Raw genomic sequence first — 230,686 nt, 5'->3', positions numbered from 1 at the left:
CCCCGGATTGGGCGGTGACTCGCTCTCCGCCATCCGCGCGGTGGCCCAGGCCCGCGCCGAGGGCATCACGGTGTCCGCCGCCGACCTGCTGCGCGGTGTCCCCCTCGCCGACCTGGTGATCAGCCCGTCCGCCGCCCCGACGGCACCGGCCGCCGCCGGGCAGGACGTGCCGCTGCTGCCGATGCAGCACGACTTCTTCGCCCGTCCCCGGCCCGACCAGAACTGGGCGAACCTGGCGAGTCTGCACACCGTGGACGACCCGGACGCCGTCGCGGACGCGTTCCTCGCCGCCGCCGCACGCCACGACGCGCTGCGCCTGTCCTTCCACCTTGCGCACGGCTCCTGGCGGCAGTCGATGGGCGACCACCCCCGGGTGGAGGTCGCGACCGTGGCCGTCACCACGACGCTCACCGACGAGATCCGCCGGCAGCAGCGCACGCTCGACATCACCACCGGACCGCTCGCCAAGGCGGTGATCCTCCGGCCGCCGGGCGGCGCACCGGCCCGCGTCCTGCTGCTGGCCCACCACCTGGTGATGGACGCTTGGTCGTTCCGGTCGCTGCAGCGCGAGACCACCGACGGCCCCGCGCCGGCGGGCACCCCGGTCAGTGCCTGGGCCCGTCAGGTCGCCACGGCAGCCGGGGATGCCGCGGTGACCGGCGGCGTGGAGTTCTGGGAGTCACTGGGCCTGCCGGACGTGCCACCGGTGCCGGCGGACGCCCCGCGCGGGCCGAACCTGGCCTCGTCGGCCCGGACCCTGGAGTACGTCCTGAACGCGGAGCACGTCCGGCCCAGCCGGGAACTGCTGCTCACCGCGTTCGCCGCGGCGTACCACGAGTGGAGTTCGCTGCCCGCCGTCGCGGTCCGGCTGCTGGACCACGGCCGGCACGGGCTGCCGGGGCACGGACCGCAGCACGGCACGGATCTGCACGGCACGGATCTGCACGGCACGGATCTGCACGGCACCGTCGGCTGGCTGTCCATCGACCACCCGGTGGTCCTGCCGACCCGTGCCCGCACCCGGGCGGCGCTGCTCGACACGGTCCACGAACGACTGCGGGACGTGCCGGGCCACGGGTACGGCTGGGGCATGCTGCGGCACCTCGCCGCGCCGGACGCCCGCCGCCGGATGCACGCGCTGCCCGCACCCGGGATCAGCGTCAACTACCTCGGCGCTCTCGACGGCGGCGGCGGCGAGATCCCGGACGGCCGGTTCAGCCCGGACGAGGCACGCGGTGAGGCGTTCCAGGTCATCGCGTACGTGCGCGACGGCCGTCTCACGGTCACCCTGCGCTACAGCCACCACCTGCACCGCGAGCCGGACGCCCGGGCCCTCGGCGACGCGTTCGCCCGTCACCTGCGCTCGATGAGCTGAAGGGCACCACCATGGAACCCCGTACCTTCACCGCGTACCTCGCCGGGAACGGCCCGCTCGCCCGCGCCTGCGCCGAACACCTGCTGGACCACGGCCACACTCTGACCGGTCTGCTCACCGAGGACCCGGCGCTGCACGAGTGGGCGTCGGCCCGCGGCCTGCCGGTCACCCGGTGGCGCGACTACCGGGCGGGCGCCGGGGCGCCCCGGCACGACTACCTGTTCAACATCGTCAACTTCCGGATGATCCCCCGGCAGGTCCGCGCGGCCACCACCACGATGGCGATCAACTATCACGACTCGCTGCTCCCGGCGTACGCCGGCTATCACACCACCACCTGGTCGATCGCCGCCGGCGCCGCGACGCACGGCGTGACCTGGCACGACCTGGCCGGCCGGCTGGACGCCGGTGACGTGCTCGTGCAGCACCCCGTGCCGGTCACGGGCGACGACACCGCGTTCACGCTGAACACCCGCTGCTTCGAGGCCTCGGTCGCCTCGTTCGCCGAGCTCACCGGCCGGCTGGTGGACGGCACCGTCCGCCCCCGGCCCCAGGACCTGACCGCCCGGACGTTCACCAGCCTGCAGGAGCGCCCGGCCGGGGGTGGTGTCGTCGACTGGACCCGCGACGCCGCGACCGTCGACCGGTTCGTCCGGTCGCTGACCTTCGGTCCGACACTCAACCCGGTTGCCGCCCCGATGGCCCTCACCACCGGCGGGCAGCTGTTCGCCGTGGCGGATCCGCGCGTCACGGACACGCCGTCGGTGGCCGCGCCCGGAACGGTGCGGGCGGCCGACGGCGACCGGTTGATCGTCGCCACCGCCGACCGGGACGTGTCGGTGGTCCTGCGGCCGCTCACCGCCCTGACCGGGACCGTGCGGCCACCGGGCCGCCTTCCGGAGACCGGGGACCGGTTGCGCTCGCTGACCGGGACCGAGGCGGCGGGGGTACGCGACGCGCGCCGCGCCGTCGCACCGGGTGAACGCCGTGCCCTCGCCGGGCTGCTCACCAGCCTGCGTACGCTCACCGCCGGTCTCCCCGGACGCGCGGAGTTCCGGGCCGGCGGCCCCCGCGGCACGGCACTCACCCTGGAACCGGAGCTGCTCGCCGCGATCACCGGGCACGGATGGCACCCCGGCCACGCGGTGGCGACCGCCCTGCAGGTGGTGGCGGAGGGCTCCGGATGCGGGCCGGCCGAGTTGTGGTGGAGCACCCCCGGACTGCGCGCCCGGGCCGCGGGCAGCCACGGTGTCCTCGACGGACGGCTGATGACCGCGCTGCGGACGGATCTCGCGGACACCGCCGGCGCCGCGGTCCGCCGCACCACCGCACTCGTCGGCGGGCGGACCGCGCTCGGACCGCAGAGCCGGGACCTGGCGGACCGCAGCCCCGAACTGGCGGTCCTCGCGGGTCACGACCGCGCGAGCGTACCCCTGCTGGTCCTCGATCCCGGCCACGAAGCGCGAGCGGCGGCAGCGGGGCGGCGTCTCGCCCTGATCGCCGAGCCCGGTGATCCGGCCCGGTTCGCCTGGTGGACCGACGGCACCGCCGGCGCCGGACGCGACGCCGACCGGCTCGATGACCGCATCCGGCACTGGCTGCGCGCGGCGGTGGCCGCACCGGACGCCCCACTGACCGCCCTGCCGCTGCTCAGCGACGCCGACCGGCGGTTCGTCGACAGCGCCGCCGGCGCGGTCGTGGACACCCGCGGCACGAGCGCGGACGGCGGCGGTCTGCTGCACGGGCTGGTGGAACAGCAACGGGACGCGCACGGGCACCGGATCGCCGTGGTGGGCGCGGGCCGGGAACTCACCCTGGACGCCGTCGACGCGGCCGCCTCGGCGCTCGCCGCCCGCCTGGCCGCCGCCGGGATCGGCCGGGGCAGCCTGGTCGGCGTCGCGGTACGCCGGTCCCCCGAGCTGGTGGTGGCCCTGCTGGGCGTGCTCAAGGCGGGCGCGGCGTACGTGCCGCTGGACACCGGCTACCCGGCCGAACGGCTGCGGCTGATGGTCGAGGACTGCCGTCCGGCCGTGCTCCTGGCGGACACGCCCGTGGACCGGCTGGGCGTCCCGGTATGGACGGTGGACCTGGACACGACAGGTCCGGTCACCGTCCCGGATCCCGGTGTCACCCCGGACGACCCGGCCTACGTGATCTACACGTCCGGGTCGACCGGCCGGCCCAAGGGTGTGGTGATCCCGCACCGGGCCGCCGTCAACCACATGGTCTGGATGCGGGACGCGTTCGGCGTCGGGCCGGGCGACAGGGTGCTGCAGAAGACCCCGATCAGTTTCGACGCGTCGGTGTGGGAGTTCTTCGTCCCGCTCGCCGCGGGCGCCACCCTGGTCTGCGCCGGGGACGACGAGCACCGCGACCCGGGGCGGCTGCTGGCCCGGCTGCGCGACGCGCGCATCACCGTCGTGCAGCTCGTCCCGACCCTGCTGCGCGCCCTGCTCGACGAGGGCGGCCTGGACACCTGCACCGGGCTGCGGGAGGTGTTCGCCGGCGGCGAACGGCTCGGCGCGGACCTGGCCCGCCGGTTCGCCGCCGTCTCGGGCGCCCGGCTGACCAACCTGTACGGCCCGACCGAGGCCACCATCGACGCGCTGTCCTGGAGTGTCACCGCGGACGACGGCCCCGGGGACCCGCCGATCGGACGGCCGGTGGCGAACGGTCTGGCGTACGTGGTGGACGCCGCGGGCCGGCTGGCACCGCCCGGGGTTCCGGGCGAACTGTGCCTCGGCGGCGCCGGTCTCGCCCTGGGCTACCTGAACCGGCCGGACCTGACCGAGGAACGGTTCGTCACCGCAGGGGTGGCCGAACTGCCCGGGGTGCGTCTCTACCGCACCGGCGACCGGGCCTCGCTCGGCGCGGACCGGTCGTTCCGCTTCCACGGACGCCTCGACGACCAGGTGAAGGTCCGCGGGCACCGGGTCGAGCTGGGTGACGTCGAGGCGGCGCTGCTGGCCTGCCCGGGTGTACGAACGGCGGCGGCGGTCGTCGAGGACGGCGCCCGGCTCGCCGCGTTCGTGACCGGCACCGGCCCCGGCCTGGCCGACGTGGTGCTGCGGTTCGTCCGCAACCTGCTGCCCCCGGTGATGGTCCCGTCGACGGTGACCGTCCTGGACGCGCTGCCGCTGGCCCCGAACGGCAAGGTCGACCGGCTGCGGCTGCGGGCACCCGCCGTCACCCCGGCCGCCGGTGACGGTCTGGCCCGGATCTGGAGCGAGGTGCTCGGCGTCGCGGCGATCGACCCGGCGGCCTCCCTGCACGACCTCGGCGCCGACTCGCTGCACCTGCTGCGGGTCCGCACCCTGGTCCGGCAGCGTCTCGGCGTCGACCTGCCGGTGGCCGAGTACTTCCGGCACCCGACGATCGCCGCCCAGACGGCGCTGCTGGATCGCCGCCGCCCGGCACCCCCGGCACCGCGGCCCCGCGCACAGCGGGATCACCACGGGGAGCCGATCGCCATCGTCGGGATGGCCAGCCGGCTGCCCCGGGCCCGCACGACCGCGGACTTCTGGCAGGGCCTGCTGGACGGCACCGAACTGCTCTCCCCCGCCCCGGAACCCGCGAACGCCACCGCGGCCGGGGTCACCTACGTCGCGGCGCACGGCGAGGTGCCCGGTCACGACCGGTTCGACGCCGCGTTCTTCGGGTTCAGCACCGCCGAGGCCCGCCTGCTCGACCCGCAGCACCGGGTGTTCCTGGAGACCGCGTGGGAGGCGTTCGAGGACGCCGCGATCGACCCGGGCAGCGGTGCCGGACCGATCGGTGTCTTCGCCGGGAGCGGGCACAACGCGTACCTGCTGAACAACCTGCTGCCGGACCGGCTCCGCCTCGACCCGGCGTCCGGTCTCGCCCCGATGCTGGGCGGCACCCTGGAGGCGCTGCAGGTGCTCATCGCCGCGGAGAAGGACTTCCTCGCCCCGCGGGTCTCCTACAAGCTCGACCTGACCGGGCCCAGCATCACCGTGCAGACCGGGTGTTCCACCTCCCTGGTCGCCGCGCACCTGGCGGTCCGCAGCCTCCGGGCAGGCGAGTGCGACACCGCCCTGGCCGGTGCGGTGTCGCTGCGGGTCCCCCAGGAGGACGGCTACCTGCACGAGAAGGGCGGGGTGGTCGCCGCCGACGGCCACTGCCGGCCGTTCGACGCGGCCGGTGACGGCACCGTGTTCACCGGTGGCGCCGGCTGCGTGGTGCTCAAACGCCTGCGGGACGCGGTCCGCGACGGCGACCGGATCCACGCCGTCATCCGGGGCAGCGCGGTCAACAACGACGGCGCCGAGAAGGTCGGCTTCTCCGCCCCGGGACTGCGCGGACAGTCCGCGGTCGTCCGCGCGGCCCTCGCCGACGCCGGGCTGACCCCGGCCGACATCGGGTACGTCGAGGCGCACGGCACCGCCACCCGGCTCGGCGACCCGATCGAGGTGGCGGCGCTGACCGAGGCGTACGACGCGCTGGCGCCGGACCTGCCCCGCGGGCGCATCCCGCTCGGTTCGGTCAAGGGCAACACCGGGCACACCGACACCGTCGCCGGGGTGATCGGGCTGATCAAGGCGGCCCTGATCGTCCGGACCGGTGACGTACCCGCCACGATCAACTTCCGGCGGGCGAACCCGGCGATCGGGATCACCCGGACACCGTTCACGGTGGCGGCCCGGCGCCGGCGCTGGCGGTCCCCGGTGCGCCGGGCGGCGGTCTCCTCGCTCGGGGTCGGCGGCACCAACGCGCACATGGTCATCGAGCAGCCGCCGGTCCCGGCCGCGCACCGGCCGGTTCCCGGGCCGTACCTGCTGACCGCCTCGGCGCGTACCCCGCAGCAGCGTGCCGAACTCACCCGGCGACTCGACGCGGTCCTGCGGGACGCGCCGTCCCCGACGGTCGCGGACGCCGCACACACCCTGCGCGCCGGGCGCCGCGGGTTCCCGCAGCGGGCCTACCGCCTCTCCGCCGACCACGACTGGATCACCGGCACGGCGGCGGCCGGCACCGGGACGGTGTTCCTGTTCCCCGGGCAGGGCGTGCAGTACCCGGGGATGGGACACGCGCTCTACCGGGACGAGCCGGTGTTCCGGCGCACGGTCGACCGGTGCGCCGCGATCCTGGAGCCGCTGACCGGCGTCGACGTGCGCCGGGCCATGGTTCCCGGCGCCGAGGGCCGTCGCCTGCTGGGGTCCACCCGGTACGCCCAGCCGGCCCTGTTCACCGTGATGTACGCCCTGGCCACCACCCTGCGGGACTGGGGTGTGCGGCCGGCCGCGACGATCGGCCACAGTGTCGGCGAGATCGTCGCGGCGACGGTCGCCGGGGTCTTCTCGGTGGAGGACGCCCTGCGGTTCACGGCGGTCCGCGGCCGGGCCATGCAGGACTGCCCGCCCGGCGCCATGCTGGCCCTGCGCGTGCCGGCCGCCGAGGTCCGGGCGGGCCTGCCCGCCCGGTTGTCGGTCGCCGCCGTCAACGGTCCGCGGGACACCGTCGTCGCCGGTCCCGCCGTGGAGCTGGCCCGGTACGCCCGGCGCTGCCGGGACCGCGGCTGGGCGGTGCACCGGCTGGCCGCCCGGCGGGCCTTCCACACCGCCGCGATGGCCCCCGCCGCCGCCGAACTGGCGGAACTGGCCGCCGGGATGAACCTGTCGGCGCCGGGCATCCCGGTGATCTCGACGGTCACCGGCCTGCCGCTGGGCGACGAGGCGGCCACCCCCGCGTACTGGGCCGGTCAGGCCGTCGCCCCGGTCCACTTCGACGCCGCGCTCGACCGCTGCCCGCCCGGCGCCGTCCTCGTCGAGGCCGGCCCCGGCCAGGTGCTGACCCGGCTGGCCGCCGCCCGGCGCACCGGCGGCGCCCGGGCGACGCTGATGGCCGGCGGCCCGAAGGACGAGCGGGCCGCCCTGCTCGACGGGCTCGGCAGCCTGTGGACCGCCGGGGCGCCGATCGCCTGGGACCGGGTCGCGAGTCTCGGCGGCGGCCGGGTGGTCTCGCTGCCCGGCTACCCGTTCGCCCAGGACCGGCACTGGCACGAGCCCTCGCGGGTGACCGGCGGCAGTGCCACGCTCGGCCTGCGGGTGTGGACCAGGACGGCCGTTCCCGAGGTCGCGTCCCCGCCGGACCTCTGCTTCACCGACGGTCGCCTGCCCGTCGGCGAGCGGACCGTCGTCGTCCGCCCCGGCCACGGTTTCCGCCGGACCGGGGACCGGAGCTTCGAGATCGACCCCGGCAGCGCGGACGACCACCGGCGGCTGTTCCGCAGCGTGCCGGCCCGGTCGGTGATGCACGGGTGGACGACCCCGGAGGCGCTGACCCTGGCGTACCAGGCCTGGCGCGACACCGCTCCGGCAGCGGAGAAGACGCTGGTCACGGTGGGCCGGGGAGCCTTCGCCGTGACCGGCACCGAGCGTCTCGAACCCATCGGCGCGGCGGTGGCCGCCCTGGCCACCGTGATCGGGCAGGAGGATCCGCTCACCCGCTGCGTCCATGTGGACCTGGACGACACCGCCGACACCGGCCTGCTCGGCCGGTTGACCGGCGGCACGGTGACCGGCCAGGTCGCCCTGCGCGGGCGGTTCCTCTGGGCACCGGAGGTACGGCCTGAGAACATCCCGCCCGCCCCGGCCGCGGCCACCGGCGGCACCCACGTGATCCTCGGCGGTGGCGGACGGCTCGGGCTCCTCCTGGCCGAGGAGCTCGCCCGCCCGGGTGACGCGCGGATCGTCCTGGCCGGACGGTCCCTGCACACCGGGGAGCACCTGCGGGACGCGCTGGACCGGATCCGGGCCACCGGCAGCACGGTGCTCACCGCCGCGGTCGACGTCACCCGGCTCGACAGCCTCACCGCGCTGCTGGACGCGACGGTGTCCCGGTGGGGGCGGTTGGACACCGTCGTGCACGCGGCCGGGGTGACCGGGGCGGCCGCGACCACAGCGGTGGCGGAGACCGCTCCGGCGCGTACCGCCGAGATCCTCCGGCCGAAGGTCGACGGGGTGCGCAACCTGGCGACGGCCCTGAGCGGGCACGAGGCCAGCCGGGTCGTGCTGTTCTCCTCGACGTCGGCGGTGCTCGGCGGCCTGGGGCTGGGCGCCTACGCGGCGGCCAACGCCTATCTGGACGCTCTGGCGACCGACCTGTCCCAGCGGGGTGACACCCGCTGGCTGAGCCTGGGCTGGGACACCTGGCACGACGGCGGCGACCGGCCCTGCGAACCGCACGAACTCGCCGTGGACCGGGCCCTCGCGGCCTTCCGCGCGGCGCTGGGCAGCACCGAACCGCACCTGCTGGTGACCGCCGCCGACTTCGGCGACCGCCGGCTTCGCTGGACCGCACCGGACGCCGCCCCGGCCCCGGCGCCGGCGCCGGCACCGGCACCGGCACCGGCACCCGCACCGGCGGACGGCGACGACATCACCCGGGTCCTCACCCACGTCTGGAGCGAGATCCTCGGCCACCCGGACATCGGTCCCCAGGACCGGTTCCGCGACCTCGGCGGCGACTCGCTCGCCGCCACCCGGATCGCCGCGCGCCTGCGGGTCCGCCTCGGGCACGACGTGCCGCTGCGCGCGGTGCTCAAGGCCAAGACCCTCACCGACATGGCCGACGCGGTGCGCGCCTGCGCACCCGCCCACTGAGATCGAAGGAGATCGTCATGAACACGACCGTCGTCATCGGGTACGACCCCATGGGAGAACACCTGCTGCAGGCCGTGGTCGACGCGCTGACCGCGGCCGGCCACCCGTACGAGGTGACCCCCGGATCCGGTGTGGAGAACTACCCGGACGTCGCGTGGCAGACCGCCGTCAAGGTCGCCGACGGCGGGTACCACTCCGGGGTGCTGATGTGCGGCACCGGCCTCGGCATGAGCATCACCGCCAACAAGGTCCCGGGGATCCGGGCCGCCCGCTGCGGTGACACCTACAGCGTCGAGAAGGCCCGCCGGAACTCCGCGGCGAACGTCCTCACCCTGGGCGCCGAACTGACTCCGCCCGCCCTGGCGGCGACCCTGATGCGGACCTGGCTGGCGCACGACTTCGACTCGGCCCGCTCGGTGCCGAAGATCAAGCGCATCGACGAGCTGGCCGGGTTCGCCGGCGCCCGCCGATGACGGTTCCCCCCGCCGCCGCGCCCGCCGCGTGGATCGTCGGTGCCGGTGGCATCGGTGCCGCGATCCGCGACCGGCTCGCCGGGGAGTACCGCACGGTCACCTTCGACCGGGCCGGCGAACCGGACCACATGGTCGACGTCCGTGACCGGTCGGCGCTGAGTAAGGCCACCCGGGACGCGGCGGACCGGTACGGCCCGCCGCGGGTCGTGGTGCTCGCGTTCGGCACGGTCTCCCCGGCCACCGTGGAGGACGCCGGCCCGGACGAGGTCGCCGACGTGGTCGGCGACAACCTGATCGGCTGCGTGAACGTGCTGCACGCCGTCCACCACACGCCCCGCGCGCAGACCTGCACCGCGGTCGTCGTCTCCTCGAACGCCGCGCACCTCGCCCGCCCCCGGCAGCCGCTGTACGCCGCGACCAAGGCCGCCGTGACGAGCCTGGTCCGCAGCCTGGCCGTGGGCTGGGCGCCGGAGGGCATCCGCCTGATCGGGGTGCTCCCCGGCACGGTGACCGTGCCCCGCAACGCGGACCGGGTGGCCGGCCAGTACCCGGACGCGCCCCGGGACCCGTCACGCCCCGGCGGCCGTCTGGTCCAGCCGGCCGAGCTGGCCGGATTCGTCGCCGGGCTGCTGCCGTACGCCGGCCACCTCACCGGACAGTCGCTGACCTTCGACGGCGGCAGCACGCTGGGAGCCGCCCGGTGATCACCACCGCCGTACGCCGGGACACCCCGGCCGCGGTCCAGGCACTCGCCGCGGTCCCCGGGGTGCTGGTCGCCACCTGGGGCAGCACCGCCCGCAACGAGGAGACGCCGCTCAGCGACGTGGACCTGCTGTGCTGGAACCCCACCGGCGCCGCACTGCCCGAGGTCACCGTGGCCGGCGGCTACCTCGACCTGGTGGTCTGCACCGGTGACGCCGCCGCGCTGGCGTCCTGGGCCCGGGCGAACGCCACCGACCTGCACGCGGTGATGTTCAGCCGGCCGGCCGGCGGCGACCCCCGGTTGCTGCCCGCCTTCCAGGAGGTCGTCGCCGGGCTGTGGAACGACACGGCACTGCGGGCCCGCGAGGTCCTGCACCTGCTGGCGACCACGACCGCGCTGCCCCGGGTGCACGGCTCGGCGCTGCTGCGCCCGGAGAAGTTCGGGCCGGGCGGCACCCGCGGCTGGTCGGCGCTCGGGGAGTGCGCGTCCCTGCTGGACGGCCGGGTACGGCACCGGTCGACGGCGACCGCGCTGGCGGCCCTCGCGGCGGCCGGCGACGTGGACGGCGACGCCGCGGACTCCTTCGCGGCGGCGATGCGGCTACGCCGGGAGTGCGAGGCCGGCACGCGGTCCTTCGACGGGGTCTCGGCGGAGGCGTACCTGTCGTCGGCCCGCCGGCTGCTGCACCGCCACGACGACTGGCTGCGCACCCACGCCGGGGACGAGACCCGGGTCATGCGGAGCGTCTTCGCCGCCCGGTCCGGCGCCGAGGTCGCCGGACTCCTCGACACCGCGCACGGCGGCAGCTGGTGGGTGCGCCACGCCGCCCTGATGAACGCGCACACCGGCGACGCCACGCTGCGCCGGATCATCCGCGACACCCGGCACTCCGGCGCCTGGTGGGCGGACCGCAACCTCGTGCTGTACGCCGTCCGGCACCCGAACGCGTCGGCCGCGCTGCTCGACGACGTCGTCCGGGCCTGCCCCGAACTGCGGCTCATGGACCTGGAGGCGGTCCGGCAGCGCCGGGCGACCCTCGCCTTCACCGATCACCACACCCCCTCCGTTCAAGGAAAGCAGGAAGTCCGATGACCATCCGTCTGTTCTGTCCCCAGTGCCCGGACCGCACCCCGGCGACCGACGACCTCGTCCGCTACGCCTGCGGTGACTGCGGCGGCCGACTGGAGCTGCGTCTGCCCGCCCCCGGCCCGTTCCGCGACCTGGTCGACGAGAGCCGCGGCCTGCCGTGGCGCTACCCGGACCTGATCCCGGTCGACTACGAGCCGGCCCTGGACGACGGCGTCGCGCCGCGTGTGGTCCGCAGCACGCTGATGGAGTCGCACCTGGGCGTCGAGGAGGTGTGGCTCGTCGACTGCACCCTCCTCGGCACCGGCACCTTCAAGGACCTGGAGGCGGCCGTCGTGCTCGCCGCCGCCAAGCAGCTCGGCCTGCACGACGTGTCGGTGCACTCCACCGGCAACACCGCCCTGGCCTACCGGCACTACGCCATCCGCGCCGGGGTGTCCTGCGCCAGTTACATCCCCGAACTCAACCTCGGCAAGCTCGGCGACATCGAAGCCGACCCGGATCAGCCGATCTACACGCTGACCTGTGACTACGCGCACCTGTCCGGGGAGGCCAAGAAGGCCGCCGCGGCGGCCGGGCGCCACCACCTGGCCCCGATCGACTGGAAACTGGAGGGCAAGGCGGCGCTGGCGTCGGTCATCTACGAGGCCGCGCCGCGCACCGACACGATCGTGCAGACCGTCGCCGGCGGATACGGCCCGCTCGGCTACGAGGTCGGCTTCCACCGGCTGGCCCGCATCGTCGAGGAACCGTCCGGGGTACTGACCGACCGGCGCTACCTGATGTACCAGCCGGGCGACGCGGACACCCTCACCTGGGCGTGGCAGAACGACGTGACCGAGGTGACCCAGGACGAGCTGCGCCTGCCGGACGAGCCGTACGAACCGACCCTCCAGTCGACGAACCCGGTGGCCACCCTGCCGCAGCTGCGCCGCGAACTGCCCGAGGGCACCGAACTGCACTCGGTCGACGCCGAGGACGTCGAGGGCCTGCGCCCGGTCGTCGACGAGATCCTCGCCGAAGCGGGCATCGCCCTCGACTACACCCGGGAGAAGTCGGCGTACATCTCCCTGGCCGGCATGCTCAAGTCCCGGCTCGACCCGGGCGCGCGGGTCGCGGTGATCGTCTCCGGTTCCCGGGCGTTCCAGGCCCCGGCCGGTCTCGAGGTGACCCAGCGGCTGGAATCGTGAGGACCGCCGAGCATCCGATCTTCGCCGACTACCGCGACAGCGACCCCCGCGCGGCACTTCGGGAGATGACCGCGCGGCCGGTGTCGGTGGAACCACGGACCGGCGCCCTGATCGTCACCGCCCATCCCCTGGTCCAGCGGCTGCTGCTGGATCCGGGGCTGACGAACATGCCGCAGCGGGATCCCCTCGACGGGTTGCCGCCGGACCGGATCGCCCTGCACCGGCCGGTCACCGACTTCTTCCGCGCCTGGGGCGGGCACCACGCCGAGGTACGCCGCCGTCTGCTCCCGATCTTCGGCCGCCACCATCTGAACCCGTTGCTGCCCCGGTTGCGCGAGACCGCCGGGGAACTCCTGCGGGGGCTGCGGGCGACGGCGGAACCGGCCGACTGGGTGCGCGACTTCTGCCGGCCGTACTGCCTGGCCGTACTCGGGGCGGTGTTCGGTGCCTCGGACCACGACATGGACGTCCTGGCCCGGTCCACCGACGGCCTGATGGCGTACGTGGCGAAGTCCGGCTCGGCCCGCGACGACGACCTGGCCGTCCGGGCCCGGGCGTCGATCGAGCAGGCGGGCGCCGCGGTCCGGGCGATCGTCCTGGACGCGCCGGCCTCCGAACTCGCGGTGGCCCTGCGGTCGATCGCCGACGACCCGGCGCTGGGCCGCCCGGTGGCCGTCGCGGTCGCCGTGCAGATCATCACCGGGACGATGGATCCGCTGACGACGGCGCTCACCGAGACACTGCTGCACCGGGCGGACCCGGGTGCCGGCTTCACCGACGAGGTGCTGCGCCTGAGCTGCCCGTTCCGGTTCGCGGTCCGGTACGCGACCCGGGACATGGAGGTCGAGGGGCACCGGGTCCGGGCCGGGCAGCGGGTGCTGCTCGTGCTCGGCGCCGCCAACCTCGACGAGGACGTCTTCCCGGAACCGCTGGAGTTCCGGCCGGACGGGCGGGAGAACCGGCATCTCGCGTTCGGCCGGGGCGCCCACATGTGCATCGGCTCGGGCCTGGCCCGCGCCGCGATCGGTGTGGCGGCCGACGCCCTCGCCACGGCGGACGTCACGGTCGAGGCGGACCCGGCCACCCTGCGCCGGGCCGGGCACCTCGGCGCCGACCAGATCCTGGGCCTGACGGTCCGGGCCCGTTGACCCGGCCGCGCCCCGCGCCGCGGGAGGCCCGCCCTCCCGCGGCCGGTGCCGTCGTGGTGTTCGACCTGATGGGCACCCTGCTGCACGATCCCTACCGGACCGCGTACGCCGAGGCGGCCGGCCGTACGTTCGAGGAGTTCGACCGGGCCCGCTCCCCCGCGTTGTACGACCGGTTCGAACGCGGGGTCATCGACGAGGACGAGTACTGGCGGGGGCTGCGCGCCGCCGGGGTCGACCTCGACGTGCCCCGTTTCCACGCCCTGCGCCGGGGCGGGTACCACTGGCTCGACGGGATGCGATCGGTGCTCGACGGTTGTTGCGCCGTCCGGCGTACGGTGGTCGGCTCGAATTATCCGGTGTGGATAAAGGATGTTCTGCCGCTTCTGCCGGACCGGGTCGCGGGCGTCTTCGCCTCCTGCGATCTCGGGGCCCGCAAGCCCGATCCCCGCTTCTACCTGCGACTCGCCCGACGGGTCGGCTGCTCGCCCGCCGACCTGGTGCTCGTCGACGACAAACCCGAGAATGTGCGGGCGCTCCGGGAAATGGGAGGAGAGGGAATACATCACGTTTCCGCCGGGAACACGATAATGGGCCTCGAAATGATTTTCGATTTCCCTGGATGAATGGATGGGAGGACTGTAAGAATCTCGTGAAGTCACCGCGCCGACGTTGACACGGCGATCGGGGTGGCGGCACCATGATCACTCGATTCGGCCCCACACCCGGGGCGCGGAAGCGTGAGGAGCTGATCAGCCGGTGCACGCTGGCTCGCGTGAGCAGGACCTCGCTCCGACGCCCGGTCAGGTGTCCGTCTACCGATGGCTCGCCCTCAACGACTGGCAGTGGGATTCCGTCCGAGCATGCTCGGACCTCGAGATGTCAGCCGACGAGGCGCAGGCCGGCCTACGCCGATGCGTCGACGCCGGCCTGCTCCGGGAGGACCCCACCATCCCCGGCCGGCACGTCGCCGTCGACCCCGACCTGGTGGCCACCGTGATGGCCACACCGATCGAACAGGAGATCCGCGAACGCCAGGAACGGCTGCGCTCCCTGCGCGAGGGCCTCGGCGCCCTGCGCCTGGACTACCTGGACAGTCGGCGGCGCAGCAGCGGCCTGGTCGAACACATCCCCGGCATCGCCGGCGTCCGGGCGTTCATCGAACAGGCCTCCGAGGAGTGCCGCAGCGAGATCCTGTCCAGCCAGCCCGGCGGCAACCGGGTGCCCGAGGCCATGCAGGAGGCGATGGCCCGGGACATCCGGCAGGTCAAACGGGGCATCCGGATAAGGACGCTGTACCACCACACCGCCCGCTTCGACGGGCCGAGCCAGGCGTACGTGGCCGCGATGTCCGGCCTCGGCGCGGAATACCGCACCGTCCACAAACTGTTCGGCCGGCTGATCATCTTCGACCACGAGTCGGTGCTGCTGCCCGACATCCACGGCTCGGGCGGCGCCGTCCTGGCCCGGGAGACGTCGATCGTCCACTACCTGCGTGAAGTCTTCGAACAGACCTGGGAAGACGCCAAACCCTTCTCCGACGCGGCGTCCGACGGCCTGCAACGGGTCGCCGAGGAGATCGACAGCACGATCGTCGGGCTCCTCGGCGCCGGGCTGAAGGACGAGACCATCGGCCGGCGGCTCGGCATGTCACTGCGGACCGTCCGCCGGCACGTCGCCGACATCATGCAGGAACTGGGCGCGGAGAGCCGCTTCCAGGCCGGCGTCCGCGCCGCGCAGACCGGGATGCTGGCCGCCGGGGACCTCGCCGGGATGGACACCATCAAGCTGCCAGACAGTTAACTGACGGGACCGCGGGCAGCGCCGGGGACGATCATGGCGCCAGCATGTCCTGAGCCCCGCCAGCCCGAGGAGATGGTCCCGCCGTGTCAGCCCCCACCGTCCCCGGCCCGCCCGGCCGCCTCAAGCCGCTCACCGCGACGGAGCTGCGCGTCCTCGAGGCGCTGGCGGGCGGGGCCACCAGCCTGCAGATCGGCCTGCGACTGCATCTGAGCCGGCAGGGCGTCGACTACCACGTCAACCGGCTGCAGCGGTCACTGCGGGCGCGCAACCGTGCCTCGCTCATCTCCCGCGCGTACGTGCTCGGCGTGCTGCGCGCCGATGCCTGGCCGCCCCGGGCGTCCGGCGGCTCTCACCAGCGCGGACCAGCCTGAAACCGCCCGGCTCACCAGCGTGGACCGGCCTGGAACTGTTCGGCCAGCGCACACAGGCGGTGGATCCCCCGCTCGGTCGCCTCCGCGTCCACCCCGAAGTCGACCAGGCAGGCCACCTCGCCGACCCCGCGGGCGGCGAGGGCGTCGAGCCGGGCGTGCAGGGTCGCGGCGCCGCCGATCAGCCCGTGCCGTGCCTGCACGTCCCGCACCGCCCGCTCTACCGCGGCCTCGGACCGCACCGCCCGCCCGGTCGTCGCCGCGGACCGCATCGCACCTTCGACACTCGCCCCGGACCGCGCCGCACCCTCGACACTCGCCCCGGACCGCGCCGCATCCTCGGACCGCACCGCACCCTGGGCACAAGCCCCGGACCGCGCCGCGCCATCGGGCCGCGCCGTACCCTCGGCACACGCCCCGGACCGCACACCGCGGCGCAGATGGCGGCGCAGCGGCTCCGTGGTCGCCGCGACCGCCTCCCGGTCACTGGCGCCGGCGAACGCGTACATGAGGACGGCAGGACCCGGCCGGTCACCGCGCAGTGCGCTCCAGCGGGTGAACGCGGCACTGCCCACCTGGCCCGGCGTGGTCAGCACCCGCGCGGACGACCGGTCCAGCTGCCGCCACTGCGCCGCGGTCCGCGCGACCATCCAGACCGGCAGCTCGGCCGCCCCGGGCCACTGGCGGCACACCTCGTCGACGTCGCGCAGACCGGTGGCCCCGGCCGCGGCGAAGGCCAGCTCGACCCGCCCGCCGGAGAGACCGTCCACGACGGACCAGTTGCCGACCAGGCGTTCCCGGCTGGGCACCGGGGTCTGGATGCCGTAACCGCGGATCCCGACGGTCGCGGTGTGCACCGCGACGGCCGCGGCGAACACCGCCGGATCGGCGGACGGGCACCCGGTGCCGTCCGGTATCCAGATCGCCCGGATCGGGCTGTCGTCGACGAGCCGGGCCAGGTCCAGCAACATCCGTAAGCCGTCCTCGCCGAGGCCGCCCCGGGCGGCGAGATCGAAGACCAGGCTGAATCGCATCGACGTTCGGGTCCCTCCGGGCATGCGGTCGTCCCTCCCGGCAAGGGCCCCACGGTGGCGGGCCGGGAAGGTGAGGCCCCGACGATGGCACACCCGGCGCTGGCCTAGGGCAAGAGAGTGCGGCCACCCGCGACACCAAAGACGATCAATGCCCTTTTCGCCCCCGATGTGGTAGCTCACCTTCATGCTTGACCGTTTGGTGACGCCGCCCACCCCTCACCCCCGGCCCCCGATCCTTGCGAATCTTGTCGGGCACCACCGAACGCCCGATCAACCAGGGAGTCACCGATGAAACGACTGATCGCCGCAGCCTTCTTCCTCGCACTGGTGGGCGGCGCGGTCCTCACGGGAACGGCACAGCCCGCCGCCACCGACGTCCCCACGGTGTCGACCGGAGAGCTCGTTCCCAACCCCGGCACCACGACCGACACCAGCTGGGGCGGCTGACCGGCGAGCCCGCCGGGGCATCGACCACAGCTGATCACGAAGGCGGCGCCCACCGGGTGCCGCCTTCACCTTTCCGACCCTCTCCGATCAGTCCCCAAAGTGACATCAGTCTATTTTTTGACGGAGCGGCGCTCTACTTTCCCCATAGGAAACTTCCACACGTCCACGGGGAGAGAGAAATGGCCGTACCACTGACAGGATTCGAAGCGATCACCTCCCGGCAGCGCGACGAATTCCAGCGCTGGGGGATCCTGCTGATCCGGCAGGCGATCACCGAGACGCAGCGGGCCCGCCTGGAAGCCGCCGTCGACCGGGTCTACGACGAGGAACGCACCGCCGGCAACCTCCGCGCCGACGGCACCCTGCACCTGCGCGGGTTCCTGCCCCGCGACGAGGCGTTCGGCGAACTCCTCACCACGCCCGGCACCTTCCCGTACGTGTGGGGCCTGGCCGGATGGAACATCTATTCTCACCACAACCACCTCGACGTCACCCCGCCGAACCCGGACGACACCCTGCCCGCCTGGGGATGGCACCAGGACGGATTCCGGCAGAACTCCGACCCCGAGGTGTACGGCCAGCCGCGCCCGATGATGTCGCTGAAGGTCGCGTACGTGCTGTCCGACCTGTCGCAGCCCGGCCGCGGCGCGACCAGGGTGATCCCCGGCAGCCACCTGAACAACACCCTGGAACGCACCGACGACGAGCCGCACGGCGCCATCGAGATCACCGCGAACCCGGGCGACGCGTTCATCTTCGACCGCCGGCTGTGGCACTCCCGCTCCGTCAACCGCAGCACCGTCACCCGCAAGATCCTGTTCGTCGGGTACACGTACCGCTGGGTCAGGCCCCTGGACGACATGCCGATCGACCGCAACAGCCCGTGGTGGCGCAACCGCACCCCGCTGCAGCGGCAGTTGGCCGGCGACTCACCGAACGCCGCGAACCACTGGGGCATCGGCGGCGACGGCTACGTCGACGAGCGGATCCCCCTGCGCCACGAACTCTCCGCGCGAGGCCTGCTGGACCGCTCGGTCCCCTGGCTACGCTGACCACGCGACACGCCCTGCCCGCTCGGACCGCTCCGGCGCCTCGAGATCATCGGCCGGGTTGCGGGCGGGTCCGACGAGACGCCCGCGTTCCCCTCGGAACGGCTACCGCAGGTGCAGGGTCCGGGCGGGGGCGGCGTCGCGACGGGGGCGCAGCAGCAGGGTGTCGCCGTCACGGACGACGATCGGGTCGGTCCAGCGCTCGGCGGGGCCCGGCTCGAACAGGTGCGTGCGGGCGTGGGCGGCGTCGTACACCAGCAAGGATCTGATCTGGTGAACCAGGGTGCCCATCGCGTAGGACTGGGCCGGATGATCGTCCGGCCCGGCGGCCTGGACGGTGTAGAAACGGTCGTCGAGCCAGCGGCCGCAACCGTCCAGGGTGTGGTCCGCGCCGACCCGCACGCCGTCGACCCAGAGCATGCCGCCCGCCGGGCTCTCCCACCACAACACGGCCCGGTGCCGGTCGCCGGCGCTGAAGTCGACCCAGGCGAAGCCGCCGGGATGCGTCAGGTGGTACGCGTCGCAACCACCGGGCAGCGGGCCCTCCCGGCGGACCCGGCGGTCAGTGTCGCCGGCGCGGGGCCGGGAGCAGATCTCCGGGCCGCGACAGGCCCGGTCGATGCGGCGGGTGCAGCCGAACCCGGCGGCGGCGAAGTCGCGGGGCTCGGCCCGCACGGACGCCGCGACCAGTTCGTCCCGGCCGAGGTGAGGGTGCAACTCCACCGGCCGAGTATCCCACCGCCGATCATCCGGCTCCACTGACCGAAAAGGAGGGTGACGTGCACTCACCGTCACCGATATCTTGCCCGGATGGACGCGCCGCTGCTGAGCATGCCCGCCTACATGCCGGGCACCACGTTGAACGACACCACCCGCCAGTTGTGCGCGGCGCCGTACCTGAATCCCGGCTTCGGCAACGCGGTGATCCGGGAGGTGGTCGAGTCGGAGTGCAAGGCCGTGCCACCCTCCTACGGCTTCGACCTGGACCCGGTGGTCCGGCACTGCCTGCGCGCCCGGCGTCTGATGCTTCTCCGGTACGGCCTGGTCACCGCACTCCTGATCATCGGCCTGTGTGTGAACCCGCTGGCCACCATCGGCTGGCTGCTCGTCTGCGCGGTCGTCGTCGGCGCCCGGTCCGCGCTGCTGCGGGAGTTGCCGCCGGCAGTCCGGCTGGCCGTCGTCACCGGGCTCGTCGGGGTGTTGTCCTGCTTTGCTGGTTACCTGGTCCTCTCGTACGTGGCGAGCAGCCTGGTCGGCTCGTTCAGCGACGACTTCGGGTACCCCACCGACAGCGTGCCGGTGAGTGGCAGCCTGGTCAGCGCCGGTTTCCTGCTCGCCCCGGTGCTGCTGACCGGGGCCATGTTCCTGACGCTGTTCCTGTCCCGCCGGCACGTCTACGGCGTCCTCGTCACCGAGCTGGCCCCCGGCATCGCCCCGGTCGTGCCGCGCAGCAACAATCCGCGGGTCGAGTGGCGGCTCGGCGTGGTCGCCGCCATGCAACGCGGCAACATCTGCGTGCAGGACATCGACCCGTTCGCCGGCGCCGGGTGGAACGAGCACAGCTGGTCGTTCGCCACGTCGCTGAAGGCCCGGGACGGCGGCGCGCCGGTGCAGATCGACAGCGCCGCCCTGAACCAGCGGGTCCACGACGTGATCATCGCGTTGCGGCATCCGTCGCTGCGGGAGGGCGAGCGGATCCCGAACATCTACGTGGTTCCGTACGTGGCGGCGGACGGCAACCGACGACGCGACGATCCGCTGATCGACCCGCAGACCCGCACCCCGCGCACGCTGGCGTCCCCGGAGACCATCGCGGCGATCATGACCAATCCGCAGGGTGGGCTGCGGCACTACCTGCGGGCCGTCGTCCCCGCCAACGGCAAGGAGATCCGCACGCCGGACGGCCGGCTCGTCCTGCCGGCGCAGGACTCCGGGATCGGCGTCACCGCGTTCGTGCACCTGGCCGTCGAGGGCGGCATGCTGTACACCGAGTTCGTCTGCACCGTGATGCCGCAGGTGCACCCGCTCTACCAACTGGTCGACAACCTGCGCGCGGAACGCATCCCGGTGCACGCCGCCTGGGACACCCTGCTCACGTTCGCCCACGACAACCTGCTCGGGCCACGCTATCTGGCCACGCTCGCCTGGGACATGATCTGGCTGCCCGGCCGGATGGCCCGGCACGGACGACGGGCCGACCACTACAAGTTCTACGACTACGGGGCGCATTTCAGCGTACGCGAGCTCGCCGCGCAGCGGCCCACGGTGAAGTTCATGCAGCACCTGGACGCGGAGAAGTACATCAAGTTGCTCGACCGCACGGTCAGCGAGACCGTGCTCGACTTCCTCGACGAGCAGGGCGTCGACACCACCGAACTGCGTCAGGCGGTCACGATGGTGTCCATCGACAACATGACCATCCACGGCGGACAGCAGAGTTTCGGCGGCACCAACACCAACATCCAGAACAACCGCCCGGCCGCCACCCGGGCCCGCCCCACCGGAGGACCCCGTGCCTGACCAGCACCTGAACATCGGCAGCATGAACATCAGCGGCGGCCAGCAGTCCCTCGGCGGCCGGAACACCAACATCCAGAACAACTACGCCGCACCGGCCGACCAGGTCCGCGACCTGCTCGCCGCGATCCGCGACCACCACCCCGACCCGGTCTATGCCGGCGCTCAGGTCGCCGCCATCACCGAGGACATCAGGGAGGGTACGCCGGAAGCCCGCACCCGCGTCCAGGACCGCCTGCGGGCGCTCGCCTCCAGCGCCGCCGACGTCCAGGAAGTGACGACGGCCGGTCTCGTCCTCGGCGGTCTGATCGCCGCGAACTGGCCGTTCTAGACATGTTTCGTGGTCAGGGTGCGAAGCCCATCCGCGTGGTGACTTCGGGCGCGCTGGACGCCCGAAGTCACCACACCCCTGGTGGTGTGGTGAATACGGGCGCGCTGGACGCCCGAAGTCACCACACCCCTGGTGGTGTGGTGAATACGGGCGTGCTGAGCGCCCGAAATCACCACGCTGTTGTGGGTGTGGTGAATACGGGCGCGCTGAGCGCCCGAGATCACCACAGAGGCAGACCCTGACTGCGAAAGTGCCTAGATGTCGTCGCGGGTGTGGGACGGCAGGCCCAGTTCGGCGGCGACCGGGTTCCACCGGTCCAGGAACGCCTGCTTGGCGGTGCCGGCACGTTTCGACGCGGACTGGCCGCGGGAGTAATCGGCCCGCCGTGCGGCGCTGTCGGTGCAACTGCCGGCGGCGGCCGGTTCGGCCCAGTCGACGAACGCCGCGTCCGCGTCCAGCGAGTGCTGCAGGGCGGTGACCAGCGCCGACCGGATGCCCTCGCCGTCGCTCAGCGCGGACAGGTCGGCGGCGCCGGCCTCGCCGATCTGGTCGCGGCGTTCCTCGCCCACCTCGCGCATGTCGGCGAGCGCCCCGGACAGTCCCGTGCAACGGTGCACCCGGTCGATGGCCTCGTTGAGTTTGTCCCGGGTGACGCCGCTGCGCCGGAGCAGCCCGTCGACAGCCCGGCCCTGCGCCACCGGATCGGCGGTCTCCTGCGCGAGGGTCTCGGTCACCTCAGGCGAGGGCGAGAACGAGGACGAAGGCGGGGACACCACCGACGGCTCCACCGGCGGCACCACGGTGACCGTGGCGACCGGGTTGTCCTGGTCACCGGCGACCGGCGCGTCCGGCTCCCCCGGCTCGCGGACGACCAGCCCGATGATCACCGCGATCAGCACGGCCACCGTCACCCCGGCCACGATCGGGAGCAGGCGACCCCGGGGCCGGCGCAGGTCGGGCCCGAACCGCGGATCGGGTCCGGACCGCGGGTCCGGCGTGGACCGCGGATCGGGCCCTGATCGCGGATGCGGCGCAACCATCGGCACGGTCGCCGCGTCCAGCACGCTGTTGCACCGGGCGCACACCGCCGCGGCGGGATCGTTCTCTAGGCCACAGGTGAGACACACCATCGGGCAACCCTATCGATGGATCATGATGCCGGACACACCCGCAGGACTGATCCAGGCTGGCCTTTCGGTGTGATTCCCGCGCCTCAGCGGGCGACCGGCACGACAGTCGGCGTGCTGTCGTCCGCCTCTCAGCGGGCGACAGCCGCAACCGGTGCCACCGTCAGTGTTCCGGCATCCGCGTCGAGGACGGCCGGCACACCCAGTCCCAGGGCGATCTGCTGCTCGCCGTGTCCGAACGGGAGGCCACCGAGCAGCGGAACGCCGAGCGCCCCGAGCTGCTCGGACAGCACCTGCGGGTCCCGGAACGCGTCGTCGAGGTCGGCGAGCCGCTCCTCATCGGTCCCGGCCGGGTAGAAGTGCCGGCGCAGCACGTTGTCACCGGCCCGGACCCGCAAACCCCAGCCGGTCAGGGTGCGGGTGGCCGCCTCGACCAGTTCCGGCGGCACCCATCCACACCGCGCGACCAGCGCCACCACATCACCGGATCACAGCGGCTGAGGAGAAGTCATGACGTGATTCGATCACGGTCGTAGCCGGCGCGGGCCTGCTGGATCCGGGGCAGGTTGGTGGTGCTCCACGCCATCAGCGGGGCCGCGGCCGCCAGCATCTCGCTGCCCAGCGGGCTCAGCGCGTAGCTGACGTTCGGCGGCATCACGGCGTGGACGGTCCGGGTCACCAGGCCGTCGCGTTCCAGGCCGCGCAGCGTCGCCGTCAGCATGCGCTGGCTGATGCCGTTCAGGCCCCGTTTGATCTCGGTGAACCGGCGCGGGCCCGGCATCAGCGAGTGCAGCACGACCAGCGTCCATTTGTCGGCGACGATGGCCTTGCATCCGCCTTCGCGGGACGGCTCGCTCATGCTGGTTACCTCCAGGGAACCGGGGCAGAAAAAAGTGCCTGATTGCCGGAGGAACCCTCTCCGGCCGAGGATCATTCCTGCGGCGCCGCATCTCCGCACGTTCCGAATCCCACAGGGAGATGCTTTTCCATGGGCAAGACCTATCTTCTGGTGCACGGCGCCTGGCACTGCGGGCAGGCCTGGGCGCGGGTGGTTCCGCTTCTGGGCCGGTCCGGCCACCGCGTTCTCACACCCACCCTTTCCGGGTACGGGGAGAAGACGCACCTGTTCGGCCCGGAGGTCGGCCTCGGCACCCACACCGACGACATCGTCGACCTGATCCTCGCCGAGGACCTGACCGAGGTGATCCTGGTCGGTCACAGCTACGCGGGAATGGTCATCGCCAACGTGGCGAACCGGGTACCGGAGCGGATCGCCGAACTGGTCTTCCTGGACGCCATGGTGCCGGTGCACGGCGAGACGGCCGCCGACGTCATGCCGATCACGAAGGCGCTGATCGACGCGGCGGCCGGAACCCGCGAGCCGTGGCGGATCCCGCCGCTGCCGGAGATGCCGGGGCACGGGTTGTTCGGCGTGACCGATCCGGCCGACGTCGCCTGGGTTCGGAGCATGCTCGGCGACCAGCCGGTCCGCTGCCTCACCGAGCCCGTCCGGCTGGACGATCCGGCGGCGGATGCGGTTCCGCGTACCCATATCCACTGTGTCGGCAGTGAGCCGGAAGGGTTCGCACGGCGCCCGGCCACCTCAGGGCGGGTCTGGGAGCTGACGTCCGGGCACGACTGCATGATCACGGTGCCGGCCGAGTTGGCCGCGCTGCTGCTGCGGGTCGCAGGCTGATCCGGAACGGACCACCCCGGCCGTCACGTTCCGCGGCCAGGGCGCGAACCCCGTCCGCGTGGTGACTTCGGGCGCGCTGAGCGCACCGTCGTAAAGCGTGGTGACTTCAGGCGCGCTGGGCGCCCCAAATCACCACACCGTCGTAAAGCGTGGTGACTTCAGGCGCCCTGAGCGCCCGAAGTCACCACGCGGAGACTGAACCACGAAACGTGTCTATGAGGCGTCCAGGGCCACCGCGATGTCCGAGACGTCCAGCGGGAAGACACCGACGCTCGACGCTGTGCCGGTCAGCGGGTCCACCATGTACAGCGTCTGGTAACCGCCGACCGTCAGCACCGCGAACGCCGTGTTCGACACGGTCTTGCCGCCGCTCAGGTCGCTGAAGATGTCGATGCCGGCGTCCAGTGCCGCGTCGACGCCCAGGTTACCGGTGGGGGCCAGGAAGCCGTTGTTGGCCGGGGACTGGATGACCAGCTGGTCGGTGGTGGTGTTGATGTCGAACAGGGTGGTGGCGGTACTGCCGTCCAGGTCGTTGTTGGTGTACGCCGCCGCCGTCACCCCCTTGGCCGGACCGGTGGCCGGCGGCGTGGTCAGGGTGGTGTCCTCCAGGGTGGTGTGGTCGGCCAGGTTGTGCCGCAGGTTCTGCCCGTTGTCGCTGATCACCCGGAGCCGGTCGGCGGCCGGGTTGAAGTCCACCCCGAACCTGGTGCCGTAGAGCGCCACCTGCAGCTGGGACACCTTGGTGGCGGCGGTGCTCGTCAGGCTGATGACGTAGATGCCGCCCTGGTTGCCGACGGCGTACACCTTGCCGTCCTGGACGCGGATGTCGATGCCGATGACCGCGGTGTCGCCGGCGAGTCCGGTGATCCGGCGTACCCAGTCGTTGCGGTCCGGCGTGTTCGTCCAGAACGCCAGCATCAGGGTGCCGTTGCCGGCGATGCCGAACGCCTGCAGGGACGGCGCGGTGGCGGCCGCGCTGCTGCCGGGCTGCCCGGCGATCACGGCTGCGGTGGTGGTGACGAGGACGGCTGCGGAGGCGGCAAGCTTGCGGAAACGCGTTGAACGATTCATGCATCGAAAACTAGGAATGCGGAATGGAGCGGGACTGGACGCGGAATGGAGCGGTCACCAGCCGGGCGCGCCGATCGCCGCATACCCGCTGCGGGCCTGTTCCCGGTGATGCTCGGCGGCGCCCGGGTCGCCGAGCGCCTCGGCGGCCCGGGCCAGGCCGGCGTGGGCGCGGGCCGTCTCGTAACGGTCGCCGGTGCCGGTGGCCAGGGCGAGGGCCGCCCGGTGGTGGTCGCGGCCGTCGGCGGGCTGCCCGGTGACGGTGAGGACCTCGCCGAGGCTGTTGGTGACGCGGGCCTCGCCGGCGCGTTCACCGAGCCGCTGGAAGATCTCCAGGGCCTCGCGGAGGAAGACGGTGTCCTGGGTGACCGCGCCCAGACCGTCCAGGGCCAGGGCGGTTCCGGCGCGCTCGTTCGTCCGCCGGAAGATCGCCAGCGCTTCGCGGTGCACCCGGGCCGCGCGCCGGGTGTCGCGTTGCCGAGCGGCGATGTCACCGAGGCTGACCAGGGCGTACCCCTCGCCGACCGCGTCACCGATGTCGCGGCAGATCCGGGCGGACTCGCTGAGATAGGCGGCGGCCTGCTCGTCGTGGCCCTGCCGCCTGAACACCTGGCCGAGGTTGCCGAGCGCCCGTGCCTCGGCCGCCCGGTCGCCGGTGAGACGGCACAGGGCCAGTGACTCGCGCAGCCGGTCGGCGGCGTCGTCGTACCGGCCCCGCCACTGGTCAACGTGTCCGAGATTGCCCAGCGCACGGGCCTGCGCCGCGTGGTCGCCGCAGGCTCGGGCCAGGGTGACCGCGCGCCGCAGCACCGTTTCCGCGCGCTCGTAGTGTCCCTGCTGGACGTCCATCACCGCGAGGTTGGTCAGCAGTTGCGCCTCCGCGGCGGTGTCACCGGTCAGCCGGGCCGCGCGGACCGCGTGCTCGTGCATCACGACCGCTTCCGGATAGTGCCCGCCGCTCTCCAGGTAACGCAGCAGCGTCAGGGTGAGACCGACGGCGTGCCCGGGGCGGCCGTGGACCGCGGTGTGCGCCACCAGCGCCACCAGGTTGTCGCGTTCCCGGTCGAGCCAGGCCTGCGCCCCGGCGGTGTCACCGACCGGTGGGACCGGCGCGTCCGGCTGCTCGACGCGGGGCCGCCGGTGCTGCTCGGCCGGGTGGAGGGTGTCCATCGCCCTGGTCGCGGTGTACAGCACGGCGTCGGCGTGCCGGCCGAGTGCCTGGTCGCCCTCACCTCTTTCCCGATCTTTGGCGTACGCGCGGAGCAGGTCGTGCTGGGTGTACCGGCCGGCGGTCACCGGCTGGACCAGATGTGCCCGGGCCAGTACCTCCAGCAGCGCGGCCGCCTCGGGGACGTCGGTGCCCAGCAGGGCCGCGGCGGCGTACCCGCCGGTGTCCGGTCCGGGCACCAGTCCGAGCAGCCGGAACGCGCGGGCCGCGGCCGGTGGGAGTTGCCGGTAGGACCAGGAGAACACGGCCCCGACCCCGGTGTACGGGTCACCGTCCGCGTTCAGCAGTTCCAGGCGGCGGCTCTCGTCGGCGAGTTCGGCGACCAGGTCCCGCAGCGGCGTCTCCGGTCGCCCGGCCGCCCGCTCCGCGGCGATCCGCAACGCCAGTGGCAGCCGCGCGCACCGGCCGATCAGGTCGGACGCGGCCGCCGGGTCGTCACGCACCCGGTCACCGATCAGCCGGGTGATCAGGGTCAGCGCCTCACCACCGGGCAGCAGCGGCACGACCAGGCGGCCCGCGCCGTGCCGGGCGACCAGTCCGGGCAGCATGTCGCGGCTGGTCACCACGACCGCGCAGGACGCGGTGCCGGGCAGCAGCGGGCGGATCTGCTCGACGGTGGCGGCGTTGTCCAGCACGACGAGCATGCGACGGCCGTCGAGCAGGCTCCGGTACGCGGCCGCGCGGTCGTCGCGTCCGGGCGGGATGTCACCGCCGGGCATGCCGAGCGCGCGGAGGAACCCGGCGAGGGCGTCCTCCGGGCTCATCGGGGCCTCGGTGTCGTAGCCGCGCAGGTTGACGTGCAGCTGACCGTCCGGGAACCGGGCCCGGGCCCGGTGCGCCCAGCGGACGGCGAGCGCGGTCTTCCCCACACCCGCGGTGCCGCAGACCGTCACGATGACCTGGTCGCCGCCGGTGACCAGGCGATCCAGGGCGGCGAGTTCACCGTCGCGTCCGGTGAACCCGGCGACGACCGCGGGGAGTTGAGCGGGCTTCGGGCGTACCCCCTCATCGGTGGTGATCGTGGGGGCCGGCGGGGATTCCCCGGTGGTCGCGGCCGGTTCGCGCAGCAGGGCCGTGTGGGCGGCGGCCAGCTCCGGCCCGGGGTCGACGCCCAGTTCGTCGGCGAGGCGGTGCCGGATGTCGTGGAAGGTCGCGAACGCCTTGGCCCGCCGCCCGGCCGCCGTGTAGGCGCGGATCAGCCGGGCCTGGCCGGCCTCGTCGAGCGGCTGGGCCGCGGCCGCCTCCTCCAGCGCGGGCAGCACCTCGGACACCGCGCCCAGCGCGATCATCAACTCGCCGTAGCGGCCCACCGCGACGTGCCGTTCCTCGGCCAGCGCAAGGATCTTGGGGTGTCCGGCGAGGGCCGGCACGTCCATCAGCGGCGCACCCCGCCACTGGGCCAGCGCCTCGGCCAGCATCCGTGCCGCGGTGCGCAACTCGCCGGTACGCTGCGCGGCCGCCGCCTCTGCCAGCAGCCGCCGGAAGCACAGCAGGTCCAGGTTGGCGTCCGAGACGCGCAGGGCGTAGCCGTCGCCGACCCGGGGCAGCACGGCGCTGTGCGAGCGGAACGCCCGGCCCGGCTCCAACAGCCGGCGCAGATGCTTGACGTGGGTCTGGATCACGTTGGCGGCACTCGGTGGCGGCCGGTCACCCCACAGCGCCCCGATCAGCTCGGCCTGGCCCAGCGGCTGACCACCCGCCACCGCGAGCAGGCCCAGCACCGCGCGCCGGCCGGCCGAGGTGAGCTCCACCGGCGCGTCGCCGAGCCAGGCGCGGACCGGGCCCAGCACCTGAATCCGCACGCTCCCACCCCCGGCGTACGACCCCACCCCCGGCGCCCAGCGCAGTCCAGCCACCGTCCAGTGAGGATCCAGTCCCCCTGACGAACCTTAGGCAGGCTCGAACCGATACCACAAGCACGGGAGACCATCGTGATGCGTCGATTCTTCACCCTTGCCGCCGGCCTGTCCGCGGCCCTGCTCGGCCCGGCCGTCCCGGCGCTCGCCGCCGAGCCCGCGAGCTGCCACGTCGGTTACCTGACCTACGGCGACGCGGTGTCGTTCACCGGTCAGGTCACCATCACCAACACCGGCACGGTCATCCTGTACGGCTGGACACTGCGGTTCGCGTTGCCGGTCGCGCAGACGTTCCGCAACGGCTGGGAGGCGACCTTCACGGTGGACGGCCAGAACGTCACCGGGACCAGCTACGAGTACAACGCCAAGGTCGAGCCCGGCCGGTCGGTGCAGGTCGGCTTCAACGCCACCGGTGACGTGAAAGGACCGCGCCCCGCCGAGTTCCGCATCAACGACAGCCTGTGCACGACCTCATGAGTCGACGCCTCCACGGCCCGCGCCCCGTGGCAGATCCGGGGCGCCGGCACGGTCACCACGGTTCCGGCTGCACCTTCCGTCCGGCCGGCGGCTGGTGGGCCAGGCTGGCCACCAGCCGGTCCCGGCCGGCCGTGTCCAGCCGGGACAGGGCCGGGTGCGGCGGCTGCTCCGCGCAGTACTCCCGGAACAGGTACCGGCGGCGCGGCCACCGCCCGCTGACCGTCCAGCCGACCGGGACGACGACCAGCAACCACAGCACCGCGAACGGCACGATCAGCGTCTCGCCGAAGTAGGTGAGCTGCACCGTGTAGAACAGCGACAACCCCACCACGATCACCATCGCCGTCCACGCGACACCGTCGGCCCGTTGCCGGGCACCACGGGGCAGGAGCTCCACGCGTACCCGGAAGAAGGCGTCCCGGCGGGCCCGCCACTCGCCGGCCGACCGGATCTCGGCGAGGGTGACCGGCCTCCCGGCCCGGTAGAGACAGCCCAGCAGGGCGGCCTCAAGCGGATGCCGCGGCGCGGAACCCCGATCGGTCACCCGCACCACCCCGTCCGGGCCGACGGTGATCAGACCGGCCCCGAGCAGCGCGGCGGCCGCCGCGGCGAGAACACCGTCATCGGTTCGCGACCACACCGTGGCGATCACCAGGTAGGGGTCCGGCGCGATCCGCGGGAACCGCCGGGCCGCCCGGTGATCCAGGAAACGCCGCACGTACCAGTAGGGAACGAGGGAAACCAGCACCAGGATCGCGGACGCCGTCACCGCACCCGCGAGGACCAGTCGGGTCATGGCTCATCGTGGCATCGTGTTGCCATCCTGCAGAAGACGCCGTTTCAGAAGGTGATGACGATGCCGACGATCGGCTTCCGCTTCACCCGGAACGCCTTGGCGAACCAGTTCCCCACCCGCGACATGAGGTAGCGGCGGGCGATCCGGTCCCGCGCGGCGAGGCTCTCCCGCTCGTCGAGCACCCGGGCGGTCCCGTCGACCGGGGTCGCCCCGTCGGCCACCTTGCCCCGGATGTCGCAGACCGTCACCCGCACCCGCGGGTTGTTGCGGATCCGCTTGACCTTCCAGGCGTCCGCCTCCGAGATGATCGTCATCGTGTCACCCTCGACGACGTGCCAGACGGGCGTGGCGACGGGAGTGCCGTCCTTGCGGTAGGTGGTCAGGCTGATCTGCTTGGTTGCGGCGAACTGCGCCCCGGCACTCATGCTGTTGACCTTAGCGGGCCGCCCGGTCCGCCCGGGTAGGCGTCGGCCCCGAAGACGTCGGGCCACGACCATCGTCCCCCGGTAACCCGTCGAGCGAGGTCAGTCCCCATCATGGGCGGATGACTCTCCGGGTGCTCGTCGACGATCTACGGTCGTTCCGGGACGGCCGGGCCGCCGACGTCGCCCGGACCAGTGCGGACGGTGTCGCGCTGCTCGCCCGGCACCGGGGTGCGCGGATCGACGAGTTGTGGCTCGATCACGACCTCGGGGGTGACGACACGATCTGGCCGGTCGTCGCGGTTCTCGAGGAGGCCGCGTTCGACGGGCGGCCGTTCGACGTCGGGGTCGTCAACGTGCATTCGGCGAATCCGGCCGGCGCCGCCGGGATCGTCCGAGCTCTCGAGCGGTGGGGCTATCCGGTCCGGGTGGCGACCGGGGCCGCCGAGGTCGGGTACGCCGACTGACCGCTGCCCGGCGTGGGACAGCACGGAACGATCGGTCCGTGCGGCGGCGGACTGATCGGTCCGCCGGCGCGCTCGCCGGCATCGCGTGGCCCGGTCGGCCCCGGGCCACCCACCGGACCGGCCGCTCCGGCCGGGAGGGCATGATGGGAAGGTTAAGAAATCGGCAGTTTGGGGAGCGGGATCGTGAGTCAGAACGTGGCGTCGGCGACGGGGGTCGCCGCGGAGGCGGCCCGGAGGCGTACGTTCGCGGTGATCTCGCACCCGGACGCCGGCAAGTCGACGATGACCGAGGCCCTCGCCCTGCACGCGCGAGTGATCGGGCAGGCCGGTGCGGTGCACGGCAAGGGTGACCGCAAGGGCGTGGTGTCCGACTGGATGGCGATGGAGCAGGAGCGCGGCATCTCGGTGACGTCCGCCGCGCTGCAGTTCTCGTACCAGGACACCGTGATCAACCTGCTGGACACGCCCGGCCACGCCGACTTCTCCGAGGACACCTACCGGGTGATCACGGCGGTGGACAGCGCGGTCATGCTGCTCGACTCGGCGAAGGGCCTGGAGCCGCAGACGCTGAAGCTCTTCGAGGTGTGCCGCCAGCGCGGCATCCCGGTGATCACCTTCATCAACAAGTGGGACCGGCCGGGCCTGGACGCCCTGGCGCTGATGGACGAGATCGAGCAGCGGATCGGGCTGAAGCCGACCCCGCTGACCTGGCCGGTCGGCATCGCCGGGCACTTCCAGGGCGTCATCGACCGGCGGACCGGCCGGTTCACCCGGATGGAACGCTCCCCCGGCGGCGCGGATCTCGCCATCGAGGAGGAGATGTCCGCCGAGGAGGCCGCCGAGCGGTTCGGCGCGGACTGGACCACCGCGACCGAGGAGCTGGAGCTTCTCGAGCTGACTGGCGCCGACTACGACGAGAAGGAGTTCCTGGCGGCGAAGAGCACGCCCGTCCTCTTCGGCGCGGCGGTCGCCAATCTGGGCGTACGCCAGCTGTTGAACGTTCTTCTGGAACTCGCGCCGCCGCCGTCCGCACGGCCCACGCTGGCCGGTCCGGAACACCCGGTCGACGGCTCGTTCTCCGGATTCGTCTTCAAGATCCAGGCGAACATGAACCGGTCGCACCGCGACCAGGTCGCCTTCATGCGGATCTGCTCCGGCAAGTTCGAACGCGGCATGATCGTCACGCACTCCGGCACCGGCAAGCCGTTCGCCACCAAGTACGCGCAGCAGATCTTCGGCCAGGGCCGGGACACCATCGACGAGGCGTTCCCCGGTGACGTGGTCGGCCTGGTCAACGCCACCGCGCTGGGCATCGGCGACACCCTCTACGCGGGTACGGCGGTGCAGTTCCCGCCGCTGCCGTCGTTCCCGCCGGAGCACTTCGCCGCGGTGCGCGCCAACGACACCGGCGCGTTCAAGCGGTTCCGGCGCGGCATCGAACAGCTCGACGGTGAGGGTGTCGTCCAGGTGCTGCGGTCCGAGCAGCGCGGCGACGGCACCCCGGTGTTCGCCGCGGTCGGCCCCATGCAGTTCGAGGTGGCCACCCACCGCCTCGAGGCCGAGTTCGGCGTCAAGGTGCATCTCGACTTCCTGCCGTACGAGCTGGCGATGCGCACCGACGCGGCCGGCCGCGAGATCCTCAAGGCCGAGTCGAACGTCGAGGTGATGACCCGGGTCCGCGACGGCGCCCTGCTAGCGGTCTTCCCGCACAAGTGGCGGATGCGTTCGATCGCCGGCCGCTACCCGGACCTCAACCTGGAGTAGGCGACCGTTGCCGACACGCCCGCCGGAGTTCCGGTCTAATCACGGCATGCCGCATGCGTTGTTGACCGATCTGATCGGGCGGTATCTGCCGCCGGCCACTGAGGCGTGCCCGACGTTCACCGAGAACTCACGGTTTGCACCGATCATCGACGGTGCGTCGTACTTCGCCGAGTTGGCCGGGCACATGGCGGCGCTGGCGCCCGGCGACGCCGTCTACATCGCCGGATATCAGGCCGACCCGCACCTCGATCTGACCGGGCGGACGGTCGGCGAGGCCGGGTACCGGTCGTTCACCGACGTGCTCGCCGAGAAGGCCGCCGACGGTGTCGACGTGCGGATCGTGTTGAGCGCGGCCGAGTACTCCGGTGGTGTGCCGTGGCTGCCGGTCGGGCCGTTCCTAGCGAACACGCTGGCCGCGCGGGTGATCCGGGCGTGGAAACCGTCGACGCGGGACAGCGGGCCGACGCTGGAGAACCGGGTGCTGCTGGACTGGTCCGGTCCGGCGCTGGGATCCAACCATCAGAAACTGGTGGTGTTCAGCCACGGCGGGGTGCTCACCGCCTACGTCGGCGGTCTCGACCTGTCGCCCACCCGCTTCGACCACGCGCCGCACCGGCGGCTCCGGCTCGGCCTGCACCGTTGGGGCTGGCACGACGCGGCGGCCCGGCTGCACGGCCCGGCGGCCGTCCGGGTGCGGGAGACGTTCCAGTTCCGGTGGCAGAACACCACAGCCCTGCCGCCGCGGTTCCTCGCCAGCAACCTGCCACCGGAGTACTTCCACCTCTACAGCGGCGAACGGGTCGTGATCAACCCGCCGGACGCGCCGCTCGACCTGCCGCCGGTCGCGGAACAGCCGTCGCATCCGGCGGAGGGCACCGCGGTGCAGGTGGTGCGCTCCTACCGGCCGTGGAGTCTGTACCGGCGGCGCGGATGGCACCGGATGCGGCGGGCGAACGTGGTCCGGGCCGGGATCCAGGAGGTCTACCACGCGATGGCCACCGCCATCGGCGCCGCCGAACGCTACATCTACCTCGAGGACCAGTACTTTCACGAGGCGCCCGGCGGGGATCCCCGATTCCAGCTGTACGACGCCCTGCGGTCCGCCGCCCGCCGTGGCGTCAAGGTGATCCTCGTCGGTTCGGGCCGCAAGGATCCCACCGACGGGGGCAGCAGCACCGTCGCCCCGGTGATCACCCATGACCTGCGGCGGCGGGTACTGGACCGGCTTCCGGACGCGGCTCGCCGCAACGTGGTGATGTACCGGATCGACAACCTGACCGTCCACACCAAGCTGATGCTGGTCGACGACGTGTTCGCCAGCATCGGCTCGGCGAACTTCTTCAGCCGCTCGATGGTCGGCACCGACAGCGAGATCACCTCCACGCTGGTGACTACCGGCGGCCTCGTCCGCGACCTGCGGGTCACGCTGTGGGGCGAACATCTGCGGACACCGGTCGGCGAACAGCTCGCCCCGGCGCTCGCCGACCTGGACACCGCCCTGGGGATCTGGCGCCGGGAATGGCTGCCGGACGGTCAGCCGCCGCAGACGTGGCGGAGGGCGGGGGCGCCGGCCGGGTTCGCTCCCACCGAGTGGGTGCTGACGCCGGCCCGCTACTCGCCGGCGGTGCTGCGGCGGGAGGGACGGCGGCGCCCGGGCCTTCTCCGCGCTGAGCGTGGGATTTCACGTTGACGTGCGCGTCTTCCGGCGCTTGATCAGCGCGAGGAACCCGGCCAGCGCGGCGACGAAGAGCAACACGGCACTGCCGAGATAGACCGGCGGAGGTGTACGCGTACTCGGAGCGTGCGTCGCGTAGGTCCAGGTGGTGCAGGGTCTGCCAGAGGGCCTGAGCCGCGGTTCCCACGGCGAGGCAGGTCCACGCGACGAGGGCGGTCACCGGCACGGCAGCGGATCAGTGGGGCAGGGTGACGGTGACGCGCAGGCCGTCGGCTCCGGTCGAGGACGCCTCGATCACACCACCGTGGGCCGCGACGATCGAGCGGGCGATCGCCAGGCCGAGCCCCGCGCCGCCGCTGTGGTCGATGCGCGTACCCGTGCGGCGCCGGAACGGCTCGAACAGGGCCGGCACCTCCTCGGGTGGCACGTCGTCACCGGTGTTGGTGACGACCAGCGCCGGGTCCTCGCCGACCCGCACGTCGATCGTGCCGTCCCGGCGGTTGTACTTGATCGCGTTCTGGACCAGGTTGGTGACCAGTCGTTCCAGCAGGACCTGTTCGCCGGGCACGATCCGCGGCCACAGGTCGGTGGTGACCGTCACGCCGGCCTCGGCCGCCCGTTTGTGATGCGCGCCGACCACGGCCTCGGCGATCCGGTCCAGCCTTTGCGGGGTACGCGACGCGAGTCCCCGGTCGCTCTCGGCGAGCACCAGCAGCCCCTCGACCAGGCGTTCGTTGCGTTCGTTGGTGGTCAACAGCTGGTCGGTCAACAGTTCGAGCTGTTCCTGGGTGAGTTCGTCGGACATGCTGACCTCGATCAGCGTCCGCTGGACGGCCAGCGGGGTGCGCAGTTCGTGGGAGGCGTCGGCGGCGAACCGGCGCTGCGCCTCGTAACCGACGGCGATGCGGTCCATCATGTCGTCGATCGCACGGCCCAGCACCGCCAGCTCGCTGGAGCCCGGCCCGGGCCGCAGCCGGTATCCCAGGTTCTGCGGTCCGGCGCCGCCGACCACGTCGGCCATGTCCCGCAGCGGGCGCAGGCACCAGTGCACCGCCGGCCGGCAGACGGCCACCGTGGCGGCCAGCACGGCCAGCAGGGTCACACCGTGCGACAGCGTGCCGGGCAGGTTCGGCCAGTGGAACAGCAGCGTGCAGGTAACCGACGTGTCGGCGTCCGGGGCCCGGTCGGTGCTCGGCGTACACAGGGTGGGGGTGAATGTGTCGACCAGAAGGTAGGCCCGGGTCAGCACCCACGGCAGGAACTGGGCCACCACCAGGACCGCCGCGCAGAGCAGCAGGATCCGCCGGGCCGGCGAACGGCCGGTCACGAGCCGATCCGGTAACCGGCCCGGCGCACGGTCCGCAGCACCGGCGGGTCGCCCAGTTTGCGCCGCAGCGTCATCACCGTCATCCGTACGGTGTTGGTGAACGGGTCGGCGTGCTCGTCCCACGCCTGCTCGAGCAGTTCCTCGGTGCTGACCACCCGGCCCTCGGCCCGCATCAGCACGTGCAGGACGGCGAACTCCTTCGCCGACAGGTCGAGCATCCGCCCGTCCCGCGACGCCGTGTACCGGGTGCTGTCCAGCACGATCCCGTTCTGCTCGAGGACCGGTGGTAGGGCGGCTCCGGACCGCCGGGACAGCGCCTGCACCCGCGCGGCCAGTTCGGCGAACGCGAACGGCTTGGTCAGGTAGTCGTCGGCGCCCAGGCCCAGCCCCTCGACCCGGTCCCGGATGCCGGCCGCGGCGGTGAGCAGCAGCACCTTCGTCCCGTCACCGGTGCCGACCAGGTGCCGGCACACCTCGTCGCCGGTGCGGCCGGGCATGTCCCGGTCGAGGACGGCGACGTCGTACCGGTTGACGGTGAGACGTTCCAGCGCGCTGTCACCGTCGTAGACCACGTCCACGGCCATCGACAGTTTGCGCAGCCCGACGGCGACCGTGTCGGCCAGCACCCGCTCGTCGTCCGCCACCAGCACCCGCACCCGCGTCCTCCCACCCGCCGACCTCACAGGACCGAACGACTGTCCGGTTCCCGCCCGCCTCGCAGAACCGAACGACCGTCCGGCTCCCGCCCGTCAGCCTCGCAGACTGAACGTAAGCCGGGGATAAGAGTGCCGCTGACGGCACGCCGACGGCCCGGTCACCACCATCATGGCCGTGAACAAGCTGATCAGAAATGCCGTCGCGGTCCTCGCGGCCTGCGCGGTGATCGTGCCATGGTCGCCGTCACCGGCGGCGGCGATCGCGTACGGCGAGAACGCCCCGGACGGCGCCTACCGTTTCGCGGTGCGGCTGGTGATGACCGGCCTGCCCGCCGACGGCGGGGGCACCCGGGACAGCTCCTGCTCCGGAGCCCTGATCGCGCCGCAGTGGGTGATCACCGCCGGACACTGCTTCCGCGACGGCGAGCGGCGGGTCAGCCGTACCGTGGCCGACCGGACCACCGTGGTAGCCGGCCGCACCGACCTGAGCAGCAGCGAAGGCCGGGAGGTGGACGTGACCGGCGTCCATCAGGCCGACGGGTCCGACGTCGCCCTGGTCCGGCTGGCCGAGCCGGTCACCGGCATCACGCCGCTGCGGATCGGCGCCCGCCCGCCGGTGCCCGGCGAGGTGCTCCGGCTGACCGGGTACGGGCTCACCTACGACGGCCAGAACACCACACCGGCCACCCGGATGCAGACCGGGCTGTTCACCGTCGCCGCGTTCGGCGACACCCTCATCGAGACGACCGGCCGGTCACCGGCGGCGGAGACCAGCCCGTGCCCGCACGACTCCGGTGGGCCGTACTTCCGGGAGGACCCGGACGGTACCCCTACCCTGGTGGCGGTGGTCAGTTCCGGACCGGGCTGCCCGCATACCGGGCCCGACTTCAGCGCCCGCACCGACAACCTGGCCGGCTGGATCGACGACACGATGGCCGCGCCGCCGCGCTCGTACCGGATGCTCGCCGCCGCCGGCGCGACCGGCGGTGTCGTGACGGCCGTCCTGCTCCTGCTGATCGTCAGGCGGCGAGTTCGTCCAGGGCCGCCTGGGTCTGCAGGGTGATGAGGCGGGAGTTCTGGGAGGCGGCCACCTCCCAGCGCCCGTTCTGCCACACCAGGGCGAACAGCTGCATCGAGTCACGGCTGGCCAGCGGCTGGTCGTCGCCGGGCATCACGACGCGGACCCGGTGGTGCACCACGCCGTAGCCGGGCGCCACGATCCGGGCGAACGGCGTCTCGCCGTCCACCAGCTTCGAACCCTTCAGGAGGGTGTCGAAGAGCGGCTGGTGGAACGCGACGATCGCGGCACGTCCCCGCAGCACGGTGCCCTCGAACGCCACGAACTCGGCATCCTCGGCGAAGTCGGCGGCGAACCCGGCGGCGTCGCCCCGGTTCCAGGCCTCGTTCATGCGGGACGGGACGGCAGCCATCGCTTCGACAGTCTGTTCCATCATCAAAAACCTTCCGGGGGTACGCAGCAAAGCCCCCCAATCCTGCCGAACCGTCCCCACCAATCCGTTGATCGTCAGTGCACGATCGTTGGCGACGAGTGCAGTCTTCGATGCTCACCGGCGGTCAGTCCGTAAGCCGCCTTGAACTGCCGGCTGAACGACGCCGGATCGGGGAACCCCCACCCGGCGGCGATCGCGGCCACCGTCCGCCCACCCTGGACCGGGTCGGCCAGGTCGGCGTGACAGCGTTCCAGCCGGCGCCGCCGGATCAGCGCGGCCACCGTCTCCGGGCCGTCCTCGAACAGCTGATGCAGCCGGCGTACGGAGATGTGGTGCGCGGCAGCGATCAAGGCCGGCGCCAGAGCCCGGTCCGGCAGCCGCGCCTCGATGAACGCCACGATCCGGCCCCGCTGGTCCCCCACGGCCGGCATTCCTCGGGAAACGCTGCTGCCACGGCCGCGCCGCGCGGACAGCGCCACCGCGATCACCTCGATCAGTGCCGCACCCAGCCGGGCCCGCTCCCCCGGCGTGTACTGCCCCGCCGACTGCAGAAGGCTCCCGGCCAGCGACGACACCGGGGCACCGGAGCCCGCGCCGAGACGGACCGCGGACAGCCCGGCCAGCTCGCCGTCGGGCAGGCGCAACAGGTGCCGGGGCACCATCATGGTCACGTTCGTGCTGGCGGTGCTGGTGATCCGTACCCGATGGGCCGGATCGAGGAGCACCAGATCGGCCGGGCCCAGCTCGGCCCGGTTGCCGTGCTGCTCGACCAGCACCTCACCCCGGCGAACCCACTCGACCTGCACGAACCGCCGGTCCCGTTCCCGCACCAGAGTCTCGTCCCGCACGCACAGCCCGGCCGGGGTGACCGCTTCGCTGACCCGCAGCGCGCCGAAGGCGTACCCGATGAGGCTGGCCCGAAAGTCCTCGCCGCCGGAAAGCCGGCTGCGCAGCGGCGGCAGACCGGCCTCCCCGACCGCCCGCAGCCACGCCTCCGCACTGTTCACTCGCATCGCTGCAACCTATGCCGGTCGACGCCTGTCACCGTCGAAAGGGACGGCGGCGGCGAACACCTCCCGGTCGCTGCTTCCGTCGCGCAGCAGCTGTCCGGTGTGGTGGACGATCGCAGTCGGCGACCCGTCGAACCGGCCGGTGCGCTGCCAGACTTCGACCCCGGCGTCACGGACGGCGGCGATCAGCTCCGGCACCCGCCGGTGCGGCAGGTCCGGGTCGGTACGGGCCAGCGCGTGCACAGCGGCCAGCACGACCTGACGGTCCTCGCTGTCCAGCAGGCCGTCGAGCAGGGTGCGGAGGTCACCGGGACGCCGCGCCAGGAGGTCACCGAAGACCAGGATCAGGTTGAGACGGGCGGCCGGGTCGGTCTCGACCTGCCAGCGCCGAAGCAGCGCGGCTTCGGCCTGCTCGTGGGGCAGTCCGCCGACGCCGGCCAGTTCGACGGCCAGGCACCGCAACCGCACGTCGGGGTCGTCGAGCAGTCCCAGCAACCGCGGAACCTGCCCGGCCAGGGTCTCCACCGACTGCTGACTTTCCCAGGCGTCGCCAAGGATCCGGGTGATCGTCACGATGAGGTCGTCACGACCGTGGACGGCGGTCCCTGCCGCCAGGTCCACCAGGTAAGGCAGCGCCGCGACGGCGACCGGGCTCACCCCGCCACCGATGTAGTAGACGTTGATGTCAAACTGGAACTGGGCTTCCATGGCTTCTGCGAGGACCGGGCTAGCACTGGCTCGCAGCCAGCCCGGCACGTCGGTGGCACGTCCGAACTCATGCCGCATCTTCCGCCAGGGAATCTCATCGAGCTCGGCCCACATGCGAAAGATCATCCCAATCGAGGCGCGGATACGGCCCTCGTATCGACAGGCTATGAGGAACCCACCGGGGTGGCACACCAGGATGTCACCACGCCGCACACCCTGGATTGATCTCCTTCGCAGTTGTGGCCTTCGGGCATGATGCGGGCATGTCTGTTGAACCGGTCACGGGTCCGCAAACGGGCGTCCCGGATCGCCTGCGGTGGCCGTGGTACCTGTCCGGCTGGTTGACCGTGGCCAGCACCGCGACGTTCGTGGCGGCCGGCGGCGGCATCACGGCGTTCCTGTGGCATCTCGCCGGGACCGCCCCGGCCGACGAGCAGGTGGGGAGGTACTTCGACGCGGTCACGTTCGGGGCCACGGCAGCCGCGGGTGCCGGTGTTGTCGCTGGACTGATTCTGCAGTTCCGCCGCCAGCGGATGGCTGAGCACACCCACGTCCAGGAGGACCGGAAGTTCGATGCCGCCGTGCAGGCCCAGCGGCACACCGAAGCCGACGCGTCCGCCCGCCGGCTCACCGAAACCCTGACCAGGGCGACTGAACAGTTCGCCGCCGACAACACCGTCGTGCGGCTTGCCGGTCTCTACGCTTTCGAACGCCTCGCGCAGGAGAACCCCGACCAGCGGCAGATGATCGTCAACCTTCTCTGCGCCTTTCTACGGGCACCGGTGAGCGAGGAACCAGCTGGCTTCGGGTTTGTCACCTTCCATCGCCGTGCCATCTTCGCCGAGGCGTCGTTCTCCGATGAGAACGCCTACCTCGCCGGTGCCCGCCAGGTTGCGCCGCGTGGATCCACGCCATCGCAGATGGGCAGTGTGTGGCCGGACGGATGGGCGATGGGTGACGACGGCGTCCTCACCGCCGTTCCGGACGGGCCTGACGGAACCTGGCTTCCGCTGCCGCGTCTGCCCGAGTCGGCCGGTTCGCCGCCGGCCTGGATGTTGCCGTAGGTGGCGGCCTGCCGGGGATAGGGTCGGAGCTGTGATCGACGCCGTGGCGCAGCTCAATACCCTGGTCGACTTCTGTGCGCTGCGGGACGTCGACGCTCTGCACCGGGACGCGGTCGATGAGGCGGCGGGTGGGCGGGTCGACGTCGCCGTCCTCTACGGCGGCAGCATCCTCGCCGGGGGTGACCTGTTCGCCGCGGCGATCAAGGACGACCTAGCCGACCGGTTCGTGATCTCCGGCGGGCAGGGGCACTCCACCGACGCGCTGCGGGACTCCCTGCGACAGTGCATGGGCTGGGACGATGTGGCGGATCAGACGGAGGCTGCGCTCTTCGACCGCTACCTGCGGGAACGGCACGGGGTGCGCGCCGACCTGTTGGAGTATGAGTCGACGAACTGTGGCAGCAACGTCCGCAATGTTCTGGCGATGCTCGGGCCGGAGCAGCGGCGGCGGATTCTGATCATTCAGGACGCGTCGATGCAACGGCGGATGGATGCCGGTTTCCGGCTGTACGCGCCGGACGCGCGGATCGTCAACTTCGCGGCGCACCGGACGCCGGTCGCGCTCGTCGGCGGGGCGTTCGGGTTCCGGGAGCCGCCGGAGGGGATGTGGCCGGTGGAACGGTACGTCTCCCTGCTGATGGGTGAGATTCCGCGTTTCCGGGACTACGGGCCGGACGGTCGTGGATTCATCGCCGCTGTCGACGTTCCGGACGAGGTCACCCGGGCATTCGCAACGTTGGCGGAAACGGGGATGGCCGCGCCCCGGGTCGCCGATCAGCAGTGGGCGGATTCCGCGACGAGGTCCAGCAGCCGCAGTGAGTCGGCGGCCAGCCACCAGTTCGGCCAGTCGTAGTCGGGCTGGCCGGAATCCCGCTGCAGCCTGTCGAAACGGCGTCGCAGCTCCGGCAGGAGTTCCTGCTCGGTGCGGCTCAGACGGCCGTCGTTCGCCACACAGGACTCGGCCACCGCGAAACCTCCTTGTGGGCGCGGCCGCCGCGAGCCGGACGCTTTTTCTCGGTACGCCGAAGCACCACCCCGAGGGTGAACAGTGCTGCCCGCCGCCGATCGCCGTGCCAGACCGACCATCGCGGCCGGGCCTCGGCGGATCGGGGTGTCCGCTCGCCCCGTGCCTTGGCGGCCTTGCGCAGTTTCGCCCACGCCTCGGCCTCCGCCAAGCACACGACACGGCTGGCGGTGAGCGCGTCCAACGCCCGCAGAAGCGCCCGCTCGTCGTGGCGGAAGTCGCTGGCGACGATAGGCGAACGTGGTGACGTATCCGAGCGGCGCATAACGCTCCACACAGCCGGCCAACGCGTTGATGCGGCGCCCGTAGGCGAGCGACGGATCGCTGACCTTCCGCGTTCCCGGCTCTGCACGACTTTAACGCCGCCGCCGTAGACGAAGAAGGCCGCGAGCAGCCCGGCGACGATCCAGTACCCGATGTTCATGGTTCCCCCTGACGAAGTGCAGCCATCATGGGCCGTTCGCGGGGGCCTTACAAAAGGCACACCGGTGTGCCTATGGAACCGCGGCAGTAAACATCGACCTCCGAGGTGCTATCTCGCTGATAGCATGGTCGCATGCTGTACGCGATGCCGGAGTTGAGTGCCGCGGACCTTCGCGTGCTGGACGAACTGAAGACGATGCGTGCCGAGCTGGGTATGCATCTGCGGTCCAAGCCGCGATGGGAAGGGCAACTGCGACGGAGTCTGTTCGCGGCGGCCATCCAGGGCTCGAACACCATCGAGAACATCACGATCAGCAACTCAGACGCCCGCGCACTTGTGGAACACGCGCCGCTTTCCGCGGCCGCCAGTGATGAGACGCAGCAGGCGGTTGTCGGGTATCGGGACGCGATGACCTATGTGCAGCAGGCGCCGCTCATGGATTTCTTCGAGTATTCGGAGACGGCGCTCTCCGCGATTCACTTCATGATTACGAGATATCAGCCGGCCAAGTGGCCCGGCCGCTACCGGCCCGGCGGCATTTTCGTGTCGAGTTCCGATCCGCTCGAGCCGATGTACACCGGACCCGACGCCGACCGTGTGCCTGGCCTGATGGGTGAACTCGTCGACTGGCTCCGTGACGGAGATCGGGACGCTCCGGCCTATGCGCGGGCCGCGATGGCGCACCTCAACCTCGTCGCGATCCACCCCTGGCGGGACGGCAACGGGCGGACTGCGCGGGCGCTGCACACGCTGGTTCTGGCGCGCACCGGCGAGCCCGCGCCCGAATTCTCGTCCATCGAGGAATGGCTGGGCGAGCAGATCAACACCTTGCAGTACTACCAGGCGTTGCGGGTCACCCAGGGCGGCAGTTTCCAGCCGGAGCGGGATGCCCGGCCGTGGCTCACGTTCGCGCTCACCGCGCATCACCGGCAGGCGCAGCGCGTGCAACGCCGGTACGAGTGGACCGTGCGGCTGTGGACGGATCTGGCCCGTCTCGCCGAGGATCGTGGGCTGGCCGAGCGTACGGTCTCCGCCCTGTACGCGGCGGCGATCGGCGAGTTGCGGCGCACCACCTACCAGCGGGACGAGGACCTCAGCCGGGACCGTGCGATCCGGGACGTTCAGGCGCTGACTCGGGCCGGACTGTTGACGCCGCACGGGCATGCGACCGGCCGGGTCTACGTGCTGGGTGGGGTCGCCGCCGAGATCGCGGAGGCCGCCGCGGCCGCCGTGCGGGGACCGGGGCGGGACCCGTACGCCTGAGTGTTTCGGTTCGTGGATTCTTCGGGGGTTATGCGGCCGCCCGGTCGGCCTTTCCGCGTCGCCGGCTCCGGTAGGGCAGGACCCACAGGTAGGCGCCGGTCAGGAAGAGCACCGCCAGCGGCAGCAATGGCAGGTACGAGACCCACAGGACCGGTTCCTCCTGGGCGAGGGCGACGATCGTGGCGATGACGGTGGCCGTGAAGGCGACCGCCGTCCAGCGGTGGAACTGCCGGATCGACTTGTTCATGGAAACCTCCGACGTCGACGAGGATCAGCGAACCCGATGACGATCACGTTAGGCATCACCTGGCCCGCATCGCTTCTCCGAACCTGACCAGTTCAGCGCGACGGTCGGGGCGCGGAGGGACACGGTCATCCCTGCCTCCGCCATGACGTCAAACCCCGGAGAACTGAAGCATTAAGACATTGAAGGTCTTGACAGAAAATCCGCCGCGGGCTTACGTTTCCGAAAACGTTTTCGGCCGGAAGGTGCGTGTCCCGCATGGCCGCATTCCCGATCTCCCGGCGTCAGTTGATGCAGTCGGCGGCAGCGGTCGCTGGCGCAGCGCTCACAGGTCCCGCACTGAAAAGAGAAGACCGGCCGCGAGTCAACGGCCTGCCGGTCCCCGCGAGCTGGCAGGCCGTTCCCTTCGGCCTCGACCAGGTCGATCTCGGCGACAGTGTCTTCACCGCGAAACGGAACCGGATGCTCGCCTACGCCCGGGCCTATCCCGCCGACCGGATCCTCAGCAATTTCCGGGCCGCCGCCGGCCTGGACACGTTCGGCGCGGAACCGCCCGGCGGCTGGGACGACGCGACCGGGAATCTGCGCGGCCATTACAGCGGCCATTTCCTGTCGATGCTCGCGCAGGCGTGGGCCGGCACCGGTGACACCGCGTTCAAGGACAAGCTGGACCAGATCGTCCATGGCCTCGATGAATGCCAAACCGCCTGGGACGCCCGGGTCGGCCTGCCCGGCACGCCGCCGCCCGCGCCGAGCTGGACCGGTGGTGGTCTCACGCTGACCGGCGACGGCCAGTACGTCGGCCTGCCGGACGGCACGGTCGACGGCCTGACCGATTTCACCATCACCGTCCGGGTGCGGATCACCGAGCGCCGCACCTGGTCGCGGGTGTTCGACTTCGGCACCGGGACGGGCGTCAACATGTTCCTGACCGCGGACGCCGGCAGCGGGCCGCGGTTCGCGATCACCACCACCGGCAGTGCGGGCGAGCAGCGGATCACCGGCTCCGCGCCCCTGCCCCTTGATCAGTGGGTGCACCTGGCGGTCACGCGGAAGGGCAGTACCGGCAGCCTGTACGTGAACGGCACCGTCGCCGGAACCAACCCGGGGATGACGTTGTCCCCGGCCGACCTCGGCGCGCCGAAGAACAACTGGATCGGCCGTTCGCAATACGGCGACGCTTACTTCACGGGTGTGCTCGACGACTTTCAGCTGTTCGATCGGGCGCTGTCCGCCGATGAGCTGACGACCGCGACCGGCAATCTGGTGTCCTACCGGTTCGACGAGACGGCGGGGACCAAGGTCGCCGACTCGTCCGGCCGGTCCTGGGACGCGGCGGTGATCACCGGTGCGGGTGGGGCGCCCGGCCCGAGTCACGCCGGGTTCCTCGCCGCCTATCCGGAGACGCAGTTCATCCAGCTGGAACAATACGTGACGTATCCGGCTATCTGGGCGCCCTACTACACCTGCCACAAGATCATGCGGGGGCTGCTGGACGCGTACACGCTGGCGGGCAACGGGACGGCGCTCAGAATCGTACAAAATATGGGGCTGTGGGTTCATAGCCGGCTGAGCGTGCTGCCACGCGAACAACTTGACCGGATGTGGTCGCTCTACATCGCGGGCGAGTACGGCGGCATGAACGAGGTGATGGCCGACCTCTTCGCGCTGACCGGCGACGACCGGTTCCTGGTCACCGCCCGCTGTTTCGACAACACCGCCCTGCTCGCCGCCTGCGTGTCCGGAACCGACACGCTCGACGGTAGGCACGCCAACCAGCACATCCCGCAGTTCCTCGGCTACCTGCGGATGTTCGAGAACGGTCAAGGCCCCGACTACCGGACCGCCGCCGCGAACTTTTTCGACATGGTCGTGCCGCACCGCACCTATGTGCACGGCGGCACCGGCCAGGGCGAGGTGTTCCGCAAGCGCGACGCGATCGCCGCCAGCATCGTCACGACGACGAACGCCGAATCGTGCGCCGCCTACAACATGCTCAAGGTCGCCCGGAACCTCTTCCTGCACGCACCGGACGCGGCGTTCTTCGACTACTACGAGAAGACCCTGGTCAACCAGATCCTCGGCTCCCGCCGGGACGCCGACAGCACCGAGGATCCGCTGGTCACCTACATGGTCCCGGTCGGCCCGGGCGTGCGCCGCGACTACGGCAACATCGGCACCTGCTGCGGCGGCACCGGCCTGGAGAACCACACCAAATACCAGGATTCCATCTATTTCCGGTCGGCCCGCGGTGACGTCCTCTACGTCAACCTGTTCCTGCCGTCGACACTGCGCTGGACCGCCCGGGGCCTCACGATCACCCAGACCGGCAGCTGGCCGAGTCCGGGAACGACCACCCTGACAGTGACCGGAAACGGTCTCCTGGATCTGCGCCTGCGGATCCCGTCGTGGGCGCGCGACGACTTCTCGGTCACCCTCAACGACAAGGTCCAGCGGGTACGCGTGGACGCCACCGGTTACGTCAGCCTCCGGCGACAGTGGCGTTCCGGCGACCGGGTCGGGCTGACCCTGCCGTTCCGCCTCCGCGTCGAACGCGCCCTGGACGACCCGTCGCTGCAGGCCCTGCTCTACGGCCCGCTGGCCCTGATCGCCAAGTCCGCACAGTCGTCCTACCTGCCGATGTCGTGGTACGGAAGTCTGCCGCTGACCGGCGATCTCGCCGAGGTGGTGAAGCCCGGAACCGCACCGCTGACGTTCCGTGCCGGTGAGGTCGAGTTCGGTCCGTTCCACATCGGCGACACCGCCGCGTACCACGCCTATTTCCGCCGTGACGAGCCCCGCATCGTCTTCTTCGGCGTCGACTCGGGTGTCCCGAACCGTCCCGACCCCACCGGCACCACATTCCTGGACCGGTTGTGGTCGAGCGCGCCGTTCGCCGGCCGCCGCACGTTCCAGCGCGCGGTGACCGGCTTGACGCGCGACTGGCAGGCCGCCGGTCTACTGACGGAGGCGGAGGTCACCGCGGTCCGTGCGGTCGCCTGACGGGCCCGCGCCGTTTACCCGGATCGCGGCCAGTTGAGCGCGCTGACGTTGTCGTCGGGTGCTGTTTCGCGGTCCGGCTAGCGTTCAGCGTTGTCCAGCCCGTGGTGAAGCAGCGCCGGGTGCTAGCTCGAGGGGTGCGGGCACGGTGACGTCTCGGACTCAGCTGTTCGCGGGGTGTCGTGCGTGTCCCCGCGCTGCGACTGGTCAGGGGCCCGGCCGCCTCTCCGGTTCCTGTTCTCCCAGGGGCGCGCCGACTACTCAACCGGCGGCTGGACTTCACCGCGGCACGGACTGAACCGCTCAGTGGTCGAAGATCTCCCAGTCGAGGGTTTGCGGTCCATCAGGTCGGCCAGCACCTCCGGGTTCCGGCCGGCCGTCACCCGGGTCGAGGCCGCCCATCCACTCGTCCATGAAGTCCCGGCACAGGTCGATCGCCCGCGTCGGCGGCCAGGATCTCGCCGACAGGCTGTCCACCAGGGCTGTCACGACACACCTTTGGACGCGGGATACGGGCGTATGCCCCGGCCGCCATCCGGGGCATATCAGGCTCAGGCTGTGGTCATCTTTCGCAGGCCGACGGCGAGGTTGCAGTTGTAGACCTTGTCCGGCACGGCACCGGATGCGCCCGCCGAGTAGCGGCAGACGCGGATCTCCACCACGGTGCCCTCGTGGAAGTTCTGGTTGCAGCCGCCGAAGTAGCCCTCGCCGCGCTTCTCGACGCACACGCCGCGCCGGTACAGCTCGTTCGGGTCGTTCTGCGAATAGTTCCACCAGACGATGGCGGCGGAGTAGCCGTCCACGGCGGCGTCGTTGATGACGAACCAGTCGCCGTCGCTTTCGAAGCAGCCGAAGGCTTCGAGGCCGCCCGACGACTGGCACACTCCGCCGGTGGTCTTGTCGGAGTGGTTGCCGGAGGCGAACACCTCCTCCCAGGCGGGGGCGGCGGAGGCGGGCAGTTGGAGGCAGAGGGCGGCGAGCATGCCGGTCAGGGCTGCGGCGAAGACCTTGAGTTTCATGCGGCTCCTTCGAAGATCACCGATCTTCAACCGACCGTACATTGTGGATCTACGATCCGTCACCGGGCTGTTCGCCGCTCGGCGCTTGACTAGGGCTGAGCCAGCGGTCGAACCAGTCGCGGGTCCGGTGCAGCAGATCGATCCGGTGTGCCCGCTCCCGGATGCGGTGGCCCTCCCTCGGATAGACGACCAGCTCATGGGGTACGCCGTGATGCCGCAACGCCCGATGCAGGTACACGGCCTGGCCCAGCGGCACGTTGGTGTCCTCGGCGCCGTGCACGATGAGCACGGGCGTCCGGATCCGGCTCGCGTACGAGATCGGGCTGACCGCGTCGTGCGGGTGCGGGCCGATGCCCGACCAGCCGGTGCTCCCGCCGAGGGCCGCCTCGAACTGGCCGTTCTCGCCGGTCGCCGCGAGCATCCCCCAGTCCACGATGCCCGCGCCGACCAGTGCGGCCCGGAACCGGCCGGTCTGGCTCACCGCCCACGCGGCCAGGTATCCGCCGTGGCTCCAGCCGGCGATGCCCAGCCGATCGGGGTCGGCGACGCCCCGGTCGATCAGTAGGTCGACGCCGGCCAGGATGTCGGTCCACTCCTCCTTCCCGACCCGGCCGGCGACCGCCGCCGCGAAGTCGTGGCCGTGTCCCTGGCCGCCGCGCGGGTTGGGCAGGAACACCGCATACCCGGCGGCGGCAAGCCACTGCCCGCTCGGCGCCCAGGACAGCTGAAGCCGGTCGGCGTAGCGGTCGTACGGCCCGCCGTGTGCGATCGTGACCAGCGGGAACGGCCCGTCGGACACGTCCCGGCCGGGCGGGAGCACGAGCAGTCCGTCCAGGTCGATACCGTCGGTCGCCCGATAGTGGAGCGGTTCCTGGCGGCCGAACGTGATCTCGGCGAGTTCCGGCTGGGTGTCGGTGATCGGTGACAGTGGCCCGCCGGGCGGCCCCACATGCACCTCGGCGGACCGGTACCGCCCACCGGTCAGGGCCGCGATCAGGGAACCGTCCGCCGAGACGGTCAGGTCGTCGAGGCGCCCCGGGTGCCGCGCCACCACCTCGAGGCCGTCCGGGGTGAGCCGGCCGACCGCCGCGTCGAGTCCGTCCGCGAGGACGACCAGCGGATCACTATCGGTCTCGCACAGGGCGGTCGGACACATCGGCAGACGTTCGGTGCGGTTGCGCAGCGTACCCGCGGAAGGGGTCAGGTCGAAGACCGCGGTCCCGGCCTGGAGCCCGGGCGGGGTGAGGGCGACGAGTCCGATGTGCCAGCCGCCGGCGTCCTGCCACCAGGCCAGGGACCGCGCGTCCGCCGCGACCGGGAACGACACGCCCTGGCCGGTCAGGTGCAGCCGCACGCTGCGCGGCCCACGGTCGAGGTCCGGGGATTCCCAGGTCAGAACGGCCATCGGGCCACCGTCCGGCCGCTGCCGCATCTCCACGACGTGCCGTCCGCCGAGGTCCACGTCGCGCACCCCGCCGTCCGGGGTCAACAGGCACAGTCGGTTCCGCGGCTCGTCCACGCCGACCACGATCGGGTCTGCCACCGCCGGGTCCGCGACGATCAGGGCGATCGCCGCGGACCCGAGGAGCGGCAGGTGGTCGACCACACACAGTGATTCGTCGGTCAGCTCGGTCACCGTGTCGTCAGCGATCGTCAGCCGGCACAGCTGTGCCGCATCGGTCAGGAAGAACACCGCGGTCGAGCCGGCCGACCAACGCGGCCGGGTTCCTTCAGCGACCCGACGGGGTTCACCGCCGTCCGTCGCCACGATCCACAGCCCGCCGTCCAGCAGGTAGCAGACCCACCGTCCGTCCGGCGCGAGGACCGGGCTCTGCGGGGTCCGGCCGTCCACCACCAGATCGGCACTGATCAACATCATGTCATCGTACGAACAGAGCTCAGTCGAGCGTGCCCAGTGCGGCCGGGGTGAACGTGGTGATGTCGCCCGCCCGCCCGGACAGGGTCTTGGCCGCCCACTGCGGGTCGGCGAGCTGGGCCCGGCCCACCGCGACCAGGTCGAACTCATCGGCCTCCATCCGGTCGAGCAGCCGGTCGATGCCGGTGGCCGTGGCGGTGCCGCCCGCCATGCTGGTCATGAATTCGCCGTCCAGGCCGACCGATCCGACGGTGATCGCCGGTTTGCCGGTGAGTTTCCTGGCCCAGCCCGCCAGGTTCAGGTCGGAGCCCGCGAAGGCCGGCTCCCAGTAGCGACGGGTCGACGCGTGGAAGGCGTCCGCCCCCGCGTCGGCGAGCGTGCCGAGGATGTCCCCGAACTCCTCGGGTGTCTCGGCGATCCGGGCGTCGTAGTCGTTCATCTTCCACTGCGACAGGCGCACCACGATCGGGAAGCCGGGAGCCACCCGCTCCCGGATCGCCGCGATGATCTCCGCTGCGAACCGGGCCCGGGACCGCGCGTCCCCGCCGTAGCCGTCGGTGCGCCGGTTGGTGACCGGCCACAGGAACTGGTCGATGAGGTATCCGTGCCCGCCGTGCAGTTCGACCCCGTCGAAACCGAGGCGTTCCGCGTCCGCGGCCGCCTGCGCGAACGCCGCCACCACCGCGTCGATGTCCTGGCGGGTCATCGTCTCGCCCGGAGTCTCGGTGCCGAACAGTGCCGCGCCGACCCGGGTCAGCGGCACGCCGGACGGCCCGATCGCCGGTGCTTCCGGGTGCGGCTGGTCACCGGCGTTGCGGGCCATGCCGATGTGCTGCAGCTGCACGAGGATCCGGCCACCGGCCCGGTGGACGGCGTCGGTGACCTGCGCCCAGCCGGCCTGCGGGGCGTCGCCGTAGATCCGGGGCACCAGGTGGTGCTGCCCGGCGGACGGGTGCCCGATGTAGGTGCTCTCCGTGATGATCAGCCCGGCGCCGCCGGTCGCGCGGCGGGCGTAGTAGGCGGCCATGTCCTCGCCGGGTACCCCGTCCGGCGCGAAGCCGCGGGCCATGGCCGGCATGACGATCCGGTTCGGGAGGGTGAGCCCGCCGACGGCGATCGGCCGGGACAGGGTCTGAGCTGCGCGTTCGTTCATGCCGAGTACGCTAGAACCTGACGTTCACGTGAGATTCAAGTCCGTGTGAGGGAGACCACCATGCGCATCGGCGACCTGGCCGTCCAGACCGGGGTGAGCGTACGGGCGCTGCGCTACTACGAGGAGCAGGGTCTGCTCGTGCCGCAGCGCAGCTCCGGCGGCCACCGGCATTATCCGGAGACCGCCGTCGGGCACGTCCGGATCATCCAGCAGTTCTACGCCGCCGGGGTGCCCAGCCGGACGATCGCGGCGATGCTGACCGACGCCGAGAGCGGCACCGCGACGCCCGAGGTGATCGCCCTGCTCACCGCCGAACGCGAGCGCATCGAGCAGCGTTACGCCGAGATCGTCGCCGCCCGCGACCGGCTCGACGTCATCATCGCCGGCGCGTCCGCGACCCTGCGCAGCGGCCGCTCCTGCCGGGTCGCGGACGGCTTCGAGAAAGAGCAGAACTAGACACGTTTCGTGGTCAGGCTGCAAAGCCCACCCCCGTGGTGACTTCGGGCGCGCCGAACACCCGAACCCACCACACCCCCACGGGCGTGTTGAATACGGGCGCGCTGGACACCCCAAATCAACACGCCCGTGGGGGTGTGGTGAGTACGGGCGCGCTGGACACCCCAAATCAACACACCCGTGGGGGTGTGGTGAGTACGGGCGCGCTGGACGCCACAAATCAACACGCGGGCCCTGGTGGCGAAACGTGTCTAGGGCAGGACGACCACGCCGTCGTCGTCGCTGACCACCACGGCGCCCGGGGTGAAGCGGCAGTTGCCGAACTCCAGGATGACGTCCCGCTCCCCCGCGCCGGTCTTGCCGCTCTTGCGCGGGTTCGAGCCGAGCGCCTTGATGCCGACCGGCAGTTCGCACAGCGCGGCCACGTCCCGGACCGCGCCGTTGATGACCGCTCCGGACCATCCGTTGTCGACGGCCAGGCCGGCGATGATGTCCCCCATCAGCGCGGTGTGCACCGACCCGCCGCCGTCGACCACGAGCACCCGCCCGTCGCCGGGCTCGCCGAGCACCGACTTGAGCAGGGCGTTGTCCTGGAAGCAGGACACCGTGACGGCCGGACCGCTGAAGTGGGCCACCCCACCGAACTGCCGCAGCTGGGTGTCGCAGGACGCCAGTTTGTCCCCGTACTCGTCATAGAGGTCTGCGGTCTTCTTCATCTGATCTTCTCCTTGCGCAAGACGGCCACCGTCGATCATGCGGTACGCGCAGCGACTCCTCGCCGGACCGAGACCGTGAGACCGATCATGACGCCGGCGGCCACCACCCAGCCGACGCCGTCACCGAGCGCGTAGTCACCGGCGAAACCGCCGTCCGGGGCACCGCCCGCGACGAGCGCGACCAGGCAGACCGCCGCGAACAGCATGGGGGCGACCACAGTGACCCGCTCGGCCGGAGTGTCGTCCCGGCGGCGTCGCACGAGGGCGGCCAGGGCGTCCGGCCAGCACACGTTCGGATCGCGGCAGTCCGGCGTCCCGGCGTCGTCCAGCCATCCTTGCACCGTGGTCGCCGCGGTGATGAGGTAGCCGGTCGCTGCGGCGGCGATCAGTCCGGTTCCGATCAGGTACGGCCATCGTCCACGCTCGATCACGCCGCCACCGTAGCGAAACCCGGCAAACAGGTCAGAGCGTGACGGCGGCGCCGGACCGGATCGCCTCGGTGAGCGGGCCGGACGCCAGGGGGAACTCCAGCCGGGTGGCTCCGGCGTCGACGATCAGCAGGTGGACGTCGCGGTAGCGGGGGTGCGGGCCGAGCCGGATGTCGGTGATCCGGGCCCGGGGCAGGACGGTGCGGGCCGTCGACAGGTCGTCGCCGCCGCCGGTGAACCAGTCCCGGCGGTGCAGGATCTGGATCTCCCGGTCGTCGGCGGCGACGATCGAGGCGTGCAGGGTCGTCGGCCACACGAGGCGATAGAGCCGTTCGAGCGGCGCGAGCGGGACGGCCACGTGGCGCGAGGAGGCGTTGACCAGGCGCATCGCCGGTTCCTCGGCGGTCAGCCGGCGATAGTCGGTCACCAGTCCGGTGTCCTCCCGGCCCAGACGGACCTCGCCGGCCGGCTGTTCCACCCCGGTCGAACCGGTGACGTCCGCGGGCAGATAGTGGCTTCGCAGCAGCCGGACGAGGTCGCGGATCGGGGCGTTGGCCGAGCCGTTGTACGCCACCGCCACCGTCTGCCCGTCCACGGTGTGCACGAGCAGACGGCCGTTGAGCAGGCGCACACTGTCCGCGATCGCCGCGATGCCGTCGAGGGGCACCCGGATCGTGTCGTACGCGTCGTCGCGCCGCCGCAGCACGGTCAGGTGTTCCGGGTCCACGGCGAGGACGTAGTCGTACAGGTGCATGCCGGGGTGGGCGTTGCGGCGTTCGATGTCGCGGGGCACCTTGAGCACGAGCCGGTAGGCGGCCGGGTCGAGCGCTCCCTGGTAGAGGCGGGGCAGGTCACCGGCGTCGTGGACCTCGTCGATCCAGGGTCCGAAGCGGTCGAACTCAGGGGTGCTGGTCACAGCGACGAGCCTAACCGGAGATGATCACTCAACTTACCGGCACCATAAGTGCGGAAAAAAACGGACAGATTGTCCGTTGCGGACCGGCTGCTCCCGAGTGACAGTGAGATCCACTTCGGGAGGTGTCCGACATGCGAGTGGGTGTCCGAACCTGGCTGCGCCCCATCCTGTGGGTCGTCGTCATGGCCGTGCTGGTCACCGGAGTGTCCGTCCTGGTCTTGCGGCGGCAACCCCCGACCGAGGACGAACTGCTCCGGCAGGCCGGCCTCGGCGACACCCTGTACATCGGCGCCACCGGCACCCAGCCCGGCATCAGCGACCGCAACCCGAGGACCAGCCGCTGGTCCGGATTCGACGTCGACATCGCGCTGATGATCGCCGGGGCGCTGCGGATCCCCCGCGACGACGTGAAGTTCTGCCGAATCCGGGTCGAGGACCGGGGCCGGGGCACGTCCGCCGACCCGGACTGCGGCGGACATCCGCTGCACATGGTGGTCGCCGCGTACAGCATGACGCCGGACCGGGTGAAGGCCCACGCGCTGGCCGGGCCCTACCTGGTGACCACGTCCTCGGTGCTCACCCGCCGCGGGCATCCGACGGTCAAGACCCTGCGGGACCTCAAGGGCGAGTCGGTCTGCATGGCCGGGACCGCCACCTCGCAGTCCCTGCTGGAACGGGCCGGTGCCGACGTGCGGGCCACCGAGGACACCGTCGCCTGCGTCCGGCAACTGCTGGCCGGCGGCGTCGACGCGGTCAGCACCGACACCGCGATCCTGGCCGGTTTCCTGCGGCAGCACCGCGGCAGGCTGGCCATCCACAACATCAGCTCGGACGTCGACGAGAGGTGGGGCGTCAACGTCCTCGGCAACGATCCGCTGCGGACGCTGGTGGATCTCGCCCTGGAGCAGGCCCGGGCCTCCGGCGCCTGGAGGCAGGTGTTCCGGCGATGGTTCGGCGAGAAGACCACGACCCTGGTCGGCCAGCAGGTGGCCGAACCGGTCCAGCCGAAGGTGTTCGAGCCGCCCCGGGTCCGGCGACTCCCCTGGGACCGCCGGACCTGCTGAGCCGGCCGGCCGGCGACCGGCAGTGGCTGCTCGCCACGCTGCCGGCGCTGCCGATCCTGCTGCTGGCGTTGCGCCTGTGGTTCCTCAGCCAGCGCGACGGGCCGACCATGCTGCTCCTGCTGCAGTACGTCAGCCCGCTCGGCCTGTTCACGTCGTTGCTCGGTGCGGTGTTCTGGGCGCTGCCCGCGACCCTGTTGATCGGGCGGCTGCTGGGCCTGCTGCTGCTGGCGAGCGCCCGCCCCGGCGAGCCGCCGCGGATGTCGGCGCCGCTGCGGCTGGCCACCCGGGCGCCCGGGTGGCTGGTGGCGACGGCCGTGCTGCTGGCCGCGCTGACCTGGCAGCTGCGGTTCCTGCCGATCCTGGCGATGACGGCGCTGCTCGGGTTCGCCCTCCAGGAGCGGGGCCGGCGGCCGGTCCTGGCCACGATCCTGCCGCTGGCCTGCGCGGCGGCGCTGACCGTCGTGTTCGGCCCGGTCGCGGTCCGGGCCTGGAACACCGACCCGATGCTGGAGTGCCGGCTCACCGCGGTCCTGCTGCTGCTCCCGCCGCTGGTGACGCCGGTGCTGGCCGGTCCGGTCGCGGCCGCGTTCGCCGGGCGGGTGGTGCGCTACCTCAGCGCCACCCTGATGGTGCTGCTGCCGGTGTTCGTCGCGGCGGTCTTCATCCGGGTGCCGGTGCTGCCCACCATCGCGGTGCAAATCCTCGGGCCGGAGCCGGCGACGGTGCACGGCTCGGTCCTGGACATCGACGAGCAGGGCATGGTCCTGCTGGACGTGCAGGGCCGGGTGCGGTTCATCAGCAACGACGAGGTGGGCGCGCGGACGCTGTGCCCGGACTCCTCGCACGTCGTCACCACGAACCTGGCGCTCGACGTCTGGCCGGTCGAGTACACCGCCCTCGAACAGCTGCTCCCCCGCGCACTGACCTCAGACCCCTGCTAGCACCATCGGGCCCCGCGTGGTGATTTCGGGCGTCCAGCGCGCCTGAAATCACCACGCGGACAGGCTTCGCGCTCTGACCGCGGAACGTGTCAAGAGTGGCCCCCGCCGAACGGCGGGGGCCAACATGTACCACCTAGCGGATCAGAGGAGGCTCTGGTCCTTCAGCCACTGCTTGGCGACCTGCTCGGGGCGCGCGCCGTCCACCGAGACCTGCTTGTTCAGCTCGGTCATCACGTCCTGGGTGAGGGCCGCAGCGATCGGGTCGAAGATCGTCTTCAGAGCCGCGGCGTTGGCGTCGTAGTACTCCGAGCGGAACACCGGCGCCGCGTTGTAGAGCGGGAAGAAGTTCTTGTCGTCCTCGAGGACCACCAGGTCGAGGGCCTTGATCCGGCCGTCGGTGGTGAACACCTCGCCGAAGTTGCAGGGGTCCTGTTTGTCGGTCGAGGTGTAGACGATGCCGGTGTCCAGGACGGTCACGTTGGCCGCCGGGACCTCGAAGCCGTACTTCTTCTGCAGGCCGGGCAGACCGTCGTCACGGGTGGAGAACTCGCTCTCCACGCACATCGTCGCGGCGGCCGGGTTCGCTGCCAGATCGGAGATCGTGGTGGGGCTGCCCAGCTTCTCCGCGGCCTTGCGGCTGTACGCCAGACCGTACGTGTTGTTGAAGGTGGCCGGGGTCATCCAGACCAGCTTGTTGTCGGCCAGGTCCTTCTCGGACACCTTCTGCCACTGTTCGGCGGAGTCGGCGATCGGCTCGGTGTTCTGGAAGAAGCTGATCCAGGCGGTGCCGGTGTACTCCCAGTAGACGTCGACCTGGCCCGCGGTCAACGCCGCCCGTGCTGCGTTCGTACCCCCGAGATTGGTCTCGTCCTTGACCTTGGCCCCGGCGTTCTCCAGGGCGAGCTTGGTGATCTGCCCGAGGACGAGCTGCTCGTCGAAGTCCTTGGAGCCGACGGTGACCGAGGTGCCGGCCAGCGGGCCGTCACCGCCGGAGCTCTCGTCCGATCCGCATGCGGCGCTCGAGAACACGAGGCCGAGGCCGGCGGCGAGCACAGTGGTCTTGCGGAAGATGTTCACGAGAAAACCTTTCTAGAGCCCACGAGGGGTGAGCAGTTCTTCGACGGCGGCGGCGAGCCAGTCCACGAGCAGCGCGAGGCCGGAGGCCAGGACCGCGCCGACGATCAGGACCGGGGTGCGGTCCAGCTGGATTCCCTGGAAGATGACGTAGCCCAGGGCCTGGACGCCGAAGAAGGTCGCCAGGGTGGCGGTGCCGATGTTGAGGATCAGGGCGGTGCGGATGCCGGCCAGCACGACCGGGACCGCGAGCGGGAGCTCGATGCGCAGCAGGGTCTGCATCGGCGACATGCCCATCCCGCGGGCCGATTTGACCAGGGTCTGGTCGACCTGCTGCAGGCCCACCATGGTGTTGCGCAGGATCGGCAGCGCGGAGTACGCGACCAGGCCGAAGACGACCGACTCGAAGCCCACGCCGGCCAGCAGCACGACCAGGGTGATCAGGCCGAGCGACGGGATCGCCTGTCCGAGATTGCCCAGCACCAGCACGACCGGCGCGACGAACCGCGCGGATCGCCGGGTGGCCAGGATGCCGAGCGGGACGGCCACCGCGATCACGATGACCGTGGACACCGCGGCGAGCTGCAGGTGTTCGATCACCCGTTTGGTCAGCTCACCGGCGTTCAGGGTGCGCTGCTCGATGCTGTCCAGCTCCTGCGCGGAGACCCAGGCGTAGAGCGCCGTGCCCACCACGGCCAGGAAGAGCGGCATCCCCAGCCACTGCCGCAGGGTCCATCTCCCCCGCGGGGCACGCTTCGCCTCGAATTCAAGCTCATGGGGTACGCGTGAAGCGGTCGTCACCATCAGCCGGCCACCTTCGCCGCCCGGTAGAACTCGCTGCTGTCGCGCTGGACCGACCGGGTCGCCACCATGACCGTCTCGAAGTCGAGAAGGCCCTGGAAACCGCCGTCGCCGTCGACCACGAGCGCGACGCCCGCGTTCGAGGTGAGCATCTCGTTGAGCGCGTACGACAGTGTCGCGGCGCTCTCCACCAGGGCGCTCACCGGCTGACCGGCCCGGTGCAGGTCGCCGTCGGCCCGTTCCAGGTCGGCGGCGTCCACCCACCGCTGCGGGCGCCCCTGACCGTCGAGCAGCAGCAGCGCCGACCGTTCCGACTTCGCCAGCCGGTCGCGCGCCTCGGCGGCCGTGCCGTCGATCCGCGCGGTCACCGCGCCGGTGTCCAGCGCGACGTCGCCGACCAGGCTGAGGTTGAGCCGCTTCAGCGACGCGCCGGCGCCGATGAAGTCCTCGACGTACGTGCTGGCCGGGTTGCTGAGGATGTTCGCCGGGGTGTCGTACTGCGCGATCCGGGACCGCTCCCCCAGGATGGCGATCCGGTCGCCCAGCTTGATCGCCTCGTCGATGTCGTGTGTGACGAAGACGATGGTCTTCCTGACGGTCTGCTGCAGGCGCAGGAACTCGTTCTGCAGCCGGTCCCGGGTGATCGGGTCGATCGCGCCGAACGGCTCGTCCATCAGCATCACCGGCGGGTCGGCGGCCAGGGCCCGGGCCACGCCGATGCGCTGGCGCTGACCACCGGACAGCTCCTTCGGGTACCGCTTGCGGAACACGCCCGGCTCCAGGCCGACCAGGTCGAGCAGCTCGTCCACCCGGCCGTCGATCTTCGTCTTGTTCCAGCCGAGCAGCCTGGGCACGGTGCCGATGTTCTCGGCGACGGTGTGGTGCGGGAACAGGCCGATCTGCTGGATCACGTACCCGATCCGGCGGCGCAGCGTGTCCGGGTCGGCGGTGGTGACGTCCTCGCCGTCCAGGTGGATGCGCCCGGAGGTGGGCTCGATCAGCCGGTTGATCAGCTCCATGGTGGTGGTCTTGCCGCAACCGGACGGGCCGACCAGCACGACGATCTCGCCGCGCGGCATGTCCATGGTGACCCGGTCCACGGCCGGGAGCTGCTGACCGCGGTACTTCTTGGTCAGCTCCTCGAGCCGGATCATCGGCTCTTCCTTGGGGGCGATCTTGTCGGTGACGGTCATCGGATCCCCCTGGCGGTGGTGAGACGGCGGAGCAGGACGAACACGGCATCGAACAGCAGCGCCACCACGACGATGGCGAGCGTGCCGCCGAGCACGAAGTTCAGCGCGAACGGGCTGCCCAGCGAACGCAGCCCACGGAAGATCTCGTTGCCCAGCCCGGGCCCGTTGACCAGGGCGGCGATCGCCGCGATACCCACCACGACCTGGGTGGAGACCCGGACGCCGGTGAGCACGACCGGCCAGGCCAGCGGCAGCTCGATGCTGGTGAAGCGACGCCACGAGCCCATGCCCATGCCACGCGCCGCCCGCAGCACGAACTGGTCGACCGAACCGAGGCCGACGACGGTGTTACGGACGATGGGCAGCAGAGCATAGAGAACGAGTGCCGTCACGGCCGGCGGTGTGCCGAGCCCCAGCAACGGGATGAAGATCGCGAACAGTGCGAGCGACGGGATCGTCAGCAGCGTGGATGACACGGCGAGGATCACCGGGCGCAGCCGCGCCGAGCGGTGCGCGAGGACGCCGAGGGCGCAGCCCAGGACGAGGGCGATACCAATCGAGAGGGCGACGACGACGACATGGTCGACGGCATCACTGAATAGGAACTCCGCGTTATCGACGAGATATTCGTAGAAATCCATAGGCTTTCTTCGGGCCGGGGACAATTAAATGCGCGCCATCAGGGCGGCACGCAGGCGATCCAGCACGTCCAAGGAGTGTGGAACAGCCGTGCAGTACAAGTTGATCATTCAACTCGAACAACCGTAGAGCAATGTCCAGAGGCCTGACATGACAGTTCCATGACTTTTTACGGCGCAACGTGACAGTCGCAACAATAAATGTGCGAGGTTGCTTTCCTCGAGTTGCGAAGAGATAACGATGCATTTATGGTCCGGCGCCGCCACCGGCCGCGCCGGATCGGCCGTTACCTTTTCGTGACGAATATGGATGGTGGGCCACTCCCGGGAGTGGCCCACCATCCATATTCGTCACGATCACACCGCCACGAGGCAGTGCCCGTCCTCACATCGGAGCGAGCTTGCGGACGGCAGCACCGGCGGCCTCGGCCAGGGTGAGCTCGTGGGTGCGGTAGTAACCGGTCAGGACCACGGCCACCGCGACGCGGCCGGACACCACCACCCCGGCCTCGGCGAACAGGGCGTCCACGTAGGCGTTCGGGTCACTGACCGCCTTGACGGCGATCTCGATGCCGACCGCGCCGGTGGCGTCACCCAGCGACGGGAGGGCGGCCGGCGTGAACTTGATCGTGTAGCGGGGCGTCTCGACCTGCGGGCAACGGTCGGGCAAGGCGGCGAGAGTGGCCGCGGACCGGCGGGCCGCGGACTCGCCCGGGGCGGAGAGCACCTCGGTCAGAGTCTCCACCTCGAGGGCCTGCCGGTCCCGGGTGACGAAGACGGCCTTCACCGCGTGCGCGGGCCGGGTGTCGACCGGGAGGCGGCACAGGTCGCCGCGTTTCAGCAGTTCCCCGATCAGATCGGTGTACGGGTCGGGCCACGACGAGGTGTATCGGGGCGGCAGGTCCTTCGCCACGAGCAGCTTCCCGGTCAGGTCGGCCGGAGGTTCGGCAACGGCCGGTGCGGGGTGGACGACGAGCAGCACGGCCGCGATGCAGGCGTGGACGACAGAGCGCACGGTCTCCCCCTCGAGTGGATCTCTCCTCGGAAAGATAGGGCGATCCGGGCGCCTCCCCTACGCAGAGGCGCGATGACATCACGGAAAGCATCACTTGGGGTGACCCGTCCGGCGCGCCTGCGGTGGTCTCTTTCGGTGCCTCTTCGCCGGAACCCCGACAACGGGGCATCGATCATGGACTGCGGCGGCGTACCGTGCCGGGCGTGCGCCGAAGCGTGATGGCCGGAGTCGTCCTGCTACTCCTCGCCCTGTTCGGACTGACGGTCACCCTGCGCGGCACGGTGACGACCGCCCGCGCGATGAGCCTGCGCAACTGGCACGACGACGCGGTGACCCTGCTGACCTCGCAGGCCGAGGACCTGGCGGCCCGCGGGCAGAGCGACGCCGCTGCGCAGCTGCTCGACGAGGCACGGCAGCGGCGGGAGTCCGCCGCGCGCTTCGACAGCGACGTCCGTGAGGGGACGATCGCCACCACGGTGATCGCGCTCGTCACGGCACTGCTGGCCGTCCTCGGGGCACGGCCGGTGCTGCGCCACCGGCGGGACTCGCTCTACCGCGACGTGGTGACCGGGCCGCCACCGGTGACCACCGCTGCCGCCGCGGGGCCGTCGACGGTCTTCCTCTCGTACTCCAGAAAAGACGCGGCAACCGTGCGGCCGCTGCACGACGCCCTGGTGGCACGGGGCCGCGAGATGTGGGTCGACTGGACCGGCATCGCGCCGACCGCCGACTGGATGCAGGAGATCGTCCGGGCGATCGAACGCGCGGACGCGGTGCTGTTCGTGGTCAGCCCCGACTCGCTGGACTCGCGGACCTGCCGGGAGGAACTCGCCCACGCGGTCGCCGCCGGCAAGCGGATCATCCCGGTGCTGGTCCGCGACGTCGACGGCACCGGCGTGCCCGAACACCTGGGACGCCTGCACTGGGTGACGTGCCGGACCGGCGAACCGCTGGACACCGCCGTCGACGACATCGTCGAGGCGATCGACCTGGACTTCTCCTGGGTGCAACTGCACACCTGGCTGTACGTGCGGGCCCGCGAATGGGACGCGAACGGGCGCGACCCGGGATCGCTGCTCGGCGGCGCCGACCTGAACCGGGCCCGGTCGGCGGTGCTGGTGGCGAACGGCCGCCATCCCGCCCTGACCGAGCTGCACCAGGAGTACGTGGCGGCGGCCGAGCAGAACGCGGTGGCCCGCACCCGCAAGGAACGCGGCGGCGCCTACCTGGCATCGCTGGCGTTCGGGGTGCTGTTCCCGGCGATCATCTACTCGGTGGCGTTCGACGAGATCAGCGAGAGCGGGCTGGTCATGCTCACCCCGGTGTGGGTGATGGCCCTGGTCTTCGGCATCACCGGCCTGACCGCGCGGCGGGCGACGTGGCGGCGGCCGGTGCTGGCGGTGGTCGCCGGGCTGGGCGCCCTGGCCGTCTTCTTCGAGGCCGTCTTCCCCGTCCTCTGACCGGTGGCTTGGTCACCTCACCATGGCCACGATCATGGTGGCCGCGCCGACGGCGAGCACGATGTCGATCAGCGTCGCGTGGGTGCGGACGCCGATCCGTTCGACGACGCGCCGCGCGATCACCGAACCGGCCAGGAGCGCGCCGCCGACCAGCAGACCCCGCACGACCACCACGGCGGGAAGCGCCCCGGCCGCACCGAAGGTGGCGAGTTTCCCGGCGTAGATCAGCAGCGATGCCGCGGCCTCACTGCCCAGGAAGGCGCCACCGCCGAGCCCGTAACCGGTGAACACCGGAACACTCAGCGGCCCGGTCGAGAACAGCATGCCGGTGAGGAACCCGACGACCGCCCCGGCCACGATCATGTGCCGGACGCGGAACCGCCACCGCGCGGCCACCCCGGTCCGCCGCGCGACGATCATCGCCAGGAAGAACGCGGCGATCACCCCGTCCGCCACCGCCTGCGGAATCGTCAACAGCACCCGCGCGCCGAGGACCGCGGCCGGGACACCCCCTGCGGCGTACGCGACGGTGGGCCGCCACGCGATCACCCGCCACCAGGCGACGACCCGCCCGAGGTTCCCCAGCACCGCGGCGATCGCCATGACCGGCACGGCTACGCGCGGCCCGTACGCCCAGAGCAGCGCCGGCAGCAGCACCAGCGAGGCCCCGGTCCCGACCACGCCACTGAGCACCCCGGCCACGACCGCAAGCAGCACCAGCAGAAGGACGGTCAGCATCGGACGTCCGACCCCGCCACCACCAGGCCGCACCGCTCACCACGACGACGAAAACGGCCAAGCCGGGGCTCAGGGGCCACCGCCGGTTCATGACCGGCAGTAGACCACGCCCCGGCCGGCACGATCAGGCGAAACCGCGGAAGATGCCGTCGCCCTCGACGTTGTCGGCGAAGTCGTCCCAGTCCATGTTCGCGAGCGACAGGTTGTTCTCCACCGACCACAGCTCGGCGGCGACGACACGGAACGTGGTGCCGTAACGCGAGCCGGGCCCCTGCTCCTCGTCCTCGCCGTCCCCGTCTTCGTCGTCGTCCTCGTCGTCCTCGTCCTCGTCCTCGTCCTCGTCGTCCTCGTCGAGGTTGATGACGAGGATCGGGAACTCCGGGTGGGCCAGCGCCAACTCGTCCGCGACGAGCACGAACGACTGCTTCGGATCGGCGGGGACCAGCGTGAGCAGCCGGGCCGGGGTCACGCCGTCGTAGGCCGGGTCGTCGACGACCTCGAAGGAGGCGGTGAACCCGTCCCTGGCACTCGGCGCGGCGGCCGCCTTCACGAGAGCGGCCCATTCCTCGGGGTACGCGAAATTGGTGCGGACCAGCAGGGGCGAGTCCACGTCAGGCAGGTTCAGTTCCGTCACAGCGACGAGGATAGGGTGCCCCGGCGGACGGGTGGTCCGCCGGGGCGTACCCCTCAGAGGGTCTTGCCCTTGATCTTGATGATCTCGGTCTCGCTGACGCTGGCCGGCTCCAGGACCCGGTGCAGGAACTCGCGGGTCCGGTCCTCGCGCGGGTTGCCGAACACCTCGGCGGGCGGGCCCTGTTCGACGATCACGCCGCCGTCCATGAAGACCACCCGGGAGGCGACCTCGCGGGCGAACGCCATCTCGTGCGTGACCACCAGCATCGTCATGCCCTCGGCGGCCAGGCCCCGCATGACCGCCAGCACCTCACCCACCAGCTCCGGGTCGAGGGCACTGGTCGGCTCGTCGAAGAGCATCAGCTGCGGATCCATCGCCAGGGCACGGGCGATGGCGACCCGCTGCTGCTGGCCGCCGGAGAGCTGTGCCGGGTACGCCTTCGCCTTCTCGCTCAGGCCGACCCGGCCCAGGTTCGCCGCCGCGATCCGGTCCGCCTCGGCCTTGCCGCGTTTCAGGACACGGCGCTGGGCGATCGTCACGTTCTCCCGCACGGTCAGGTGACCGAACAGGTTGAACTGCTGGAACACCATGCCGATGCCGCGCCGGACCTCGTCGATGTCGCAGTCCGGGTCGGTCACCTCGACGCCGGCCACCCGGATCGAACCGGACGTCGGCTCCTCCAGCAGGTTCACGCAGCGCAGCAGCGTGGACTTGCCGGAACCGGACGGGCCGATGACGCACACGACCTCGCCCGGCTCGACCGTCAGGTCGATGCCGCGCAGCACCTCCAGGCTGCCGAAGGACTTGTGCAGGTCACTGATCTCGATGGTGGACATCGTGCTCACCTCTCCCTTCCGGCCCGGCGTTCCAGCCCGCGGACCAGCTGCGACAACGGCAGCGTGATCACCAGGTAGAGCAGGCCCGCCACGACCAGCGGCGTCGGGTTGACCAGCGTGTTCAGCGTGTCCCCGGCGAACTTCGTCAGTTCGATCGTCGTCGACGTGACGCCGAGGACGTACACCAGGGAGGTGTCCTTGGTCAGCAGGATGATCTCGTTGGTGAGCGGCGGGATGACGATCCGGAACGCCTGCGGCAGCACGATCGAGATCATCGCCCGGGTGTGCGACATGCCCAGCGTCCGGGCCGCCTCCAGCTGCCCCTTCGGGACCGCCTGGATGCCGGCCCGGATCGTCTCCGCCATGTACGCCGCAGCGGTAAGACCCAGACCGACCGTCACCGAACCGTAGACGCCGCCGGGGATCTCCCGGTCCGGGAACGCCAGCGGCACGCCGTACCCGACCATGAACAGCACCAGCAGCGCCGGCAGCCCACGGAACAGTTCGATGTACGCCGTGGCGAACCACCGGTACGGCAGGACCGACGACAGCCGCATCAGCGCGAGCACCAGCCCGAGCGTCAGACCGAACACGAACGCCATCAGGGTGTAGAGGATCGTGTTGCGCAGGGCGATCGTGATCGCCTCGGGGAACATCCCGGTGGCGACGTCACGCCGGAAGAACGCCTCGGACAGACGGGCCCAGTCCGCGGCACCCACCACGGCCAGGATCGCCAGCCCGAAGACGACATAACCGGCGACGCGCGCGATGCGCCGCCGGCGTCGGGGACTCAGCTTCATAGGATCAGCTGGCCGGCTTCTCGCCGATCCATTCCGCGTAGATCTTGTCGTACGTGCCGTCGGAACGGGCCGCGGTGAGCGCCTCGTTGATCGCCTTCAGCAGCTCGGTGTTGCCCTTCTTGACGGCGAAACCGTACTGCTCACCGGTGTCGAAGCCGGTGGCGACGGCTACCTTGCCGGGGTTGGCCTTGATGTACTCGTTCCAGACCGGCAGGTCGTTGACGGCGGCGTCGACCTGGTTGGTGGTCAGCGCCTGCTGCAGCGCGGCGAGGTCCTTGTAGGAGACGACGGTGATGTCGAGCTTCTTCTCCGCGACCTGGCCCTTGACGTAGTCCTCGCCGGTGGTGCCGCCCTGCGTGCCGACCCGCTTGCCGGCGAGCTCCTCGAGGGTCTTGACCTCCTTGCCGGGTACGACCGCAAGCGCCTGGGTGGCGTCGAAGTACGGGTCGGCGAAGTCGAGCACCTTCTTGCGCTCGTCGGTGATGGTCATGCCGGCCGCGGCCACGTCACACTTGCCCGCGTTCAGGTCGGAACCCGACTTGATGCCCTCGAACGGCGTGTCGACGATCTCCTGGGTGACGCTGAGCTTGGTGGCGACCAGGTCGATCAGCGCCACGTCGAAGCCGACGACCTTGCCGCTGGTGTCCTTGGACTGGAACGGCGCGTACGGCAGGTGGGTGCACGTGGTCAGCGCCCCCGCCTTGATCAGCTTCACCCCGGTGTCGGTGGTGACGCTGGTGTCCTCCTTGGCACAGCCCGCCACGCCGCTGACCGCCAGAATCGTGGCGGCTGCCAGTCCGGTCGCTCTATGAATGCCCCGCATGTTCATATGTCACTCCCTGTGATAACCCACACCCGCAGTGGGTTATCACAGGCTAATCCACGGCTGTCGACGTGCTGATCCCGCCATGGCCGGAACGCCCCCGGGCGGCCTCGGCCGGCCAGCCGGCACACCCGGGCTGACCGGCGGCCGGGGACTCATGGGCGGCTCCTGCCCGTCCGGCGAGGGCGCTCCGAAGAGCACCTTCTACGCCGACACGGCGCGGCGGGTCTCCCCGATCGGCAAGGTCTCCGCCGGGGCGGCCGTTAAAGTCGGCGGCCATGGGAGTCCTCACCTTCAGCCTCAACGTCACCCTGGACGGTTGCGTCGACCACCAGGAGGGCATCGCCGACGACGAGACGCACGCCCACTTCACCCGGCTCCTGCACGAGGGCGGCGCGATGCTGTGGGGCCGGATCACCTACGAGATGATGGAAGGCTACTGGCCGGCCGTCGCCCGCGGCGACGTGGACGCGCCGCCGGCCATCCGCGAGTGGGCGGTCGCCCTGGAGGCGAAACCGAAGTACGTGGTGTCGTCGACCCGCACCGACTTCCCGTGGACCAACAGCCACCACGTCACCGGCGACCTGCGCGAGGCCGTGCAGAAGCTCAAGGACGCCACCCCGGCCGGGGTCCTGCTCGGCAGCGGCACACTGGCGACGGAGCTCGACCGTCTCGACCTGATCGACGAGTACCAGCTGCTCATCCACCCGATGATCACCGGCCACGGCCCGAAGCTGTACCAGGGCGGCCTGCCCAGCACCCGTCGGCTCGAGCTGATCGCCGCACGGCCACTCAGCAACGGCGCGGTCGCCATGCACTACCGCCGCGCGCGCTGATTACCTGAGCAAGGCCGCAAAGGACCAGCTCACCGGCCGGAAGGAGGCGAGTTGCCGACCGGACCAACCCCACGAAACCATGACATCATGACCTTCCTTTCGTACGCCGACCCGAAAACCGATCGACGGCCTGCGGCACATCGTCGAGACCGGCCTCGTTCGACCGGGACATCAGGACCGTTCCCCGACCGAACGGCTTCGGCGAATGGCTACCACGAGTTTCCAGCCTAGACACGTTTCGTGGTCAGGGTGCGAAGCCCATCCGCGTGGTGACTTCGGGCGCGCTGGACGCCCCAATTCACCACACCCCTGGTGGTGTGGTGATTACGGGCGCGCTGGACGCCCGAAATCACCACGCTGTTGTGGGTGTGGTGAATACGGGCGCGCTGAGCGCCCGAAATCACCACAGAGGCAGACCCTGACTGCGATTAGGTGTCTAGCGGCCGGAACTCGGTGCGGCGCCCGCACTCACCCTCCTCGCCCGCCAACCGCTTCGACGTCCGCACACCTTGCTCAGCGCCCGAACCCCACACCAGCACCGACCGTCAACAACGTCGGTCCTCGCTGCTCGACAGAGCCCATAAGGACACCCCGCGCGTACGGGGACGACTACGCACGCCGGCCACGGTGTTCGCGCTCTGGAGGAGGGAAGACCTCCGCGCGTGCGGGGGGACGACGCCGCGGTGGGGAACAGTGTGGCGCCGTTGAGCGGAAGACCCCCGCGCGTGCGGGGACGACCACGGACGAGTGGCCGGGCACCCCTACCCGGGGGGATCCCGCGCGTGCGGGGACGACGCCTTCACCCCTGCGGGTTTGGTCCACGTTCCGGGAAGACCCCCGCGCGTGCGGGGACGGCGGCCCGAGAGCGGCCCGGCGCGATCAGGTCGAGGGAAGACCCCCGCGCGTGCGGGGACGACGTCCCAGGTGCCGTGGGCGCGGGTCACCACGATGGAAGACCCCCGCGCGTGCGGGAACGACGTCGCAGCGGGGGCAGTCCATGGTGCGGGCCAGGGAAGACCCCCGCGCGTGCGGGGACGACTTCTCCTCGAGGCGGGCCAGGGCGTCACGCACGGGAAGACCCCCGCGCGTGCGGGGACGACGGTTGATGTCCGCGGCCACCCGCATCCACTCGGGGAAGACCCCCGCGCGTGCGGGGACGACCCTTGCTGAGGCGCCGGAACCGGCCAGGCAGGAGGAAGACCCCCGCGCGTGCGGGGACGACGGGCGTCTGGTCGGTCATGGGTGTCTCCTCGGGGGAAGACCCCCGCGCGTGCGGGGACGACCGACGCCTCCGAGCGGGCCGCCCTGGAGCAGGCGGAAGACCCCCGCGCGTGCGGGGACGACCCACCGAAGGCGGTCCACAGGCCGTTGAGGACCGGAAGACCCCCGCGCGTACGGGGACGACGACCCAGTCGCCCCATACGGCGTGCCGGCGGCCGGAAGACCCCCGCGCGTGCGGGGACGACCACCTCTGACCTGGCGTGTATCACCCCTGATACGGAAGACCCCCGCGCGTGCGGGGACGACTGGTCAGACGGTCTGACCGCCGACGAAGGAGAAGAAGACCCCCGCGCGTGCGGGGACGACGAGTTCACCCCCTCCCACCTCTCCGGCTGGAGCTAGAAGACCCCCGCGCGTGCGGGGACGACGCTTGCTGAACTGCGGTTTTATCGCCGTGATCGTGCCATCAGAATCAGTCCGTCGAGATCGGTGGGGTGCAAACGATCTCGGCCCGCGGTTCGCACTGTCCAACCTTGCTCGTTGTGTGCCGGCTCGATCATGATGACCTGGCCGTCGTGGATCCGATCGCTGAGCAGGTTCCAGAGACGGTCACGAACCCGAGAACTGGGATTGCCGACGAACACTCCTGCCGCGATCTCAACCATCCACCGAGTCAGGTGGCCGCGGAGCCCTTCGGCAGCGGCAATGAGCACGACGACGGTCACCAGTCCACCTGCTGCGATTCGTCGATTTCAGGCCCGGTGACGCCCACATAGGCGCTGTCATCGAAGTCGTCGGCGTAGTCACCGGCCCAGTTGACGCCGCCGGGCACCGCGCCGGCCTGTTCATCCCAGAGCAGGTTGGCGTCCGCTTCGGGGGTGTCCTCCGAGGTGTCGAGCAAAAGTTCCTTGACGTCTTTGACCACCCGCGACATGAGCTTCCCGTCAGCAACCTTGTCGCGAAACGCCAGGCGAATTCTGCGTTCGTCGGTGTGCCCGGCGGCGGCCAGGTCGAACGCCAGGGGAATGGTGTAGTCGGCTTTGTAGAGGTCGGCGATGTCGAGGACGAACGAGGTAGCGCCGCCGGTGTGGACGAAGCCGAGGGCGGGGCTGGCACCAATCCCGACGATCGCGGCGTGGCAGATCGCGTACAGGCAGGCGTGGCCTGCGGACAGCAGACGGTTGACGTCGTCGCCTGCCTCGAACGGCTCGCCGGGTTTGTACTGGCGACCGTTCCAAGGAACGTTCGTGCGCAGGGAATGGTGCCGATAGATCTTCTTGACGCGAGCGCCTTCCCTCCCCCGAAGCTGCTGCATGTTCAGACCGTTCACGTCTTCGCCGGGAAACCGTTTCGCGTACATGGTTCGGGCGACGGCGAGCCGTTGCGGGGTTCGGGTGACGAGGTACGCCTGGCGATGGATGAGGGTGGCACCGCGGGTGGGGCCGAGACCGCTGGCGTAAAGGCGTACGCCATGCTCGCCGACCCAGCAGATGGTGGTCCCGGAGTCCGCGAGAAGGGCGGCAGCGGCATGGGTGATCCGAGTGCCCGGCCCGAGGAGCACACTGGCGATCATGGCGGCGGGAACGCGAATGGTTCGTTCCCGATTGACCAGCACGATGGCGTTGTCAGCCCGATCGACGTGACATCGCTCAATATAGATCGTGGACAGTCGATCGCTGACCCGGTGCAGGTCTTGGGGGTTGGCCAGCCACCACATCAGGTGCCGCTTCTCGGCCGAGGGGGCGCAATCGTGATGAGCCCCATCCCGTACGCCTTTCCCGGTCCGACTCCGTTCAGGAGGGCGCTTCGCGCGGCTTCGGGATCGGTGATGCGGACGAGACCGTTGAAGGTCGCGGTTTGCAGAACAACCTGGTCACCGCCCCCTTTGCGAAAGCTGACCCGGTCCCGGGAGCTCAGCTGTACGGCCGGAATACCTTGGTCGTCCACAACCGGCTCGAAGCCCCACTTGTCGAGCCGGGTCGTGAGCCATTTCCATTGATGGGCGGCGGTGCGGTGCGGCACTCGGACTCCGCGCGGCCGGTCACGGGCGAGGCGTTCTTTCTGCTCGACGGAGGGTTTGTCGGGGTTTCTGGCCGAGCCGACGGTGTTGGCTTTGAGCCGGAAGGAGAACTCTCGGCCAACAGCGACGGCGGCGAGGACGGCTTCGTAGGGCATGACGAGGATCTGCGGTTCCTCGCTGTCCGGCCAGCCGGCCCTGTCTACGATGTGCTGCCAGGAAGGCCGGTGCCGGGTGAGAACCACCAATTGAAGGCGGTGTTCGGTACCGGGGGCACTTTCCAGGCGCCACAGGACTCGCTCGTCAGGGGCCGGTTCGCTGAATCCGCCGAGGGTGGCGGCATGCACCGCCCTCGGGTTACGCAGATAGGCCTGTGTTTCGGTGCGCAGTGGATTGAGCCAGATGCGTGATAGATAAGGCATGGCGGGCTCGCTATTCCATGAAGGCGAACGGGCTGTGTTCATCGGGCGCGGGACCGCCATCGGTCGGCGCCGGCGGATTGACCCATATATGGCGGACGGTCCTGGTGGCATAGCTCCGATGCAACGGATCGAAACTGCGGGGAAGGTCGGAGCGCACCTCGTCGCCGGTAACATCGTCGATGGTTGCCGGCAGCGGCTGGCCACCTCCTCGCCGCCCGCCTTCCCGGGGAACGGTCTGCAGAACCTCGATCAGACTGCCGGGCCAGAATGGCCCTTGCGATCCGGGATACGGGAGAAGCAGGGGCTGAGTCGGCGGACAGGAACGTCGGCCGAGAGCCAAGGGAAAAAGCGGCGTGGCCAAAGCATTTCGTAGATCGCAAATCAGAGGGTGCGGCCCGAGTATCGCTGCCACGAATACAGCGTCCTGCAGGTAGAACCGGGTGGTGACATAGGTGTTCTTGGCGGGGGATGTGCTTTTCTGCCGGCCGCGGTTGTTGGTCTGCGCCGATGGCAGTGGGCTTCCGTCCAGGTTGCTCGCGGTGTGGTAATCCCGCAGGAGCGTGCCGGCACGGTCGGTCCGTACGCCGAGGCTGAGGCCGAGCAGATCTTCGATCGGGTCCTGCCTACGACGCCCCTGGGCGGCGGCAAGCAGTCCGATGATGCCGCTCTTTGTGGGTTCGGGCATGGTGTCGCGACGGTTGAAGGGGCTGGGTCCGCCCCAGGACTGCAGCGGTGCCGCAAGACGGAGGACCAGGCAGTGCGACTCCGGTGCCGCGGTCACCGGGGACCGGCCCACTGGGCGGATACCGTCTCCTGCACCGCGGTGAGAAGTCCGCTGAAGGTGAACGCGGGTCCGAGCTTCTCCGGTTCCGGCAGAACATCCTGGTGGTAGACCGAGGCCACGGCCACCGGGTTGATGCCCCATGTCTCGGCAGCGCGGAGGAGTTCCTTGTCAAGCCGCTTGATCGATTCGGCCGCCTGGCCCGTTCGGGAGTAGACCGGTTTCTCGAAGGCGGAAACCAAGTTGACGGGCTGGTCTCGGCGAACGGCGACGCTCATCAGCTGAGGAAGAGCCTGGTGCGCAAAGCTGTTCTGGTGTCCGCTCGGCACCGAATAGGCGAATGCTTCGAGGAATGCGGTCAGGGCGGCTTGCGCAGCGTCCTGGTCGCCGTCGAGATTCTCCACGAGCTGGTGCACACCGACTGTGGCGAAACGGTAGAGGGTGGCGGAGGTGAACTCGACAGTGCCGATCATCCCGGCGCCGTTGTCGTCGTGGTTGGCGTCATCGACAGCGGTGTAGTAGTCGAATTCGATCTCCGCTGCATGGGTGCTGATCGCGTGCGCGACCTGGGTGGCAGCGTCGACGTTGAGACTGGGCAGATCGGCGACCATTCGTCCGAAAAGGGCCACATCGATCGGATGCCCGCTGGCCAGAATCGGCAGGATGGCGAGGTTCTTGTCGGCTACGGCCTTGTCGAGAGCATCATCGGGAAGCGCCACCAGTTCCATCGCCCGGTCGGCAACCAGGTCCACGATACGGTCCAACTGGTGGTGGCCGTAGAACAGCAGGTAGGAGCTCTCCTCCGCCTTCTTCTTGCTCGCGGTGAGACCAAGCTGGCCGAGCATGGCGACGGACAGTCGCCGGCTGTCCTCAGCGGAAAGGCCGGTACGGGCTGCGATCCGCTCGCCGAGTTCACGTCCGATCCGCTTGGTTCGGGTGCCAAGTTTCTCGTCCGGCAGGCCGAGCCGGTCGGCGAACGCCTTCCTGGTCGCACGTTTCCAGGCCTGCGACGAGACACGTGCTCGTCGCGCGCCGCCGTACACCGCCTGTTTGGGACTTCCCGCATCGTCACGGTTGACGTTGGACGGCGGCAGCGACTGGATGATGTGCACATCGACGTAGAGCGGCTGGTTCACTGGCTATCCTTCTCTTCTGGAGGACGCTGCGGACGGCTTCCCGCCGGCGTGGCCGACGAAATACTCGGAGCCCCACCGCCGGCGAGTTCGCGCAGCCATTTCGGGCCGGTCCCAGGTGAGGATCTGCTTGTACAGGAGGGTGTAATCCAGAGGCCGGTTGATCCCGCGCAGCAGAGTGATCAACCCGCGCAGGTGGAGCACCAATTCGGTGCGGCTGGTGGCGGTGGCGGCCGCACCGAGCCGCCGATCGATGGGATCGTCGTCGCCCGCATGCTCGGATCGCAGGTTGCGGACCGCGGTTCCCAAGCCGATTCCCTCGCGGTGCATCGGCCGCGCCTGGGATTGCTGGTGCAGGGCGAAGAGCGTAAGGGCGTGATGCTCGGCGACAAACTGTGATGTTTCGTCACCTTCATGGTTGAGGGTCGTGTAGAAACGCCACATCTCCGGAACCTCACCGGCCCGTCGGCCAAGTCCGCGCTTGAGCTTGGCGAGGTCGGCACCGGGCGGCATCCCTTGGCCGGGACCGGTGAGGTGCCACCGCCCGGCGCCGTCCGTGTGCCGTGTCCAGTAGTAACGGGCCGGGTTCGTTGGCTCGGTCATCCTGCTACCTCTCCGTCCGGCTGCCCGAGAGTCTTGGTCACTGCGATGCGAAACCATCGTTCGGCGGTCGCGGCCCGTTGCCGTGGCTGGTTCTTTTCTGCCCGGCCCAGAAATGACTGAGGCGCGGCACCGGAAAGCACGGGTTCCGCGGTCTTCCACACGATGCCGCGCGCGGTACGAATCCAGTCGTTACGGATCGCCTCCGCTTCGGCCGGGTCATTCTGCAAAGCATTGAGTGCCTGCCGGGCAGGGCGGTCGAAGGCATGCATCATCCGGTCGCCGACGCGTTGTCCGCGTTCCCAGGGCAGCCGGTCGCCGCCTGCGGCAGCTCGCAGATCATCGCTGAGCCGGTTGACGGCCTGCCGCAATTCCTCCGCCTGCTGAACGATCTCCTCGACGAGCTGATATGCCTCGCCGCTGTCGTCGAGCGCCGCCATCGGCATCGGCAGCAGATCGGTGACGATGTCTTCGACCACGGCGTTCTGCGTGCCGTAGACAAGCCCGACGCAGAGCACTCGCAGCGGATAGTCGGCGGGCAGCGCACCGCTGTACTGCATCTCCCGAACATGGACCAACGTGCGGCTACTCGACCCATGCGTGGTGGCGCGGCCACTCGCCGCCAACATCGGCAGCATGCCGCGCCAGGCCGCGCGCCCGGCCGTGTGCCGAACCGGTATCTGTCGTTTGGTCTGCTTCGACATTCGCCAGGCGCAATGCGGTTCGATCTGCGGGGTGCCACCGTCCAGCCGGTCGCCGGCGCACAGCACCACCTGCCGGACGCGGATCCCGCCGTCGTCCTGCTCCGGTATCAACCGGATCCTGCGCCCCTGCCATGTGAGTAGGTCAAGCAGGCCAGACGTGGCCCGGGTCTTCCACTTCGGCCCGGCCTCACCCGTATCGGCACGTCTCCACTGCGGCCGGTCGGCCGGATCCGCATCGCTGCTGCACCTCAGGTGCAGCAGAATCGTCTCCTTAAGCGTCCGGCCCAGCGGAATGACCGCGCCGATCGCGCCCGCCGGGCCTGTCTGGTTCCCGGTGGTCTTGCCCGCCTTCACCTGCGGGTCCCCGACGGCGCCGGATTTGATGCCGGCAGTGTCCCAGCAGTGAGCGGAGAGAACGGCCCGGATGGCTGCGGCAGGCGATAGGGCCGGCGGATCATCATCGGTACGCGCCGAGAACAACGGAACGCTGTTGCCGGTAGCAATGGAGGCCATCAACAACGAGACCGGCTTGGTTGCCCCACTGGACGTACGCAGGCCACCGACCTGGGCGAATGGCGAGTCGCCGAACACCTCGAAACGGTCATGCTGACGCTGCAGATAGCTGGTGATGGGAGGATCTGCGGTGTCGCTGCCCGCGTACCAGGACGGCCACACATCCAGCGACTCGGTCGCCCACAGCTCAGCCCATTGGTCCGCGTCGGCGGGAGGCGGACAGCCGGGTTCCTGAAAGACCGCATCGATGTAGGCAGGCAGCACAACCTGGCGAAACAACGCGACCGTCTCCAGCGGAGCATCCAGGGCCAACCCTGCAAATCGCTGCGCCGCGGTAAGGCACGTCGTGAGCGAAACCTCGATAACGCCCTGCCCGTCCAAGACCGGAACCCATGGATCGACTGCAAGGTTGAACCCGTTCATGATCTCCCCGTTCGATCTCGGCTCACCGGTGTGTCTCGTCTCGGAGGCCGAGGTCCGTGTCGTAACGCAGTCGCCGGTCACCGAGCACGACCCGCAGGTCCTGATCAAGTTCAAGCACCCGGGTTCGGCACAACCACGGGTCGCCACCGCTTTCGATGAGGGGCCGCAACTCCTTGATCGCGTCCTTGGTGAACCTGGCGGGCAACCGCAGCGACGAGCGCAGCAGCGATTCGGTGATACTCGGGTCGCTGACTCGGGTGTCTGCGCTTCCCAACCACTCACCGTCGAGGGTGTAGCGCCCGTCGTCCCCTCGACGGACCAGGATCACCTCCACCGTGTCCTCTCCGTCGCGTACCAGGGCCTGGACCTGGTCCTCATCGCCCTCCGGGTCCCGGGCACGCATGTTGTGCAGTCCGGACAGGTCCTTGCGGTTCAGATTCTCCTCGCCGGACAGAATGAATTCCTCGGCATTCCCAGCACGCCTTTTCTTCTCCTCGTCGAACTTCACTCGAGCTGACTCCATGTCCTTCTGCCATGATTCGGTGCCGAGTTCCTCCTCGCTGTAGCCACGTCTGACCAATTCAGGAACCTGCATTGGCACGAGCCAAGTACCCGAGTCGGCAACCGTCTCCTCGGCGAGAGCAGCGGCACGCAGCAGCGGATAGCGGCAGTAGACGTGTTCGCTTCCGGCGGGAAATCCTGGGGCACCACTGCCACGCGTCAGACCCGTCACGATCACGGTCGCTGGTCGCATTGCCCCGGGACGGTGCAGCCGGTGGTGCCGGTGCAACCGACCAATGCGCTGCAACAACAGGTCGATGGGCGCAAGGTCGGTCACGAGGAGGTCTGCATCGACGTCGAAGGACTGCTCAGCGAGCTGAGTAGCGACCGCGATCATGGGCTGCCGCGGAGCCGCGTCGTGGCCGGGTCCAAGCAGGGACAGCACCTCCGCGGTCCGGTCAGCACGATCGCCCATAACAATCGATGAGTGGAGAAGCGTCACCGGCATAACATCGCCGAACCGCGCTGCCAGATGAGTGAAGGTGTCCTGGGCGCGAGCAACCGTATTGCGGACGACGAGCACGCAACCGCCGCCGACCAGCTTCCCGGCCAACAGCTCCGCCAGGTCGTCAAGTGCGGTCGCACTCTCATCAAGGACTTCCAACGCGACAGGTATGGACTCTCGCCATCCCTGAGTCGCGTGCGACGCCGCCGAGGCGGTGCCGCTTTCAACAGTCAGGGCGCGGACGACCGGATAGCCCGCATCCCGATTCCAGCTCTCCGGAATCTCGACGGCTCGACGCCGTACAGCGCCTTGGAGGTACGCCTCGGCAAGGTCCGACCGAACAGGCGGGGGAAGCGTCGCGGAGAGCAGGATGACAGGTACACCGGCGTCTGCAAGCCAGCGCAGAGCCTCGCCGAGGAACTGCATCATGTACACGTCATAGGCGTGCACCTCGTCCAGGATCACCACCCGACCCGAAAGGCCGAGATGACGCAACATCACATGCCGGGTACGGGTCGCCGCGTACAGCAACTGGTCGATGGTGCCGGCGGAAGACCGCATCAAGAGCCCCAGCTTCGGGCCGAAGAACCATGAGGAAAGAACCGGCCCAGCCGAGTTGCCGTCGGAAGCCGCACCGAAGTTGTCGAGGCACCCGAATTCGTCGGTGTCGTGGACGTCTGCCGCTCGGCTGGCTTCCTCAAGTTCCCACCACCGGGAGTTGAATCGCCGCTTGCCGTGAAGCAGAGCCAGCGGAACACCCGGATCGACCCGATCGGCCCACGCAGCAGAGCGATCGAAAATGGCATCGCTGGTGGCCTGGGTGGGCATGCCGAGGAAGACGCCGTCACACCCGAACCGAAACGCCAGAACTTCCGCGGCGGCCAGCGCCAGCTCGGTCTTCCCCTCTCCCATCGGAGCCTCGACCAGAAGCAACCCCGGGGCAGGCATCGCCCACGCAGTATCGATCGCCAGCTCCTGAACCGGGCGTGCACGCTGGTTGAACCGCTGTTTCATCAGATCGATTTCCGGAGTGATCGACAAATGACGCCAACCACCGGAGATGCGGAGCTTCTCCCAGGCGAGACGCGCCCGATCGCGCGCGACAACCACACTGACCTGCCACGGGTCCTCAATTCCCGGAAAACAGCCGCCGCTGGCAATCCAGTCCGCCATGATCACAGCCCCGGAAAGCGCCAATTGGACGGCCCTGGACGGAACGACATCAGGCTCCATAGCGCGCAGATCCAGGTCGAGCCCATCGGTAACCGCAGCGACGACCGCAGCTTGCGCCGCCGCCCAGGCACCCGATTTCCCGTGGCCTTCGCGGCTCACCTGCCGATAGGTGCCGACTTCGGGAACAACGCCATGATGGCCGGAGATCAGAGGCGCGATCCAAGCGATCGAACTCCAAGACCAACCACGATCTGCCAGGGTACGTTCAACGATCACCACACCCGCCAACGTGTGATGCCATCGACGATCCCCGGAGCGCAGAGTCCCCCACGTCAATCCAGCCCTGCGAACCCTGCCGGCAAGTAGCTCGCTCTTGGATTGAAACGCAGGAGTCGCCTTGCCAATATCATGAAGGCCTGCAATCAGAGCGAAGAGAAGCCTTCCTCGTCCAGCACAGCAAGCATCAAGCTGAGAACGAATGCTCAGGGATAGGTAGTCGTCCCAGATCAACTCAGCAACGGCAGCGGTATCAAACAGATGCTGCAGCAGGAGATTTGGGCACCCGCCAGCGTCAGACTTCCCCCAAAGCCGTAGCCAGGCCGGGATCTCTTGCTCACTCATGGCGGGCACACTAGCCAGAGGGACCGACAACTTTCAGTACGATCCACACCGAACCCTTGAATTTGATCTCTTTCCTCATGCCACGGCAACCCATCCACCTGCACCGTTTCCCCCACAAGAACTACATCCAACAAAAGTCTTTCCACCGTGGCAGATGCCAATACGATCTTGCTCAGATTGATAGATCTTGAAGTCGATGACCACCAGAAGCTGGTCCGCAGCAACACGGTGGTAACGTCCCAAACGGAGTGATGATTTTTAGCCACCGGCTCCCGAAGAACCACAGGTCAACAAGGGTCGTCCCCGCACGCGGGGGTCTTCCTCTCGATGCCCACCGTGTAGAGCTGATGCTGGTGTCGTCCCCGCACGCGCGGGGGTCTTCCCATCAGCTTCCGGGGGCCGCCGTCCGCGGACGCGTCGTCCCCGCACGCGCGGGGGTCTTCCGTCACCACCCGCAGCGGCGCCCGCACCCACTACGTCGTCCCCGCACGCGCGGGGGTCTTCCCCTCGTCGTCGGCCCGGGGCTGTGGGCGACGGCGTCGTCCCCGCACGCGCGGGGGTCTTCCCGCCCGGAGCGGCTGGCCCGCATCCTCAACGACGTCGTCCCCGCACGCGCGGGGGTCTTCCCACCAGGTTGTTGCCGCGCGCATCGGTGATGGTGTCGTCCCCGCACGCGCGGGGGTCTTCCGTGCCGGTGCCCGATGGCGTGGGCGGGCCGGGCGTCGTCCCCGCACGCGCGGGGGTCTTCCTACGAGGACGAGAACCGGATCCGGCCCGGGGACGTCGTCCCCGCACGCGCGGGGGTCTTCCCACTCGGTGGGGTCCTCGGCCCGCCACGCCTGCGTCGTCCCCGCACGCGCGGGGGTCTTCCCAGCAGGCGCGGGCACTGCGGGCAGGCACCGGTGTCGTCCCCGCACGCGCGGGGGTCTTCCGGGCGCAGACGTCGCCTAAACCGCCTGGACCGGGTCGTCCCCGCACGCGCGGGGGTCTTCCCCACGTCGACAGCATCCGCACCTACGTCCGCACGTCGTCCCCGCACGCGCGGGGGTCTTCCCTCCGACGGTGCGCACCGCTCACCTCCGGGTCAGTCGTCCCCGCACGCGCGGGGGTCTTCCTCATCATCGACGGCGCACGCATCGGCCCCACCGGTCGTCCCCGCACGCGCGGGGTCTTCCCGGCGAACCGAACCGCTGCAACGCCATCCCCACGTCGTCCCCGCACGCGCGGGGGTCTTCCACTCGCGGAACTGACGCCGGACCTCCATCACCAGTCGTCCCCGCACGCGCGGGGGTCTTCCCGCATCCTGCGACCCGACGACGTCGTCGGCTACGTCGTCCCCGCACGCGCGGGGGTCTTCCCCGTTCGACTCCGCGCTCAGCGTGGCCAACCGCGTCGTCCCCGCACGCGCGGGGGTCTTCCCGCCCGCCGCGGCATGCAGACCGCCGACGTGTTGTCGTCCCCACACGGGCGGGGGTCTTCCCTCAACCCGGACAAGGCCAACACGACGGGCAGCGTCGTCCCCGCACGCGCGGGGGTCTTCCGCCACGTGGCCACGCCAACCACGGTCAGCGCCAGTCGTCCCCGCACGCGCGGGGGTCTTCCCATACATTGATCACAACCGGGTGTGCGGATCGAGTCGTCCCCGCACGCGCGGGGGTCTTCCTCCGGGCGAACAGCAGCGTGACCACCTCGATGCGTCGTCCCCGCACGCGCGGGGGTCTTCCCCCCCTCCAGGGTCCGCGCCGCGGCCGGGAGTTCGTCGTCCCCGCACGCGCGGGGGTCTTCCCTCGTCGACGACCAGGACGATCTGGGGTGGGCCGTCGTCCCCGCACGCGCGGGGGTCTTCCCAACCTGGAGCGCTGGGAGTCCCCGCTGTTCGTGTCGTCCCCGCACGCGCGGGGGTCTTCCTCCGGCCTGATGCACGATCAGGCCGAGTCCCAGGTCGTCCCCGCACGCGCGGGGGTCTTCCCGCGATCCCCGGCCCGACCGGCTGAGTCGACACGTCGCCCCCGCACGCGCGGGGGTCTTCCCCGGTGGTGCGCGGCCAGCCAGGACACCGTGGTGTCGTCCCCGCACGCGCGGGGTTTTCCGGCCGGTCACTCGGTGGGTGGCTTGGCCGGGCCCAGGATGGCGGCGACCAGTTTGGTGGTCAGGTCTCGGAGCCATGTGTGGGCCGGGTCGCCCGCATGCCGGCGATGCCAGCTGACCGTGGCCGGCGGGGTGGTCAGCGGGAACGGCAACGGCCGCGACCGCAACCGGGCCGGCATCGGGTCGCGCAGCCGCTGTGGCAGGACCGTGACCGCGACGCCGGTGGCGGCGATCGCGATGGCGGCGGCCACGGTGGGCACGGTCGCGACGACCCGGCGGCTCAGGCCCCGCTCGGCGAGCAGGCGGTCGATCGGGCCGGTGGTGCCCTCGTCGCGGGACACGTCGACGAACAGCGCCCCGGCCAGCTGCTCGGCGGTCGGCTGCGCCACGTCGGCGGGATGCCCCTCGGCGACGATCAGGACCATGGGATCCGTGCCGAGGGTACGGGTGACGATCGAAGCCGACTCCGAGGCCGGGACACAGCCGACGGTCACGTCCACGGCGCCGCGCGACAGTTCCCTGCTCTCCCCCTGATCCTCCCCGACCAGGCGCAGCACCACCCCGGGGGCGGCGTCGACAACCGCCCGCACCAGCGGCGGGCCGAGGGCGGCGAGGAACGAGTCGTGCAGCCGGACGGTGAACACCCGTGACAGGGTGGTCAGGTCGAGGTCGCGGGCCGGGGTGAGGACCGCGCCGGCTCGGGTGACCAGGTCGCGGACCTCGTCGCGAAGCTCCAGCGCGCGGGCGGTCGGCACCATGTGGCGGCCGTTGCGGACCAGGATCTCGTCGCCGGTGCTGGCGCGCAGCCGGGCAAGGATGCGGCTGACGGCGGGTTGGGTGAGGTGCAGTTGCGCCGCGGCGCCCTGGACGCTGCGGTGTTCGAGCAGCGCGTCGAGGCCGGTCAGCAGGTTCAGATCCACATAAACGATGGTAATGCCATTATTGCCAAAGATGCATTGGAGTCATGTCCGATCTCTCCGTAGCGTCGACGGCGCTCAGCACAACGGAGAGGAACCATCGTGACGATCGTCGTACTCGGCGCCACCGGCGGCACCGGCCGCCACCTCGTCGACCAGGCCCTGGCCCGAGGATTCGAGGTGCGGGCACTGGTCCGCGACCCGGCCACGGCGGCGCTCCCCGGGCACGAGCGGCTCACCGTCGTCCGCGCCGACGTGCACGACGCGGCGAGCGTCGCGGCCGCCGTCGGGCCGGGCGACACGCTGGTCTCCGGGCTCGGCCCGCGCTCACGGTCCGAAGCCGAGACCCTGGTCGCCGGCGCCCGGGCGGTCGTCGCTGCTGGTCCGAAGCGGATCGTCTGGCTCGGGGCGGCCGGCACCGGGGCCAGTGCCGCTACCACGAGTGCTTTCACGCGTACCATGTTGAAGGTCGGACTCGGCCCGGAGATCGACGCCAAAGAGCGCGCCGACGCTGCCATCCTCGACGCCAGAGGCGTCGTCGTCCACGTGGGACCGCTGCTGGGCAGCACCGACGATCCGGCCCTGACGCTGGTGCCGGTGGCGCAGGTCCGCGGCACGTTCTGGCCGACCGGCGCCGCCCGTGCCGCGGTCGCCCGTCTGATGCTCGACGCCGCCACCGGCGACCAGGAAGGCTTGCACCTGGTCAAGCGCCGCTGAGAGGCAGCCTACGGGACCAGGTGCGACCCGACGCCCCGCCGAGAACCGCCAGCAGAACCAGCAGGGTGGCGCCGGCGGCCGACCGTCGCGTCTCGATCGTCATACGCGGCGGGGCGAGGCCCCGCCGGCGACCGCCGTCACTCGATGCCCGGCTCAGGAGATCGGCGCGGTCGATTCGCGGGTGACCAGCCGGACCGGCAGGGTCTCCAGGCCGGATGCCGGATGCCCCTCCATCGCGGCGGCCAGGCGCTGCGCGGCGGTGCGGCCCAGCTGTTCCAGGTTGAGGTCGACGGTGGTCAGCGGCGGGCGGGCGTTGGCCGCCAGGATGTTCCAGTTGTCGAAGCCGATCACGGCGACCCGGGACGGCACCGGGATGCGCTCCTCGTGCAGGACGTCCAGGACGCCGCGGGCGATCTCGTCGGAGCCGGCGAAGATCGCGTCGACGTCGGGGCAGCGTTCGAGAAGCATGCGGGTGGCGCCGCGGCCCCACGCCTCGGACCACATGCCGAACCACACCTCGCCGCCGGCCAGCTCCAGGTTCTCCTCGGCGAGGCGGTCCCGGGCGCCGCGGGCGCGGTCGTGGGCGGCGCCGTAGCCGGGGTCGCCGGTGATGTGGGCGATGCGGCGGCGACCGCAGCGGATCAGGTGGTCCACGGCCAGGCGTCCGCCGCCGACGTTGTCGGTGACCAGGGACAGATCGTCCGGGTCGTCGGACGGGGCGTACGCGTAGACGACCGGGACCGGCAGGTCGCGGCCGAGGGAGGGGCGGGTGTCGGGGCGGGCGCCGACCACGATGAGGCCGTCGACGCGGCGGGTGAGCAGGGCCCGCAGGTGGTGTTTCTCCCGGATGGCGTCACCGCGGGCGTCGCAGAGGAAGACCGAGGTCTGGTCGGATCCGAATGCGTCCTCGGCGCCCATCAGGATCGGGATGGAGAAGCGTCCCTCCAGGTCGGAGGTGAGCAGGCCGACGGTGCCGCTGCGCTGGGTGATCAGGCCCTGGGCCAGGGTGTTCGGCGAGAACGAGAGTTGCTCGGCGGCGAGGACGACACGGGCGCGGGTCTCCGCTTTGACCTGTGGTTGTCCGTTGAGGGCCTTGGAGGCGGTGGCGACGGAGACGCCGGCGAGGCGGGCGACGTCGCGCAGGGTGACCGGGCGGCCGCTTGACAAGAAAATCACCCCAGGTTTACGTTTCTGAAAACGTTTTCGGCTCTCCGAAACCCGCTTTTCCAGCGCTCAGCTTAGTCCACGCCATGCCAACTCCGAAACATACGTCCGAAACGACACAACGTGGAGGAACACTGTGCGGATACGTATAGCAGCTCTCGCCGTCACCGCGCTGCTGGCGGCCTGCAGCTCGGGGCCGACCGGTCCGGCGTCGACCGGCCCGGTCACCGCCGAGGGCACCGACGACGGCTCCGAACTGACCCTGTGGACCCGGGCCCCGCTCGAACTGCAGGCGAACGCCCTGGTCGAGGCGTACAACAAATCCCACAAGAACCAGGTGAAGCTGACCATCGTGCCCAACGACGACTATGTGGCGAAGGTGGGTGCGGCGGCCGGCAGCGGCGACCTGCCGGACCTGTTCGCGGCGGACATCGTCTACGTGCCGAACTGGACGAAGGCCGGACTGTTCGGTGATCTGAGCGAGCGGATCGGTCTGCTCCCCTACTCCGACAAGATCAATAAAGGCCACATCGACGCCGGCACGTACGAGGGGAAGAAGTACGTCCTGCCGTTCGTTCTGGACCTGTCGGTGATGTTCTGGAACAAGGACCTCTACCGGGAGGCCGGCCTCGACCCGGAGAAGGGCCCGACCACGCTCGACGAGTTCAAGGCGCAGGCGCAGGCCGTACAGAAGCTGGGAAAGCCGGACACCTACGGCACCTACTTCGGCGGCAACTGCGGCGGCTGCGGCGTCTTCACCTGGTTCCCGATGATCTGGGCCAGCGGCGAGGACGTGATGAACGCCGACGGCACCGAGTCGCTGCTGGACGGCCCGGCTGCCCAGAAGGTGTACGCCACATGGCGCGACCTGCAGGCCGCCGGGGCGATCGCGCCCGGCTCGAAGGACGAGACCGGCGCCACCTGGGTCGCCGCGTTCCAGGAGGGCAAGATCGGCGTGATGCCCTATCCGGCGACGCTGCTGCCCACCGCGTCCAAGACCGTGGACGTCGGTGTCGGGCCGATCCCCGGGGCCACCGGCGGCGGCGCCACGTTCCTCGGCGGCGACGGCATCGGCATCTCCAAGGACTCGGCGAAGGGCGACCAGGCCTGGAACTTCCTGGCCTGGCTCACCTCGGAGGCGGCACAGAAGGACGTCCTCGCCGCCGGCAAGAGCACGGTGGCCCGGACCGATCTCGCCGACCCGGCGAACCCGGTCGACCAGGTCGCCGCGGCACCGCAGAGCCGGACCCCGTTCGCGGTCAACTTCCAGCAGGCGTTCAACGCGCCGGGCAGCCCGTGGGTGACCCTGTTCCGCAACCAGGTCTACGGCGATCCGGCCGCCCTGGAGAGCGACAACGACGCGGTCACCGCGGTACTCGGCCGGTGAACCGGGGCGGCTGGGCCTACGCCACACCGACCGCCCTGTTCGTCGGCGTCTTCTTCGTCGTCCCGATCCTGCTCGTCGGCCGGATGTCGATCTCCGACTGGGGGCTGTTCGCCGGAGACCGCGGCGTCAACGTGCCGGCGAACTTCACCTCGGCGATCGACGACCGGCTGTTCTGGCCGGCGGTGTGGTTCACCGTGAAGTACACCGTGGTCACCACCGTCATCCTGCTCGGACTGGCGCTCGGACTGGCACTGCTGGTGCAGGAGTCGAACCGGTGGACCGGCTTCCTGCGGACGTCGTTCCTGGTGCCCGGCGCGCTCGGGCTGGCGTCGGCGTCCCTGCTGTTCTACGCGCTCTACTCGCACCTGCCGGGCGTCCTCGGCACGCCGGGCCGGGCGCTGTGGTCGACGGTCGGACTGGTCGTCTGGCGGTTCGCCGGCTTCTACATGCTCCTGCTGCTGGTCGGCCTGCAGGGCATCGGCGGCGACGTCTACGAGGCGGCCCGGCTGGACGGCGCGGACCGGCGGCAGACGTTCCGGCACATCACCCTGCCGCTGCTGCGCCCGTCGCTGGCCCTGTGCACGATCCTCTGCGTCACCGGGTCGATGCTCGCGTTCGACCAGTTCTACATCCTGACCAAGGGCGGCCCGGACAACAGCACCATCACCATCGTGCAGCTCGTCTACACGATGGCGTTCGGCGGGCAGAACGACCTGGGCCGGGCCGCCGCACTGTCCATCCTGGTGCTGTTGGTCCTGCTGGCAGTCAACATCGTGCAGTTCCGCGGGCTCCGGGAGAAGGCATGACCCGTAACACCCTGGCCGGTGCGCTGGCCGTCCTCTTCCTCTTCCCGCTGGGCTGGGCCGCGGTCGCCTCGGTCAGCCCGCAGGCCGGCACCGCGCAGGTCGACGGCTGGGGTCTCGGCAACTACCGGACCCTGGCCGCCTACCAGGCCGGCATCGGGCAATACCTGCTCAACTCCACCGTCGTCGCCCTGCTGACCGTCCTGTTCACGCTGGTCACCGCGGTCCTCGGCGGCTACGCCTTCGCGATGTTCCGGTTCCCCGGCCGCAACGTCCTGTTCCTACTGGTCCTGGCCATCCTGATGGTCCCCTACGCGACGCTGCTCATCCCGCTCTACGTGCTGCTCAACCAGCTCGGCCTGCAGAACTCCCTGCTCGGCCTGGCACTGGTGCTGGCGATGTTCCAGCTGCCGTTCGCGACGTTCATGATGCGGATCTCGTTCGAGGCGATCCCCGCCGAGATGCGCGAGGCCGCCCTGATCGACGGCTGCGGATCGTTCCGGGCACTGCGGCACATCCTCGTCCCGGCCGTACGACCGGGACTGATCACCGTCGGCCTGTTCGCGTTCCTGGCCGCTTGGAACGACTTCATCACCCCGCTGGTGCTGATCAGCGACTCCGACAAGGCGCCCCTGCCACTCGCCGTCGCCAACATGCGCCAGCAGGTGATGGGCATCGTCGACTACGGCGCGACCGAGGCCGGCGTGGTCGTGCTGGCCCTGCCGTGCGTCCTGCTGTTCCTCGCCCTCCAGCGGCACTACGTCCGCGGGTTCATGTCCGGCGCTCTCAAAGGTTGATCACACGTGACGACGGTTTTCGACAAGTTCGGCGGTCCCGCGGCACCGAGCCGCGGACGTCTCCGCCCGCTCGGCCTGCGCGAGGTGACGTTACGCCCCGGCTTCTGGCAGCGCCGCCAGGACGTCAACAGCGCCAATTCCCTTCCCCACATCAGACATTGGCTCGGCCTCTCCGGTTGGCTCGGCAATTTCTCGTGTACGCCGGAAGAGCGCCGTGGCCGGGAGTTCTCCGACAGCGAGGTCTACAAGTTCCTCGAGGCGCTGGCCTGGGAACACGGCCGCACCGGTGATCCCGGGGTGGACGCGATGTTCCGTGAGGTGGCGGGGCAGGTCGCGGCCGCCCAACTCACCGACGGCTACCTGAACACCAACTTCGGGCGCCCCGGGCAGCAGCCGCGCTACTCCGACCTGGAGTGGGGGCACGAGCTCTACTGCTACGGCCACCTGATCCAGGCGGCGGTGGCACGGGCCCGGACGTTCGGCCGCGACGACCTGGTCGAGGTGGCGATCCGGGCCGCCGACCACGTCTGTGACACATTCGGGCCGGACGGCATCGCCTCAGTCTGCGGGCACGCCGAGATCGAGCCGGCACTGGTGGAGCTGTACCGGGTCACCGGCGACGAACGGTACCGTGAGCAGGCCCGGCTGTTCGTCGAACGGCGCGGCCACCAGGTGCTCGACGACATCGAGTTCGGCCGGGCCTACTTTCAGGACGACACTCCGGTCCGGGACGCGACGGTGCTGCGCGGGCACGCGGTCCGGGCGGTCTACCTCGCGTCCGGGGCGGTGGACGTGGCCGTCGAGACCGGCGACGACGACCTGCTCGCGGCGGTGACCCGGCAGTGGCGTGCCACGGTGTCCCGGCGCACCTACCTCACCGGCGGGATCGGCGCCCGCCACCAGGACGAGGCGTTCGGCGACGACTTCGTGCTGCCGCCGGACCGGGCGTACTCGGAGACCTGCGCCGGCGTCGGCTCCATCATGCTGGCCTGGCGTCTGCTGCTCGCCGGTGGCGACGCCGCCTGCGCCGACCTGATCGAGCGGGTCCTGTTCAACGTGGTCGCGACGTCGCCGTCCGACGACGGGACCCGCTTCTTCTACACCAACACGCTGCACCAGCGGGTCCTCGGCGCCGAACCCCCGGCCGACGCGATCGTGCCACGAGCGTCGTCGACGTTGCGGGCCCCGTGGTTCTCGGTGTCGTGCTGCCCGACGAACCTGGCGCGGACCTTCGCCAGCCTGGCCGCCTACGTCGCCACCACCGACGACGAGGGCCTGCAGATCCACCAATACACGGCGGCGACGATCAGCACGACCCTGCCGGACGGCGCCCCCGTCGGCGTGGAGATCGAAACGGACTACCCGTCGCGCGGACGGATCCTGATACGGATCTGCGAAACACCACGCCGCCCGTGGACGCTGTCCCTGCGGGTGCCGCGGTGGGCGTCGGGCGCCCTGCTCGACGGCGAGCCGGTGTCCCCGGGCGTCGTCGCGGTGCGGCGCGACTTCACGGTCGGGTCGACGATCGTCCTGGAGCTGCCGGTGGGGCCGCGGCTGACGACGGCGGACCCGCGGGTGGACGCGGTGCGGGGGTGCGTGGCGGTCGAGCGGGGGCCGGTCGTCTACTGCGTGGAGTCGGTGGACCTGCCGCCGTCAGTGCCGCTGGACGCCCTGCGGCTGGACCCCTCCGTGCCGCTCACCGAGGACGGGGGCGCGGTGGTGGCGACCTGCTCGGTGGTGTCCCTGGACGACTCGCCGTGGCCGTACTCCACCGACCATCTCCCGAAAAATGCTGACACAACGTCGGTGACGCTGCGGCCTTACCACGACTGGGCCGCGCGCGGACCGTCCACCATGCGCGTCTGGCTGCCGCTGGACCACTGAACCGGGTCGTGGGCGCGCGCTTCCGGGGGCGGGGGCGCGCCCCACGACCCACCGCACCCGGCAGGAGCTCAGCGGCAGCCTGCGTGGAAGGCGCCGGGGACGGCGAAGCGCCGCCATTCGGTTTCGGTCAGGCCGCGGCCCACGGCAGCGCACGCGGCTGAGGTGAGAGCGTCGTCGGCGACCGGGATCCGGCGGGTGGCGCCCTCGCCGTCGAGGTGGATCAGGTGGCGGTCGTCGGCGCTGAACGCGTATTCGCCGTACGGGTCCGGGTCGGTGCCGAGCACGGCCAGGGTGTCCGCCGCGACGATCTCGCCGTCCGTGGTCACCAGAGTCCTACCGTCGTGGCTGAAGGTGGCGACATCACCGGAGAGCCGGGCGGCCGCCACCTCCGTGCACGTGCCGACCGTGGTGTCGACGAGGTGGAGCTGGCCGTCCTGGCCGCTGACCGCCAGGCGGGTGCCGTCCGGGGTGAACCGCATCGACCCGCCGCCGGTCACCGACGGGCCGAAGAGGGCGGGGCAGCGGATCCGGACCCGGCCGTCGGAGGTGCCGTAGACGGCCAGCCCGGTCAGGTGGTCGGAGGCGGCCAGCATCCGGCCGTCCGGGCTGAGCACCGTGGACAGCGGGTACGGGCGGGGCAGCGCGTCCAGCCGGAAGCTCCGGATCCGGGTGCCGTCGCCGCGGTACACGACGGCCTCCTCGTTCGTCCGGCCGTCCACGCCGACCAGCACCCGGCCGTCGCTGCTCGCCATCACCTCGCCGGGCAGGTCGGTCACCAGCCGGGCCGGGATTTCGGCCGCGTAGGTGCCGGTGCGGTGATCGAGCCCGCTGCGGCCGAACGAACTGTGCGACACGGCGATGCGCGTGCCGTCCCGGGCGACCGTGATCCCGGTGGCGCCCGCCGCACCCGGCAGGGGGAGGCGCCACTGCTCCCGTCCGGTGGTGGTGTCCCAGGCGACCGCCGTCCCGTCCGCGGTCATCGCGGCAGCGGCAGCGCCGTCGTTGATCAGGATCGGACTCGACGCTCCGGGGAGCTCCGGAACCGCGCCGAGGCGGAACGGTGGCCCGGTGCGGTCCACCTGCCAGACCGTCGGGGTGCCGCCCGCGCCCACCGCGACCAGGAGCTCACCCGTGCCGTCGAACGCCACCGCGTACGCCCCACCCACCGACCCCGGCAGCAGGGCGGGCCGCTCCCCCGGCTCGTCAAGGTCCCACAGAAGGACGCCGTCCGCGGTGCCGAGCGCCAGGCGACGGCCGTCGGGTGATGCGGCCGTGCCGCCGACACTGCTGGAGATCACCTCGTCGGGCACCGGCCGGGTCAGGCGTTCCGAGGTGATCCCGGTGTCGCCCCATCCGATCAGGGCCGACTCGTCGGTCGAGAATCGTGCCCACGGCGTCCAGTGGACCTTCCGCAGGGCTCCGGTGGCGGCGTCGAGCAGGAACCGTACGGTCAGATTCTCCGCACCGCCGCCCGCGGTGACCGAGATCAGCTTTCCGGACGGGCTGAACACCACCTGCCCGACCGTCATCCCGGCGGGCACCGGCACGCGGACGTCCCGGTCCGGGCCGCCGCCGTGCACGACCACCCGGCCGCCGGACTCGGCCAGGGCGATCCGGTCGCCGCGCGGGCTCAGTGCCATCGCGACCGCAGCGGTCGGGTATCCGGCGGCTGCGCGGCCCGTCGCGGTGTCGGCCACCACCGCCCGGCCCGCGGCGAACAGCCCGACCCGGCGACCGTCCGCACTGGTCACAGCACCCCGCTCGGCATCGATCCCCAACGCCGGCCCGGTCACCAGCCGCGCCCCGTCCCGGATCCGCAGCCGGCCGTCCGCCCCGATCACCACCACGCGGCCACCCCCGGTCACCGCAGCGACACCGGGCACGGTCGCAAGATCGGCGCCGGTCCGCGGATCCAGGAAGACCACCGCACCGGCCCGGCGAACAGCGAAGGCACCGTCGATCAGGGCCGTCTCCGACTCGTCCTCGACCGCCTCGGCGACGATCCGCCCGGTGCCGGCCTGCGGCTCCCACAACCGGACCCGGCCCGATGCGTCGCGGGCCAGCAGGAACCGCCCGTCCGGGCCGAAGGCCAGCTCGCAGACGTTCGTGTCGCCCTCCGCCGCGGGTAGCACGATCGGTGTCCCGTCGCCGCCGGTGACCGGCCACACGAAGATCCGCCCGTCCGTCGATCCGGCGTCGCCGGGCCCGTTGTTCGCGGCCGGGCAGTGCGCACCGGCGACCCACTGCCCGGCCGCGCTGACCGCCAGGACCCGCAGGTCGAACGGCGCGGACCGGTCACCGGGGGCGCGCAGGAACCGCCGGACGCCCCGGCCGGACTCGAGTACCGCGCCGAGCAGGCCGCCCCGGGCCTCGTCGGTCGGCGCCAGCGCGACGGCCCGGACGGCGAGCAGCAGCGCCAGGTCGAGCCGGGACGGCCGCAACTGGACCGACTGGGCGGCGAGCTGCCGGGAACTCGCCTCCCGGGATCGCCGCACGGCGAGGACGGCGGTCACCGAGGCGACCACGGCGAGCGTGGTCAGCAGCGCGATCGCCACGCGACGGATCCGGACGGCTTTGCGGTGTTCGCGGACGTCCTCGCCGTAAAGCTCGTCGACGTCGCGGCCGCGTACCCGTGCAGAGATCTTGGCGATGACGTCGGGGCTCATCCCGGCCGGGGCGTCCAGATAGGTCGGCTCGGCCGGGAACGCGCCGGCGAGCGCCGGTGACACCGCGTCCGAGGCGGTGAAACGCCCGTCCGCCCAGTGCAGCGTGCCGCCGGTGCGCACCAGCACGATGTGGTCCGGCGACCGGGTCGCCAGCCAGTACTCGATCTCCTTGGCCACCCACCGGGACCGGGCCGACGCGGGTGAGGCCAGCACGATCAGGAACCGGGACCGGTCGAGGCAGCGCTGCAGGTCACGTTCCAGGTCAGGTGACGCGGACAGGCTCGCGGCGTCCAGGAACACGCGCAGGGCCCGCATCCGGAACCAGGGCCGGGCGAACCCGTGCAACCCGCGCCGGAGTTCCTCGGCCGCACCGGCGTCCGGCACCCGAGCGTACGAGATGAAAGCGTCGTATCCTCTCGCCACAGGCCCAGGCTAGGGATCCCCGGCGCCCCGGGCCACACTGTGCGTGCGCCGCGTCCCGGCTCAGAGATCGTCGAGCTGGATGAGGCCGTCCTGCAGTGCCCGCGCGACCAGGGCCGCCTTCGTGGAGGCGGGACGGCCGGCGCGGGCATACCGGACGCGCACCCGGTCGATGTAGCCCTCGACCGTCCGCGGCGACAGGTTGCAGCGGGCCGCCACCAGCTGCTTGGACTCGCACTGGAACCAGGCGAGCAGCACCTCCTGCTCCCGGTCGGTCAGCCGGGGGCGGTCCGAGGCGTCGTTCGCCGACATCGCCCCGGCCAGGGCGGGTGGCACGTAGGGCAGGTCCTGGGCGGCCGCCCGGACCGCCGCGACCAGGTGCTCCTCGCCCTCGGCCTTGGTGAGGAAGGTCGCGCAGCCGGCGTCCAGGCAGCGCAGCGCGGTCTCCCGGTCCTCGCGCATCGTGTAGACGACGACCCGCCGGCCCGCGGTGACCAGTTCGGTCAGGGCGTCCCACGCCACGGTGGGCCGGTCGGCCAGCTGCAGGTCCAGGACGATCACGTCGGCGAGCAGGCCGTCCGGGCTCCAGGGGAGGCGCGGGTCGCTGCCGGCGGCGGTCACGGTGATCCCGGCGCCGTCGAACCAGGTGCGCACCCCGGCCAGCACCACCGGATGGTCGTCGATGATCGCCACGGACGGGTTCAGACGGGACATGTCAGCTCCACCCACAGAGTCTCGCCGATCGTGGTCGTCCGCATCACCAGGGGTGCCGGAACCTCGTCGATCGAAAAACCGGAACCCGCTTCACTGGTACGCGCAACGACACTCAAACTCAGATGGGTGGCCGTCGGCACCGCGGTCAGCCGCAGGCGTGCCCCCGGCAGCCGGGCGGCCTCCCGGACCACGTCGCAGGTCGCCCGGCGCAGCACCGGGGGCAGGTCCCCGGCGTGCACGGTCACCTCGACCGGGATGCCGGCGGCCTGCACGTCGTCGAGGCAGGCGGACAGGTCGTCGCCGAGCGGGTCGTGGCCGTCGCCGTACCATTCGGCGAGCAGGCGGCGGACCTGGGTGGACGCCACCCGGCTGCGCTGGCGCAGGGTGTCGTCGGGGTCGGCGTCGGCGAGGCTGGCCAGCACCGGTTCCACCGCCGCGGCGACCGCCCGGGACCGGCGCAGACGGTCCTCGTGCAGGGCCTGCGCGACGATCTGCCCGGTCCGGATCGCCTCCTGGGCGCGGTGCTGTTCGTTGGCGGCCAGCGCCGACCGGGCGACCGCCTGGATCGCCAGGGCGACCGGCAGTTGCAGGCCGAAGATGCCCAGGGCCCGGGCGATCATCCGGACCATCTCCGGTGCGCCGGCCGGGATCGCGACGACCATCGCCAGCACGACCGGCAGGGTCAGCCACAGCATGAGCGGGCGCAGCCGGCCCGCGGAGGCGGTGGTCAGCAGCAGCCAGCCGTTCACCCCGATCGCCCAGTTGGCGCTGGTGTGCTGCAGGTCGGCGGGCACGGTGAGGGTGACCGCCGCGGTGGCGCCGAACGTCACCGCGGTCAGCAGGAACGCCAGGACCCGCCAGGTCGGGAAGACCACCGACACCGGGGTGACCGCCCAGGCGCCGACGCTGGTCAGGTAGGCCGCGGGCTGGATGCCGGCGCCGGACAGCCCCTCCTCCCGGTAGAGGACCAGCAGCATGATGCCGGCGACCACCCACGAGCCCCAGCGGAACGCCGTGCGGATGTCGGTCATGCGGCCGGCCAGCGCAGGGCGATCCGGGTGCCGTGGCCGGGGGCGCTGACCACCCGCGCGCTGCCGCCGGCCCGGCGCATCCGTTCCTCGACCGACAGCCGCAGACCCAGGTGTACGCCGCCCGGCACCTCCTCCGGCCGGAAACCGCACCCGTCGTCGGTCACGTCCACCTCCACCACGCCGGGTTCGGGGTGGCGGACCGTCACCGCGGCGCGGCCGGTCCCGGCGTGCCGCTCGACGTTGCGCAGCGCCTCGTCGCGGGCCGCCAGCAGCGCGTCCACGGCGTACGGCGGAATGGTCCCGGCCTGGTCCGGCGGCGCGGCCGTGACCGTGACGTCGAGCGTGCCGCCGTCCGGGGGTGTGCCCAGGTCGGCGACCGTGACCAGGCGGGACGCGGGTTCCAGCAGGGACAGTTCGGACCGGGCGCGGCGGCGCAGTTCGGGGCCGCCGGCGCCGCGGGCGGACGCCGCGGTGAGTGTCGCGGCGACGGTGTCGTGCAGCACCGCCAGGTGTTCCTTGACGTCGGCCCGGCGGGCGGTGGTGAGTTCGGCGTCGCGTTCGGCGGCGGCCGTCGCCCGGGTGAGTTCGTCGACTCGCCGCGCGTTGCGGACCACCAGCTCGATCAGGGCGCGGGCCATCCCGGCCTGCCAGAGCAGCATCGTCGCCTGGGTGGTGCCGTGGTCCCAGCCGTCGCCGGTGGCCAGCGACGATCCGGCCCACATCGCGGCCGCGGCGACGAGCGCGTAGCCGAGTCCGGCCCACGGGCGGGTGAGGATCTGCGCCACGCCGACGCAGATCGACGTCACCGGCCGGGACCAGTCCTCCAGGTCGAGGTATCCGTGCGGCGGGTCGAGCCACGGCAGCAGCACGCACGCGGCGGCCAGCGGGATCACGTCGACGGCGGCCGCCCACCGGGGCCGGCGGCCGGCCAGCAGCGAGACGGCCTGCCAGACCAGGACGACACCGACGATCACCACGGAACTCGCCACCGGGGCGCCGACCGGCAGCAGCACGGTGCAGCCGACGACCACGATCACCCGGGCGATCACGGCGAGCCGCGCGGCGCCGGCCCGGACCGACGTCTCCACCGGCCCGGTGATGCGATTATTGCTCAACGACCCCTCCCGGACGCACACGCTATCCGACAGATGAGGGTCGTTCACCCCTCATGGTCTCCGTGACGAATAGGTAACGTCCTGACTCGACAGGGGCGCACCAGTTCAACCGGTCCGTCACGGACCGGTTCAGGCACGGCAGGGCACAACGGGGGCGGGTCGTGTTCCCAGGCGGGAACACGGCCCGATGTGTCAGGCCGGACGCCACCCGGTCGCCGGGGCACGCTCGGTGAAACGCTCGCCGATCAGCCGGTGCGTGGCGGTGTCCGGATGCAGCCGGTCCGGCAGCGGATGCCGTGTCGCGTCCGGTTCGCCGTAGAGGTCGAGTCCGTCCAGGTAGTACAGGTGATGGTCGTGTTCCGCCCGCTGGGCGACGATCCGCGCCAGTTCCGCCCGTATCATCCGCAAGGTCAGCTGGCCCTGGCCGGTGGCGGTGTACTTCAGCTCCCCGGCGCGCAGTGCCTCGACATCGATCGCGCCGGGTCCCGGGGTGTCCTCGTGGATCGGGCACAGGATCGGCGAGACCACCAGCAGCGGAGTGTCCGGATGCCCGTCCCGGACGGTGTCCAGGAAACCGTGCACGGCCGGACGGAACGCCCGCATCCGCATCGCGTCGGCGTTCACCACGTTGATGCCGAGCTTGACGCTGATCAGGTCAGCCGGGGTGTCGCGGATCGTCCGGGCGGTGAACGGGTCCACCATGGCGCTGCCGCCCAGACCGAGGTTGATCAGGTCGTGCCCGGCCGCGGCCGCGGCGATCGCGGGCCAGACGCCGGTCGGGTTCGCCGCGTTGGAGCCGTGACTGATCGAGCTTCCGTGGTGCAGCCAGACCGGGCGGTCCCCGGCCGGCGCGGGCAGCACCGGCTCGTCGGTGCGCAGCTCGACGAGTTCGGTGGACTCCAGGTACGGCAACCAGATGACCACGTCCTTGAGCGTGTCCCCGAGATCACCGAAACGGATCGTGCCCGGTGCCGCCTCGGTGACCGTACGGGCGCCGGTCGTCATGTCGATGCTGATGAACGTGGCGTCGTCGACGGTCGCCTGCCCGGCGAGACGGCCGTCCACCACCAGGTCGTAGACGCCCTTCGGCCGCTGCGGCATGCCGATCATGCCGCGCCGGGTGGGCAGCGCCTCCAGCTCGATCACCGAGGCGCGGGTCCGGAACTCCAGCCGCACCCCGGACGTCTCCGCCTCGACCATGCTCAGCTGCGGGTCGTCACCCTGCTCCCGGGCCCAGGCGGGCAGCCGGTGCGGGCGGACGCCCCGGCCGGTCTCCTCCAGCTCGGCGGCGCCACGGATCAGCTCCGCGGTGATCGGCGTAATGATCATCGACTCAACTCCCGGCAAGGTCCCGGCACAGGGACAACAGACGTTCATCCTCGCTGATCTCCGCCGGCGACAGTCCGAGATTGCTCACGTTGTGACGCAGCACGACGGTCAGCTCGGCACGGGCGTACCGCGCCGCGTACCGGACATCGCCGGTCTCCGCCCACAGGCGCGCGATACGCGGGCGCACCCGGGGCGCGGCCTCCCACACCCGGCCCAGCCGGCGGGCCGCCTCCCGGTCGCCGGCCACCCGCCACAACGCCGCCGCGGCGGACGCCGCCACCGCCGCCTCGACCCGGCCGTTCATCAGCTTCGCCAGCCGCCGTGACCGGTCCTTCACCCGGATGCCGAGGACCGCGAGACCGTCGATCGCCGCCACCCGGTGCTCCGCGTCCGCCCGGCGGTTGTCGAAATACCGGTCGTACACCCCGGCAGCCGCCGCGACATCCCCGGTGACCTGCCAGATCGCCCGGGCCGCCGCCAGTTCCAGCACCGGATCACCACAGGTCAGCGCCTCCCGCACGGCCGGTGCCCGGCCCGCCACCGCGCGGCCGGCCAGCGCCAGCAGTCCGAGAGTGACCAGATCGATCGGCTCCGCGTCGAGGAAGTCGACGGCGTCGTTCGGCGCGACCGCGGTCAACGCATGCAACAGGCCCACCCGGTGCGGATCCTGCCGCAACCGCCGCAGCAGCGTGCGGCGCAACGGCCGGGCCCGCACCCCGAAACCCGCGATCGACCGATACAGACCACCCGCGTCCGGGACCTCGTCGAGCAGCCGGCCCAGCATCGGCAGCACCCGCTCGTCGCCCAGACCAGCCAGGGTCGTCACCGCCGGGCCGAGCACCGGACCACGCGGGCCCTGCACCACCCAGGAGACCCGGTCGTCGCCGGCACGCGGGCGCACCCAGCGGTCCTCGCGCGGCAGCGTGGCCCACACCTCGTCGGCGGCCGGCCGCGCCATCTCGCCGATACTGCCCAGCACCCGCAGCGCAGCGGCCCTGACCTGCGGATCCGGGTCCCGCAGCAGTTCGGTGGTGCGCCGCACGACCGGCCGGTAGGGGGCGCGCAGCCGCTGCACCAGCGACGGCAGCTGGCCGAGCGCGTCCAGCCGGGCCTCCCCCGCGTCCATCGCGAGCATCGTCTCCAGCAGGCCGAGATGCGCGCCGACGTCGTCCCGGTAGGTCGCCCGGATCGCGGTCACCACCCGGTGATAGCCGGGCGTCCACTGCCACGCCGACGTCCGGCGGCCGGTCAGCAGCGGCTCGACGTCCACGTCCACCGGCTCCGGTGTCCGGTTGAGACCTTCCCGGTAGGCGTCCAGCAGCGTCGCGCGCGCCGTCTCCGGGTCGAAGGCCGCCGGGTCGAAAACCAACGCCGCACTGGGCGGGACCGGCTCGGACATCCGGGTCAGCTCGGCCAGCGCCTCGATGCGAACCCGCAGGTCACCGTCGCTGTCGGCGACCCACGCCAGGAAGGCGCGAACCGGCTCCCGGCCCCGGCCCACCGACCCGGTGATCACGCTGCTGCGTACCAGCATCAGGCGGACCGCCGGGTCCGGCTCCTCGATGTAGCGCCGCCACAGCAGGCCGGTCAGCCCCGGGCGCAACCGGAAGATCGCCCGCAGCGTCCAGGCCGCCGCCTCGCGGACCGCCGGATCCTCGTCGGCGAGGAGTTCCGGCAGCTCAGGACGCTGCGCCAGGAACCGCTTGGCGCGCAGCGTCTCGCCGGCCATCCAGGTCCGGTCCGCGCCGGCCAGATCACCGACCAGCCGCAGGATGCGCCCCCGGTCCGTCCGGGACGGATCAGCCACCAACTCCAACAGCATCGGCAGCGCGTCGACCACCCACGGCCGGACGTCCTCACCCACGGGCGCCGACCGATAAAGACCGCGCAGGGCGGTGGTCCGGGCAGGCGGTTCACCACCGGCCAGATCGGCGAGCAGACGGGGTACGCCGAAAGCGCCGATCCGTGGCCCCCAGCCCTCGTCGCGAACCCCGGTGAGCGGGATGGCCGTGTCCGTCATTCGCTAGATGATGGGGGTACCCGATCCGGCCCGCTACTCGGGGGCATCGTTTACCCGGTGCATCGTCGACCCGGTGCATCGTTCCCGGTCAGGACGGCGCGCCGCTCGGGGCCGTACCATGCCGGGAGCGGCATTCGTCATAGGTGGTGCAGGTGTACTCGACACTGCTGACAAACGGCAACGCGGACAGTTCGCCGGCGGCCGGGCTGTCCCGGACTTCGCGGACGGCGGCGGCGTCGGGCAGGTCCGCCTTCACCGTCTGCGTCGTCTGCGTCGGCACCTCCGTCGGTTCCCTTGACAGTTCCTCCGACGGCTCCTCCGACGGCTCCTGCGGTTCACCGTCGGGGAACGACTCCGGGGTGCCGGTGACGGTGATGCTGGTCGCGCCCATCGAACGCAGCAGTTCGTCCAGCTCGGCCTTCTGCTCCTCGGTGGTCTCCGGGACGAGGAGCACGGTGACCGCGGCCTCCTCGTCGGCCCGTTTCTCCAGGCTCTCCCGATGAGAGTCCCCGGCTCCGGCGAAAAGGCCACAACCGGTCAGGCTTGCACACAAGGCGACGACAGCGACGATTCTCGACAGGCGCACCCGCGGAGATTAGCAGTCGGCCATCGCCGAAACTCGATCGACGTCAGGCGTACCCCACAGGGTGGAGACCGCGGCGGAAACGCCTGGCCGGCGCCGGGATAGGGTGCGGGCGTGAGCGAGACACCCCTGTCCGACCTGATGGCGCAGCATGCGGAAACCCGCAGTCCGGAGAGCTACGAGCGGTTCCTGACCGCGTTCCGCGACGCCACCGTCGGCATCGCCGCCGTCGAGGTCGAAGGCATCGAGGACCGGGTGGCCGCCGGCAGCACCCGGCACGGCGACGGCCTGCGACGACTGATCGCCTTCGCCGACCCGGAGGTGGCCGCCAAGGCGCCGGACACCCAGTGCAACGCGGGCATCGCGGGCAGTGTGCTGCTGCAGATGGCGATCCAGGACCCGGACACCGCGGGCCTGCTGGTCAACAGCGCCACCGCCACCATCAGCCTGGTGATCAGCCGCGAGCGGGCCGCCGCCCTGATCGGCTGAGCCTCCCGGCCGGCCCATCCGCCCGCCCGCGCCGACCAGGTCCATCAGGCGAAACCTCCGTTGCTGAGCAGCAGCTGCCCATTGATCCACTGACCTTGGGGCGAGCACAGGAAGTCCACCAGGTTCGCGGTGTCCCGCGGGGTGCCGAGACGGCCGAGCGGCGTCTGCCGGATGCCACTCGCGCGGATCTCGTCGGTCATCCAGCCGGTGTCGACCGGACCGGGATTGATCACATTGGCGGTGATCCCGAGGTGGGCCAGTTCGTGGGCGGCCGCCCGGGTGATCCGGTCCAGGGCGCCTTTGCTCGCACCGTACGGCAGGTTGCCGACCGTGTGATCACTGGTCAACGCGATGATGCGGCCGCTTCCGGGCGTACCGCGAAAACGCCGTCCATATTCGCGGATCAGCAACCACGTCGCACGGGCGTTGACCGCGAAATGCCGGTCGAAACTCTCCACGGTGGTGTCCAGGAGACCGGAATCGACCGACTCGCAGTGGCACATCACCAGCGCGGTGACCGGTCCGATCCGGCGTTCCGCCTCGTCGAAGACGGCTGCCGGGGCGGCCACGTCACTCAGATCGGCCTCGATCGCGGCGACCGACGCGCCGTGGCCGGTGAGCGTCGCGGTGACGGCGCCGGTGGCCCCGGCTTCGACACCCCACTCCATCCGCTGGTCGTAGGCCGACCAGTAGGTGAAGGCGATGTCCCACCCGGAGGCCGCCAGCTGTGCCGCGATGCCGGCGCCGATCCCGACCGTGCGCCCCACCCCCGTGATGAGCGCCACCGGCCGGGATCCGTCCGTCATGACAACGATCCTTGGCGATCCCTGAGACTCGTGCAAACGCTTTTCGGGTACGCGGAAAGCACAGTCACCGGACCGCGCCTCCCGTGGCCGGAAATTCAGCGGGCCGCCGTTCCCTGACGATCCTCCAGCGGCGGCATCCTCCAGCCCGTCGCCAACCGGGACGGGTGCAGATTCCGGGCGCCGCCGAAGAACTCGGTGAACTTCATGATCAGTGGATCCCAGCGCAGCGGGTCGACGTACGCGGTCCCCGGGATCAGCAGTTCCTCCTCCACATGGGTCCGCAGCACCTGCACCTCGAAAGCCGTCGCCCGGATGTCCGGTTCCATCATCCCGTGGGCCGCGACCACCCGGCATTCGAGCTGGATCGGGCACTCCCGCACCCGGTCCGGTCGCACCGTCTGCGACGGCTGGGCGTGCAGCCCGCTCACCGCGAACTTGTCCCGCACATACCGGTATCCCTGCGCCTGTTTATGCTCGGGCACATCCGGCCGCCCGGTGGTCATCGCCATCCGGTCGATCGCACCGACCATTCCCGAGTCCGGGAGGTTCAACACCACCTCGCCGTGCCGCCGCATGTTGGCAGCGGTCCGGCTGCGGTCGCTCATCCCGAGGACGCAGGTCTGGTCCAGCCACCAGGCCGACGACATCGGCGCGAGATTGGTGCTGCCGTCCTCGTTGAGGCTGCTGAGCACGACGACGGGTGTGCCGAAATACAGGACTTGAAGCCCCGGAACCACATGCATGCCGCGACTCTGCCCGCTGCACCGTCACCGGCGCTGGCGCTTTTCGGACCCGACGATCGTGGACAACGGCACGGTCCGGCCTATCCGAGTACGGTCCGCCCTATCCGGAGCGGCGAAGCCGAAGTAGCGAAGCCGAAGTAGCGAAGCCGAAGTAGCGAAGCCCCGAGCCGATCATGATGAAGGCCCGGGCGCGGCCGGTTCGAGGAGTCCGGTTCCGTGGAGTTCAGAGCGGCCCCGGGCCTGTGTGAGGTGGCGTCCGAAGAGGTGAACGAAGGCGTCTGGGAGGACCGCTGTCAGATCCAGCCCATGCGCTGGGCGTTGTGGATCGCGGTGATGCGGTTGGGGGCGGCCATCTTGGTGATCGCGTTGGAGAGGTAGTTGCGGACGGTGCCCTCGCTCAAGTGCAGGTGGCGGGCGATGTCGGAGACCGAGGAGCCGGCCGCGGCGAGGGAGAGGGTGTCGCGTTCACGGTCGGTGAGAGGGCTTTCGCCGACCATCATGGCGGAGGCGGCCAGTTCCGGGTCGAGATAACGGCCGCCGGCGTGGATTTTGCGGATGGCGGTGGCCAGTTCGTCGCTCGAGGCGTCTTTCGGGATGAAGCCGCGGACACCGGCGGCCATGGCACGACGCAGGTAACCGGGACGGGCGAACGTGCTCAGGATCAGCACGGACCGACCGGGAAGTTGCTCGGCAACGGACAACCCGTCGAGCCCGGGCATCTCGATGTCGAGAACGATGACGTCCGGCTCGTGGGCGGCGACGGCGGTGAGGACCTCGTCGCCACGCCCGCACTGGGCGACGACGGTCAGGTCGTCCTCGAACCCGAGCATCATCGCCAGGGCCTCGCGGATCAGGTGCTGGTCGTCGGCGAGGAGAACGCGGATCATCGAGCGGCTTTCCGATCGGTCGTATTTTCGTCAGCGGCACATGCGGCGGCCTCCACCGACACGGCAGACGGTCCGGCACCCACCGAAGCAACCGACGAACCGGTATCGGACGGTCCGACGCCGAGCGAAACAGCGGACGAGCCTGCGCCGAGCAAAGCGCCAGATGAGCCGTCAACGGACGAGGCAGCCGCAGACGAGGCAGTCACAGGCGAGGCAGTCACCGGCGAGGCAGTCACCGGCGAGGGCTCGGGTGGGCGCTGCGCAGGAATAGCCGCGGACGCCCAGGAATCGGAAGCAGTGGTGAGAGTGCCGAGCGGTGCGACCGCCCGGACCAAAAAGTGCCCGTCGGGAGTCGGCTGAGCCGTCAGGAGCCCGCCGACCGCGGACAACCGCTCGGCCATACCCGCCAGCCCACTGCCCGGCTCGCCGTCGGGCGTGGCCGCACCGTCGTTGAGGACTTCCAGGACGGCGGTGTCGCCGACCGCGTGGACCGAGATGCGACACCAGGTCGCGGCGCTGTGGCGGAGGATGTTCGTCGCGCTCTCCCGGACCACCCAGGCGAACGTGCCGGCCGTGTCGGCGCCGACCAGACCGGCGGGCACGTCGACCTGGCAGCGGATCCCGTCGGCTGCCAGGATGGCGCGCACACTCTCCACCTCGGATGGCAGGTCGAGCACGCGGTAGCCGCGGACCGCCTCGCGGATCTGACGCAGACTGTCCTGTGCCAGGCCTCGCACGGCGGTCATCTCGCCGGCGGCCCGGGCCGCGTCGATCCGGGTGAGTTTGCCGGCCAGCTCGCTCTTGACCGCGATCACCGACAGGCTGTGGCCGACGAGGTCATGCAGGTCACGGGCGAACCGCAGACGTTCCTCGGTGACCGCGAGCCGCGTCTCGGCGTCCTTGCTGGCGTGCGCCTGCTCGGCCAGATCGAAGATCCAGACCCAGAGCTGGTTCGCATAGGGCAGCACCAGCGACAGCGTGAGGAACAACCCGGCGGCGAATCCGGGTGGCAGGTGGTCGTCGGGCGCGCCGAAAGGTGCGGTCTCGTGGATGAGCAGGCTGACCGCGGCGGTGGCGGTCGCGGCGAGGAACGTCGGCCAGGGACGGGCCCGCATGGCGGCGAGGCTGAGCCAGCAGGCGCCGACGAACCCGGCGCCGGCCGCCCCGGCACCCTGCGAGACCAGGACGATCAGGGTGCCGGCGCCGGAGAGGACCACGTCACGGCGGAAGGTGGGGGTCGCACCCTGCCAGTGGGTGACCGAGACTCGGGCGACGCGGTAGCCGAACCAGGTGAACCCCGCCATGCCGACCAACCCGGTGACGAACCGGACCGGGGCGAGACCACCGGTGTCGGCCAGCTCGGTCATGACGCCGGACAGAAAACCGATCCAGCCGAGCGCCAGCGCCGAGCCGAGGCTCCACAGGGTCAGGCGCCGGGCCTTCTGGATGGCGGTCTTCATGCGCTTCACCTTACTTTTCGGGTACGACAGAAACACCGCTCAGCCTCGACGCGGATCCCAGCGGAAGTACCGTCGGGCGAGCACCGCGACCACGAGCACCCACGCCGCAAGCACACCCAGTGATGTCAGTGTCGCGGCGAGTTCCGCGCCGCCGGCGTACCCGGTGCGGATCAGGTCGGCGATCGGGGTCACCGGCAGGTACTCGGCGATCCGTTGCACCGTCTCGGGCAGGTAGTCCATCGGCATCATCGTCGGAGCGAGACCATAGCCGATGAGCAGCACCGGAACCGTGGCCAGCTGCGCCAGCTCACCGGTCGCGCTGAGCCCGGAGATCACCATCGCGAGCAGGCAGAAGAACACCGCGCCACCGAGCGCGCCGGCCAGCATCAGCACCGGGTTGGAAGGTGCGCCGACGCCGAGCACGATCGCCGCGACGACGAGGACCAGAATCTGCAGCATGGCGACGGCGATCGCGCCGAGTGCACTGCCGCCGAGGATCGCCCGAGCCGGGGCAGGTCCGCTGAGCAGGCGCTTGAGGACCAGTTCCTCGCGTCGGGAGGTGAAGAATCCGGCCAGGTTGACCATCGGCGCGTACAGCAGCATCGCGGCCATCTGACCCGTCACCGCGAAGGTCAGCGCCTCGTCGCCCTGCCCGCGGGCCACCCCGATCAGCAGAGCCGCGACGGCGAGCGGCATGAGGATCGCGTTGGTCAGCGCCGACCGGTTGCGGAAGATCAGGCCCAGGTCGAGACGGGCCAGGCGTACGGTCTGGGTCATCGCACTCATCGGTTGTCCTCCACGACCGTCAGGAACACGTCTTCCAGGGATGCGGGGCGGACCGACAGCCGATCCAGGGATTGTCCGCGGCCACCGGCCCAGGCCAGCAGGTTCGCGACGGCCCGGTGTGCCCGCGCACCCGTCTCGCCGTCGGTGACGATGTAGCGGGCGGTCAGGTCGCCACCGTTGACGGTGATCTCCGGCGCGGCGCCGTCGAGCCGGGGCAGGGCGTCGATCGGCGTGTCCGCGGACACCCGGAAGGCGATCCGGTCCCCGTGGCCGGCGACGACGTCGGTCACGGTGCCGGCGACCCGGATCTCCCCGCGGTGCATGATGGCGATCTCGCTGGCCAGCCGCTCGGCCTCCTCCAGGTAGTGCGTGGTCAGCAGCACGGTCGTACCGTCGTCGACCAGGTCCTGAACGAGACGCCAGGTGACCAGGCGCGCCTCCGGGTCCATGCCGGTGGTCGGCTCGTCGAGGAACAGCACCTCGGGGCGGCCGAGGACGGCGAGGGCCAGGTCCAGGCGGCGTTTCTGCCCGCCGGAGAGCTGGCGTACCGCGACACCGGACTTGTCGACCAGGTCGACCAGGCCGAGCGCCTCGTCGCGTCCCCGAGGCCGGGGGCTCAGGTCACGCCACAGGTCGACGGTCTCGGCGACGGTCAGATCGCCGATCAGGCCGCTCTCCTGCAACATGATCCCGACCCGGGGGCGCAGGGCCTTGCGGTCGGCGTACGGGTCGGCGCCGAGCAGCCGGACGGTCCCGTCAGCCGCCGGGCGGAAGCCCTCGAGGACCTCCATGGTCGTGGTCTTGCCGGCACCGTTCGTGCCGAGCAGGGCGAACAGCTGCCCCGGGGCGACGGTGAAGTCGATCCCGCGGACGGCTTCGAAGTCGCCGTACCGTTGCCGCAGCCCGGACACCTCGATCGCGGCGGTGGTACCGGTGGTCACCGGTGTGGACATCGCTTGCGTGCTCATGCCATCGATCCTTCGCGACGGCGGACGCCGACGGCAGTCGCCGCCGTCAGCATCCGTCCGGGAAAAGCGCCGGTTGCGGGGATGACAAATGTCAGAACCCGCCGGTCACCACGACACCCGTGTTACGCCACGCCACACCACGCCGCCCGCGCCACGCCGACCCACGCCGCACCACGCCGCCCGCACCACGCCACACACACCACGCCGCCCACACCCACGCCACACACACCGCCCGCGCGCCACGCCGCCCCACGCCACACCGCCCGCACCACGCCACGCCGACCGCGGTGGTCATCGCGACCGGGTCGACGGTGATTGATCTGCACCGGGTCGGCGCCGCGGATCCACACGTGGGCGATCGCGGTCAGCCTCGCGCCGGCAACGAATCCGGAGACGGTGAAGTCGCCGACCGCTTCCACCTCGCCGGGTTCGGTCGTGCTCCAGGCCACCGACGCCGGTTTCCGGACCCCTACGCCTTCCCATCGGTGGGGTCCGTGGCACTGCGGCCGGTGGGACCGGAGCAGCCGGGACGATCAGCGAAAACATTTTCGGGAAACGTGGCAGCGCCCAGCAGTCGTGTCAACATCCCGTTTTTGCAGGTTGCGTGCCAGTCCACATTGACCATCAAACTCCCCGGAGGCTTCTGCCGAAACAACACTGATGCCAAGTTGACCGGACGGTCCGCTTACTATAGCGTCACCGAGGCGAAGGTGACCGCCCGGTCCGTTTAGCCGAGGAGGCAGCAATGAGGGCAGTCGTCGTGACCGGTTACGGCCCGCCGGAGACCTACACCGTCGGCGACCTCCCGGCGCCCGAGCCCGGGCCCGGCCAGATCCAGGTGCGGATCGCCGCTGCCTCGATCAACCCGGCCGACGTCGTCCTGCCGAGCGGGGTCTATCACGATGTCACGCCCCTGCCGTTCCCACACGTGCCCGGCAACGACTTCGCCGGCACGGTCAGCGCGGTCGGCGAGGGCGTCACCACCTACCGGATCGGCGACGAGGTCTTCGGCCAGGCCATCCCCCGCGCGCTGCGCTCCCTTGCCGGCACCTCCCGCCCGTCACTGGGCACGGGCGCCCTCGCCGAGTTCGCGGTCGTCGAGGCCGACACGTCCTTCGTGACCCACCGGCCGCCATCCCTCGGCGTCGAGGAGGCAGCCGCGCTGCCCACCGTGGGCCTGACCGCGCGGGCACTGATGGCCACCGCCGACGTGCAGCCGGGCGAGACGGTGCTGGTCATCGGCGCCACCGGCGGCGTCGGCACCGCCGTGATCCCGCTGTTGGCCCGTGCGAAAGCACGGATCATCGCGACCACGACAGCCGCCGACGCCGCCCTGCTGCGTGCGCTCGGCGCCGACGAGACCATCGGATATGCGGCGTCGAGCTATCCTTCCGGCGTCGACGCGGCCTTCAACCTGTCCCTGCCCAGCAACGACCTCACCGCGGTCGCCGCCGCCGTCCGCCCCGGCGGCCGCTTGCTCACCATCACCTACCCGGTCCCCGAGCAGGAGTGGATCGGCCGCTCCGACGTCGACCTGCACTTCGTGATCGACATGGACGGCAGGCTCGGCGACATGCGCGACGTCGCCGACCTGGCCGTCAGCGGCGCCCTTCCCGCCACCATCGGTCGGCGATACACCCTGGACCAGGCCCCACAGGCCTGCGCCGACTTCGTCGACCTGCACACCACCGGCAAACTGGTCGTCACCATCTGACAGTCCCGCTGCGCGGCCTCGGGCCTCAGCACCTCCGCTCACCGGACGGGCGGTGAACCACAACAACCGGCACGGCGAGCTATACCCGGACTTCGCACATGACCCCATCTGACCTGCGCTGATTACTTGAAGTTCTGGATCTTGCATGCAGTCTGACCAGCGGCTATGCCCCATGTGCGAAAGACAGGGCTAGACACCTTTCGCAGTCAGGGTCTGCCTCTGTGGTGATTTCGGGCGCTGAGCACGCCCGTATTCACCACACCCACAACAGCGTGGTGATTTCGGGCGTCCAGCGCGCCCGTATTCACCACACCACCAGGGGCGTGGTGAATTGGGGCGTCCAGCGCGCCCGAAATCACCACACCACCAGGGGCGTGGTGAATTGGGGCGTCCAGCGCGCCCGAAATCACCACGCGGATGGGCTTCGCACCCTGACCACGAAACGTGTCTAGAAACAACCGGGCAGGTCGAGAACGGACACCAGGATGAGCCAGGGGCGGCCGGGTGAGCCGGCACGGCCGCCCTGGGGCTCGGGCACGTCAGGACGGATCGAGTTGCAGATCGCGTCACTTCGGATCGCGTCACTTCGGATCGCGTCACTACAGGTCGGACCATTACGGACCGAGCCATGACGGATCGGATCGTCGGGTGGGAGATGCAGGGCGGTCAGGACGGGCAGGTGGTGGGTACGGATGTGGCGTAAGCGGCACGGATGTTGCTGTCACCGCCACCGATGGTGGTGAAGCGCAGGCGGGTGTCGGTCAAGGACTGCTGGGACAGGGCCGCGGTCGCGGGACCGGAGATCGACCGCCAGCCGAAGCCGGACGACGCCGGGACGGTGGTGGTCGCCAGGACCGTGGCCCCCTGGACCAGGTCGGCGCGCAACTGGGTGCCGGCCCCGGCGTTGCCGTAGAACCAGCCGGTCAGCGCCGACGTGCCGCCGGACAGGGCCTGGTCGGCGAGGGTCACCTCGGTAACCCGGTTCGGGCCGCCCGCATAGATGTAATCGGCGGCCGGCACTGCGGTCGGCTGGGTCACCGCGTCGTCGAGGGCGGCCGCGGCCGTCCCGGTGGTGCCGCCGGTCCACTGGCGCAGGACGTCGCCGTCGGGGCGGAGCACCGTCTCCGGGCCGGTGACCGGGGTCGCCGGGATCGAGCGGCGGACCTCGTCGTGGAAGACGGCGAACGTTCCGGTGGTCGGCGGATCGAGGGCGATGGGCTTCCGATACAGGCCCATCTTCATGTAGGCGGTGCCGGGCTGTGCCGAGTTCAGTTGCGGAAACAACGTCTGGGCAGCCGTCGAGGCGAGCACCTGGGTGTTGTTGTGCCACACGGTCACCGAGCCGGCGAGTCCCCAGCGGACGTCCATCCGGAAGTGGTGCCAGGTTCCGCGGGCGATCGGGGCCAGCACGTGCTTCGCGGCGTCGGTGCCGTCCGGGCGGGTCAGGTGCAGGACGATCTGACCGGACTCGATGATGAACGCGACCGGCGGCGACGAGCCCTGATCGTTGTCGCCCTGATGCCACTGGGTGATGACCTGCCAGATGGGTTTGCCGTCGGTGCCGACCGGGTTCTGCGGGTACGTGGGGTCCAGCATGGTCGACCACTCGTAGCGGACCGTCTGGTTCGACGCCGTCTCGGCGACGGTACGCACGCCTTCGGCCCGCCAGCCGCCGGCGATCGGCTGGCCGTTCGCCGGGTTGACCGCCACGTCGCCGTCACGGACCTCGGCCCGCAGGGCGTGCGGACTGTTGCCCTGCGGCGCGGGGACGATCGTCAGCCGGTCCGTGGTGCCGGCCGGAACCTGGACGGTGTTCCATTCGCTGAGGCTCTCCCCCGGAGCCGACCATGACGGCTGGTAACACTCCAGGGCAGCCGCGGCCGGCCCCGCCACGACCAGCGGCGGCGCGATCCCGAGCGCCAGCCCCAGCAGCGCCGCCGAACCCCGTCGCAGATAGACCCGGCGGGACGAGTCCGGCGGCGACAGCAGGCGAGACGACGAAGCAGGCGGAACAGGCGCGACGGGAGCAGCAGCCGAGACGGGACGGAACGGATTGCGGGACACGTCATACATGGCTTCTCCTTCAGATGGGCCAAGGTGGTGTCCCGACCGAATATCCGCCGCACCGTCGTACGGTGACGTACTACCCGTCCGGCCTCACCGGTCCAGGCGACAGGCACCGTGCTGGTCCACGGCGGCGCGGTACGCGTGATCGGCGAAAGGAAGCCGCCAGCACCATCCCCAGGTCAGGATCCTGGTCGACCTGGACCGAACGACATTGCGACCGAACCACATTGCGACCGGACGGACCGTGCACGGTGCAGAGACCGACCCCGAGCGGGGACCGCACCAGCGAGCTCAGCCGGAGACCGGCCGCGACCGCCGACTGGCGACAGCCACGAACCAGCCGAGCGCCGCGATCACCACAGCCAGCGCCGCGAACCCGTACACCAATGTGGTCAGCGTCGCCACGCCCGCCACCAGCAGCGGACCGCCGGCGTCGCCGAGTTCCCGGCCCAACTCCGCGGAGCCCATCGTCTGCCCCAGACGTTCCTGCGGTGTGTTCGCGGCCAGCGCCGCAAACCCCAACGGCGTGATCAATCCGGTGCCCACTCCGATCAGCACCGCACCCAGCAGCACCCCCGCCACCCCCGCGACCGCCGACGCCCCCGGCGCCTCCGACGTCCCCGGCAGCATCGCCGCCAGCAGTCCCGCGACCGTCACCGTCATGCCCGCCGACAGCCCGGCCCGGGTGGTCAGCCGTCCTTCGTCGAGGGCGCGCCCCGCGCGGGGTTGCACCACCGCCGCGGCCAGGGCCAGCAGGGACACCGCCGCGCCGGTGGCGATCGTGCCCAGTCCCGCGGTGCGGCCCGCCACCGGCAGGAAACCCACTCCGACCGACAGCGCCGCAGTGGCCGCCGCGAGGGCCGCCGTCGGGGCCAGGAACACCGGGTCGGTCAGGCGCCGGGCCAGGTCCAGCACGGTTTGACGGGCCTTCGGCAACGGCGCCATCACCGGGACCACCAGGAACGCCCACAGTGCCACCGCCGCCCCCAGTACCGCCAGGACGACGAACAGCAGGCTGAGGCCGCCGGCCCACACCAGCACACCGCCGAGCAGCGGCCCCAGGGTGTAGCCGATGGACTTCCAGAAACCGTACGACCCGAACGCCCGCCCGTGTCTCGCCGCCGGGTTGAGCCGGGCCACCAGGGCGGACGCCGACGGGGAGAAGGCCGATGCGGCGGCGCCCTGGCCCAGCCGGGCGGCCCACAGCCAGGCCAGGCTGTCGGAGAGTGCGGAGGCTGCCACGTACGCCGCGGACGCCAGCGCGAAGGCGATCAGGCCGCCGAGCAGGACCGGCCGGGCGCCGATCCGGTCGGCGAGGCTGCCGAACAGTGGTTTGAGCAGGACTTCCGCGCCGTCGTAGAGGGCGAGCAGCCCACCGAGGACGAGCAGGGAGGAGAAGCCGCCCAGGTTGGCGGCGATGCCGTGCGCCCCGAAGGCGGTGGTGAATCCGGCCGCGTAGAGCGGCCACATCTGACGGTTCGTCGACGACACGGGCGACCATAACAGCTCAGCCGTGGCACACCTGGCCACGGCCGGCGGCTTTGGCGGCGTACATCGCGGTGTCGGCGCGTTTGATCTCGGTTTCCGGGTCGGCGCCCGCCGGTGCGGTGATCACACCGATGCTGGCGCCGACCGTCACCGGTCCGTCCGGGGCCGGGATCGGCTCGGCCACCGCTGCCACGATCCGGGTCGCCACCTGGGTGGCGTGGTCGTCGGACGCGCCGGGCAGGATCACCGCGAACTCGTCGCCGCCGAGCCGGGCCACCAGGTCGCCGGCGCGGATCGTGTCGCGGATCCGGGCGGCCACCACCTCCAGCACGGCGTCGCCGGTCTCGTGGCCGCGGGTGTCGTTGACGGTCTTGAAGCCGTCCAGGTCGACGTAGAGCAGCGCGGTCGGCCCGGTGCCGGCGGTCAGGGCGCCTTCCCAGCGGGTGTGGAACATCCGCCGGTTCGCCAGGCCGGTCAGCTGGTCGGTCTGCGCCTGTGCCTCGGCGGTGCCGAGCGCTTCGGCGAGCATCCCCACCAGGTTCTGCAGCCGCGCCATCACCAGCAGGAACAGCACGACGCAGCCGCCGGCCACGACCGGCACGTCGAGGGGCCGGCCCCGGATCCATTCGATGGCCAGCACCGCCGGGGCCATCAGGCTGGCCGTGGTCAGCGCCTGGAGCCGGTGCCGGCTGATCATGCGGTCGTCGGTCCGGCGGCCGGGCACGGTCACCGCGGCCATCGTCGGGTGCAGCGCGGCGGCGCCGATCAGGGAGTGGGTGGTCAGCCAGCCGACGTCGAGCAGGCCGCCGAGCTGGTAGCCGCCCTCCAGTTCGAGCAGGGTGTAGGCGACGTCGGTGAGCAGCAGGATCGAGATGCCGGTCATCAGGATCCGGTAGGCGGGCGGGCGCCGTCCGGTGCCGAGGGCGAGGCGGACCAGTAGGGAGAGCGCGAGCAGGTCGAACACCGGGTAGCTGACGGAGACGGCCAGGCCGAGCGGGGTCAGGCCGTCGGTGCGGGCGGCCGGGCCGATGACGAACACCCAGCCGAGCATGGCGGCGCCGCTGGACAGGATCGCGGTGTCCAGCACCAGCGGACGGTCCCAGCCGGCGCGGCGGGCCCGGACGAAACCACCCAGACCGATCAGCAGGGACAGATAACACCAGACATAGAAGACATCGGCGTACGAGGGAAAAGCGTCTCGTTGATGCTGGATCGTCCGTATCCAGTACGCCACGTCGCCGGCCCCGAAGAGCGCGATCTGCGCGGCGAGCGCGTACCAGGGCCATCGCGTTCCCGGCCGGTGCCGGCGGATCCCGGCGAGCATGGTGACCACCAGCCCGGTGTGGAACAGCGCGCCGATCATGCCCTGCACCGCCACCGAGGGTGTCAGCACATAGGCGACGATCGTGATCGCGCACAGACCCGGGTACCACCGACGCACCGGGTCATCTTCCCGCGCCTTCCGGGGTCAGCTCGGACTTTTGGCGAGCAGCCGGCGCAGCGCGGACGCGGACAGGTCGATCCGGTAGCGGTACGCGTCCAGGCCGTCCAGGTCACGGGCGTGTTCCCGGTACGCCGCCGTCAGCGCCGCCCGGGCGTCCCCGACCCGGGCCGTCTCCACGCCGGCCAGGTCGTCGACCATGCGTTCGGCGTCGGCGCGCAGCGTGTCGAACGCCGACGAGGTCGCCGCCAGCAGTTCGGTGCGATAGACGTCGAGCCGTTCGGCGAGTTCCGGCCAGCCGACCTCGAGGTAGGTGCCGGCCAGGGTCTCCATGGTCGCTGTGGCGGCGGCGACCGCGGCCACCACGGCGGCGGGCACGGTCGTCGCGGGGGCGTCCGGTGTCGCCGCGCTGAGCACCGCGGCACCGATCTTCCAGGCCCGGGTGACGTCCGCGGACCGGTCGGCCCACGGGCGTGCCGCCCGGGGCTGCCAGGCGCCGACCCGGTGGAACGTGTCGTCGTACGCGGTGGCCAGGTCGCGCAGGGCCGCCTCGGTCTCGCCCGCGACCGCCTTGAACCGGGCGGTCAGGATCCGGCGGTTGAGGGCGGACCACTCCTCGAGACGGCGCACCGCGCGTTCCTGCACGACCGTGCCGAGTTCGCCGGCCAGCCGGTCACGCTGCCGGCGGTTGGCCGCGCGTCCCCGCCAGCCGTCCTGCCAGCTGGGCAGCACGGTACGGGTGAGGACGCCGGGCAGTTCGGCGGCGAACTCGGCCAGCGCCCGCTGGTAGCTGGCCTCCACCGCGGCCCGCGCCTCGTGGCGGGCGACCCGGATCGCCTCCAGCAGGCCGCGGTGCCGGCGGGCCACCGCGTCCAGTTCGCTCTCGAGGTTCAGGTGTTCCTCCTCGAGCGCGGCGACGTCGTCGCGGACCTCACGTTCCAGGGCGTCGACCCGCTCGTGGAGCAGGCCGGCGCGGGACAGCACCAGGCCGGCGAGCCGGTCGAGAACCTCCTCGGAGGTGCCGGCCCGGAACGCCTCGGCGGCTTCGGTCAGCAGCACCCGGTCGTTCGCGGAGCCCAGCAGGTCGGCGACCGTCGCGAGGTCACCGGCCGCGGTGGCCGCGTCCTCGCGGGTCAGCAGCACGGATTCGTCCGCCACACGACCTCCAGAAGTCAGCATCGTTCTGTCATACGTATCCGCGCGGCTCCCGGATCGGGTCGATCATCCATTGTCTGAAGCCGATCGTCCGAGGCCGGCATGGATCAGTCCAGGACAGAGCATGGAGGAGAGGGGTACGAGTCGGCTGACCCGTACCCCGAAAGAGCGAACGCGGCAGGTCCTGCCGCGCCCACCGTCGTTTCGTGCGAGGTTGCGCGGGTACGTGATCATGTGACGGAAAATCGAACATGATCATGATGGAGGATATTTCGTGCGGTCGATCCGGGCAATCTCCCTCGGCACAGTTCTGGTCCTCGGTCTCCCGGCGTGTTCCTCGTCCACCGAACCGGCGGCCTCCGGCACGTCCACCCCGTCCGAGGCGGCGGCCACCGCCACCACCGAATCCACCGGCGAGTCGACGTCGTCCCCGGAGGCCACCACGTCCACAGAGGCCGCCTCGGCCGACGACGTCCTGGCCGGCAAGCGCAAGGTCCTGATCCACATCGCCGAGGACGACAAGGACTGGAGCGCCTCCTACGAGGGGCCGGTCGAGATCGGCGACGGCACCGACGACGGCGCGCTCTGGAAGATCGTCCCGGCGGCCGGCGACAAGTACCTGATCGAGGCGCTGCGGCCGCGCGAGGAGGGCGGCCGGTGGTGCGTGAAGGCCGACGACACGACCGAACCGGTCAGCCTCGGCACGACCAGGTGCGCGGAGAACGCGGACACCCTGTTCTCGGTCGTCGCCCTCGACGAGAAGGACGACAAGGGCCGGGCCACCTACTCGTTCACCCACGAGAAGCACGGCACGGTGCAGGTGAGAAACGACGGGTCGGCGCTCTACATCCAGCAGGTCGGCGACGGCGGAGCCCGCGGCTCCTACAGCCTCGTGGACCGCGGCGAGATCAAGTAAGTGACGCTGACCGATAGTCTGCCCGGATGACGCGACACGGGCAGATCGTCAATCTCCGGCCGGAGCGGCGTGCGGAGTACCTCCGTCTGCACGCCGCCGTCCGGCCCCAGGTCGAGGCGACACTGACCAGGAACAACATCCGCAACTACACGATCTTCCTGATCGAGGACACGCTGATCGCCTACTACGAGCACGTCGGCGAGGACCACGACGCGGACATGGCCGCGATCGCCGCGGACCCGGCCACCCGAGAGTGGTGGACGCTGACCGATCCGTGCCAGGCCCCGTGGGGCGCCGGCCCGCCGTCCGGCGCGGGCGGGCCGTGGCGTGACGCGACCGAGGTGTGGCACCTCGACTGATAGCGTCCGGATGATGGAACGAGATCTCCACGCCGCCCGTGAGCTCGCCGCCGCCCTCGCCGTCCAGGCCGGCCGCCTGCAGCTCGAACGCCGCGACAGCCTGCGGATGGGCGCCCCCAAGGCGCACGCCAACGACGTCGTCTCCGATGTCGACATCGCCAGCGAGCAGCTCATCGTGGACGCGATCCGGGCCTCCTGGCCGGACGACAGCATCCAGGCCGAGGAGGGCCACGGCCGGTCCGGCACCAGCGGCTGGACCTGGGTCATCGACCCGCTCGACGGCACCCGCAACTACGTCAGCCGGACCGGGCCGTGGTCGGTGTGCATCGCGCTCTACCAGGGTGACCGGCCCCGGGCCGCGGTCGTGCACGAGCCGGTCGCGGCCGAGACGTTCAGCGCGGTCGACGGCGGCGGCGCCCTGCTGGGTGAGGAGCCGCTGACGGTGTCCGGCGGCGCGCCGCTGGCCGAGGCGCTGATCGGGGTCAGCTTCCAGCCGAACCCGAAGACCAAGGACCGGGCCGGCCGGGTGATCCGCGAGCTGCTCCCGGTCGCCGGTGACATCCGTCGGGTCCCGGCCGCGCTCAACCTGGTCTACCAGGCCGCCGGGCGGCTCGACGGCGGACTGGCCCTGGACACGAACCTGTGGGACATCGCGGCCGGTGCGCTGATCGCCCGCGAGGCCGGGGTGGTCCTCGGCGGCGCGGGTGAGGAGTTCACCACCTCACTGACCATCGGTGCCGCCCCCGCCCTGTGGCCGGAGCTGGCGAAGCTGGTTCGCGCGGCGGCCTGAAACCGCGCGTCCTCCGGCCGATAGTGCTGACGGACGGTCGCACGGTTGGTCAGGGAGGAGTCGCCCGTGACGCGCTCCTTCGGCGAAACGGTCGACATCCGCTCCCTCGTCCCGGAACCCGGCACCGGGCCGGAAAAGGTGCGGTCCCTACGCCCCTGGACGGCCTGGCTCGTGGTGGCGACGCTGTACAGCGTCGCGCAGCTCTTCACCGACCCGGCCGGGCCGGTCGGCGGGCTGATGGCGTTCCTGATGCCGGTGATGTTCACCGGGGCGGTGGTCACCGGGGTCCTGCTCAACCGGCCCGTACTCCCCCGGCCCTGGCTGCTGCTGGCCTCCGCCGGGCTGCTCACCATCACCGGGTACGGCATCTGGTTCGCGGGCGCCACCACGCCGGCGTTCGTGGTGTTCATCGGCGTCTACCCGCTGGAGGGGGTGGCGCTGCTGCTCATCGTGCGGGGCGCCTCGTGGCGCAAGGACCGCGCCGGGATGCTCGACACCGCGATGATCAGTGTCGGACTCGCGCTCGCCTGTTGGCTGCTGGTGATCACCCCGTTGATGCGGGTGCAGAACCGCCTGCCGGGCGACGTGCTGACCGCACTGTTCCCGTTCGGGGACGTGTTGCTGCTGGGGGTGCTGATCCGCTTCTTCACCGCCCGGGGACTGCGCAACGCGGCGTTCTGGCAGATCAGCGCCTCCCTGCTGCTGCAGACCGTGACCCACCTGCTCTCCCTGCTGCCGTTCATCGCCGACATCGGCACCGCCGACCTGCGGCCCCTCTCCACGATGGCGAGTTTCCTGCTGGCCGGCGCGGCCGTGCACCCGTCGATGCGGATGCTCAGCGGGCAGCCGCTCACCCCGGTGACCGACATGTCGCCACGGCGGGTCCTGCTGGTCAACCTGGCCTGCGCGGGCGCCCCGGGGCTGCTGATCGTCCAGGGTTTCCTGCAGGACGGCCAGGTCGACTGGCTGGCCGCCGGGATCGGGTGCATCGTGCTGTTCGGCCTGGTCACCCTGCGGATGGTCGACCTGGTCGGCCAGGTACAGGACAAGGCCCGCCAACTCGACGCGGTCGCCCACATCGACGCGCTCACCACCCTGCCGAACCGGCGGGCGTGGGACCTGGAGCTGCACCGGCGGCTCGCGTCGGCCCGCCGGCACGGCACCCCGGTCGTGGTGGCGATCTTCGACCTGGACCATTTCAAACGCTACAACGACGAACACGGCCACCAGGGCGGCGACGAACTGCTCCACGAGGCGGCGGTCGCCTGGCGCGAGCAACTGCGCCCGGAGGACCTGCTGGCCCGGTACGGCGGGGAGGAGTTCGGGGCGGTGTTCGACCACTCCCGGCTGGCCGACGCCGACCACATCATCGAACGGCTGCAGGCGGTGACACCACTCGGGCAGACGTTCTCGGCGGGCGCGGCCCAGTGGGACCGCGCCGAATCAGCGGAACATCTGCTGGCGCGCGCGGACGCCGCCCTGTACGCGGCCAAACGCGCCGGACGCAACCGGGTCTACGTCTCGAGCACGCTGCAGGCCGCCTGAGTCCTCCTCGTAGTAGCACGGGACGGTGCCCGCGTAGAGCGCCGAGAACTGCAGGCTCAACTGCCGTGCCCGGCCCAGGTCGACGGCACCGACCAGCTGCACGTGCTGCTCACCGGCCGCGAAGTCGACGTTCTCCGCCAGGTCGGTGGCCGCCTCGGCCAGGTCAGCGACGTGCTCGAACAGGGTCGCGGCCAGGTCGACGCTGTCCGGGTCGCCGATCGCCCGCAACGCGGCGTCGACGAGGCTGAGATGGTCGCCGACGGTCGTCTCGAAACCGTCGCCGTCCGGGTCGAAGCGGCGCAGACGGTCCTGCACCTCGGGGGCGAGCCGCAGCAGCGGGGAGATCGGGCGGCGCTCGCCGGGCTCGGGCGTGACGAAGTCCAGGGCGGCCGTGAGGATCCGCGACATCAGATCACGCGTCTCCAGGAACCACGGCGCGAAGCCCGGATCGGCATGCCACCCGCAATAGCGCACGATCACCAGCGCGGCGCCGACCTGCCGGTTCTCGGTCATCTCACTGAAGTATCGATGCATGTCCGCTCACTCTGTCCCCGAGGTTCACACTATGGTCCCAGGGTCGTTCAACGGCCGCTCAGCGAGGTTCATTTCCGCCGGTGTACGCCGGGCCACTCCGGCGAGCAGGTCGGCGATCTGCACCCGCGGGTCGTCCCGGGAATCGGTCATCACCAGGCCCGCCAGCGGCGACTCCCCCGTCCCGCCGGCGAGCGCGTCCCGCAGCCGGCTCAGCCGGCCGGTGGTCAGGGCGCTCTGCTCGTCGTGCACCACCAGCACCCGGCGGCCGCCGCAGCTCCAGAACAGCACCGTCTCGGCCAGGGCCGGCAGCATCGGCTCCAACGGGGGCGGGACCGCCGGATCACCGGCGTCGACGCGGGCCAGCATCACGCGTACCCGATCAGGACGCAGGCCCGCCAGGACGGCCCGGGCCGGATCACCCAGTTCGTGGCCCGCCAGGGTGTCGCGGGCCGCCAGGAAACGGTGCAGCACCTCGGCGGCCGGGCGACGGCGTTTGACGCGGACCATGGCGGCGAAGGCGGCCAGAAACGCGTCCCAGTCCTCCGGCGCCGCCGGCCGGGCCTCGTGCAGTGCCACCGCAGCCGGTGCCAGCGCCGGGGGCAGACGGATGCCGGAGGCGTAGGAGGGTTCGCCCAGCAGCAGATCGACGACCCGGGTGACCAGGAAGAACCGCTTGTCGATCACGTGCACGTGGGCACGGCCGGCCAGCGAATCCCGCAGCCAGGCCAGCGCCTCGCCTGCGTCCGGGCGGCGCAGGAGGCGGCCGGATTTCAGCTCGTGCGGCGAGAACCGGAACCCGGACCGCAGCTCGGTGATCAGCGCCGCGGCCTCGGCCCGGCTCAGGTCGACACTGGCGTGGGTGACGACCGGCGCGGCCGAGCCCAGCAGGTTGGTGCCGGAGAAACCGGACTCGTCGCAGGCGATCTCGACGACCGGCCCGGCGCCACCCTGCGCCGGCAGCAGACCGCCCTGCAGCGGAGTCCTCATCCCCGGCGATTCTGCCACTCGGTGTCATCGATCTATGCCGGCGGGTGGAACACCGGCGAGTTCTCGAACTCCGTCCTGGTCAGCGAGTACATGAAAAGGTCCCGCCAGCGGCCGTCGCGGAACTGGGTGGCCCGCAGCGTCCCCTCCTGCACGAAACCGAGGCGGCGCAGGGCGCCCTGTTCAGCGGCATTCTCCACATCGGTGTACGCCTCGACCCGCGGCGCCGCCGACACCCGGAACAGGTAGCGCACCAGAGCGCCCTGGCTCTGCGTGCCGATCCCCTGATAGCGGTGCTCCGGCAGGATCGAGGCACCGATGTTCCAGCAGAACCAGGACGGGGTGCCGTAGTGGACCTTGCGCCAGCCGACGGTGCCGACCGCCTCGCCGCCGGTCCAGACGATCAGGCAGCCGTCGTCGGGACCGATCAGCCCGTCCAGGGTGAGGCGCTGCCGGGTCGCGGCCAGATTGCGGTACCCCGACCAGTTGAACGTGCCACCCGCCTCGGGGTCCACGGCCTGCCGCTGGAAGAGCCAGAGATCACCATCGGTCGCTGGTCGTAGATCGACATCCGGTTCGCCCATCTCGGTCATCACGCTCCGCACTCTGCAACATCCGTCTCAGTCATGTCTGTGTGCACAGGCTAGAAATCGCATCCACCCGGTGGAACGGGAGAGCGTGAGGCACGCTGGACCGTGTGGTGGCAGACACCGACGACTACACGTTCCTGACCGGCGGCACGGTGCTCGGCTTCGATTTCTGTCTGACGTTCGTGCGCGAACACACCCCGGATCAGATCATCGCCCGGCTGGGCGGGCACCAGCCGGTCACGCTCGCCGGGGCACACACGTTGCGCGGCGCGGCGGAGACCGTCAGCGCCTGGCCGGACGTCCACGGCGACACGCACCGCTCGGACCTGCTGTTCGCCGCGGCGGTGCGCTGCGCCGACTGGACGATGCTGCTGGGGCCGGAGGGTCCGTCGTGGTCCGGCGAGGCGGTGTCCTTCCGGCCGCGCGACGGCGGGTTCCGTTGGGTACGCGACGACGAGACCCTCGCCGCCTGTGCCCTCGGTGACCGGGGCGCTCGGGCGTTGACGGAACGGCTCACCGGTGTCCGTGTGACGCCGGAGTTCCTGGCCGCGGCCCGGTTCCGCTGTGCCGGGGTGCCCGACCCGGACCGTCCGGCGCCCGCTGACCGGGTCCTGCGGGAGGCGCGCGAGGAGTTGGTGGACTACGCCGAGCACGGCGACGACGAGCAGGATCCGTGGTTGGAACGCGGTGTCGTCGAGAAGTGCGTCTGTGACACCGGCGACTACGGCGTGATCATCCACGACGAGGACGAGGAGCTGGCCCGGATCATCGCGTACGCCCCGGCGGACCTGCTCGACCGGATCCTCGCCTGGGCCCGTGACCGCGCGTTCCGCCGGGTCGGCGTGCACGGCGCGCCGTGGTTCGCGCCGATCCGGGACCGGCTGGACCGGGGTGTGCCGGTGCCCGCCGACGAGCTGCGCCGGGCGGATCGCCGGCTGGCCGGCCGGGCCGCGTCCGCGCCGGGCGTGGTGCGGGCGATGTTGCGCCCGCCGAGCTCGGACACCCCGGCCGGTGTGGTGTGCGAGGCGATCTGTGATGCCGCCGAGGCGGAGGACGGCGATTACCGCACGGTGGTGGCGGATCTGCGCGACGACCTGGCGGCCGGCCTCGCCATCGAACTGCCGCCGCGACCGCACCGGCGGGAGACCGCCACCGCCCTGCGCCGGCGGCTCGCGGCCGCCGACGCCGGGTGGTACGCGGGACTGTGAGGGTCAGGCGGTGATCTCGGAGGCTGCCGGGGCCTTGACGTCGACCGGGGTGCCGAAGTCCGAGTACGACATCTTCATCGTCTGGGCCGCGGCGCCGCCGACCGACGGCATGGTCAGCTCGTAGGTGGCCAGCCGGCCCTCGCTGTCGAAGGTCGCCTTGATCGGGGCGGTCTTGTCGGTGAGCCGGCTCAGCATGGCGTCGGTCATGCCCAGCGACGTGCCGGACTCGGCCAGGTCGATGGTGCCGCTGACCGCGTTGTCGCCGTCCCACTTGACGTCCGCGGCGTTCTTCATCGTGGTGGAGATCGCGGAGGCGTCGAAGCTGCCGAGCGTACCCATCTGGGAGGCTTCGCTGCTCAGCTTGCGCCAGGTCTTGCCGTCCATGCCCGGCAGGTCCACGCCCGGCATGGTCATCTTGATGTACGTGACGCCGTCGACGGTGCGCATCTCGGACTTGATGGTGGTGCCCTCGGACTCGACGTCCATGGTGAATTCGCTGTTCTTGCTCTTCGGGTCCAGGACGCCGGTCATGGTGCCGTTGGCGCCCATGTCGATCGCCATCTTGAAGGACTCCTCCTGGAGCTTCGCGGCGGCGTCGGCGAGCGCGGTCGTGGCGTCCTTGTCCGTGGACGCGCCGGCGGCCGCGGAGTCGCCGCCGCCGCTGCTGTTCGAGGTGCTCTTGCCGGCGCATCCGGAGACCGCGAGCACGGCCGCGACGGCCAGTGCCGCGCTGCCGCGCAGAAGGGTGCGTGTAGTCATGTGGTGCCTCCCCGTTGTCGCGTTCCCACTTTTCTGTGGAGACGCCGAGCAGGCACGATAGCGACCGGGTACGACATCGCCCAGGAGGGGTCACCCGTGCCCGGTCAGGCCAGGACGGTCTCCGCCGCTCGCAGGGGTTTGCCGAAGAGCCAGCCCTGTGCCAGGTCGCAGGCCTGGTCGCGGAGCCAGTCGCGCTGCAGCTCGGTCTCCACGCCCTCGGCCACCACCCGCAGGTCGAGCTCGCGGGCCATGGCCAGCACCGCCCGCACGATCGACTCGTTCGCCCCGTGCTGTCCCACGTCGTTGATGAACGACCGGTCCAGTTTGACGATGTCTACGGGCAGCCGGTTGAGGTAGCTCAGCGACGAGTACCCGGTGCCGAAGTCGTCGACGGCCATCACGACGCCGATCTCGTGCAGTTCGGCGAGCGTGGCCAGGGCGGTCTCGATGTCCTCCATCACGCCCGACTCGGTGATCTCCAGCCAGAGCGCGTCGGGCGGCAGACCGGTCTCGGCCAGCACCTCGCGGACCACCACCGCCAGGTCCCGGTCACGCAGCTGGCGGACCGAGACGTTCACCGACATGTGCAGGGCACGGGCCCCCGGCGGGCGCTGTGCCCGCCACCGCGCCAGGCATCCGGCGGCCTCGCGGAGCAGCCACGCGCCGGCGTCCACGATCAGGCCGGTCTCCTCGGCGACCGGGATGAACCGCAGCGGCGAGATGAACCCCAGCTCCGGGTGCTCCCAGCGCATCAGCGTCTCGAAGCCGTCCACCTCGCCGGTGGCCAGGTCGACGATCGGCTGGTAGGTGGCGTACAGCTCGCCGCGTTCGAGGGCGCCGCGGAACGCCTGCTCCAGCGACATCCGGTCCTTGAGGTCCTCGCGCAGCGACGTGTCGAACAGCGCGTACGCGTTACGCCCCGACCCTTTCGCCTTGTACATCGCGGTGTCCGCGTCCCGGATCAGTTCCAGGGCCTCCGCGGTGCCGCCCGCCTTCGCCACGCCGATCGACGCGGACACCACCACGTCGCCCACCGACAGCGGGAACGGCTGTTCGAACAGCGCCAGCAGCCGGCCGGCCACCGACTCGGCGAGGATGCTGTGCGACGGGCCGGCCAGGGCGATCACGAACTCGTCGCCGCCGATCCGGGCGACCAGGTCGGTGCTGCGCACGTGCGCGCTGAGCCGGCCGGCGACCGCGCAGAGCAGTTCGTCGCCGATCTGGTGGCCCCAGTGGTCGTTGACCATCTTGAACCGGTCCAGGTCGAGGAAGAGCAGGCTGATCTCCTGCTGTTCGGCGACCGCCTGCCCGCTCCACGCGCCGATCGTGTCGCTGAGCAGTTCCCGGTTGGGCAGGTCGGTCAGCGCGTCGTGGGTGGCCCGGCGCCGGATCGCGTTCTCGGCGCGGGCCCGCGAGTTGTTGGAGCGGACCACCCGGAACAGCACAGTCAGGATGAGCACGCTGCACAGCAGCACCCGGACGGCGCCGTCGACAAACCCGGTGATCGGCTCGACGATCGCGACGATCACCGGGCCGAGCATCGCCGCCGCGATCAGCGCGGTCCGGGTGAACGACAGCGTCCGGACCATGATCTGTTGCGGCTGGGTGAGCGTACGCATCGACGGGTGCACGCAGCCGGCCCCGAAGAGCAGGAACGCGGCCGAGTAGAGCGCGTCGACCAGGTCGGCCGGCACCCCCGCCAGGTCGCCGTCCCGGATCGAGTAGAGCAGGTCACCGGTGAACAGCAGCGCCGCGCCGAGCACGAACAGCCACAGCGCGGGCGCGCGGGAGCTGCCGGCCAGGGCCAGCTGCGCCACCAGCACCACCAGCACCACCAGCACCACGTCGATGACCGGGAAGAACGAGTTCGCGAACTGGATCAGCGGCAGCCCGACCCGCTCGATCGAGGGCGCCACCAGGTAGGTCCAGGCCAGGAAGGCCGATCCGGCGCCGACCAGCACGGCGTCGACCCAGGCCGGGTCGTCGTGGTCGGCGCGGCGGCGGCGCAGCATCCCGGCGAACGCGTACGCCGCCATCAGGTAGCCGGGCACGACGAACACGTCCGGGAGCAGCGCCATCGGGGTGGGCGGTGACACGGCTGCCCCGGGCACCACGATCCGGGTGATCAGGCCGGCCAGGAACAGCCCCGCGGCGGCGGTCATGTGCCGCCACGGCGCCCGGTCGGCGGGGACGGCGACCCGCCACGCCCCGTACCCGATCGCGGCCGTGCCGGTCAGGAAACCGGCCAGGTTGAGCGGCGCTCGCAGCGGCTGCGGGCCGGCCGTGAGGAACACCACGGTGATCGTCGCGGCGGCGGCGAGGAGCCACGCCGCGGTCCGGGCGTGCCGGGGCGGTGGGCGCTGATCCGGCGGCGCTGCGGGGAACTCGGTGCCGGCGCGTTCGCGCTCGGCGTCGAGCACTCGGGTCACATACCGGTCATCGGCAGGGCACCGTCCGGACTTAGTGCAGGTGCATCGACGACACGCCGAGCTAAACGCGGGTTACCAGATGTGACGAACATCCCCCCGACCGGCCGTCTCAGATCTTGCTCGATAGCGTAGTGCGGGTGACTGCGGGCAAGCCTTTTCGAGAACGCCGGATTTTTCGTAGTACAGCCGTCCTTGCCATGTGCGGGATACTCGCCGGACTGGTGGTTTCGGCCGCCTCGTTCCCGGCGGTCGCCATGGCCGGGCTGGTCGCCAAGGTCGGTTCGGAGGAGCTGGACGACCTTCCCAGCGAGCTGATAACGCAGACCTCGCCGCAGGTGTCGCGGGTCTACGCCGCCGACGGCCGCACGCAGCTCGCCGTGATGTACGACGAGTTCCGCAGCGACGTGTCGTTCGACAAGGTCTCGAAGCACATGCAGGACGCGATGGTCGCCGCCGAGGACCACAAGTTCTACGAGCACAAGGGCGTCGACTTCAAGGGTGTCGCCCGGGCGTTCGTGAACAACAACAACGGCGGTTCCAAGCAGGGCGCGTCGACGCTGACGATGCAGTACGTGCGGATGGCGCTGGCCTACTCGGCGACCGACCCGCAGGAGGTCGTGAACGCGACCAAGGACAGCGTCGAGCGCAAGCTCACCGAGATGAAGTACGCGGTGCAGGTCGAGAAGGAGCTGACCAAGCAGCAGATCCTCGAGCGGTACATGAACATGGCCCCGTTCGGCAACGGTGCGTACGGCATCAACGCCGCCAGCCAGGTGTACTTCAGCAAGAAGCCGGCCGACCTGACCATCGCCGAGGCCGCGATGCTGGCCGGCATGGTCAAGGCGCCGACGGCGTTCGACCCGACCACCAAGACCGGGTACCCGCAGGCCGTCACCCGGCGCGACTACATCGTCGACAACATGCTCAGCATGGGTCAGATCACCGCCGAGGAGGCCGCCGCGGCCAAGAAGGTGAAGGTTCCGACCACGACGAAGCGCCAGAGCAGCGGCTGCGTGTCGGTGTCGAAGAACAACTGGGGCTTCTTCTGCGACTACTTCACCCGCTGGTGGATGTCGCAGGTGGACTTCGGCGAGAACACGTACGACCGGGAGCGCCTGCTGAAGAGCGGCGGCTACAAGATCGTCACGACGCTGGACCTGGACGCGCAGGCGGACGCCCGCAAGGAGATCACCCAGCAGATCAAGGACACCAACCAGAACGCGCTGATGCTCGCCGCGGTCGAGCCCGGCACCGGCAAGGTCCGGGTGCTGGCCGCGAACCGCAAGTACAAGAACGACGACCCGTCCGACCCGCAGAACAAGCTGTCGTCGAACCCGGCGCAGGCCGCCGACGGGATCCGCGGCACGTACCCGAACACCACGAACCCGATCATCACCGGTAGCAGCGGCATCCCCGGTTACCAGGCCGGATCGGTGTTCAAGATGTTCACCATGGTCGCCGCGGTCGAGGCCGGCATGGGGCTGGACACCACGATCACCTCGCCGGCGAAGTACAAGTCGCAGTACCCGGACTCGGGTCCGGGCAACTGCGGCGGCTACTGGTGCCCGAGCAACGCGGGTGCCAGCGAGGCCGGCAGCTTCAACATGTGGACGGCGTTCGGCAAGTCCGTCAACACGTACTTCGTGCCGCTCGAGGAGCGGGCCGGCGCGGAGAACGTGGTCGACGCGGCGGAGCGGTTCGGCATCGTCTTCCGCGACGAGGACAACGCCAAGCTGGCGAACGACCCGGACTCGGCGCACAACTGGGGCTCGTTCACCCTGGGCGTCTCGCTCTCCACCCCGCTGGACATCGCCAACGCGTACGCCACCCTCGCCGCCGACGGCAAGTACTGCGCGCCGACGCCGATCGAGAGCATCACCACCGCCGACGGTACGAAGCTCAAGACCGGTCAGGCGAACTGCAAGAAGGCCACCACCAAGTCGGTCGCCCGTAAGGTCCTGGACGCGGCCCGCTGCCCGGTCGGCGACCGGGCACAGCTCGGCAGCTGCGGGGGCGCGACCGCGCCGCAGGTCCGCAGCGTCGTCGGTCACCCGGTGTTCGGCAAGACCGGCACCACCGACAGCGAGAAGACCGCGTCGCTGGTCGTCGGCACCCGTTCGCTGGTGGTGGCCGGTTACCTGGCCAACCCCGACTGGGCGAACCACACCGACCGGATGTCGCACTACATCGTCAACCCCGCGGTGTACAAGACGCTGGCCGACTACATGGAGGGCAAGGACGTCGAGGAGTTCCCGACTCCGTAGGCGCTACGCACGACCGACGGCCGTCACCCCCGCCAAACGCGGGAGTGACGGCCGTCGCCGTCTGGCGCAAAAGATCCCCGCGATGCGGTATCCCTGTCTGATGCGGATCTCACGACTGCTCCTGTTGCTCGGTGCCACGGCCGGCCCGCTGTACGTCGCGGTGTCGGTCACCGAGGTGTTCACGCGGGACGGCTTCGACGCCACCCGGCACGCCTGGAGCATGCTCGGCAACGGCGCCTACGGCGGGATCCACAGCACACTGCTGGTGGTCAGCGGCCTGCTGGAGGTCTGCGGCGCCGCGGGGCTGTACTGGGTGACCCGCAGCCGGTGGACCACCGTCCTGCTCGCCCTGTACGGCCTCGGCATGATCGGCGGCGGCTTCTTCACCGCCGACCCGGGACGCGGTTTCCCGCCCGGCACCCCCGAGGAGGTGCCGGTCAGCACGCACGGCATCCTGCACTTCGTCTTCGGCGGCATCGGTTTCCTCGGGCTGGCCGCCGCCAGCGTGTTCCTGGCCCGCCGTTTCGCCGCCGAGGACGAGCGCCAGCTGGCCCTGTGCTCCTGGGCCACCGGTGCGCTCCTCCTGGTCACCTTCGTCGCGCTGGCCGCGACCGGCGGTCCGGCCTGGGCGCTGGTGGCCTTCACCGCCGCCGTGGTCCTGGTCTCCGGCTGGCTGACGGCCGTCTTCCTGCACTACCGGGGTACGGCGTAGGCGTACTGCTCGAGGAAGCGGGGCTGAGCGCCGAGCTCGCGGGCGGCACGGTTCGGCCAGGACGGGTCGTCGAGCAGGGCGCGACCGAGCAGGACCACGTCGGCCTGACCGGTGGTGATCAGCTCGTCGGCCCAGGCGGCGTCGGTGATCCGGCCGACGGCGCCGACCGGCACGTCGCCGGCCTCGGCGCGGAGCCGGGCGGCGATGCTCGTCTGGTAGTCGCGGGTGTCCGGGATGGTGGCCGGGACCAGGCCGCCGGAGGACGCGTCGACCAGGTCGACGCCGTGCTCGCGGGCCCACCGGGTGACCTGGATGGTGTCCTCGACCGTCCAGCCGCCCTCGGTCCAGTCGGTGGTGGACACTCGCAGCAGGACCGGACGGTCGGCCGGCCAGGCGGCCCGGACCACGTCGATCACCTCGAGCAGCAGGCGTGCCCGGTTGGCCAGGCTGCCGCCGTACTGGTCGTCGCGGGTGTTGGACAGCGGCGACAGGAACTCGTGGAGCAGGTAACCGTGTGCCGCGTGCACCTCGGCGACCTGGAATCCGGCGTCGTGGGCACGGCGGGCGGCCTGCGCGAACGCCTCGACCACACCGGCGATCTGCTTCTCGGTCATCGCGGCCGGCTCCGGGTATCCGGGGAACGCCGTCGCGCTCGGGGCGAGGGTGTCCCAGCCGCCGTCGGCGTGCGCGACCGGCTTGCCGCCGAGCCACGGCTTGCCGATCGACGCCTTGCGGCCGGCGTGGGCGAGCTGGATCGCCGGGACCGCTCCCCCGGCGGTGATCGCCGCCGCGATCCGGGCGAACGAGGCGACGTGCTCGTCGTCCCAGATGCCCAGGTCGAACGGGGAGATGCGGCCGTCCGCCAGCACCCCGGTCGCCTCGACCATGACCAGTCCGGCGCCGCCGGCCGCCCGGGCCGCGTAGTGCGCGAGGTGGAAGTCCTCCGGGTGGCCGCCGGTCGCGGAGTAGGTGCACATCGGCGACATCCAGACCCGGTTGGGGATGGTGAGGCCGCGCAGGGTGATCGGCTCGAACAGGCTGGTCATCGGGGTTTCCGTTCTCTCGCCGTATGCTTGTACGAGAGACACCGTAGTACGAAAACCGTCGTACAACCATCAGCGTGACGGAGAATACGACCATGCGCGCGCTCGCCCACCCCGCCCACGACGAGATCGAGCTCGACGCGGTGCTGTCCGCCCTCGCCGACCCGGTCCGCCGCCGGATCGTCCACCAGCTCGCCACCGGACACGACGACCAGGCGTGCATCGCCTTCGACCTGCCGGTCACCAAGTCCACCTCGACGCACCACTTCCGGGTGCTGCGCGAGGCCGGCGTGATCCGGCAGCACTACCAGGGCACGGCGAAGCTCAGCACACTGCGCGCCGACGACCTGGAGACCCGCTTCCCGGGACTGCTCCCGGCGATCCTGACCGCGACCGCCGCGGAGAAGGCCGACCTGGAGAAGATCGGCACGGAGGAGACCGGCACGGAGGAGGCCGACCTCTGAGGGCGACCGTCAGCTGAGCGTCACGGCCTGGATGTCGATGTTGCCGCAGGACGGGTGGAACTGCGCGGTGGTCGCCCAGGTGAGCCGCAGCGTCTGACCGGCCGCCGCCTGGAAACGGATCACCCACTGGGCGGTGCTGATCGCCTCCCGGTTCTCCAGCTCCGCCGTCGCGGTCCGGCCGGCCACCGTCGCGGTCAGTCTCGCGCGGGCCATCCACACCCCGGCGTACAGACGCAGCGTGCGCCTCGACGGCGTGGCCGCCACGGAGAGTGTGAACGTGCCGTCGCTGTCGCAGGTGTACAGACCGGTCGTGGTGGCGCCGACGAACGAGGTCGGTGTGCCGCCGATCCAGCGGAACGTCTCCGGGTTGTTGTCGTACCGGCCGCGCTCGCCGACACCGCCCAGACCCTTGATCTCACCGGTGCCGCCGGCCCGCCGGTTCACCGAGGTGGCACTGCTCAGCCCGAAGTGCACCCAGTCCCGGGTGCCCTGATCGTCGACGTCGACCACCGCCGGCACCAGTGCCCGGGTGATGTTCACCGACGCGGCGACGGCCGGCGGCCTCGACGACGGGGGCCTGGTGGTCGGCTCCGGCTCGTCCTCGATCGGCAGCGGCGCGTCGCTGGTGGGCGCGGACGACGCCGGGGCCGACGGCAGCGGGATCTCCGACGGCGAGGCCGGCAGCATCGCCGGGGGGACCCAGCGTTCCGGCAGCGCCTGCGACGACGAACCGGTCTGCGAGGCCGCCCCGGGACGCAGGATCAGGACGGTCGTGCTGATCAGCGCGGCACTGGCCAGCACCGCCAGCGCGAGCGTCCACCGCGAACCGGGTGACGTGGTCGGCGGCGCGGAACCGTCACCCGCGGCGAGTGCCGGCCGGGCCCGGTCGACGCCGGCCGGACGGTACCGCGGGATCCAGCCGTACTGCAGCGAGGGCCGGATCGGCTGCTCGTCGTTCTCGTCGTGCGTCGTCACCCGGGGCCACCTCGGTCGCGTCACGCTTCGTCGATCAGCACCCTACCGATACCGGCCGGAGATGGACACCTTTGCGGGGTACGCGTGAAGCGGCCCGGCCGGTCGGCGGTTCGGCGATACGTGGGCCGGGTGCTCGGCACGGTGCATGCCGGGAGTCGTGGTGCGGTGGTCCAGGGTGTTCGACGCGTACCCCCAAGAATTCGATCTTATGTCTCTGATCTTTTTCGGGCGGTGGGGTTACCCGAACGTTTGACTCCTTTGACGCGCCCGCACCAAACGGAGAAGAATTGCTCGTGAATCGATTCCGGTGACCTTTCCCGCGGCATGCGTGACGCTGCCCTACGTGCCCGGAAAGACTTTTCGCGTGCGCAGAGGGTTTTATCGGCATGCGCGGGGCGCGGTGTGTGGAAAATGGAGGATGAACGGCTATGAGTGACGTGTTCCCCACGGGCGGGGACCAGCCCTGGGAGCTCACCGGCTCCTACGTCGTCCTGCTCGCCGAGGACGACACCGACGCCGGCATCGCGGCCATGGAGGAGAGCGTCGGGACGCGCGCCACCGACGCCGGCGCGCTCGGTGGTGACGCGGTGGTGGTGTTCGACGAGATCGGCGTGGCGGTGGTGACCCCCGGCACGGACCGGCAGGAGTCGATGCTGGCCGCGGCGGCCGCCTCCCCCGCGGTGCTCGCCGTCGAACCGGAACGGTTCCTCTATCCGGTCGGCGACTACCTGAGCGGGTACGCGGACGGCGTCAACGACCTCGTCGCCCGGCTGCGCGGATCCGCCGCGGCGGGCCCGGTCACGGCTCCCGGCACCGGCACGGGCGTCGCGCCGCTCGACGAGAGCCGGGCCACCTGGGGTCTGCAGGCCACCCGGGTCCTCGAATCGTGCCGGACCGGCAACGGGGTCCGCGTCGCCGTCCTCGACACCGGCATGGCGCCGAACCACCCCGACTTCGCCGACCGGATCGTCAAACGGATGTCGTTCGTGCCCGGCGAGGACGCCGACGACCAGCACGGACACGGCACCCACTGCGTCGGCACCGCCTGCGGCTCCCGCGACCCGAAGACCCTCCCCCGCTACGGCGTGGCGCCCCAGAGCGAGATCTTCGCCGGCAAGGTGCTCGGCAACTCGGGACGCGGCACCGACCGGGGCATCCTCGCCGGCATCGACTGGGCCGTCACCGAGGGCTGCCGGGTGATCTCGATGTCGCTGGGCGCGCCGGCCCGGCTCGGCGACACCTACTCCAAGGTGTACGAGGAGGTCGCCCGCCGCGCCCAGGCCAAGGGCACCATCATCGTGGCCGCGGCCGGCAACGAGAGCCGCCGCCCCGGCGTGGTCAACCCGGTCGGCCATCCGGCGAACTGCCCGTCGATCATGGCGGTGGCCGCGGTCGGCCCGGACCAGTCGGTCGCCTGGTTCTCCTGCTCGGGTCAGAACCCGGACGGCGGCCAGGTCGACGTCGCCGCCCCCGGCGTCGACGTGCTGTCGTCGGTGGCCCCGGACGGCTACCGCCGGCTCTCCGGCACCAGCATGGCCACCCCGCACGTGGCCGGCATCCTGGCCCTGCTCGCCGAAGCCGACCCGGGCGCCACCCCGGCCGAACTGTGGGTACGCCTGCAGGCCGGGGCGAAACGCCTGCAGGCCCCGTCGGCGGATGTCGGCGCGGGCCTGGTCCAGGCCCCGTGACACCAACCGGATGATCGCGGTGACGGTGCTCGTCGACCAGGACCGGCTGGACGCGGTGGCCGAGGCGCTGCGCCGGTCCGGCCTGCTCGTCGACGAGGTGCACGCCGGCATCGGCGTGGTGTCCGGTCGTGTCCCGCCGGACCGGCTCGCCGGACTGCACGAGGTGGACGGCGTGCTCTCGATCGAGGCGGAACGCACCTACGAGCTCTGACCGGCCTCCTCGATCGACGGCGGGGCGGTCAGCTCCTGCCGCCGCTGCCGGCGCTTCTGCTCCCGGGTGATCCACCGGACGCCGTCGACCACCACCGACTCGAGGACGTGCTGCGCGACCTCGACACCGGTGGCCTCCAGGGCGAGCCGGGCGACCAGGTCACCCGGCTCGGAGGCGGCACGCAGCTCCTCGAAGCGGTCCAGTGCGATCTCCACGGCAGTGCCCGAGTCCAGCCGGATCACGAACGTGCGCTGGAAGACCCGAACCGCCGACGTGGCACGGGGCAGGGCGACCTCGGTCAGCGAGCCGTCCGGTGCCGGTACCGGCACCGGCTCGTCCGCCGGGGTGTGCAGCGCGCTCCGGACGCTCACCTGGGCGACCTGGACCTCCCGCAACGCCCCGTACGGCACCGCCCGCCGGGTCTCGTTGTACAGATCGCCCTCCCCGAAGTCGAGGTGCGACTGGAACTGCCGCAGCCCGGTCCGGGTGAGCAGGAAGACCGTGAGCAGATATTCGCTGTACCGGATCGGGCCGAATGCCTCCCGGGCCCGCTGCGCGTCCGCCTCGCCGGTGGCCAGTTGCACCGTGCAGATCACGGTGTGCGGGCGGACACCGTGCTCGCTCATCACGTCGGCGGTGAAGACGTCGACGTCCTGGGCCAGCCAGTCGGCCATCTCCTGGTCGGTCGGCCGTCCCCGCAACTGCTCGCTCCACCACGCCCAGCGGATCCGCTCGGCGGCGTACCGGAGACCCTCGGCCGCGGTCCGGACCCGGTGGGCGGACCACAGGGCCAGCCGCTTCACCAGCAGATGACCGAGCGATGCCGCGCCCGCGGCCAGGGCGAGCAGCGGAATCAGGTCGGTGGCGGCGACGACCGGTGTCATCCCGCCGACGAGGATCAGCACGGTGACGCCGAGCATGGCGACACCGGTCCACATCGTGCGGCGCAGCCAGGTCCGTTCCCGGTACCGGTGCTCGAAGCCGTCGAGGCCGTGAGTCCGCCACTGCTCGTACGTCTGCAGCGCGTGCCAGTGGGCCAGCCAGCGCAGACGGCCGTACTCGACGTCGTCCTCGTCGTAGCCCGCGACGATCTCGCGGGCTAGGGTGAGCCGCAGACCGGCGGTCGCCGTCGCCCAGTCCGTCCCCCCGAGCGGGGCGACGTGGCCGAAGTAGTCGTTCACCATCCGCAGCACCGCCGGGTCCGGGACCGCGGTGTCGCCGGACGGACGCCCCTCGTAGCGCTCCCGGAGGTATGTCAGCAGGTTGCGCCGGTGCCCGCGCCACCAGCCGACGCCCCCGCGCAGGTACCTGCAGACCGCGGTCGACCTGGCCACCTTCAACCTGCCCGCGGTCGTGGCCGTCGCCGTCTACTGGGCGAGCGGCACCGACAGCGGCCCGAGCCACGGTTCGCGTCGGTTCCGCGTACCGTGGCGAGGGTTTCAGCTCTCGCTCTTGATCTGATCGAACTGGGCGGCCATCGCCTCGGCCAGCGCCTGGGCCGCGGACAGCGGGCGGACCATCACCATGAACTCCCCGATCAGCCCGTCGTCGTTCAGGCGCAGGATGTCGCAGCCGGTGATGGCCTTGCCGTTCACCGTCGCCTCGAAGATCAGGACATGGTCGCGGTCGCCGGTGATCTCCCGGGTGTAGCGGAAGTCCTCGAAGACCCGCAGCACTCCGCGGAGGATCGCGGCGGTGATCGGCCTGCCCCGGTAGGGGGTGAACGCCACCGGGCTGATGAACACCACGTCGTCGGCGAGCAGGGCCTCGACGGCCGCGCTGTCGCGTGCCTCGACCGCTTCGCGGAATGCCTTCATGCCCACGGACCCTATCGAATCCCGGCGATGGCGGTGGAGGTCCACGGGACGGCCTGGCTCAGCCGAGGGACGGTGGCCAGGTCGATCGGCAGTTCGCCGCCCACCGTCCCGGCCGGGCGCCGGAAGGTGAACCGGTGGGTGATGCTGCCGCCCGCGGCGGGCGCGGCGACCGTCACGGTGAACGAGCCGTCCGGGCCGGGCGTGGTCGTGGGCCAGTCGGTGCCGGCGCGCTGCAGGCCGTCCGGCGGGGAGAACGTCAGGGTGAGTTGTCCGGGGTGGGCGCCGCGGCGGTGTTCGACGGTGACCGCGACCGTGCCCTGCCGGTACCCGCCGGTGGCGGCGCCGAGCGTCAGGTCGCCGGTGGTGAGGCGCAGGTCGGTGACCCGGGGGTTGAGGGGCATCCGGGTCGGGCCGCTGACCTGGGTGAACTTCCCGTCGCGGAGGGCGTAGCCGCGGGTCTGCCAGGTCTGCGGGGTGCGGTCGGCGCAGCAGCGCTGGTAGTCGGCGACCCGCGCGGTGACCACTCCGGTGTCGCCGACCTTCGCGGATTCGTCACGGATGTCGCGGACCTCGCCGGTGGTGGCGGCGATCCGGCCCAGCGCGACGATCCGGCCGGTGCTGTCGCGGTCGTAGGCGACGATCTGCTTGCTGCCGCCCTCGATCAGGCAGCCCATCGTGACGACGGTTTCGGCGGCACCGTCGCGGTCGACGTCGCCGTACGTGCTGGACAGGATCAGAACGGTGTCGCCGTGGGGCGGCTCGCCATCGGGGGTGGTCCGCGTCTCGGCACGGACCTGCCCGTCGTGGAACTGGAGTCTGCCGGAGGCGCACTGCAGGTTGTCGGCGGGCCAGGCCGGGACGTCGAGGACGGCCTCGCGCAGGACGGCCGGGGTGATCCGGCCGTCCTGCGGGGCGGCGGCGACGGGGGTGCCGGCGAGGAGTGCTACCAGGATGAGCTTCATGGTGTCGACATTGTGGACTAAACCGGCCTTTTGCCAAGCCTCAAGGGCGACGCTTCACCCGAAAGGGAACTAACCGCCGCTACACGAGACGGATGGCCAACTCCAGTTGCCGTTCGCCTGCACGGTGAGGCCGAAGGTGTTGCCGCTGCCGTTCGGGGTGGCCACCAGCGTCTGCGCGTCCGGGTAACTCGCCGTGGTGTTCCAGGTGGCGATGACCTTCGCCGGAGACGGCACGGTCAGGCGTACGGTCCAGTTGCTGGAACCGGTGACGGCGACGCTCAGGTTGTACCGGTCGCTCCACTGGGTGCCCGCGGACAACGTGGCCGAGCACCCGCTGGTGCCTCCGCCGCCCGGGGCGACGGCCCGGCCGGTCGACGGCGAGATCATGCCGGCGCACAGGCCGCGGGCGGCGAGCCCCTGGGCGATGCGCGGGATGGCGGCGACCGTGTTGGCCGGCCAGTCGTGCATCAGGATGATCTGCCCGGCGGTCAGCCGTGCGGCCGCCGCCACGATCGCGTCGGTGCTCGCGTTGTTCCAGTCCTGCGAGTCGACGTCCCAGATGATCTCGGTCAGGCTGTACCTCTGCTCCACCGCCCTCAACGTCGCGTTCGTCTCCCCGTAGGGCGGCCGGAACAGCTGCGGCGTGCCGCCGCCGGCATTGGCGATGGCGGATTGGGTACGCGAGAGCTCCGACTCCATCGTGGCCTGGCTCTGCTGGGTCAGGTGCGGATGCGTGTAGCTGTGGTTGCCCACCCACATCCCGGCGTCCACCTGGGACCGGACCAGGGCGGGGTTCGCCGCGGCGTACTGCCCCTGGTTGAACATGGTGGCCCGCAGCCCGTTGGTGCGCAGCGCGGCGAGCAGGTTCGGCGTGTTCCCGGCGGTCGGCCCGTCGTCGAAGGTCAGCCCGACGTAACCGGTGCAGGCGGCGGCCTGGGCCGGGGTGCCGGTGCCGAGGCCCGCGAGCCCGGCGGCGAGGGTGACGAGGGCGGTCAGGGCGGCCCGGATGCGCATGTCAGCTCCCACTGCACGTGACGGTCGGCCAGGACCAGTTGCCGTTGGCCTGGATGGTGACGCCGAACGTGTTTCCGCTGCCGTTCGGCGTGGCGACCAGTGTCTGCGCGTCCGGATAGCTCGCCGTGGTGTTCCAGGTGGCGATGCTCTTGGCCGGCGACGGGACGGCCAGGGTGACGGTCCAGTTGCTGGATCCGGAGACGGCGACGTTCAGGTTGTACCGGTCGCTCCACTGGGTGCCCGCGGACAGCGTGGCCGAGCAGCCGGTGCTGCCGCCTCCGCCCGAGGTGCCGCCGACGGTGATGTTGGAGTTGCCGCTGCTCTGGTAACCCTCGGTGGCCAGGATCTGGTAGTCGAACGAACCCAGGTTCATGCCCTTGCCGGCCCACGCGTCGAAGTGGGTGCCGGTGGTGATGGTGCCGCCGGTGCGCTTCGCCTGCCGGACACTCCAGTACTGGTAGAACGTCGCGGTGCCCTCGATCGACGGCTGGTTGACCCGCAGCGTGCGGTAGATGTCGTACGTGCCGCCGTCGCTGGTCACCGTGCCCATGAAGGTTCCGGTCGGCCGGTACGTGCCCCAGTTGTCGACGATGTAGTACTCGATCAGCGGACTCCGGGTCCAGCCGTACAGCGTCAGATAGGCGTTGCCGCTGGGGTTGAACGACCCGGAGTACGTGACGGCGCGGCGTGCGCCGGTGGCCCAGCCCTTGCCGGCGACGAAGTTGTTGACGCTGCTCCACTGGGTGCTGTATTGCCCGGCGGCGCCCATGGTCATGCTGACGTTGCCGCTGTCCTTCCAGAACGAGTAGAAGTACCCGTTGTTCGTGCCGGTCTGGTTCGTGGTGACGGTGGTGTCGGCGTGGGCGGTGCCGGTCATGGCGAGGACGAGCGCGCCGACGACGGCGGCCATGAGCCGGAAGCGGGGGACGGGCATGGCGGTCTCCTTTCCCAATGCATCGATGACAAGCGATGCATGCCGCCAGTATCGAATCGCCGCGAATCGAGTGTCAACAACTTCCGGAAACATTCCGGTAATGAAGATCGGCTCTGTACAGCGATTACTCTCGCCAACGGAGCACCCGTTGCGAACTACCGGAGAGCAGATCCGAAACTTTCGGAACCGCGACCACCCGGCCGGAGCAACCCGCCCGAATGTCCCATCAGGAACGACGCCGTCGCGAGTACGGTGAATCACCTCACCAGCACTCACCGCCACCGGACGGACGATGTTCCGACGCTCACCGGCCGGGCTGGGCCGCGTCGCGCTCCTGGCTCTGGCGTACTTGACGGTCACCACGTTCGTGGGGGTCGTGCACGCGGCCGGCGGTTTCGCCGGCCCCGAGCGCGGCAGTGTCGACCTGCGCTTCCGGGTCCGCGGCCCACAACCGCCGGACCCGCGCATCCTGATCGTGGCCGTCGACGACCGCACGGTCGCCGCGGTCGACCGGATGCCGCCGATCCCCCGCGGCCTGTACGCCCGGGCCCTCGACCGCCTGCACGCCGGCGGGGCCCGGCTGATCGTCGTGGACGTGCAGTTCTCCGGCGCCGGGCCGAGCCCCGCCGACGACGACGCGCTGGTCGCCGCGATCACCCGCAACGGCCCGGTGGTGCTGATGGCCCCGGACTTCCGCGGACCCGCCGAGGGGGTCCCGGCCGGGCGTTCCGGCACGGCCGGCGCGGTGCTCGCCGCGGCCGGTGTCGACCCCGACCCGGACGGCGTGCTGCGCACCATGATGTACCAGCAGGTGAACCTGCCGACCATCCCGGTCCGGGCGGCCCGGATGCTCGCCGGCGACCGCCGCGACGACGGGTTCACCGCCAACCACGCGTTGATCGACTTCCGGGGTGGACCCGGCACCTTCCCGACCGTGTCCCTCATCGACCTCCTCGAGGGCGACATCCCGCCGTCGCGGATCGCCGGGAGCATCGTCCTTGTCGGGGTCACCGCGCCGTCCCAGAAGGACGTCTTCCTGACCGCGGCGTCGCCGGTCCCGCTGTCCGGCGTGGAGATCCACGCGAACGCCCTGCACACCCTGCTGCACGGCGTCCCGCTGCGCCCCGTCCCACCCGCCGCCGACCTGGCCCTCCTGCTGATCGCGGCGGCCCTGCCGCTGCTGGCCGCCGCCCGGTGGCCCGCGCCGCGCGTACTGATCACCATGGTCCCGGTACTGGCCGTCCTGCTCGGCGCCGTCCAGTTCGCGTTCACCCGGGGACGGGTGCTCGCCCCGGTCCCGGCACTCGCCGCACTGTTGACGGCCACCGCCGCGGCCGTCGCGATCGACGCCCTCGTCGAGCGCCGGCGGCGGCACGCCCTCGAGGTGGCACTGCGGGATTTCGTCCGGCCCGCCGACGCCGACTTCTTCCTGTCGTACCGGCACGACCAGTCGAGCTTCGCGGCCGGCGCGATCCGCCGCGAACTGGTCCTCCGGTTCGGCGAGCACAGCGTCTTCATGGACACCGCACGACTCTCCGCCGGCCAGCAGTGGCCGAAACAGATCAGCGAGGCGATCCGGGGGTGCAGCGTGATGCTGGTACTGATCGGCCCGCACTGGGCACAGGCACGGTTCCCGGACGGCGGCCGCCGGCTCGACGACCCCGGCGACTGGGTGCGCCGCGAGGTGGCGGCCGGGCTGCGGCAGCCGGAGACGGTCGTCGTCCCGGTGCTGCTCGACGGCGCCGCGATGCCCGCCGGCGAGCTGCTGCCGGACGACGTCGCCGCTCTCGGGACACGGCAGGCCTTCGCGCTCAGCGGCGACCGTCTCGGCCCGGACGTCGACGACCTCGTCCAGGCCGTCCAGCGGGTGCGGCGTGCGGCACAGCCGCAGACCACCGGCGGCGGGCGGGCGGATCGGTGACGGCCCCTTCAGGGGTACGCGGAAGAGCCCGGTCCCGCACCCGCGGTCTGGCCTGCCTGGTCGCGGCCACCCTGGTCCTGGCCGGGTGCGGTGGCGAGCCGGACTCGACGACGGTGACCACTCCGGCGACGACCGCCACCACCACCATCGCCACGACGCCGCCGACCTCGCCCCCGACGATCCCGGATCCGGTCGTCGAGACGCCCACACCCGCCGAGACCTCGCCCGATGTGGAGGAGGTCGGCGACGCCCTCGGCTGCGGCGAGTACTGCCTGCAGGCCGGCGAGTACGGCGCCCCCGACGACGAACTGGACGACCCCGCCGACCTGTCCGATCCCGATCTGATCCTGGTCGACGGCGTGCTGCCGGTGACGGTCGACTGCCTCATCGACGTCACGTGCCGCGGCGCGATCCTGATCTGGGTCGATATCGACGACGAGTACACCGAGCTGGGCCGTTCCGACCTGGAGGTGGACGGCGACAGCACCCGGACCATCGCCGTCGAGGTGACCGCTGAGGGTCTCGGACTGCTCGACGAGGAGCAGACCCTGCGCGACGTCGTCGTCACCCTGGACCTGGGCAACCCGTGCCCGGACGGCGACGTCCACTGCATCGTCCACGAGGACGCCACCGTCGACGCCTCCTGACCGTCAGCCGCCGGTGGCGGGCGGGTCCAGTGCTCGGATCCAGTGCTCAGGCCCGGCGCTCAGGCCCGGCGCTCAGGCCCGGCGCTCAGGCCCGGAGGTTCGGCCGCCGGGCCCGGGCACCGGGGTCAGCCCGCCCAGATCGGCAGGTCGAGACGCGACGGGCGGGTCGTGTCGTGGGAGATCTCCTGGGTGGCACGGTGGGTCTCCGCCGCCGTGGCCGCCGGTTCGCCGGAACCCGGGTTGCGGGCGTAGCGGGGGTGGGCGCCGGAGGAGATCTGCACGCTGATCCGGTGGCCGGCCGCGAACCGGTGGAAAGTCGGCCACAGCCGCACCTCGACCTCGCGGAATTCGTCCGGATCCGCCGGGCCGGCAAAGCCATCCGTGGCGGGGACGCCATCCGCCACGGGAACGCTGTCCGTGACCGGGATGCCGTCCGCGGCAGGGCCGCTGTCCGTGCCGGGGACGCTGTCCGTGACCGGGATGCTGTCCGTGACCGGGATGCTGTCCGTGACCGGGATGCTGTCCGTGCCGGGACGGTCGTCGGTGTCTGCGATGCCTCCGATGCGGCGGATGCCGTCGCAGACCGTCATCACGCGGCCGTCCGGGTGGACGTCGCAGATGCGGACGAAGACGTCGGCGCTGGGCCGGTCCGAGCGGAAGCGGATCCGGGCGACCGGTTCGCCGGCGACGGTCACCGCCTCGGCCAGTGTGTCGCCGCGGAACACCACGACGTCAGGGCGCTTCTCGTGGGCGGCGTTGTCCACCGGGCCGGAGTCGCGTTGCAGGCTCGGGCCGCCGATCGCCGGGGTCGGGTCGGCAGGGTCGTAGACGTAGGTGGTCACGCCCCCACCGGCGGGCGCCGGCTCCGGACCGCCGACGGGAGCCGGGGCCGGACCGGCGTCGGCGGGAGCCGGACCGGCCTCGACGGGGGCCGGGCTCAGTCGGCCATCGGCGTGCAGGTGCCATGTCCGGTCGGCGGTGCCGGGCGGCGGCCACTCCGGCAGGTCGTGCCACTGGTCTGCGCCGGTGCGATAGGCGCGGACCGGGAACGTACGGCCGGCCGGCTCGCCGGAGAAGTGTTCCTTGAGGAACGCGGTGGTCTGCTCGAGTACCGGGCCGCCCATCCCCGGTGAGGTGTGCCCCCACGGTCCGAGGGTGAGCACCGGCGGACGGCCGGCGGCGGCCAGCTGGGCGTAGGTGCGCAGCTGCCAGGGCAGGAAGATGTCGTACCACCCGGTGACCATGGAGACCGGCGCGGTGACGTCCGGGACCGAGGCGGTGTGCGACTGCTGCGTCCAATAATCGTCGGTCAACCGCTCGTGGGCGACCCAGTCCTGGAACCAGTGCACCGGATGACCGGTCGCCGCGGTGTCCGCTCCCGACAGCGGCAGGGTGTCGAAGCCGCGACGCAGCTGCGGGTCGGGGCGCAGCATGCCGAGCGCCAGCCGCAGCATGTCGCTGCGGATCATCCGGTCCATCATCTGCGTCCAGCCCAGGGCGTTGCGCAGCGAGAAGGCGCCGTTGTCCCATGTTATCGCGCCGAAGTCGGGCATCGTGACGACCAGGCACAGGGCGTCCGGCGCGGACTGCGGCTCATCGCGCTGGAGCCGGCCGGCCACCGCCCACTGGGTGAAACCCATGTAGCTGGCGCCGAACGTGACGAGGTGCCCGGTGAACCAGGGCTGTTCGCGGACCCAGCGGTGGGTGGCGATGCCGTCACGCTGCTCGTCGACCTGCGGGGTGAAGACGCCGCCGGAGCCCCACGTGCCGCGGCAGCTCTGGAACAACACGGTGAAACCCTCGCGGGCCAGAGCGTTCGCGAAGCCGGCGACACCGCCGCGACGCCCGTACGGGCCACGGATGACGACGGTCGGCAGCGGCGCGGCGGTCACCCCGACCGGCGAGCCTGACATGGTCGGCGGAACCGGGGGGCTCGGCGTGACCGGGGTGATCAGGTCTGCGAGCAGCTCGACGCCGTCGTCCATCGGGACGCGCAGGTCCTTGCGGAGGGTGATGTCGAACGGTCCCGGGGCGAGGCCGGGGAACGTGCGGGACTGCCGCCATCGGGCGAAACGCTGGGTCAGGGTGGTCATCGGCCGTCCTCGGGTCGGGGGGTGTGCTGGAGCGCCTGGTGCAGGCGGACGAGGGCGGGCAGGGCCGCGGCGAGCGCCGACCGGGCTTCGGCGAGGACAGCCCGGTCGGCGGGGTCGAGACCGGCGAGCGCGGTGGTGACGAGCGCGGCGGCGGCCCGGTCGAAGCGGGCGAACAGGTCGAGGGCGTGTTCGGTGGCGGACACCTGGACGTGTCGGCGGTTGCCGGGCGACGGGCGGCGGGTGATCAGGTCGCGCGCCTCCATGGCGGTGAGGAGGTTGCTGATCGTCGGCCGGCTCAGGCCCAGCGTCGCCGCGAGCTCGCCGGAGGAGAGCACCGTGCCCCGGGGCAGCACCCGGATGATCTCGACCTGCGCGTCCGGGAGGTCGGGCAGGTCCTCGGCGGCCCGGACGGCGGACCGCAGCGCACGGGTCAGCGGCACGAGGGCCGCGGTGAGCCGCGCCGGGTCGAGGTCCGCCGTGAGCCGCGCCGGGTCGTGGGCGGCCGGGGATCCGTCAGCGTCCATGACGGCATAGTTTTGTTCCAAAATCATCAGCTGTCAAACATGGGCGGGTGGCCCGGCACACACTCGTCTTGACGCGTCGTCTTGACACCTTTCGCAGTCAGGGTCTGCCGCTGTGGTGATTTCGGGCGTCCAGCGCGCCCGAAATCACCACGCGGATGGGCTTCGCACCCTGACCACGAAACGTGCCTTGACGCGCCGTCGTCTTGACGCGCCGCGACGAACTCATATTAGTATGCGCATGTGAACATGTATCGGCCGAGGGAGAGCTGATGGGCCACGACCACCACCACGACCACGCCGTCACGGCCACCGGGAAACACCGGAACGTGCTGGCCGGCGCCCTCGCAATCTCGGTCGCCATCTTCGCCGTCGAGGTCGTCGGCGCCCTGGTCACCGGCAGTCTCGCCCTGCTCGCCGACGCCGGGCACGTGCTCGCCGACGCGGGCGGCGTCGCCCTGGCCCTGGGCGCCACCCTGCTGGCCGCCCGGCCCGCGGCCGGACGGCGCACCTTCGGCTGGGCCCGCGCCGAGATTCTCGCCGCCGCCGTGAACGGGCTGATCCTGGCCGGCATGGGCGTCTACGTGTTCGTCGAGGGCATCCGGCGGATCGTCGAACCCGGTGCCGTCGACCCGGGAGGGATGGCACTGTTCGGCGCCATCGGACTGGTCGGCAACCTGCTCGCGATGGCGCTGCTGTTCCGTGCCCGCGACGCCAGCCTCAACATGCGCGGCGCGTTCCTCGAGGTCGCCACCGACACCGCCACCTCGGTGGGCGTCCTCGCCGCGGCGGCGGTGATCGCGCTGACCGGCTTCACCCGCGCCGACGCCATCGTCTCGATCCTGATCGGCCTGATCATCGCGCCCCGCGCGCTGCGCCTGCTCCGGGAAGCCGCGAACGTACTGCTCGAAGCCGCCCCGGCCGAGGTCGACCTGGACCGGATCCGCGCGCACATCACCGAACTGGACCATGTGCTCGGCGTACACGATCTGCATGTGCACACGGTGACCTCGGGGCTGCCGGTGCTCACGGCGCACGTGGTCGTCGACGACTCCTGCTTCCAGGACGGCCACGCCCCGCAGCTGCTGGACACCATGCAGGAGTGTCTGGCCGGGCATTTCGACGTGGAGCACTCGACGTTCCAGCTGGAGCCGGCCGGCCACACCGACCACGAGAGCCCGACTCACCCCTGATCATGCCGGCCGAGGCCCGCGAAGCGCCCCTCAGATTAAGTTGATCATGATTCGCACCAGGGGCGTTGCGCCGACTGCCGCCATGGTCACATCAGTTGAGTGGCATCACGGCCGACCCGGCCGTCACCCACGGTCCGTCCAGAAGCCGAAAACGACCCTCACCGACGGCTGACGGTTCCGGGCCGTCGTCGGCGAACGGCGGGCGGCAGGCGGCAGGCGGCAGGCGGCAGGCGATTGATCAACACCGTGCCGCGGGCGACGGCCAGACCACGTCCGACTCCGCTGGTCACGTCCGCTGGCGTGGCAGCCGACGGACCGGGTGGCGGGGCGACTCCCAGGCCGGTTCGCCACCCACAGCACGGTGTTGTTCCATCGCCCGCTGGGATTCCGTGGTCTCGGCTACCGAAATCACATCAGCTGCGTGGCGTCAGCGGGTCAGGCCCGGCTCGCGGACGGCCATCCGGGACAGCGCCACCGCACTGAGCAACGGGACGACGGCCAGGATCAGCCAGGGCAGCGCCGTTCCCGGACCGGTCGCGGCGGCCGTGTCGAACAGCCGGCCGGTCACCGCGCTGCCCACCAGCACCGCGATTCCCCCGGCGGCGCTGAGCACACCGAAGTACGCCCCCAGCCGCCGTTCACCGGCGAGGCGGGCGGCGCTGTCGCGCACCAGAGGAGAAGTGATCATCTGGCCGGCGGTGAGCAGGACGACCAGCGCGACCGAGGGCCAGACCGCGGCCGTGCCCGGACGGGCCGCCGCGACCACCGCGAACGCCGCCGCGATCAGCGTGTACCCGGTCGCCGGCGCCCACCGCGGCCCGAGCCGGTCGCGCACCGCGCGAGCCACCGGCTGCCCGGCGATCACCATGATCGACGCGGCGGCGAAGAGCCAGCCGAGCGCCCAGGTCGCGCCGACCCTCGCCAGTTCCAGGGGCAGCGCGAGGTAGAGCTGGTTGTACGCGAGCAGCCCGGCACTCGCCGCCGCGGCCAGCGCCAGGAACCGCCGGTTGGCGAACACCTCCCGAAGCCCGTCGCGGACCGGTTCGCCGGCGTGCGCGCCCGGCTCGGCGGGCAGCAGGCGCCAGTGCATGAACCAGATGGCCACGAACACCACGGCGGCGGCCAGGCAGGTGCTCCGGAATCCGGCGGCGAGCAGCAGGGTGCCGAGCAGCGGACCGGTCACCGCGCCCACTTCCCCGGCGGCGGAGAACATCGCGAACAGGTCGGTACGCCGGACCCGGCCGGCCGTTTCCAGGCGGCCGCCTTCGCGGGCCAGCGCCGATTCGACCGCGGGCGAGAAGAGCGCGGCGGCGACACCGGTCAGCACTGCACCGGTGAGGACCTGCGGAAGGTTCCCGGCGAGGCCGAGCACCACGAAACCGGCGACGCGGACGACGCAGCCGGTCAGCACGACCGGCCGGGCACCGAACCGGTCGGCGAGCACCCCACCGATCAGGAAGAGTCCCTGCTGGCTGAAGGTACGCAGCCCGAGCACCAGCCCGACGGTGGCCGCGGCGAGTCCGAGGTCCTCGGCGAGGTGCCCGGCCAGGAACGGCAGCACCAGGTAGAACCCGACGTTGAAGGCCAGCTGGGTGAGCACCAGCAGCCGCGGGACGGCGGGCAGGTGCATGATCTCGGCAAGAATCATCCATCGCCGTACGGCCCCGGCCACCCGGACTCCCCCACCCCGCTATTGCAAATAATGTGCAACAGGGTAACAGCAAGATCGATCCGGGCCGCGATGTCTCCACCATTCGTGCCGCGAAACGGGCAGAACGCCACCGGGTACGCGCCGGAGGACGACTGTGGGATCCACAGACGACATCCACCACACCCCGGGAGCCCACCGTGAAGAAGACCGCAGTCCTCGGCGCCCTGACCGCCACCGGCCTGGCCCTCGGCGCGCTGGCCGCGAACCCGGCCGCCGCGGCCGCCGCCGACCCGATCCTCACCGGCAAACGGCAGGTCGTCATCAAGCCGCTCCCGTCGTTCGAGTCGATCGTCGGCATCGACGGCAAGGGCCGGCTCGACCTGATCGACGGCGAACCCGCGTACGGGCTCTTCGTCCTCTCCCCGGTCGGCGACAAGTACCAGATCAAGACCGCGAAGGCCGGCGACGGCCCGAAGGCGGCCTGCATCGGCATCCGCAACAACGGCAGCAACCCACTGACCGCGGTGGCCACCACCTGCGACGCGAAGCGGGCCGGCCAGCTGTTCACGCTTGTCGCGCAGACCGCGAAGGACAACGGGCGGCCGACCTACGGCATCCACAACCAGGGCGCGTTCCTGCAGTACTTCCCCCGTACCGGGCTGATCGCCGAGGAACTGGGCGACGCGAACCTGGCGACGACGTTCTCGTTCGTCGACAACGGCCCCGCCCCGGTCCTGCCGAAGTAGTCCTGATCCGAATCGGTCCGTAACCTGATCCGAACGTGACTCTTACGTCGCGCGGCTCGACTGGGCGACATGGCATCTCCCCGGCGGGCACCGATCCGGCACAGCGCGGTCGCGGCACTGATCGGCACACTGTTCACCTACTGGATCTGGCAGGCCGGGGCGATCGGGCACGCCCGGTCCTGCCCGGACACCTGCCTGACGCACGTCGCCGGCGAGGTGACCGCGACGAGCAGCTCGCCGTCGCACTCCGGGCAGGACGGGCGCGAGACCGGCGGCACCGGGCACTCGGCGACGATCGCGTTGTCCGGCGGCCGGACGATCGAGGTGTCCCTGCACCTGAGCGCGGGCGACGACGTCGACGTCGGACTCTGGCACGGCACCCCGGTCACCGTGGACCGGGCGCGCATTCCCGGTTCGGCATGGCCGGAGTCGTGGTACGGGCTCGTCACGATCCCGCTCTTCGCGGCCCTCGTGTACGCCGCACTCACCGCGGCCTCGGAGCTGGTGGTGTGGTGGAGGGGCGGGCCGCCGGCCGGGCCCGGCTGCCTTCCGCCGGTGATCGCGGTGCTGAGCCTTCCGCTGTCGATGCTGGCGGTCGGCTTCACCAACCTGTCGGACGGGGACTGGTTCCCGCGGTGGTGGCCCGCGCCTCTGCTGATCGTTCTCGGACTGCCGGTGGTGATCCGCGCCATCACCTCCACTTCTTCAGTCAATAGCATCAAGAGTTGGTCATGTGTCGATCCGTGACACTCGGTGTCCGGCAATACCGCCCGTTCCTCAAAGCCCTGCCCTGGAACTCTGCCGCACCCGCAGGTCCGCCGGGAACACACACCGCCAGAACGGCGCGACCTGCCGGTGCACCAGAGCCCGGGTGGCCGCGGCGGCCATCATCTCCACCGGCTGATGCACCGATGACATCGGCGGCGTCGCACACTCGGCGATCACACTGTCGTCGAACCCGACCACCGCCACATCGGCCGGCACCCGCCGCCCCGCGTCACCCAGCGCCTGCATCGCCCCGATCGCCAGCAGATCGCAGGCGGCGAAGATCGCGTCCACCCCGGGCTCCTCGGCGACCAGCCGCGTCGCCAGCTCATAACCCACCTCACGCCGGAACTTCCCGGTCAGCGAGATCTCCGGAATCCCCAACTCCCGCACCGCCCGCCGGAACCCGTCCCGGCGGGCGTCCGCACACGGATTGCCCTCCTGCCCGTGCAGGGCCGCGATCCGGCGGCGCCCCGACTCGTGCAGATGCCGCACCGCGGCGGCGGCACCGTCGCTGTTGGCGACGTCCACGAACGGGACCCCCGGAGCGGACGGGCCCATCGTCACCACCCGGTCGCACTGCTCGTAGAAGGCCGCCGCCAGCTCCGGCTCCACATTGCTGAGCAGCACACCGAGACTCACCGACTCGGCGATCGTGGCGATCAGCTCCGACGCCTGAGCCCGCTCCACCACGTGCACCCTGAGCTGCGCGGTGCTGCCGGCCAGCTCTTGGAGGATCCCGGCGGTGACCCGGCCGTAGTACGGACTGGTCCCGAAGACCGACGGATCGTCCACGATCACCAGCTCGATGACGTCGCCGTGCCCGTGCGCGAGGGCCCGGGCCACCGAGTCCGGCCGGTAGTCCAGCCGGGCGATCACCGCCCGGACGTGCTCCTTGGTCCGCGCCGACACGCCCGGCGCGTCGTTGAGCACCCGGGAGACGGCCGCCTTGGACACCCCGGCGGCGGCCGCGACATCGGCCAGAGTCACTCGCTTCCGCTGCATCCGCCGACTATAGGACGCGCCCCCGGTCTTCCCTGCCCCTTTTACTCCCGGGCGAAGTCAGGAGATCTCGCCCCGCACGGTCATCTCCACACCGATGGCGATCGCGTCGAAGTCGTCCGGCAGTACGGCGATGTCCTCGACCGCCTCCCAGCGCGTCAGGGATCCCGTCGGACCGCCTGGGCACTGACCGCCCGGAAGGTGGTCAACATCGCCGACGTCGACCTGGACGGCACTCCCGACCTGCTGTTCCGCAACATGGCCAGCGGCACCATGATGATCCGCCACGGCAAGCCGGGTGCGGTCGTCGCCTCGCTCAAGCCGGCCGGCGCGGACGGCAACATCCGCCTCTACCACCCGGGAGAGACCAGCGTCGGCATCTCCGACGAGATCGTCATCTCCACCGACTGGACGGCGGTGAAATCCTTCGGCTGAGCCGGGCCGGAGGCCGGGTAGAGTGACCCGCGGTGCCGGTTCGCCCCACCCGCCAGGCGGGGCGTCGTAAGAGGGAACCCGGTGGGAGACCGGGACTGCCCCGCAGCGGTGAGTGGGAACGAAAGTCGTCATGAAGCACTGGACCGGCGACGGTCTGGGAAGCGACGGCCGGTAGGAAGCACGCGTGCCCACGAGTCCGAAGACCTGCCGGCGCCGCGCCCGCCGACCGGTGGGCGCCGCCGGCGGTCCCTCGGGAGGACCAGGGGTGAACCCCCTCTTTTCGCGTGCCCGCCGGCCGCTTCGAGGGAGGGAGACACCGGTGGATCACACCGCATTCGGTCAGAGCACCGTCCTCGGCTATCCGCGCATCGGCGCGAACCGGGAGTTGAAGAAGGCCGTCGAGGCCTACTGGTCGGGCACCATCGACGCCGCCTCGCTGGAGGACACGGCCGCCGGGCTGCGCGCCGAGGTCTGGCGGACGCTGCGCGACGCCCGGCTGGACGCGATCCCGTCCAACACGTTCTCCTACTACGACCACGTTCTGGACACCGCGGTCGCCGTCGGCGCGATCCCCGAACGGTTCCGGCGGCTCGGCCTGTCCGAGCTGGACACCTACTTCGCCATGGCGCGGGGCGTCGACGCCGAACCGGCGCTCGAGCTCACCAAGTGGTTCGCCACCAACTACCACTACCTGGTTCCGGAGATCTCCCCCGACACGGTCTTCACCGCCAACCCGGTCAAACCCGTCTCGGAGTACGCGGAAGCGCAGTCGCACGGCATCACCACGAGACCGGTGCTGGTCGGGCCGGCCACGTTCCTGCTCCTGGCCAAGGGGGACGACCCGTTCGCCCGTCTCGGCGACCTGGTCGACACGTACGCGCGGATCCTGTCCGCCCTCGCCGGCGCCGGGGTCGCCTGGGTGCAGCTCGACGAACCCGCCTACGTCGCCGACCGCACCATCGACGAGATCAGCGCCCTGCACGATGCGTACGCCCGTCTCGGCGCCCTCACCGACCGGCCGAAGATCTTCGTCGCCACCTACTTCGGTGACCTCGGCGACGCCCTGCCGGCCCTGCTGCGCACCCCGGTCGAGGCGATCGGCCTCGACTTCGTCGCCGGACCCGCCAACCTGTCCCGGCTCGCCGCCGCCGGACCGCTGCCGGGCAAGACCATCGTCGCCGGGCTGGTCGACGGGCACAACGTGTGGCGCACCGACCTGCGGGCCGCGATCACCACCGGCACCACGCTGACCGCGCTCGCCGACCACGTCGCCGTCGCCGCCTCCTGCTCGCTGCTGCACGTGCCGGCCGACCTGGACGCGGAGACCCGGCTCGCGCCGGAACTGCGCGAACGACTGGCCTTCGCACGGCAGAAGGTCGACGAGGTGGTGCTGCTCGGCGCGGCGCTGCGGGACGGGACCGGGCCGGCGCCCGTACCCCTGTCGCCCGCTCCCGAGACCTGGCGCCGCACCGAGGTCCGCGCCCGCCTGGCCGCGCTCTCCCCCGCCGACCGGCAGCGCGGCGATTACCGGGCGCGGGCCGCGGCCCAGCAGGAACGTCTCCAGCTGCCGCCGCTGCCGACCACCACGATCGGCTCGTTCCCGCAGACCGCCGAGCTGCGCGCCGCCCGTGCCGCACTGCGTGCCGGGACGCTCGACGCCGACGGCTACGCCCAGCGGATGCGTGCCGAGGTCGCCCACGTCATCCGGCTGCAGGAGGAGCTCGGCCTGGACGTGCTCGTGCACGGCGAACCCGAGCGCAACGACATGGTCCAGTACTTCGGCGAGCAGCTCGACGGGTTCGCGGCGACCGACCACGGGTGGGTGCAGTCGTACGGCTCGCGGTGCGTCCGGCCGCCGATCATCTTCGGTGACGTGGCGCGCCGGGCGCCGATGACGGTGGCCTGGTCCAGCTACGCCCAGTCGCTGACGGCCAAACCGGTCAAGGGCATGCTCACCGGGCCGGTCACCATCCTCGCCTGGTCGTTCGTGCGCACCGACCAGCCGCTGGCGGCGACCGCCGACCAGGTGGCGCTGGCCCTGCGCGACGAGTGCGCCGATCTGGAGGCGGCCGGCATCACGGTGGTGCAGGTCGACGAGCCGGCCCTGCGCGAACTGCTGCCGCTGCGGGCGTCCGCGCAGAAGGCCTACCTGGACTGGGCGGTCGGCGCGTTCCGGCTGGCCACCAGTGGGGTGGCGGACGGCACCCAGGTGCACACCCACCTGTGCTACTCGGAGTTCGGCGAGGTCATCGGCGCGATCGACGGCCTGGACGCGGACGTCACCAGCCTCGAGGCGTCCCGTTCCGGGATGGAGGTGCTCGGCGATCTGGCCGCCGCCGGGTACCGCCGCGGCGTCGGGCCCGGGGTCTGGGACATCCACTCCCCGCGGGTGCCGTCGCGGGGTGAGGTGACCGGTGCGCTGCGCCGGGCGGTCGCCGCCGTGCCGGGCCGCCGGCTGTGGGTCAACCCGGACTGCGGGCTGAAGACCCGCGGCTATCCGGAGGTGGAGGCCGCGCTGCGGAACCTGGTCGCGGCCGCCGCGGAGGTCCGGGCGGGCTGAACCGGTCCGGGGCGGGCGTCGCCGCCCGCCCCGGGACGCACGGCGGTCACGCGGCGGTCTTGAACCGCTCGACGATCCTCTGCAGGCCGTCGACGGAGAGCGGGGACGGCGGCTCGGTGAAGTTGAACAGCTGAGGCAGGACGTTGCCGCCGCTCACGGCCTTGAGCTTGTCGGCGCCGGGCAGGTCGGTGATCGCCTTCTGGACCGCGGCGGGGTCGCCGTCGCCGTACAGCAGGATCAGCACGTCGGGGTTGCGGCCGAGCAGCTCCTCGAGGGTCACCTCGAAGACACGCTCCTTGCTGTCGGCGAAGACGTTGGTGAACCCGGCCGCCTCCAGCTGCGGTTCGGCCATGCTCGCCGAACCGTAGGCGTAGGTGACCCCGCCGCCGACGGTCGGGTAGAGCACCGCCGCCGTGCGGTCGCCCTCGACCTTGCCGATCTTCGACACGCGCTCCTGGAGAGCACTGACGGCCGCCTCGGCGTCCTTGCCGAAGACCTTTCCATAGGTACGCATCTGCGAGTAGATGTCGTCGAAAGTGGGCTTCGTCGTGTTGCCCGGGCACATGGTGGGCTCTTCGAGCAGCGGGATGTCCACCGCGGACAGCGTGTCGCGGGACAGGTTGTCGACCTCGCCCAGCACCAGGTCGGGCTGCTGGCTGATCACGACCTCCTTGGAGATCTGCAGGTGGCCGCTGGTGTCGGTCTTGTCGGTCAGCAGCGGGATCTTGTCGATCTCGGCCTGGGTGGCGGCGTCGTAGTACTCCGTCGGGTACAGCCCGGCCCGCGCGGTGGCCCGGTCCAGCACGCCGAGCGAGTGCAGGTACGGCACGGCGGCGCTCTTGAGCAGCACCACCCGCTCCGGGGCCTTGTCGAAGGTGACCTCGGCGCCGCAGTTGGTCAGCGTCAGCGGGTATCCGCCGGCGGGCGTACCCGATGTGGTCTCGGCGGTGGAGCCGGCACCGCATCCGGCGGTGAGCAGGATCGCGGCGGCGCTGGTGGCGAGGAGGCGGAACGCCTTCATCGGCGGGACCTTTCATCGGGCGCCCGGTCAGCGATCCGACGCCCTTGGTTTGCTGTTGCCAAGGATGTGCAGCAGGCTACCAGCGGGCCGATCGACGACGGTCGGGGCCCTGGAGCGGCGACACCGAGGAGGACGACGGCGCCGGCGCCGGGACGGCGACCCGGCTCGCCCGCTCCCACCACCCGGATGACACCGCGATCACGGCCCGCCCGCCGCGTCCGTGACAGTGCTCCGGACCCGGCCCTGGCAGCGGCGGTCCGTCTCGACGGTGTCCGCCTCCGGCAGAAGCTGGTCGATCAGGGAACGGTCGGCCGGCCAGCCGAGGAACGCGACCGCCGGCTCCTCGTCGTCACCGGACGCCGGGCACAGCACCTGGCCGCCGATCCGGTCGCTGCCGACGAAGACGACCGCCCCCTCGCGGTCCATCACCGTCACCACGTGATCCTGGGCGGTGATCACGTAGCCCACGATCACCGGCGGGAACGGCTCCTGCCCCTCCTCGGTGGTCACCTCGATCGCGACCAGCGGCAGCAGCGGGGCCCGCAGGTACGACGTGGTGATCAGCATCGGCACCAGGATCAGCACGCTCAGCGCGGGCAGCAGGATCGCCGGCCGGGCCGCGAACGCCGGCAGCGGGCCGGTCAGGAACACCGCCAGCAGCGGCGGCAGGAGCAGCAACAGACCGGTGACGGCCTGGCCGTCCAGCACGGCGGCCTCCACCGCGTCCACGAAGATCAGGTAGTACTCGGCGGCCAGCACCAGCACCGGCAGCCCGACGCCGGTGGCGAGGATCAACAGCCGGTTCCCCGGGTACGCCTCGCGGAACCCGAGCGCCACGATCACCACCAGGATCGCGCCGAGCGCCGGCAGGTACCGCAGTTGCCAGGTGAGCACGGCGACGCACGCGGCCACCCCGGTCAGCCAGAGCGGCACCCGCAGGTTCAGGCCGAACGGCCACCCGCCGGACGGGTCGCTGATCCGCCGGTACCCCTCCGCCAGCCGAGCCGTGAGCAGCAGGATCGGGACCATCCAGAGCAGTGATCCGAACAGGACCACCATCAGGCCGGCCGGGCTGAGGTTGGCGATCAGCAGGATCATCGTCTGCGGATCGCCGTTGCCCATCAGCCACACCCGGCCGACGAGCAGGGCCAGCGGAAACACCGGGAGCAGCGCGAGCGCCCCCTGCGTCGCACGGCGGCGCTCACTCACGGAGCTCCCCGATCCGGAACCCCTCAGCCTCATCCTTCGGCTGCGCCGACACGGCGACCTGCTGGCCGGACATCCACCTGTCCGACGGCAGGAAGTGCCGGGCGTACGCCTCCTCCCACCGGGTGTCGTGGTCGTCCGCCCACGAGCTCTGCAACACCGACTCCACGAGCTGGCGCAGGGCGGTGTTCTCCCCGGTGTTGACCACCCATTCCTCGGGCGTGTCCACTCCGACGTCGTGGGCCATCAGCCCGTCGTGGTGCCGGGCGACGAACCCGGCCAGCAGCGCCGCGTCGCCGAGTGTCCCGGCGAAGTCGCCCTTCAGCACACCCTCGACGCATGCGGTCCAGGTCGGCCGGACGGTCACCGGGATGTTCATCCGCGCGGCCAGCGTCGAGACGCCGGTCAGGCAGATCTGTCCCTTCGGCAGTTCGTGCAGGGAACGCACCGCGGGGCGGCCGGACCGGGTCACCAGCGTCACCGTGGTCTTCAGGTACGGGATGGTCAGCCCGGTGTTCTTGCCCCGGTCCCCGCTGTTCGAGAGGCCGGCGATCACCAGGTCGACCGGCACCAGGTCGTCGCCGTCACGGGCCTGCATCCGGACCCGTTCCTTGCTCTCGATCGGCATGAAACGCACCTCGGACCGCTGATAACCCAGGCCCACCGCGATCATGTACGCGACGTCGATGTCGAACCCGGAGTACAGCCCGGTCGTCTTGTCGTACTCGCTGACGCCCGGCACGTCGGACAACACTCCGATGGTGAGTGTCGCCTTGCCCGCCAGCCCGGCCGCCTCGATCATCTCGTCGAACGTGGGGCCGGTGTCGCGCCGCATCTCGGCCAGCCCCACCCCCAGGATCACCACCGGAACCAGCAGCAGGGCTAGCAACCGCGCCGCCGGAATCCAGTAGTCCCGGCGCCGTTTCCGGACGACGTCCTCCGCGTTCATGCACAGCCCCCGTCCCGCCGGCCCGTCCGGCGGCGACCGAGGATATCGACCGTCGCCACAGTAGACGCGGCGGGTGCGGTCGCAGCGCCAAACACGTTTCGTGGTCAGGGTGCGAAGCCCATGCGTGTGGTGATGACGGGCGCCCTGGACACCCGTATTCACCACACCCGTGGCGGTGTGGTGAATACGGGCGCGCTGCACGCCCCAAATCACCACACCCGTGGCGGTGTGGTGAATACGGGCGGGATGGGCGGCGTACAGCTCGGGCCGCATCGGACGGAGCGGACCGCCGACGGACTCGATGCCGGGAACGTGACCGATCATGTCCTGCCACTCGACGCCCATCGCGTAGCCGAGACCGGACAGCCGGAGCAGCAGAGCCGCCCGGAGCGGACCGTCACCGAACTCGCGCGTGGGGCAGGGCTGGGCGATGACCCGCGGATCAGCCGGCGCCGCGGCGACGAACCGGGCCGCTCCGGGCGTCGCCTCGTAGATGCCGCCCTGGTGGAACAGCTCCTCCCACAGGTGCGAGACGGCACGCCGCGCGTCGCCGCGGTCCCCGATCCGGACGCATCGAAGGACGCATCGAAGGACGCATCGGACGAGTATCCGGGGCTGCCGGGCTGCCCTGACGAGCGGCCCGGCGACCCCGGAGCTCAGTTGGTCCAGATCTCGGCGCGGTCCAGGCTGACCACCGTGCCGGCCGACGCGCTGCTCTTCGTACCGGTGACACGGACCCGGACGGTGTGCGTGCCGTACGCCAGTTTCGGCGTCAGATAGGTGAGGGCCTCGCCGACCCGGATCGCGCCGTAGAAGTCGACGCTCGTCTCGGCGCCGCCGTCGACGCTGATCGCCGCGATGCCGTTGCCGGTGTCGCGGACCGAGAGCAGGCCGAGCTGGGTACCGGTGAACGTGAGGGTGGCAGTCGCCCCGGTCGCCGCGCTCCAGTGGTCGTCGCCCCAGAAGCACTGCACCCCGCAGCCGGTGCCGGAACTCCACGAACCGGTCAGCGCGAGCGATCCGTTCCCGCTGGTCCGGCCGTCGTCGTTGATCCACGCGGTGGACGGTCCGGGGTCGCCGGACGGCAGGTCCTGGGTGGCGCCGACGGCCAGGGGCCGGCCCAGGCTGGGACTGCCGTCGGCGTTCCAGCCGATCCGCTGGATCCGGCTCACCCGGTTGGTGTACGTCGTGACACTCGTCGCCTTGGCCCCGTACACCATCCACGTCTCGGTGCCGTCCGGGCTGGTGAAGAAGCCGTTGTGCCCCGGCCCGTACACCCCGGCGGCGTCGTTGCGGCTGAAGATCGCGCCGCTGCGCTGTGTCCAGCTCGCCGCGACCAGCGGGTCGGCGGTGGACGGGATGCTCAGCTGCCACAGCTGGTAGTCCGGCAGCCCGGTGTCACACGTCGAGTACACCATGTAGGTCGTCCCGTTCCGCTGCAGGAACTCGGGCGCCTCCCGGATCGTCGAGCACCCGCCGGCCGCGTTGATCGGCACCGCGTTCCCGGAGACCGTCCACGGATCGGACAACGGCGCGATCATGATGCCGTTGTGCTGCCACTGGTTGATCCCGGCGAACGCGACGTACATCCGGCCGTTCTGCTGCAGGATCGACGCGTCGATGGCGAACTTGTCGTGGTTCGGCGGCAGCAGCTGCCCCCGGAAGTGGTAGCTCCCCGCCGGATCGTCGCCGTCGGACTCCAGCACGTACAACCGGTGATTGTCGTCGATCCCGTTGTCGGCGGTGTAATACATGTACCAGCGCCCGTTGAAGCGGTGGAACTCCGGCGCCCAGACGTTCTTGTTGCGCCCGGCGTCGGTGTCCGTCCACACCGTGATCGCCGATGCTCGCAGCAGGCCCGCGACGCTCGGCGACTTCCGGATCCTGATCGAGTCGCCCTCGGTCATCGTCAGGTAGTAGTTACCGTTGAAATAGGTCATGAACGGATCCGGCTTGGTGCCCACCGGGTTCCGGAACGTGCCGGCGGCTGCCGCTTCGGCCGCCCGGGGCACCGTCCCGAGCGACAGCACCAGCCCGGCCAGTGCCACCAGGATCAGCCACAACCTGCGGGGATGAGACACGGAACCTCCTCACGCGAGCCGCGTGGGGGAAACGGCCCGCCGCAAGGAAACATTACTGATTCGCCACCCTCGATCAAAGATCCTTCTCCGGGTACGCGCTGAGCACAGTCCACAACATCCCCGCCCGTGCCCGCCCTCCGCCCCGCCCCGCACCCGCTCTTCTCCCCGCCCCGCACCCGCACCCGCTCTTCTCCCCGCCCCGCACCCGCACCCGCTCTCCTCGCCGCCCCGCCCCGCCCCGCGCCCGCACTTCTCGCCGCCCCGCCCCGCACCCGCTCCCCACCGGCCCGCCCCGCGCCCGCTCCCCACCGGCTCGCGTCCGCTTCCACCAGAAGACGGCCAGACGACGAACGGCGACCGAACCGTAGACGACGGCCGAACATTCTCGAGCCGTCATCCACGGCTCATCCGAAGGTCAGAAGCAACCCTGACCGACGGCCGACACCCCTGAGCCGTCGCCCAGGGCTGTCCCTCGCCCGCCGAACAGCCCTCTCCTACGGCTCAGGATCGCCAGCCGTCACCTACGGTCCGTTCGCCGATCGAGAACAACCCTCAGGGACGGCTGACGACCCCGAGCCGTCGCCGAGGGCTGGACTTCGCCCCCTGAACAACCACGAACAACGGCTCGACCAACCCAGCCGCCACCCACGGTCCACCCACCAACCGAAAGCGACCGTGAACGACGGCTGACGACCCCGAGCCGTCGCAGGTGGCTGTCGGACGTGGCGGGCGTGCCGTCCTCAACCACCGGATGGCACTAGACACCTCGCAGTCAGGGTCTGCCTCTGTGGTGATTTCGGGCGTCCAGCGCGCCCGAATTCACCACACCCACAACAGCGTGGTGATTTCGGGCGTCCAGCGCGCCCGTAATCACCACACCACCACGGGTGTGGTGAATTGGGGCGTCCAGCACGCCCGAAATCACCACACCACCACGGGTGTGGTGAATTGGGGCGTCCAGCACGCCCGAAATCACCACACCACCACGGGTGTGGTGAATTGGGGCGTCCAGCACGCCCGAAATCACCACGCGGATGGGCTTCGCACCCTGACCACGAAACATATCTAGCCACAACCACCGGATGGCACTGGCCGCAACCACCGGGCAGTGCCGTCCTCAGCGACCGAGGACCGGCAGTGCGTCGACGAGCCGCCCGGCGAAGGCCGCGGTGACCGGCTGGCGGGTCAGCAGTCGGTAGAGCATGGCGCCGATCAGGGACTGCGCGGTAGCCGCCGCCGCCCCGGGCCTCAACTGGCCGGCTTGTTCGCCCGCGCGCAGCCGGTCGGCGAGGGCTGCCTCCGCGGCCGCGGTGCTCTGTTCGTAGAAGCGGACCGCCACCTCGTCGCTCTCCGCCGCCGCGGCCGTGGCGGCGCGGATGAACGCGGCGGTGTCCGGGCGGTCGAACTGGGCCGCGAAGGCGCCCAGCCACACCCGCAGGTCGTGGTCCAGGTCGCCGGTGTCGGCGATCGGCGCGACGCCGTCGAACACCCGGTCGGCGAGGAGGCAGTCGGCGACCAGGGCGACCTTCGACGGGTACCACCGGTACACGGTCTGTTTGCCGGCTCCGGCCGCGGCGGCGATCCGGTCGATGGACAACTTGTCGTACCCGTGGAGGGTCAGCTCGTCCCGGGTGGCGTCCAGGATCGCCCGGCGGGTGGCCTCGCTGCGGGCGCGTCCACGCCGAACCTCCACCATGCCGAAACGCTATCAACCCCGCCCGGCCTTTTATCGAGACAAAAAGTCTCGTACATTGCCCGGACAACCGAACGAAAGTGGGAACACATGTCAGTCGTGGTGGTCATCGGGGTGGGTGGCATGGGCGAGGCGATCGCCCGACGGCAGGGAACCGGGCATCACCTGCTGCTCGCCGACTTCGACACCGGCACCCTGGAACGGGTCGCCGGCACGCTGCGCGGCGAGGGCTACACGGTGACGACCGCCCGGGTCGACGTCGCCGACCACGCGTCGGTGTCCGCGCTGGCCGGGACCGCCGCCGGGCTGGGACCGGTCACCCAGGTCGCGCACACCGCCGGCCTGTCCCCGGTGCAGGCGCCGGCCGACGCGGTCCTGCGGGTCGACCTGCTCGGCGTGGCCCTGGTGCTGGAGGAGTTCGGCCGGGTGGTGGCCCCGGGCGGCGCCGGTGTGGTGATCGCCAGCATGGCCGGCGCCCTGACGGCCGGGCGGCTGCCCGCCGAGATGGAGTCCGTCCTGGCCACCACCCCCGCCGCCGAACTGCTGGCCCTCCCCCACCTCCAGGCGGACGCCATCCCGGACGCGGCCACCGCGTACGGCGTGGCCAAACGCGCCAACCAGGTCCGGGTCCACGCGGCGAGCCTGACCTGGGGTGCCCGGGGTGCCCGCGTCAACAGCATCAGCCCCGGCGTCATCGCCACCCCGATGGGCCAGGAGGAACTCGCCGGGGCGAGCGGCGCCTCGATGCGCGCCATGATCGACGCCTCGGGCACCGGCCGGCTGGGCACCGCCGGCGACATCGCGGCCGCGGCCGCCTTCCTCCTCGGCCCGGAGTCCACCTTCGTGACCGGCACCGACCTGCTCGTCGACGGTGGCGTGGTGGCCGCCGTCCGGTCCGGCGCGCTGGCGTTGCCCGGCTGACGACGGGACCGGGCTTTCCCCGTACCCCGGAGAAAGCCGTCAGGAAGCGCGGCGGAACGTCGCGTCGGCCCGGTCCGTCGTGGTGCTGACCGGGCCGGCGCGAAGGGCGAGGCCCTGCAGCCCGCCGACCAGGTGCGGGTTCGGCGCCACGTCCGGCACGGTACGGCATCGACGCCGGTCGCCGGGTGTGGCCGATCGGCGCCCGGCGGGTGTCCTTGCGGCTGACGCCGGACGGGTGCTGTCGCATTCCGGCCAGTCCGCATCGGCACAGATCAGCGGCCCTCACACGAGTCTTTCGTGTTCTCGTCGGCTTCCCTGAACGGGGTACGGCCGTAAGCCTGTTCCGTGGTCTGTTCCGACCATGCCGTGACCACGACGGGAATGACGATGTCCACATATCACCAGAGCGTCTTCACCAACTCCGGCAACGCCCGGGTCGGCACCCAGATCGGCCACCTCAGCGGCGGCCTGCACCAGGGCGCCGCCCCCGCACTCGGTGACCTGCCCGCCCTGCTCACCGCCGCGCACCAACGCGGCGACATCGACACGGAGACGCTGACCGCCGCCGAACAGGACCTGGAGACGGCCCGGACGGCGACCGCCGACGGGCAGGTCCGCACCGCGTTACGCCGGCTGAACGGCCTGGTCGGGGACGTGGCCGGGATCGGCACGGCGGTCGCGGCGATCCTGGCGGCGGCGGGCGGCGGTGCCGCGTGAGCGAGCAGGTGTTCGTCAACGACGGGAACGCGTACGTCGACACGCAGATCGGGGTGCTGCACGGCGACGCGCACATCTACCAGGCCGGGCCGGAGCCGCAGGAGCAGTTCCGGGTGGCGGTCAACTACCTGCACGGCGGGCTGCCCGGCCTGGCCCGGCAACGGATCCGGGCGGCCGTCCTGGAAGGTGGGCTGAGCTCGGCCGAGGTCGCCTACCACTGGGCGCTGGCCGTGCTCAGCGGACGCCGGCCCAGCGACCTCGACGACGAGGACTTCGCCGCGCTGGAGCACGCGCTGTCGATGGCCGGTGACCATCCCAGCGGACGGTGGTGGCGGTCGGTCGGGGTGATCCAGTGTTTCGTCGACGCGGTGCTCGACGTCGGCCCGGACGGGCGGGGCAGCCCCGACGCGTACGCGCAGGCCCTGCACGCCCACGCCCAGCTGCCCGCCGACGACCGGCTGGAGATCGAGAACCACCTCGACCAGTTCCTCGCGCACCTGCTGCGCGACGGTGTCGAACAGCGCGGCGACGAGCACGTCCGGGTCGAACGGATGACGGGCGAGCGGCGTACCCGGGTGCCCAAGTTCTTCGAACCCGACCCGGCTCCCCCGGTCCGCAAGGTGCCACTGGCCACCCCGCCGGGCACCGCCTGGCGTCCGGTCGCCGGGGCCGCCGCGATCGTGCTCCTCGCCCTGTGGACGCTGCTCGGCGCGCTGAGCACGGCGAGTGTCCCGGTGACACTGCTGGTCCTGGCCCTGCTCGGCGCGGGTGGCTGGTATTCGGGGCGGCAGCTGGTCGAGTACGCGTACCGCAAGAGCCGCCAGTCCGCCAAGGAGGCCGAACTGACCCGCGGTGAACGGGCCGCGATCGCACAGCCGGGCACCATGGCACCGCAGGACGGGTTCTCCGACGCGGTCACCGCCATGATCCAGGCCGCGTTCTCGTCCCGGCAGCCCGCCGACCAGACCCGGGACGCGTACTGGCAGGAGACCTGGGGACTGCGGGCCTGCCTGCACGGGGATCTCGTCGACCTGTACGCGCGCTCCGGCACCCCGGCCACCGCCATCGCCTGGCTGGTCGACCACCACGCCGACGACATCGTCCGGCGCTGGCGGGCGCACGGCCTCGCCGGGTTCCGGCGTGATCACCGGCCCGCGCCGCTCACCTCGCCGCGCTACCTCGGTGGCCTGGCCGCCCTGGCCGGCGCCGCGGTGATCGCCACCGTCACGCTGCTGAACTTCCGGTTCTTCGCGCTGCTGCTGACCGTCGGCCTGCTGTATGCCGCGATCCGGGTCGGCCGCACCGGTGTCATGGTGCTGTACGGCGAGCGCCGCCGGATCGAGCTGGACACCGCCGAATATCAGGTGCGCTGGGCGGCCGAGAAGGTCGCGCACCAGCGTCGCGTGGCGCACCTCGCCGACCGTCCGACCGACGTCGAGATGGGCCGCTGGCTGGCCCTGGACCTCGCCTACTTCAAGCGATCCGTGATGTCGGACTGCCGCCTGACCAGCCACGACGTCGTCACCAACGTGGCCCTGACGGAGGCCGCGCCGGGAAGCGCCCGGGCCCGGTTCGTCGGCGGGCCGTTCCGGCATTCGGCGTACACGGTGCTGCTGTTCCTGCTCACCGAGGGCGGCGTCCGCAAGGTGGAGGCGCGTCTCGAGTTCGCCTCCGGCAAGTTCGTCGGCGAACGGCGCAACAATTTCCGGTACGAGGCCATCGTGTCCGCGGACGTGAAGGAGGTCGGTGTCCGGTTCGACGACGGGCGGCCCCGGGTGCTCAGTGACGACGAGGCGTACGCGGCGACCCGCACCGACAAGGTGGTCCGCCGGGAGGCCCTGATGCTGAACCTGGTCGACCGGCAGAAGATCCCGGTGCTGGTGGACCACTTCGACACCGGCACCGTGGACCTGCTCCGGGAGGACCCGGACGACCTGGTACGGCTCGCGAAGGACAGTTCCGGCATCTCCAGCGCGGTCCGCGTACTGGAGGCCATCGCGGTCGAGGGCCGCGACTGGATCGCCCTGGAACGCAACCGGATGTACCGCCGGCAACCCCGGCGCCGGGCCGTGCCGATCCCGCCGCAGAGCCGGCAACTGTACGGGTCCTCCCCGGTCCAGCCCTGGCGGTGACCACTGCCAGGATGGGCGGATGCGCGCCGTGGTGTTCGATGCCGTCCGTTCCCAGCCCGAGGTCCGTGAGGTCGCCGATCCGGTCGCCCCGCCCGGTGGGGTGGTTCTCCGGGTGATGGCCTCCGGGCTCTGCCGCAGCGACTGGCACGCCTGGGCCGGGCACGAGGAGGTCGCCCTCCCGCACGTGCCGGGGCACGAGCTGGCCGGGGTGGTGGCCGCGGTCGGCCCGCAGGTCCGCCGCTGGTCGGTCGGCGACCGGGTGACGGTCCCGTTCGTCTGCGCGTGCGGGCGGTGCGAGTGGTGCCGCGGCGGCCAGGCGCAGGTGTGCCCGGACCAGCAGCAGCCCGGGTTCACGCACTGGGGTTCGTTCGCCGAACGGGTGGCCCTGCACGCGGCGGACACCAACCTGGTGGCCCTGCCGCAGAGCGTCGACTTCGCCACCGCCGCCGCGCTGGGCTGCCGGTTCGCCACGGCGTACCGGGCGCTGGCCGGACGTGCCCGCGTCCGGCCCGGCGAGTGGGTCACGGTCATCGGCGCGGGCGGGGTGGGTCTCAGCGCGGTCATGATCGGGTACGCGCTGGGCGCCCGGGTGATCGCGGTGGACCGGCACCCGGAGGCGCTGGCCGCGGCGTCCGCGGTCGGCGCCGAACACACCCTGCTCGCCGGTGACGTCGCCGCGATCCCCGAACTCACCGGCGGCGGCGGTCACGTGTCGGTCGACGCGGTCGGCAGCGAGCAGACCTGCGCCGCCGCGATCCACAGCCTGCGACGCCGGGGACGGCACGTCCAGGTCGGGCTGCTGCCCCCGGTCGGCGGCCATCCGCGGGTGCCGATGGACCGGGTGATCGGCTGGGAGCTCGACGTGCTGGGCAGCCACGGCATGGCCGCCGCCGACTACCCGGAGATGCTGGCGCTGATCGGGCAGGGGCGGCTCGAGCCGCAGCGGCTGATCGAACGGACCGTCGGCCTGGCCGAGGCGGCGGCGCTGCTCCCCGGCTTCGACCGGGCCACCGTCGCCGGGATGACCATGGTCGACCCTAGTCGCTGATCCTGGCGAACCGCCGGGCCAGGTGGGCGAACGCGGCCGTCAGCTCGGGTGGCCCGACCACCTCGATGTCGGCGTCGTACCGGGCGATCGCCGCGGCGAGACTCGGCCACGACCAGGAGCCGACGGTCAGCCGGCAGCGGCCGTCGCCGTGCTCCTCGACCAGGCCCTCCCGGGTGTACCGGGCGATGGTGGCGGCCGGGGCGCCGAGGATGACGGTGCCCTGGCACGGCCAGTTCCCGGAGCCGTCCGTGGAGCCGCGGAACACGCTGGTCACGTACGTCGCGACGTCCCCGCCGGGCAGCTCCCGCGGGGTGAACCGGGGGCCGTTCGGGGTGCGCAGGACGATCCGGTCCACCCGGTACGTCCGCCACTCCCGCTGGTCCAGGTCGAAGGCGATCAGGTACCAGCGGCCGGACCAGGTGACGACGTGGTGCGGCTCGACCCGGCGCGGCGGGCGGCTCAGGTCCTCCGTGCCGTAGTCGAACCGCAGCACCTCCCGGGCCTGCACCGCCGTGCTGAGCGCCAGCAGCACGTCACCGTCGACCGGCGGGGCCGGCCGGGTCGCCGGGCGGTCGACGGCGGTGACGCTCACCGCGTTGACCCGGTGCCGCAGCCGGGCCGGCATCACCTGCCGGATGGTGCCGAGCGCCCGCTGCGCCGGTTCGGCCAGCCCGCTGCCGACGGTGGTGGCGGCGATCTGCAGTGCCACGGTCACCGCGACGGCCTGCTCGTCGTCGAAGAGCAGCGGCGGCAGCTCGGTGCCGGGCCGCAGCCGGTAGCCGCCGTCCGGACCCTTGACCGCGGAGATCGGATAGCCGAGCTCCCTCAGCCGGTCGACGTCACGCCGGACGGTCCGCAGGCTGATGTCGAGCCGTTCGGCGAGCAGCCCGCCGGGCCAGTCCCGCCGCGTCTGCAGCAGCGACAGCAGGGCCAGCAGGCGTGCGGAGGTCTTCGGCATGCCCCGATCCTCCCCGACGAAGGTGCCACTTCCTGTCACCCACTGCCGAGGGTCCCTCGCGTCAGCCGAGGTGCGCGGAGAGCATCCACGCCTGCTTCTCCAGGTCGTGGATGACGGTGTGCAGGATGTCGGCGGTGGTCGGGTCCTCGGCGTCGACGTCGTCGTGGACCTCGCGGATCGTACCGACGGCCTGCCGGACCAGGCCGGTGACCGCGACGATCGCGTCGCCGGTGGCGATGGTGCCGGGGTCGAGCGGGGTCAGCACGGTCTGCGCCGCCACCGTCTGCGGCCGGCCGTCCGGGACCACGTCGAGGGCGCGCATCCGTTCGGCGATGGTGTCGCCGGCCTCCCGGGCGATGTCGACCAGTTCGTCGAGCTGCAGGTGCAGGTCGCGGAACCCGGGTCCGACGATGTTCCAGTGTGCCTGCTTGCCGTGCAGGTGCAGGGCGACGAGGTCGACGAGCACGCGCTGCAGACGGTCGGCCTGGGCGGGGGTCGCGGTGGCGGCGTGGGTGGCCGCGGTCGTGATGGTCATGTCCCGAACACTAGCTCTTTTCTGGAATCATTCAAGAAAAGGGCACCGTCGGTCGGCAAGGTCACAACCGCGTCCAGTCCCCCGTCCCGCGCCGCCTCCAACCGGACCTCTCCGCCGCTCGACGCCGCCAGCTTGCCGACCAGCGCCAGCCCCAGCCCGGTCCCGCCCTTCGGCGCACCGGGCGCCCTCCAGAACGCCTGCACCGCCAGCCCGCGCTCCTCCTCGGTCAGCCCCGGCCCGGCGTCCACCACATGGATCTCCACCGTCGATGCCGTGACCAACCACCGCACCGCCACCGTGCTGCCGGCCGGCGCCACGTTCAGCGCGTTCGACAGCAGGTTGTCCAGGATCTGCTCCACCGCCCCCGGCACCGCCCGCGCCGCCACGTCGAACGGGCCGTCCACCACCAGGGTCACCGACCGCTGACCGGCGACCGGCCGCCACACCGCGATCCGCTCGGCGACCACCGGCCCGAGCGCCACCGGCTCCGGCGGCAACGGCAGCTCACCACGGGTCATCGCCAGCAGGTTGTCCACCATCGCCGACAGCCGGCCGGTCTCGTGCAACGCCGCCCGCAGGTTCGGCCGCCCCGGCGCGGCCACGTCGTCCTCGAGGTTCTCCAGGCGCAGCACCAGCGCGGTCAGCGGCGTCTTCAGCTGGTGCGAGGCGTGCCCGACGAACGATCGCTGCGCCGCGATCAGTTCCTGCAGCCGGGCCGCCGTCGTGTTGAACGTCGCCGCCAGCCTGCGCAGCTCCGGCGGGCCGGTCGTCGTCGACGCGGTCACCGGCGTACCGCCGTCGGCCAGGCTGCGGGTCGCGCGTTCCAGTTCCCGGACCGGGCGGCCGATCCAGCGGGCCAGCGCGGTGGCGATCAGCGCGCCACACCCGAGCACCGCCACCGCCACCGCCACCAGCGCCGCCCGGAACTGGTGGATGCGCGCCCGCAGCGGCTCGCCGGACACCCGGACCCGCAGCGAGCCCTGCGACGGTTTGCCCGGATGGATCGGCACCATCACGGTCAGCCAGTCGTCGCCGATGTGGCTGTACACCGGCGTCTCCCCGTCCGGGTCCGGCTCCCCCGGCGGGCTCAGCCGTTCGACCCGCGCGTTCCAGCGCCGCTCGGCGTCGGCGATCATCGTCTGGATCTGCTGCTCGTCGCGCAGCCACTCCGGGGTGTCGATGAACGCGGCGAGGGTCTCCGCGTCGTGTTCCAGCTGCGACAGGGCGTGCTGCTGCTCGCCGCGCTGGTACATGTAGCCCAGCGGCAGAGCGAGCGCGACCAGCACCACCAGGGTCAGCGACAGGTAGGAGAGCAGCAGACGACGGATCACGGACATGGGTACGGCCGATCCGATTCAACCGTTGAACCTTCGAACACGTATCACCACCGGGACGACGAGAGGGAACAGATGCGGGTACTACTGGTCGAGGACGACGAGTCGATCGCCGAGCCGCTCGCCGACGGACTCAGCCGCTACGGCATCACCGCGCACCGGGTGGCCACCGGCGCCGCCGCGCTGCAGGCGCCGACCGGTGACTTCGTCCTTCTCGACCTGGGCCTGCCGGACATCGACGGCATCGACGTCTGCCGCAGGTTGCGGCAGGTCAGCGACGTCCCGATCATCATGTTGACGGCCCGCAGCGACGAGACCGACCGGGTGCTGGGCCTGGAGATCGGCGCCGACGACTACATGGCCAAGCCGTTCAGCACCCGGGAACTGGTGGCCCGGATGCGGGCGATCGGCCGGCGCACCCGGCCCGCCGAGCCGCCCACCGAGAACCGCCTCGGCCCGCTGAGCATCGACGAACGTACCCGTCAGGCAAGCCTGCACGGCAGCCCACTGCCACTGACGCCCAAGGAGTACCAGCTCCTGGCCCTGCTGGCGGCCGATCCGGGCGCGGTCGTCGACCGCCGCCGCATCCTGGAGACCGTCTGGGAACCCAACTTCTTCGGCCGCGGCAAGACCCTCGACTTCCACATCGCCACCCTGCGCCGCAAGCTGGGTGACCCCGCCTGGATCGAGAACAGGCGCGGAATCGGCTTCCGGCTCTGCGTTCCCCGACACCTCTAGGGGTACGCGACGACGGGAGTCCCGTGGCCCCCAGAAACGCGATCACCCGCCCGCTCCCGGCCGCGGCGCGACACCGGCTCCCCGGCGCGGGGAGACCTCAGCGGACCGGCCGGGCCGACACCGTCCCGTCCCGGTGACCGGTGAGCAGCCACGGCTTGCGGTCCGCGGTCACCACGGTCAGCGCCGACGGCCCAGCGCCGGCCGCACCGACGGTCCCGTGATAGCCGCCGGTCCCGTAGTCGTGCAGGTCCATCCGGTCCCCGCCGGAACAGGTGAGCACCCGCCCGGCCGCCACCACCGCGTCGTCCACGCCGCCGGTGCCCGGGGCCGACCAGCGGGCCACCACCCCCTCGCCCACGACGATCTCCTTGAGCCCGCCCTCGCCGGCCAGGTACACCCGGCCGGTCTGCGCCCACACCCGCGCGGGCACCTCGCCCTGCACCCACCGCCAGCGGACCTCCCCGCCGTCGTCGAGCACGGTCAGGTCACCGCCGTGCCCGGCCAGGATCCGGTCACCACCCGGCAGGTACGCGGCCGCGCGGACCGGACCGCCGGCCAGCCCGAGAATCGTCCCGTCCCGGGCGTCCAGCTCCATCGCCCCGGCGGTCGTGGCCAGCAGCACCCGCAGTCCCCGGGTGTCGGCGCCGACCGTCGCGGCCGTCGCCGGCAGCCGCGTCTCCCAGCACAGCCGCCCGCCGGTGTCCAGGCGGAACGCCCGCCCGTCCCGGGTGGTGCCGACCACCCCGCCCGGGACCGGCGCCACCTGCCGGGTCGATCCCAGCCCGGTGACGTGGTGCTCCTCCACCGTCAGCACCCACCGCCGGCCCTGACGCAGGCGCACCACACCCACCCCGGAACCGGTCGCCCCGTACGCCACACCGACGTCGTCGACCGCGGCCCGTACGTCGCCGACCGGACCGTACGGCAGCGTCACCGCCGTCGCCGCCCGGTCCATCGCGGCCGTGCCGCCGTCCGGAACCCGCAGACCGTCGTCGAGGATGTCGGTCACCTCACCGGTCGCCGCATCCACGGTCGCCGTGCACAACCAGCTGCCCCGGACGAACTGGACGAGCAGCACCCGCCGGCCGAACTCGTACGCGAGACGCACCCCGGCCATCCGCCCGCCGCCGGCCTCCCGCAGGACCCGGTCGACCGCCGGATAGATCTCCCGTGCCGCCGTCGCCGCCTCACGCATGCCTACCTCCGCGTTCGCTGTCACGCTCTGGTGGACGTACGGACAAGGCCCCCGGATTCCTTCCCGGCAAGACCCTGACCAGGACCTGGACGATTCCTATATCTTCAGGACGGGTCCTGGGGAAAGCCGTCGGACCGGAAACCGGAAACCCCGGAATTCGGCGAGCACCGGACGATACAGTCAGAAAAATCATTGAACTCAGAAACGGAAGTTCAGCCCTGACCAGTTTCGACGAGCTGACCGCCTGGATCGAGGCCGGCGACATCGAGCGGGTCACCGGCGCGCTGCTGGCCGCCGGCGATGAGGAGCGGCGCGCGTTCACCGGCCCGCTGACCGACTTCACACTGACCTGGCTACCCCGCCCCAGCCTCGACGCCCGCCCCGGCGAGACGCCACACGACGCCCAGACCCGGCAGCAGGCCGAGGCCCACGCGTTCGAGCTCTCCGAAGCTCGACGCGAGGCCGCGCTCTGCGTCGCCGGGGTCGCCTGCCTGCCCCGCGCCCCGGAGATCGTCTCCTGGCTGAAAGCCGACCGGTTCCGCCGGCGGCTGCCCGCCGAGGCGGTCGACGCGATCGTGCGCCTGCTGCGTTCGCCCGGCCGCGCGGAGCTGCCCGCGGTCGCGACCGCCCTGGCCGACCGCCTGCGCCCGCCGCAGAACGTCCGGCTCTGGCCGGTCGTCAACCTGCTGCTGGAAGCCGCCGAACTGCCGCCGCCGTCGAGCGAGGCGGTGGTCCGCGGCTGGATCCAGAACATCCGCGAATCCGGGCGTCCCCTCGCGGAGGCGCTGCGGACACCGCGTACCCCGCTGTTCCTGCAGCACGTCTTCACCATCCCGCGGATCGGCACCGACCTCGGCGACGACTGGCCGCCCGCACTGGCCCAGCTCAGCGCCGACGGCCTCTACGACCGGCAGGCCATGCTCGACGGCTGCCTGTTGCGGCTGCGCTCGGACGACCGGCCCGGCGCCATGCGGCCCTTCGTCGAACTGCTGCGCCACCTCGACCCCACCCTCGACGAGTACGCGGCACACCGCGACGAATACCTCGACCTGCTGTCCAGCCCGCACCTGGCCATCGCCGACCAGGCCCTGCACGCCCTGCAGAGCCTGGACGCGGCCGGCCGGCTGGAGATGGACGCCATCGTCGAGGCGTCGTACGCGGTGCTGCCCCGCAAGGACAAGAAACTGGTCCGTGAGCACCTCGACTGGATCGGGGACACGCTCACCCGTACCAATGAACCGGCTCTCTTCGACGCCCTGCTCGCCGGACTCGCCAGTGAGGCGGCGGATCTTCAGGAACGGACCCTGAAGATCGCCATCCGGCATCTGCCCGCCTACGGTGACGCCGGCCGGGAAGCCCTGGCCGGGGCCGCCACACCGCTCGACGGCGACCTGCGCCGGCAGGCCCTCGCCGCCCTCGGCACCGACGCCGAGGAGGAACCGGTCCAGGTCCCGCTCAGCGTCTCCCCGCCGGCGCCGATGCCGGCCCCGATCGCCTCCCCCGCCCAGCTCGCCGACGCACTCAGCGTGCTGTTCCGCGGCACCGGCACCCCCATGCTCGAGGAGCGGGTCCTCGACGCGCTGGCCGTGTTCGCCCACGCCGACCGGCCCGCCCTGACCGACGCCCTCGGCCCGCTGCAGCCCCCGCACCCGGGACCGTGGGCGGACCTGCTGCGCGCCGTCGCCGAACGCCGCTGGACCGAATCCGATCAGGGCTGGGACGAGTTGCAGGCCCGCCCGGCGTCGGCCATGTACGCCGAACGCATCCGCGAACTCGGCCGCCAGCTGTGCGGCACACCACCGCCCGGCCTGCTCGCCACCCCGTCGACCACCGTCGGGCACGTCGACCCGGCCCGGGTGTTCGCCCTGCTCACCACCGCCGACAGCGACGGCTGGCAGCCCGGCCCGTACGACCTGTCACAAGCCCTGCTGCGGCTGCCCCGCGACGTCGACCCGGGCATCCGGGCCGCCGCCACCGAACTGTCCTCCCCCGCCGGGCACGCCTTCGCCGGCTGGCTGCGCGACGGCGGCCTCGCCGACCCGGACGTCGACGCCGTCATGGCGACCCGCCAAGCCTGCCGGCACGTCCACGACTGCGACAGCGGCCGCCAGCCGCACTGCCGCTGCCTGAACAACCGCCGGCTGCCCTGCCGCACGGTGACGTTCACCCCGGTCGGCCACCCGGCCCTGACCGTCCCACCCGGCCTGCTGGCACTCACCGAGGCCGACGCCGTCGACCATCTCGGGTACGCCTACGGCACCGCGGCCTGGCCGGCCGTGCTCCCCAGCCACCGCGAAGTCGTCGCCGCCCACCTGCAACTGGTCCTCGCCCAGGCCGGCGACGGGACGATGGCCGGCGAACTCGCCCACCTGCCCGCCCTGGCCCGCTGCGACGGCCCGTTCGGCCCGGCCATGGCCCAGTGCCTGGCGTACGGGCTTGGCGCCGCCCGCTCCGCCGGCCGCACCGCCACCGTCGACGCGTTCCTGATGCTGGCCGCCCGCGGCATCCTGGACAGCACCCTGGTCGCCCGGGAGTTGGCCGAGCTGTACAGTTCCGGCGCGCTGGTCCTGAAACGCGTCATCGACGGCCTGGACCAGGCCCACCGGGCGGGCGCCACCGACCACGTCTGGTCGATCACCCGCGACCTGCTCCCCGCGGTCCTGACGGCGCCCGGCCCGGGAGCGCCCGACCTGCTCAAACTCGCCGAGTCGGCGGCCGCCGCCTGCCTGGCCGACGACGAGCTGCCCGAGGTGGCGAGCGTCGCCGCCCGCGGCAGGCGCACCCGGTTGGGCACGGAGGCCGCCCGCCTGCAACGAACCTTGACCGAGAACCACGGCCAGCTCTGACCCACCCAGGCCATCCGTTCACCCTGATGACCACACAGACGCCTCCACGCAACGAGCCGCTACCCGTCCCGGTCCCGTCTCATCCCGTCCGGTCCCGTCCCATCCATGTCCCGGTCCCGCCCTCGCCGAGGTCGTCCGCCCCGGACGACGGCTGGCGGATCCGAGCCGCTGGACAGGTGTCGTGTCAGCGTCCGCGTGGTGACTTGGGGCGCCCGCCGCGCCTGAAATCACCACGCCCAACGGGTGTGGTGACTTGGGGCTCTCAGCACGTCCGCAATCACCACGCCCCACCACGAGCGTGACGACTTCAGGCGCCCAGCACGACCGCAATCACCACGCCCCACCACGACCGTGACGACTTCAGGCGCCCAGCACGACCGCAATCACCACGCCCCACCACGAGCGTGACGACTTCAGGCGCCCAGCACGCCTGAAGGTAACCGCGGAACCGTGATCGACGGCTGGAGCGGCTGAACCGTCGTGCACAGCTGCCCGAGAGGCGAAACTCAGCCGCGGGCGACGGCTCGGGCCCGTCAGCCGTCAACCACGGTCGTATCCCGCTCACGAACCGACCACGACCGACGGCTGGACAGACCGAGCCGTCCGCCACGGTTCCCCGCGAGACGAAAATCCACCACCAGCAACGGCTCGAACCCACCGGCCGTCATCCACGGTCGTGTTCGGCTCGCGGACCGACCTCAGGTGACGGCTGGGGTCGGGTGAGCCGTCCTCCACGGTTCTTGAGGAGGTGACACCCAGCCACCAACGACGGCCGGACTGGTGTGGCCGCCGGGGCGTGTGGTCATCGCTGCGTGTCACCGCCGCTGTGTGTTCCGCCGCTGTGTGTAGCTGCCACTGCGTGTAGCTGCCACTGCGTGTAGCCGGCCTCGGGAACTGGACCATGGTGCGACGTGGCTGAGCATAGGAGCCCTGATCACCCAGGTCAGAGCCGGACCGGTCCGGGCGAGGCGAACAGGCGGGGCAGCGCAGAGCTGATCAGGGCAGGGCGGTGATGATGTCGGCGACGGCCTGGGGCTGGGACAGGAACGGGTGGTGGCCGGTGGGAAGTTCGATCACTGTGTCGGCTCGGCGGGCGAAGTCGCGCTGCGCGGCCGCCGGCGTGCCACGGTCGTCGGTGCAGACCACGTACGTGGTGGGCAGGCCGGGCCAGGCCACTTCCCGGACCGGCTGCTGCGTCACCGCCAGTGTCTGCCGGACCAGGCGGGTCAGGGATTCGCTGACGATGTCCGGCGGGCAGTCCTGGACGAAGGTTTCGGCGAACAGTTCGGGGCGTCCGCCGAAGGTGCCGCCGGCCGGGTCGAAGTCCAGGAACGGCGGCGGGGTGCTGGCTCCGAACGTGGACAGGGACTCGCCCGGCTCGGGCAGGTAGCTGGAGATGAACACCATGTGCCGGACCGTGTCGACGCCGACCGCCGCTTCGGAGGCGACGATGCCGCCGTAACTGTGGCCGACCAGCACGACTGGTTCGGTGGAGGCGGTCAGTACGGCGCGGACGGCAGCCACGTCGGCGTGGAGACCGTCGATGGGGACGGGGGCGCCGCCTTCGCCGCAGCTCGGCAGGCCCGGCGCGACGCTGGTGACACCCCGGGACTGCAGGATGGCGGCGGTCGGGTGCCACCACCAGGATCCGTCACGGACGCACGCCCCATGCACGAAGACAACACGCATTATTCCCCCAAAACGACCGAAAAAGAGAACCCGAGCTTCGGTATCAACGGTAGACGTAGCGTCTGTTACGTGAAAAAGTGCGGCGATGGGACGGCACAAGCAGCCCGCGATCCGCGACCGGATCCTGGACGCCTGCGTCGATCATGCGCTCGCGCACGGGCTGCCGGAGCGACTCGAGCCGTTGTCGACGGCGTCCGGGGCGTCCACCCGGATGTTGATCTACCACTTCGGGACGCGGGACACGCTGCTCCGCGAGATCCTCGGGCGGGCCCGGCAGCGGCAACGGGACTTCTACGGCGAGCTGCTTCGGCCGCGGCCGGACGAGCCGTACCCGGAGACGTTGCGCCGGGCATGGCGGGCGATGACCGGGCCCGCGGGGCGGCCCTACCTCAGCATGTTCGGCAAACTGCGGGAGAGCGCCGAGCAGCAACTGTGGCCCGGGTTCCGGCGGGAGGCCACCACCGACTGGCTACACCCGCTCGACGAGGGCCTGCCCGGGCGGGGCACCCTGGTGCTGGCGGTGATCCGTGGCCTGATCCTGGACCTCGAGGCGACCGGCGACACCACCCGCGCCGACGAGGCCTTCGACGCGTTCCTGGACATGCTCACCGCGTACCCCTAAATGGCCTGACCCGAGATGAAGGGCAACCAGCCGGCGTACCAACCGGACGATAGAGCCATCGGGCCGAGCAGCAGGATCAGATCGCGGTTGCGGGCGCGGGCCAGGGCGATCGCCGGGATGAGCAGCACCGGGAAGGCGGGCAGCAGATGCCGGCCCATCATCGAGATGTGCGCGTGGGAGCCGGCCGCCAGCACCAGGGTCGCGGCGGCGAACACGGTCAGCGGCCAGGGCGCCCGGCGGACCAGCAGGGCGAGCAGCACCACGAAACCGGCCAGGATCAGCACGGAGAGGATCCGGATCGGCTTGCCGGCGTGGTCGTCGTCGACGCCGATCATGATGTCGGTGACGGTCTTCCAGGTGGACTCGCCGTAGTCCCACCAGGCGCCGAAGGTGTTGTTGTGGATGGTGAAGTACTCGTCGACGCCGCCGAGGCGGTGCGCGGCGAACGCCAGGTAGGCGAGCAGGCCGGACGGGGCGAGGAGCATCGCGGCGTACGGGCGCCAGCCGTCCCGGCGACGGGCGGCGGCGATCAGCGCGGCCAGTCCGACCGTCCCGATCAGCGCCGCGGCGGTGGGACGGCTCAGCCCGCTCAGGCCGGCGAGCAGTCCGGCGGCCAGCCAGTTCTCGCGGAGCAGCGCGTACAACGTCCAGGCTGCCAGGGCGGTGAACAGTGACTCGGTGAACGCGCCGTTCTGCGTCATGGCGGCCGGGGCGAGCGCCCAGACCGCGGCGAGCATGATCCCGGCGCGGTGGCTGTGGACCTGGCGGCCGATCGCGTACAGGCCCCAGGCGGCGGCGACGGCCGCGACGAACGAGACGGTCAGGCAGGCGGCGACCGGGTCGACGAACGGCAGGTCGGCGAGTGGCCGGGCCAGCATCGGGTAGAGCGGGAAGAACATCAGGCGGAACGCGTACGGCACGCCGTCGGCGTCGACCGCACCGATCGGGCCGCCCAGCCCCTGCTCGGTGATCTTCAGATACCACCGGGCGTCCCAGGAGAGCAGCGCGTCCATGAACGACGTGAAGCTGCGCCACTGGTTGCCGATCGTCCCGTCCGGATAGACCTCCTTGCCGGGGCTTCGCGCGTATGCGTGCGAGGCAAGCACATACATCACCTCGAGGCTGAGCAGCCGCAGCGTGAGGTAGAGCCCGATCGCCGGTGCGGCGGAGTTCATGATCCACCGCGACGGAGGCTGCTCGATGGGGACCACCCCTCCGGTCATCGATCCCAGTCGGTGCCAGAGGCTATCGCACCGGTGCCGTTCACGGCTGTCCCGCCTCTTCGATCAGGGCGCGGATCCGCAGCGGCATCTCCTCGTGCAGGGAGATGGCGGTGCTGGTGCGGACCACGCCGGGCGCGGCGACGATGAGGTCGGTCAGGCGGTGCAGGTCGGCGGTGTCCCGGGCGACCACCTTGACCAGCAGGTCGGCCTCGCCGGTGGTGCGGTGCATCTCGATCACTTCGGGGATGGCGCTCAGGGCGGCGGTGACCCCGGCCGCGCTGGTCTGGGCCAGCGCGATCGAGACGAAGGCGACCATGCCGCGGCCCAGGTGGGCGGGGTCGACGCGGCGGGTGAACTCGCGGAGCGCCCCGGACTGGCGCATCCGGTGCAGGCGGGAGCTCAGGGTGTTGCGGGCGATGCCGAGGCGCTGGGCGAGGGCCAGGGCGGTGGCGTCGGGATCCTCGTCCAGGGCGAGCAGGATTCGGGCGTCGAGCTGGTCCATCTGAGCATTCTGGCACCATGATCAACGATCTGATGACATGGTGCGCAGCCGGGAAACGTCACATTGCGCGCCCAATCATGATCTTGCAGGGTGGCGGCATGCAAGCCGACCAGCACGTCGTCCCCGACGCGACCCCGACGATCGCCCGGCACAGCTTCGCCGAGGACGTCGTCGCCCTGGTCAGCGGAACCCTGATCACCGCCTTCGGGCTCTACCTGATCAAGAGCTCGGGCGCGGTGACCGGCGGGACGGCCGGGCTGGTGCTGCTGATCAGCCAGCTCACCTCGTGGCCGTTCGGGCTGCTCTTCACCGCGGTGAATCTGCCGTTCGCCGTCCTCGGATGGAAACGCCGCGGTCCGCGGTTCGTGGCGAGTTCGGTGTTCTCCGTGCTGATGCTCTCCGGGTTCTCGCTGCTCCAACCACGGCTGATGACCCTGGATCAGGTCAATCCGGTGTACGCGGCCCTGCTCGGCAACCTGGCCGCCGGAATCGGACTGCTGATCATTCTGCGTCACCACAGCAGCCTCGGCGGCTTCAACGTGATCGCCATCGTCTGTCAGGACCGGTTCGGCTGGCGGGCCGGATACGTGCTGCTGGCCCTGGACGCGACGGTGATCGTTCTGTCGGCGTTCACCGCGCCGCCGTCGACGGTCCTGCTGTCCGCGGCCGGGGTGGCGGTGCTCAACCTGGTGCTGGTCGTCAACCACCGGCCGGGGCGGTACCCGGCCGCGCTGTGAAACACCGGCCTCACAGGTCGGCGGACCAGTCGGCGAGCAGCTGCAGGACCGGCGCGCGGTCGGTGAGACGTTGCGCCGCGTCCCGGGTGTCGTAGGTGTAACCGGCCGTGGACGCCTGCGCCCCGGCCGACGCGACCATCCGCGGCGCGAGCCAGAAATACCGCGCCATCGCCGTCACCCGGATCGCCCGGCGCACCTCGTCCACGGGCACGGCACCGCCGAGCCCCCGCGCGTAGGAACCGGTCACGGTCTCCAGCACCTCGCCGAGCAGCGCCACGTCGATCAGCCCGTCGAGGAAGCCGTCGAGCGCGAGGAACGCCGGATCACCGCCGACGGCGCCGGGGCCGACGAACGCCCAGTCGAGCAGCACCGGCCCGCGCGGCGCGGCGATCAGGTTCATCGCCCACACGTCGTGGTGACAGATGGTCTGCGGCAGGGCCCGCGACGCCGCGAGCACCCCGAACCGCCGCTCCCACAGCCGCCGCAGTCCGCCCCGCAACGCCGGTGACCAGGCGGACGCCACCACCGGATGATCCCAGTCGACATCCTCCGGCACCGGCTGGGCCAGGGTCGCGTCGGCGAGGAAGTCCCGGGGCCACCAGGCCGCCGCGACGGGCTTCTCGGTGAGCCACCGGGCCTGGGCGGCGCCGAGCCGTTCCGCGACGTCGCCCAGCTCGGCCGGGCCCCACGACGCGCCGGGCGTCGCCGCGACGTCCTCCAGCCAGATCGCCACCGAACCGTCGGCGCGTTCCCGCACCTCGTGACACTCCGGCGCGGAAAGGCCGCCTTCGGCGAAGACCGAACCAGGAACATCCGATGTGTACGCGCACGGCTCGCGCCGCCAGTAGTTGAAGTGCCCGGGGTCGTCACTCGCGGCGAGGTGCGGCACGGCACCGGACCGGTGCGGCGTCGCCACCTTCACGACGGCCGGGGAGCCGTCCCGGAGAACCCGCCAGACCCCGCCGGTGACCTCGTTGGCGGTGCCGTGCTCCAGCCGGTCGGCGGTCCACCCGTGCTGCATCAGGTCACTGGGAATAGTCACCTTCCGAACCTAGGGCCCGCACACCCCGAGATCACGCCTGGAGTTTCCGGCCCCGCAGTGCTACCGCCGGCGCACGCCGACCCGTACGGGCTACCGGTCCCGCCGATGCGCGTACCGGGGCAGGGCGGGCGGGATCCGGTTGCGGGGCAGGGCGGGAGTGGACTCGGGTCGTACCCTCGCTGAGGAGAGAGCGACGGCGACGGGGAGCTCGCATGGCAGCGGATCAGGCGCGGGGCCGGAGGAGCGAAGAAGGCCGAGAGGGCCGGCAGGGCCAGAAGGTCGACTTCAAGAGGAGCATCGCGGCCTACCGAGCGCGCCGGGGCGAGTTCGCGCTGGTGGACGTGCCTCCGCTGCGGTACCTGATGATCGACGGGCAAGGGGATCCGAATGCCGGTCCCGAGTTCGCGGAGGCGACCGCCGCGCTCTACCCGCTCGCCTACCGGCTCAAGTTCGCCAGCAGGCGGCAGCTGGGCCGCGACTACGTGGTGATGCCCCTGGAGGGGTTGTGGTGGGCTGACGACATGGAGTCGTTCACCGCGGCTCGGGACAAGTCGCGCTGGAACTGGACTCTTCTGATCATGGTGCCGGACTGGGTGGATCAGGGGATGGTCGACGTGGCGCGGGGTGAGGTCGCGGCCAAGGGCGGTCCGCGGCGGCTCGACGAGGTGCGGCTGGAAACCCTCGTGGAGGGCCGGGTGGTGCAGACGCTTCATGTCGGGTCCTACGACGACGAGGCGGCGACCCTGGAGCGGATGCACCGGGAGGTCATCCCGGGTCATGGGCTGTCGATGACCGGACGGCACCACGAGATCTATCTCAGCGACGCCCGCCGGGTGGCACCGGAGCGGCTGCGCACCATTCTCCGGCAGCCGGTCGGGGCGCCGTAGGAACCGCGGGTTCGCGGGACCGCGTTCCGGTGGAGGCCCCGGTCATCGCGCCGACCGGGTTCCGCTGGGGTGCGTCACCGCGTCATCGCCCGATCCCAGGAGACGGCGGGACCTGCCGCCCGTGCGGGACGTTCCCTTCCGGAGCGCCAGGGGCGGGTGCTTTCGGCGTACGCGAAAAGGAATGTCACGCCTGCGCGGCGAACGCCCCGGCGAAGAATTCGATCAGCCCGTAGGGCGCCCGCTCGCCGAGGCACAGGTCCAGGATCCGGGCGGCGTCGGCATACTCCGCCTCGGTGCGCCGGAACATCGCCGCCTCGTAGACGCCCAGTGCCGCCTCCACGTCGCCGGGGTGCGCGGCCAGCGCCGAGCCGAGTTCCGCCCCGTCGAGCATCGCCAGGTTCGCGCCCTCGCCCGCCGGCGGCATCAGGTGGGCGGCGTCGCCGATCAGGGTCACGCCCGGCACCCGGTCCCAGCGGTGCCCGGTCGGCAGGGTGTGGATCAGCCGGGTGACCAGTGGCGTGTCGCTGTCGCGGATCAGCGCGGTGAGTTCCGGCGCCCATCCGGCGAACTCGGCTGCCACCCGGTCCGCGGTGATCCCCTGCGACCAGGAGGCGGGGCGGTTGACCTGAACGTACGTGTGGATGACGTCCCCTGCCTCGCGGTGCGCGGTGATGCCCTGTCCCGGGGTCAGCGCATACATCGCGCCTCTGCCGACCGCGGTGGCCGTGGCCGGATGCCGCACGTCGACGTCGTGCAGGTAGGTCTCCACGAACGTGGTCCCGACGTATTCCGGAACGGCGGCGGAGAGCACCGGCCGCACCTTGGACCAGGCGCCGTCCGCGCCGACCAGCACGTCGGCGGTGACCGTGCTCCCGTCGGCGAACCGCAGCTCCCGCCCGTCGGCCGCGGCGAGTCTGCGCCCCCAGACGATGGTGTCCTCGGGCAGCGAGTCGATCAGCACCTGGCGCAGCTCGCCGCGGAGCACCTCGGGGCGCCCGCCCTCGCCGTCGCCGGGTTCCTCGAAGAGCACCTTGCCGTCGCGGTCGAGGATCCGGGCGGTCTCCGCACCCTCGTGGATGATCGCCCGCCACTGGTCGGTCAGTCCGGCCGTGGCCAGCGCGACCTGCCCGTTGTGTTGATGGATGTCGAGTTGTCCGCCCTGGGTCCGGGCCTGTGGTGACGCCTCGGCCTCGTAGATGCGGGCTGGAATGCCGTGCAGATGCAGCACCCGGGCGAGGGTGAGGCCGCCGAGTCCCGCACCGATGATCGTGACCGTGGTCTTCATGATGACTCCCGCCGCCGTTGGAATGCCGCTCCAACAGTGCGGAACGGCATTCCAGAAGTGTCAAGATGGGATCTCCCATCCCCGGATCATCGAGGCAGCGGCGGCACCGCTCGACGAATTCGGCGAGAACGGCCTGGCGTTCCGCGCGCTCGGCGCACACTTGAGGACCGGTGCCGCAGCGATCCACCACCACACGCCGAACCGGGAGCTCCGCCGCACCACGCCGAGCGCGCCGGTTACTCTCTTGAAGATCATGTGGGGTACGCCGGGAGCGGCGTCACCCGAAGAGCGCGGCCCCGTAACGGCTCACGATGATCAGGACGAGCACCAGCAGCCACACCGTAACGGCGAGGGCGTCCAGGTCGTTGGCGATCGCGTCCCGAGCCCATCCCCGCCAGCGCGCCGGCAGCGGCAGATGCCCGTCCCGGATGTTCACGTGCGTCAGCGACACCCACACCAGCGTGGTGGAGACCGTGACCAGCAGGCACCACGGGCACAGCGCTCCGATCTCCGTCAGCGCCTGCTGGAACAGCCAGTACGCGAAGACCAGCCCGAGCGTGTACACGGTCTGCGCCGCGATCATGAACCAGCGCGGAAACCGGACCCCGCCGAGCGCCGCCACCGCCAGCGTGATCACCACGGGTTCCGCGATCAGGCCGAGGAACGCGTTCGGGAACCCGAACAGCTGCGCCTGCCAGGACAACCCGACCGTCCCACAGCTGACCACCGTGTTGATGTTGCAGGAGAGGTCCGCCGACGGGTTGCGGGCCAGCTCGACGGCGTCGACCGAGAGCACGAACGACGCGGTGAGGCTGATCAGCGCGGACACCAGCATCGTCCCGAAGATCCAGCCGTCCGCGTGCCGGACCCCGCGGACCCGCTCGAGGACGGTGCTCACCGCGCGGCGCCCGCGGCCGCGATGACCGCCTCCCGCAGCGGCCCGGCCGTGTACAGGTCGACCCCGGTCTTCACCCCGTTGATCAGCACGGTGGGCGTACCCGTGATGCCGCCGTCGAAAGCGGCCTCGGTGGTCTTCTCGATCCACGGCACGTAGATCCGGTCGCCGAACGCGTCGATCACCGCCTGCGACACTCCCGCCCCGGCGGCCAGTTCGGCGATCGCGGCGTCGTCGAGCCCGGCGCTGCCCTCATCGGGCTGGTTCGCGAACAGCGCCGCGTTGAACGCCAGCACCCGCTCGGAGTCCTTGTCCGCGACGGTGACCACCGCGTTGGCGGCCCGCGTCGAGTACCGGTTGCCCTGGGACTGCGCGTCCAGGAACGACAGCGGATGCAGTTCCAGGGCCGTCGTGCCGTCCTCCACCAGCGCGGTCAGGTCACCGCTGTTGGCCCGCTCGAACTTCCCGCAGTACGGGCACATGTAGTCCAGATAGACGGCCACGGTGGTCGCCGCCCCCTCCGGCCCGACCCGGATCCCCCCGTCGCCGGTGGCCGCGGCCGGCGTCACGAGCGCCCCGCCCCCGCCACCGGAACTCCCCCGCATCGCGCTGGTCACCGAGACGGCGATCGCCGCGACCAGCGCCACGATCACCACCCCACCGATGCCCATGATCACCCGATTGCCGCGCTGCCCGCCACGCGCCCTGGTGACCGCCTTCTGCGCCGCTTCACGGCGGTTCTTGGCCTTCTTACTCATCCGCTTCCTCCCGGTCCGAAGACAGGGTGGTCCACATCCGACCCGTTTTCGGCCGCCGGCACCGATGTCAGGCCCGCCGGCGGCCGACTCGGGACCTTGGTCCCGCCCCACACCGGGCACGAAGTCCCGTATAGCTACCGATCACCGTTCCGTGAGAGCGTGGCAGGGTGCCGGTGTCCTCGATCGCCGATCGGCAGAACACCCCCGACGTCCTGACCCTGGCCCGCGCGATGACCGCGGCCCACGCCCGCGTCCAGCGCCTCGAGGGCGGTCGCATCATCATGTCGGTCCTGGTCGCCCTGACCTCGACAGCGGCTGTCCTGGTTCCCACGCTGACCGCACCGGTGGCCACCCTGGGCGCCGGGTGGGCGCTCCTGCAGGGCCTCGGCTTCACCGTGTGGACCCAGCGCGCCCTGTCCCGGGCCGCGGCGGCACAGGAACTGTTCGACGTGACCCTTTTCGGCATCGAGTGGAACACCGCCGCCGCGGGCAGTCGCCCACCACCTGCCGAGATCAGCGACCTGGCACGACGATTCCGGGGACCGGAGCACCTGGTGCGCGACTACTACGAGGTCCGGGGAGTCGTCGACGACCTTCCGTGGCCGCTGGACGTGCTGGCCTGCCAGATGCAGAACCTGCATTGGGGAGCCCGGATCCGGCGCCGTTTCGCCGCGGCGGTGCTGGCCCTCCTGATCAGCTGGCCGCTAGCCGGCATCCTCGCCGGCACGCTGCTGCAGATGCCGATCGGGCAACTGCTGGTGATCTGGTTCGTCCCCGCACTGGGCATGCTGCTGACCGCTTCCGACCTCTACCGCAGGCAGGCCGAGACATCTGCGACACGATCACGCGTGCTGGCCCTGGTCACCGACCGTTTCCGCGAACAGCGCGACCGCCCGGCCGCCACGGCCGACCTCACCGTCCTCGCGCGTCAGGTGCAGGATGTCCTTCTTGCCACGCGGCGCACCCAGGCCCGGGTGCCGGATTGGTTCTTCCTGCACTTCCGGCCCCGCGACCGGGTCGACTTCCAGCGGGAGGTGGCGGATCTCGGCAGGTCAGCACCGAAAAGACCATCATCGCCATAGACACAGTGCAATGGTTACAGTGCGGGGAGAAACCGGGTGCGAGCCGCGGGGAGGCCCTGTGCACGAGCAAGCGACTCCTGAGGAACCGTTTCCGGAGCTGGACTCGTCGGAGTCGGCTGCCGCCGACGTGACCGGCCGGACGTTACTGGAGTTGCTCCACACCCCGGACTCCGATCTCGCCAAGTCGATCGCCGCGATCGTGGCCGAGCATCGCGATCGGCCATCCGTGGTGGCCGGCTGGAACAGCTTCAACGCCCAGTGACGGCCCGCCACCGCCTGTCCGCAGCACAGCTCACCGCCATCGCCTGGGGACGACCGGACCGTCAGGTGATCGAGGCGCTGTACCGGGCTGACGACAGCCGGCTCCTGCTGCTCGCCGCACACGCCCTGCGAAGTGTCGGCGCCGTGAACGGGGAAGCCGCGCTGTCCGTACTGGCCGAAGGGCAGCGCCGCGATCCGGCTGCGGTCGCCGCGATCCTCCGGGAAGGCTGGCTGGGCCCGTGGGCAGCCCGCATCCTGGCCGGCACCGAGAAACCGGACGCGGTCGCCGGCCGGCTCAGCGTCCTTGCGGCGGTCGCGGCCCTGCGGACCGGCGTGCACGCCGACCTGACGATTCCCGCATTCCGCGAATCGTTGCACTTCCCCGGCACCGGTACCGTTCGCCTGAACAACACCGGCGACGTCGAGGTCAGCGTTCGGGAACGTCTGATCGTCCGTTCCCCGCACGCCGGGTGGAGTCCAGCCCGTCAGCTCGTGGGTGACGGCATCCGTCTGCTCTTCGATGATCAGGACCCGTACCGGGACACGTTCCGTACCACCCCCAGCCGACGCGTGTCCGACCCCGATCTCCACAGCTGGCGAACGACGCTCCTGGAAGCCTGGGAGCTTCTCCACCGGTACGCCACGCCCGCCGCCGAACAGGTGGGCGGCGGCCTGCGCGTTCTCGTGCCCCTGGCCGCCACGCCCCACATGTCCGAGTTGAGTGTCAGCAGTGCCGACGCTCTCGGCGCGCTGGCCGCCACTGATCCGGTCGACGCGCCGGGCTTCGCCATGACGCTGGTCCACGAGTGGTCGCACTCGCTGCTCAACGGCCTGCTCGAGTTCTGTGTCCTCCATGAACCCGGCTCGCCGGCCGTGCACTTCGCACCCTGGCGGCCCGACCCGCGCCCCTTGGGCGGCCTCCTCCACGGGGTGTTCGCGTTTCTCGCCGTCGCAGAGACTCAGCAGGCCCTGTTGTCAGCCGGGGTGGGCGGGGACCGGGTGGAGAACGGGTTCGCACTCCGACGAGCACAGCTCGCCGAGGTCATGCGGACCCTCCCGGAGGCCTCCGGCCTGACATCGCAGGGGCGACGGTTCACGGCGATACTCGCGCACCGGTCCGCCGCTCTCGGCGACACGCCGGTGCGGACCACTGCCGCGACGACAGCGGCCGCTCGGGTGGCGGCCGACCGCGCCGTGTGGGAGCGGCGGCATCAGGGGTGATCGCGGTCGACCGGCCCCTCACAGCTGCGGCGGCTCGATGTCGCACTCCGGCCGGCGGCCGCGCACCGCGTCGAGGGTCGCCGGATGCTCCGCGCCCAGGACCCGCCCCAGATCCTTCAGCGTGGTGTCGAACAGAGCCTGCGCACCGTCCTCGCCGCACTCCATGCGGAGCAGGGCGGCATTGAGCGCACAGCCGAGGGTGTCCGGATGGTCCGCGCCACGCTCGACGACCGACATCTGGTGCACCGACGATGCCAGCTCACTGGCAGGCCCGACCATGCCGGCGAGGAACAGGTCCTCCACCTGGCCGCTCGCCGCCGCCAGCGTGTACGGATGAGCGGCGCCCAGACGTGCGGTGAGGCCTTCGAGCGCGGCGGCGCCGATCTGCCGCGCCTCCTCATGATCGCCGGTGGCCCGCAGCGCCACCGCCAGGTTGACCTTGGCGGCCAGCGCCAGTGGATGCTCCGCGGAGAACGTCTCCCGGTAGCCGTCGACTGCCTCACGCATGAGGGTCCGGGCCTCGACGGTGTCCGCCTTACGGTCGCAGCAGCGCAACGCGTTCGCAAAGGTGACCATGGCAGCCAGCGTGTGCTCATGGCGTGGGCCGAACCGCGTGTAGGTGTCGCGGTAGCTCTGCCGGCCGATGTCACGCGCCTCGGCGTAGAACCCGCACTTCCGTAGTCCCATCGCCAGCGTACGGTTCGCCGTCAGGGAGTCCCGGTGCCGCGGGTCGAGCACGACCTGATACTGCGGCACGACGGTCCGCATCATGGTCAGGACCTGGCTGTAACGACCCTGGCCGTAATAGTCGTGTGCCAGGTTGACCACACACAGCAGCGTGCGGAGGTCGTCGTCGCCGACCTGTTTGCTCCACCGCTGGCGGATCTCGTCGTCCTGGACCGCCGCCTCGGTGAACGCGCCCAGGTGCCGCAGACTCACCGCGAGGTTGTTCTGCGCACGCCAGGTGCCCGGCTCGTCCGGGCCGAGCACACGCAGGTGCCGCGCGAAGTTGTCCTCCTCCCGCCGCAACGCCTCGACGAACTCGCCCTTGAAGCGAAGGTTCACGCCGAGGTTGTTGGCGGTGTTGAGCGTGTACTCGTGGTCCTCCCCGAACCGGGGGTCCCGCAACAGGCGTTCGAAGGTCTCGGTGTCCAGCAAAGCGGCCCGGTCCGTCTCACCGAGCAGACGGCAGGCGTTCGCCAGATGCCGGCGCGCGATCAGGGTGAGCTCGTCGTCCGGACCGGGTGCCCCTGTCGTCCACCGCTCGACGACCGTCTCCGCCAACGATCGGCTGGCCTCGTAGTCGCCGATCACGAAGAAGTACCGGATCTGGTCGACGACCACGAGCCGGACGGTGTCGTCGGCAGCGTCGATCATCTCGGCGGGCTCGAGGTGCGGCGCGATCTCCCGGAAGACCGGCCAGTTGTCCCGGTCCTCCGGGTAGCCCGGATTGGCATACGCCAGCATGCGCTGAGCGTTGTCCCGGGCCTGCCGGAGCCGATCCTCGACGAGCTCGGTCCGCAGCACCCGCTGGGTCAAGCGGTGCACCTCGATACGCTGCCCCTCGTCGACCTTCGCGAGGCCCAGTTGCCGGATTTCACGAATGGCCCGGTTCAGCTCGATCGGACGGTCCAGCGCCTTCTTCAGGTTCTCGCTGATCCCGCTGCCCCGCCCGGCCCGCAGCATGGACACCGGGAACGCCACCGGGCCGAGATGGGCGAACAGCTCGAGCAGTTCGGCGGCGGCCGGCAACTCCGCGCGGAGTCGGTGCATCGCCAGCTTCAGCATGACGTAGAGCGTCTGCGGGTAGTCGATCGGTTTACCCTCGGAGAGCAGCTCCTCCAGATTGACGTCGAGCAGCTCCAGGTACTCCTCGATGGGCATGCCGGTGGTGGCGTGCCAGTTCGCCGCCTGCTCCAGGGCCAGGGGCAGGTCACCCAACTTCTCGGCGAGCAGGTCCGCACTGCCGTCGTCGATCGTGCGGCCCCGACGTTGGATGAGCTGGACGCTCTCCTCGCGCTCGAAGACGTCGACCTCGATCGCGTTGCCCCGGGCGGACCAGGCCGCGTTGTTCCGGGAGGTGACGATGACGTGCCCGGCCCCGGTCGACGGCACGAGACCGGTCAGTGTCTCCGGGTTCTCGACATTGTCGTACACCAGGAGCCAGCGGAACGGGCTCGCCGACAACGCCTCGATCACGAGCGCCGACGTCTGCTTCATGTCCTGACCGACCGGGATGCCGAGCCGCTGCGCCAGCTGGGCGAAGGAGCCACGCACCTGCGTGGCGCTCTCCGCCGTCATCCACCAGACCAGCCAGTACTGATCGGCGTGACGATAGGCGAACTCCGCCGCGAGCTGCGTTTTGCCGACACCGCCTTGACCGTGCAACGCCTGCGGAACGACCGACACCTCGGAATCGGCATCCAGCATCCGGCCGAGCATTCTCAGCATCGATTCGCGGCCGGTGAAGTCGGGGTTCTTCTGCGGCAGTCCGCCACGGATCGGCCGTGGTTTCTCAACCGGAACCTGCGGCGTGGGGGACGAGACCGATGACGGGGTCAGCACGGTGGGTCCTCCCGGAGAGATGAATTCGGACAAAACGTCAGTTTCCTGCCGGGAGTATGGCGATTCTTCCGCCGATTGTCCCACTCGCCGCGCGGGCGTTGAGGCAGCTTCGCCCGGAAAAAGCCTGCTCACGGCCGAGCACAACTCGCGGAGACGGTCCTGCGGATAATGGAGCCGGCCCGCCTTCAGGAGCCAGGAATGCAATTGCAGACGGGCGCCTCCGGAAGACGCATGCGCCAGCCTCTCCGCGTAGATCAACAGCGATGCCATGCCCGCGACGGCGTCGATGTCCCGCGCCACGGCGGCGACGACCGCCGCGGGATCCGCCCAGTTCGGCTGGGTGACCGCGGACCGCGGATCCACCATCTCCGCGTACTGCCGGTGCAGCACGGCAGCCGGGAGCGCCGCGATCAACCGCGCCAGCGCGTCACGGCTGTCGTCGTCGAGACTGATCACCACGCTGTCCACCGCTGCCCCCTCCGGCTGCGGCCAGGACACCGGCCGCCGCAGGGTCAGCGCACCGCTCGGCGCGTACCGCTGATGCTTGCGGAGGAACTCGCCGCCGGCGTTTCCGGCCAGCCGGAAGAACCACCACCGGCCCTCATCACTGACACTGGAGAAGGAGGTGAACTGCAGAGCGGTCGCGACGATCGACAGAAGGTACTGCGAACGCCAGTCGCCCAGGTGCATCGACCGGATCGCTTCGAAGCCGGTGCCGTGGATGGCTTCGAGGGTCCGGGCGGTCAGCGCACTCAGGCGGGGCGGCGCCTTCCACGGCGCAAGGACGTAGGCGAGCAGCGACTCCTGCTCCTCGATACGCAGATCCGCGATGGTCGGCGCGATGACCGAGAGCATCAGGGTGACCGGGTCGCGGGTCACCGGCGCGTCGGTCCGGAAAGCGGAGAGGTCAACCAACCGGAACTCGTTGATCCTCGGCGCGTCGAAGGTGTTCGGGATCAGGATGTTCTCGGTGTGCAGGTCGCCGTGGGCCAGTCCGACGACGACGTCGATCGGCAGGTCCGCCGCCAGCGTTTCGTCGTGGAACATCAGCAGAGGGTTCGGGATGTCGACCGGCATCTGCCCGACGCCGTCCCGCAGATACCGGTGACCGGACCCCGCCAGCCCGAGTGCGGCCCCGAGCGCCGCGACCGGCGCACCCGTGCTCGTCGCCCGGTCGAACTCTCCCCGCAGGTATGCCCCGACCGTGGTCTGCAGGGACCGGAAAGCGGTCGGCTTCCACTGCCGGATCACGCCGTCCACCACCCGCCTGCACGCCTCGGGCAGATGCTCGTCGGCCACGTGGGAGAGCGTCACGAAGTCGAGGGTCGAGCCGGCGACCTGCTGAAACATCAGCCGCCCACCACCATCGATCGGGTAGGGCGGGTGGGCGAGATCCACCAGATGACGCTCGAAGAAGCCGGGATCGGAGTGCGCCAAGGCCTCCCGGTGCGCCCCGGTCTCCTCGGCGTAGGGTCCTGGCGGGCAGGCTTTGACGATCACCTGACGATCCGGTTCGCCGGGCGTGCTGACAACGATCGCCGCCAGGACCGAACCGGTGTAACCGCTCGCCGTCCAGCGAGGATTCGTCAACCGCACCGAGCGGTGTTCCTGCTCAGCCCACCGCCGGAGGGCAGCCGCGCCACCGCCGCCGAGGACATCCTCGAGCGACTCGGGTGCGCTGCCCGTGACCATCCGGCCCCTCACGCATCGACGGACGCCGGGTCGACGTCGTACACACCGTAGCGATGCGCCCTCACAAGCCACAACAGGCAGAAAGACTGACTCCAATCGATGTGAATTCGGCTGGTACAGGCAATTCGCACCGAACACCGCCCGAGACTATCGTCGCTGTCCGCGATAGGACAGATACCGGTCCGGTGAGTACATCCATCCGTCACCGATACGCGCCGAAGTTCAATACGACAGGACGCCTCTCATCGCGCGTCGGTGTCTCAGTTCGGTGAGCCGCAGCCGCCGCCCGCGCAAGGTCGCGATGGCCAGAGCCGTCCACCGGTCGCCGATCCGGTCGCAACCATGCCTCAGTGATCAGCCAGCGCGTCGATCAGACGGTCGACCCCGAACGTGAACGCGGCCTCCACGTCGCCGCCCAGGTTGAAGGCGCCGGCCAGTTCCATCGTGACGAACCCGTGCGCCCAGGCGGTGAGGGTGCGGGCCGCCTCCAGCGCATGCTCCGGGCCGGCCAGCGCCGCCGCCACCCGCAGCACCGGCTCGACCGCCGGGCCCAGGTAGTCGGTTCCCGGCTGCACCGGCCCGAAGATCAGTCCGTAGCCGATCGGCCGTTCGTGCGCGTAGGCGCGGAACGCCCGGATCAGCAGCGCCACATCCTGCCGCGGATCGCCGGTGCTCCCGGCCGCCGCCAGCCGGGTGCCCAGGTCGCGGACCGTCGCCGCGGTGATCAGGGCGAGCAGGTCGTCGCGGCTGCGGACCCGTTTGTAGAGCGACGGCGCCCGCACCCCGACCCGTACCGCGACCGCCTGCATGGTGAGTCCGGCCGCCCCGGCGCTCTCCAGGATGTCCCGGCCCGCCTCGACGATCTCGGCGAGTGAGGTGCGATCAGGCGTCGGCATGGAACCTCCCGGTTAACGATGGCTATTGACCATAGCCATCATAGCTACGTAAATTAGCCATTATGAAGCTCGGACCGCATCTGCACCGCATCGGGAACGACATCGTCGCCGCCTACCTGGTCGACACCACCGACGGCGTCACCGTCATCGACGCCGGACTCGCCGGCCAGTGGCGCGAACTCACCGCCGAGCTGGCCGCCATGGGCCGCACCCTCGCCGACATCAGAGGCGTCGTCCTCACCCACGGTGACACCGATCACCTCGGGTTCGCCGAACGTCTGCGCCGCGACCACGGCGTACCCGTCTTCGTCCACGAGGCCGACGCCGCCCGCGCCCGCGGCGAGGAGCGGCCCAAGGCCGCGTGGGGCACCGTCAAGGTGGGTCCGGTGCTGCGTTTTCTGGGGTACGCGATGAGCAGAGGCGGCCTGCGCACCACCTATCTGACCGAGGTGGAGACGGTCCGCGACGGTGACGTCCTCGACCTGCCCGGATCGCCCCGGATCATCGGCATGCCCGGCCACTCCCCGGGCAGTGTCGCCGTGCACGTCCCGGTCGCCGACGCGATCTTCGCCGGCGACGCGCTGACCACCCGGCACGTCCTGACCGGCGCGCACGGCCCCCAGCCGGCCCCGTTCACCGACGACCCGGCGGCGGCACTGACGTCGCTCGCCCGCCTCGAGCAGACGCCCGCGACATGGCTGCTCCCCGGCCACGGCGCCCCCTGGTCCGGCGGCATCGCCGAGGCGGTCCGGCTGGTCCGCGCGGCGTAGCAGCCACCACAGGTGAGAGCAGGTCAGCGCAGCGTGTTCGCCTCGTCGGTGTGCTGGACCACCGTGCTGCGCGGGCCGGACGAGCGCGACGCCCGGCGCTGGCGCGGCACCCGGCCCTGCTCCTGCGGGAACACGAACCGCCGGAACGCCCACAGCCGGAACACCATCGCGACGAGCGTGCCGATGATGATGCCGGAGGTGAAGTCGGCGACCTCCTGGACCGGGCGGCTCACCTCGGGCACCCGCAGCAGGAACACGTACCGGGAGATCGCCAGCGGCAGCGAGTTCAGCACGATGCCGACCGCGCTGACCGCGAAGAACAGCAGCGCCTCGTGGTGGCGTTCCCGGCCGCCGCGGGCCCGGAACGACCACTCCCGGTTGAGCACGTAGGACAGGATCGTGCTGATGATGGTGGCCACGGCCAGCGCGGTGACCGGCTTGTCGTGCAGCACGGTCAGCTTCAGCGCGTAGTTAACCACCGTCGTCGCCACGAAACACACGCCGCCGACGACCAGGAACTTGGCCGCCTCGTGGTGTTTCCGGGCGACCTGCATGATCCACATCCGCAGGAGCTTAGACCGCATCTCCCATCGGGCTTGACGCTGGGTGACGCTCGACACGGCCGCCGCGCCGGTCCCGTACGGCGGGCAAATCGGGTGTGGAGGGACAGGGCGGGGTCTAGGCTGCCCGCATGACGGCTCAGCTCTCCGCCCTCCGGTTCGGCGCCGGTGATCCCGCACGACTCGTCCGGTTCTGGGGTGCCGTGCTGGAGCGCGAGATCGACGGCCTGGTGCTGCCGCCCACCGACGACACCGGGTTCCCGATCCGGTTCGTGCCGTTCGCCGACCCCAAGACCCAGCCCAACCAGATGCACTTCGATCTGACCAGCCAGACACCCGAGGAGCAGGACCGCACGGTCGCCCGTGCCCTGGAACACGGCGGCCGGCACATCGACATCGGGCAGAAACCGGAGGAGGGCCACGTCGTGCTCGCCGACCCGGAGGGCAACGAGTTCTGCGTCATCGCCGCCGGCAACCGTTTCCTGGCCGGCTGCGGTTTCCTCGGCGCGCTGTCGAGCGACGGCACCCAGCGGGTCGGCCGGTTCTGGAGCGAGGCCCTCGGCTGGCCACTGGTCTGGGACCAGGACGAGGAGACCGCGATCCAGTCCCCGCAGGGCGGCTCGAAGATCACCTGGGGTGGCCCGCCGGTCCGCCCCAAGCCCGGCCGCAACCGGCTGGCCCTCGACCTGGCCGGCTCGCCCGTCGAGGTCGACCGCCTGGTGTCACTCGGCGCGCAGCTCACCACGGTCGCCGACGGTCACGCCGAGATGGCCGACCCCGACGGCAACGAGTTCGGTCTGCGCCTGGTCGCCTAGACACGTCTCGCGGTCAGGGCACGAAGCCCATCCGCGTGTTGATTACGGGCGCGCTGGACGCCCGAACTCACCACGCACGGTGGGGTGTGGTGATTACGGGCGCGCTGGGCGGCTGACGTCACCACACGGACCTTGATGACGAAACGTGTCCAGGTTCTGCGCGGCGTACTCCAGTCCCACGCGGCGTGCTCCACGGCACAGGACCTAGATTGACGGCGTGCACGAGGAATGGACCACCTGGCTCGCCGCGATCATGGATGATCCGGCGGCCCGGCTGCGCTGCACGGACCTGTTGACGGACCTGTTCCTCGACCTGACCGAGCTGGCCGCCCCGGCACTGTTCGTCGAGGCCGGCGCCCACGAGGCGACGGCGTCGACGCGGGTCAAGCGGCGGCTCCCGGAGTGCCGGGTGATCGCCTTCGAGGCCAACCCCTACGTCCACCAGTACATGTCCGGCCTGCACGACTTCCGCCGCGCCGGCGTCGAGTACCGCCACGAGGCCCTCGCCGACGGCCCGCCGGAGGTGACGTTCCGCGTGGTCACCGACGCGGAGGGCCTCGACGACCCCCGCTACCACGGTTTCAGCTCCCTCAATTCCCGGCATCACGATCAGGAGCAGGGCGTGGTGTACGCGAACCGCACCGTCCCCGCCACCACCCTCGACGACGTCGGTGCCGCCGTGCCCGGCCGCACGTCCCTGTGGGTCGACGTCGAGGGTGCCGCCCGCCAGGTCCTGCTCGGCGGCCCGGAGTTCCTGTCCCGCTGCGACGTGGTCCTGATCGAGGTGGAGGACGTGCCGTTCTGGCGTGACCAGTGGCTGGTCGCGGACGTCGTCACCGAACTGCAGCGGCACGGCCTGGTCCCGCTGGCCCGCGACGTCGAGTACGACCAGCAGTACAACATGGTGCTGGCCAGCAACCGCCTGCTGGAACTGCCGGCCTGCCATACCCGGACAGCAGCCTTCAAGTCGGATTTATCGGCCTTGTCCCGCCCGGCCTGACGTCCGCGCGCCGGCAGCTCACGGCCACCGGTTGACGGCCGAACAGGACAGCGATGAGACGATTCCTGGTGGCGGCGCCCCTGGTGGTGATGCCGCTCGCGGCGTGCACCGGTGGGACCACCGAACCGGCGGCAGCGCCGAGCCCGGCAGTGTCCGCCGTCGTCTCCCTGCGGCCCCTCATGTCGCCGGGCACCGGGACTGTCCTCCTCCGCGGGGAAGGCCAGACCGGGCCGTGGCAGGGCACTGCCGGAACGCGGGGCGACAGCGGTTCACTGGACGTGATGGTCACCTGCGTCGGCGGCGGCGAACTCGAGGTCACGACCACCGTCGGCGCGTCCGGAAAGACGGTGGCGACGACACCCTGCGCGGGAATCACCATGCACAATCGCGGCGAGAACACGCAGACCGGACCGGTCACCGTGAGCATCGCACCATCCGGCGAACAGCGGTGGTCGCTGCTCGTCGTACGCGACATGGAAGTCGGCTGACGGAGACGGTCAGGCCGCGGCGGCGAGGGGCGCGGGCAGCGGTCCGATGATCAGGACAGCGGTGGCAGCGGCCGAGGCGGCGACCGGAGCGGGAACTGCCGAGACCGGAGCAACAGAGACCGAAGCGGGAACCGGTGGAGCGACGGCGGGAGCGGCCGGGACGAAGACCGGCACGATGGCAGGGACGGCCGAGACCGGAGCAGCTGCCGGAGCGGCCTCCACGGGCTGGGAGGCGGTGATGAAGTCGTGCAGGCGGCGCCACTCGCCCTCCAGCACGGCGTCGTAGGCCCACGCGTCGTCCACCAGGTCACGTGACCGGTCCCACTCGCCGGCCAGGAAGGCCGTCGTCGCGGCGAGCTCCGCCTTGCGGCCGCGCGCCCAGACCTCGTCCATGCCGGTGGGGCCGGCCGGAATGCCGTGCTCCGCAACGTACCCCTCGAGCCAGGTCTTCTCGGCGTCGCTGGCCGCGGTGATCGTGGTCAGGTAGGGCAGCCAACCGCCCGCGACCTGCGAGTATCCGCATGCCCAGCGTTCCAGCGCGAGCACCAGCTGTCGTTCGCGGACTTTGGCGCGCCGTGCGGCGAGTTCGTCGTTCATGGGCCCTCCCCCGTGGTGGATCTTCAGCCGGGAGTGGCTTCCCGGTAACCGGTCACGGCTAACCCTCCCCTGGCCACAGACCGATAACGATCTAAGCTGTGCGCCGTGCGGCTACAGGCTGGAGTGCGACTCGGCGACCGGTACCTGCTGCGGGACCGGATCGGCGCCGGGGGCATGGGCGAGGTGTGGCGGGCGGTCGACGGGGTTCTCGGGCGTACCGTCGCGGTCAAGGTCATGCTGCCCGGAGTGACGGACGACGCCCGGTTCGCCGCGGAGGCGACCGCGATGGCCCGGGTCAACCATCCGGCGGTCGCGGCGGTGCACGACTTCGGGCGGGCGGACGGCGTCGCGTACCTGGTGATGGAGTTCGTCGACGGCGAATCACTGTCGCAGCGGCTCGCCCGGGACGGCCGGATGACGCCGGACGCCACGATGCTCCTGGTCGCGCAGGCCGCCGACGGTCTGCAGGCCATCCACGATCAGGGCCTGGTGCACCGTGACATCAAACCGGCGAACCTGCTGGTCCGCGCGGACGGCACCGTGGTTATCACCGATTTCGGCATCGCCCGGCACGCGGACGCCGCCCGGCTGACGGTGTCCGGCGCCATCCTGGGCACGCCGACGTATCTGTCACCGGAACAGGTCAGGGGCGAACCGGCCGGTACGCTCAGCGACGTCTATTCGCTGGGTCTGGTCGCCTACGAGTGCCTGTCCGGGGAGCGCCCGTTCGCCGGTGACAACCCTTATGCGGTGGCCCTTCAGCGCCTGCAGTCGCCGCCGAAGACGATCGGCATCACCCTGCCGGACCACGTCCGGACGCTCGTGCAGAAGGCCATCGCCACCGAACCCGCCGATCGCTGGCAATCAGCACGATCGTTCGCCGAAGCCGCGAGGTTCCGGGGCCCGACAGGCGACCGGACCGGGTCGCCGAAGCCCGCGGGAAGGTCACGTCTCGTCGCCGCTTCCCTGGTCACGCTCCTGATCCTGGTCACCGGCATGCTCGGCGTCACCACCTGGATCCTCGTCGACCGCGACACCACCACCGATCGCGGGACCGGTGATGAATCCTTCGTCGAGCGTGGGAGCGGTGTGGAACCGGCCACGCTCCCCGACGGTTTCGCCGTCTGCGACGACGCCTACTGCCCGTCCACCCCGATGTGCTGGGGCGGCCTCACCGCGATCAGCGGCACCGCCATGCCACCGTCCCGCCGCGACTGTGCCGACGCGCACGCCTGGGAGACGTTCCGCGCCGTCCCGCTCCCGGCCGGCGGCGTGACCATCAGCAGCGACCACCCACTGATCGACAAGCCGGACATCGCCGCCGCCTGTTCCGCCGCAGCGATGACCGCACGCGCCGGTTCCGCCGTCACCGCGAAGTGGGTGCGCGATGCGTGGCCGATTCCGTACAGCACGGGCACCCTGTTGCACTGCATCGCCCGTTCGCCGCTGGGCGAGACCGAAGGCCCGGCGTTCCGCTCACGCTGATTCTGGTGTACGCCTGGCGTAGCAGCGCCCTCGCCCCCAGCGGGATCCCGCCGTCCCCGCCGGACTATGCGGCGTCACCCTCACGGACCGTTGCCAGGGCTGTCCGCACGAACTCCGCCACCGCCCGGGAACGGCTGCCGGACGGCCACACCAGCACACTCGTCACGTGTGGTGCGTCGGTCAGGGGCACAGCCGTGTGCGCACTCCACAGCCACGACCGCGACGAGGCACACAGGACAGCCGCGGTGTGTCCGAGTGCGATCAGCTGTGCCAGCTGGGACAGGTCACGGATCTCGGGGCCGGGTCCCGGACGGTACGTGCCGTCCTGCTCCGGCCAGCGGGCGATCGGCAGGTCGCGTACCCCCAGGATGTCCGCCATCGTCAGCGAGGGACGCGCGGCAAGCGGGTGACCGGACGGCAGGATCGCGACCTGCTGCTCGGTGCGCAGATCCTCGCTGTCGAACCCGGTGAGGGCGTCGAAGGGCCGCTGCATCAGCGCCACGTCGGCCCGGCCGTCGCGCAGCATCCGCGCCTGATCCCCCATCCCGCACAGCACCACGTCGATCTCGGCGGGGTGCGCGTCCAGGAGTTCCCGCAACAGCTCGTGGTTGGCGCCCGCCTTGGTGGCGAGTGTCAGCCGGTTCGGCGCGGACGCGGCCCGCTGGGTGCGCCGGGCCGCGGCCGCCGTCGCGTCGAGCAGCGTGCGGGCCTCGTCGAGCAGCACCTGACCGGCTTCGGTCAGTGCCACCCCGCGGCGGTCCCGGTCGAGCAGGGTCACGCCGAGGCGGCGTTCCAGCTGTTGGATGGCCCGGGACAGGGGCGGCTGCGCGATGCCGAGACGGTCGGCGGCCCGACTGAAGTGCAGTTCCTCCGCGACGGTGACGAAGTACCGCAGTTCGCGCGTCTCCAGCGTGTCCATCGCCCGACGATACCCCCGTGATACTCCACGGGTATCACAGCGAACCGGATCGGTGTAAGAACCGTGCCCCGGCACGAGCCACCATCGGCGTCATGAACGACACGAAGACCGCGCTGATCACCGGCGCGAACAAGGGACTGGGTTTCGAGATCGCAGCCGGGCTGGGCGCCCTCGGACACCGCATCATCGTGGGAGCCCGCGACCACGGCCGTGGCACGGCAGCCGCCCAGAAGTTGCGCGCCGCCGGGGTGGACGCGGTGGCGATCCCGCTCGACGTCACCGACGACCGCAGCGTCACCGATGCGGTCGCGCTCCTCCCGAACCGCCTGGACGTGCTGGTCAACAACGCCGGCATCTCCGGTCCGACCGGCCCGGACTGGGGACAGGACCCGACCACCCTCGATCTCGACGTGGTACGCCGGGTCGTCGACACCAACGTCCTCGGCGTGATCCGGGTGACCAACGCACTACTCCCGCTGTTGCGCCGCTCCCCGTCCCCGCGCATCGTCAACATCTCCAGCAGCGTCGGCTCGCTGACCTGGCAGTCCGACCCTGCCGTCGAGGTGGGTCCGATCATGGCGGCATACTCCCCGACGAAGTCCTTCCTCAACGCGGTGACGGTGCACTACGCCCGGCAGCTCGCCGGCACGAACATCCTGATCAACGCCGCCTGCCCCGGCCTGGTGGCCACCGACTTCACCGGCGGTCAGGGCCGCCCGCCACAGGACGCCGCCGCCACCCCGATCCGCCTGGCCACCCTGCCCGACGGCGGCCCGTCCGGAACGTTCACCAACGACGACGGCCCGATCCCCTGGTAGCCGCCCGCCCCGCAAGACACCCCGCCTCCCCCGGTCCCACGTCGGCCGTGCCCCACGGTCGCACCCCAGCCGTGCCCCACGGTCCTCCTGCGCCGCCGGCTACGGCTCAAGTTCCCCAGCCGTCGCCGGCGGCCGCCGCCACCGTCACCGCCGCCGCCACCGCCAAGATCGGAAGAGGTCGAGTGGCGTTCCGACCACCCCGGCCGTCGCCCACGGTCCACCCGAGAGCCGAAGACGACCGCGGGCGACGGCCGGAGTACCCGAAGCGACCACAGGCGACGGCCGGGTGACCGCGAGCCGTCCCCGACGGCTGACTCCCACCCTCCCGATCAGCCGTGACCGACGGCTCGACCGACCCGGCCGTCGACTGCGGTCCATCCGCAAACCGAGAACAACCGTGGGCGACGGCCGGACCGACCGAGCCGTCACCCATGAGAAGGGTTGCGGAGCCGTCCTTCCAGCCACCGGCTACCCGACACGCGCAATTCAGCCGCCAACGACGGCCGGCTTTGCCCCGGCCACGTCGAGCCGCCCCCGCAGCACCCCCACCGTCAGCAACGTCAGCAATGCAGGCAATGCCAACAATGTCCGCAGCGCCCATAGCACCCGCGGAGCCGGTAACGCCTCATCCTCCGGACTGGAGGGTGGCGAAAACGACGACGTTGTCGACGTAGTGACCAGTGTCCCGGTCGAACGCGCCCCCACAAGTGATCAAACGCAGACCGGCGTGGTCGATCGGCCCGTAGACCTCACCGGCCGGGAACCGGGCCTTCGGGAAGCGGGCCACCTTCGTCACGGCGAAAGTGGCCACCAGCCCGTCGGTGCGGGTCACCCGGATCGGGTCACCCTGATCGAGATCGGTCAGCCGGGCGAACGTCCCGGCCGACCCGCCGTAGTCGACGTGCCCGGCCAGGATCGCCGGTCCCAGGGAGCCCGGGGTGGGCGCCCCGGTGAACCAGCCGACCGTGCGGGCGTCGTCCGGCACCTCCATAGTGCCGTCCGGAGCCAGGCCCAGATCCGTCACCGACACCGACACGTCCAGTGCCGGAATCGTCAGGCGGGTCGGCGGCGACGCGGGCAGCAACACGCCCCGGGTGAGAGCGCCCGACGCGGACGGCGCCGCCACAGAAGACGGCATTGCAGAAGACGGCGTTGTAAAGGACGGCGTTACAGACGACGGCGCCCCGGAGTCTCCGCAGGCGGCGACCGTGAACAGCAGGACCACCGCGACCAGGCCCCGGATCATCGCGGCAGGACGAACATGCGGCGCCGCGTGATCAGCAGCGTGGCCAGGAGGAGGATCAGCACCGTGGCCGGGAGGGTGGTCACCAGCCGACCCGGGCCCGTCCGGGTGCTCCCGTCGCCGGTGGCCACTCCGCCGACCGGCACGGATCCCGCCGCCGCCCCGGCCACCATGCCGCACAGCGCCGGGTGGGTGGCCTCCTGCGGAATGCCCGCGAGTCCTGCCGCTGCCGCGATGGTCGACTCCCCGAGCGCAGACAGGTCGTACTTCCCGTTGCCGTTCGCGTCGATGCCGTGCTGCACCACGTGCAGGTCCTTGAGGTGCGCGACGGTGCCGGCCGGCAGTTCCGCGGCCGGGATCGTGCGGTCGTAGGTCAGCGTCCCCGACTGATCGGCAACGGGCATCCGGTCGACCGCGAGACCGCTCGCGCGGGAGATGTCGCCCGCGGTGGTCAGCGAGACGAAGATGTCGCCGTAGTCGGGCACGCCCTCTTCGGTGCTGATGTACCCGTCGCCGTCGGTGTCCGCGGCGGCCACCGGGCAGTGGAAGTCCATGCCCTCCACCGATCCGTGCAGATGCTGGGCGTGCGGCGCGTCCGGCACCAGCCCGCTGGACCGGATGCTCACCCGGAGATCACCGTTGTCCAGAGCGGTCAGCACCGCCGTTCCGCGAGCACCCGAGTTGTTGAACTCCGTCAGGCTGACGTGCACGCTCTCCGCCGCCATGGCCGTCCCCGGCGCGGCGAGCCCCACCAGCACAGCCCCTGCCACCAAAACCGCAAAGACCCTAAATTTCATTACAAAGCCCCTTATCTCGTACGCGAAAAGCACAGTCACCGACCCGACCCGAACAGCGACACCAACCGACGTTGCACAGCCACCCCGGCCGACCAGTCGTCGTCCGCAACCGCCCACCGCAACAGGTAGGACTCGCCCGCACCCACCGCGACCAGCACCCGCCGTTCGTGCCGGACCGTCGACGACCCCGGCCGCCACGTGTACTCCCAGTCCGCCCCACCGCGGCGCAGCAGCAGAACGCCCATGCTGATCCGGGCGTATCCCGGCAGTTCCCCGGTGGCCAGGGTCGCCTTCTCCCGCTGCTGCCAGTACTCCAGCGGCCGCCGGGTCACCACCGCCGCCACGTTGACGGTGAACGCCCGCCGCCCCGCCGGGTCGGTGAAGCACACCTCGTTGCCGCGGGTAGCCCGCTCCCATCCGGACGGCAGTGCCAGCGCGAACCCGGCCGGATCCCGGAACCAGACCCACCCGTGCGGCAGTCCCGCCGGGACGTCGTCGGCGGCCGCCGTGATCGTCTCGGTGGCCGCCCGGTACCCGCAGGGGTCGATCCGTCCGGCGGCGACGGTCGCCGGTGGGGAGGGTGCCGGCACCGAGGACACTGGCATCGAGGACGCCGGACTCGGACCGATCGCGGCGCGCTGCCCGGCTGCCGCAGCGGCTCCCCCACCCGCCAGGGCGAGCAGCACCCCGGCCACGGCAACGCTCCGCCCTCGACGCCACCCCGGCCGAACCGTTGTCACGCCGACCACGGCGCCGGTCGTGACGCCGACCGCGGCGGCCGTGACCCGGGCCTGCCCCCGCACCGGCGGCACCGTCAGGACCGCGGTGAGACCGTCCGCCACCTCGGACGCCGACGGCCGCCGGCCCGGCTCCTTCGCCAGCATCCGCAGCAGCAGACCGCCCAGCGCACCGGCCCGCACCGGCGGGTCCGGCGGATCGGTGACCAGCGCGATCAGCGACGCCTCCGGGTTGCCCCGGGTGAACGGTGCCCGCCCCTCGACCGCGTAGTACAGCGTCGCCCCGAGCGAGAACAGGTCCCCGGCCGCTCCGGTCTCCGCGCCGGTCAGCCGTTCCGGGGCGAGGTACTGCGGTGACCCGAGACGGGGGTCCGGTCCGCCCTCGCCCACCCCGGCCGTCGTGCCGATGGTGGCCAGGCCGAAGTCGGTGAGGACCACCCGGCCGTCCGCGGCGAGCAGCACATTCTCCGGTTTGACGTCGCGGTGCAGCACCCCGGCGGCGTGGGCGGCCCGCAGCGCCGCGAGCAGGCTCAGCCCGGTCTCGGCCACATCGCGGACGGTCAACGGTCCCAGGTCGCGGACGGTCACGGCCAGCGAGCGGGAGGCGACGTACTCCATCACGATCCAGGCGCGGCCCTGCCGCTGGACCACGTCGTACACCGTGACCACGCCGGGGTGGTCGAGCCGGGCGGCCGCGCGGGCCTCCCGGATCGTCGGGGCGGCCGGGGACGGACCCGACGGCAGGAGGATCTCCTTGACCGCGACCGTCCGCTCCAGCAGCCGGTCCTCGGCCCGCCACACCCGGCCCATCCCGCCGGTGCCGATCAGTTCGAGGAGCCGGTACCGCCCGGCCACCACCTCGTCGACCGCTTCCATGCCGTCACCCCGTCCTCGTCGCCTGCCCGGTATTCGCCGCCGGCAGGTAACTGGATGGGTGTGATCGGGAAGAAATCCGTGAGTGTCAGGAAATCCTCACGAGCGCGTCGAGCGGAGTGGTCGGGGCGGCCGATCCGGGGGCCGGTTCGATCGTGACGCCCACCTCGGACGCGGTCGGCAGACCTTCCACGACCTGCACGATCGTCGACTGTCCGGCGGCCAGCGCCCCGGCCGACGAGGGTGTCCCGTCGCGGATGGTCCACAGTTGGTAGACCCGGTCGGTGCCGGGTGACGCGTCCGCGGCCAGCATGATCACCCCGGCGCCGAGCAGCGCCGACCCGGCCACCGTGACGCGGCCACCGCTGGCCAGCGGCTGCTCGCGGACCGACAGGTCGGGGGCGGTCAGCACCGCACGGACGCGGGCCTCACTCGCCTGGGCCGCGGCGGCGGCGCTCTGCGCGTCGCGTACCCGCTGATTCTGAAGAACATGGACGGCCGTGCCGGCCCCTGCCGCCGCGACCACGACGGCGGCCGCGGTGATCAGCCGGAACCGGGTGGTCCGGGCCGCGGCCGAACGGAGCGGCGGCGCACCTGGCGGCGGCAGCTGCCGGGTTTCGGTGATCGCGGCGAGCACCGTCGCCTTGAGACGCGGCGGCGGCACCGACCAGGCGCCGTCGGCCAGCCGGCCGGCCGCTTCCCGCAGCTCGTCTGCCTCGATCCGGCAGGGCTCGCACTCGCGCAGATGCCGGGTGAAGGCGGCCCGTTCGACGTCGTCGAGCGCGTCCAGCACGTAGGGCCCGACCAGGGTGTGCACATCCGGGTTCATGCGGCCACCCCCGCCGACAGGCAGTCCCGCAGGCGGATCAGGCCGTCACGCATCCGGGTCTTCACCGTCGGCAACGGTACGTCCAGAAGCTCGGAGACCTGCGGATAGGTGTGCCCCTGGTAGTAGGCGAGGGTGACCGCCTGCCGCTGCAGTTCGGTCAGCTCGTCCAGGCAGTGCCGCACCTGCTGGCGTTCGAGGCGGATCGCCACCTCGTCGGCGACCTCGTCGTAGGGCGTGTCCACGGCGGCCACCCCGGCTCGCACGGTCCGGTCGGCCGCCGCCTGTTCGGAACGCACCCGGTCGACGGCCCGCCGGTGCGCGATCGTGAAGATCCAGGCGCTCGCCGAGCCGCGGTCCGGGTCGAACCGGGCGGCGGTGCGCCAGATCTCGACGAGCACCTCCTGAGCGACCTCCTCGGCCTGGGCCGGGTCGCGCAGCACCCGCCGGATCAGCCCGTAGACGCGCGGCGCGACCAGGTCGTAGAGCCGGCCGAACGCCCGCTCGTCGCCGCCGGCAACGGCTCTGAGCAGGGCGTCCGGTTGCGGATCCGCGGGTTCCCGCGGCGTGGGCACCGGTCTGAGATGCTCCGGCATGCTGCTCCGTTCCGTCCGATGGTGCTGTCCGGAAGGTACTTCGCAGCGGTGCCCGGCGCGGATGGGCCGAGCGGTCTAGAAAACGAGATTCTCTTCCGCGTCCTGGGCGACCAGGTGCTGGTAGAGGTTGGTCACCTCGAGGACCATCCGGACCATCGGCCCGGGCCGGGTCAGCCAGAACGGGACGCCGCGCGCGCCCGACGCCCGTTGCGCGGCGACCAGCATGCCCAGCCCCGACGAGTCGAGGAACGTCACCTTCGCCAGGTCGACGTCGATCCGGTCGCATCCGCCGTGGTCCAGGACCTGCTGGATCACCTGGCGCAGCAGCGGAGCGCTGGTGACGTCCAGGTCACCGTCCGGCGCCAGGACGACGGTCCGGCCCTCGCGCTCGATCGTGCAGTCGAAGTTCATCTCCCTGCCCCCTCCGGTGACCCCGTGTCCACAGACGCGCGCGGTGTACCCCGTCGATGATCCGGATAAACCCTGGCCGGGCTCAGACGGCCGGCACGGGTTCCGATTCGGGTTCCCGCATCCGGTCGACGCTGAGCAGGTCCAGTTCCTCGTCCGCGCGGGAGCGGGTGACCAGGGCGGAGCCGACGAACGCCAGTACGCCGACGGCCGCCGCGACCAGGGTCGCCCAGCCGTCGAAACCGGCGCCGACCAGGGTGTTGTCGATGTACAGCAGATCGTTCGGTACGCCGTACAGCGTGGGGGTCAGCACCAGGAACACCAGCCGGACCGCCAGGCCGACACCCGCGCCGATCAGGGCCGCGGCCGACGTCGACCGCTTCCAGAACAGGCCCAGCAGGAACGGGGCGATCAGGCAGGCGAGCATCAGGTCGAACGCGAGGGTGAGCAGGATGCCGGTCTGGCTGACCCGCAGCGCCAGGAACACCCCGACGATCACGACCGGCAGCATCGCCACCCGGGTCCAGCGCAGCAGCGGGTCGCGGTGGCCGGGGGCGACCTCGCGGCGTACCCCGGCGATGTTGCGGACCGCGACCGCGGAGGTCGCCAGGATCGCGCCGGACGCGGTGGAGAACGACGCCGCCACGATCCCGGACAGGACCAGGACCGCGAGCAGGACCGGGGCGTAACCGTCGAGCAACTGGTACATGATCGGCGCGTCCTCGGCGGTGAGCCCGAGTTCGGCGGAGGCGGTGAGCGCGATCAGTGACCACAGCACACCGACGACGGCGGTCGCGCCCGCGCCGATGAAACAGGCCCGCTGCGCCACCTGCGGGGTCCGGGCCGCGAAGATGCGCTGCATGAAGTCGATCGCCACCAGGTCGCCGATGCCCAGCGACACCAGGGTCGCCCAGTTGACCGGCGCGCCCTGCCCGGAGTCGGTCAGTTGCCCGAGGTCGAAGGGGCCGAGACCGTCCGGGATGCTGACCCCGAACTTCACCGCCATCCAGCCGAAGAGCACGAACGTCGCGATGCCGGTGATCACCGCCTGGATCACGGCGGTGTAGGCGTCCGAGAACAGACCACCACCGATCGTGTACGCGAGGACGAGGCACACCGCGAGCACCACGCCGACGGTGTAGGACAGTCCGGTGAAGTACTCGACGAGGAAGCCCATCGCGACCAGGTTCCCGGCGAGCAGGATGGTGAACGCGAAGATCATCAGCAGTGAGGCGACCACCTCGACCGGCCGGTTGTAGCGGCGGGCGAAGAAGTCGCCGAGGGTGAACAGGCCCATCCGGTTCATCGGTTTCGCCAGGAACAGGCCGGCCAGCAGCAGGCAGATCGCGAGGCCGAGGGCGAGTGAGGCGCCGGCCCAGAACCCGTAGGCGGAGCTGAGGTCGGTGTTGCCGACCGTGGCGTTGCTGTCCACCGCCGCGGTCGTCAGGGCGACGGCGACGAGCGGGACACCGAGTTGCCGTCCGGCGACGAGATAGTTGGCGCTGTCCCCGTCGACCTTGCGGGCCACGACTATGCCGACGATCAGAACGGCCAGGACGGTCAGTGCGACCCCGGCGATGATCATGAGGACTCCTGAGGGCTGTGATGCGGTGCCGACCCGTTGAGTCGTGCGTTGATTCAGCCCGCCGTGCGTTGCGTCCTCGTTATCAGCCGTTGCGCATTCTCGTTAACCGCCGGGAACAGGCGGCCGGGCGGCTCGCGCCACCCGGCCGTCGTGACGGGTCAGACCGTGGGGAGCCGCGCCGGCAGGACGGCGACCATACGGTCGACCTGGCCGCGGATCTCCGGGACGGCGGTGGCCTCCCAGACCCGGCCGCGGCGCAGTGGGCCGACCAGCCACAGGCCCGGCTGGACCCGGCCGTCCGCGTCGAGCACCCGGCCGTCGTCGTCGGTGTCGATGCCCAGCCCGTGCGGGCCCCGCAGCGTGCTGTCGTCGCCGATCAGGGCACTGACCCGCGGGGTGACCGGACCGGGGCCGCTGCACGTGATGACCGCGCCGTACCTACGGGGTTCCTCGCCCTCGACGTGCACGATCAGGCCGCCGTCCGGGTCGGGCACGATCGCCGTCATCCGGCCGGACCGGACCCGCAGGGTGCCCTCGGCGCGCAGCTCGGCGACGCGCGCGGCGATCGGCGGGGCCATGCGGTGCCGGTGCGTCTCCCAGTGACGGAAGCAGTGCCGCAGGAACCGTTCCTGGGCGTCGGTGTCGAGCGCCGCCCACAGACGGTCGGCCTGGAAGCGCAGGTGGTCCATGACCGCCGTCCAGTCGGCGCCGTCCGCGACGGCCTGCCGGACCCGGCGGATCAGCGGGGCCAGCCGGGGCGACTCGCGCAGGCCGAGGTCGACGGCGGGCGGCGGGGTCACCGGATGGGCCTGCGGGACCAGGCCGTGCCGGGACAGCGCCTCGATCGGGGTGCGGCGTCCACCGGCGGTCAGGCTCAGCGCCACGTCGATCGCGGTCAGGCCGGTGCCGAGCAGCAGCACCGGCTCGTCGCTGGGCACGGCGTCCAGCGCGCCGACGGCCCACGGGTCGGCGACGAACTCGACGCTGCGGAACGCCGCGTCGCTGATGCCGGGGAGCCGCTGCGGCGGAGGGCTGCCGACGGCCAGGATCACGTGGTCGGCGCGGACGACGCACCCGGAGTCGTCGACGACCTCGTAGCCGTCGGGTGTCTTGCGGACCGCGGTGGCCGAGGCGATGTGCCGGCGCAGACGTCCGCCGGCTGCCGCGCTCGCGGCGGTGAACTGGTCGGCGAGATAGTCGCCGTAGCGTGCGCGGGGCACGAAGTCGGTGAGTTCGGCGGGCAGGCCCTGGGCGCGCATCCAGCGCACCAGGTGCTGCGGGTCGTCCGCGTCGACGCTCATGGCGGCCGCGCGGGAGTTGAGCAGGTGCCACGGTTCGGCGGTGCCGTACGCGACGCCGCGGCCCGGCCGGACCTCCGGGGAGACGAGCACGACCTCCCGGTCGGTGTGCTGCAGGACGGCGCGGGCGGTGAGCGCGCCACTGAAGCCGCCGCCGATGATCGCAACCACGTCGGGCTTGTCCGCGATCAGGGGCCGGCGGGCGACGATGCTGGTCACCGGACCGCGTCCTCGTTCGGTGACCAGCTGGTACAACAGGTCGGCATATCATCCTCCGCAGGTAGAGCAGCCATCAAACCACATAACCCCTAGGTTTGGTATGTTATCCGAGGTGAGTGGTCGATGCTCGCCGGGGCACGCCCGGTCTGCTGGATTCTGCCCCGCTCTTCCTACTTCTTGGGACGCGGCCTCGCCGGAGCGGCCTTCTTGGCCGGGACCGCGGGCGGTTTCGGCTTCGGCGCGGCTTTCCTCCCCGCGACCGGGGCGGCCTTCGCGGCCTTCGTGACCGCGGCCTTCGCGACCTTCGTGACCGGGGCGGCCTTTGCGACCTTCTTGACCGGGGCAGCCTTTGCAACCTTCTTGACCGCGGCCTTCGTGACCGGGGCGGCCTTCGTGGTCCTCTTCGCCGCCGGCACAGCCTTGGCACTGGCCATCCTCGTCACCACCGGCGCCTTCGACGCGGTCGCCTTCCTCACCGGCCGCGATTTGCGAGCCGGTGTCGCCACCGCCAGCGGACTTCGGCGGTACAACCCCGGCAGCCACGGCGCCAGCCCCAGCAGCAGGAACAACGCCAGCAGCGGCACCCGCCACCAGCCGTCGATCACCGGCGCGGGCGGCGACACCCCGAACCCGGTCCACGACCGGGCCGTCTTCGACCAGGCCAGGAAGGCGTCACCGACCGGGACCGCGCCGAACGCGTACCGCTTCGTGCTCGGCATGTCGAGCGGCACCCCGGCCACCTCGCCGACGTTGCCCAGCGCCGACGCCAGCGACCGGTCGCCCTGCGCCTGCGCCGCACCCATCGCGACCACCGTCGCCGACAGGCTGACACCCAGCAGCAGCGGACCGGAGTCCACGTCCGCCACGCCGTCCACGCCGTGCGGGTACTCCCGGACCGCCGGCACCAGGCCCAGCGGCCGGTCCAGGAACTGGTCACGGAACAGTTCGTACTGCTGGCGGGCGAACTTCGGGTCGACGTCCGGCAGGAACCGCTGGATGATCGCCTGCGACGAGCCGCGCGCCCCGGACTGCGCCCTGCCGGTGACCGCGTCGACCTGGTGCGGCAGCAGGCCGGTCTCCGGGTCGACCAGGCCCTTGACCCGGCTCACCCAGCGGTCCACCACCGGCGTGAAGCGGGTCCGTCCGCTGAGCCCGTCGGCGAGACGCAGCGACGCGATCGCGACCGTCGAATCACAGGGCCAGGCCTCACCGGGGTACGCCGGAAGGAACGGCGATGCGGCAGCGGTGAACGCCCCGGCCAGCGCCTCCGAGTCGGCCAGGAAACGGGCCTCCTGCTTCGGGTCCTTGCGCAGGGTGAGCAGTCCGCCGCGGAGCCAGTTCGTCCAGCCGGCGTAGAACACCCCGTAGGCGGGCGTGGCCCCGGCGTCGAACGGCGCCCGCCCGGCCTCGGACTCGACGCGGGCGAGTGCCCACTCCGCCTCCTCTGCGGCGCGTACCGGCTCGACGCCGCGCTGACCGAGTTCGACCCAGGACAGCCCGTAGAGCACGTTCAGGAAGTAGTAGCCCTCGGGGAACTGCTCCTGCGCCTCGGTGTCCGCCCCGGAGGCCAGCTCCTGCTTGAGGAACGTCAGCTGACGGCGTACCCCCGAAGGCTCCTGATTCTGGTCGTCGGGGTTGGCGGGGACGCAGAGCCGCACCGCACCGGCCAGGGCCAGCAGCGTGCAGAGCACCGCGGCGGCACGGCGCAGTTCCCGGGCCCAGTCGAGCTCGACCTTGACCAGACCCAGCTCGCCCTCGACCCCACGCATCGGACCACCCTACAAAACCTCCTTATCGGACTCCGAGCACGACTCCGTTCGCGCCGGGAGCGTCGCAGCGGACGGTCCGGACATCGGTGAAGCCGGCGCCGGGCAGCCAGTCGGCGTAATCGGCGTCCGAGTAGTCGCGGCCGCCCTCGGTCTCGACGAGCATGTTCATCCCCCTCAGCGCGGCCGGGGCCGGGCCGGTGCGGTCCGCGTCGAGCAGCAGCTCAGAGGCGCCGGTGTCGACATGCGTCCATGGGGGACGTCACAACGAGCGCGCGAAGATCCGGGTCAGTGCGTGGAAGCGGTACCCGCGACCGGCCGGTTCCAGCAGCCCCACGTCGACGAGGGTCTCGATGGAGCGGCGCACGTTCGTGGCACTGCAGCCGCGCCGCACGTCGCCGACGGTGAACTCCGGGCCGGGCAGTTGCGCCGCGACGCGGAAGACCTCGGCGTCGGCGGGGTCGAGCCGCCGGTGGACCGCCTCGATGCTCGGGCCGACGCCGAGGTCGCCGACCTGCAGTTCGTGCAGCCGGCTCTCCTCGTCCCGGAGGTACTCGACCAGGCGGTCGACCCTCCAATGTGGACGCATGGAGAGCCGGTCGGCCGCCAGCCGCAGCGCCAGGGGCAGCCCGGCGCAGAGCGCGACGAGCTCACGGACCGCCGCGGGCTCGGCCTCGGCCCGCGCGCCGAGGATGGATCCGAGCATCTCGCCGCTGTCCGCCTCGGAGAGCGTCTCGAGGGCGATCCGCTCGTGCGGGTCGAGCCCCGCGAACGGGCGGCGGGCGACGACCACGACGAGACAGCGCGAACCGGCCGGCATCAGCGGGCGCAGCTGGTCCTCGTCGGCGACCTCGTCGAGCACGATGAGCAGGTGCAGCCGGTCGCTGACCGTGCGGAAGAGGGCGCTGCGATCGGCGAGCGAGGCGGGGATGCCGGACTCGGCGACACCCAGCGCCCGCAGGAACGACGCCACCACGGCAGCGGCACCGGCCTCTCCCCCACGGCCCGCGCCGGCCTCCCCGCGACCCGCGCCGGCCTCCTCGCGGCCCACGTCGGCGAAGAGCTGCCCGTCGGGGTAGTCGGACCGCAGCTCGGTGCCGGCGGCGATCGCGAAGGCGGTCTTGCCGACACCGGGCGGGCCGTGCAGGGAGATCGTGGTCGCCGTCCGGCGCCGTCCGCGGGCCACCGCCGCGTACCGGCGGACGAGGTCCATGGCGGGGTCACGGCCGAAGAGCTCGGCGGTCGCCGCCGGCAGTTGCGCCGGGGCCATCCGGGAGCGGTCACGGCGCGAACCCGGCCGGCGGCGGGCAGCCGGCGGCTCGCTGTCCTGACCCGCCGCGGCGAAGAACCGGGTCCGGTCCGGTCCGGAGAGCCCGAGTGCCTCGGCGAGCGACTCGGCGGTGTGCCGGTGCGGTGCGCGGACCCGCCGGCGTTCCAGGTCGCGGATGGTCCGAACGCTCACCCCGGCCTGGTCAGCCAGGCCCTCCTGGGTCAGGTCGGCACGGAGACGTGCCCCGCGGAGGAATGTGCCGAACACCATCTGCCCGTACTCTCCCACTGTCTTTCCATTCGGCGCCACACGTTGTAAACGCGCGCGGCGCCTATTCTGTTGCATTATTACGCGCCGGGTACCGCACGGCCCCGGCGCGTAACTTCACGATATCAACCCAGTCAATCCGCCACCGGAACGCGACCACGCAGTTCGAGCGTGCAGCATTTGACCGCGCCGCCGGCCTTGTGCAGCTCGGAGACGTCCATCCCGATCGGCTCGAAGCCCCGGTCGGCGAGACGTCCGGCCAGGTCAACAGCGGCCTCGGGGAGAACCACGTGCCGCCCGTCGGAGACCGCGTTCAACCCGAAAGCCTCGGCGTCGGCCTCCGTAGCGAGAATCGCGTCGGGATAGAGACGCCGCAGCACGCGACGACTGTCCGCCGAGAATGCGTCGGGAAAATACACGACTTCGTCATCGTCCAGAACAGCGAGCGCAGTATCGAGATGGTAGAACCTGTCGTCCACCAGAGTGAGGGGGACAACCGGCTTCCGTAAGAATGCGAAAGCGGTGACATGCGCCGCCCGATCGGTACGGAATCCGGTCCCGGCCAGCAGGAACTCACCGGCCGTCAGCAGATCGCCCTCCCCCTCGCAGATCGCGTCGCTGACGAGCACCTCGTCGAACCCCGCGTCCCGGAACCACCGCTCGTACGCGGCACCCTCCGGCACCCGCTGCTCGTGCCGGAACCGGCTGACCAGGACCCGGCCGTCGACCACGGTCGCCCCGTTGGCGGCGAAGACCATGTCCGGCAGGTTCTCGCCGGGCTCGATGAGATCCACCCGGTGCCCGAGCGTCCGGTACAGCCGGTACAGGCGCTCCCACTGCAGGACGGCGAGTTCCGTGTCGGACGGCTTCGACGGGTCCATCCACGGGTTGATGGAGTAGACCACGTCGAAGTACGCCGGGCGGCACATCAGGTACCGCCGCGGCCGGACGGCCCGGCGGCTCATACGACCGCCCCCGGGACCAGTTCCTCGTCCGGTTCCACCTCGTCGTCGTCCTGGGCCGCGCCGTTGCCCCGCCAGCCGGACGCCCACTTGTAGGTGGCGTCCTCGAAGACCGGCGGCATGTCCGGGCCGACCGGGACGACGATGTGCTCCGGCGGCGGCAGCGTGTCGTCGATCTCGGCGTGGAACGTCTTGCCGTCGTCCTTGCAGACGAACTGCACGACGTGCCGGCCGGCCGCGGCGGCACGGATCAGGCCACCGGTGGTCGCCCAGACCCCGGACTGGTAGAAGTTGGCGAGCCCGGGCATGCCGGGGCCGTACTTCTTGACCAGGTCCTCCAGCATCTCGCCGCCCTCGACGAACGGCTGCCAGCCGAGCACGGTCCCGTCCCGGTTGCCGGTGTAACGCACCTGGGTCAGCGGCGTCGACACGTCACGGACCTTGATGGCCCGCTTGATGCCCGGGTACCGCTGCTCCAGCAGCTCCACGATCGCGTCGCGGGCCTTGCGCTTGGCGGTCTGGTAGTCACGGCCGCGGCGCGTCGGCAGGGTGTGCAGCACCTCGCCCTTGCGTTCGCGGTCCTCCTGCTCGGGGCCCTCGGACAGCTCACGCCACGGCTCGATGTCGCAGAAGTACGTCGCGTACACGATCGACGTGCCCTCCGGCGCCAGCTCCGGGTAGTGCCGGGACCGGAACTGCACGTTGATGCTCGGATGGCGGATGCCCGGAAGCTTCGCCGCCTCCTCCTCGGTGATCAGGTGCGTGGTGCACGGCTCGCCCTCCGGGAAGTCCCGCTTGAGACCGAGGAAGACGATGAAGTAGCCGGGGAAGGTCATCATCGGCTCGTTGATGACCTCGGTGTAGAGGCGGCGGTACTCCTCGTTGAGGTAGCGCCCCTTGAGGAAGCGCATCATCGTCGTCTCACCGTCGGCTGCGGACACCACGATGTCGGCCCGGAACTCGCGACCGTCGGTGAGGCGTACCCCGACCGCGGTGTCGTTCTCGACGATGATCTCGTCGACCTTCGCGTTGTAGGTGACCTTCCCGTTGAGCCGGCGGTAGCGCGCCTCCATCGACCGGGACAGGCCCAGCGAGCCGCCCTCGGGGACACCCGCCGACAGCATCGCGTGCGAGGCCATCTGGAAGTAGTTCGGCAGCACCGGGAAGTTGGGGTGCTTCTCGTACAGGATGAAATTGAAGGCCTCGCGCAGCAGCGGGTCCTGGAACTTCTGGGAGTAGTCGGCCATCAGCTTGGTGATGCTCTTGCGGACCACGTTGAAGTACGGCGCGAACGAGGCCATCATCCGGGTGCGTTCCCAGGTGTTCATCAGGCCGACGGGCTTGAGGAACGGGTAGACCGCCATCGCCTTGATGAACCGGCGCAGGCCGTCGCAGAAGTCACGGATGTGCTTGGCGTCCGCGGGCGACAGGTCCATGAGGTGCCGCTGGAGACGGTCGGGGTCGGAGTAGAAGTACACCTTGCGGCCGTCGCGGCCACGCACGATGTTGAAGACGTCGAAGTGGCGGACCTGCTTGCCCTGCAGGGCGCCGAGCTCGAGCCAGATCTGGTGCATCTCGTTGCCCGGGCCGCTGCCCAGCAACCAGCTGATGCAGCAGTCCAGGGTGTAGTCGCCCCGGTCCCAGGAGGTGCAGCACCCTCCGGGGATCTCGTGCATCTCGAAGATCTGGGTGTCGTAGCCGTTCATCTGGGCGTAGCAGCCGGTGGACAGCCCACCCAGCCCCGCGCCGATGATGATCATCGACTTGCGGGCGGGACGGGCCTGACGGGTCTTGGTACTCAACGCGTGAACTCCTGAGGCTTCGGCGTGGGAGGGGCGGGCGGGGCACGTCACGCGTGCCCCGCCCGCCGGGGGCGAGGATCAGACGGTGCCGGTGTCGCCGCCGGCCAGAACCGACCGGATCAGGCTCGCGTTCGCCACCACACACTCGCCGTCGAGCATCTGTGCGTGCTCGCCGAAGCCGGTGACCAGCGCGGCCCTCGTCCGGGAACTGCCGTACCAGCCGCCCTCGCGGCCGGAGGCGTACAGGTCGGCCTTGTTCTCGTCGCTCAGCACGGTCACCACGGCGTCCACGCCGCCGACGTTCGGCGTCCGGCTGGCGAAGAGCAGGTAGTCACGCGCCTGCTCGAGAGTGCTCGCCGAGATCACGTCCGAGCCGGTGTGCCGCAGCAGGTGCTCCGCGAGCTCCTGCTCGAACGCGACGATCTGGTCCTGCGGCATCTCGAACGCCGCACCGATCCGGTACGAGTCGAGGATGACCACGTCCGACACCGCGCGGCCGCGGCTCTCCAGCTCCTTGGCCACCTCGTACGCGAGGTTGCCGCCGAGGGAGTAACCGAGCAGCGCCACCGCACCGGCCGCCGACAGCTCCTCGATCTGGTCGGCGTAGCGCGCCACCTTGTCGTCGCCGGTCAGGTAGTTGAAGGCGATCAACCGGTGCTTGCTGAGCTGACCGGACAACTGCCGGTAGACCAGGCCGTGGCCACCGGCCGGCGGGAAGCAGAACACCGTCGGCTCGGCGGTGGCGTTGAACACCAGGTAGGGGCGGGCCCCGTCGACGTCACCGCTGACGATGTCCTGCACGGTACGGGCCATGCCCTGCAGCGTGGTCACGGTGAACAGGCGGCTCACCGGGATCTCGATGCCGAACTCGGTCTGCAGGTGGTAGATCAGCTCCATCAGCTTGATCGAGCTGCCACCGGACTCGAAGAAGTCGTGCTCCAGACCCACCTGGTCCACGCCGAGCAGCGTGCGCCAGTTCTCCGCCATCCGGGTCTCGTACAGCGTGACGGGTTCCTCGAACGACTCGGATGCCGTCTCCGCGTGCGGCGCCGGCAGCGCGTCGAGGTCGACCTTGCCGTTCGGGGTGAGCGGCAGTTCGGGCACCTCGACCAGGAACGACGGGATCATGAAGGTCGGCAGGTATCCGGTGAGCCGCTGGCGCAGCGCCCGGGCGTCGAACTCCGTACCCGGCTCGGGCACGCAGTAGCCGCACAGGGCCGCCTCGCCCCGGGCGTCGTCGACCACCGTGACCACCGCCTGTGTGATGCCCGGCGCGGCGGTCAGGTGCGCCTCGACCTCGCCGACCTCGATGCGGTAGCCCCGCACCTTGATCTGGGTGTCCATCCGGCCGAGCAGGTGCACCCGGCCCTCGCGGTCCCAGCGGCCCAGGTCACCGGTGCGGTAGAGCCGGCGGGAGGCGCCGTTGAGCTCCACGGTCACGAAGCGGTGCGCGGTCTGCTCCGGGTCGCCGACGTAACCGCCGGAGACGCCGTCGCCACCGATCCACAGCTCCCCGGTGACCCCGGCCGGCACCGGACGGCCGGCCTCGTCGAGGATGTACAGCTCGCTGTTGGGCAGCGCGGTGCCGATCGGCACCACCCGGCCCGGCTCCAGCCCGTCGACCGGCCCCTCGAAGTAGGCGCTGTCGATCGTCGCCTCGGTCAGGCCGTACGAGTTGATCACGCGGGTCTGCGGACCGCACAACGACCGCAGGCGCTCGTACTCGGCGACCTTCCAGACGTCCGAACCGACGATCATCAGGCGCAGGAAGTCGAGCCGGACGTTCTCCCGCTCGCAGTACGCCATCAGCTGCCGGGCGACCGCCGGGACGAACTCGCCGCAGTCCACCCGTTCCTCGACCATCGTGCGGTAGAGGCGGGCGGTGTCGAACAGCAGGTCCCGGTCGACCAGCACCAGCGTGCCGGCCGAGCTGAGCGCCCGCGTCACGTCTCCGGTGAAGACGTCGAACGACACGCCGGCCAGGCTGGCGTGCACGCGGACGTCGACGCCGAGGCCGTACTCGTCACGCCAGGCGGCCTGCACCGAGGCCAGGTTCCGGTGGCTGACCCGGACCGCCTTGGGCCGGCCGGTGGAACCGGAGGTGAAGATGACGTACGCCGTGGAGTCCAGCTCGATCCGCGGCAGCACCGCGTCGCCGGCGTCCCCGCGGCCGATCTCGGTGAGGCTGCGGACCGGTGCCGGCAGGTCCGCCAGCCGGCCGAGGTCGCCCTCCGGGGCGAGCACCAGCGCGGCCTGCGCGGCACCGACCATGTACGACAGGCGCTCGGCCGGGTGGTCCGGGTCCAGCGGCAGGTAGGCCGCACCGGAGCGCTGCACCGCGACCATCGCGGTGATCAGCTCGGTCGACTTGGGCAGGCAGAGCGCCACCACCGAACCGGCGCCGACACCCTGGGCGATCAGGCGCCGGGCCAGGTCGCCGGAACGGTCCGCCAGTTCGGCGTACGTCATCCGGGTCCCGCCGGGCACCGCCACCGCGACCGTGCCGGGGTGCTCGGCCGCGACCTGGGTGATCAGCTCGGGCAGCGGTTCCTCGTACCAGGCGGTCTGGTCCACGCCGCTGAGCCGGCCGGTGAGGTGGTCGAGCTCGGTCTCGCCGAGCAGGGCCAGCCGGGACACCGGCTGTGCGGCGTCCGACCTGGTCAGCCCGTCGAGCAGGTTGCCGAAGTGCGCCGCTAGCCGCTGCATCGTTTCGGGCACGAACAGGTCGGTGTTGTACTTGAAGACGCAGTGGAACCGGCCGTCCGCCTCGTCCAGGTAGGCCGAGAGCGTCAGGTCGAACTGGCCCTCCTCCTCCGGCAACTCGACGTACTCGAGCTTGAAGCCGTACTTCTCGGTGGCGACTTTGTGCACCAGCAGGATGAACATCGCCTGGAACACCGCGGAGCGGCTGGGGTCGTGGCGCAGGCCGAGTTCGTCGACCAGCATCACGAACGGGTACTCCTGGTGGTCCAGACCACCGAGCACGGTGGCGCGGACCGCGTCGAGCAGTGCCGCGACCGACGGGTCCCCGGCCAGGTTGACGTGCAGCGGCAGCGGGTTGACGAAGTACCCGTAGACCGAGGAGAACTCCTCCTGGGTACGGCCGGTCACCGGGCTGCCCACCACGATGTCGTCCTGCCCGGAGTACCTGTTGAGCAGCAGGTAGTACGCACCGAGCAGCACCATGAACGGCGTGACGTTGTGCTCGCGGGCCAGGTCGTGGATCCGGGTGGTGAGGTCCGCGTCCAGGGCGAAGAACTCCGACGCGCCGTTGTGGCTCTGCACCAGCGGGCGGGGCTTGTCGGTCGGCAGGTTCAGGTTCGGCACCTCGGCGGGCAGGTGCGTCTTCCAGTACTCGAGGGCCTTGCCCGCGGCCGGGCTCGCCAGGAACCGGTTCTGCCAGTTCAGGAAGTCGAGGTACCGCGAGGGCACCGGCTCGAGGTCGGCCGGCTTGCCGGTCCGCATGCCCTCGTAGACCGCGAAGAGCTCCTCGATGAACGTGAACGTGGAGATCGCATCCGACACGATGTGGTGGACGGCCTTCATGATCACCCAGTGGTCCGGGCCGCGCCGGTAGAGCCGGAAACGCACCAGCGGATCACGCTCGAGGTCGTACGGCTTGCGGTACTCCTCGATGATCATCTGGTAGATCTCGTCCCACTCCAGGCCCTCGGCCTCGACGAGACCCAGGTCGGGCTCCATCTCGGCGGAGATCTTCTGGACCGGCTTGTCGCCGTCGAGGACGAAGTTGGCCCGCAGGCTGGGATGCCGGGCGATGGTCGCCCGCACGGCCAGGAACATCAGGCCCGGGTCGAGCTCGGCGCGGACCTGGACGGCACCACCGATGTTGTACGCGAAACCGTCCGGGTCCAGTTGCTTGAGGAACCACTGCGCCTGCTGGTTCTGCGTCAGCGGGTACCACGACTCGTCGGTGAAGGTCTCCACCGCGGTCGCGTTGACGTCCTGCCCGTCCGCCTCGGTGAGCGCCTCCAACAGCTTGCCGATCAGCTCACCGACCGGGGCGCCGCCGAGCAGCGCGACGACCGGCAGGGTGACACCGAGGTCCGCACTGATCCGGCCGCGCAGCTCCATGGCGAGCAGCGAGTCCATGCCGAAGCTGTTCAGGTCGGTGGTGTCGTCCACCCGGTCGACGGCGACCCGCAGCACGGTCGCGACCAGCTCGGTGAAGTAGGTCGCGATCAGCTCCTGGCGGGTCCGCGTGTCGGCCGTGCGCAGGGTGTCGCGCAGACCGCCGGACTCGCCGGCACCGCCGTCACCACCGGCCGCGGCCAGCTCGGTGACCAGCGGGATCGGCATGTCGTACCAGGAGAGGAAGAGCGGCCAGTCGACGACGGTCGCCACCATCAGCTGGGCCCGGTCCTGGCCCAGGACTCGCTCCAGGACGGCCATACCCGCCTCGGCACCCAGCGACGTCATGCCCCGGCTGTTGCGGTAGTGGTCGATCAGACCGAGTTCCTCGATCATGCCGAGCGCCCACGGACCCCAGTCCAGGCTCAGTGCGGGCAGGCCCGCGGCCCGGCGGTGGTGGGCGAGCGAGTCGAGGAACGCGTTGCCGGCCGCGTAGTTGGTCTGCCCGGCCGTGGTGAGCAGCGACGCGATCGACGCGAACAGCACGAAGTGGTCCAGCGGCTGGTCCGCGAGGTGCCGGTTCAGCAGGAACGCGCCGACGGTCTTCGGCCGGTACGCGGCGTCGAACCGCGGCCGGTCCATCTCCGCGATCAGCGTGTCGTCGACCTGCCCGGCCAGGTGGAAGACGCCCCGGATCGGCAGCGCCTCCTGCTCGCGGTAGCCGTCGAGCCACGTGGTCAGGCTGGTCTCGTCGGTGACGTCGAACGAGGCCACGATCGGCTGCGCGCCGAGCGCCTCCAGCTCCCGCAGGAAGGCCACCAGTTCGCCGGTCCGCGACTGCGGGTCCAGCGTGGACCAGGTGGCGCGCTCCGGGATGCGGGTGCGGCTGTTCAGGATCAGGCGGCGGGCGCCGCGGCGTACCAGGGTGCGGCAGAGCACCTGGCCGAGGGCACCGAACGCGCCGGTGACCAGGTAGGCACCGTCGACGCGCAGCCGCAGCGGCAGCGGCCGGGTCAGCTTCCCGGCCTGGACGAGACGGCTGGTGAGGCGGCTCGTGCCGCGCAGCGCGATCTCCTCCTCACCGGTCGTGCCGAGCTCGCGCAGCAGGGCCAGGGCGTCGCCGCGTACGGACTCGTCCGTGCGGGCCGCGCGCGGCTCCAGGTCGATCATCTTGCCGCGGTTCCCGGTGAGCTCCTGGTACCACAGCACCCGGGCGATGCCCCAGGCCGAGGCGCCGAGCGGCTCCACCGGACCGGATCCGACGACCGGCTGCGCGCCGCGGGTGACCACGGACAGCGCGGCGCCGGTGCCCCGCTCGGCAAGCACCTGGGCGAGCGCGACCAGGGAGTACGCGCCGAGGCTGCCGTGCTCGTCGAGGTCGGCGGCCCGGGCCTCGGCCAGGTCGGGCAGGTCCAGGTTCCACAGGTGCACGACGGTGCCGAAGCCCTGCGGGTGCCGCACGGCCAGGTCGGTGAAGAGCGACCGCAGGTCGTCGGCGGAGGCGGGCGCCACCGTCGAGGACCGGCCGTCCGGTGCGGGCCAGTAGCCCTTCCCGGCGTGGACCAGGTGGGTCCGCAGGCCCTCCGCCTCGGCCAGGGCCGCCAGTTCGGCGCCGACACCGGAACCGTCGGCGAGGATCAGCAGGTCACCGATCGTCCGGGGCTCCGCCGGGGCGTCCGCGGCGATCTCGCTCCAGGTGGGTTCGACCAGCCAGCCGTCGATGGTGCCGAGGCCGACCGCGGCTGACGCCTTCTCGACGTCGACGGCACGGAAGCCGTCGATCCGGCCGAGCGGGGCACCGTCCTCGGTGTAGACGGTGATCTCGCCGATCAGCTCGTCACCCTCGCTGCGGGTGAGCCGGGCGTGCGCCCACACGGCCTGGTCACCGACCGGGTCGATCCGCAGCTCCTCGATGGACAGCGGCAGCCGGATGCCGGTGCCGCCGTCCTTCGCCTGCAGGATCAGCGGGGTCAGCAGGGTCTGGAAGCAGGCGTCGAGCAGCACCGGGTGCATGTGGTGGCCGCCGGCGTCCACGCCGTGCGGTGCCCGGATCCGGGCCAGGGCCTCGTCCGGTCCGACCCACGCCTCGTCGATGCCCTGGAACGCCGGGCCGTAGTGGTAGCCGATCGCCGCCAGCTCGTCGTAGCATTCCGCGCCCTCGAAGCGGCGCACCGTGCGCGCCCGGACGGCGTCCCGGTCGAGGTGCCCCTCGGCACGGCGCGGCTGGGAGACACGGACCGCACCGGTGGTGTGCACCGTGGGTTCGCCGTCGGCCGACGGCGAGGCGACCGCGAAGGTGCCGTCCGCGTCGGAGACGGTCAGCTGGACGGTCCGGGCCTCCCGGTCGGACAGGAACAGCGCCTTACGCAGCTCGATGTCGGCCAGGGCGACGGCGGTGCCGCCGGTCAGCGCGCGGACCGCCTGGATCGCCGCCTCGAGGTAGCCGGCCGCGGGGAACAGCACGTTGCCCTGGATCCGGTGGTCCTCCAGGTACGGCAGCGTCTCCGGGTCGAGCTTGGCCTCCCAGGTCGGCACCGCGTTGGTCAGCCGGCGGCCGAGCAGCGGGTGGTCCTGGTGGCCGAGCCGGACCTGGGCGACCGCGTGCGGCTCCACCCAGTACCGGTCCCGCTTGAACGGGTAGCGGGGCAGCGGGACCAGCCGGCCCTCGGGCTGCAGCGCCGACCAGTCGACCGGCACGCCCGCGTTGTGCAGCTCGGCCACCGCGATGGTGAACTGCGCGGCCTCGTCCTTGTTGCGGCGGATCGTGGCGACCGTACGCCCGGTGACGCCCTGCGCGGTGAGGATCTCCTGGATCGAACGGCCGAGCACCGGGTGCGGGCCGATCTCCAGGAACAGCCGGTAGCCGTCCTCGATCAGGTGCTGCACCGCGGCCTGGAACAGCACGCTGTCGCGGACGTTGCGCCACCAGTACTGGTTGTTCAGGTCGAGGCCGTCCGAGCGCCCGTGCTTGCCGGTCAGGTAGAGCGGGACCTGTGCCGGGCTCGGCGCGAGGCCGGCCAGCGAGTCCAGCAGGTCCGCCTTGATCGCCTCCATCTGGGCGCTGTGGTACGGCACCCGTACGTCCAGGAACTTGCTGAAGACCTGCTGTTCCTTGAGGACGGCGGAGAGCTCGGCGAGCGCGGGCTCCTCACCGGCGAGGGTGATGGCGGTGGGGCTGTTGACCGCGCCGATCGAGATGCGGTCGCCGTACGGGCGGATCGCCACGCCGGCCTCGGCCTCGGAGAGCCCGACCGCGAGCATCGTACCGGTGCCGACCAGCTTCTGCTGCAACCGGCTGCGGTGCAGGACCACCATCACGGCCTGCTCGAACGTGTAGACACCGGCCTCGTAGAAGGCGGCGACCTCGCCGGTGCTGTGCCCGACGATCGCGGCCGGGGTGACGCCCCGCTCCCGCCAGAGCGCGGCCAGGGCGATCTGGATCGCGAAGTTGGCCGGCTGCGCGAGCCAGGTCTCGGCCATCTGCGAGTCCGCCTCGTCGGCGGTCATCTCGTCGAGCAGCGACCAGTTGGCCTGCTTGCGGATCTCGGCGTCGCACCGCTCGATGACGGCACGGAAGGTGGGCTCCTCACGCAGCAGCTGGCGGCCCATCGCCCACCACTGCGGGCCCATGCCGGTGAACACCCAGACCAGCCGGCTGGCGTCGCCCTCCAGCTGGGTGCCGGTCAGCAGGTGCGGGTGGGACTCGCCGCGGGCGTACTCGCCGAGGCGTTCGGCCAGGTCCTCGCCGGTGGAGTAGACCACCGAGAGCCGCGACTCGAGGTGCTGACGGCGGTGGGCGAGCGTCCAGGCGACGTCCGGCAGCCGGTCCAGTTCACCGGCGATGCGCTCGGCGACGGTGGCGAGGGTGGTGTCGTCGCGCGCGCTCAGCGGCAGGATCCGGAACCCGGTGGCCGGTGCCCCGGTGGCCGGGCCGGACTGCTCGGCGCGCTCGGGTGCCTCCTCGAGCAGCACGTGCGCGTTCGTACCGCCGAAGCCGAACGCGTTGACACCTGCCAGGGCCCGTCCCTCGTGCTCCGGCCAGGGGGTCGGCTCGGTCGGGATCCGGAACGGCAGCGTGGTGAGATCGATCTTCGGGTTGACGTCCCGCAGGTTGATGTGCGGCGCGATGGTCTTGTTCTTGAGGCTCAGCGTGGTCTTGATCAGGCCGGCGATGCCCGCCGCGGACTCGGTGTGCCCGATGTTCGTCTTGACCGAACCGACGTAGCAGTCGGCGCCCGGACGGCGGCCGACCGACAAGGCCCGGCCGAGGGCGTTCGCCTCGATCGGGTCGCCGACCGGGGTCGAGGTGCCGTGCGCCTCCATGTACTGGATGTCGCCCGGGACCACGCCGGCCTCGGCGCAGACCCGCTCGATCAGGCTGACCTGCGCGTCGCCGTTCGGCACCGTGATGCCGTTGGTACGCCCGTCCTGGTTGACGCCACTGCCGACGATCACCGCGTGGATCTGGTCGCCGTCGCGGACCGCGTCGCTGAGCCGCTTCAGCGCGACCAGGCCGACCCCTTCGGCGCGGACGTAGCCGTTCGCCGAGCTGTCGAACGTGCGGGACTTGCCTTCCGGGGAGAGGAAGCCGCCCTTGCTCTCCGCGATGGTGTACTGCGGGGTCAGGTGCAGCAGGGTGCCGCCGGCCAGCGCGAGCCGGGTCTCGCCGCGGCGCAGGCTCTGGCAGGCCAGGTCGACGGCGACCAGCGAGGAGCTGCACGCGGTGTCGATGGACATGCTGGGGCCGCGGAAGTCGAAGCAGTACGAGATCCGGTTCGACACCATCGTCATCATCGTGCCGGTCGCGGTGTGCGCGGCGAGCGTCTCGAAGCTGAGGTCGGCGAACTGCAGGATCTTGTAGTCGAGGGTGAACGCGCCGACGAAGATGCCGACGTCGGTGCCGGCCAGTTCGGCGGGCTTCTGACCGCCGTCCTCCAGCGCCTCCCAGGCGACCTCGAGCAGTTTGCGCTGCTGCGGGTCCATGTTCTCGGCCTCACGCGGGCTGATGCCGAAGAACTCCGGGTCGAACTCGTCGAAGCCGTCGATGTAACCGCCGCGACCGCCGACGAGCCGGCCCGGCTTGTCCTTGTCACGGCTGCCGAGGGTCGTCACGTCGTACCGGTCGGGCGGGGTGTCGGTGAGGCAGTCACGGCCGGCGATGATGTTCTGCCAGAACTCGTGGTAGTCGTTGGCGCCGCCGGGGAAGCGGCAACCGATGCCGACGATCGCGATCTTCTCTCCGGCGGCCGCAACAGCCGCCGGGGACAGGTCGTTCATGATGGCTCACATTTCTTCATGGAGGGGCGAACGCGCGCGGGCGGGCAGGCAGAGCCAGGGGTCAGACGTGCCAGCTGCGGCTCAGCGGATGCACCATCGAGGAGACGATCCGGTCCGAGGCCGGGAACGACTTCGGGTTGCTCAGTCCGACGGCCTGCGGGGCGAGGCCCGGCCGCCAGGTGAAGCTGCGGAAGAGCAGGTCCCAGATCGACAGGTCGGAGCCGAAGTGACCGGCCTGCTTGAGGTTGGTGCTGTGGTGCAGGCGGTGCTGTTCGGGACCGGAGAAGACGTAGTTGATCCGGCCGAGTTTCACGTCGACGTTGGCGTGGACGAAGTAGCCCTGGGCCATCACGAAGAGGCCGACGGCGAAGACGGACGGCTCCGAGAAGCCGCACAGGGTCAGGACGAACTGGACCGAGAACTGGGTCAGCAGGACGTCGAAGACGTGGTTCACACCGTTGTTGGCCACGTTGACCTTGTCGGGGACGTGGTGCACGCCGTGCAGTCGCCAGAGCACCAGGTTGGTGTGCGACCAGCGGTGCCAGGCGTAGTTGGCCAGGGAGCCGACCAGGCCGGCGAGGACGATCTCCACGCCGAGCGGCAGGAACGGCTCCGGCGGGGTGAAGTATCCGAAGACGGCCATCACCGGGATCTGGGAGGCCGAGCTGGCGGCCACCGTCAGGACGAAGTAGACGCCGTAGAAGCGCCACTCCTGCGGGTTCGGCTGCCAGTCCCGGTCGTACGGGATCAGCCTCTCCAGCAGCAGCAGGCTGCCGAGGATGCCGACCAGGAACGACCCGCTGACCACGCCGAAGTCCCAGTCGAGGGCGATCGCCGCCCATGCGAGGCCGACGATGGCCGCCAGTTGCACCGGGTAGTAGACCCGCGAGAGCACACGGGCCCAAGCGGGACGCCCGGCCGGCGTGACCGGATCCGAACTTGTCCTCTGTTCAGCAAGGCTCATCGGCCTTCCTCCACTCGCCGAGGGATTGTTGACAGCGCGGGGCACCTCGGTGGGTGGGTGCGATACGGCCGTCGGAGCGGGCCGAAGGTCGCACAGCGGGAAACGTTCGAGATCGTGACATGAGTCACTGCCGGCGGCAGCTTGCCGAATGGTTTGCGGATCGCCGATAAGTACGCCGGACGGCGGATGCCGGCAAAACGGGAAGCGACGAGGCCGGTTGCGAATCAGAAGCTTGCAATCGGCTTCCCGAAAAGGCAGTGGGGCATGTACGAACGGGCGGTCAACCGTTCACGTTCCGGCCCGCGCACATTGTCCACCGGGGCGGACATCCTCGCCCCAGGCCTGCCCGTCCGCGCCCTGATGTCATTCTTCGTACCATCGGGAAAGATCGGACAATAGCCTTTGAAGGTGCAGTTCCATCATCCAAATCACCCGGAGTGTTACAAAGCCAACTCGGGTGGACGTTCGCGCAAAGCCTAGAGGACGTTCGGGCAACAGCTCCGGATTCAGCCGGCGACTCCGTAGTCACGGCCCGCCTGACACTGCGTGAAAAACCTCGAACCGCCCCGGAAAGCTACCGGAGGGGCCCACCCCTGCCAGCGGTGGCCGCCAAAGCCGCGGTGGCCCCTTTTTCGAAAGGGCTTCGAAGATCACGGATAGCGACGATGCCCGTCAATTGTTAACAGTATCGTGAAAGCTACTCACGAGTCACCGGCAGAATCGCGTCACTGCCGGTGCTTTCTGCCCTTGCCCGATCTGCGGGACAAACGCTTGACTGGCGGCAATTACCGGAGTACCGAGAACTGGGATTGGCGGCATGAAGCGAATTTCGGTCAGCATCCAGGCCGCCGACAAACTGGCGAAAGCCGGGCTCGTCAGCTACCTGCGGCGCATGCCTCACGTCGACCTGGTGGACGACCCCAAGCCGGGACCCCGGCCGCAGGGGGTGGTGACGACGGTGCTCGCCGAACGCCTCGACGACCAGGCGGTCCGGCAGCTGCGCGAGCTCTCCGACCGCCACCAGCGCAAGACCCTCCTGATCGTCGGCCCGCTGCGCCCGGTGGAGTTGATCCAGGTGATGGAGTGCGGCATCCGCATCCTGATCTGGCGCCACAAGCTCACCGTCGAGGTGCTGGCACGAGGACTGCAGGCGGCCGACTCCGGCGAGAGCGAACTGCCCCCGGACGCCGTCGACCTGCTGGCCGCCCTGGTCGGGCAGCCCCGCTCCCCCGGCACCGGACAGCGGATGTTCGGGGTGACACCACGCGAGGCGGATGTGCTGCGCCTGCTCTCCGACGGCCAGGAGATCCGGGCCATCGCCGAGAAGCTCGCCTACTCGGAACGCACCGTCAAAACCGTCCTGCACCAGTTGATCAACCGGCTGGAGCTGCGCAACCGGACCCACGCCGTCGCCTACGCGATCCGCGAAGGCTACATCTGATCCCCCTCGCCCCTAGTGTCCACATTGGAGTAACGAACGTGTCTAGCCGTCACCCCGCGGTCTCCCGGCGCTCCCTGCTCAAGGGCGGCGCCGGCACAGCCCTGGCCACCGCCGCCGGCGGCACCCTGCTGTCCCGGGCCACCGCCGCCTCCGCCGCGCTCAGCTCCGGCGACCACGTACCCGCCCTCATCGTCGGCAGCGGATACGGCGGCGCCGTCACCGCGCTCCGGCTCACCCAGGCCGGCATCGCCACCACCGTCGTCGAGATGGGCATGGCCTGGAACACCCCGGGCGCCGACGGCAAGGTGTTCGCCAACATGCTCAGCCCCGACCACCGCTCCTACTGGCTGCGCACCGAGACCGACCAGCCGCTCGGCTACTTCCTCGGTTCCTCGGTCAACAAGGCCGTCGAGCGGTACACCGGGGTGCTCGACGCGGAGAAGTTCGCCGGCATCCGCGTCTACCAGGGCCGCGGCGTCGGCGGCGGTTCCCTGGTCAACGGCGGCATGGCGGTGGTCCCCAAGCGGGACTACTTCCAGGAGATCCTGCCCTCGGTCGACGCCGCCGCGATGTACGGCACCTACTTCCCCCGGGCCAACAGCACCCTCGGCGTGAACACCTACGACGCGGCCTGGTTCGAGACCGCCGACTGCTACCAGTACGCCCGGACCGCCCGGCAGCAGGCGCAGGCCTCCGGTTTCACCACCACGTTCGTGCCCAGCGTGTACGACCTCGACTACATGAAGAAGGAACAGGCCGGCACCGTCACCCGCTCGGCCCTGGACGGCGAGGTCATCTACGGCAACAACCACGGCAAGAAGTCCCTCGACAAGACCTACCTCGCCGCCGCGGCCGCCACCGGACGGCTGACCGTCGCCACCCTGCACGTGGTCACCGCCGTCGAACCGGCCGCCGCGGGCGGATACACCGTGACGATCGACCAGATCGACACCACCGGCGCCACCGTGGCCACCAAGACCGTCCGCGCCGACCGGGTCTTCTTCGCCGCCGGCAGCGTCGGCACCAGCAAACTGCTGGTGAAGATGCGCGCCCTCGGCAAGCTGCCGAACCTTCCCGACGCGGTCGGTCAGGGCTGGGGCAACAACGGCAACGTCATGGTGGCCCGGGCGCTGCACCTGTGGGACCTGACCGGGGCGCTGCAGTCCGGCATGCCCGCGCTGGGCATCGACAACTGGAACGACCCGGCCGGCCCGGTCTTCGCCGAGATCGCGCCGATGCCGGCCGGTCTCGAACTGTGGATCAGCCTCTACCTGGCCATCACCAAGAACCCGAACCGGGCGAGCTTCGTGCACGACAGCAGCACCGGCAAGGTCGACCTGACCTGGCAGACCGCGATGAACCAGCCGGCGATCGACGCCGCCAAGCGGGTCTTCGACAAGATCAACTCGGCGGAGGTCACCACGTACCGGACCGACCTCTTCGGCGCCAACAAGATCTGGGGCGACGACCTCACGTACCACCCGCTCGGCGGCTGCGTCCTCGGCAAGGCCACCGACAACTACGGCCGGCTGCCCGGCTACCCCGGCCTGTACGTCATGGACGGCTCACTGATCCCCGGCAACACGGGCGTCAACCCGTTCGTCACCATCACCGCCCTGGCCGAGCGCAACATCGAGAAGATCATCACCACCGACCTCTGACCCGGCTCCCGGCGTGGCTCGCTGCGACCCCGCGCGGGCCACGCCGGTCTCAGAACGGCCGGCCGCCCCGGCACCGGCCTCCGCCAGGAACGCGTTGTAGCGGGACAGGTCGTCCTCCTCCCCCGCGGCGTCGGACCGGTCGGCCGCCCGGTCGAGACGGGCCTGCTCCCGCTCGTCGCTGCGGATCCACTGCCGGATCAGCAGCAGCACCACGACCGCCGCCGGGATCTCACCGAACGCCCAGGCAAGGCCCGCACCCAGGCGCTGATCCTCGATCAGCGACGACGCCCACGACGGGTGCACCGCGGTATACCAGTCGACGCCGATCACCGTGGTCGACTGGAGCAGCACGAAACCGAAGAACGCGTGCGCCACCATCGCCAGGAAGTGGATCACGGTGAGCATCGCCGGATGCACCCGTCGACGCCCCGGGTCGACGCCGATCAGCACCCAGAACAGCAGGTACCCGGCGAGCACGAAGTGCAGCACCATCGCCACGTGCCCCAGGTGGCTGCGCATCAGGGTGCCGAGCAGCCCGCTGAAGTACAGGCCGTACAGGCTGGCCACATAGATCGCCAGCGCCACCAGCGGATGCGCGAAGAACCGCGCCACCCGGCTGTGCACGATCAGCAGCAGCCATTCCCGGGCGCCGCGGACCTGCGGGTCGGCCGGCCGGCGCAGCGCCCGCAACGCCAGGGTGACCGGGGCGCCGCCGACGAGCAGGATCGGCACCACCATGGACAGCACCATGTGCTGGATCATGTGCACGCTGAACAGCACGTAGGCGTACTTCGCCACGCCGAGCACGGTGATCCCGGCGAACACCAGCAGGCCGGCCACCCACGACACGGTCCGCGACCACGGCCAGTGGTCGCCGTTGCGGCGCAGCCGGTACACCCCGGTCAGATAGGCGCCGATGCCGACGGCCGCGATCCCCGGGTACAGCATGTCCGGCAGCACGTCGCCGATCAGCCGGGCGGTGGTCATCGGCCCCGGCATCGAGAACCCGAGCAACTCGACGAGGGGATCCAGATCGGTCTCGGCGGTCGACGCCGGCGTCGGGCTGCGCGACAGCCCCACCGCCAGTCCGGCGGCCGCACCGAGCACGGCCAGCTCGCCGAGGGCCAGCCGCAGGAAGGCGTGCGGCCGTCCGGCCGCGAGCGCGGGCAGGGTGCGCTGCCGGTGCGCGAGACCGGCAAGACCGGCAAGACCAAGAGCAAAGATCTTCACGATGATGAGTACGGCGTACCGCGACGTCTCGACCGCTTCCCAGGAGCCGAGCCGCACCGCCGCGTTGGCCAGCCCACTGACCGCGGTCGCCACGAAACAGGCCAGTGCCAGCGTGCTGTACCGCCGTGCGGTGTCGGCGAACCGCCGGTGCCGCCGCACGAGGAACAGCCCGGCCAGCCCGCCGACCCACAGGGTGGCCGCGACGATGTGCAACGCCAGGCTGCTCACCGCCAGCTGATGATCGCCCGCCCCGGCCGCGTGCCCGGTGAACGCGGGCGGCACCACCGCCACGATCGCCACCAGCGTCGCCGCCGCGGCCACCCCGCGCGACACCCCGGCCCGGCTGAGTACCGCCACCAGCAGCGCCAGTCCGGCCTGCAGCAGCAGCGCCTGCCCCTGCGAGATCGAGATCGCGAACCCCGCAACAGCGGTGAACCCCAGCTCGGCAACCGGCTGCCCGAGAATGTCAGAAACGGTCAGCAGCATCAGGGCCAGCGAGCTGAGCATCCACGCGAGCGCCAGCCAGGTGGCCCGCCGCAGCAACTGCCACCCGTGCGCCGACACGCTGGGCCCGTCCCCGGGCAGCAGGAACGTTGCCGTCACGGTGACCCCGACCACCCCGATCCCGAGCAGGTCGACGAGCAGCTTGACCGCCGGCAGCCCCCACCAGGTGAGCGGCCCCGGACTCGGAATCCCCGGCAGCACCGTCTCGTCGATCGCCTGCCCGACGACGAGCGCCCCGACCAGCGCCACCACCGTCCCCGCCGGAATCAGCACCGCCGCGATCCGCACGCCCGCCTTCACCCTGCCACTCCCCTGCCACACGTCACCGTGGGTTGTCGCTCACCGATCCCGCCGAGTTCCCACCACCCCCGTGTATCCGTGATCACAAGCCTCCACCCCACAGTTCCCGGCCCGACTTCTCCCGGCCTCGCAGGTCCCGCGTGTGGGGTCAGCGGCACCACCCAGCCGTCGTCCATGGTTGTCGGTGGCGCCGGGGCCAGGCCGTCGTGGGTGGTGGGTCCGGGGGCCCGCCCGAAAAGGCAATGCCGACGAAGCGGGCCGAGCCCAGCCGTCGACTATGGTCCGCCCACGAACCGAAAACGGTCCTGAAGGACGGCCGAGCATGCCCCAGCCGTCACTCACGGTCCATCCACGAACCCAAAACAACCCTGCACGACGGCCGAGCCTCCCCAGCCGTCACTCACGGCTGAATTTCGCTTCCCGAGCAACCGCAAACGACGGCCAAGCCAACCCAGCCGTCGGCCACGGCCCAACCACGAACCCAAAACAACCCTGCACGACGGCCAGGCACCCCGAGCCGTCGCTGCCGGTCGCCCGGCAACAACAGGAGAACCGCGAACGACGGCCAGGGTCGACGAAATAACCGTGAGCGACGGCCGGGGTCGGCTGACGCGCCACTCGACCCGCGTTGACCTTGACGGGGAACCACATTGCGGCGTCAGACTGAGCCATACCGGCACGGCCGAGCACCGGCCCCGCGAACGTGACCGTCCAGCGGAACACCGAAATCGGGAGAATGTCCGGAGCCGCGGCAGGCGACCCGGCGGATCCCCGGTTCACCGCCGGGTCCCGGACCGGCGCGGAGTTCGTGGGCACGCCGTCGCCGGTCAGGGTCCGAGCCATCCGAATCGTCCGAGCCGTCCCAGCCGTCCGCGCGGCGACCGTCTCCGCATGGTGACGGCTGGCGGCGTACCCGGCAAAAGAAGTCAGTCGAGGTCGACGATCTCGCGGCCGAGGGGCCAGAGGGCGGCCGGGACCAGTTTGAAGTTGGCGATGCCGAACGGGATGCCGATGATCGTCACGCACTGGGCGATGCCCGCGGTGATGTGTGCCAGGGCGATCCACCAGCCGGCCAGGACCAGCCAGAGGATGTTGGCCAGGCCGGAGGCGAGGCCGGCGTCGCGGCGGTCGACGACCGTGCGGCCGAACGGCCACAGGGAGTAGATCGCCAGGCGCCAGGCGGCCACGCCGAACGGGATGGTGACGATCAGGGCGAAGCAGATCAGCGCGGCGAACGCGTAGCCGATGCCGAGGAGGAAGCCGCTGCCGAAGATGAACCAGAGGATGTTGAGGATCAGTCGCACCAGTTCAGCATGACAATGCCGTGCCAGTGTCGTCCCTTCGGGGCCGTTCCGCACCGATCGCGCGTCACCGCTGGGGCGGCCGGGTATCGGGTGGTCAAGCGAAACACAGCGGAGGTGCCTGATGGGACTCGACAACAAGGCCGACAACAAGGCTGAAGAGATCGGCGGCAAGGTCAAGGAGGGCGTCGGCCGGGCAACGGACGACGAGCGCCTGGAGGCCGAGGGCAAGGCCGACCAGACGAGTTCCAACCTCAAGCAGGCCGGCGAGAAGATCAAGGACGCTTTCAAGTCTTGAGATCCACATGAGGGAGGGGCCGCAGCGTAACGCTGCGGCCCCTCCCTCATGTGTCCCTAGGAGATGGCGGCGATGATCCGCGGGCGCAGCTCAGCCGCGGTGATCACCTCGTCCACCGAGCCGACCGTGACCGCCCGCTGGATGCTGTGCACCCGGTCGAACTCGGCGGCCACCTCGCCCTGCTTCTCGGTGCGCACCGAGCCGCGCAGCTCCTCGAGTTCGGCGGCGAGCACGCTGCGCTCGGCGCCGGACGCGGTGGCCACCCGGGCCTGCAGGTCCTTGATCCGCGGGTCGGCCGCGGTCCGGGCGGTGACCTCGCCGGTGAAGACGACCGCCGCCGCCGGGGCGCCGCCGAGCACCGAGGCGAACGAGCCCTCGACCGCCAGGACGGTCATGTTCGGGTTGAGCCGCTTCGAGAACACCACGAACGCGCCGCCGTGGTACCGCGAGATCACGCAGAACACGATCGGGCCCTGGAAGTTCACGATGGCCCGGCCGATCTCCGCGCCGTACTCCAGCTGCAGCTTGCGCATCGACTCCGGCGAGCCGTCGAAGCCGGACAGGTTCGCCAGCACGACGAGCGGACGGTTGCCGCTTGCCGTGTTGATCGCCCGGGCCGCCTTCTTCGACGAGCTGGGGAACAGCGTGCCGGCGGTGTAGGTGTCCGGGCCGTCGGTGGGCGGGAAGCCCCGGCGCTGCACCGACCGCGACTCGATGCCGAGCAGGCAGACGGGCATGCCACCGAGGTGGACGTCCTGCACGACGGAGGTCTCCGCGTCGGCCATGCCGGCCCAGCGTTCCAGCACCGGGTGGTCCTGGTCGGAGACGGCGCGCATCACGGTACGGATGTCGAACGCCTTCTTGCGGTCCGGGTTCGCCGTCGACGAGAAGATCTCGCCGACCGTGGTGAAGTCGCTGCCTTCGGCGGCGTGCGGGAACGACGAGACGTCCCGGTCGGCCGGGTCGCTGGTCGGCACCCGGCGGGGCCGGGTCTCGCCGGCCGCCACGTAGGTGTGGTCGTAGTGCGACATCAGCACGTCGACCGCGGCCGCCAGGTCGGGCGCCCAGTACTGCGCCTGACCGTTGGGGCCCATCACCCGGTCGTAGCCGCCGATGCCGAAGTTGTCCTCGGCCGACACGCCGCCGGAGAAGTCCAGGGCCTGCTTGCCGGTGAGCACCATCGCCGAGTCCGGCGTCATCACCAGGATGCCCTTGGTGTGCATGAGCATGGTGGCTTCGGCGTTCCAGTACGGCTGGGCGCCGACGTTGATGCCCGACACCACGATGTTGATCTCACCGCCGGCCTGGGTGAACTCGACGATGCGCCGCAGCGCCTCGGCCACCCAGTCCATGTTCTCGGTGCCCGAGTCCATCGAGATCTTCGCGCCCGAGGAGAGGGAGAACCACTCCAGGGGTACGCCCATCGTCTCGGCGAGGTCGAGGGCGGCGATGACCCGGCGGCACTCCGGTTCGGCGAGCGCGCCCAGCGACTTGGTCGGGTCGCCGAGCAGCACGACCCGGGTGACGCCTTCCGGGTGGCGGGCGGTCGGGGTGCTGACCACGCCGGCGACCAGGCCGGACCTGTTGTGGCCGCGGGGCCGGTCGACCGGGACGAGCTTGTTGTCCTCGTCCAGGTCGTGCTCGGCGAACAGACCGAGGACCCCGGTCAGCTCGTACGGGTACACCGTGTTGCGGCTGGCCGCGCGCAGCACCTTGAGGCGGTAGTCGTCGAGCGGCTCGACCGGTTCGTCGGACAGCTCGCCGAAGGTGACCTCGGCCCGGCCGGTGACGCCCTGCGAGATGCGGATCGCGGTCTTGACCAGTTCGCCGGTGGCCGCGTCGCGCCGCCGCCCGATGAACTGGATCTCCTCGAGGCCGGCACCGGTGGCGGTCGGCAGCACCCGGTCGGCGAGGGTCTGCACCTCGGCGGCGGTGAACTCGATGACCGGCCACACGTACAGCACGATCCGGTTGGTCCGGAACCGCCGCTTCGACGGGGTCTGCGCCTGCACCCGGCGGAACGAGTCGAGGCAGGTCGCGATGACGTCCTCGGTGGTCGGCAGGGCGACCAGCCGGCCGTCCTGGTCGCGCAGTTCGGTCAGGTCACGGACCTGGCCGAACGCGACGAGGCGCTCGTCGGCCGGGTTCTCCCGGGCGACGCAGCGGAACAGGTAGATCTCCTCGTCCGCGGCGGGCAGGCGGGTGAGGTCGAACCGGCGCAGTCGTTCCAGCTGCATGCGCTGGGCGATGTGCGGGTGCAGGCCGCGGATCAGGCGTTCCTCGGCCATCCCGGCGGTCTCCGGCCGGAACGTGAAGTGGTGGTGCATGACCGCGCCGTTGCGGCCGGCGACCGTGGTGGTGATCCGCTGGACCTGCGCCGGGACCGGGTTCGCGTTGATCACGTCGAGCAGCGCGGCGGCCATCGTGTCCGAGTCGTCGGACTGGGTCTCCCAGGCCAGGTAGAGGTCGGCGTCGAGGGACTCCTCACCGCCGGCCAGTTCGGCCAGGCCGCGCAGGGCGGTGCCGAGCGCGTCGAAGCGGACAGCGGCCGACACCACCCGGGAACCGGCCCGGTCGGCGACGACGAACGTGCAGCCGTCGACGTCGCGGGCGGCGATCGAGGTCAGACCCTTGTTGCCGTAGTAGCGGCGGTTGAGGACCTCGAGCATGACCGTGTTGTCGCGGTCGGCCCGGACCAGACGCTGGCCGAGCAGCCGGACCAGCGGCTCGGTGCTGCGGACCATCTCGGCGATGCGCTCGGCGCGGTCCGGGGCGGCCGGGTTCTCGTCGAGCAGCCGCAGGTGGCGGCGGACCCCGGCGTACACGTTGGCGCGTTCGCGGCGCAGCAGCGGCTGGGCGAACCAGGCGAACACCACACCGCGGGCCAGGTCGGCGACCGCCGGGAAGCGGACCTGGGTGGCGGCCATCAGCCGTTCCAGGGCCAGGCCGACGGACTCGCGCAGCGCCTCCTCCGGCGGCGGCTCCTGCAGCCAGGAGCGCAGCAGGGTGGTGACCACCGTGACGTCGGCGGACGCCCGCTGCAGGGCCAGGAAGATCCGGAACACCGCGGATTCCAGGTCGGCGGTGCGCTCCAGCTCGGTCACGCCGTAGTGGCGCAGCGCCCGGGTGAGCCGGGCCTGGAACGAGGCCGGCAGCGCGGCCCGTTCCACGTCGAGGCTCTGCAGGTAGGTGTGGAAGAACTCCCGGGCGCTGTGCACGTGCCCGGAGTGGTCCTCGCCGGCCGGCCGGTTACGGCTGATCTCGGCCAGGTCGGCGAAGACGCCGAACAGTTCCAGTTCCTCGCTGAGCGGGCGCCGGTGCTCCTCGAGGGCGACGCGGCGGGCGGACAGGTAGTCGGCCAGCACCCGGCGCTCGTCGAGCGGGTCGACGTCGAAGCCGAGCAGCAGGCTGCGCAGGTCCTGCTGGCCGCGCCGCAGACGCTGGGCGGCGGCCGCACCGGCCGGGGCCGGCAGGTCCAGCTCGACGTGTTCGGTGGCGGCGGCGGCCTCGTCCTGCGCGCCGTCGGTGATCGGTTCCAGGCGCAGCAGCGGCGCGCCGGTCTCGACCTGGCTGCCGACCGTGACGACGAGCTCCTTGAGGCGGGCCTTGAACGGCGCGCGGAGCACGTTCTCCATCTTCATGGCCTCGAGGACCAGGACCGGCGCGCCGGCCTCGACCTCGGCGCCGACGGCGAGCGGGGTGGCGACGACCAGGGCGGGCATCGGCGAGCGGAGCACGCCGCCCTCGTCCCGGCTGACCCGGTGGGTGACGCCGTCGACCTCGACCAGGTGGATCGGGCCGTGGGTGCCGACCTTCAGGCGGTGGCGGGAGCCGTTGACGGCGATCTGCCAGGTGTGCGCGTCGTGGCGGTCCAGTTCGACGTCGGCGGTCCGCACGTCGGCGCCGGCTTCGATGCCGACCCGGAACCGGTGTGCGCCGACCCGGGCGACCCGCACCCGGTAGGCGGCGCCGCGCAGTTTCAGGTCGAGGGCCTGCCCGCTCTTGTGCTGCACCTGGGGGCGGCCGCCGAACGCCGTCGACAGCAGGCGCTGGCGTTCGACGTTCTCCTGCTCCTCGTACGCCTCGATGGCGGCCGCGGCGAGCGCGACCGCGGAGTGCCGGTGCGAGACGAGGCGGCCCTCGCCGCGGACCCGGTCGATCCAGCCGGTGTCGGCGCTGCCGTCGATCACCTCGGGCTGGTCGAGCAGGTCGAGGACGAAGCTCTTGTTGGTGGAGCCGCCCTCGATGATGACGGTGGTCTCGCCCATCGCCTTGCGGAGACGGGCCAGGGCCTCGGCGCGGTTCCGGCCGTACGCGATGATCTTCGCAATCATCGAGTCGAAGTCGGCGGGGATGCTGTCGCCCTCGCTGACGCCGGTGTCCACCCGGATGCCGGGGCCGGCCGGGAAGTCGAGCCGGACGATGCGTCCCGGGGACGGGGCGAAGTCGCGGTCCGGGTCCTCGGCGTTGAGCCGGGCCTCGACGGCGTGGCCGCGCTCGGCCGGCGGGCGGCCTTCGAGCCTGCCGCCGGAGGCCACGAAGATCTGGCCCTTGACCAGGTCGAAACCGGTGGTCGACTCGGTGATCGGGTGTTCCACCTGGAGGCGGGTGTTGACCTCGAGGAAGGCGAGCACGTCGTCGCCGGGGTGGTACAGGAACTCGACGGTGGCCGCGCCGCAGTAGCCGACCCGGATCGCCAGGCGTTCGGCGGACTCCTTGAGTTCGGCCGCGCGTTCCGGGCTGAGCACCGGCGACGCCGACTCCTCGATCACCTTCTGGTTGCGGCGCTGGATCGAGCAGTCGCGCACCCCGAGCGCCCACGCACCGCCCTGACCGTCGGCGATCACCTGGACCTCGACGTGGCGGGCGCCGGTGACCAGGCGTTCCAGGAAGACGATGCCGCTGCCGAAGGCGCGGGCCGCCTCCTGGCTGGTCCGCTCGTAGGCGTCGTCGAGCTCGGCCTCGCTGCGGATCACCCGGATGCCGCGGCCGCCACCACCGGCGGTGGCCTTGAGCATCAGCGGGTAGCCGATCCGGCCGGCCGCCTCGCGGGCCGCCTCCAGGCTCTCGACCGGTCCGCGGCTCCACGGCGCGACCGGGACACCGACCTCCTCGGCGATCAGCTTCGCGCCGATCTTGTCACCGAGCTGGCGCATCGCGTCCGCGCTCGGGCCGATGAAGGTGACGCCGACACGCTCGCACAGTTCGGCGAAGGCCGGGTCCTCGGCGACGAAGCCCCAACCCACCCACGCGGCGTCGGCCTTCGTCTCGACCAGGGCGCGTTCGAGCACCTTGAGATCGAGGTACGGCCGTGCGGACGCGGGTCCGAGGTCGTAGGTGACGTCGGCCTCGCGCACGAACGTGGCGTTGCGGTCGACGTCGGTGTACAGGGCGACGGTCTCGATCGGCGTCCCGGTCTCCGCGGCCAGTTCCCTGGCAGCATGGATGAGACGCCTTGCCGCCTCACCCCGGTTGACGATCACGATACGACTGAACACCGGATCGAGCCCTTCCTCTCCACAACACGAGTGGTCCACCACGAAATCGGTTTGACTCCGGCGCGACCGGACAAGACTGTAGTGGATCTCGACTGCAGTACGTGTTCAGGCCGCGCCGGTGCGGGTTCCCCACCATTGTCACCGTAATGCGTGACAGGGTCGACTCCGCAGGTCAACGGCCATGGGGCGACGGTCACCCCATGGCCGTATTTCCTCAACTGTTATTTTGGCAAAACAGAACTCGTCAGTAAGTTGACAATCAGTAGTTCACCTCGGGCAAAAAGCGAGGAATGAGAACTTCTCACAGGCCGAACGCCAGCAACACGTTGCCGTGCTCGCTGGGATAGAACGGCCAGTAACCGGACTGGACATAGACCATCCCGCCGGAGACGACCGCCCCGCCGCTGCCGGAGAGCGCGCTGCCGAACCCGGTCAGGCCGTTCACCCCGGCGAATTCCCGCAGCGTGTCGTACTGCCACAGCACCGCGCCGGTCGTCGCCGAGTACGCCCGGAACTTGCCGTCGTTGCTGCCCTCGAACACCACCCCCGGGCTGCTGGTCACCGCCGGAGCGTGCGCGAGGACGCAGACGTCCGGGAACGCGGCCGCCCCACCGGTCGTGCAGCCGTCCGCCGGGTTCGGCGTCTGCCACAGCACCTGCCCGTCGGCCGGGTTCACCGCGAACACCGTGCCCGGATCGGCGAAGTAACTCGCCAGGTAGAGCCGCTTGCCGTCATAGCTGCCACCCCACTGCAGGCCGGAGATCCCGCCGCTGGGCAGCGGCACCCCGAGCTGCCGGCGCCACACCACGTCACCGGTGCGGGCGTCGAACGTGTGGTAGACCCCGCTCTTCTGCCCGACGCCGACCAGCTTACGGCCGCGGACGGTGAACAGGTTCGGTGTCGCGCCGATGTCGTAGTCGAGGTTCGTGCCGTCCTCGAGCCCCGGGCAGTACCCCTCGGCGTCCGGCTCGTTGCACAGGCTGCGCCAGGTGTCGGCGTCGGTGACCTGTTCCTTCCAGCGGACCGCGCCGGTCCGGGCGTCCAGGGCCAGCAGCGAGTCGAAGTCGCCCGCGCTGCCGGTGTAGTTCTGGCCGGTCCCGACGTACAGGGTGTTCGTCTTCGGGTCGATCACCGGTGAGCTCCACACGCCGGCGCCGGACGGTTCCCAGCGGGCCGCGCCGGACGGCCAGGTGCCGGCCTGCACCGGCTCGGGCACGGTCCAGAACCGCCAGACCTGCGCACCGGTCTCCGCGTCGAGGGCGTCGATGTGCCCCCGGAAGGTGCAGCAGGGGTAGTCCGCTCCCCCGGTGTTCTCCCCGCTGGACGCCCCGATGTAGATCTTGCCGTCGTGGTACAGCGGCGAACTGGTGTGCATCCCGGCCGGATGGTTCTCGGTGTCCCGCGACCACTTGAGCGCGCCGGTGCGCTGGTCGAGCGCGTAGACGAACCCGGAGCTGTCGCCGAAGAAAACCTTGCCCTTCGCGACGGCCGGCCCGTCCTGGGTCACGCCACCGCTGGGCAGCGCGAAACTCCACCGGGTGGCGCCGGTCCTGGCGTCCACCGCGTAGAACCTGGCGTCCGGGCCGCCGAAGTACACCACCCCGCCGACGACGGCCGGCTGGCTCTTGGCCGGCGCCCCGGTCTTCGGGTAGGCGAACGCCCACTTGAGCTTGAGCCTGCCGACGTTGCCCGCGGTGATCTTCTGCTCTGCCGCGTTGTGCCTGGTGCCGTAGGTGTCGCCCTGCCAGGTGGGCCAGTCTGCGTTCGGGCGCCCGGAGGCGGGCGCCGGCCCGGTCGTCGCTGCCAGCAGAGCCAGCAGCACTCCGATGAACATGGTGAGACGGAACGGGTTGTTGATCATGTCACTCCCCGTGTCGCAGTCGACTTGCGGCCCACTCTAGAGGAGCGCTCCCATCAATCTCTCCGACCTTGATCCGCAGGTGGCGGAGCTGCGTATCACCACTCGTCACCCTGAGTTCAAGGAGGTTCGCATGACCGCCGGCCGGTTCATGTCTTCTTTTCGTCGTCTGTCGAGCGCCGCACTGGTCGGTGCCGCTGTTCTCCTGTTGACCCCGGACCAGGCGATGGCCGACGTCCCGGTCCCGCCGGAGGACCTGCTGCTCAACCGCAACGGCGTCGCCGTGTCGGAGGCCGACGTCGACTTCGTCATCCGGGTCCGGCTGGCCGGGCTGTGGGAGATTCCGGCCGGCGAGATGGCGCAGAACCTGTCGGACAGCACGCGGATCAAGCAGATCGGCCAGAGCATCGCCGACCAGCACGCCGAACTCGACCAGCTGGCCAAGGACGCCGCGGCCAAGCTGGACATCGACCTGCCGGACGAGCCCAACGCCGACCAGAAGGGCTGGCTCGCCGAGATGGAGGCGGCCCAGGGCACCGAATTCGACGCCATCTACATCGACCGGCTCCGCGCCGCCCATGGCAAGATCTTCCCGGCCATCGCAACGATCCGGGCGGGCACCCGCAACGACACCATCCGCAAACTGGCGCAGCAGGCGAACCAGTTCGTCATGACCCACATGACGCTCCTGGAGAGCAGCAACATCGTCGACTTCAAGGCCCTGCCCACCGCACCCGCCCCGGCCGCGGCCACCAGCGCGGCGCCCGACCCGGTGCTGGCCGCCGCGGGCGCCGGGAACGACGGCGACCTCGGGTTCGACACCGTGAACATGCCGGTGCTGCTGGCCGCGCTCGCCGCCGGTCTGGCCGTCGGCGCCGTCGCGACCCACCAGATCGTCAACAACCGCCGTCCCGGATACCGCAACCGCCGGGCCCGCTACAGCCGATGAATCGTAGGGTGGCGCGGTGACCTCCTGGGACGCGCCACCCGCCTCGCCCGCGCCCGCCGCCTGGACGCCGGATCTCGACGCTCTCGGCGACCGGCGGGACGGGCTGCACGTCACCGGCTGGCTGCGATCGGTGCTGCCGCCCCGGCGCGGTGGCATCGACACCGCCGTCCGGCCGCTCGCCGGTCTCGACGACGCCTGGGCCGGCCTGCGTTTCTCGATCTGGGCGCAGGACCACGCGATCCGGGAGGCCTCGTCCGTTCGGTCCCGGGTGTGGGGTCTGCTGACCTCCCCGGAGGCGAGCGACCGTCGTCTCGGCGAGCGCCTGCTGGCCGTCGAGCCGCGGATCGGCACGGCCGCCGAGGACGTCGCGCTGGTCCGGGCGGTCCGTGAGAAGTTTCAATACGTGCACCAGGGCGTCGACGAGTGGCTCGCCGACTTCCTGGTCGCCGCGCACGGCCTGCCCGAGGCGTGCCGCCGCGTCCTCGACGGTTTCCACGTGGACCTGCCCTACCTCGGCACCGGGGTCTTCGGCCGCCTGCGGGAACTCCTGGTCATCGCCGACGACACGACCTACACCCGAACCCTGCAGACCCTTCTCGGGGTACGCGACGAGAGAGCCGCCGTCCTCGACGGCAACACCCGGGCCGACCTGTTCTGGGCGGTCAGTCACCTGATCCCGGTCGGCCCGCGGTCCGGCCCCGACGAGCAGCAGGCCCACGCCGAGGCCCTGCGGCACGTCGGCGAGTTCGGCAACTCCCCGGTGCACGCCTGCGGTCTGGCCTCCGGCGACCTCGACACGCTGTCCCGGTTCCTGAAGGCCAACCCGCGGGTCCGGCACGAGTTCTTCGGCACCTCCGGGGGACGGCTCCACCTGGCCGGCGTCCTCGACGTGGCGGGCGTGGCGGCCGGACCGGTCCTGGCCCGGATGCGGCCGTCCTACCCGTTCGAGGATCACCCGCACTACAACGGGGTGTGGTGCTCACTGCTCGCGCACGTCGACGACGACACGGCCCGGGAGGTGCTGGAGGCGGAACGGTCCGCGGGCCACCCGTGGGCCACGGGCTTCACGGCTGCGGACGAGCAGGCTCCGCCCGTACCCCAGGGGGTGCCGTCCGGTTTTGAATCCTTTGATCGTCAGACCGTGCCGTTGCTGGACGTGTCCGTGCCGCCGGAGATCCGGTTCCGGGACGCG

At 71.1% G+C, this 230,686-nt stretch carries 191 protein-coding genes, 3 pseudogenes, 2 CRISPR repeat arrays and 1 riboswitch (2 of these 197 only partly in view); of the genes and pseudogenes, 76 read left to right on the top strand and 118 right to left on the bottom strand.

Features of this window, described 5'->3' with window-relative positions; all coding sequences use genetic code 11:
- From QSK32_RS21790 to QSK32_RS21745, 10 genes are all read left to right on the top strand, one after another.
- A protein-coding gene (locus QSK32_RS21790) for a non-ribosomal peptide synthetase (RefSeq protein WP_285472960.1) crosses the window boundary here: on the top strand, positions 1-1,375 show its final stretch. 2,861 nt of this gene lie to the left of the window's left edge; the window shows 1,375 of its 4,236 coding nt (coding positions 2,862-4,236); its start codon lies off the left edge, out of view; its stop codon occupies positions 1,373-1,375.
- An 11-nt stretch (positions 1,376-1,386) separates the two neighbouring features.
- Positions 1,387-8,997 carry a polyketide synthase gene (locus tag QSK32_RS21785; RefSeq protein ID WP_285472959.1) on the top strand — a complete coding sequence of 2,537 codons (7,611 nt, stop codon included), beginning with the start codon at positions 1,387-1,389 and terminating at the stop codon, positions 8,995-8,997.
- Between the two features lie 17 nt (positions 8,998-9,014).
- Complete coding sequence (locus tag QSK32_RS21780; RefSeq protein WP_285472958.1) at positions 9,015-9,470, top strand: RpiB/LacA/LacB family sugar-phosphate isomerase; 456 nt, start codon at positions 9,015-9,017, stop codon at positions 9,468-9,470.
- On the top strand, positions 9,467-10,174 hold the full coding sequence (locus QSK32_RS21775; protein ID WP_052720580.1) for an SDR family NAD(P)-dependent oxidoreductase: 708 nt from the start codon (positions 9,467-9,469) through the stop codon (positions 10,172-10,174). Before QSK32_RS21780 ends, QSK32_RS21775 begins: the two co-directional genes overlap by 4 nt.
- Complete coding sequence (locus QSK32_RS21770) at positions 10,171-11,265, top strand: nucleotidyltransferase family protein (protein ID WP_285472957.1); 1,095 nt, start codon at positions 10,171-10,173, stop codon at positions 11,263-11,265. The genes QSK32_RS21775 and QSK32_RS21770 overlap by 4 nt, the downstream gene beginning before the upstream one ends.
- Complete coding sequence (locus QSK32_RS21765; RefSeq protein ID WP_285472956.1) at positions 11,262-12,449, top strand: pyridoxal-phosphate dependent enzyme; 1,188 nt, start codon at positions 11,262-11,264, stop codon at positions 12,447-12,449. Before QSK32_RS21770 ends, QSK32_RS21765 begins: the two co-directional genes overlap by 4 nt.
- Positions 12,446-13,597: a cytochrome P450 gene (locus tag QSK32_RS21760; protein WP_285472955.1), complete on the top strand. Its 1,152-nt coding sequence runs from the start codon at positions 12,446-12,448 to the stop codon at positions 13,595-13,597. Before QSK32_RS21765 ends, QSK32_RS21760 begins: the two co-directional genes overlap by 4 nt.
- Positions 13,594-14,220 (top strand): HAD-IA family hydrolase, encoded by a 627-nt coding sequence (locus tag QSK32_RS21755; protein WP_285472954.1) that lies wholly within the window; start codon positions 13,594-13,596, stop codon positions 14,218-14,220. The genes QSK32_RS21760 and QSK32_RS21755 overlap by 4 nt, the downstream gene beginning before the upstream one ends.
- Positions 14,221-14,353: 133 nt before the next feature.
- The gene (locus tag QSK32_RS21750; RefSeq protein ID WP_285472953.1) at positions 14,354-15,397 is read left to right on the top strand and encodes a helix-turn-helix transcriptional regulator; all 1,044 of its coding nucleotides are present in this window, start codon (positions 14,354-14,356) and stop codon (positions 15,395-15,397) included.
- Between the two features lie 83 nt (positions 15,398-15,480).
- Positions 15,481-15,768 carry a helix-turn-helix domain-containing protein gene (locus tag QSK32_RS21745; protein WP_052720582.1) on the top strand — a complete coding sequence of 96 codons (288 nt, stop codon included), beginning with the start codon at positions 15,481-15,483 and terminating at the stop codon, positions 15,766-15,768.
- Positions 15,769-15,779: 11 nt separating this feature from the next.
- Here QSK32_RS21745 and QSK32_RS21740 read toward each other — a convergent pair whose 3' ends face one another.
- A complete protein-coding gene (locus QSK32_RS21740; protein ID WP_285472952.1) occupies positions 15,780-16,799 on the bottom strand; it encodes an LLM class oxidoreductase in 1,020 nt (339 codons plus the stop codon).
- 288 nt (positions 16,800-17,087) lie between these two features.
- Between QSK32_RS21740 and QSK32_RS21735 the strand changes: the two genes are divergently transcribed.
- Together QSK32_RS21735 and QSK32_RS21730 are read left to right on the top strand one after the other, a co-directional pair.
- Positions 17,088-17,246, top strand: a complete 159-nt coding sequence (locus tag QSK32_RS21735; RefSeq protein WP_157411120.1) for a hypothetical protein — start codon at positions 17,088-17,090, stop codon at positions 17,244-17,246.
- A gap of 179 nt (positions 17,247-17,425) precedes the next feature.
- A complete protein-coding gene (locus QSK32_RS21730) occupies positions 17,426-18,298 on the top strand; it encodes a phytanoyl-CoA dioxygenase family protein (protein WP_045743592.1) in 873 nt (290 codons plus the stop codon).
- 102 nt (positions 18,299-18,400) lie between these two features.
- Here the strand turns inward: QSK32_RS21730 and QSK32_RS21725 are convergent, their stop codons facing one another.
- On the bottom strand, positions 18,401-19,018 hold the full coding sequence (locus tag QSK32_RS21725) for a hypothetical protein (protein ID WP_285472951.1): 618 nt from the start codon (positions 19,016-19,018) through the stop codon (positions 18,401-18,403).
- 87 nt (positions 19,019-19,105) lie between these two features.
- On the opposite strand from QSK32_RS21725, the gene QSK32_RS21720 reads away from it, so the two are divergent.
- Together QSK32_RS21720 and QSK32_RS21715 are read left to right on the top strand one after the other, a co-directional pair.
- Positions 19,106-20,815: an AbeC-like domain-containing protein gene (locus QSK32_RS21720; RefSeq protein WP_285472950.1), complete on the top strand. Its 1,710-nt coding sequence runs from the start codon at positions 19,106-19,108 to the stop codon at positions 20,813-20,815.
- A complete protein-coding gene (locus QSK32_RS21715) occupies positions 20,808-21,143 on the top strand; it encodes a hypothetical protein (protein WP_045743594.1) in 336 nt (111 codons plus the stop codon). Before QSK32_RS21720 ends, QSK32_RS21715 begins: the two co-directional genes overlap by 8 nt.
- Before the next feature lie 254 nt (positions 21,144-21,397).
- Here QSK32_RS21715 and QSK32_RS21710 read toward each other — a convergent pair whose 3' ends face one another.
- The 4 genes and pseudogenes from QSK32_RS21710 to QSK32_RS21700 form a co-directional block, all read right to left on the bottom strand.
- On the bottom strand, positions 21,398-22,273 hold the full coding sequence (locus QSK32_RS21710) for a hypothetical protein (protein WP_157411121.1): 876 nt from the start codon (positions 22,271-22,273) through the stop codon (positions 21,398-21,400).
- Between the two features lie 128 nt (positions 22,274-22,401).
- Positions 22,402-22,563: pseudogene (locus QSK32_RS45525) on the bottom strand (LD-carboxypeptidase); the annotation flags it as partial.
- A gap of 9 nt (positions 22,564-22,572) precedes the next feature.
- Positions 22,573-22,746: pseudogene (locus QSK32_RS45520) on the bottom strand (LD-carboxypeptidase); the annotation flags it as partial.
- A 32-nt stretch (positions 22,747-22,778) separates the two neighbouring features.
- Positions 22,779-23,129: a winged helix-turn-helix transcriptional regulator gene (locus QSK32_RS21700; RefSeq protein ID WP_285472948.1), complete on the bottom strand. Its 351-nt coding sequence runs from the start codon at positions 23,127-23,129 to the stop codon at positions 22,779-22,781.
- A 129-nt stretch (positions 23,130-23,258) separates the two neighbouring features.
- Between QSK32_RS21700 and QSK32_RS21695 the strand changes: the two genes are divergently transcribed.
- Positions 23,259-23,966: an alpha/beta fold hydrolase gene (locus tag QSK32_RS21695; RefSeq protein ID WP_285472947.1), complete on the top strand. Its 708-nt coding sequence runs from the start codon at positions 23,259-23,261 to the stop codon at positions 23,964-23,966.
- Between the two features lie 213 nt (positions 23,967-24,179).
- Here QSK32_RS21695 and QSK32_RS21690 read toward each other — a convergent pair whose 3' ends face one another.
- Positions 24,180-25,037, bottom strand: a complete 858-nt coding sequence (locus QSK32_RS21690; protein WP_285472946.1) for a DUF4394 domain-containing protein — start codon at positions 25,035-25,037, stop codon at positions 24,180-24,182.
- A 54-nt stretch (positions 25,038-25,091) separates the two neighbouring features.
- On the bottom strand, positions 25,092-28,064 hold the full coding sequence (locus QSK32_RS21685) for an AfsR/SARP family transcriptional regulator (protein ID WP_285472945.1): 2,973 nt from the start codon (positions 28,062-28,064) through the stop codon (positions 25,092-25,094).
- A gap of 132 nt (positions 28,065-28,196) precedes the next feature.
- On the opposite strand from QSK32_RS21685, the gene QSK32_RS21680 reads away from it, so the two are divergent.
- A complete protein-coding gene (locus QSK32_RS21680; protein WP_045743601.1) occupies positions 28,197-28,595 on the top strand; it encodes a cellulose binding domain-containing protein in 399 nt (132 codons plus the stop codon).
- 52 nt (positions 28,596-28,647) lie between these two features.
- Here QSK32_RS21680 and QSK32_RS21675 read toward each other — a convergent pair whose 3' ends face one another.
- Positions 28,648-29,391, bottom strand: a complete 744-nt coding sequence (locus QSK32_RS21675) for a hypothetical protein (protein ID WP_285472944.1) — start codon at positions 29,389-29,391, stop codon at positions 28,648-28,650.
- Between the two features lie 44 nt (positions 29,392-29,435).
- The gene (locus QSK32_RS21670; protein WP_045743603.1) at positions 29,436-29,816 is read right to left on the bottom strand and encodes a PPOX class F420-dependent oxidoreductase; all 381 of its coding nucleotides are present in this window, start codon (positions 29,814-29,816) and stop codon (positions 29,436-29,438) included.
- Between the two features lie 119 nt (positions 29,817-29,935).
- Between QSK32_RS21670 and QSK32_RS21665 the strand changes: the two genes are divergently transcribed.
- The 3 genes from QSK32_RS21665 to QSK32_RS21655 all read left to right on the top strand — a co-directional run bounded on the left by QSK32_RS21665 (position 29,936) and on the right by QSK32_RS21655 (position 33,734).
- Positions 29,936-30,280 carry a cyclic-phosphate processing receiver domain-containing protein gene (locus QSK32_RS21665; protein WP_285472943.1) on the top strand — a complete coding sequence of 115 codons (345 nt, stop codon included), beginning with the start codon at positions 29,936-29,938 and terminating at the stop codon, positions 30,278-30,280.
- Between the two features lie 183 nt (positions 30,281-30,463).
- A complete protein-coding gene (locus tag QSK32_RS21660; RefSeq protein ID WP_045743604.1) occupies positions 30,464-32,044 on the top strand; it encodes a peptide chain release factor 3 in 1,581 nt (526 codons plus the stop codon).
- A 46-nt stretch (positions 32,045-32,090) separates the two neighbouring features.
- Positions 32,091-33,734, top strand: a complete 1,644-nt coding sequence (locus QSK32_RS21655) for a phospholipase D-like domain-containing protein (protein WP_285472942.1) — start codon at positions 32,091-32,093, stop codon at positions 33,732-33,734.
- Positions 33,735-33,954: 220 nt separating this feature from the next.
- Here QSK32_RS21655 and QSK32_RS21650 read toward each other — a convergent pair whose 3' ends face one another.
- Together QSK32_RS21650 and QSK32_RS21645 are read right to left on the bottom strand one after the other, a co-directional pair.
- Positions 33,955-35,046 carry a sensor histidine kinase gene (locus tag QSK32_RS21650; protein ID WP_285472941.1) on the bottom strand — a complete coding sequence of 364 codons (1,092 nt, stop codon included), beginning with the start codon at positions 35,044-35,046 and terminating at the stop codon, positions 33,955-33,957.
- Positions 35,043-35,702: a response regulator transcription factor gene (locus QSK32_RS21645; protein ID WP_285472940.1), complete on the bottom strand. Its 660-nt coding sequence runs from the start codon at positions 35,700-35,702 to the stop codon at positions 35,043-35,045. Before QSK32_RS21645 ends, QSK32_RS21650 begins: the two co-directional genes overlap by 4 nt.
- A 175-nt stretch (positions 35,703-35,877) precedes the next feature.
- Between QSK32_RS21645 and QSK32_RS21640 the strand changes: the two genes are divergently transcribed.
- Positions 35,878-36,765, top strand: coding sequence for a S1 family peptidase (locus tag QSK32_RS21640; protein ID WP_285472939.1), 888 nt, complete (start codon positions 35,878-35,880; stop codon positions 36,763-36,765).
- On the opposite strand, the gene QSK32_RS21635 is transcribed toward QSK32_RS21640, so the two are convergent.
- The 3 genes from QSK32_RS21635 to QSK32_RS21625 all read right to left on the bottom strand — a co-directional run bounded on the left by QSK32_RS21635 (position 36,722) and on the right by QSK32_RS21625 (position 38,871).
- Complete coding sequence (locus QSK32_RS21635; protein ID WP_285472938.1) at positions 36,722-37,153, bottom strand: SgcJ/EcaC family oxidoreductase; 432 nt, start codon at positions 37,151-37,153, stop codon at positions 36,722-36,724. The genes QSK32_RS21640 and QSK32_RS21635 overlap by 44 nt on opposite strands.
- A gap of 74 nt (positions 37,154-37,227) precedes the next feature.
- Positions 37,228-38,166: a helix-turn-helix domain-containing protein gene (locus QSK32_RS21630; RefSeq protein ID WP_285472937.1), complete on the bottom strand. Its 939-nt coding sequence runs from the start codon at positions 38,164-38,166 to the stop codon at positions 37,228-37,230.
- Positions 38,167-38,175: 9 nt separating this feature from the next.
- The gene (locus QSK32_RS21625; protein WP_157411123.1) at positions 38,176-38,871 is read right to left on the bottom strand and encodes a HEAT repeat domain-containing protein; all 696 of its coding nucleotides are present in this window, start codon (positions 38,869-38,871) and stop codon (positions 38,176-38,178) included.
- Positions 38,872-39,134: 263 nt separating this feature from the next.
- On the opposite strand from QSK32_RS21625, the gene QSK32_RS21620 reads away from it, so the two are divergent.
- On the top strand, positions 39,135-39,935 hold the full coding sequence (locus QSK32_RS21620; protein ID WP_052720586.1) for a hypothetical protein: 801 nt from the start codon (positions 39,135-39,137) through the stop codon (positions 39,933-39,935).
- 31 nt (positions 39,936-39,966) lie between these two features.
- The gene (locus QSK32_RS21615) at positions 39,967-40,788 is read left to right on the top strand and encodes a YdcF family protein (RefSeq protein ID WP_063775528.1); all 822 of its coding nucleotides are present in this window, start codon (positions 39,967-39,969) and stop codon (positions 40,786-40,788) included.
- Between the two features lie 76 nt (positions 40,789-40,864).
- Here the strand turns inward: QSK32_RS21615 and QSK32_RS21610 are convergent, their stop codons facing one another.
- Positions 40,865-41,383 (bottom strand): hypothetical protein, encoded by a 519-nt coding sequence (locus QSK32_RS21610; protein ID WP_285472936.1) that lies wholly within the window; start codon positions 41,381-41,383, stop codon positions 40,865-40,867.
- Between the two features lie 132 nt (positions 41,384-41,515).
- On the opposite strand from QSK32_RS21610, the gene QSK32_RS21605 reads away from it, so the two are divergent.
- Complete coding sequence (locus tag QSK32_RS21605) at positions 41,516-42,646, top strand: Fic family protein (protein WP_045743610.1); 1,131 nt, start codon at positions 41,516-41,518, stop codon at positions 42,644-42,646.
- 28 nt (positions 42,647-42,674) lie between these two features.
- Here the strand turns inward: QSK32_RS21605 and QSK32_RS21600 are convergent, their stop codons facing one another.
- Positions 42,675-42,893 (bottom strand): hypothetical protein, encoded by a 219-nt coding sequence (locus tag QSK32_RS21600; protein ID WP_045743611.1) that lies wholly within the window; start codon positions 42,891-42,893, stop codon positions 42,675-42,677.
- 255 nt (positions 42,894-43,148) lie between these two features.
- Between QSK32_RS21600 and QSK32_RS21595 the strand changes: the two genes are divergently transcribed.
- Positions 43,149-45,893, top strand: a complete 2,745-nt coding sequence (locus QSK32_RS21595) for a beta-L-arabinofuranosidase domain-containing protein (RefSeq protein ID WP_285472935.1) — start codon at positions 43,149-43,151, stop codon at positions 45,891-45,893.
- A gap of 300 nt (positions 45,894-46,193) precedes the next feature.
- On the opposite strand, the gene QSK32_RS21590 is transcribed toward QSK32_RS21595, so the two are convergent.
- From QSK32_RS21590 to QSK32_RS21575, 4 genes are all read right to left on the bottom strand, one after another.
- Positions 46,194-46,379, bottom strand: coding sequence for a hypothetical protein (locus tag QSK32_RS21590; protein WP_157411124.1), 186 nt, complete (start codon positions 46,377-46,379; stop codon positions 46,194-46,196).
- Between the two features lie 62 nt (positions 46,380-46,441).
- Entirely contained in the window at positions 46,442-46,909 is a 468-nt protein-coding gene (locus QSK32_RS21585) for a hypothetical protein (protein WP_285472934.1), read from the bottom strand.
- Between the two features lie 49 nt (positions 46,910-46,958).
- A complete protein-coding gene (locus QSK32_RS21580; protein WP_285472933.1) occupies positions 46,959-48,788 on the bottom strand; it encodes a S9 family peptidase in 1,830 nt (609 codons plus the stop codon).
- A 19-nt stretch (positions 48,789-48,807) separates the two neighbouring features.
- Complete coding sequence (locus QSK32_RS21575; RefSeq protein ID WP_285472932.1) at positions 48,808-49,938, bottom strand: NADH:flavin oxidoreductase; 1,131 nt, start codon at positions 49,936-49,938, stop codon at positions 48,808-48,810.
- Positions 49,939-49,998: 60 nt separating this feature from the next.
- Here QSK32_RS21575 and QSK32_RS21570 point away from each other — a divergent pair, with 60 nt between their 5' ends.
- Complete coding sequence (locus QSK32_RS21570) at positions 49,999-50,394, top strand: MerR family transcriptional regulator (RefSeq protein WP_285472931.1); 396 nt, start codon at positions 49,999-50,001, stop codon at positions 50,392-50,394.
- 251 nt (positions 50,395-50,645) lie between these two features.
- Here the strand turns inward: QSK32_RS21570 and rraA are convergent, their stop codons facing one another.
- Genes rraA through QSK32_RS21555 form a run of 3 tightly spaced genes read right to left on the bottom strand, consistent with a single transcriptional unit; the run spans position 50,646 to position 52,454 of the window.
- The gene (gene rraA, locus QSK32_RS21565; protein WP_285472930.1) at positions 50,646-51,110 is read right to left on the bottom strand and encodes a ribonuclease E activity regulator RraA; all 465 of its coding nucleotides are present in this window, start codon (positions 51,108-51,110) and stop codon (positions 50,646-50,648) included.
- A gap of 35 nt (positions 51,111-51,145) precedes the next feature.
- Positions 51,146-51,541 (bottom strand): hypothetical protein, encoded by a 396-nt coding sequence (locus QSK32_RS21560; RefSeq protein WP_285472929.1) that lies wholly within the window; start codon positions 51,539-51,541, stop codon positions 51,146-51,148.
- A gap of 31 nt (positions 51,542-51,572) precedes the next feature.
- Positions 51,573-52,454, bottom strand: coding sequence for a hypothetical protein (locus QSK32_RS21555; RefSeq protein ID WP_285472928.1), 882 nt, complete (start codon positions 52,452-52,454; stop codon positions 51,573-51,575).
- Positions 52,455-52,585: 131 nt separating this feature from the next.
- On the opposite strand from QSK32_RS21555, the gene QSK32_RS21550 reads away from it, so the two are divergent.
- Together QSK32_RS21550 and QSK32_RS21545 are read left to right on the top strand one after the other, a co-directional pair.
- Positions 52,586-53,518, top strand: coding sequence for a transporter substrate-binding domain-containing protein (locus QSK32_RS21550; RefSeq protein WP_285472927.1), 933 nt, complete (start codon positions 52,586-52,588; stop codon positions 53,516-53,518).
- Positions 53,401-54,459, top strand: a complete 1,059-nt coding sequence (locus tag QSK32_RS21545) for a hypothetical protein (RefSeq protein ID WP_285472926.1) — start codon at positions 53,401-53,403, stop codon at positions 54,457-54,459. The genes QSK32_RS21550 and QSK32_RS21545 overlap by 118 nt, the downstream gene beginning before the upstream one ends.
- A gap of 141 nt (positions 54,460-54,600) precedes the next feature.
- Here QSK32_RS21545 and QSK32_RS21540 read toward each other — a convergent pair whose 3' ends face one another.
- The 5 genes from QSK32_RS21540 to QSK32_RS21520 form a co-directional block, all read right to left on the bottom strand.
- Positions 54,601-55,536, bottom strand: a complete 936-nt coding sequence (locus QSK32_RS21540; RefSeq protein ID WP_285472925.1) for a glycine betaine ABC transporter substrate-binding protein — start codon at positions 55,534-55,536, stop codon at positions 54,601-54,603.
- 12 nt (positions 55,537-55,548) lie between these two features.
- Complete coding sequence (locus QSK32_RS21535; protein ID WP_045743620.1) at positions 55,549-56,337, bottom strand: ABC transporter permease; 789 nt, start codon at positions 56,335-56,337, stop codon at positions 55,549-55,551.
- Positions 56,337-57,527: an ABC transporter ATP-binding protein gene (locus QSK32_RS21530; RefSeq protein WP_285472924.1), complete on the bottom strand. Its 1,191-nt coding sequence runs from the start codon at positions 57,525-57,527 to the stop codon at positions 56,337-56,339. The genes QSK32_RS21535 and QSK32_RS21530 overlap by 1 nt, the downstream gene beginning before the upstream one ends.
- Complete coding sequence (locus QSK32_RS21525; RefSeq protein WP_045743622.1) at positions 57,524-58,168, bottom strand: ABC transporter permease; 645 nt, start codon at positions 58,166-58,168, stop codon at positions 57,524-57,526. Before QSK32_RS21525 ends, QSK32_RS21530 begins: the two co-directional genes overlap by 4 nt.
- A 382-nt stretch (positions 58,169-58,550) precedes the next feature.
- Positions 58,551-59,180 (bottom strand): hypothetical protein, encoded by a 630-nt coding sequence (locus tag QSK32_RS21520; RefSeq protein WP_285472923.1) that lies wholly within the window; start codon positions 59,178-59,180, stop codon positions 58,551-58,553.
- 203 nt (positions 59,181-59,383) lie between these two features.
- Between QSK32_RS21520 and QSK32_RS21515 the strand changes: the two genes are divergently transcribed.
- Complete coding sequence (locus tag QSK32_RS21515; protein ID WP_285472922.1) at positions 59,384-60,640, top strand: toll/interleukin-1 receptor domain-containing protein; 1,257 nt, start codon at positions 59,384-59,386, stop codon at positions 60,638-60,640.
- Positions 60,641-60,652: 12 nt separating this feature from the next.
- Here the strand turns inward: QSK32_RS21515 and QSK32_RS21510 are convergent, their stop codons facing one another.
- From QSK32_RS21510 to QSK32_RS21490, 5 genes are all read right to left on the bottom strand, one after another.
- Positions 60,653-61,378, bottom strand: a complete 726-nt coding sequence (locus QSK32_RS21510) for a sulfite exporter TauE/SafE family protein (RefSeq protein WP_285472921.1) — start codon at positions 61,376-61,378, stop codon at positions 60,653-60,655.
- Positions 61,379-61,502: 124 nt separating this feature from the next.
- Complete coding sequence (locus QSK32_RS21505; RefSeq protein WP_285472920.1) at positions 61,503-62,012, bottom strand: DUF6924 domain-containing protein; 510 nt, start codon at positions 62,010-62,012, stop codon at positions 61,503-61,505.
- 53 nt (positions 62,013-62,065) lie between these two features.
- Entirely contained in the window at positions 62,066-62,848 is a 783-nt protein-coding gene (locus QSK32_RS21500) for an amino acid ABC transporter ATP-binding protein (protein ID WP_285472919.1), read from the bottom strand.
- 5 nt (positions 62,849-62,853) lie between these two features.
- Entirely contained in the window at positions 62,854-63,648 is a 795-nt protein-coding gene (locus tag QSK32_RS21495; protein ID WP_045743627.1) for an amino acid ABC transporter permease, read from the bottom strand.
- 4 nt (positions 63,649-63,652) lie between these two features.
- Positions 63,653-64,477, bottom strand: coding sequence for a transporter substrate-binding domain-containing protein (locus QSK32_RS21490; RefSeq protein WP_285472918.1), 825 nt, complete (start codon positions 64,475-64,477; stop codon positions 63,653-63,655).
- 272 nt (positions 64,478-64,749) lie between these two features.
- Between QSK32_RS21490 and QSK32_RS21485 the strand changes: the two genes are divergently transcribed.
- The gene (locus QSK32_RS21485; protein WP_285472917.1) at positions 64,750-65,307 is read left to right on the top strand and encodes a dihydrofolate reductase family protein; all 558 of its coding nucleotides are present in this window, start codon (positions 64,750-64,752) and stop codon (positions 65,305-65,307) included.
- Between the two features lie 710 nt (positions 65,308-66,017).
- A CRISPR array of direct repeats spans positions 66,018-66,956; the repeat unit is 28 nt; unit sequence GGAAGACCCCCGCGCGTGCGGGGACGAC.
- A gap of 18 nt (positions 66,957-66,974) precedes the next feature.
- On the opposite strand, the gene cas2e is transcribed toward QSK32_RS21485, so the two are convergent.
- The 9 genes from cas2e to QSK32_RS21440 form a co-directional block, all read right to left on the bottom strand.
- On the bottom strand, positions 66,975-67,253 hold the full coding sequence (gene cas2e, locus QSK32_RS21480; protein ID WP_285472916.1) for a type I-E CRISPR-associated endoribonuclease Cas2e: 279 nt from the start codon (positions 67,251-67,253) through the stop codon (positions 66,975-66,977).
- Positions 67,250-68,245, bottom strand: a complete 996-nt coding sequence (gene cas1e / locus QSK32_RS21475; protein WP_285472915.1) for a type I-E CRISPR-associated endonuclease Cas1e — start codon at positions 68,243-68,245, stop codon at positions 67,250-67,252. The genes cas2e and cas1e overlap by 4 nt, the downstream gene beginning before the upstream one ends.
- Entirely contained in the window at positions 68,245-68,967 is a 723-nt protein-coding gene (gene cas6e / locus QSK32_RS21470) for a type I-E CRISPR-associated protein Cas6/Cse3/CasE (protein ID WP_285472914.1), read from the bottom strand. Before cas6e ends, cas1e begins: the two co-directional genes overlap by 1 nt.
- Before the next feature lie 10 nt (positions 68,968-68,977).
- Positions 68,978-69,748, bottom strand: a complete 771-nt coding sequence (gene cas5e / locus QSK32_RS21465) for a type I-E CRISPR-associated protein Cas5/CasD (RefSeq protein ID WP_285472913.1) — start codon at positions 69,746-69,748, stop codon at positions 68,978-68,980.
- Positions 69,745-70,884: a type I-E CRISPR-associated protein Cas7/Cse4/CasC gene (gene cas7e / locus QSK32_RS21460; RefSeq protein WP_285472912.1), complete on the bottom strand. Its 1,140-nt coding sequence runs from the start codon at positions 70,882-70,884 to the stop codon at positions 69,745-69,747. The genes cas5e and cas7e overlap by 4 nt, the downstream gene beginning before the upstream one ends.
- Before the next feature lie 3 nt (positions 70,885-70,887).
- Positions 70,888-71,484: a type I-E CRISPR-associated protein Cse2/CasB gene (gene casB / locus QSK32_RS21455; protein WP_285472911.1), complete on the bottom strand. Its 597-nt coding sequence runs from the start codon at positions 71,482-71,484 to the stop codon at positions 70,888-70,890.
- On the bottom strand, positions 71,481-73,121 hold the full coding sequence (casA, locus tag QSK32_RS21450) for a type I-E CRISPR-associated protein Cse1/CasA (protein WP_285472910.1): 1,641 nt from the start codon (positions 73,119-73,121) through the stop codon (positions 71,481-71,483). The genes casB and casA overlap by 4 nt, the downstream gene beginning before the upstream one ends.
- Positions 73,122-73,143: 22 nt before the next feature.
- Entirely contained in the window at positions 73,144-75,921 is a 2,778-nt protein-coding gene (cas3, locus tag QSK32_RS21445) for a CRISPR-associated helicase Cas3' (protein ID WP_285472909.1), read from the bottom strand.
- Between the two features lie 355 nt (positions 75,922-76,276).
- Positions 76,277-78,012: a CRISPR direct-repeat array (repeat unit 28 nt; unit sequence GTCGTCCCCGCACGCGCGGGGGTCTTCC).
- 5 nt (positions 78,013-78,017) lie between these two features.
- Positions 78,018-78,929 (bottom strand): LysR substrate-binding domain-containing protein, encoded by a 912-nt coding sequence (locus QSK32_RS21440; RefSeq protein WP_285472908.1) that lies wholly within the window; start codon positions 78,927-78,929, stop codon positions 78,018-78,020.
- Between the two features lie 99 nt (positions 78,930-79,028).
- On the opposite strand from QSK32_RS21440, the gene QSK32_RS21435 reads away from it, so the two are divergent.
- Complete coding sequence (locus QSK32_RS21435; RefSeq protein ID WP_285472907.1) at positions 79,029-79,643, top strand: NAD(P)H-binding protein; 615 nt, start codon at positions 79,029-79,031, stop codon at positions 79,641-79,643.
- Between the two features lie 153 nt (positions 79,644-79,796).
- Here the strand turns inward: QSK32_RS21435 and QSK32_RS21430 are convergent, their stop codons facing one another.
- Positions 79,797-80,810, bottom strand: coding sequence for a LacI family DNA-binding transcriptional regulator (locus tag QSK32_RS21430; RefSeq protein ID WP_425394668.1), 1,014 nt, complete (start codon positions 80,808-80,810; stop codon positions 79,797-79,799).
- Positions 80,811-80,943: 133 nt separating this feature from the next.
- Between QSK32_RS21430 and QSK32_RS21425 the strand changes: the two genes are divergently transcribed.
- Genes QSK32_RS21425 through QSK32_RS21410 form a run of 4 tightly spaced genes read left to right on the top strand, consistent with a single transcriptional unit; the run spans position 80,944 to position 85,678 of the window.
- A complete protein-coding gene (locus QSK32_RS21425) occupies positions 80,944-82,194 on the top strand; it encodes an ABC transporter substrate-binding protein (RefSeq protein WP_285472906.1) in 1,251 nt (416 codons plus the stop codon).
- Positions 82,191-83,000, top strand: a complete 810-nt coding sequence (locus QSK32_RS21420; protein WP_285472905.1) for a carbohydrate ABC transporter permease — start codon at positions 82,191-82,193, stop codon at positions 82,998-83,000. Before QSK32_RS21425 ends, QSK32_RS21420 begins: the two co-directional genes overlap by 4 nt.
- Complete coding sequence (locus tag QSK32_RS21415; protein WP_045744973.1) at positions 82,997-83,794, top strand: carbohydrate ABC transporter permease; 798 nt, start codon at positions 82,997-82,999, stop codon at positions 83,792-83,794. Before QSK32_RS21420 ends, QSK32_RS21415 begins: the two co-directional genes overlap by 4 nt.
- A 6-nt stretch (positions 83,795-83,800) precedes the next feature.
- Positions 83,801-85,678, top strand: coding sequence for a glycoside hydrolase family 127 protein (locus QSK32_RS21410; RefSeq protein ID WP_045744972.1), 1,878 nt, complete (start codon positions 83,801-83,803; stop codon positions 85,676-85,678).
- A gap of 68 nt (positions 85,679-85,746) precedes the next feature.
- Here QSK32_RS21410 and QSK32_RS21405 read toward each other — a convergent pair whose 3' ends face one another.
- From QSK32_RS21405 to QSK32_RS21375, 7 genes are all read right to left on the bottom strand, one after another.
- The gene (locus QSK32_RS21405; protein ID WP_285472904.1) at positions 85,747-88,767 is read right to left on the bottom strand and encodes a toll/interleukin-1 receptor domain-containing protein; all 3,021 of its coding nucleotides are present in this window, start codon (positions 88,765-88,767) and stop codon (positions 85,747-85,749) included.
- A 60-nt stretch (positions 88,768-88,827) separates the two neighbouring features.
- A complete protein-coding gene (locus QSK32_RS21400) occupies positions 88,828-89,478 on the bottom strand; it encodes a response regulator transcription factor (RefSeq protein WP_045744970.1) in 651 nt (216 codons plus the stop codon).
- Complete coding sequence (locus tag QSK32_RS21395) at positions 89,466-90,509, bottom strand: sensor histidine kinase (RefSeq protein WP_285472903.1); 1,044 nt, start codon at positions 90,507-90,509, stop codon at positions 89,466-89,468. The genes QSK32_RS21400 and QSK32_RS21395 overlap by 13 nt, the downstream gene beginning before the upstream one ends.
- Complete coding sequence (locus QSK32_RS21390) at positions 90,506-91,624, bottom strand: sensor histidine kinase (protein ID WP_157411244.1); 1,119 nt, start codon at positions 91,622-91,624, stop codon at positions 90,506-90,508. Before QSK32_RS21390 ends, QSK32_RS21395 begins: the two co-directional genes overlap by 4 nt.
- Positions 91,625-91,816: 192 nt before the next feature.
- The gene (locus tag QSK32_RS21385) at positions 91,817-92,953 is read right to left on the bottom strand and encodes a GDSL-type esterase/lipase family protein (RefSeq protein WP_285472902.1); all 1,137 of its coding nucleotides are present in this window, start codon (positions 92,951-92,953) and stop codon (positions 91,817-91,819) included.
- A gap of 4 nt (positions 92,954-92,957) precedes the next feature.
- Positions 92,958-94,973, bottom strand: a complete 2,016-nt coding sequence (locus QSK32_RS21380) for a HEAT repeat domain-containing protein (RefSeq protein WP_285472901.1) — start codon at positions 94,971-94,973, stop codon at positions 92,958-92,960.
- Positions 94,974-95,061: 88 nt separating this feature from the next.
- Complete coding sequence (locus tag QSK32_RS21375) at positions 95,062-95,559, bottom strand: hypothetical protein (RefSeq protein ID WP_285472900.1); 498 nt, start codon at positions 95,557-95,559, stop codon at positions 95,062-95,064.
- Between the two features lie 111 nt (positions 95,560-95,670).
- Here QSK32_RS21375 and QSK32_RS21370 point away from each other — a divergent pair, with 111 nt between their 5' ends.
- On the top strand, positions 95,671-96,045 hold the full coding sequence (locus QSK32_RS21370) for an SseB family protein (protein ID WP_052720852.1): 375 nt from the start codon (positions 95,671-95,673) through the stop codon (positions 96,043-96,045).
- 44 nt (positions 96,046-96,089) lie between these two features.
- On the opposite strand, the gene QSK32_RS21365 is transcribed toward QSK32_RS21370, so the two are convergent.
- The 6 genes from QSK32_RS21365 to QSK32_RS21340 form a co-directional block, all read right to left on the bottom strand.
- The gene (locus QSK32_RS21365; protein WP_285472899.1) at positions 96,090-96,851 is read right to left on the bottom strand and encodes an SDR family oxidoreductase; all 762 of its coding nucleotides are present in this window, start codon (positions 96,849-96,851) and stop codon (positions 96,090-96,092) included.
- 95 nt (positions 96,852-96,946) lie between these two features.
- A complete protein-coding gene (locus tag QSK32_RS21360; RefSeq protein ID WP_285472898.1) occupies positions 96,947-97,594 on the bottom strand; it encodes a flavin reductase family protein in 648 nt (215 codons plus the stop codon).
- A 293-nt stretch (positions 97,595-97,887) separates the two neighbouring features.
- Positions 97,888-98,481 (bottom strand): response regulator transcription factor, encoded by a 594-nt coding sequence (locus QSK32_RS21355; protein ID WP_045744963.1) that lies wholly within the window; start codon positions 98,479-98,481, stop codon positions 97,888-97,890.
- The gene (locus tag QSK32_RS21350) at positions 98,478-99,941 is read right to left on the bottom strand and encodes a sensor histidine kinase (protein WP_285472897.1); all 1,464 of its coding nucleotides are present in this window, start codon (positions 99,939-99,941) and stop codon (positions 98,478-98,480) included. Before QSK32_RS21350 ends, QSK32_RS21355 begins: the two co-directional genes overlap by 4 nt.
- Positions 99,942-99,980: 39 nt before the next feature.
- Positions 99,981-100,727, bottom strand: coding sequence for an ABC transporter permease (locus QSK32_RS21345; protein WP_285472896.1), 747 nt, complete (start codon positions 100,725-100,727; stop codon positions 99,981-99,983).
- A complete protein-coding gene (locus QSK32_RS21340; protein ID WP_285472895.1) occupies positions 100,724-101,695 on the bottom strand; it encodes an ABC transporter ATP-binding protein in 972 nt (323 codons plus the stop codon). Before QSK32_RS21340 ends, QSK32_RS21345 begins: the two co-directional genes overlap by 4 nt.
- 745 nt (positions 101,696-102,440) lie before the next feature.
- On the opposite strand from QSK32_RS21340, the gene QSK32_RS21335 reads away from it, so the two are divergent.
- On the top strand, positions 102,441-103,409 hold the full coding sequence (locus QSK32_RS21335; RefSeq protein WP_285472894.1) for an NADP-dependent oxidoreductase: 969 nt from the start codon (positions 102,441-102,443) through the stop codon (positions 103,407-103,409).
- Between the two features lie 666 nt (positions 103,410-104,075).
- Here QSK32_RS21335 and QSK32_RS21330 read toward each other — a convergent pair.
- The 4 genes from QSK32_RS21330 to QSK32_RS21315 form a co-directional block, all read right to left on the bottom strand.
- On the bottom strand, positions 104,076-105,482 hold the full coding sequence (locus QSK32_RS21330) for a polysaccharide lyase family 20 protein (protein ID WP_285472893.1): 1,407 nt from the start codon (positions 105,480-105,482) through the stop codon (positions 104,076-104,078).
- Between the two features lie 285 nt (positions 105,483-105,767).
- Positions 105,768-106,967: an MFS transporter gene (locus tag QSK32_RS21325; RefSeq protein ID WP_285472892.1), complete on the bottom strand. Its 1,200-nt coding sequence runs from the start codon at positions 106,965-106,967 to the stop codon at positions 105,768-105,770.
- 16 nt (positions 106,968-106,983) lie between these two features.
- A complete protein-coding gene (locus QSK32_RS21320; protein WP_052720850.1) occupies positions 106,984-108,405 on the bottom strand; it encodes a GGDEF domain-containing protein in 1,422 nt (473 codons plus the stop codon).
- A 27-nt stretch (positions 108,406-108,432) separates the two neighbouring features.
- Positions 108,433-109,563, bottom strand: a complete 1,131-nt coding sequence (locus QSK32_RS21315) for a hypothetical protein (RefSeq protein ID WP_045744957.1) — start codon at positions 109,561-109,563, stop codon at positions 108,433-108,435.
- Positions 109,564-109,834: 271 nt separating this feature from the next.
- Between QSK32_RS21315 and QSK32_RS21310 the strand changes: the two genes are divergently transcribed.
- The 4 genes from QSK32_RS21310 to QSK32_RS21295 all read left to right on the top strand — a co-directional run bounded on the left by QSK32_RS21310 (position 109,835) and on the right by QSK32_RS21295 (position 113,170).
- The gene (locus QSK32_RS21310) at positions 109,835-110,476 is read left to right on the top strand and encodes a hypothetical protein (RefSeq protein WP_285472891.1); all 642 of its coding nucleotides are present in this window, start codon (positions 109,835-109,837) and stop codon (positions 110,474-110,476) included.
- A gap of 26 nt (positions 110,477-110,502) precedes the next feature.
- Entirely contained in the window at positions 110,503-110,835 is a 333-nt protein-coding gene (locus QSK32_RS21305; RefSeq protein ID WP_285472890.1) for an L-rhamnose mutarotase, read from the top strand.
- Positions 110,836-110,848: 13 nt separating this feature from the next.
- Positions 110,849-111,625, top strand: coding sequence for an inositol monophosphatase family protein (locus QSK32_RS21300; protein ID WP_285472889.1), 777 nt, complete (start codon positions 110,849-110,851; stop codon positions 111,623-111,625).
- Positions 111,626-111,691: 66 nt separating this feature from the next.
- The gene (locus QSK32_RS21295) at positions 111,692-113,170 is read left to right on the top strand and encodes a GGDEF domain-containing protein (RefSeq protein WP_285472888.1); all 1,479 of its coding nucleotides are present in this window, start codon (positions 111,692-111,694) and stop codon (positions 113,168-113,170) included.
- Here the strand turns inward: QSK32_RS21295 and QSK32_RS21290 are convergent.
- From QSK32_RS21290 to QSK32_RS21280, 3 genes are read right to left on the bottom strand one after another with little or no spacing between them, the layout of a single operon-like run.
- Positions 113,069-113,704 (bottom strand): hypothetical protein, encoded by a 636-nt coding sequence (locus tag QSK32_RS21290; RefSeq protein ID WP_045744953.1) that lies wholly within the window; start codon positions 113,702-113,704, stop codon positions 113,069-113,071. The two genes, QSK32_RS21295 and QSK32_RS21290, sit on opposite strands and share 102 nt — an antisense overlap.
- 24 nt (positions 113,705-113,728) lie before the next feature.
- A complete protein-coding gene (locus QSK32_RS21285; protein ID WP_285472887.1) occupies positions 113,729-114,691 on the bottom strand; it encodes a hypothetical protein in 963 nt (320 codons plus the stop codon).
- 32 nt (positions 114,692-114,723) lie between these two features.
- Positions 114,724-115,281, bottom strand: a complete 558-nt coding sequence (locus tag QSK32_RS21280) for a GNAT family N-acetyltransferase (protein WP_285473049.1) — start codon at positions 115,279-115,281, stop codon at positions 114,724-114,726.
- A 104-nt stretch (positions 115,282-115,385) separates the two neighbouring features.
- Between QSK32_RS21280 and QSK32_RS21275 the strand changes: the two genes are divergently transcribed.
- On the top strand, positions 115,386-116,486 hold the full coding sequence (locus tag QSK32_RS21275) for a DUF6461 domain-containing protein (protein ID WP_285472886.1): 1,101 nt from the start codon (positions 115,386-115,388) through the stop codon (positions 116,484-116,486).
- 3 nt (positions 116,487-116,489) lie between these two features.
- Here the strand turns inward: QSK32_RS21275 and QSK32_RS21270 are convergent, their stop codons facing one another.
- Together QSK32_RS21270 and QSK32_RS21265 are read right to left on the bottom strand one after the other, a co-directional pair.
- Positions 116,490-117,245 carry a hypothetical protein gene (locus QSK32_RS21270; RefSeq protein ID WP_045744949.1) on the bottom strand — a complete coding sequence of 252 codons (756 nt, stop codon included), beginning with the start codon at positions 117,243-117,245 and terminating at the stop codon, positions 116,490-116,492.
- A 104-nt stretch (positions 117,246-117,349) separates the two neighbouring features.
- The gene (locus QSK32_RS21265; protein ID WP_285472885.1) at positions 117,350-119,674 is read right to left on the bottom strand and encodes a putative bifunctional diguanylate cyclase/phosphodiesterase; all 2,325 of its coding nucleotides are present in this window, start codon (positions 119,672-119,674) and stop codon (positions 117,350-117,352) included.
- A gap of 197 nt (positions 119,675-119,871) precedes the next feature.
- On the opposite strand from QSK32_RS21265, the gene QSK32_RS21260 reads away from it, so the two are divergent.
- Both QSK32_RS21260 and QSK32_RS21255 read left to right on the top strand, forming a co-directional pair.
- Complete coding sequence (locus tag QSK32_RS21260; protein ID WP_045744948.1) at positions 119,872-121,938, top strand: transglycosylase domain-containing protein; 2,067 nt, start codon at positions 119,872-119,874, stop codon at positions 121,936-121,938.
- A gap of 100 nt (positions 121,939-122,038) precedes the next feature.
- Positions 122,039-122,650, top strand: a complete 612-nt coding sequence (locus QSK32_RS21255) for a DUF998 domain-containing protein (RefSeq protein WP_285472884.1) — start codon at positions 122,039-122,041, stop codon at positions 122,648-122,650.
- On the opposite strand, the gene QSK32_RS21250 is transcribed toward QSK32_RS21255, so the two are convergent.
- On the bottom strand, positions 122,632-123,696 hold the full coding sequence (locus tag QSK32_RS21250) for an NADH:flavin oxidoreductase/NADH oxidase (RefSeq protein WP_045744946.1): 1,065 nt from the start codon (positions 123,694-123,696) through the stop codon (positions 122,632-122,634). The two genes, QSK32_RS21255 and QSK32_RS21250, sit on opposite strands and share 19 nt — an antisense overlap.
- Before the next feature lie 74 nt (positions 123,697-123,770).
- Between QSK32_RS21250 and QSK32_RS21245 the strand changes: the two genes are divergently transcribed.
- Positions 123,771-124,157 (top strand): ArsR/SmtB family transcription factor, encoded by a 387-nt coding sequence (locus QSK32_RS21245; protein WP_285472883.1) that lies wholly within the window; start codon positions 123,771-123,773, stop codon positions 124,155-124,157.
- Positions 124,158-124,166: 9 nt separating this feature from the next.
- On the opposite strand, the gene QSK32_RS21240 is transcribed toward QSK32_RS21245, so the two are convergent.
- Positions 124,167-125,132 carry a hypothetical protein gene (locus QSK32_RS21240; RefSeq protein WP_052720847.1) on the bottom strand — a complete coding sequence of 322 codons (966 nt, stop codon included), beginning with the start codon at positions 125,130-125,132 and terminating at the stop codon, positions 124,167-124,169.
- Positions 125,133-125,560: 428 nt separating this feature from the next.
- On the opposite strand from QSK32_RS21240, the gene QSK32_RS21235 reads away from it, so the two are divergent.
- Entirely contained in the window at positions 125,561-126,820 is a 1,260-nt protein-coding gene (locus QSK32_RS21235) for a S8 family peptidase (RefSeq protein WP_285472882.1), read from the top strand.
- Positions 126,821-126,830: 10 nt separating this feature from the next.
- The gene (locus tag QSK32_RS21230; RefSeq protein WP_045744985.1) at positions 126,831-127,031 is read left to right on the top strand and encodes a hypothetical protein; all 201 of its coding nucleotides are present in this window, start codon (positions 126,831-126,833) and stop codon (positions 127,029-127,031) included.
- Here the strand turns inward: QSK32_RS21230 and QSK32_RS21225 are convergent.
- The 5 genes from QSK32_RS21225 to QSK32_RS21205 all read right to left on the bottom strand — a co-directional run bounded on the left by QSK32_RS21225 (position 127,019) and on the right by QSK32_RS21205 (position 131,758).
- Positions 127,019-128,365 carry a hypothetical protein gene (locus tag QSK32_RS21225; protein ID WP_285472881.1) on the bottom strand — a complete coding sequence of 449 codons (1,347 nt, stop codon included), beginning with the start codon at positions 128,363-128,365 and terminating at the stop codon, positions 127,019-127,021. The two genes, QSK32_RS21230 and QSK32_RS21225, sit on opposite strands and share 13 nt — an antisense overlap.
- A 105-nt stretch (positions 128,366-128,470) precedes the next feature.
- Complete coding sequence (locus QSK32_RS21220) at positions 128,471-128,848, bottom strand: nuclear transport factor 2 family protein (protein WP_045744940.1); 378 nt, start codon at positions 128,846-128,848, stop codon at positions 128,471-128,473.
- An 11-nt stretch (positions 128,849-128,859) separates the two neighbouring features.
- A complete protein-coding gene (locus QSK32_RS21215) occupies positions 128,860-129,810 on the bottom strand; it encodes a hypothetical protein (RefSeq protein WP_045744939.1) in 951 nt (316 codons plus the stop codon).
- 69 nt (positions 129,811-129,879) lie between these two features.
- The gene (locus QSK32_RS21210) at positions 129,880-130,824 is read right to left on the bottom strand and encodes a polysaccharide deacetylase family protein (RefSeq protein ID WP_285472880.1); all 945 of its coding nucleotides are present in this window, start codon (positions 130,822-130,824) and stop codon (positions 129,880-129,882) included.
- Position 130,825: 1 nt separating this feature from the next.
- The gene (locus QSK32_RS21205) at positions 130,826-131,758 is read right to left on the bottom strand and encodes a glycoside hydrolase family 11 protein (RefSeq protein ID WP_045744937.1); all 933 of its coding nucleotides are present in this window, start codon (positions 131,756-131,758) and stop codon (positions 130,826-130,828) included.
- 292 nt (positions 131,759-132,050) lie between these two features.
- Here QSK32_RS21205 and QSK32_RS21200 point away from each other — a divergent pair, with 292 nt between their 5' ends.
- Both QSK32_RS21200 and QSK32_RS21195 read left to right on the top strand, forming a co-directional pair.
- Positions 132,051-133,679, top strand: a complete 1,629-nt coding sequence (locus tag QSK32_RS21200) for a CHASE2 domain-containing protein (protein WP_285472879.1) — start codon at positions 132,051-132,053, stop codon at positions 133,677-133,679.
- Positions 133,676-134,326: a hypothetical protein gene (locus QSK32_RS21195; protein ID WP_285472878.1), complete on the top strand. Its 651-nt coding sequence runs from the start codon at positions 133,676-133,678 to the stop codon at positions 134,324-134,326. The genes QSK32_RS21200 and QSK32_RS21195 overlap by 4 nt, the downstream gene beginning before the upstream one ends.
- A 125-nt stretch (positions 134,327-134,451) precedes the next feature.
- Here the strand turns inward: QSK32_RS21195 and QSK32_RS21190 are convergent, their stop codons facing one another.
- The gene (locus QSK32_RS21190; protein ID WP_285472877.1) at positions 134,452-136,419 is read right to left on the bottom strand and encodes a CocE/NonD family hydrolase; all 1,968 of its coding nucleotides are present in this window, start codon (positions 136,417-136,419) and stop codon (positions 134,452-134,454) included.
- The gene (locus QSK32_RS21185) at positions 136,416-136,943 is read right to left on the bottom strand and encodes a MarR family winged helix-turn-helix transcriptional regulator (RefSeq protein WP_285472876.1); all 528 of its coding nucleotides are present in this window, start codon (positions 136,941-136,943) and stop codon (positions 136,416-136,418) included. Before QSK32_RS21185 ends, QSK32_RS21190 begins: the two co-directional genes overlap by 4 nt.
- A gap of 269 nt (positions 136,944-137,212) precedes the next feature.
- Between QSK32_RS21185 and QSK32_RS21180 the strand changes: the two genes are divergently transcribed.
- Positions 137,213-138,133 carry a cation diffusion facilitator family transporter gene (locus tag QSK32_RS21180; protein WP_045744935.1) on the top strand — a complete coding sequence of 307 codons (921 nt, stop codon included), beginning with the start codon at positions 137,213-137,215 and terminating at the stop codon, positions 138,131-138,133.
- A 427-nt stretch (positions 138,134-138,560) separates the two neighbouring features.
- Here QSK32_RS21180 and QSK32_RS21175 read toward each other — a convergent pair whose 3' ends face one another.
- A complete protein-coding gene (locus QSK32_RS21175; RefSeq protein ID WP_285472875.1) occupies positions 138,561-139,805 on the bottom strand; it encodes an MFS transporter in 1,245 nt (414 codons plus the stop codon).
- Between the two features lie 176 nt (positions 139,806-139,981).
- On the opposite strand from QSK32_RS21175, the gene QSK32_RS21170 reads away from it, so the two are divergent.
- Both QSK32_RS21170 and QSK32_RS21165 read left to right on the top strand, forming a co-directional pair.
- Positions 139,982-140,530, top strand: coding sequence for a hypothetical protein (locus QSK32_RS21170; RefSeq protein WP_285472874.1), 549 nt, complete (start codon positions 139,982-139,984; stop codon positions 140,528-140,530).
- A gap of 69 nt (positions 140,531-140,599) precedes the next feature.
- A complete protein-coding gene (locus QSK32_RS21165) occupies positions 140,600-141,277 on the top strand; it encodes a hypothetical protein (RefSeq protein WP_285472873.1) in 678 nt (225 codons plus the stop codon).
- A 30-nt stretch (positions 141,278-141,307) separates the two neighbouring features.
- Here the strand turns inward: QSK32_RS21165 and QSK32_RS21160 are convergent, their stop codons facing one another.
- A complete protein-coding gene (locus tag QSK32_RS21160; protein WP_285472872.1) occupies positions 141,308-142,300 on the bottom strand; it encodes a LacI family DNA-binding transcriptional regulator in 993 nt (330 codons plus the stop codon).
- A gap of 198 nt (positions 142,301-142,498) precedes the next feature.
- Between QSK32_RS21160 and QSK32_RS21155 the strand changes: the two genes are divergently transcribed.
- Complete coding sequence (locus tag QSK32_RS21155) at positions 142,499-142,732, top strand: hypothetical protein (RefSeq protein ID WP_285472871.1); 234 nt, start codon at positions 142,499-142,501, stop codon at positions 142,730-142,732.
- Between the two features lie 19 nt (positions 142,733-142,751).
- Positions 142,752-142,958: riboswitch (cobalamin riboswitch) on the top strand.
- A 93-nt stretch (positions 142,959-143,051) separates the two neighbouring features.
- Positions 143,052-145,292 carry a 5-methyltetrahydropteroyltriglutamate--homocysteine S-methyltransferase gene (gene metE, locus QSK32_RS21150; protein WP_285472870.1) on the top strand — a complete coding sequence of 747 codons (2,241 nt, stop codon included), beginning with the start codon at positions 143,052-143,054 and terminating at the stop codon, positions 145,290-145,292.
- A 46-nt stretch (positions 145,293-145,338) separates the two neighbouring features.
- On the opposite strand, the gene QSK32_RS21145 is transcribed toward metE, so the two are convergent.
- The 6 genes from QSK32_RS21145 to QSK32_RS21120 all read right to left on the bottom strand — a co-directional run bounded on the left by QSK32_RS21145 (position 145,339) and on the right by QSK32_RS21120 (position 152,245).
- Positions 145,339-146,313, bottom strand: a complete 975-nt coding sequence (locus QSK32_RS21145; RefSeq protein ID WP_285472869.1) for an ABC transporter substrate-binding protein — start codon at positions 146,311-146,313, stop codon at positions 145,339-145,341.
- A gap of 198 nt (positions 146,314-146,511) precedes the next feature.
- Positions 146,512-147,522, bottom strand: coding sequence for a hypothetical protein (locus tag QSK32_RS21140; protein ID WP_285472868.1), 1,011 nt, complete (start codon positions 147,520-147,522; stop codon positions 146,512-146,514).
- Complete coding sequence (locus QSK32_RS21135; RefSeq protein WP_052720842.1) at positions 147,515-148,468, bottom strand: transporter substrate-binding domain-containing protein; 954 nt, start codon at positions 148,466-148,468, stop codon at positions 147,515-147,517. The genes QSK32_RS21140 and QSK32_RS21135 overlap by 8 nt, the downstream gene beginning before the upstream one ends.
- Before the next feature lie 656 nt (positions 148,469-149,124).
- On the bottom strand, positions 149,125-150,549 hold the full coding sequence (locus QSK32_RS21130; protein ID WP_285472867.1) for a glycoside hydrolase family 43 protein: 1,425 nt from the start codon (positions 150,547-150,549) through the stop codon (positions 149,125-149,127).
- A 772-nt stretch (positions 150,550-151,321) separates the two neighbouring features.
- Entirely contained in the window at positions 151,322-151,651 is a 330-nt protein-coding gene (locus QSK32_RS21125; protein ID WP_285472866.1) for a hypothetical protein, read from the bottom strand.
- A gap of 15 nt (positions 151,652-151,666) precedes the next feature.
- Positions 151,667-152,245, bottom strand: coding sequence for a TetR/AcrR family transcriptional regulator (locus tag QSK32_RS21120; RefSeq protein WP_045747402.1), 579 nt, complete (start codon positions 152,243-152,245; stop codon positions 151,667-151,669).
- Positions 152,246-152,332: 87 nt separating this feature from the next.
- Between QSK32_RS21120 and QSK32_RS21115 the strand changes: the two genes are divergently transcribed.
- From QSK32_RS21115 to QSK32_RS21100, 4 genes are all read left to right on the top strand, one after another.
- Positions 152,333-153,163: an SDR family oxidoreductase gene (locus QSK32_RS21115; protein WP_045747401.1), complete on the top strand. Its 831-nt coding sequence runs from the start codon at positions 152,333-152,335 to the stop codon at positions 153,161-153,163.
- Between the two features lie 387 nt (positions 153,164-153,550).
- Positions 153,551-153,880, top strand: a complete 330-nt coding sequence (locus QSK32_RS21110; protein ID WP_285472865.1) for a hypothetical protein — start codon at positions 153,551-153,553, stop codon at positions 153,878-153,880.
- Positions 153,877-156,012: a hypothetical protein gene (locus tag QSK32_RS21105; protein ID WP_285472864.1), complete on the top strand. Its 2,136-nt coding sequence runs from the start codon at positions 153,877-153,879 to the stop codon at positions 156,010-156,012. Before QSK32_RS21110 ends, QSK32_RS21105 begins: the two co-directional genes overlap by 4 nt.
- Positions 156,013-156,031: 19 nt before the next feature.
- Positions 156,032-157,060 (top strand): zinc-dependent alcohol dehydrogenase family protein, encoded by a 1,029-nt coding sequence (locus QSK32_RS21100; protein WP_285472863.1) that lies wholly within the window; start codon positions 156,032-156,034, stop codon positions 157,058-157,060.
- On the opposite strand, the gene QSK32_RS21095 is transcribed toward QSK32_RS21100, so the two are convergent.
- From QSK32_RS21095 to QSK32_RS21085, 3 genes are all read right to left on the bottom strand, one after another.
- On the bottom strand, positions 157,050-158,018 hold the full coding sequence (locus QSK32_RS21095) for a helix-turn-helix transcriptional regulator (RefSeq protein ID WP_285472862.1): 969 nt from the start codon (positions 158,016-158,018) through the stop codon (positions 157,050-157,052). The genes QSK32_RS21100 and QSK32_RS21095 overlap by 11 nt on opposite strands.
- A gap of 61 nt (positions 158,019-158,079) precedes the next feature.
- Positions 158,080-158,553, bottom strand: coding sequence for a Dps family protein (locus QSK32_RS21090; RefSeq protein WP_045747397.1), 474 nt, complete (start codon positions 158,551-158,553; stop codon positions 158,080-158,082).
- The gene (locus QSK32_RS21085; RefSeq protein ID WP_285472861.1) at positions 158,550-159,890 is read right to left on the bottom strand and encodes a sensor histidine kinase; all 1,341 of its coding nucleotides are present in this window, start codon (positions 159,888-159,890) and stop codon (positions 158,550-158,552) included. The genes QSK32_RS21090 and QSK32_RS21085 overlap by 4 nt, the downstream gene beginning before the upstream one ends.
- A 72-nt stretch (positions 159,891-159,962) precedes the next feature.
- Here QSK32_RS21085 and QSK32_RS21080 point away from each other — a divergent pair, with 72 nt between their 5' ends.
- On the top strand, positions 159,963-160,625 hold the full coding sequence (locus tag QSK32_RS21080; protein WP_045747396.1) for a response regulator transcription factor: 663 nt from the start codon (positions 159,963-159,965) through the stop codon (positions 160,623-160,625).
- A 97-nt stretch (positions 160,626-160,722) separates the two neighbouring features.
- On the opposite strand, the gene QSK32_RS21075 is transcribed toward QSK32_RS21080, so the two are convergent.
- Complete coding sequence (locus QSK32_RS21075; protein WP_285472860.1) at positions 160,723-161,820, bottom strand: hypothetical protein; 1,098 nt, start codon at positions 161,818-161,820, stop codon at positions 160,723-160,725.
- Between QSK32_RS21075 and QSK32_RS21070 the strand changes: the two genes are divergently transcribed.
- Positions 161,796-164,666, top strand: a complete 2,871-nt coding sequence (locus QSK32_RS21070) for a DUF6493 family protein (protein ID WP_285472859.1) — start codon at positions 161,796-161,798, stop codon at positions 164,664-164,666. The genes QSK32_RS21075 and QSK32_RS21070 overlap by 25 nt on opposite strands.
- Positions 164,667-165,662: 996 nt before the next feature.
- Here QSK32_RS21070 and QSK32_RS21065 read toward each other — a convergent pair.
- Entirely contained in the window at positions 165,663-166,355 is a 693-nt protein-coding gene (locus QSK32_RS21065) for an alpha/beta fold hydrolase (protein ID WP_285472858.1), read from the bottom strand.
- 85 nt (positions 166,356-166,440) lie between these two features.
- Here QSK32_RS21065 and QSK32_RS21060 point away from each other — a divergent pair, with 85 nt between their 5' ends.
- Positions 166,441-166,977: a TetR/AcrR family transcriptional regulator gene (locus QSK32_RS21060; RefSeq protein ID WP_285472857.1), complete on the top strand. Its 537-nt coding sequence runs from the start codon at positions 166,441-166,443 to the stop codon at positions 166,975-166,977.
- Here QSK32_RS21060 and QSK32_RS21055 read toward each other — a convergent pair.
- Both QSK32_RS21055 and QSK32_RS21050 read right to left on the bottom strand, forming a co-directional pair.
- Complete coding sequence (locus QSK32_RS21055; RefSeq protein ID WP_157411522.1) at positions 166,974-168,152, bottom strand: glycosyltransferase family 39 protein; 1,179 nt, start codon at positions 168,150-168,152, stop codon at positions 166,974-166,976. The two genes, QSK32_RS21060 and QSK32_RS21055, sit on opposite strands and share 4 nt — an antisense overlap.
- Positions 168,153-168,240: 88 nt before the next feature.
- On the bottom strand, positions 168,241-168,702 hold the full coding sequence (locus QSK32_RS21050) for an Lrp/AsnC family transcriptional regulator (RefSeq protein ID WP_285472856.1): 462 nt from the start codon (positions 168,700-168,702) through the stop codon (positions 168,241-168,243).
- 98 nt (positions 168,703-168,800) lie between these two features.
- Between QSK32_RS21050 and QSK32_RS21045 the strand changes: the two genes are divergently transcribed.
- Complete coding sequence (locus tag QSK32_RS21045) at positions 168,801-169,439, top strand: YitT family protein (RefSeq protein WP_285472855.1); 639 nt, start codon at positions 168,801-168,803, stop codon at positions 169,437-169,439.
- 10 nt (positions 169,440-169,449) lie between these two features.
- On the opposite strand, the gene QSK32_RS21040 is transcribed toward QSK32_RS21045, so the two are convergent.
- Positions 169,450-170,481, bottom strand: coding sequence for an aminoglycoside phosphotransferase (locus QSK32_RS21040; protein ID WP_285472854.1), 1,032 nt, complete (start codon positions 170,479-170,481; stop codon positions 169,450-169,452).
- A 212-nt stretch (positions 170,482-170,693) separates the two neighbouring features.
- On the opposite strand from QSK32_RS21040, the gene QSK32_RS21035 reads away from it, so the two are divergent.
- The gene (locus QSK32_RS21035; RefSeq protein ID WP_285472853.1) at positions 170,694-171,368 is read left to right on the top strand and encodes a GyrI-like domain-containing protein; all 675 of its coding nucleotides are present in this window, start codon (positions 170,694-170,696) and stop codon (positions 171,366-171,368) included.
- Between the two features lie 184 nt (positions 171,369-171,552).
- Here the strand turns inward: QSK32_RS21035 and QSK32_RS21030 are convergent, their stop codons facing one another.
- The 3 genes from QSK32_RS21030 to QSK32_RS21020 form a co-directional block, all read right to left on the bottom strand.
- Positions 171,553-172,653: an FAD-dependent oxidoreductase gene (locus QSK32_RS21030; protein WP_285472852.1), complete on the bottom strand. Its 1,101-nt coding sequence runs from the start codon at positions 172,651-172,653 to the stop codon at positions 171,553-171,555.
- A 277-nt stretch (positions 172,654-172,930) separates the two neighbouring features.
- On the bottom strand, positions 172,931-173,551 hold the full coding sequence (locus tag QSK32_RS21025; RefSeq protein ID WP_045747387.1) for a vitamin K epoxide reductase family protein: 621 nt from the start codon (positions 173,549-173,551) through the stop codon (positions 172,931-172,933).
- Positions 173,548-174,306, bottom strand: coding sequence for a DsbA family protein (locus tag QSK32_RS21020; protein ID WP_285472851.1), 759 nt, complete (start codon positions 174,304-174,306; stop codon positions 173,548-173,550). Before QSK32_RS21020 ends, QSK32_RS21025 begins: the two co-directional genes overlap by 4 nt.
- Before the next feature lie 167 nt (positions 174,307-174,473).
- Between QSK32_RS21020 and QSK32_RS21015 the strand changes: the two genes are divergently transcribed.
- From QSK32_RS21015 to QSK32_RS21005, 3 genes are read left to right on the top strand one after another with little or no spacing between them, the layout of a single operon-like run.
- Complete coding sequence (locus tag QSK32_RS21015; RefSeq protein ID WP_285472850.1) at positions 174,474-175,388, top strand: S-4TM family putative pore-forming effector; 915 nt, start codon at positions 174,474-174,476, stop codon at positions 175,386-175,388.
- 58 nt (positions 175,389-175,446) lie between these two features.
- Positions 175,447-175,650, top strand: a complete 204-nt coding sequence (locus QSK32_RS21010) for a hypothetical protein (RefSeq protein WP_285472849.1) — start codon at positions 175,447-175,449, stop codon at positions 175,648-175,650.
- Complete coding sequence (locus QSK32_RS21005; RefSeq protein ID WP_285472848.1) at positions 175,647-176,870, top strand: aKG-HExxH-type peptide beta-hydroxylase; 1,224 nt, start codon at positions 175,647-175,649, stop codon at positions 176,868-176,870. The genes QSK32_RS21010 and QSK32_RS21005 overlap by 4 nt, the downstream gene beginning before the upstream one ends.
- An 18-nt stretch (positions 176,871-176,888) precedes the next feature.
- Here the strand turns inward: QSK32_RS21005 and fxsT are convergent, their stop codons facing one another.
- Together fxsT and QSK32_RS20995 are read right to left on the bottom strand one after the other, a co-directional pair.
- Positions 176,889-181,127 (bottom strand): FxSxx-COOH system tetratricopeptide repeat protein, encoded by a 4,239-nt coding sequence (gene fxsT / locus QSK32_RS21000; RefSeq protein ID WP_285472847.1) that lies wholly within the window; start codon positions 181,125-181,127, stop codon positions 176,889-176,891.
- A 347-nt stretch (positions 181,128-181,474) separates the two neighbouring features.
- Complete coding sequence (locus QSK32_RS20995; RefSeq protein WP_285472846.1) at positions 181,475-182,023, bottom strand: TetR/AcrR family transcriptional regulator; 549 nt, start codon at positions 182,021-182,023, stop codon at positions 181,475-181,477.
- A 62-nt stretch (positions 182,024-182,085) separates the two neighbouring features.
- On the opposite strand from QSK32_RS20995, the gene QSK32_RS20990 reads away from it, so the two are divergent.
- Positions 182,086-182,793, top strand: a complete 708-nt coding sequence (locus QSK32_RS20990; protein WP_285472845.1) for an MBL fold metallo-hydrolase — start codon at positions 182,086-182,088, stop codon at positions 182,791-182,793.
- 23 nt (positions 182,794-182,816) lie between these two features.
- Here the strand turns inward: QSK32_RS20990 and QSK32_RS20985 are convergent, their stop codons facing one another.
- Positions 182,817-183,356 (bottom strand): GtrA family protein, encoded by a 540-nt coding sequence (locus QSK32_RS20985; protein ID WP_245674298.1) that lies wholly within the window; start codon positions 183,354-183,356, stop codon positions 182,817-182,819.
- A gap of 128 nt (positions 183,357-183,484) precedes the next feature.
- On the opposite strand from QSK32_RS20985, the gene QSK32_RS20980 reads away from it, so the two are divergent.
- From QSK32_RS20980 to QSK32_RS20970, 3 genes are all read left to right on the top strand, one after another.
- Positions 183,485-184,168 (top strand): VOC family protein, encoded by a 684-nt coding sequence (locus QSK32_RS20980; protein WP_045747381.1) that lies wholly within the window; start codon positions 183,485-183,487, stop codon positions 184,166-184,168.
- Positions 184,169-184,385: 217 nt separating this feature from the next.
- Complete coding sequence (locus QSK32_RS20975; RefSeq protein ID WP_052721148.1) at positions 184,386-185,168, top strand: FkbM family methyltransferase; 783 nt, start codon at positions 184,386-184,388, stop codon at positions 185,166-185,168.
- A gap of 53 nt (positions 185,169-185,221) precedes the next feature.
- On the top strand, positions 185,222-185,656 hold the full coding sequence (locus QSK32_RS20970; RefSeq protein ID WP_285472844.1) for a hypothetical protein: 435 nt from the start codon (positions 185,222-185,224) through the stop codon (positions 185,654-185,656).
- Positions 185,657-185,665: 9 nt separating this feature from the next.
- Here QSK32_RS20970 and QSK32_RS20965 read toward each other — a convergent pair whose 3' ends face one another.
- Positions 185,666-186,253, bottom strand: a complete 588-nt coding sequence (locus QSK32_RS20965) for a hypothetical protein (protein WP_045747379.1) — start codon at positions 186,251-186,253, stop codon at positions 185,666-185,668.
- A 105-nt stretch (positions 186,254-186,358) separates the two neighbouring features.
- Between QSK32_RS20965 and QSK32_RS20960 the strand changes: the two genes are divergently transcribed.
- Positions 186,359-187,738: a serine/threonine-protein kinase gene (locus QSK32_RS20960; RefSeq protein ID WP_285472843.1), complete on the top strand. Its 1,380-nt coding sequence runs from the start codon at positions 186,359-186,361 to the stop codon at positions 187,736-187,738.
- Positions 187,739-187,802: 64 nt separating this feature from the next.
- Here the strand turns inward: QSK32_RS20960 and QSK32_RS20955 are convergent, their stop codons facing one another.
- On the bottom strand, positions 187,803-188,648 hold the full coding sequence (locus QSK32_RS20955; protein ID WP_211275592.1) for a LysR family transcriptional regulator: 846 nt from the start codon (positions 188,646-188,648) through the stop codon (positions 187,803-187,805).
- A gap of 101 nt (positions 188,649-188,749) precedes the next feature.
- Here QSK32_RS20955 and QSK32_RS20950 point away from each other — a divergent pair, with 101 nt between their 5' ends.
- Positions 188,750-189,475 (top strand): SDR family oxidoreductase, encoded by a 726-nt coding sequence (locus QSK32_RS20950; protein WP_285472842.1) that lies wholly within the window; start codon positions 188,750-188,752, stop codon positions 189,473-189,475.
- 625 nt (positions 189,476-190,100) lie between these two features.
- Here the strand turns inward: QSK32_RS20950 and QSK32_RS20945 are convergent.
- From QSK32_RS20945 to QSK32_RS20875, 15 genes and pseudogenes are all read right to left on the bottom strand, one after another.
- Positions 190,101-190,613: a class F sortase gene (locus QSK32_RS20945; RefSeq protein WP_285472841.1), complete on the bottom strand. Its 513-nt coding sequence runs from the start codon at positions 190,611-190,613 to the stop codon at positions 190,101-190,103.
- Between the two features lie 104 nt (positions 190,614-190,717).
- On the bottom strand, positions 190,718-191,488 hold the full coding sequence (locus tag QSK32_RS20940) for an EF-hand domain-containing protein (protein WP_285472840.1): 771 nt from the start codon (positions 191,486-191,488) through the stop codon (positions 190,718-190,720).
- 62 nt (positions 191,489-191,550) lie between these two features.
- Positions 191,551-193,128 carry a serine/threonine-protein kinase gene (locus QSK32_RS20935; protein WP_285472839.1) on the bottom strand — a complete coding sequence of 526 codons (1,578 nt, stop codon included), beginning with the start codon at positions 193,126-193,128 and terminating at the stop codon, positions 191,551-191,553.
- An 85-nt stretch (positions 193,129-193,213) separates the two neighbouring features.
- Positions 193,214-193,954, bottom strand: coding sequence for an anti-sigma factor (locus QSK32_RS20930; protein WP_045748195.1), 741 nt, complete (start codon positions 193,952-193,954; stop codon positions 193,214-193,216).
- Positions 193,951-194,547, bottom strand: a complete 597-nt coding sequence (locus QSK32_RS20925) for a sigma-70 family RNA polymerase sigma factor (RefSeq protein WP_285472838.1) — start codon at positions 194,545-194,547, stop codon at positions 193,951-193,953. Before QSK32_RS20925 ends, QSK32_RS20930 begins: the two co-directional genes overlap by 4 nt.
- A gap of 75 nt (positions 194,548-194,622) precedes the next feature.
- The gene (locus tag QSK32_RS20920) at positions 194,623-194,958 is read right to left on the bottom strand and encodes an STAS domain-containing protein (protein WP_045748194.1); all 336 of its coding nucleotides are present in this window, start codon (positions 194,956-194,958) and stop codon (positions 194,623-194,625) included.
- 82 nt (positions 194,959-195,040) lie between these two features.
- Positions 195,041-196,540, bottom strand: coding sequence for a high affinity choline transporter 1 (locus QSK32_RS20915; protein WP_045748193.1), 1,500 nt, complete (start codon positions 196,538-196,540; stop codon positions 195,041-195,043).
- 158 nt (positions 196,541-196,698) lie between these two features.
- Positions 196,699-198,057 (bottom strand): FAD/NAD(P)-binding protein, encoded by a 1,359-nt coding sequence (locus QSK32_RS20910; RefSeq protein ID WP_285472837.1) that lies wholly within the window; start codon positions 198,055-198,057, stop codon positions 196,699-196,701.
- Positions 198,058-198,227: 170 nt separating this feature from the next.
- Complete coding sequence (locus QSK32_RS20905; protein ID WP_285472836.1) at positions 198,228-199,826, bottom strand: hypothetical protein; 1,599 nt, start codon at positions 199,824-199,826, stop codon at positions 198,228-198,230.
- A gap of 22 nt (positions 199,827-199,848) precedes the next feature.
- Positions 199,849-200,052, bottom strand: a pseudogene (locus tag QSK32_RS20900) (methyltransferase); the annotation flags it as partial.
- A 33-nt stretch (positions 200,053-200,085) separates the two neighbouring features.
- Entirely contained in the window at positions 200,086-201,363 is a 1,278-nt protein-coding gene (locus QSK32_RS20895) for an XRE family transcriptional regulator (protein WP_285472835.1), read from the bottom strand.
- Between the two features lie 131 nt (positions 201,364-201,494).
- Complete coding sequence (gene ddaH, locus QSK32_RS20890) at positions 201,495-202,325, bottom strand: dimethylargininase (protein WP_045748192.1); 831 nt, start codon at positions 202,323-202,325, stop codon at positions 201,495-201,497.
- A complete protein-coding gene (locus QSK32_RS20885; protein WP_285472834.1) occupies positions 202,322-204,124 on the bottom strand; it encodes a phytoene desaturase family protein in 1,803 nt (600 codons plus the stop codon). Before QSK32_RS20885 ends, ddaH begins: the two co-directional genes overlap by 4 nt.
- A 78-nt stretch (positions 204,125-204,202) precedes the next feature.
- The gene (locus tag QSK32_RS20880) at positions 204,203-213,490 is read right to left on the bottom strand and encodes a non-ribosomal peptide synthetase/type I polyketide synthase (protein ID WP_285472833.1); all 9,288 of its coding nucleotides are present in this window, start codon (positions 213,488-213,490) and stop codon (positions 204,203-204,205) included.
- A gap of 61 nt (positions 213,491-213,551) precedes the next feature.
- The gene (locus QSK32_RS20875) at positions 213,552-214,454 is read right to left on the bottom strand and encodes a sterol desaturase family protein (protein WP_285472832.1); all 903 of its coding nucleotides are present in this window, start codon (positions 214,452-214,454) and stop codon (positions 213,552-213,554) included.
- An 817-nt stretch (positions 214,455-215,271) separates the two neighbouring features.
- Here QSK32_RS20875 and QSK32_RS20870 point away from each other — a divergent pair.
- Together QSK32_RS20870 and QSK32_RS20865 are read left to right on the top strand one after the other, a co-directional pair.
- Positions 215,272-215,895, top strand: a complete 624-nt coding sequence (locus QSK32_RS20870) for a helix-turn-helix transcriptional regulator (RefSeq protein ID WP_045742651.1) — start codon at positions 215,272-215,274, stop codon at positions 215,893-215,895.
- Positions 215,896-215,933: 38 nt separating this feature from the next.
- The gene (locus QSK32_RS20865; protein WP_285472831.1) at positions 215,934-217,556 is read left to right on the top strand and encodes a GMC oxidoreductase; all 1,623 of its coding nucleotides are present in this window, start codon (positions 215,934-215,936) and stop codon (positions 217,554-217,556) included.
- Here the strand turns inward: QSK32_RS20865 and QSK32_RS20860 are convergent.
- Both QSK32_RS20860 and QSK32_RS20855 read right to left on the bottom strand, forming a co-directional pair.
- On the bottom strand, positions 217,461-219,590 hold the full coding sequence (locus tag QSK32_RS20860) for a bifunctional copper resistance protein CopD/cytochrome c oxidase assembly protein (protein WP_285472830.1): 2,130 nt from the start codon (positions 219,588-219,590) through the stop codon (positions 217,461-217,463). The two genes, QSK32_RS20865 and QSK32_RS20860, sit on opposite strands and share 96 nt — an antisense overlap.
- Before the next feature lie 926 nt (positions 219,591-220,516).
- Complete coding sequence (locus tag QSK32_RS20855; RefSeq protein ID WP_211275376.1) at positions 220,517-220,897, bottom strand: YccF domain-containing protein; 381 nt, start codon at positions 220,895-220,897, stop codon at positions 220,517-220,519.
- 118 nt (positions 220,898-221,015) lie between these two features.
- Here QSK32_RS20855 and QSK32_RS20850 point away from each other — a divergent pair, with 118 nt between their 5' ends.
- Positions 221,016-221,189, top strand: a complete 174-nt coding sequence (locus tag QSK32_RS20850) for a CsbD family protein (protein WP_063775514.1) — start codon at positions 221,016-221,018, stop codon at positions 221,187-221,189.
- A 56-nt stretch (positions 221,190-221,245) separates the two neighbouring features.
- Here the strand turns inward: QSK32_RS20850 and QSK32_RS20845 are convergent, their stop codons facing one another.
- Positions 221,246-226,687 carry an ATP-binding protein gene (locus tag QSK32_RS20845; protein ID WP_285472829.1) on the bottom strand — a complete coding sequence of 1,814 codons (5,442 nt, stop codon included), beginning with the start codon at positions 226,685-226,687 and terminating at the stop codon, positions 221,246-221,248.
- A gap of 301 nt (positions 226,688-226,988) precedes the next feature.
- The gene (locus QSK32_RS20840; RefSeq protein ID WP_285472828.1) at positions 226,989-228,548 is read right to left on the bottom strand and encodes an outer membrane protein assembly factor BamB family protein; all 1,560 of its coding nucleotides are present in this window, start codon (positions 228,546-228,548) and stop codon (positions 226,989-226,991) included.
- 130 nt (positions 228,549-228,678) lie between these two features.
- On the opposite strand from QSK32_RS20840, the gene QSK32_RS20835 reads away from it, so the two are divergent.
- Both QSK32_RS20835 and QSK32_RS20830 read left to right on the top strand, forming a co-directional pair.
- Entirely contained in the window at positions 228,679-229,494 is an 816-nt protein-coding gene (locus QSK32_RS20835; RefSeq protein ID WP_285472827.1) for a DUF4142 domain-containing protein, read from the top strand.
- A 16-nt stretch (positions 229,495-229,510) separates the two neighbouring features.
- On the top strand, positions 229,511-230,686 hold the beginning of the coding sequence (locus QSK32_RS20830) for a DUF4132 domain-containing protein (protein ID WP_285472826.1). The gene runs 1,827 nt beyond the window's last position; only the first 1,176 of its 3,003 coding nucleotides appear in the window; the start codon lies at positions 229,511-229,513; the stop codon falls past the right edge of the window.

The organism is Actinoplanes sp. NBRC 101535, assembly GCF_030269225.1.
In the GTDB taxonomy this organism is placed as follows: domain Bacteria; phylum Actinomycetota; class Actinomycetes; order Mycobacteriales; family Micromonosporaceae; genus Actinoplanes; species Actinoplanes rectilineatus.
The sequence above is the reverse complement of the archived record's forward strand: the minus strand, read 5'-3'. Positions and strand labels throughout refer to the sequence as shown.

Coding starts and splice junctions, on each gene's coding strand:
- QSK32_RS21110 (WP_285472865.1), top strand. CDS start 153,551: ATGTCCACATATCACCAGAGCGTCTTCACCAACTCCGGCAACGCCCGG.
- QSK32_RS20930 (WP_045748195.1), bottom strand. CDS start 193,954: ATGAACCCGGATGTGCACACCCTGGTCGGGCCCTACGTGCTGGACGCG.
- QSK32_RS20835 (WP_285472827.1), top strand. CDS start 228,679: ATGACCGCCGGCCGGTTCATGTCTTCTTTTCGTCGTCTGTCGAGCGCC.
- QSK32_RS21205 (WP_045744937.1), bottom strand. CDS start 131,758: ATGCCCGTCCCCCGCTTCCGGCTCATGGCCGCCGTCGTCGGCGCGCTC.
- QSK32_RS21090 (WP_045747397.1), bottom strand. CDS start 158,553: ATGACCATCACGACCGCGGCCACCCACGCCGCCACCGCGACCCCCGCC.
- QSK32_RS20920 (WP_045748194.1), bottom strand. CDS start 194,958: ATGAACTTCGACTGCACGATCGAGCGCGAGGGCCGGACCGTCGTCCTG.
- QSK32_RS21210 (WP_285472880.1), bottom strand. CDS start 130,824: ATGCGCATCCGGGCCGCCCTGACCGCCCTCGTCACCCTCGCCGCCGGG.
- QSK32_RS21710 (WP_157411121.1), bottom strand. CDS start 22,273: ATGGTGTGTCTCACCTGTGGCCTAGAGAACGATCCCGCCGCGGCGGTG.
- QSK32_RS20950 (WP_285472842.1), top strand. CDS start 188,750: ATGAACGACACGAAGACCGCGCTGATCACCGGCGCGAACAAGGGACTG.
- QSK32_RS21360 (WP_285472898.1), bottom strand. CDS start 97,594: ATGCATGTGGTTCCGGGGCTTCAAGTCCTGTATTTCGGCACACCCGTC.
- QSK32_RS21145 (WP_285472869.1), bottom strand. CDS start 146,313: ATGAAGGCGTTCCGCCTCCTCGCCACCAGCGCCGCCGCGATCCTGCTC.
- QSK32_RS21380 (WP_285472901.1), bottom strand. CDS start 94,973: ATGACGGACACGGCCATCCCGCTCACCGGGGTTCGCGACGAGGGCTGG.
- casA (WP_285472910.1), bottom strand. CDS start 73,121: ATGAACGGGTTCAACCTTGCAGTCGATCCATGGGTTCCGGTCTTGGAC.
- QSK32_RS21630 (WP_285472937.1), bottom strand. CDS start 38,166: ATGCGAGTGAACAGTGCGGAGGCGTGGCTGCGGGCGGTCGGGGAGGCC.
- QSK32_RS21060 (WP_285472857.1), top strand. CDS start 166,441: ATGGGACGGCACAAGCAGCCCGCGATCCGCGACCGGATCCTGGACGCC.
- QSK32_RS21075 (WP_285472860.1), bottom strand. CDS start 161,820: ATGCGTGAGGCGGCGACGGCGGCACGGGAGATCTATCCGGCGGTCGAC.
- QSK32_RS21365 (WP_285472899.1), bottom strand. CDS start 96,851: ATGACGGACGGATCCCGGCCGGTGGCGCTCATCACGGGGGTGGGGCGC.
- QSK32_RS21570 (WP_285472931.1), top strand. CDS start 49,999: ATGCGCATCGGCGACCTGGCCGTCCAGACCGGGGTGAGCGTACGGGCG.
- QSK32_RS21215 (WP_045744939.1), bottom strand. CDS start 129,810: ATGAAGCTCATCCTGGTAGCACTCCTCGCCGGCACCCCCGTCGCCGCC.
- casB (WP_285472911.1), bottom strand. CDS start 71,484: ATGACCGAGCCAACGAACCCGGCCCGTTACTACTGGACACGGCACACG.
- QSK32_RS21190 (WP_285472877.1), bottom strand. CDS start 136,419: ATGACCACCCTGACCCAGCGTTTCGCCCGATGGCGGCAGTCCCGCACG.
- QSK32_RS21340 (WP_285472895.1), bottom strand. CDS start 101,695: ATGAGCACGCAAGCGATGTCCACACCGGTGACCACCGGTACCACCGCC.
- QSK32_RS21305 (WP_285472890.1), top strand. CDS start 110,503: ATGACGCGACACGGGCAGATCGTCAATCTCCGGCCGGAGCGGCGTGCG.
- QSK32_RS21095 (WP_285472862.1), bottom strand. CDS start 158,018: ATGCCGAAGACCTCCGCACGCCTGCTGGCCCTGCTGTCGCTGCTGCAG.
- QSK32_RS21185 (WP_285472876.1), bottom strand. CDS start 136,943: ATGGACGCTGACGGATCCCCGGCCGCCCACGACCCGGCGCGGCTCACG.
- QSK32_RS20935 (WP_285472839.1), bottom strand. CDS start 193,128: ATGGAAGCGGTCGACGAGGTGGTGGCCGGGCGGTACCGGCTCCTCGAA.
- QSK32_RS21200 (WP_285472879.1), top strand. CDS start 132,051: ATGTTCCGACGCTCACCGGCCGGGCTGGGCCGCGTCGCGCTCCTGGCT.
- QSK32_RS21720 (WP_285472950.1), top strand. CDS start 19,106: ATGGACGCGCCGCTGCTGAGCATGCCCGCCTACATGCCGGGCACCACG.
- QSK32_RS20895 (WP_285472835.1), bottom strand. CDS start 201,363: ATGGTGTTCGGCACATTCCTCCGCGGGGCACGTCTCCGTGCCGACCTG.
- QSK32_RS21180 (WP_045744935.1), top strand. CDS start 137,213: ATGGGCCACGACCACCACCACGACCACGCCGTCACGGCCACCGGGAAA.
- QSK32_RS20875 (WP_285472832.1), bottom strand. CDS start 214,454: ATGAGCCTTGCTGAACAGAGGACAAGTTCGGATCCGGTCACGCCGGCC.
- QSK32_RS21400 (WP_045744970.1), bottom strand. CDS start 89,478: ATGTCCCGTCTGAACCCGTCCGTGGCGATCATCGACGACCATCCGGTG.
- QSK32_RS21600 (WP_045743611.1), bottom strand. CDS start 42,893: ATGAACAAGTCGATCCGGCAGTTCCACCGCTGGACGGCGGTCGCCTTC.
- QSK32_RS21575 (WP_285472932.1), bottom strand. CDS start 49,938: ATGAACGAACGCGCAGCTCAGACCCTGTCCCGGCCGATCGCCGTCGGC.
- QSK32_RS20995 (WP_285472846.1), bottom strand. CDS start 182,023: ATGCCGACGCCTGATCGCACCTCACTCGCCGAGATCGTCGAGGCGGGC.
- QSK32_RS21160 (WP_285472872.1), bottom strand. CDS start 142,300: ATGCAGCGGAAGCGAGTGACTCTGGCCGATGTCGCGGCCGCCGCCGGG.
- QSK32_RS20990 (WP_285472845.1), top strand. CDS start 182,086: ATGAAGCTCGGACCGCATCTGCACCGCATCGGGAACGACATCGTCGCC.
- QSK32_RS21065 (WP_285472858.1), bottom strand. CDS start 166,355: ATGCGTGTTGTCTTCGTGCATGGGGCGTGCGTCCGTGACGGATCCTGG.
- QSK32_RS21510 (WP_285472921.1), bottom strand. CDS start 61,378: ATGCTGACCGTCCTTCTGCTGGTGCTGCTTGCGGTCGTGGCCGGGGTG.
- QSK32_RS21355 (WP_045744963.1), bottom strand. CDS start 98,481: ATGATCCGCGTTCTCCTCGCCGACGACCAGCACCTGATCCGCGAGGCC.
- QSK32_RS20985 (WP_245674298.1), bottom strand. CDS start 183,356: ATGTGGATCATGCAGGTCGCCCGGAAACACCACGAGGCGGCCAAGTTC.
- QSK32_RS21270 (WP_045744949.1), bottom strand. CDS start 117,245: ATGACTACACGCACCCTTCTGCGCGGCAGCGCGGCACTGGCCGTCGCG.
- QSK32_RS21580 (WP_285472933.1), bottom strand. CDS start 48,788: ATGATGTTGATCAGTGCCGATCTGGTGGTGGACGGCCGGACCCCGCAG.
- QSK32_RS21255 (WP_285472884.1), top strand. CDS start 122,039: ATGCGGATCTCACGACTGCTCCTGTTGCTCGGTGCCACGGCCGGCCCG.
- QSK32_RS21235 (WP_285472882.1), top strand. CDS start 125,561: ATGAGTGACGTGTTCCCCACGGGCGGGGACCAGCCCTGGGAGCTCACC.
- QSK32_RS21050 (WP_285472856.1), bottom strand. CDS start 168,702: ATGGACCAGCTCGACGCCCGAATCCTGCTCGCCCTGGACGAGGATCCC.
- QSK32_RS21675 (WP_285472944.1), bottom strand. CDS start 29,391: ATGACCCGACTGGTCCTCGCGGGTGCGGTGACGGCGTCCGCGATCCTG.
- QSK32_RS21500 (WP_285472919.1), bottom strand. CDS start 62,848: ATGTCCACCATCGAGATCAGTGACCTGCACAAGTCCTTCGGCAGCCTG.
- QSK32_RS21395 (WP_285472903.1), bottom strand. CDS start 90,509: ATGACCGACATCCGCACGGCGTTCCGCTGGGGCTCGTGGGTGGTCGCC.
- QSK32_RS21625 (WP_157411123.1), bottom strand. CDS start 38,871: ATGGAAGCCCAGTTCCAGTTTGACATCAACGTCTACTACATCGGTGGC.
- QSK32_RS21230 (WP_045744985.1), top strand. CDS start 126,831: ATGATCGCGGTGACGGTGCTCGTCGACCAGGACCGGCTGGACGCGGTG.
- QSK32_RS21785 (WP_285472959.1), top strand. CDS start 1,387: ATGGAACCCCGTACCTTCACCGCGTACCTCGCCGGGAACGGCCCGCTC.
- QSK32_RS21220 (WP_045744940.1), bottom strand. CDS start 128,848: ATGAAGGCATTCCGCGAAGCGGTCGAGGCACGCGACAGCGCGGCCGTC.
- QSK32_RS20840 (WP_285472828.1), bottom strand. CDS start 228,548: ATGATCAACAACCCGTTCCGTCTCACCATGTTCATCGGAGTGCTGCTG.
- QSK32_RS21765 (WP_285472956.1), top strand. CDS start 11,262: ATGACCATCCGTCTGTTCTGTCCCCAGTGCCCGGACCGCACCCCGGCG.
- cas3 (WP_285472909.1), bottom strand. CDS start 75,921: ATGAGTGAGCAAGAGATCCCGGCCTGGCTACGGCTTTGGGGGAAGTCT.
- QSK32_RS21345 (WP_285472896.1), bottom strand. CDS start 100,727: ATGAGTGCGATGACCCAGACCGTACGCCTGGCCCGTCTCGACCTGGGC.
- QSK32_RS21020 (WP_285472851.1), bottom strand. CDS start 174,306: ATGAGTAAGAAGGCCAAGAACCGCCGTGAAGCGGCGCAGAAGGCGGTC.
- QSK32_RS21290 (WP_045744953.1), bottom strand. CDS start 113,704: ATGCATCGATACTTCAGTGAGATGACCGAGAACCGGCAGGTCGGCGCC.
- QSK32_RS21030 (WP_285472852.1), bottom strand. CDS start 172,653: ATGAAGACCACGGTCACGATCATCGGTGCGGGACTCGGCGGCCTCACC.
- QSK32_RS21585 (WP_285472934.1), bottom strand. CDS start 46,909: ATGAAACTCAAGGTCTTCGCCGCAGCCCTGACCGGCATGCTCGCCGCC.
- QSK32_RS21695 (WP_285472947.1), top strand. CDS start 23,259: ATGGGCAAGACCTATCTTCTGGTGCACGGCGCCTGGCACTGCGGGCAG.
- QSK32_RS21605 (WP_045743610.1), top strand. CDS start 41,516: ATGCTGTACGCGATGCCGGAGTTGAGTGCCGCGGACCTTCGCGTGCTG.
- QSK32_RS21670 (WP_045743603.1), bottom strand. CDS start 29,816: ATGAGTGCCGGGGCGCAGTTCGCCGCAACCAAGCAGATCAGCCTGACC.
- QSK32_RS21550 (WP_285472927.1), top strand. CDS start 52,586: ATGCGAGTGGGTGTCCGAACCTGGCTGCGCCCCATCCTGTGGGTCGTC.
- QSK32_RS20965 (WP_045747379.1), bottom strand. CDS start 186,253: ATGAACGACGAACTCGCCGCACGGCGCGCCAAAGTCCGCGAACGACAG.
- QSK32_RS20925 (WP_285472838.1), bottom strand. CDS start 194,547: ATGCCGGAGCATCTCAGACCGGTGCCCACGCCGCGGGAACCCGCGGAT.
- cas1e (WP_285472915.1), bottom strand. CDS start 68,245: ATGTGGTGGCTGGCCAACCCCCAAGACCTGCACCGGGTCAGCGATCGA.
- QSK32_RS21350 (WP_285472897.1), bottom strand. CDS start 99,941: ATGAAGACCGCCATCCAGAAGGCCCGGCGCCTGACCCTGTGGAGCCTC.
- QSK32_RS21665 (WP_285472943.1), top strand. CDS start 29,936: ATGACTCTCCGGGTGCTCGTCGACGATCTACGGTCGTTCCGGGACGGC.
- QSK32_RS21250 (WP_045744946.1), bottom strand. CDS start 123,696: ATGACCAGCCTGTTCGAGCCGATCACCCTGCGCGGCCTCACCATCCCC.
- QSK32_RS21135 (WP_052720842.1), bottom strand. CDS start 148,468: ATGAACGCGGAGGACGTCGTCCGGAAACGGCGCCGGGACTACTGGATT.
- ddaH (WP_045748192.1), bottom strand. CDS start 202,325: ATGAGCCGCCGGGCCGTCCGGCCGCGGCGGTACCTGATGTGCCGCCCG.
- QSK32_RS21780 (WP_285472958.1), top strand. CDS start 9,015: ATGAACACGACCGTCGTCATCGGGTACGACCCCATGGGAGAACACCTG.
- fxsT (WP_285472847.1), bottom strand. CDS start 181,127: ATGGTCACGGGCAGCGCACCCGAGTCGCTCGAGGATGTCCTCGGCGGC.
- QSK32_RS20880 (WP_285472833.1), bottom strand. CDS start 213,490: ATGAACGACCTGTCCCCGGCGGCTGTTGCGGCCGCCGGAGAGAAGATC.
- QSK32_RS21280 (WP_285473049.1), bottom strand. CDS start 115,281: ATGACCGAGATGGGCGAACCGGATGTCGATCTACGACCAGCGACCGAT.
- QSK32_RS21545 (WP_285472926.1), top strand. CDS start 53,401: ATGGTTCGGCGAGAAGACCACGACCCTGGTCGGCCAGCAGGTGGCCGA.
- QSK32_RS21165 (WP_285472873.1), top strand. CDS start 140,600: ATGGCATCTCCCCGGCGGGCACCGATCCGGCACAGCGCGGTCGCGGCA.
- QSK32_RS21530 (WP_285472924.1), bottom strand. CDS start 57,527: ATGACCGTCACCGACAAGATCGCCCCCAAGGAAGAGCCGATGATCCGG.
- QSK32_RS20970 (WP_285472844.1), top strand. CDS start 185,222: ATGAGACGATTCCTGGTGGCGGCGCCCCTGGTGGTGATGCCGCTCGCG.
- QSK32_RS21115 (WP_045747401.1), top strand. CDS start 152,333: ATGTCAGTCGTGGTGGTCATCGGGGTGGGTGGCATGGGCGAGGCGATC.
- QSK32_RS21085 (WP_285472861.1), bottom strand. CDS start 159,890: ATGTCCGTGATCCGTCGTCTGCTGCTCTCCTACCTGTCGCTGACCCTG.
- QSK32_RS21300 (WP_285472889.1), top strand. CDS start 110,849: ATGGAACGAGATCTCCACGCCGCCCGTGAGCTCGCCGCCGCCCTCGCC.
- QSK32_RS21330 (WP_285472893.1), bottom strand. CDS start 105,482: ATGTATGACGTGTCCCGCAATCCGTTCCGTCCCGTCTCGGCTGCTGCT.
- QSK32_RS21775 (WP_052720580.1), top strand. CDS start 9,467: ATGACGGTTCCCCCCGCCGCCGCGCCCGCCGCGTGGATCGTCGGTGCC.
- QSK32_RS21260 (WP_045744948.1), top strand. CDS start 119,872: ATGTGCGGGATACTCGCCGGACTGGTGGTTTCGGCCGCCTCGTTCCCG.
- QSK32_RS20980 (WP_045747381.1), top strand. CDS start 183,485: ATGACGGCTCAGCTCTCCGCCCTCCGGTTCGGCGCCGGTGATCCCGCA.
- QSK32_RS21035 (WP_285472853.1), top strand. CDS start 170,694: ATGGCAGCGGATCAGGCGCGGGGCCGGAGGAGCGAAGAAGGCCGAGAG.
- QSK32_RS21740 (WP_285472952.1), bottom strand. CDS start 16,799: ATGCGATTCAGCCTGGTCTTCGATCTCGCCGCCCGGGGCGGCCTCGGC.
- QSK32_RS21620 (WP_052720586.1), top strand. CDS start 39,135: ATGTCTGTTGAACCGGTCACGGGTCCGCAAACGGGCGTCCCGGATCGC.
- QSK32_RS21485 (WP_285472917.1), top strand. CDS start 64,750: ATGGGAGTCCTCACCTTCAGCCTCAACGTCACCCTGGACGGTTGCGTC.
- QSK32_RS20915 (WP_045748193.1), bottom strand. CDS start 196,540: ATGATCATCGCCGGGGTCGCACTGACCGTCCTGGCCGTTCTGATCGTC.
- QSK32_RS20945 (WP_285472841.1), bottom strand. CDS start 190,613: ATGCCGTCTTCTGTGGCGGCGCCGTCCGCGTCGGGCGCTCTCACCCGG.
- QSK32_RS21415 (WP_045744973.1), top strand. CDS start 82,997: ATGACCCGTAACACCCTGGCCGGTGCGCTGGCCGTCCTCTTCCTCTTC.
- QSK32_RS21655 (WP_285472942.1), top strand. CDS start 32,091: ATGCCGCATGCGTTGTTGACCGATCTGATCGGGCGGTATCTGCCGCCG.
- QSK32_RS21595 (WP_285472935.1), top strand. CDS start 43,149: ATGGCCGCATTCCCGATCTCCCGGCGTCAGTTGATGCAGTCGGCGGCA.
- QSK32_RS21735 (WP_157411120.1), top strand. CDS start 17,088: ATGAAACGACTGATCGCCGCAGCCTTCTTCCTCGCACTGGTGGGCGGC.
- QSK32_RS20850 (WP_063775514.1), top strand. CDS start 221,016: ATGGGACTCGACAACAAGGCCGACAACAAGGCTGAAGAGATCGGCGGC.
- QSK32_RS21100 (WP_285472863.1), top strand. CDS start 156,032: ATGCGCGCCGTGGTGTTCGATGCCGTCCGTTCCCAGCCCGAGGTCCGT.
- QSK32_RS21525 (WP_045743622.1), bottom strand. CDS start 58,168: ATGGATTTCTACGAATATCTCGTCGATAACGCGGAGTTCCTATTCAGT.
- QSK32_RS20870 (WP_045742651.1), top strand. CDS start 215,272: ATGAAGCGAATTTCGGTCAGCATCCAGGCCGCCGACAAACTGGCGAAA.
- QSK32_RS21635 (WP_285472938.1), bottom strand. CDS start 37,153: ATGGAACAGACTGTCGAAGCGATGGCTGCCGTCCCGTCCCGCATGAAC.
- QSK32_RS21490 (WP_285472918.1), bottom strand. CDS start 64,477: ATGAACATGCGGGGCATTCATAGAGCGACCGGACTGGCAGCCGCCACG.
- QSK32_RS21045 (WP_285472855.1), top strand. CDS start 168,801: ATGCAAGCCGACCAGCACGTCGTCCCCGACGCGACCCCGACGATCGCC.
- QSK32_RS21055 (WP_157411522.1), bottom strand. CDS start 168,152: ATGAACTCCGCCGCACCGGCGATCGGGCTCTACCTCACGCTGCGGCTG.
- QSK32_RS21690 (WP_285472946.1), bottom strand. CDS start 25,037: ATGAATCGTTCAACGCGTTTCCGCAAGCTTGCCGCCTCCGCAGCCGTC.
- QSK32_RS21385 (WP_285472902.1), bottom strand. CDS start 92,953: ATGATCATTACGCCGATCACCGCGGAGCTGATCCGTGGCGCCGCCGAG.
- QSK32_RS21080 (WP_045747396.1), top strand. CDS start 159,963: ATGCGGGTACTACTGGTCGAGGACGACGAGTCGATCGCCGAGCCGCTC.
- QSK32_RS21700 (WP_285472948.1), bottom strand. CDS start 23,129: ATGAGCGAGCCGTCCCGCGAAGGCGGATGCAAGGCCATCGTCGCCGAC.
- QSK32_RS21120 (WP_045747402.1), bottom strand. CDS start 152,245: ATGGTGGAGGTTCGGCGTGGACGCGCCCGCAGCGAGGCCACCCGCCGG.
- QSK32_RS21335 (WP_285472894.1), top strand. CDS start 102,441: ATGAGGGCAGTCGTCGTGACCGGTTACGGCCCGCCGGAGACCTACACC.
- QSK32_RS21285 (WP_285472887.1), bottom strand. CDS start 114,691: ATGAGGACTCCGCTGCAGGGCGGTCTGCTGCCGGCGCAGGGTGGCGCC.
- QSK32_RS21610 (WP_285472936.1), bottom strand. CDS start 41,383: ATGAACATCGGGTACTGGATCGTCGCCGGGCTGCTCGCGGCCTTCTTC.
- QSK32_RS21680 (WP_045743601.1), top strand. CDS start 28,197: ATGCGTCGATTCTTCACCCTTGCCGCCGGCCTGTCCGCGGCCCTGCTC.
- QSK32_RS21495 (WP_045743627.1), bottom strand. CDS start 63,648: ATGAAGCTGAGTCCCCGACGCCGGCGGCGCATCGCGCGCGTCGCCGGT.
- cas6e (WP_285472914.1), bottom strand. CDS start 68,967: ATGCCTTATCTATCACGCATCTGGCTCAATCCACTGCGCACCGAAACA.
- QSK32_RS20905 (WP_285472836.1), bottom strand. CDS start 199,826: ATGCGTGGGGTCGAGGGCGAGCTGGGTCTGGTCAAGGTCGAGCTCGAC.
- QSK32_RS21730 (WP_045743592.1), top strand. CDS start 17,426: ATGGCCGTACCACTGACAGGATTCGAAGCGATCACCTCCCGGCAGCGC.
- QSK32_RS21535 (WP_045743620.1), bottom strand. CDS start 56,337: ATGGTGACGACCGCTTCACGCGTACCCCATGAGCTTGAATTCGAGGCG.
- rraA (WP_285472930.1), bottom strand. CDS start 51,110: ATGAAGAAGACCGCAGACCTCTATGACGAGTACGGGGACAAACTGGCG.